206 protein-coding genes, 7 tRNA genes, 3 rRNA genes, 1 pseudogene and 2 riboswitches (2 of these 219 cut by a window edge) are annotated in these 226,592 nt (G+C 72.4%); of the genes and pseudogenes, 119 read left to right on the top strand and 98 right to left on the bottom strand.

Going from position 1 to position 226,592, the window contains the following annotated elements:
* Nucleotides 1-6,065, top strand: partial view of a hypothetical protein gene (locus OG455_RS18800; protein ID WP_266295222.1) — the end only. The gene continues 7,690 nt to the left of window position 1, outside the view; the window shows 6,065 of its 13,755 coding nt (coding positions 7,691-13,755); its start codon lies beyond the left edge, outside the window; the stop codon is at nt 6,063-6,065.
* Between the two features lie 212 nt (nt 6,066-6,277).
* Here the strand turns inward: OG455_RS18800 and OG455_RS18795 are convergent, their stop codons facing one another.
* Complete coding sequence (locus OG455_RS18795; RefSeq protein ID WP_266295220.1) at nt 6,278-7,102, bottom strand: SDR family oxidoreductase; 825 nt, start codon at nt 7,100-7,102, stop codon at nt 6,278-6,280.
* Between the two features lie 96 nt (nt 7,103-7,198).
* On the opposite strand from OG455_RS18795, the gene OG455_RS18790 reads away from it, so the two are divergent.
* Complete coding sequence (locus OG455_RS18790; RefSeq protein WP_266295218.1) at nt 7,199-7,789, top strand: TetR/AcrR family transcriptional regulator; 591 nt, start codon at nt 7,199-7,201, stop codon at nt 7,787-7,789.
* A gap of 269 nt (nt 7,790-8,058) precedes the next feature.
* Nucleotides 8,059-10,725: an AAA family ATPase gene (locus OG455_RS18785; RefSeq protein ID WP_266295216.1), complete on the top strand. Its 2,667-nt coding sequence runs from the start codon at nt 8,059-8,061 to the stop codon at nt 10,723-10,725.
* A gap of 114 nt (nt 10,726-10,839) precedes the next feature.
* Here OG455_RS18785 and OG455_RS18780 read toward each other — a convergent pair whose 3' ends face one another.
* Nucleotides 10,840-11,409, bottom strand: coding sequence for a PadR family transcriptional regulator (locus tag OG455_RS18780; protein WP_266295214.1), 570 nt, complete (start codon nt 11,407-11,409; stop codon nt 10,840-10,842).
* A gap of 95 nt (nt 11,410-11,504) precedes the next feature.
* Between OG455_RS18780 and OG455_RS18775 the strand changes: the two genes are divergently transcribed.
* The 8 genes from OG455_RS18775 (at nt 11,505) to OG455_RS18740 (ending at nt 18,340) form a co-directional block, all read left to right on the top strand.
* Nucleotides 11,505-11,951, top strand: a complete 447-nt coding sequence (locus OG455_RS18775) for a nuclear transport factor 2 family protein (RefSeq protein ID WP_266295211.1) — start codon at nt 11,505-11,507, stop codon at nt 11,949-11,951.
* A gap of 254 nt (nt 11,952-12,205) precedes the next feature.
* Nucleotides 12,206-13,609, top strand: a complete 1,404-nt coding sequence (locus tag OG455_RS18770; RefSeq protein WP_266295209.1) for an MFS transporter — start codon at nt 12,206-12,208, stop codon at nt 13,607-13,609.
* A gap of 206 nt (nt 13,610-13,815) precedes the next feature.
* Entirely contained in the window at nt 13,816-14,109 is a 294-nt protein-coding gene (locus OG455_RS18765) for a hypothetical protein (RefSeq protein WP_266295207.1), read from the top strand.
* The gene (locus OG455_RS18760) at nt 14,106-15,086 is read left to right on the top strand and encodes an acyl-ACP desaturase (RefSeq protein ID WP_266295205.1); all 981 of its coding nucleotides are present in this window, start codon (nt 14,106-14,108) and stop codon (nt 15,084-15,086) included. Before OG455_RS18765 ends, OG455_RS18760 begins: the two co-directional genes overlap by 4 nt.
* Entirely contained in the window at nt 15,062-15,538 is a 477-nt protein-coding gene (locus OG455_RS18755) for a holo-ACP synthase (RefSeq protein WP_266295203.1), read from the top strand. Before OG455_RS18760 ends, OG455_RS18755 begins: the two co-directional genes overlap by 25 nt.
* The gene (locus OG455_RS18750) at nt 15,525-15,914 is read left to right on the top strand and encodes a thioesterase family protein (RefSeq protein ID WP_266295201.1); all 390 of its coding nucleotides are present in this window, start codon (nt 15,525-15,527) and stop codon (nt 15,912-15,914) included. Before OG455_RS18755 ends, OG455_RS18750 begins: the two co-directional genes overlap by 14 nt.
* Nucleotides 15,915-15,965: 51 nt before the next feature.
* Nucleotides 15,966-17,576, top strand: a complete 1,611-nt coding sequence (locus OG455_RS18745; protein ID WP_266295199.1) for an AMP-binding protein — start codon at nt 15,966-15,968, stop codon at nt 17,574-17,576.
* Nucleotides 17,577-17,671: 95 nt separating this feature from the next.
* On the top strand, nt 17,672-18,340 hold the full coding sequence (locus OG455_RS18740) for an enoyl-CoA hydratase-related protein (protein ID WP_266295197.1): 669 nt from the start codon (nt 17,672-17,674) through the stop codon (nt 18,338-18,340).
* 22 nt (nt 18,341-18,362) lie between these two features.
* Here OG455_RS18740 and OG455_RS18735 read toward each other — a convergent pair whose 3' ends face one another.
* Nucleotides 18,363-19,049 carry a spermidine synthase gene (locus tag OG455_RS18735; protein WP_266295195.1) on the bottom strand — a complete coding sequence of 229 codons (687 nt, stop codon included), beginning with the start codon at nt 19,047-19,049 and terminating at the stop codon, nt 18,363-18,365.
* A 320-nt stretch (nt 19,050-19,369) separates the two neighbouring features.
* Entirely contained in the window at nt 19,370-19,834 is a 465-nt protein-coding gene (locus OG455_RS18730; RefSeq protein ID WP_266295194.1) for a DIP1984 family protein, read from the bottom strand.
* 156 nt (nt 19,835-19,990) lie between these two features.
* Between OG455_RS18730 and OG455_RS18725 the strand changes: the two genes are divergently transcribed.
* Entirely contained in the window at nt 19,991-21,403 is a 1,413-nt protein-coding gene (locus tag OG455_RS18725; RefSeq protein ID WP_266295193.1) for a pyridoxal-dependent decarboxylase, read from the top strand.
* On the opposite strand, the gene OG455_RS18720 is transcribed toward OG455_RS18725, so the two are convergent.
* The 3 genes from OG455_RS18720 to OG455_RS18710 form a co-directional block, all read right to left on the bottom strand.
* On the bottom strand, nt 21,292-22,698 hold the full coding sequence (locus OG455_RS18720; protein WP_266295192.1) for an MFS transporter: 1,407 nt from the start codon (nt 22,696-22,698) through the stop codon (nt 21,292-21,294). The two genes, OG455_RS18725 and OG455_RS18720, sit on opposite strands and share 112 nt — an antisense overlap.
* Nucleotides 22,699-22,806: 108 nt before the next feature.
* Nucleotides 22,807-23,163, bottom strand: coding sequence for a helix-turn-helix transcriptional regulator (locus OG455_RS18715; RefSeq protein ID WP_266295190.1), 357 nt, complete (start codon nt 23,161-23,163; stop codon nt 22,807-22,809).
* A 110-nt stretch (nt 23,164-23,273) separates the two neighbouring features.
* Nucleotides 23,274-24,464 (bottom strand): acyl-CoA dehydrogenase family protein, encoded by a 1,191-nt coding sequence (locus OG455_RS18710; RefSeq protein WP_266295188.1) that lies wholly within the window; start codon nt 24,462-24,464, stop codon nt 23,274-23,276.
* Between the two features lie 135 nt (nt 24,465-24,599).
* Here OG455_RS18710 and OG455_RS18705 point away from each other — a divergent pair, with 135 nt between their 5' ends.
* Both OG455_RS18705 and OG455_RS18700 read left to right on the top strand, forming a co-directional pair.
* Nucleotides 24,600-25,298 (top strand): TetR/AcrR family transcriptional regulator, encoded by a 699-nt coding sequence (locus OG455_RS18705; RefSeq protein WP_266295186.1) that lies wholly within the window; start codon nt 24,600-24,602, stop codon nt 25,296-25,298.
* 151 nt (nt 25,299-25,449) lie between these two features.
* Nucleotides 25,450-26,070 carry a TIGR03086 family metal-binding protein gene (locus tag OG455_RS18700; protein ID WP_266295184.1) on the top strand — a complete coding sequence of 207 codons (621 nt, stop codon included), beginning with the start codon at nt 25,450-25,452 and terminating at the stop codon, nt 26,068-26,070.
* Nucleotides 26,071-26,222: 152 nt separating this feature from the next.
* On the opposite strand, the gene OG455_RS18695 is transcribed toward OG455_RS18700, so the two are convergent.
* On the bottom strand, nt 26,223-26,468 hold the full coding sequence (locus OG455_RS18695; RefSeq protein WP_266295182.1) for a DUF5302 domain-containing protein: 246 nt from the start codon (nt 26,466-26,468) through the stop codon (nt 26,223-26,225).
* Between the two features lie 74 nt (nt 26,469-26,542).
* On the bottom strand, nt 26,543-26,716 hold the full coding sequence (locus OG455_RS18690; RefSeq protein WP_266295180.1) for a hypothetical protein: 174 nt from the start codon (nt 26,714-26,716) through the stop codon (nt 26,543-26,545).
* Between the two features lie 141 nt (nt 26,717-26,857).
* Here OG455_RS18690 and OG455_RS18685 point away from each other — a divergent pair, with 141 nt between their 5' ends.
* Nucleotides 26,858-27,679, top strand: coding sequence for a protein phosphatase 2C domain-containing protein (locus OG455_RS18685; RefSeq protein ID WP_266295178.1), 822 nt, complete (start codon nt 26,858-26,860; stop codon nt 27,677-27,679).
* 103 nt (nt 27,680-27,782) lie between these two features.
* Here the strand turns inward: OG455_RS18685 and OG455_RS18680 are convergent, their stop codons facing one another.
* Together OG455_RS18680 and OG455_RS18675 are read right to left on the bottom strand one after the other, a co-directional pair.
* Complete coding sequence (locus OG455_RS18680) at nt 27,783-28,475, bottom strand: SDR family NAD(P)-dependent oxidoreductase (protein ID WP_266295176.1); 693 nt, start codon at nt 28,473-28,475, stop codon at nt 27,783-27,785.
* Between the two features lie 141 nt (nt 28,476-28,616).
* Nucleotides 28,617-29,498 carry an LLM class F420-dependent oxidoreductase gene (locus tag OG455_RS18675; RefSeq protein ID WP_266295174.1) on the bottom strand — a complete coding sequence of 294 codons (882 nt, stop codon included), beginning with the start codon at nt 29,496-29,498 and terminating at the stop codon, nt 28,617-28,619.
* 134 nt (nt 29,499-29,632) lie between these two features.
* On the opposite strand from OG455_RS18675, the gene OG455_RS18670 reads away from it, so the two are divergent.
* A complete protein-coding gene (locus OG455_RS18670) occupies nt 29,633-30,283 on the top strand; it encodes a tetratricopeptide repeat protein (protein WP_266295172.1) in 651 nt (216 codons plus the stop codon).
* Nucleotides 30,284-30,382: 99 nt separating this feature from the next.
* On the opposite strand, the gene OG455_RS18665 is transcribed toward OG455_RS18670, so the two are convergent.
* The gene (locus OG455_RS18665) at nt 30,383-31,333 is read right to left on the bottom strand and encodes a pirin family protein (RefSeq protein WP_266295170.1); all 951 of its coding nucleotides are present in this window, start codon (nt 31,331-31,333) and stop codon (nt 30,383-30,385) included.
* A 159-nt stretch (nt 31,334-31,492) separates the two neighbouring features.
* Nucleotides 31,493-32,026, bottom strand: coding sequence for an SseB family protein (locus OG455_RS18660; protein WP_266295168.1), 534 nt, complete (start codon nt 32,024-32,026; stop codon nt 31,493-31,495).
* 239 nt (nt 32,027-32,265) lie between these two features.
* Here OG455_RS18660 and OG455_RS18655 point away from each other — a divergent pair, with 239 nt between their 5' ends.
* Together OG455_RS18655 and OG455_RS18650 are read left to right on the top strand one after the other, a co-directional pair.
* Complete coding sequence (locus OG455_RS18655; protein ID WP_266295166.1) at nt 32,266-34,095, top strand: acyl-CoA dehydrogenase; 1,830 nt, start codon at nt 32,266-32,268, stop codon at nt 34,093-34,095.
* A 225-nt stretch (nt 34,096-34,320) separates the two neighbouring features.
* Nucleotides 34,321-35,628 carry a M18 family aminopeptidase gene (locus OG455_RS18650; protein ID WP_266295164.1) on the top strand — a complete coding sequence of 436 codons (1,308 nt, stop codon included), beginning with the start codon at nt 34,321-34,323 and terminating at the stop codon, nt 35,626-35,628.
* Between the two features lie 58 nt (nt 35,629-35,686).
* Here OG455_RS18650 and OG455_RS18645 read toward each other — a convergent pair whose 3' ends face one another.
* The 3 genes from OG455_RS18645 to OG455_RS18635 form a co-directional block, all read right to left on the bottom strand.
* Entirely contained in the window at nt 35,687-37,507 is a 1,821-nt protein-coding gene (locus OG455_RS18645) for an NHL domain-containing thioredoxin family protein (RefSeq protein ID WP_266295162.1), read from the bottom strand.
* A gap of 47 nt (nt 37,508-37,554) precedes the next feature.
* A complete protein-coding gene (locus OG455_RS18640; protein WP_266295160.1) occupies nt 37,555-38,097 on the bottom strand; it encodes a Fic family protein in 543 nt (180 codons plus the stop codon).
* Between the two features lie 92 nt (nt 38,098-38,189).
* The gene (locus OG455_RS18635; RefSeq protein WP_266295158.1) at nt 38,190-38,606 is read right to left on the bottom strand and encodes a helix-turn-helix domain-containing protein; all 417 of its coding nucleotides are present in this window, start codon (nt 38,604-38,606) and stop codon (nt 38,190-38,192) included.
* A 96-nt stretch (nt 38,607-38,702) separates the two neighbouring features.
* Between OG455_RS18635 and OG455_RS18630 the strand changes: the two genes are divergently transcribed.
* Complete coding sequence (locus tag OG455_RS18630) at nt 38,703-39,659, top strand: NADP-dependent oxidoreductase (protein WP_266295156.1); 957 nt, start codon at nt 38,703-38,705, stop codon at nt 39,657-39,659.
* A gap of 109 nt (nt 39,660-39,768) precedes the next feature.
* On the opposite strand, the gene OG455_RS18625 is transcribed toward OG455_RS18630, so the two are convergent.
* Both OG455_RS18625 and OG455_RS18620 read right to left on the bottom strand, forming a co-directional pair.
* A complete protein-coding gene (locus OG455_RS18625) occupies nt 39,769-40,362 on the bottom strand; it encodes a GNAT family N-acetyltransferase (protein WP_266295154.1) in 594 nt (197 codons plus the stop codon).
* Between the two features lie 119 nt (nt 40,363-40,481).
* Nucleotides 40,482-41,765: an adenylosuccinate synthase gene (locus OG455_RS18620; protein WP_266295152.1), complete on the bottom strand. Its 1,284-nt coding sequence runs from the start codon at nt 41,763-41,765 to the stop codon at nt 40,482-40,484.
* Nucleotides 41,766-41,891: 126 nt separating this feature from the next.
* Here OG455_RS18620 and OG455_RS18615 point away from each other — a divergent pair, with 126 nt between their 5' ends.
* The 3 genes from OG455_RS18615 to purM all read left to right on the top strand — a co-directional run bounded on the left by OG455_RS18615 (nt 41,892) and on the right by purM (nt 45,607).
* Nucleotides 41,892-42,728, top strand: coding sequence for a diacylglycerol kinase (locus OG455_RS18615; protein WP_323185535.1), 837 nt, complete (start codon nt 41,892-41,894; stop codon nt 42,726-42,728).
* A gap of 151 nt (nt 42,729-42,879) precedes the next feature.
* The gene (gene purF / locus OG455_RS18610; RefSeq protein ID WP_266295150.1) at nt 42,880-44,460 is read left to right on the top strand and encodes an amidophosphoribosyltransferase; all 1,581 of its coding nucleotides are present in this window, start codon (nt 42,880-42,882) and stop codon (nt 44,458-44,460) included.
* Nucleotides 44,461-44,533: 73 nt separating this feature from the next.
* On the top strand, nt 44,534-45,607 hold the full coding sequence (gene purM / locus OG455_RS18605; protein ID WP_266295147.1) for a phosphoribosylformylglycinamidine cyclo-ligase: 1,074 nt from the start codon (nt 44,534-44,536) through the stop codon (nt 45,605-45,607).
* Nucleotides 45,608-45,778: 171 nt separating this feature from the next.
* Here purM and OG455_RS18600 read toward each other — a convergent pair whose 3' ends face one another.
* Together OG455_RS18600 and OG455_RS18595 are read right to left on the bottom strand one after the other, a co-directional pair.
* Complete coding sequence (locus tag OG455_RS18600; RefSeq protein ID WP_266295145.1) at nt 45,779-46,024, bottom strand: DUF3073 domain-containing protein; 246 nt, start codon at nt 46,022-46,024, stop codon at nt 45,779-45,781.
* Between the two features lie 352 nt (nt 46,025-46,376).
* Nucleotides 46,377-47,507, bottom strand: a complete 1,131-nt coding sequence (locus OG455_RS18595; protein ID WP_266300862.1) for a Glu/Leu/Phe/Val dehydrogenase dimerization domain-containing protein — start codon at nt 47,505-47,507, stop codon at nt 46,377-46,379.
* A 223-nt stretch (nt 47,508-47,730) separates the two neighbouring features.
* On the opposite strand from OG455_RS18595, the gene OG455_RS18590 reads away from it, so the two are divergent.
* Nucleotides 47,731-48,678, top strand: coding sequence for a hypothetical protein (locus OG455_RS18590; RefSeq protein ID WP_266295144.1), 948 nt, complete (start codon nt 47,731-47,733; stop codon nt 48,676-48,678).
* Nucleotides 48,679-49,262: 584 nt separating this feature from the next.
* Nucleotides 49,263-49,469 (top strand): developmental transcriptional regulator BldC, encoded by a 207-nt coding sequence (gene bldC, locus OG455_RS18585; RefSeq protein WP_030459248.1) that lies wholly within the window; start codon nt 49,263-49,265, stop codon nt 49,467-49,469.
* A gap of 634 nt (nt 49,470-50,103) precedes the next feature.
* On the opposite strand, the gene OG455_RS18580 is transcribed toward bldC, so the two are convergent.
* Nucleotides 50,104-50,177 (bottom strand) — tRNA-Asp (locus OG455_RS18580).
* 162 nt (nt 50,178-50,339) lie between these two features.
* A complete protein-coding gene (hrpA, locus tag OG455_RS18575) occupies nt 50,340-54,308 on the bottom strand; it encodes an ATP-dependent RNA helicase HrpA (protein WP_266295131.1) in 3,969 nt (1,322 codons plus the stop codon).
* Nucleotides 54,309-54,494: 186 nt separating this feature from the next.
* On the opposite strand from hrpA, the gene OG455_RS18570 reads away from it, so the two are divergent.
* The 3 genes from OG455_RS18570 (at nt 54,495) to OG455_RS18560 (ending at nt 58,154) form a co-directional block, all read left to right on the top strand.
* A complete protein-coding gene (locus tag OG455_RS18570; protein WP_266295129.1) occupies nt 54,495-54,935 on the top strand; it encodes a MarR family winged helix-turn-helix transcriptional regulator in 441 nt (146 codons plus the stop codon).
* 278 nt (nt 54,936-55,213) lie between these two features.
* The gene (locus OG455_RS18565; RefSeq protein WP_266295127.1) at nt 55,214-56,518 is read left to right on the top strand and encodes a glycosyltransferase 87 family protein; all 1,305 of its coding nucleotides are present in this window, start codon (nt 55,214-55,216) and stop codon (nt 56,516-56,518) included.
* Nucleotides 56,519-56,522: 4 nt separating this feature from the next.
* Nucleotides 56,523-58,154, top strand: a complete 1,632-nt coding sequence (locus OG455_RS18560; protein WP_266295125.1) for a DUF2079 domain-containing protein — start codon at nt 56,523-56,525, stop codon at nt 58,152-58,154.
* A 90-nt stretch (nt 58,155-58,244) separates the two neighbouring features.
* Here the strand turns inward: OG455_RS18560 and OG455_RS18555 are convergent, their stop codons facing one another.
* Nucleotides 58,245-59,585 (bottom strand): MFS transporter, encoded by a 1,341-nt coding sequence (locus tag OG455_RS18555; protein WP_266295123.1) that lies wholly within the window; start codon nt 59,583-59,585, stop codon nt 58,245-58,247.
* Nucleotides 59,586-59,685: 100 nt separating this feature from the next.
* On the opposite strand from OG455_RS18555, the gene OG455_RS18550 reads away from it, so the two are divergent.
* Nucleotides 59,686-60,771 carry a DUF5937 family protein gene (locus tag OG455_RS18550; RefSeq protein ID WP_266295121.1) on the top strand — a complete coding sequence of 362 codons (1,086 nt, stop codon included), beginning with the start codon at nt 59,686-59,688 and terminating at the stop codon, nt 60,769-60,771.
* A 96-nt stretch (nt 60,772-60,867) separates the two neighbouring features.
* Nucleotides 60,868-62,178, top strand: a complete 1,311-nt coding sequence (locus OG455_RS18545; protein ID WP_266295119.1) for an ATP-binding protein — start codon at nt 60,868-60,870, stop codon at nt 62,176-62,178.
* Nucleotides 62,179-62,287: 109 nt separating this feature from the next.
* Here the strand turns inward: OG455_RS18545 and OG455_RS18540 are convergent, their stop codons facing one another.
* The gene (locus OG455_RS18540; protein ID WP_266295117.1) at nt 62,288-62,515 is read right to left on the bottom strand and encodes a hypothetical protein; all 228 of its coding nucleotides are present in this window, start codon (nt 62,513-62,515) and stop codon (nt 62,288-62,290) included.
* A 408-nt stretch (nt 62,516-62,923) separates the two neighbouring features.
* Here OG455_RS18540 and OG455_RS18535 point away from each other — a divergent pair, with 408 nt between their 5' ends.
* The gene (locus OG455_RS18535; RefSeq protein ID WP_266295115.1) at nt 62,924-63,127 is read left to right on the top strand and encodes a cold-shock protein; all 204 of its coding nucleotides are present in this window, start codon (nt 62,924-62,926) and stop codon (nt 63,125-63,127) included.
* Nucleotides 63,128-63,259: 132 nt separating this feature from the next.
* Here the strand turns inward: OG455_RS18535 and OG455_RS18530 are convergent, their stop codons facing one another.
* Nucleotides 63,260-64,171: a sigma-70 family RNA polymerase sigma factor gene (locus OG455_RS18530; protein ID WP_266295113.1), complete on the bottom strand. Its 912-nt coding sequence runs from the start codon at nt 64,169-64,171 to the stop codon at nt 63,260-63,262.
* A 115-nt stretch (nt 64,172-64,286) separates the two neighbouring features.
* Between OG455_RS18530 and OG455_RS18525 the strand changes: the two genes are divergently transcribed.
* Nucleotides 64,287-64,730 carry a carboxymuconolactone decarboxylase family protein gene (locus OG455_RS18525; RefSeq protein WP_266300861.1) on the top strand — a complete coding sequence of 148 codons (444 nt, stop codon included), beginning with the start codon at nt 64,287-64,289 and terminating at the stop codon, nt 64,728-64,730.
* A 32-nt stretch (nt 64,731-64,762) separates the two neighbouring features.
* Here the strand turns inward: OG455_RS18525 and OG455_RS18520 are convergent, their stop codons facing one another.
* The 3 genes from OG455_RS18520 to OG455_RS18510 are packed head-to-tail and all read right to left on the bottom strand — an operon-like array spanning nt 64,763 to nt 66,161.
* A complete protein-coding gene (locus OG455_RS18520; RefSeq protein ID WP_266295111.1) occupies nt 64,763-64,978 on the bottom strand; it encodes a hypothetical protein in 216 nt (71 codons plus the stop codon).
* The gene (locus OG455_RS18515; RefSeq protein ID WP_266295110.1) at nt 64,975-65,478 is read right to left on the bottom strand and encodes an SMI1/KNR4 family protein; all 504 of its coding nucleotides are present in this window, start codon (nt 65,476-65,478) and stop codon (nt 64,975-64,977) included. The genes OG455_RS18520 and OG455_RS18515 overlap by 4 nt, the downstream gene beginning before the upstream one ends.
* A complete protein-coding gene (locus tag OG455_RS18510; RefSeq protein ID WP_266295109.1) occupies nt 65,475-66,161 on the bottom strand; it encodes a hypothetical protein in 687 nt (228 codons plus the stop codon). The genes OG455_RS18515 and OG455_RS18510 overlap by 4 nt, the downstream gene beginning before the upstream one ends.
* Nucleotides 66,162-66,233: 72 nt before the next feature.
* Between OG455_RS18510 and OG455_RS18505 the strand changes: the two genes are divergently transcribed.
* From OG455_RS18505 to OG455_RS18495, 3 genes are all read left to right on the top strand, one after another.
* Complete coding sequence (locus OG455_RS18505; protein ID WP_266295108.1) at nt 66,234-67,367, top strand: hypothetical protein; 1,134 nt, start codon at nt 66,234-66,236, stop codon at nt 67,365-67,367.
* Between the two features lie 115 nt (nt 67,368-67,482).
* Nucleotides 67,483-67,713 carry an antitoxin gene (locus OG455_RS18500; protein ID WP_266295107.1) on the top strand — a complete coding sequence of 77 codons (231 nt, stop codon included), beginning with the start codon at nt 67,483-67,485 and terminating at the stop codon, nt 67,711-67,713.
* The gene (locus OG455_RS18495; RefSeq protein ID WP_266295106.1) at nt 67,710-68,114 is read left to right on the top strand and encodes a type II toxin-antitoxin system VapC family toxin; all 405 of its coding nucleotides are present in this window, start codon (nt 67,710-67,712) and stop codon (nt 68,112-68,114) included. Before OG455_RS18500 ends, OG455_RS18495 begins: the two co-directional genes overlap by 4 nt.
* A 120-nt stretch (nt 68,115-68,234) precedes the next feature.
* On the opposite strand, the gene OG455_RS18490 is transcribed toward OG455_RS18495, so the two are convergent.
* The 5 genes from OG455_RS18490 to OG455_RS18470 all read right to left on the bottom strand — a co-directional run bounded on the left by OG455_RS18490 (nt 68,235) and on the right by OG455_RS18470 (nt 70,252).
* Nucleotides 68,235-68,308: transfer RNA gene (locus tag OG455_RS18490), tRNA-Phe, on the bottom strand.
* A gap of 27 nt (nt 68,309-68,335) precedes the next feature.
* Nucleotides 68,336-68,409, bottom strand: a tRNA-Asp gene (locus OG455_RS18485).
* A gap of 59 nt (nt 68,410-68,468) precedes the next feature.
* Nucleotides 68,469-68,541, bottom strand: a tRNA-Glu gene (locus OG455_RS18480).
* Nucleotides 68,542-68,670: 129 nt separating this feature from the next.
* On the bottom strand, nt 68,671-69,012 hold the full coding sequence (locus tag OG455_RS18475) for a metallopeptidase family protein (protein WP_266300860.1): 342 nt from the start codon (nt 69,010-69,012) through the stop codon (nt 68,671-68,673).
* Nucleotides 69,013-69,238: 226 nt separating this feature from the next.
* Nucleotides 69,239-70,252 carry a hypothetical protein gene (locus tag OG455_RS18470; protein WP_266295105.1) on the bottom strand — a complete coding sequence of 338 codons (1,014 nt, stop codon included), beginning with the start codon at nt 70,250-70,252 and terminating at the stop codon, nt 69,239-69,241.
* A gap of 178 nt (nt 70,253-70,430) precedes the next feature.
* Between OG455_RS18470 and OG455_RS18465 the strand changes: the two genes are divergently transcribed.
* Both OG455_RS18465 and OG455_RS18460 read left to right on the top strand, forming a co-directional pair.
* Nucleotides 70,431-72,812 carry a DEAD/DEAH box helicase gene (locus OG455_RS18465; RefSeq protein ID WP_266295103.1) on the top strand — a complete coding sequence of 794 codons (2,382 nt, stop codon included), beginning with the start codon at nt 70,431-70,433 and terminating at the stop codon, nt 72,810-72,812.
* A gap of 136 nt (nt 72,813-72,948) precedes the next feature.
* Complete coding sequence (locus OG455_RS18460) at nt 72,949-73,863, top strand: TIGR02452 family protein (RefSeq protein WP_266295101.1); 915 nt, start codon at nt 72,949-72,951, stop codon at nt 73,861-73,863.
* 63 nt (nt 73,864-73,926) lie between these two features.
* On the opposite strand, the gene OG455_RS18455 is transcribed toward OG455_RS18460, so the two are convergent.
* The 3 genes from OG455_RS18455 to OG455_RS18445 form a co-directional block, all read right to left on the bottom strand.
* Complete coding sequence (locus tag OG455_RS18455; protein WP_266295099.1) at nt 73,927-74,802, bottom strand: DUF3592 domain-containing protein; 876 nt, start codon at nt 74,800-74,802, stop codon at nt 73,927-73,929.
* 180 nt (nt 74,803-74,982) lie between these two features.
* Nucleotides 74,983-75,300: a hypothetical protein gene (locus tag OG455_RS18450; RefSeq protein WP_266295097.1), complete on the bottom strand. Its 318-nt coding sequence runs from the start codon at nt 75,298-75,300 to the stop codon at nt 74,983-74,985.
* A 47-nt stretch (nt 75,301-75,347) separates the two neighbouring features.
* A complete protein-coding gene (locus OG455_RS18445; RefSeq protein WP_266295095.1) occupies nt 75,348-76,289 on the bottom strand; it encodes a restriction endonuclease in 942 nt (313 codons plus the stop codon).
* Between the two features lie 181 nt (nt 76,290-76,470).
* On the opposite strand from OG455_RS18445, the gene OG455_RS18440 reads away from it, so the two are divergent.
* The 3 genes from OG455_RS18440 to OG455_RS18430 all read left to right on the top strand — a co-directional run bounded on the left by OG455_RS18440 (nt 76,471) and on the right by OG455_RS18430 (nt 79,680).
* On the top strand, nt 76,471-77,127 hold the full coding sequence (locus OG455_RS18440) for a nucleotidyltransferase domain-containing protein (RefSeq protein WP_266295093.1): 657 nt from the start codon (nt 76,471-76,473) through the stop codon (nt 77,125-77,127).
* Between the two features lie 87 nt (nt 77,128-77,214).
* Nucleotides 77,215-77,287, top strand: a tRNA-Lys gene (locus OG455_RS18435).
* A 254-nt stretch (nt 77,288-77,541) separates the two neighbouring features.
* Nucleotides 77,542-79,680 (top strand): FAD/NAD(P)-binding domain-containing protein, encoded by a 2,139-nt coding sequence (locus OG455_RS18430; RefSeq protein ID WP_266295091.1) that lies wholly within the window; start codon nt 77,542-77,544, stop codon nt 79,678-79,680.
* 87 nt (nt 79,681-79,767) lie between these two features.
* Here OG455_RS18430 and OG455_RS18425 read toward each other — a convergent pair whose 3' ends face one another.
* Together OG455_RS18425 and OG455_RS18420 are read right to left on the bottom strand one after the other, a co-directional pair.
* Nucleotides 79,768-80,094, bottom strand: coding sequence for a hypothetical protein (locus tag OG455_RS18425; protein WP_266295089.1), 327 nt, complete (start codon nt 80,092-80,094; stop codon nt 79,768-79,770).
* Between the two features lie 71 nt (nt 80,095-80,165).
* A complete protein-coding gene (locus OG455_RS18420; RefSeq protein ID WP_266295087.1) occupies nt 80,166-81,248 on the bottom strand; it encodes an enoyl-CoA hydratase/isomerase family protein in 1,083 nt (360 codons plus the stop codon).
* A gap of 558 nt (nt 81,249-81,806) precedes the next feature.
* On the opposite strand from OG455_RS18420, the gene OG455_RS18415 reads away from it, so the two are divergent.
* The 7 genes from OG455_RS18415 to OG455_RS18385 all read left to right on the top strand — a co-directional run bounded on the left by OG455_RS18415 (nt 81,807) and on the right by OG455_RS18385 (nt 88,755).
* A complete protein-coding gene (locus OG455_RS18415; protein WP_266295085.1) occupies nt 81,807-83,066 on the top strand; it encodes a ParB N-terminal domain-containing protein in 1,260 nt (419 codons plus the stop codon).
* Nucleotides 83,067-83,244: 178 nt separating this feature from the next.
* The gene (locus OG455_RS18410) at nt 83,245-83,994 is read left to right on the top strand and encodes an HAD family phosphatase (protein WP_266295083.1); all 750 of its coding nucleotides are present in this window, start codon (nt 83,245-83,247) and stop codon (nt 83,992-83,994) included.
* Entirely contained in the window at nt 83,991-86,396 is a 2,406-nt protein-coding gene (locus OG455_RS18405; RefSeq protein WP_266295081.1) for a glycoside hydrolase family 65 protein, read from the top strand. Before OG455_RS18410 ends, OG455_RS18405 begins: the two co-directional genes overlap by 4 nt.
* Before the next feature lie 184 nt (nt 86,397-86,580).
* Complete coding sequence (locus tag OG455_RS18400; RefSeq protein WP_266295079.1) at nt 86,581-87,222, top strand: helix-turn-helix domain-containing protein; 642 nt, start codon at nt 86,581-86,583, stop codon at nt 87,220-87,222.
* Nucleotides 87,223-87,309: 87 nt separating this feature from the next.
* Complete coding sequence (locus tag OG455_RS18395; protein WP_266295077.1) at nt 87,310-87,471, top strand: DUF6126 family protein; 162 nt, start codon at nt 87,310-87,312, stop codon at nt 87,469-87,471.
* 64 nt (nt 87,472-87,535) lie between these two features.
* Nucleotides 87,536-88,015 (top strand): carboxymuconolactone decarboxylase family protein, encoded by a 480-nt coding sequence (locus OG455_RS18390; RefSeq protein WP_266295075.1) that lies wholly within the window; start codon nt 87,536-87,538, stop codon nt 88,013-88,015.
* Between the two features lie 11 nt (nt 88,016-88,026).
* On the top strand, nt 88,027-88,755 hold the full coding sequence (locus tag OG455_RS18385) for an MgtC/SapB family protein (RefSeq protein ID WP_266295073.1): 729 nt from the start codon (nt 88,027-88,029) through the stop codon (nt 88,753-88,755).
* A gap of 29 nt (nt 88,756-88,784) precedes the next feature.
* Here the strand turns inward: OG455_RS18385 and OG455_RS18380 are convergent, their stop codons facing one another.
* From OG455_RS18380 to OG455_RS18355, 6 genes are all read right to left on the bottom strand, one after another.
* Nucleotides 88,785-89,624: a response regulator transcription factor gene (locus OG455_RS18380; protein ID WP_266295071.1), complete on the bottom strand. Its 840-nt coding sequence runs from the start codon at nt 89,622-89,624 to the stop codon at nt 88,785-88,787.
* Nucleotides 89,621-90,508 carry a sensor histidine kinase gene (locus tag OG455_RS18375; protein WP_266295069.1) on the bottom strand — a complete coding sequence of 296 codons (888 nt, stop codon included), beginning with the start codon at nt 90,506-90,508 and terminating at the stop codon, nt 89,621-89,623. Before OG455_RS18375 ends, OG455_RS18380 begins: the two co-directional genes overlap by 4 nt.
* Nucleotides 90,509-90,598: 90 nt before the next feature.
* Entirely contained in the window at nt 90,599-90,835 is a 237-nt protein-coding gene (locus tag OG455_RS18370) for a hypothetical protein (RefSeq protein ID WP_266295067.1), read from the bottom strand.
* Between the two features lie 281 nt (nt 90,836-91,116).
* Nucleotides 91,117-91,692, bottom strand: a complete 576-nt coding sequence (locus OG455_RS18365) for a TetR-like C-terminal domain-containing protein (protein WP_266295065.1) — start codon at nt 91,690-91,692, stop codon at nt 91,117-91,119.
* Nucleotides 91,692-92,516, bottom strand: coding sequence for an alpha/beta fold hydrolase (locus OG455_RS18360; protein ID WP_266295063.1), 825 nt, complete (start codon nt 92,514-92,516; stop codon nt 91,692-91,694). The genes OG455_RS18365 and OG455_RS18360 overlap by 1 nt, the downstream gene beginning before the upstream one ends.
* A 177-nt stretch (nt 92,517-92,693) precedes the next feature.
* Nucleotides 92,694-92,984: a YiaA/YiaB family inner membrane protein gene (locus tag OG455_RS18355; protein WP_266295061.1), complete on the bottom strand. Its 291-nt coding sequence runs from the start codon at nt 92,982-92,984 to the stop codon at nt 92,694-92,696.
* 209 nt (nt 92,985-93,193) lie between these two features.
* Nucleotides 93,194-93,366: riboswitch (cyclic di-AMP (ydaO/yuaA leader) on the top strand.
* 12 nt (nt 93,367-93,378) lie between these two features.
* Here OG455_RS18355 and OG455_RS18350 point away from each other — a divergent pair.
* Nucleotides 93,379-94,287, top strand: coding sequence for a M23 family metallopeptidase (locus tag OG455_RS18350; RefSeq protein WP_266295059.1), 909 nt, complete (start codon nt 93,379-93,381; stop codon nt 94,285-94,287).
* A 20-nt stretch (nt 94,288-94,307) separates the two neighbouring features.
* On the opposite strand, the gene OG455_RS18345 is transcribed toward OG455_RS18350, so the two are convergent.
* Nucleotides 94,308-95,276 carry a hypothetical protein gene (locus tag OG455_RS18345; RefSeq protein ID WP_266295057.1) on the bottom strand — a complete coding sequence of 323 codons (969 nt, stop codon included), beginning with the start codon at nt 95,274-95,276 and terminating at the stop codon, nt 94,308-94,310.
* Between the two features lie 43 nt (nt 95,277-95,319).
* On the opposite strand from OG455_RS18345, the gene OG455_RS18340 reads away from it, so the two are divergent.
* The 5 genes from OG455_RS18340 (at nt 95,320) to OG455_RS18320 (ending at nt 98,851) form a co-directional block, all read left to right on the top strand.
* The gene (locus OG455_RS18340) at nt 95,320-95,889 is read left to right on the top strand and encodes a GNAT family N-acetyltransferase (RefSeq protein WP_266295055.1); all 570 of its coding nucleotides are present in this window, start codon (nt 95,320-95,322) and stop codon (nt 95,887-95,889) included.
* Between the two features lie 65 nt (nt 95,890-95,954).
* Nucleotides 95,955-96,728, top strand: coding sequence for a sensor domain-containing protein (locus OG455_RS18335; protein WP_266295053.1), 774 nt, complete (start codon nt 95,955-95,957; stop codon nt 96,726-96,728).
* 85 nt (nt 96,729-96,813) lie between these two features.
* A complete protein-coding gene (locus OG455_RS18330; RefSeq protein ID WP_266295051.1) occupies nt 96,814-97,521 on the top strand; it encodes a methyltransferase domain-containing protein in 708 nt (235 codons plus the stop codon).
* On the top strand, nt 97,506-98,207 hold the full coding sequence (locus OG455_RS18325) for a tyrosine-protein phosphatase (protein ID WP_266295049.1): 702 nt from the start codon (nt 97,506-97,508) through the stop codon (nt 98,205-98,207). Before OG455_RS18330 ends, OG455_RS18325 begins: the two co-directional genes overlap by 16 nt.
* Entirely contained in the window at nt 98,207-98,851 is a 645-nt protein-coding gene (locus OG455_RS18320; protein ID WP_266300859.1) for a TNT domain-containing protein, read from the top strand. The genes OG455_RS18325 and OG455_RS18320 overlap by 1 nt, the downstream gene beginning before the upstream one ends.
* A 365-nt stretch (nt 98,852-99,216) precedes the next feature.
* Here OG455_RS18320 and OG455_RS18315 read toward each other — a convergent pair whose 3' ends face one another.
* From OG455_RS18315 to OG455_RS18280, 8 genes are all read right to left on the bottom strand, one after another.
* The gene (locus OG455_RS18315) at nt 99,217-100,074 is read right to left on the bottom strand and encodes a hypothetical protein (RefSeq protein WP_266295047.1); all 858 of its coding nucleotides are present in this window, start codon (nt 100,072-100,074) and stop codon (nt 99,217-99,219) included.
* Between the two features lie 180 nt (nt 100,075-100,254).
* Nucleotides 100,255-100,328 (bottom strand) — tRNA-Met (locus tag OG455_RS18310).
* A 46-nt stretch (nt 100,329-100,374) separates the two neighbouring features.
* A complete protein-coding gene (locus OG455_RS18305; RefSeq protein ID WP_266295045.1) occupies nt 100,375-101,304 on the bottom strand; it encodes a PrsW family intramembrane metalloprotease in 930 nt (309 codons plus the stop codon).
* A gap of 26 nt (nt 101,305-101,330) precedes the next feature.
* Nucleotides 101,331-102,185: a tRNA (guanosine(46)-N7)-methyltransferase TrmB gene (trmB, locus tag OG455_RS18300; protein WP_266295043.1), complete on the bottom strand. Its 855-nt coding sequence runs from the start codon at nt 102,183-102,185 to the stop codon at nt 101,331-101,333.
* A 33-nt stretch (nt 102,186-102,218) separates the two neighbouring features.
* Entirely contained in the window at nt 102,219-103,457 is a 1,239-nt protein-coding gene (lhgO, locus tag OG455_RS18295; protein ID WP_266295041.1) for an L-2-hydroxyglutarate oxidase, read from the bottom strand.
* A gap of 168 nt (nt 103,458-103,625) precedes the next feature.
* On the bottom strand, nt 103,626-105,215 hold the full coding sequence (locus OG455_RS18290) for a TROVE domain-containing protein (protein WP_266295039.1): 1,590 nt from the start codon (nt 105,213-105,215) through the stop codon (nt 103,626-103,628).
* 410 nt (nt 105,216-105,625) lie between these two features.
* Nucleotides 105,626-105,706 (bottom strand) — tRNA-OTHER (locus OG455_RS18285).
* Between the two features lie 45 nt (nt 105,707-105,751).
* Nucleotides 105,752-107,287 (bottom strand): MFS transporter, encoded by a 1,536-nt coding sequence (locus tag OG455_RS18280; RefSeq protein WP_266295037.1) that lies wholly within the window; start codon nt 107,285-107,287, stop codon nt 105,752-105,754.
* A gap of 1,302 nt (nt 107,288-108,589) precedes the next feature.
* On the opposite strand from OG455_RS18280, the gene OG455_RS18275 reads away from it, so the two are divergent.
* Nucleotides 108,590-110,923, top strand: coding sequence for an asparagine synthase-related protein (locus tag OG455_RS18275; protein ID WP_266295035.1), 2,334 nt, complete (start codon nt 108,590-108,592; stop codon nt 110,921-110,923).
* 102 nt (nt 110,924-111,025) lie between these two features.
* Entirely contained in the window at nt 111,026-111,541 is a 516-nt protein-coding gene (locus tag OG455_RS18270; protein WP_266295033.1) for a universal stress protein, read from the top strand.
* A 39-nt stretch (nt 111,542-111,580) separates the two neighbouring features.
* Here the strand turns inward: OG455_RS18270 and OG455_RS18265 are convergent, their stop codons facing one another.
* From OG455_RS18265 to OG455_RS18215, 11 genes are all read right to left on the bottom strand, one after another.
* Nucleotides 111,581-112,024, bottom strand: coding sequence for a hypothetical protein (locus OG455_RS18265; protein ID WP_266295031.1), 444 nt, complete (start codon nt 112,022-112,024; stop codon nt 111,581-111,583).
* 50 nt (nt 112,025-112,074) lie between these two features.
* A complete protein-coding gene (locus OG455_RS18260) occupies nt 112,075-112,476 on the bottom strand; it encodes a barstar family protein (RefSeq protein ID WP_266295029.1) in 402 nt (133 codons plus the stop codon).
* Nucleotides 112,477-112,574: 98 nt separating this feature from the next.
* Nucleotides 112,575-113,879 carry a YrhB domain-containing protein gene (locus tag OG455_RS18255; protein ID WP_266295027.1) on the bottom strand — a complete coding sequence of 435 codons (1,305 nt, stop codon included), beginning with the start codon at nt 113,877-113,879 and terminating at the stop codon, nt 112,575-112,577.
* Nucleotides 113,880-113,885: 6 nt separating this feature from the next.
* Nucleotides 113,886-114,191 (bottom strand): YrhB domain-containing protein, encoded by a 306-nt coding sequence (locus tag OG455_RS18250; RefSeq protein WP_266295025.1) that lies wholly within the window; start codon nt 114,189-114,191, stop codon nt 113,886-113,888.
* Between the two features lie 22 nt (nt 114,192-114,213).
* Nucleotides 114,214-116,031, bottom strand: a complete 1,818-nt coding sequence (locus tag OG455_RS18245) for a putative T7SS-secreted protein (protein ID WP_266295023.1) — start codon at nt 116,029-116,031, stop codon at nt 114,214-114,216.
* On the bottom strand, nt 116,031-116,603 hold the full coding sequence (locus OG455_RS18240; RefSeq protein WP_266295021.1) for a hypothetical protein: 573 nt from the start codon (nt 116,601-116,603) through the stop codon (nt 116,031-116,033). Before OG455_RS18240 ends, OG455_RS18245 begins: the two co-directional genes overlap by 1 nt.
* On the bottom strand, nt 116,596-116,718 hold the full coding sequence (locus OG455_RS18235; RefSeq protein WP_266295019.1) for a hypothetical protein: 123 nt from the start codon (nt 116,716-116,718) through the stop codon (nt 116,596-116,598). Before OG455_RS18235 ends, OG455_RS18240 begins: the two co-directional genes overlap by 8 nt.
* 138 nt (nt 116,719-116,856) lie before the next feature.
* On the bottom strand, nt 116,857-118,185 hold the full coding sequence (locus OG455_RS18230) for a YrhB domain-containing protein (protein WP_266295017.1): 1,329 nt from the start codon (nt 118,183-118,185) through the stop codon (nt 116,857-116,859).
* Between the two features lie 5 nt (nt 118,186-118,190).
* Nucleotides 118,191-118,493, bottom strand: a complete 303-nt coding sequence (locus tag OG455_RS18225; RefSeq protein ID WP_266295015.1) for a YrhB domain-containing protein — start codon at nt 118,491-118,493, stop codon at nt 118,191-118,193.
* A 131-nt stretch (nt 118,494-118,624) separates the two neighbouring features.
* The gene (locus OG455_RS18220) at nt 118,625-120,397 is read right to left on the bottom strand and encodes a putative T7SS-secreted protein (protein ID WP_266295013.1); all 1,773 of its coding nucleotides are present in this window, start codon (nt 120,395-120,397) and stop codon (nt 118,625-118,627) included.
* Nucleotides 120,397-120,969: a hypothetical protein gene (locus OG455_RS18215; RefSeq protein WP_266295011.1), complete on the bottom strand. Its 573-nt coding sequence runs from the start codon at nt 120,967-120,969 to the stop codon at nt 120,397-120,399. The genes OG455_RS18220 and OG455_RS18215 overlap by 1 nt, the downstream gene beginning before the upstream one ends.
* Before the next feature lie 743 nt (nt 120,970-121,712).
* On the opposite strand from OG455_RS18215, the gene OG455_RS18210 reads away from it, so the two are divergent.
* Nucleotides 121,713-121,913 (top strand): hypothetical protein, encoded by a 201-nt coding sequence (locus tag OG455_RS18210; RefSeq protein ID WP_266295009.1) that lies wholly within the window; start codon nt 121,713-121,715, stop codon nt 121,911-121,913.
* A gap of 50 nt (nt 121,914-121,963) precedes the next feature.
* Here the strand turns inward: OG455_RS18210 and OG455_RS18205 are convergent, their stop codons facing one another.
* Entirely contained in the window at nt 121,964-124,513 is a 2,550-nt protein-coding gene (locus tag OG455_RS18205; protein WP_266295007.1) for a CRISPR-associated endonuclease Cas3'', read from the bottom strand.
* Nucleotides 124,514-124,732: 219 nt separating this feature from the next.
* Between OG455_RS18205 and OG455_RS18200 the strand changes: the two are divergent.
* Both OG455_RS18200 and OG455_RS18195 read left to right on the top strand, forming a co-directional pair.
* A pseudogene (locus tag OG455_RS18200) lies at nt 124,733-124,879 on the top strand (winged helix-turn-helix transcriptional regulator); the annotation flags it as partial.
* Nucleotides 124,880-124,979: 100 nt separating this feature from the next.
* Nucleotides 124,980-125,696, top strand: a complete 717-nt coding sequence (locus OG455_RS18195) for a DsbA family oxidoreductase (protein WP_266295005.1) — start codon at nt 124,980-124,982, stop codon at nt 125,694-125,696.
* A gap of 90 nt (nt 125,697-125,786) precedes the next feature.
* Here the strand turns inward: OG455_RS18195 and OG455_RS18190 are convergent, their stop codons facing one another.
* Nucleotides 125,787-128,063, bottom strand: a complete 2,277-nt coding sequence (locus OG455_RS18190; protein WP_266295003.1) for a sigma-70 family RNA polymerase sigma factor — start codon at nt 128,061-128,063, stop codon at nt 125,787-125,789.
* Nucleotides 128,064-128,470: 407 nt separating this feature from the next.
* Entirely contained in the window at nt 128,471-129,256 is a 786-nt protein-coding gene (locus OG455_RS18185; RefSeq protein ID WP_266295001.1) for a TetR/AcrR family transcriptional regulator, read from the bottom strand.
* 398 nt (nt 129,257-129,654) lie between these two features.
* Here OG455_RS18185 and OG455_RS18180 point away from each other — a divergent pair, with 398 nt between their 5' ends.
* The 5 genes from OG455_RS18180 (at nt 129,655) to rrf (ending at nt 138,438) form a co-directional block, all read left to right on the top strand.
* The gene (locus OG455_RS18180) at nt 129,655-131,106 is read left to right on the top strand and encodes an NAD(P)/FAD-dependent oxidoreductase (RefSeq protein ID WP_266294999.1); all 1,452 of its coding nucleotides are present in this window, start codon (nt 129,655-129,657) and stop codon (nt 131,104-131,106) included.
* Between the two features lie 184 nt (nt 131,107-131,290).
* The gene (locus tag OG455_RS18175) at nt 131,291-132,709 is read left to right on the top strand and encodes a PP2C family protein-serine/threonine phosphatase (RefSeq protein ID WP_266294997.1); all 1,419 of its coding nucleotides are present in this window, start codon (nt 131,291-131,293) and stop codon (nt 132,707-132,709) included.
* A gap of 611 nt (nt 132,710-133,320) precedes the next feature.
* A 16S ribosomal RNA gene (locus OG455_RS18170) occupies nt 133,321-134,842 on the top strand.
* Nucleotides 134,843-135,113: 271 nt separating this feature from the next.
* Nucleotides 135,114-138,235, top strand: a 23S ribosomal RNA gene (locus tag OG455_RS18165).
* A gap of 86 nt (nt 138,236-138,321) precedes the next feature.
* A 5S ribosomal RNA gene (rrf, locus tag OG455_RS18160) occupies nt 138,322-138,438 on the top strand.
* The 16S, 23S and 5S rRNA genes sit together here, the layout of an rRNA operon.
* A 49-nt stretch (nt 138,439-138,487) precedes the next feature.
* Here rrf and OG455_RS18155 read toward each other — a convergent pair.
* On the bottom strand, nt 138,488-138,958 hold the full coding sequence (locus OG455_RS18155; RefSeq protein ID WP_266294995.1) for an NUDIX hydrolase: 471 nt from the start codon (nt 138,956-138,958) through the stop codon (nt 138,488-138,490).
* 24 nt (nt 138,959-138,982) lie between these two features.
* On the opposite strand from OG455_RS18155, the gene mshD reads away from it, so the two are divergent.
* The 8 genes from mshD to pstB all read left to right on the top strand — a co-directional run bounded on the left by mshD (nt 138,983) and on the right by pstB (nt 148,820).
* Complete coding sequence (mshD, locus tag OG455_RS18150) at nt 138,983-139,972, top strand: mycothiol synthase (RefSeq protein WP_266294994.1); 990 nt, start codon at nt 138,983-138,985, stop codon at nt 139,970-139,972.
* A gap of 255 nt (nt 139,973-140,227) precedes the next feature.
* A complete protein-coding gene (locus OG455_RS18145; RefSeq protein WP_266294992.1) occupies nt 140,228-142,468 on the top strand; it encodes an RNA degradosome polyphosphate kinase in 2,241 nt (746 codons plus the stop codon).
* A gap of 62 nt (nt 142,469-142,530) precedes the next feature.
* Nucleotides 142,531-143,631: a CHAD domain-containing protein gene (locus OG455_RS18140; RefSeq protein WP_266294990.1), complete on the top strand. Its 1,101-nt coding sequence runs from the start codon at nt 142,531-142,533 to the stop codon at nt 143,629-143,631.
* Nucleotides 143,616-144,275: an NUDIX hydrolase gene (locus OG455_RS18135; protein ID WP_323185533.1), complete on the top strand. Its 660-nt coding sequence runs from the start codon at nt 143,616-143,618 to the stop codon at nt 144,273-144,275. The genes OG455_RS18140 and OG455_RS18135 overlap by 16 nt, the downstream gene beginning before the upstream one ends.
* A 287-nt stretch (nt 144,276-144,562) precedes the next feature.
* On the top strand, nt 144,563-145,699 hold the full coding sequence (gene pstS, locus OG455_RS18130; RefSeq protein ID WP_266294988.1) for a phosphate ABC transporter substrate-binding protein PstS: 1,137 nt from the start codon (nt 144,563-144,565) through the stop codon (nt 145,697-145,699).
* 151 nt (nt 145,700-145,850) lie between these two features.
* Nucleotides 145,851-146,924, top strand: a complete 1,074-nt coding sequence (gene pstC / locus OG455_RS18125; protein ID WP_266294986.1) for a phosphate ABC transporter permease subunit PstC — start codon at nt 145,851-145,853, stop codon at nt 146,922-146,924.
* A complete protein-coding gene (pstA, locus tag OG455_RS18120) occupies nt 146,921-148,000 on the top strand; it encodes a phosphate ABC transporter permease PstA (RefSeq protein ID WP_266294984.1) in 1,080 nt (359 codons plus the stop codon). Before pstC ends, pstA begins: the two co-directional genes overlap by 4 nt.
* Nucleotides 148,001-148,043: 43 nt before the next feature.
* Entirely contained in the window at nt 148,044-148,820 is a 777-nt protein-coding gene (gene pstB, locus OG455_RS18115) for a phosphate ABC transporter ATP-binding protein PstB (protein ID WP_266294982.1), read from the top strand.
* 194 nt (nt 148,821-149,014) lie between these two features.
* Here pstB and OG455_RS18110 read toward each other — a convergent pair whose 3' ends face one another.
* Together OG455_RS18110 and OG455_RS18105 are read right to left on the bottom strand one after the other, a co-directional pair.
* Nucleotides 149,015-150,010 carry an inorganic phosphate transporter gene (locus OG455_RS18110; protein ID WP_266294980.1) on the bottom strand — a complete coding sequence of 332 codons (996 nt, stop codon included), beginning with the start codon at nt 150,008-150,010 and terminating at the stop codon, nt 149,015-149,017.
* A 5-nt stretch (nt 150,011-150,015) separates the two neighbouring features.
* Nucleotides 150,016-150,636 carry a DUF47 domain-containing protein gene (locus tag OG455_RS18105; RefSeq protein WP_266294978.1) on the bottom strand — a complete coding sequence of 207 codons (621 nt, stop codon included), beginning with the start codon at nt 150,634-150,636 and terminating at the stop codon, nt 150,016-150,018.
* A gap of 318 nt (nt 150,637-150,954) precedes the next feature.
* On the opposite strand from OG455_RS18105, the gene OG455_RS18100 reads away from it, so the two are divergent.
* Complete coding sequence (locus tag OG455_RS18100; RefSeq protein WP_266294976.1) at nt 150,955-151,290, top strand: metal-sensitive transcriptional regulator; 336 nt, start codon at nt 150,955-150,957, stop codon at nt 151,288-151,290.
* On the opposite strand, the gene OG455_RS18095 is transcribed toward OG455_RS18100, so the two are convergent.
* Together OG455_RS18095 and OG455_RS18090 are read right to left on the bottom strand one after the other, a co-directional pair.
* Complete coding sequence (locus tag OG455_RS18095) at nt 151,268-151,453, bottom strand: hypothetical protein (protein WP_266300857.1); 186 nt, start codon at nt 151,451-151,453, stop codon at nt 151,268-151,270. The two genes, OG455_RS18100 and OG455_RS18095, sit on opposite strands and share 23 nt — an antisense overlap.
* A 232-nt stretch (nt 151,454-151,685) precedes the next feature.
* Nucleotides 151,686-152,561 carry a hypothetical protein gene (locus OG455_RS18090; protein WP_266294974.1) on the bottom strand — a complete coding sequence of 292 codons (876 nt, stop codon included), beginning with the start codon at nt 152,559-152,561 and terminating at the stop codon, nt 151,686-151,688.
* A gap of 182 nt (nt 152,562-152,743) precedes the next feature.
* On the opposite strand from OG455_RS18090, the gene OG455_RS18085 reads away from it, so the two are divergent.
* A complete protein-coding gene (locus tag OG455_RS18085) occupies nt 152,744-152,944 on the top strand; it encodes a hypothetical protein (protein WP_266294972.1) in 201 nt (66 codons plus the stop codon).
* Between the two features lie 40 nt (nt 152,945-152,984).
* Here the strand turns inward: OG455_RS18085 and OG455_RS18080 are convergent, their stop codons facing one another.
* A complete protein-coding gene (locus tag OG455_RS18080) occupies nt 152,985-153,710 on the bottom strand; it encodes a phosphatase PAP2 family protein (protein ID WP_266294970.1) in 726 nt (241 codons plus the stop codon).
* A gap of 143 nt (nt 153,711-153,853) precedes the next feature.
* Nucleotides 153,854-155,026 carry a C40 family peptidase gene (locus OG455_RS18075; RefSeq protein ID WP_266294968.1) on the bottom strand — a complete coding sequence of 391 codons (1,173 nt, stop codon included), beginning with the start codon at nt 155,024-155,026 and terminating at the stop codon, nt 153,854-153,856.
* A gap of 404 nt (nt 155,027-155,430) precedes the next feature.
* Here OG455_RS18075 and OG455_RS18070 point away from each other — a divergent pair, with 404 nt between their 5' ends.
* From OG455_RS18070 to OG455_RS18050, 5 genes are all read left to right on the top strand, one after another.
* The gene (locus tag OG455_RS18070; protein WP_266300856.1) at nt 155,431-155,751 is read left to right on the top strand and encodes a hypothetical protein; all 321 of its coding nucleotides are present in this window, start codon (nt 155,431-155,433) and stop codon (nt 155,749-155,751) included.
* 166 nt (nt 155,752-155,917) lie between these two features.
* Nucleotides 155,918-156,739 carry a hypothetical protein gene (locus tag OG455_RS18065; protein WP_266294966.1) on the top strand — a complete coding sequence of 274 codons (822 nt, stop codon included), beginning with the start codon at nt 155,918-155,920 and terminating at the stop codon, nt 156,737-156,739.
* Nucleotides 156,729-158,024, top strand: a complete 1,296-nt coding sequence (locus tag OG455_RS18060; protein WP_266294964.1) for a hypothetical protein — start codon at nt 156,729-156,731, stop codon at nt 158,022-158,024. The genes OG455_RS18065 and OG455_RS18060 overlap by 11 nt, the downstream gene beginning before the upstream one ends.
* 6 nt (nt 158,025-158,030) lie before the next feature.
* Nucleotides 158,031-159,620 (top strand): SCO6880 family protein, encoded by a 1,590-nt coding sequence (locus OG455_RS18055; protein ID WP_266294962.1) that lies wholly within the window; start codon nt 158,031-158,033, stop codon nt 159,618-159,620.
* 55 nt (nt 159,621-159,675) lie between these two features.
* Nucleotides 159,676-160,986 (top strand): ATP-binding protein, encoded by a 1,311-nt coding sequence (locus OG455_RS18050; RefSeq protein ID WP_266300855.1) that lies wholly within the window; start codon nt 159,676-159,678, stop codon nt 160,984-160,986.
* A gap of 23 nt (nt 160,987-161,009) precedes the next feature.
* Here OG455_RS18050 and OG455_RS18045 read toward each other — a convergent pair whose 3' ends face one another.
* The 5 genes from OG455_RS18045 to OG455_RS18025 form a co-directional block, all read right to left on the bottom strand.
* Nucleotides 161,010-162,446, bottom strand: coding sequence for a HAMP domain-containing sensor histidine kinase (locus tag OG455_RS18045; RefSeq protein WP_323185532.1), 1,437 nt, complete (start codon nt 162,444-162,446; stop codon nt 161,010-161,012).
* Between the two features lie 101 nt (nt 162,447-162,547).
* Complete coding sequence (locus OG455_RS18040) at nt 162,548-163,318, bottom strand: response regulator transcription factor (protein WP_266294958.1); 771 nt, start codon at nt 163,316-163,318, stop codon at nt 162,548-162,550.
* Nucleotides 163,319-163,445: 127 nt separating this feature from the next.
* The gene (locus OG455_RS18035) at nt 163,446-164,702 is read right to left on the bottom strand and encodes a S1C family serine protease (protein WP_266294957.1); all 1,257 of its coding nucleotides are present in this window, start codon (nt 164,700-164,702) and stop codon (nt 163,446-163,448) included.
* Nucleotides 164,703-164,814: 112 nt separating this feature from the next.
* Nucleotides 164,815-165,858, bottom strand: a complete 1,044-nt coding sequence (locus OG455_RS18030; protein ID WP_266294955.1) for a LacI family DNA-binding transcriptional regulator — start codon at nt 165,856-165,858, stop codon at nt 164,815-164,817.
* Between the two features lie 72 nt (nt 165,859-165,930).
* Nucleotides 165,931-166,713, bottom strand: coding sequence for a response regulator transcription factor (locus OG455_RS18025; protein ID WP_266294953.1), 783 nt, complete (start codon nt 166,711-166,713; stop codon nt 165,931-165,933).
* A 345-nt stretch (nt 166,714-167,058) separates the two neighbouring features.
* On the opposite strand from OG455_RS18025, the gene OG455_RS18020 reads away from it, so the two are divergent.
* The 6 genes from OG455_RS18020 to OG455_RS18000 all read left to right on the top strand — a co-directional run bounded on the left by OG455_RS18020 (nt 167,059) and on the right by OG455_RS18000 (nt 170,257).
* Complete coding sequence (locus OG455_RS18020; protein ID WP_266294951.1) at nt 167,059-167,376, top strand: MoaD/ThiS family protein; 318 nt, start codon at nt 167,059-167,061, stop codon at nt 167,374-167,376.
* A 100-nt stretch (nt 167,377-167,476) separates the two neighbouring features.
* Nucleotides 167,477-168,169, top strand: coding sequence for a DUF2993 domain-containing protein (locus tag OG455_RS18015; protein ID WP_266294949.1), 693 nt, complete (start codon nt 167,477-167,479; stop codon nt 168,167-168,169).
* 211 nt (nt 168,170-168,380) lie between these two features.
* Complete coding sequence (locus OG455_RS42235) at nt 168,381-168,461, top strand: putative leader peptide (RefSeq protein ID WP_350529122.1); 81 nt, start codon at nt 168,381-168,383, stop codon at nt 168,459-168,461.
* 228 nt (nt 168,462-168,689) lie between these two features.
* Nucleotides 168,690-169,529, top strand: coding sequence for a sulfurtransferase (locus OG455_RS18010; RefSeq protein WP_266294947.1), 840 nt, complete (start codon nt 168,690-168,692; stop codon nt 169,527-169,529).
* A gap of 40 nt (nt 169,530-169,569) precedes the next feature.
* Complete coding sequence (locus OG455_RS18005; protein ID WP_266294945.1) at nt 169,570-169,860, top strand: DUF1416 domain-containing protein; 291 nt, start codon at nt 169,570-169,572, stop codon at nt 169,858-169,860.
* A 115-nt stretch (nt 169,861-169,975) separates the two neighbouring features.
* The gene (locus tag OG455_RS18000; RefSeq protein WP_266294943.1) at nt 169,976-170,257 is read left to right on the top strand and encodes a DUF3099 domain-containing protein; all 282 of its coding nucleotides are present in this window, start codon (nt 169,976-169,978) and stop codon (nt 170,255-170,257) included.
* Here the strand turns inward: OG455_RS18000 and OG455_RS17995 are convergent.
* Nucleotides 170,251-170,613: a DsrE family protein gene (locus tag OG455_RS17995; RefSeq protein WP_266294941.1), complete on the bottom strand. Its 363-nt coding sequence runs from the start codon at nt 170,611-170,613 to the stop codon at nt 170,251-170,253. The genes OG455_RS18000 and OG455_RS17995 overlap by 7 nt on opposite strands.
* Before the next feature lie 313 nt (nt 170,614-170,926).
* On the opposite strand from OG455_RS17995, the gene OG455_RS17990 reads away from it, so the two are divergent.
* From OG455_RS17990 to OG455_RS17980, 3 genes are read left to right on the top strand one after another with little or no spacing between them, the layout of a single operon-like run.
* Nucleotides 170,927-171,526: an FABP family protein gene (locus OG455_RS17990; protein ID WP_266294939.1), complete on the top strand. Its 600-nt coding sequence runs from the start codon at nt 170,927-170,929 to the stop codon at nt 171,524-171,526.
* Nucleotides 171,527-171,570: 44 nt separating this feature from the next.
* Complete coding sequence (locus OG455_RS17985; protein ID WP_266294937.1) at nt 171,571-172,023, top strand: Fur family transcriptional regulator; 453 nt, start codon at nt 171,571-171,573, stop codon at nt 172,021-172,023.
* 59 nt (nt 172,024-172,082) lie between these two features.
* Nucleotides 172,083-173,045 carry a folate-binding protein YgfZ gene (locus OG455_RS17980; RefSeq protein WP_266294935.1) on the top strand — a complete coding sequence of 321 codons (963 nt, stop codon included), beginning with the start codon at nt 172,083-172,085 and terminating at the stop codon, nt 173,043-173,045.
* Nucleotides 173,046-173,093: 48 nt separating this feature from the next.
* Here the strand turns inward: OG455_RS17980 and dtd are convergent, their stop codons facing one another.
* Nucleotides 173,094-173,528: a D-aminoacyl-tRNA deacylase gene (dtd, locus tag OG455_RS17975; protein ID WP_266294933.1), complete on the bottom strand. Its 435-nt coding sequence runs from the start codon at nt 173,526-173,528 to the stop codon at nt 173,094-173,096.
* 302 nt (nt 173,529-173,830) lie between these two features.
* On the opposite strand from dtd, the gene OG455_RS17970 reads away from it, so the two are divergent.
* Both OG455_RS17970 and OG455_RS17965 read left to right on the top strand, forming a co-directional pair.
* Nucleotides 173,831-174,400 (top strand): ABC transporter substrate-binding protein, encoded by a 570-nt coding sequence (locus tag OG455_RS17970; protein WP_266294931.1) that lies wholly within the window; start codon nt 173,831-173,833, stop codon nt 174,398-174,400.
* A 58-nt stretch (nt 174,401-174,458) separates the two neighbouring features.
* Nucleotides 174,459-175,415 (top strand): asparaginase, encoded by a 957-nt coding sequence (locus OG455_RS17965; protein WP_266294930.1) that lies wholly within the window; start codon nt 174,459-174,461, stop codon nt 175,413-175,415.
* Nucleotides 175,416-175,519: 104 nt separating this feature from the next.
* Here the strand turns inward: OG455_RS17965 and OG455_RS17960 are convergent, their stop codons facing one another.
* Nucleotides 175,520-176,014, bottom strand: a complete 495-nt coding sequence (locus OG455_RS17960; protein ID WP_266294928.1) for an inorganic diphosphatase — start codon at nt 176,012-176,014, stop codon at nt 175,520-175,522.
* Nucleotides 176,015-176,090: 76 nt separating this feature from the next.
* Here OG455_RS17960 and dacB point away from each other — a divergent pair, with 76 nt between their 5' ends.
* From dacB to folE, 6 genes are all read left to right on the top strand, one after another.
* The gene (dacB, locus tag OG455_RS17955; protein WP_266294926.1) at nt 176,091-177,488 is read left to right on the top strand and encodes a D-alanyl-D-alanine carboxypeptidase/D-alanyl-D-alanine-endopeptidase; all 1,398 of its coding nucleotides are present in this window, start codon (nt 176,091-176,093) and stop codon (nt 177,486-177,488) included.
* A 56-nt stretch (nt 177,489-177,544) separates the two neighbouring features.
* The gene (locus tag OG455_RS17950; protein ID WP_266294924.1) at nt 177,545-178,744 is read left to right on the top strand and encodes a zinc-dependent metalloprotease; all 1,200 of its coding nucleotides are present in this window, start codon (nt 177,545-177,547) and stop codon (nt 178,742-178,744) included.
* 145 nt (nt 178,745-178,889) lie between these two features.
* The gene (gene tilS / locus OG455_RS17945) at nt 178,890-180,050 is read left to right on the top strand and encodes a tRNA lysidine(34) synthetase TilS (RefSeq protein ID WP_266294922.1); all 1,161 of its coding nucleotides are present in this window, start codon (nt 178,890-178,892) and stop codon (nt 180,048-180,050) included.
* A 41-nt stretch (nt 180,051-180,091) separates the two neighbouring features.
* The gene (gene hpt, locus OG455_RS17940) at nt 180,092-180,646 is read left to right on the top strand and encodes a hypoxanthine phosphoribosyltransferase (RefSeq protein WP_266294920.1); all 555 of its coding nucleotides are present in this window, start codon (nt 180,092-180,094) and stop codon (nt 180,644-180,646) included.
* A gap of 257 nt (nt 180,647-180,903) precedes the next feature.
* Nucleotides 180,904-182,943, top strand: a complete 2,040-nt coding sequence (gene ftsH, locus OG455_RS17935) for an ATP-dependent zinc metalloprotease FtsH (protein ID WP_266294918.1) — start codon at nt 180,904-180,906, stop codon at nt 182,941-182,943.
* Nucleotides 182,944-183,059: 116 nt separating this feature from the next.
* Nucleotides 183,060-183,665 carry a GTP cyclohydrolase I FolE gene (gene folE / locus OG455_RS17930; RefSeq protein ID WP_266294915.1) on the top strand — a complete coding sequence of 202 codons (606 nt, stop codon included), beginning with the start codon at nt 183,060-183,062 and terminating at the stop codon, nt 183,663-183,665.
* Between the two features lie 38 nt (nt 183,666-183,703).
* Here folE and OG455_RS17925 read toward each other — a convergent pair whose 3' ends face one another.
* Nucleotides 183,704-184,885: an esterase family protein gene (locus OG455_RS17925; RefSeq protein ID WP_266294912.1), complete on the bottom strand. Its 1,182-nt coding sequence runs from the start codon at nt 184,883-184,885 to the stop codon at nt 183,704-183,706.
* A gap of 346 nt (nt 184,886-185,231) precedes the next feature.
* Between OG455_RS17925 and OG455_RS17920 the strand changes: the two genes are divergently transcribed.
* From OG455_RS17920 to OG455_RS17890, 7 genes are all read left to right on the top strand, one after another.
* Nucleotides 185,232-187,091 carry a phosphatidylglycerol lysyltransferase domain-containing protein gene (locus tag OG455_RS17920; RefSeq protein WP_266294907.1) on the top strand — a complete coding sequence of 620 codons (1,860 nt, stop codon included), beginning with the start codon at nt 185,232-185,234 and terminating at the stop codon, nt 187,089-187,091.
* Between the two features lie 56 nt (nt 187,092-187,147).
* Complete coding sequence (folP, locus tag OG455_RS17915; protein ID WP_266294903.1) at nt 187,148-188,002, top strand: dihydropteroate synthase; 855 nt, start codon at nt 187,148-187,150, stop codon at nt 188,000-188,002.
* A 52-nt stretch (nt 188,003-188,054) separates the two neighbouring features.
* Nucleotides 188,055-188,534: a nuclear transport factor 2 family protein gene (locus tag OG455_RS17910; protein WP_266300854.1), complete on the top strand. Its 480-nt coding sequence runs from the start codon at nt 188,055-188,057 to the stop codon at nt 188,532-188,534.
* Between the two features lie 105 nt (nt 188,535-188,639).
* Nucleotides 188,640-188,999 (top strand): dihydroneopterin aldolase, encoded by a 360-nt coding sequence (gene folB / locus OG455_RS17905; RefSeq protein ID WP_266300853.1) that lies wholly within the window; start codon nt 188,640-188,642, stop codon nt 188,997-188,999.
* A gap of 49 nt (nt 189,000-189,048) precedes the next feature.
* Entirely contained in the window at nt 189,049-189,648 is a 600-nt protein-coding gene (gene folK, locus OG455_RS17900; RefSeq protein ID WP_266294900.1) for a 2-amino-4-hydroxy-6-hydroxymethyldihydropteridine diphosphokinase, read from the top strand.
* Between the two features lie 100 nt (nt 189,649-189,748).
* Nucleotides 189,749-190,243 (top strand): DUF3180 domain-containing protein, encoded by a 495-nt coding sequence (locus tag OG455_RS17895; protein WP_266294897.1) that lies wholly within the window; start codon nt 189,749-189,751, stop codon nt 190,241-190,243.
* Nucleotides 190,244-190,349: 106 nt separating this feature from the next.
* Complete coding sequence (locus OG455_RS17890) at nt 190,350-191,531, top strand: hypothetical protein (protein ID WP_266294893.1); 1,182 nt, start codon at nt 190,350-190,352, stop codon at nt 191,529-191,531.
* 129 nt (nt 191,532-191,660) lie between these two features.
* Here OG455_RS17890 and OG455_RS17885 read toward each other — a convergent pair whose 3' ends face one another.
* Both OG455_RS17885 and OG455_RS17880 read right to left on the bottom strand, forming a co-directional pair.
* Entirely contained in the window at nt 191,661-192,236 is a 576-nt protein-coding gene (locus OG455_RS17885; RefSeq protein ID WP_266294891.1) for a TerD family protein, read from the bottom strand.
* A gap of 90 nt (nt 192,237-192,326) precedes the next feature.
* Nucleotides 192,327-192,812: a hypothetical protein gene (locus OG455_RS17880; RefSeq protein WP_266294889.1), complete on the bottom strand. Its 486-nt coding sequence runs from the start codon at nt 192,810-192,812 to the stop codon at nt 192,327-192,329.
* 77 nt (nt 192,813-192,889) lie between these two features.
* Here OG455_RS17880 and arfB point away from each other — a divergent pair, with 77 nt between their 5' ends.
* Nucleotides 192,890-193,321 (top strand): alternative ribosome rescue aminoacyl-tRNA hydrolase ArfB, encoded by a 432-nt coding sequence (gene arfB / locus OG455_RS17875; protein WP_266294887.1) that lies wholly within the window; start codon nt 192,890-192,892, stop codon nt 193,319-193,321.
* Nucleotides 193,322-193,356: 35 nt separating this feature from the next.
* Here arfB and OG455_RS17870 read toward each other — a convergent pair whose 3' ends face one another.
* Nucleotides 193,357-193,893 (bottom strand): flavin reductase family protein, encoded by a 537-nt coding sequence (locus OG455_RS17870; protein WP_266300852.1) that lies wholly within the window; start codon nt 193,891-193,893, stop codon nt 193,357-193,359.
* 419 nt (nt 193,894-194,312) lie between these two features.
* On the opposite strand from OG455_RS17870, the gene OG455_RS17865 reads away from it, so the two are divergent.
* Nucleotides 194,313-196,163, top strand: a complete 1,851-nt coding sequence (locus OG455_RS17865; protein WP_266294885.1) for a diguanylate cyclase — start codon at nt 194,313-194,315, stop codon at nt 196,161-196,163.
* A gap of 220 nt (nt 196,164-196,383) precedes the next feature.
* Complete coding sequence (locus OG455_RS17860) at nt 196,384-197,451, top strand: hypothetical protein (RefSeq protein WP_266294883.1); 1,068 nt, start codon at nt 196,384-196,386, stop codon at nt 197,449-197,451.
* Between the two features lie 60 nt (nt 197,452-197,511).
* Here OG455_RS17860 and nagA read toward each other — a convergent pair whose 3' ends face one another.
* Both nagA and OG455_RS17850 read right to left on the bottom strand, forming a co-directional pair.
* Nucleotides 197,512-198,684, bottom strand: a complete 1,173-nt coding sequence (gene nagA, locus OG455_RS17855) for an N-acetylglucosamine-6-phosphate deacetylase (RefSeq protein WP_266294881.1) — start codon at nt 198,682-198,684, stop codon at nt 197,512-197,514.
* Nucleotides 198,681-199,613 carry an ROK family protein gene (locus OG455_RS17850; RefSeq protein ID WP_266294879.1) on the bottom strand — a complete coding sequence of 311 codons (933 nt, stop codon included), beginning with the start codon at nt 199,611-199,613 and terminating at the stop codon, nt 198,681-198,683. Before OG455_RS17850 ends, nagA begins: the two co-directional genes overlap by 4 nt.
* Nucleotides 199,614-199,930: 317 nt before the next feature.
* Between OG455_RS17850 and OG455_RS17845 the strand changes: the two genes are divergently transcribed.
* From OG455_RS17845 to otsB, 4 genes are all read left to right on the top strand, one after another.
* The gene (locus OG455_RS17845; RefSeq protein ID WP_266294877.1) at nt 199,931-200,719 is read left to right on the top strand and encodes a DeoR/GlpR family DNA-binding transcription regulator; all 789 of its coding nucleotides are present in this window, start codon (nt 199,931-199,933) and stop codon (nt 200,717-200,719) included.
* Between the two features lie 241 nt (nt 200,720-200,960).
* The gene (locus OG455_RS17840; RefSeq protein WP_266294869.1) at nt 200,961-202,229 is read left to right on the top strand and encodes an extracellular solute-binding protein; all 1,269 of its coding nucleotides are present in this window, start codon (nt 200,961-200,963) and stop codon (nt 202,227-202,229) included.
* A gap of 59 nt (nt 202,230-202,288) precedes the next feature.
* Complete coding sequence (locus tag OG455_RS17835) at nt 202,289-202,516, top strand: DUF3263 domain-containing protein (protein ID WP_266294867.1); 228 nt, start codon at nt 202,289-202,291, stop codon at nt 202,514-202,516.
* Nucleotides 202,517-202,559: 43 nt separating this feature from the next.
* A complete protein-coding gene (otsB, locus tag OG455_RS17830; protein ID WP_266294865.1) occupies nt 202,560-203,408 on the top strand; it encodes a trehalose-phosphatase in 849 nt (282 codons plus the stop codon).
* Here otsB and OG455_RS17825 read toward each other — a convergent pair.
* Nucleotides 203,384-204,835: a trehalose-6-phosphate synthase gene (locus tag OG455_RS17825; RefSeq protein ID WP_266294863.1), complete on the bottom strand. Its 1,452-nt coding sequence runs from the start codon at nt 204,833-204,835 to the stop codon at nt 203,384-203,386. The genes otsB and OG455_RS17825 overlap by 25 nt on opposite strands.
* A 46-nt stretch (nt 204,836-204,881) precedes the next feature.
* The gene (locus OG455_RS17820; RefSeq protein ID WP_266294861.1) at nt 204,882-205,904 is read right to left on the bottom strand and encodes a glucosyl-3-phosphoglycerate synthase; all 1,023 of its coding nucleotides are present in this window, start codon (nt 205,902-205,904) and stop codon (nt 204,882-204,884) included.
* A 151-nt stretch (nt 205,905-206,055) separates the two neighbouring features.
* Nucleotides 206,056-206,185: riboswitch (SAM riboswitch) on the top strand.
* Between the two features lie 17 nt (nt 206,186-206,202).
* Between OG455_RS17820 and thrC the strand changes: the two genes are divergently transcribed.
* The 5 genes from thrC to OG455_RS17795 all read left to right on the top strand — a co-directional run bounded on the left by thrC (nt 206,203) and on the right by OG455_RS17795 (nt 211,037).
* On the top strand, nt 206,203-207,486 hold the full coding sequence (thrC, locus tag OG455_RS17815; protein ID WP_266294859.1) for a threonine synthase: 1,284 nt from the start codon (nt 206,203-206,205) through the stop codon (nt 207,484-207,486).
* A gap of 104 nt (nt 207,487-207,590) precedes the next feature.
* Complete coding sequence (locus tag OG455_RS17810) at nt 207,591-207,869, top strand: ubiquitin-like small modifier protein 1 (protein WP_266294857.1); 279 nt, start codon at nt 207,591-207,593, stop codon at nt 207,867-207,869.
* A gap of 545 nt (nt 207,870-208,414) precedes the next feature.
* Nucleotides 208,415-208,618 carry a cold-shock protein gene (locus OG455_RS17805; protein ID WP_030289665.1) on the top strand — a complete coding sequence of 68 codons (204 nt, stop codon included), beginning with the start codon at nt 208,415-208,417 and terminating at the stop codon, nt 208,616-208,618.
* A gap of 317 nt (nt 208,619-208,935) precedes the next feature.
* A complete protein-coding gene (groL, locus tag OG455_RS17800; protein WP_266294855.1) occupies nt 208,936-210,558 on the top strand; it encodes a chaperonin GroEL in 1,623 nt (540 codons plus the stop codon).
* 131 nt (nt 210,559-210,689) lie between these two features.
* The gene (locus OG455_RS17795) at nt 210,690-211,037 is read left to right on the top strand and encodes a hypothetical protein (protein WP_266294853.1); all 348 of its coding nucleotides are present in this window, start codon (nt 210,690-210,692) and stop codon (nt 211,035-211,037) included.
* Here OG455_RS17795 and OG455_RS17790 read toward each other — a convergent pair.
* Nucleotides 211,032-211,682, bottom strand: a complete 651-nt coding sequence (locus OG455_RS17790; protein WP_266294851.1) for an HD domain-containing protein — start codon at nt 211,680-211,682, stop codon at nt 211,032-211,034. The genes OG455_RS17795 and OG455_RS17790 overlap by 6 nt on opposite strands.
* Nucleotides 211,683-211,774: 92 nt before the next feature.
* On the opposite strand from OG455_RS17790, the gene OG455_RS17785 reads away from it, so the two are divergent.
* The 3 genes from OG455_RS17785 (at nt 211,775) to OG455_RS17775 (ending at nt 213,855) form a co-directional block, all read left to right on the top strand.
* Nucleotides 211,775-212,107, top strand: a complete 333-nt coding sequence (locus OG455_RS17785; RefSeq protein WP_266294849.1) for a PadR family transcriptional regulator — start codon at nt 211,775-211,777, stop codon at nt 212,105-212,107.
* On the top strand, nt 212,104-213,057 hold the full coding sequence (locus tag OG455_RS17780; RefSeq protein ID WP_266294847.1) for a hypothetical protein: 954 nt from the start codon (nt 212,104-212,106) through the stop codon (nt 213,055-213,057). The genes OG455_RS17785 and OG455_RS17780 overlap by 4 nt, the downstream gene beginning before the upstream one ends.
* Before the next feature lie 111 nt (nt 213,058-213,168).
* Nucleotides 213,169-213,855, top strand: coding sequence for a copper homeostasis protein CutC (locus OG455_RS17775; protein WP_266294845.1), 687 nt, complete (start codon nt 213,169-213,171; stop codon nt 213,853-213,855).
* 53 nt (nt 213,856-213,908) lie between these two features.
* Here OG455_RS17775 and OG455_RS17770 read toward each other — a convergent pair whose 3' ends face one another.
* Nucleotides 213,909-215,933 carry an AAA family ATPase gene (locus OG455_RS17770; protein WP_266300851.1) on the bottom strand — a complete coding sequence of 675 codons (2,025 nt, stop codon included), beginning with the start codon at nt 215,931-215,933 and terminating at the stop codon, nt 213,909-213,911.
* A gap of 387 nt (nt 215,934-216,320) precedes the next feature.
* On the opposite strand from OG455_RS17770, the gene OG455_RS17765 reads away from it, so the two are divergent.
* Entirely contained in the window at nt 216,321-216,548 is a 228-nt protein-coding gene (locus tag OG455_RS17765) for a hypothetical protein (RefSeq protein ID WP_266294843.1), read from the top strand.
* Nucleotides 216,549-216,607: 59 nt separating this feature from the next.
* Here the strand turns inward: OG455_RS17765 and OG455_RS17760 are convergent, their stop codons facing one another.
* The 4 genes from OG455_RS17760 to OG455_RS17745 all read right to left on the bottom strand — a co-directional run bounded on the left by OG455_RS17760 (nt 216,608) and on the right by OG455_RS17745 (nt 220,377).
* The gene (locus OG455_RS17760; RefSeq protein WP_266294840.1) at nt 216,608-218,242 is read right to left on the bottom strand and encodes a DNA repair helicase XPB; all 1,635 of its coding nucleotides are present in this window, start codon (nt 218,240-218,242) and stop codon (nt 216,608-216,610) included.
* Nucleotides 218,243-218,592: 350 nt separating this feature from the next.
* The gene (locus tag OG455_RS17755) at nt 218,593-218,973 is read right to left on the bottom strand and encodes a DUF6188 family protein (protein ID WP_266294838.1); all 381 of its coding nucleotides are present in this window, start codon (nt 218,971-218,973) and stop codon (nt 218,593-218,595) included.
* Between the two features lie 8 nt (nt 218,974-218,981).
* Nucleotides 218,982-220,052, bottom strand: coding sequence for a putative T7SS-secreted protein (locus tag OG455_RS17750; RefSeq protein WP_266294836.1), 1,071 nt, complete (start codon nt 220,050-220,052; stop codon nt 218,982-218,984).
* A gap of 1 nt (nt 220,053) precedes the next feature.
* Nucleotides 220,054-220,377 (bottom strand): hypothetical protein, encoded by a 324-nt coding sequence (locus tag OG455_RS17745; protein WP_266294834.1) that lies wholly within the window; start codon nt 220,375-220,377, stop codon nt 220,054-220,056.
* Between the two features lie 377 nt (nt 220,378-220,754).
* Between OG455_RS17745 and argS the strand changes: the two genes are divergently transcribed.
* On the top strand, nt 220,755-222,464 hold the full coding sequence (gene argS / locus OG455_RS17740) for an arginine--tRNA ligase (protein WP_266294832.1): 1,710 nt from the start codon (nt 220,755-220,757) through the stop codon (nt 222,462-222,464).
* 7 nt (nt 222,465-222,471) lie between these two features.
* Here the strand turns inward: argS and pgeF are convergent, their stop codons facing one another.
* Nucleotides 222,472-223,200: a peptidoglycan editing factor PgeF gene (gene pgeF, locus OG455_RS17735; protein ID WP_266294830.1), complete on the bottom strand. Its 729-nt coding sequence runs from the start codon at nt 223,198-223,200 to the stop codon at nt 222,472-222,474.
* A gap of 10 nt (nt 223,201-223,210) precedes the next feature.
* The gene (locus OG455_RS17730) at nt 223,211-225,727 is read right to left on the bottom strand and encodes a helicase-associated domain-containing protein (protein WP_266294828.1); all 2,517 of its coding nucleotides are present in this window, start codon (nt 225,725-225,727) and stop codon (nt 223,211-223,213) included.
* Between the two features lie 211 nt (nt 225,728-225,938).
* On the opposite strand from OG455_RS17730, the gene OG455_RS17725 reads away from it, so the two are divergent.
* Nucleotides 225,939-226,592, top strand: partial view of a hypothetical protein gene (locus OG455_RS17725; RefSeq protein WP_266294827.1) — the 5' portion only. The gene runs 333 nt beyond the window's last position; only the first 654 of its 987 coding nucleotides appear in the window; it begins with the start codon at nt 225,939-225,941; the stop codon falls past the right edge of the window.

Below are 226,592 nucleotides of genomic sequence, written 5' to 3'. Positions count from 1 at the left end.
CGGCGGATCCGGACCTGTCGAACAACACCTCGGATGCCTCGACCGGTGGTCTGCCGGGTCCGAACCCCGGTCCGAATCCGCCGTTGAAGCCGAGTGCGGATCTGTCGATCACGAAGAAGGCCGAGGGCACCACTGCGGTCGCGCCTGGGCAGTCGTTCGTCTACGACATCACCGTGACGAACGGTGGCCTTTCGCAGGCGAAGAACGTGACGGTGACGGATGTGCTGCCGGCGGGGCTGATCTTCCAGCCGTCCGCAGGTTGCACGGCGTCGGGTCAGACGGTGACGTGTGGCCCGGCGACGACGCTGGATGTCGGCCAGGCGCGGGTCTTCAAGGTGACGGTCCAGTTGGATCCGGCCTACGCCGGGGATGGCAGTGACATCAGGAATCAGGCGTCGGTGAAGTCCGACACGGCCGATCCGGATCTGTCGAACAACACCTCGGACGCCTCGACCGGTGGCCTGCCCGGCCCCGGCCCGGGTCCGAACCCGCCGTTGAAGCCGAGTGCGGATCTGTCGATCACCAAGAAGGCGGAGGGCACCACCGCTGTCGCTCCCGGCCAGTCGTTCGTCTATGACGTCACGGTGGCGAATGCCGGTCCGTCGCAGGCGAAGAACGTGACGGTGACCGACGTACTGCCGGCGGGGCTGATCTTCCAGCCGTCAGCGGGCTGCACTGCTTCAGGACAGACGGTGACCTGCGGTCCGGCCGCAGCTCTGGATGTCGGTCAGACCCAGGTCTTCAAGCTGACGGTCCAACTGGACCCGGCCTACGCCGGCGATGGCTCGGACATCAGGAACCAGGCGTCGGCGAGGTCCGACACCGCGGACCCGAACATGGCCAACAACACCTCGGACGCGTCCACTGGCGGCCTGCCTGGCCCCGGTCCGGGGCCGAACCCGCCGTTGAAGCCGAGTGCGGATCTGTCGATCACGAAGAAGGCCGAGGGCACCGGTTCTGTGGTGCCTGGTGGGACCCTTGTGTACGACATCACGGTGGCGAACGCCGGTCCGTCGCAGGCGAAGAACGTCGTGGTGACCGATGTTCTTCCGGCCGCGTTGAAGTTCGTGTCCTCGGATGCGGGTTGCACGGCTGCGGCGCAGTCGGTGACCTGTGGGCCGATCGCCACGGTGAACGTGGGCGCGACGTCGACCATCAGGCTCGCGGTGCAGCTGGATCCGGCGTACTCCGGGGACGGGTCGGACATCAGGAATCAGGCGTCGGTGAAGTCGGACACGGCGGATCCGGATACGGCGAACAACACCTCGGACGCCTCGACCGGTGGCCTGCCTGGCCCCGGTCCGGGGCCGAACCCGCCGTTGAAGCCGAGTGCGGACCTGTCGATCACCAAGAAGGCCGAGGGCACCACCGCTGTCGCTCCTGGCCAGACGTTCGTCTACGACATCACCGTGACGAACGGCGGCCTCTCGCAGGCGAAGAACGTGACGGTGACCGACGTACTGCCGGCGGGGCTGATCTTCCAGCCCTCCGCCAACTGCTCGGCCTCGGGGCAAACGGTGACGTGCGGTCCGCTGGCGACGCTGGACGTCGGCCAGGCGCAGGTCTTCAAGGTGACGGTCCAGCTGGATCCGGCCTACGCCGGGGATGGCAGTGACATCAGGAATCAGGCGTCGGTGAAGTCGGACACGGCCGATCCGGACCTGTCGAACAACACCTCGGACGCCTCGACCGGTGGCCTGCCTGGCCCGGGTCCCGGTCCGAACCCGCCGTTGAAGCCGAGTGCGGATCTGTCGATCACGAAGAAGGCCGAGGGCGCCACCGCTGTCGCTCCTGGCCAGACGTTCGTCTACGACATCACCCTGTCGAACGCCGGTCCGTCGCAGGCGAAGAACGTGACGGTGACCGACGTACTGCCGGCGGGGCTGATCTTCCAGCCCTCCGCCAACTGCTCGGCCTCGGGTCAGACGGTGACCTGTGGTCCGGCGGCGACGCTGGACGTCGGCCAGGCGCAGGTCTTCAAGGTGACGGTCCAGCTGGATCCGGCCTACGCCGGTGATGGCAGTGACATCAGGAACCAGGCGTCGGTGAAGTCCGACACCACGGACCCGAACACCGCCAACAACACCTCCGACGCCTCGACCGGTGGCCTGCCTGGCCCGGGTCCCGGTCCGAACCCGCCGTTGAAGCCGAGCGCGGATCTGGCGATCACGAAGAAGCCGGCCTCGACGGTCCCGGTTCCGCCGGGCGGCACCTTCGACTACGCGATCACTGTGACGAACAGCGGTCCGTCGCTGGCCAAGGCCGTCGTCATGACGGACACCCTGCCGGCGCACCTGAGCTTCGTGTCCGCCTCCGACGGCTGCACCGCCTCTGGCCAGGCCGTCACCTGCCCGGCGCTGCCGACGCTGGCAGCGCAGGCCACTCACGTCTACACGGTGAAGGTGATGCTGGACCCCGACTACACCGGGGACGGCTCGGACATCAGGAACCAGGCGTCGGTGCAGTCGGACACGGCGGATCCGGACCTGTCGAACAACATCTCGGACGCCTCGACCGGCGGCCTGCCGGGCCCGAACCCCGGTCCGAACCCCGCTCCGAACCCGCCGGCGCCGCCGAGCGCCGACCTGGCGATCACGAAGAAGGCGGTCGGGACCGCGCCCGTCGCTCCCGGCGGGGAGTTCGAGTACGAGGTCGTGGTGACGAACAACGGCCCGTCCCCCGCGAAGAACGTCAACGTGACGGACAACCTGCCCAGCGCTCTGACCTTCGTCTCCGGCGCCGGCTGCGCGTCACAGGACTCGAAGACGGTGACCTGCGGGCCGGTGGTGTCGTTGGCGCCGAAGGCCACGCAGGCCTACCGGATCAAGGTCATGCTGGACCCGCACTACACCGGTGACGGCAGTGACATCAGGAACCAGGCGTCGGTGAAGTCCGACACCGCGGACCCGGACCTGTCGAACAACACCTCGGACGCCTCGACCGGTGGCCTGCCGGGCCCCGGCCCGGGGCCGAACCCGCCGACGCCGCCGAGTGCCGACCTGGCGATCACGAAGGCTCCCGAGGGCACCACCGCCGTCCCGCCCGGTGGCACGTTCACCTACGACCTGACGGTGACCGACCACGGCCCGTCGCCGGCGAAGAACGTCAGGGTGACCGACGCGCTGCCGCAGGCCCTGAAGTTCGTCTCGTCGCCGGACGGCTGCGCGGCCTCGGGACAGAACGTGTCCTGCGGCCCGGTCGGCGAGATGCTGAACGCCGCCGTCACGGTGTTCAGGATCGTGGTCCAGCTCGACCCGGCCTACGCCGGCGACGGATCAGAGATCAAGAACACGGCCTCGGTGACCAATGACGTCGCCGACCCGGACCCGTCGAACAACACGTCGGACGCCTCGACCGGCCACCTGCCCGGTCCCGGCCCCGGCCCGTTCCCGCCGGCGAAGCCGTCCGCGGACCTGGCGATCACCAAGGCACCGGTCGGCACCACTGCGGTCTCGCCCGGTGAGACCTTCGACTACGAGCTCGCCGTGACCAACAACGGGCCGTCGGTGGCCAGGAACGTGGTGGTGACCGACGCTCTGCAGAACGCGCTGGTCCTCGTCTCGTCGCCGGACGGCTGCACGGCCGCCGGCCAGAGGGTGACCTGTCCGACGGTGCCGGTCATCGCGGCCAAGGAGACGAAGAAGTTCACGATCAAGGTGCGGTTGGATCCGGCCTACTCCGGTGACGGCAGCGACATCAGGAACCAGGCGTCGGTGACGTCGGACACGGCGGATCCGGACCTGTCGAACAACACCTCCGACGCGTCGACCGGCCACCTGCCGGGCCCGACCCCGCCCGGCCCGGTCCCGCCGACTCCCGGGCCGAAGAAGGCCGACCTGGCGATCACGAAGAAGCCCGTCGGAACCGCTCCGGTCGCACCCGGCACCGACTTCGACTACGCGGTCACCGTGACCGACAACGGGCCTTCGCAGGCCGCGAACGTGGTGGTGACCGACATGCTGCCGGCCCCGCTGGCCTTCGTCTCCTCCCCGGACGGCTGCACCGCGGCCGGCACCCCGTACTCCGGCTCCGAGAAGGTGACGTGTCCGACCCTGGCGACGCTGGAGGTGAAGGGGCAGAAGACCTTCACCATCCGGGTGAAGCTGGCGGACGTCTACTCCGGTGACGGCAGCGACATCAGGAACCAGGCGTCGGTGACGTCGGACACGGCGGACCCGGACCTGTCGAACAACACGTCCAACGCCTCGACGGGCGGTCTGCCGGGTCCGAACCCCGGTCCGAACCCGCCGGCCAAGCCGTTCGCGGACCTGGCGCTGACCAAGACGGGCATCGGCACGGGCGCGAAGGTCCCGCCGGGCGGCACCTTCGTCTACGACCTCAAGGTGACCAACAACGGTCCGTCGACGGCGAGGAACGCCGTCGTGGCCGACCTCCTGCCCAAGCAGCTGAGGTACGTGTCCTCGGACCTTGCCGCCTGCACCGCGTCCGGCGTGCCGTACTCCGGGCAGGAGAAGGTGACCTGCTCGCTCGGGGACCTCGGGAACGGGGCGGTCGAGGAGCTGAGGATCACGGTCCGGATCGATCCCGCGTTCCGGCCGGCCGGCTCCGGCCAGGCTCCGGAGATCGTGAACACCGCGACGGTGGCCTCGGATTCCGCCGACCCGAACCAGGCGAACAACTCGGCGTCGGCGTCCGGAGTCCCGGGCGGCATCGACGAACCGGTGACGGACCTCGCCGTCACCAAGGAGTTCGACCCGAAGACGCCCGGGCCGGTGTCGCCGGGCGAGACCTACAGCTACCTGATCACGATCACGAACCTGGGCCCGTCCGAGGCGGCACGGTCCTACCGGGTCGTCGACACCCTGCCGGCGGGCCTGGCCGTGGTCGGCTACACCAACGCCGACACCGGTCGGCAGCTGGACTGCGCCGTCAACGGCCTGGTCCGGGACTGCCTGGTCGGCGATCGGCTGGCGGTCGGCCAGAAGGTGGTGACGCGGATGACCGTCCGACTCGGCCCGGACTACGCCGGTGACGGTTCGGACATCGCCAACAGCGTCGTGGTCAGCGCGGGTGACGCCGACCCGAACGAGCGGAACAACACCGACTCGGTGACCGGCCTGCCGGACCCGGCCTGCGAGGACCCGAAGGCGAGCCCGGCCGCGCCCGGTTGCCCGGGCAAGCCGGGCAAGCCGAAGAGCACGCTGGTGGTCAGCACCGACAACCAGCACGACGAGAAGTACCCGGGAGAGATCCGGCAGCTGGCCTTCGAGGTGATCAACCTCGGCCCGTCCACCCTGCGGGATCCGGCGGTGCTGACCGTGCGGGTGCCCGACCACCTCCGCGGACCGAACGAGCAACTGCCGCCGGAGTGCACGGCGAACCAGGAGAACACCCTGATCACCTGCCGGATCCCGGCGGGCCTCAAGCCGCAGGGCAAGTACAGCACCGGCGAACTCCGGTTCCCGGTCGATCCGTTGGCGCTGGGCGGCGAGACGGTGACCGGTACCGAGACGGTCTCCTACCAGGGGCCGGAGGGTCAGGCGCAGGCCACCGGGAACTGGACCACCTACATCAAGCCCCGGCAGGCCGGGCTGGTGGTCACCAAGACCGCGGTGCCGCCGGTGAACGGCGGGCCGGTGTCAGTGTCGAACCCGTTCGACTACGTCATCACGGTGACCAACAAGGGCCCGAGCGCGGCACGGAACGTCTTCGTCACCGACCCGCTGCCCAAGGCGCTGGTGTTCGCCGGATCCGCGACCGGCTGCCGTGCCGCGGGGCAGGTCGTGACCTGCCCGGTCCACGATCCGCTGCTCTCCGGCGCCACGGTCACCGAACGGATCTCGGCGAAGCTGTCCCCCTCCTACCGCGGGGACGGAACGGACATCTTCAACACGGCCACGGTGCACTCCGACACCCCGAACCCCCTGCCCGACACCAACCCCGACGGAACCGGCGGGCTGGACGGGATCAAGGTCATCACCGAGATCCCGCTGCCGGACACCGGTGCCGGAGACCTGCCGGTGGAACTCGGCTGGGCCGTGCTGCTGACCGGCGTTGGCGCCGGGACGTACGTTGTCGTCCGGCGGCGCCGACGGCGAGCGTGACACCGCTGAGCCGGGAGGCTTCCAGGTCGTAGCAGCCGAAGGCGGGTGGGCCCATGTCCGACGTGGGCCCACCCGCCTTCGGCACCTGCTGTCGTCCGGCCTGACGCGGTACCAGGTTTAGCGCGCCGCGACCACGTGGGGAGGGCCGTCGGGGCGCATGGTGGTCAGGTCGGCCACCTGCCGTTCGGCGAGGAAGTCCTCGACCGCTGTGCTCATCGGAAGGCCGGGGCGTTGCGCTGTGCCCAGGCGTCGAAGCTGTGCGGCGCGCGGCCCAGGACGCGCTCGACGTCGGGGCTGACCCGCTGCTCCTCCTCGGTGGGTTCGCCCAGGATGGCCAGGGTGCCCTCGACCGCGGGCAGCGGCATGAAGCGGGCCATCTGCTCGTGCGCCTGGGCGCGGGTCTGCTCGGTGAAGCGCACCGGCTCGCCCAGTGCTGCGGCGATGGCCGCCGCCCGCTCGCGCGGGGTGGTGGAGGCGGGGCCGGTCAGGGTGTGGGTGGCGCCCAGGTGGGCGCCCGGCTCGCGCAGGGCGGCGGCGGCCACCGCGGCCACGTCCTCGGGGTCGACGAAGGGCAGGCCGACGTCGCCGAACGGCGCCTCGGCCCCCCGCCGGGTGCGGATCGACTCGGCCCAGGCGAAGGCGTTGGTGGCCATCCCGCCCGAGCGCAGCACGGTCCAGTCGAGTCCGGACTCCCGCACGGCGGCCTCGAATCGGGCGGGGTGCTGGTAGGCCCGCGGGCGGGTGCCGGCGCCCTGGGAGGAGAGCAGGACGACCTGGCTGATCCCGGCGTCCCGTGCCGCTGCCAGGATGCCGTCCGGGTCCTCGCCCGCCACCAGGAGGAACAGGGCCCGCGCGCCGTCGAAGGCCGGCCGCAGCCCGGCCGGCTCGGCCAGGTCGGCGGCCACGGCCCGTACGCCCGGCGGCACGTCGGCAGCGGTGATGTGTCGCGCCACGGCCGTCACGGGCAGCCCCGCCTCGGTGAGCAGCCCCACCAGCGCACGTCCGACGTTCCCGGTCGCACCCGTCACCACGATCATGTCGATCTCCTCGGTCTGTCTGAGTTAGTTGACTTACTTAGTCCGTCGAGAGAGACGTTAGCACGGTCGGACGGGCGCCTGTCTATAGTTAGTCGGGTGACTGACTCAACAGAATCCCGACCGCCTCGCGCGGCAGCCGCCGGCAAGCGGCAGCGACTGACGGCCGCCACCGCCCGGGTCCTGCACGAGCAGGGCGTGGAGCGCACGACCATCGCCGACATCGCCCGCGCCGCCGACGTCCCCGCGGGCAACGTGTACTACTACTTCAAGACCAAGGACGAGCTGGTCGAGGCCGCCCTCGCCGAGCACTCCGGCTACCTGGTGGCCCTGACCGGCCGGCTCGACCAGCTTCCCGACCCGCGCGAACGCCTCAAGGCCCTGGTCGACACCTGGGTCGGTGAGCGCGACACCGCGGCCCGCTTCGGCTGCCCCACCGGCACGCTGGCCGTCGAACTCGACAAGCGGGCCGAAGGTGGGCTCGATCTGGCGGTGGGTCAGGTCATCCGTCAGCTGCTGGACTGGGTGGAGCGGCAGTACCGCGAACTGGGCGTCGCCGACCCCCAGGGCCACGCCCTGGCGCTCGTCGGCGCCTACCAGGGCATGTCCCTGCTCACCAACGCGCTGCGCGACCCGGAGATCATGACCCGCGAGGGAGCCCGGCTCACCCGCGAACTCGATCAGCTCTGAGCGCCGGCCTCGCGCCCGCGGTGGGTTCGCGCCCGCGGTGGGTTCGGCGTCGCCCGCCATCATGCCTTCGCGAAGCGCGCCGCGTGCGGGTATCGCCCGGAAGCTGATGCTCGGGCACCTTGCTCCACTAACCTCGGCGCCAGAGGTGCGGGGCGGCGGAGGGGGCGGGAACGGCGGTGGCCGAGCAGCAGGATGGGCTAGGGAGGCGGGACGACGGACCCGGCGGCGACACCGCCGGGTCAGGGCCGGCCGCGGGTGGCGCACCGGCCGTGCCCGACCTGCACGAGCGTGGGCCGGAGATCGGGTCGGCGGTCGAGGCGATCCGGTCCCTGTGCCGGGCGTCCGGGACCGGTGCGGCGGTCGAGGGCGCGGAGATCGGTGAACTGCTGCTCTACGTCGGGTCGGCAGGCCTGGGCAAGACCGCTGTGCTCACCGAGGTGCGCCGGTCGGCGAAGCGGGAGGGCTGCACGGTGCTCTTCGCCCGTGGCGGCGAGCAGCAGCGAAATGAGCCGTTCCACGTGGTGCGGCAGCTGCTCCAGCCGGTCCTCGCGGCGATGGCCGCGGCGGAGCGGCGGCGGGTCTTCGGGCCCTGGCACGACATCGTCGGGCCCGCGGTGGGCCTGCTCCCGCCGGGTGGGCAACCCGATCCGCAGGGGGTCCGGGACGGCCTCGACTTCGTCCTCACCCAACTCGCGCAGCGCCGGGCACCGTTGGTACTGATCGTCGATGACCTGCACTGGGCCGACCTCGAATCGCTGCGCTGGCTGGCGGCGTTCGCGCTCCGCGCGCGGGAGTTGCCGGTGCTGCTGGTCTTCGCGTGCCGTGACGAGTTCCCCGCACAGGCCCTGGCGCTGCACCGGAGCGTCATGGGCCGGGCCGACCGGCGGCACGAGCTGCGCCCGTTGCAGCCGGCCTCCGTCGCGAGCCTGGTCCGGGCCTCGCTGGGCGACACCGCCGAGGACGCCTTCTGCCGCCAGGTGTGGGCGGTCACCGGAGGCAACCCGTACGAGACCACCGCGCTGCTGCGCGAGGTCCGCGACCAGCGGTTGGACCCGGTCGAGGAGAACTCCGGCCAGTTGCGTGAACTCGCCGCTGAGGCAAGGGGGATGACGCTGAAGCACTGGCTGGACAAGCTGGGCCCGAGCAGCCTTCGGTTCGCCTGGGCGGCGTCCGTGCTCGGCACCGACATCCATCCGGGGCTCGCGGCCGGCATCTGCGCCCAGGGCCCGGGCGCCGCCGCGGAGTCGATCAGGGACCTGCGCAAGCACCGGGTGCTGACCAGCACCTCGGACGGCCGGTTGGAGTTCGTCCACCCGCTGATCGCCACCTCGGTCTACCAGTCCATGCCGGTCGCCACCCGCACCGGCATGCACGGTGTCGCCGCCGTCGAGATCGAGAACGCGGGCCTGGGCCTGCTGGCCGCCTCCCGGCACCTGCTGGAGACCCTGCCGGACGGCGACGACGAGACGGTGCGCAAGCTGCGCACGGCAGCCGCCGAGCACCTGGCCATCGGCGCGCCGGAGGCGGCGCAGCGCTGTCTGCAGCGCGCGATGAGCGAGCCGCCGGCCGACGAGGACCGGGCCCAGGTGCTCTACGAGCTCGGCTGTTCGGCCCTGCTCACCAATCCCGCCACCACGGTGAACCAGCTGCGCCTGGCGCTGGCGGAGCAGGACGGCCTGGGCCCGGAACTCCGGGTGGACGCGACCTTCAGGCTCGCGCAGGCGCTGGCCCACAGCAACCAGCTCGGCGCGGCCGCCGCGGTGTGTGCCGAGGAGGCCGCCCGAACCGCGACCGGACCGGGCCGACTGCGGCTGGAGGTGGCGCACTTCATGTTCGCGGCCTTCCAGGCGCGGGACGACGACGGCCCTGGCCGCTCCCGCCGACTGGAGGCGTTCAGCCGGGAGTTCAGCGGGGGCGGCAGCCTGGCCGGCGCCCTGTCGGTGCTGCGCTGCTGGGACCTCACGCTGCGAGGCGTGGACGCCACCGAGGCGATCGCCTTGGCGGAGTCCGCCCTCGAGGACGGCGGGCTCCCGCCGGAGCTCGGTTGGACGAACAGCACCTGGGGCTTCGAACTGCCCGGCATCCTCGGCATCTCCTATCTGTACGCCGACCGGATCGACCGCGCGCAGGCCCTGTTCGGCGAGGCGATCTGGGCCTACCAGGTGGCCGGGTGGAGCGGCGGCCACCTGGGATTCGCGTACTTCCTGATGGGGTTGCTCCACTTCCGGTGCGGCCGGCTCGACGAGGCGGAGGACTTCCTGCGGCGCGCCCTGCGCACGGCCGAGCGCATCGCCCCGGGCATCCCGCTGCAGTGGTTCGCCGTAGGGGTGTTGGCCGACACGCTGCTCGCCCGGGGCAGGACCGACGAGGCGTGGGAACTCGCCACGCGGTACTCGTTCGGTCCGCCGTACCCCACGGTGATGGTGCTACCGGATGCCCCCACCCTGTACGGCAGGCTGCTGCTGGCGCGGGGCGAATCGGTGGCCGCGGCGGCGGCGCTGGCGGCTGCCGGAGCCACCCTGGACGCGCGGGGCTGGCGCAACACCGTGTGGGCGCCGTGGACCGGACACCTGGCGCTCGCGGTGGCCGCCCAGGAGCCGGACCGGGCCCGGGAGCTCGCCGCGGAGGCGGTGCGCCGTGCCGAGGAGTTCGGCGTGGACTCGGCGATCGGCAGTGCGCTGCGGCTGTGTGCGGCGGTCCATGACGGGCCGCGGGCCGTGGTGATGCTGGAGGAGGCCGTCCGGCTGCTGGAGCGGTCCCCGGCCGGCTATGAGCACGCCCTCGCGCTGGTCGATCTCGGGGTGGCGCTGCTCGGGTCCGACCGGTCGCTCGACGCGGTCGCGTTCCTCGACCGGGGAGCGGAGTTGGCCGCCCGTTGCGGCGCCGACGGCTTGGCGGCCAGGGCGCGTGCGGCCCGCTCGAACAGATCACGGTGATGGTGGAGCGGTGACGGGGGAGCGGTGACGGGGGACCGGTGGCGGGAGCGCCCGGCCGCCACGAAGGGGCGCTGACGGCGTGCCGCGTGCCGCGCGGCGGCCCGGCACGGCTGGTCAGCGGTCGGTACGAGCTGCCTGCCGCTCCCGCAGGACGGCGGCGATCCGCAGGCACCAGTCCCGGTGCTCCTGCTCGAAGGACAGGCCGCGCAGGCAGGTCAGGTACGGCCCGATCCGCTCGCCGCGGCGAAGGTACTCGTCCTCGTCCAGGTCGCCCCGCAACTGCCGCAGCATCGCGGCGAGGAGCTCGATCTTGCCCTCGGCCGCGGTCGCCCGCTCCTGGAGCTGCTCGATCACCGGAGCGGTGCCGATCCGGTCGGCACTGTGGACCTTGACGAGCAGGTCGTCGCGGATGAACGAGGGTTTCGAGGCGGCTTCGGCGAACCGCTCCAGCTCGGCGCGACCAGCGTCGGTGACGTGGAACAGGCGCTTGTTGGGCCGGGTCTCCTGGACCACCTGCCGACCCTCGACCAGCCCCTCCCCCTCCAGCTTGGCCAGCTCGGCGTACAACTGCTGGGGCAGGGCGTGCCAGAAGTTCGCGACGCCGACGTCGAACGCCTTCGCCAGTTGGTATCCGCTGTACTCGCCGTCCAGCAGTGCCGCCAGCACGGCATGTCGCAAGGCCATCGAGGGAGCCCCTTCCCTTCCGTTGTCCGCCCCCGCATCATAGTCAAGAAAATGACTGATCTCATTCTTGAGTATCCGATGCACCAGGAGGAGCCATGGAGACGGCCGAACGCTTCCGCGCCGCGGTGGAGACGAGCGATCTCACCGCGCTGGACGACCTGTTCACCGAGGACATCCGGTTCTACAGCCCGGTGAAGTTCACCCCGTTCGAGGGCAAGCCCATGGTGCTCGGCCTCTTCGGCGTGCTGCTGCGCACCTTCGAGGACTTCCGCTACGTCGGGCACTTCGAGGGGACGGCCGAGACCAGTGCGGACGGCGAGGAGGCGCGCTCCGAGATCCTGGCCTTCCGGGCCACCGTGGCCGGCAAGCAGATCCACGGCATCGACCTGCTCCAGTTCGACGAGGCGGGCCGGGTCAAGGAGTTCACCGTGATGGTTCGGCCCCAGTCCGCGGTGCAGGCCCTGGGGCAGGCGGTCCTGGCCGGCCTGGTCGCTGACGGCCTGGTCGCTGATGGCCTGGTGCCTGCGGCTGCCGCCGGGTAGCGCACCGCTGTTGGCCCGCTGTCGGGCAGTCCGCTCCCGGATCGGGTGGTGCGCGGGTGGGGGATTGACACTGGCGGGTAACAACGAGCATGGTGATCGGGCCCGTCAGGGTGTGCGGGGGTTCGCGTGCGGCTGATCGGCTGGGCAACCAGGCGTTCCAGCAGGTGAGTTGCGGCATCACGCTGCCCTGGCACGCCCTGCACCGGGCGGTCCGCGGCCCCGTGCCCGCAGTCGAGCCCCGTGAAGGAGCCAGTGTGCCGACCGGATCCGCGCCCCCGCGATTAGCACCGACGGACGGCCCGAGCACCGAGCCGTCGGTCCTGCTGGTGCTGCTCTGCTGCCTGGGCGCCTTCATGGCGTTCCTGGACAGCACCATCGTGAACGTGGCGTTCCCCGACATCGCCAAGGCCTTCGCCCGCTCCGACCTGGCCACCCTCTCCTGGGTGCTGAACGGCTACAACGTGGTGATCGCCGCGCTGCTGATGCCGGCCGGGCGGTTGGCCGACCGGTTCGGCTGCCGGCGCTCGTTCGTGGTGGGGCTGGTGACCTTCACCGTGGCATCGGTGCTCTGCGGGGTCGCGGGCTCGGTCGGGGTGCTGATCGCCGCCCGGCTGCTCCAGGCACTGGGCGCCGCCGTCCTGGTGCCGACCTCGCTCGCGCTGCTGATGCCGATGTTCCCGGCGGCCCGGCGGCTGGTGGCGATCACCATCTGGGGCGCGGCCGCGGCGCTCGCCGCCGGGATCGGACCCGGGCTCGGGGGAGTGCTCGCCGAGGACCTGAGCTGGCGCGCGGTCTTCCTGGTGAACCTCCCGATCGGGATCCTGGCGGTCCGGGCCTCCCGCTCGCTGGCCGAGCGGCGCGAGAGCGGTGGGTCGATGCCCGATGTGCTGGGCATGGTGCTGCTCGGTGCCGCCCTCGGCCTGCTGGCGCTCGGCCTGGTCAAGGGGCCGGACTGGACCTGGGCGAGCGCGGCCACCATCGGCTGCCTGGCCGGCGGGGCGGTGCTCGCGGTGGCGGTGGTGCTGCGCAGCGCCCGCCACAGCTCGCCGGTGCTCGCCCTGGACCTGCTCCGCACGCGCAACGCCCTTGGCGGCAACGTCGGTTCGATGCTCTTCTCGGTGACCTTCTACGCCGTGATCCTGAACAACATCCTCTTCCTCACCGAGCACTGGGGCTGGTCGCTGATCACGGCGGGTCTGGCCACCACCCCGCCGCCGATCGCCACCGCGCTGATCGCCAGGCCGGCGGTCCGGCTGGCCGAGCGGTTCGGTGACCGCCTGGTGGTGATCGCCGGCTGCCTGGTCTACGTCTGCGGCACGCTGCTGCTCTTCTGGGGAGGCGGCCGGCAACCGGACTTCGTCACCCACTGGCTGCCAGGAGCGGCGGTGATGGGGTTCGGCGCCGGCCTGGTCTGGCCGGTGCTGGGCGGGGTCGCGCTGGCGGGCGTCGAGCCCGCGCGGCTGGCCACCGCGAGCGCGGCCAACGCCGCCTTCCGCCAGCTCGGCGCCGTCCTCGGCACCGCGCTGACCGTCTCCGTGCTGAGCTCGGCGGGCGCCGACCGGCTCGGCGGCGCCCGCCACACCTGGGAGTTGGCGATCGGCTTCGCCTGCGCGGTGGCCGTCCTGGCCGCCGCGACGGTCCGCAGGACTGACAGTTAGCATGCGGAAAGTCGACGGAAAGCAATTGGCACTCGACTTGACGGCCATTCAGTTGCCCCGGTGCGCGGCCGAGGGTGGATGCTTTTCACCTCAAGTTAACACAGTGCCATTGACATCAGCTCGGATAAATATCTGACGGTCCGTCAACTGCCCATGTGAGAATCCCCACTTGGCGAGTGGTGTCGGCGACGGTATCGTTCTGCAGCATGGTGACCCAGGGGGTGGAGGCCTACATTCGGCAGAAGTTCGCCGAGTATGCGGGCCTCACAGACGAGCAACTGTTCTCCGATGACGTGACGTTGGCCGCGGTGATCGGCCGCAGCCCGAAAATGACGAACAGCATCGATCTCATGGAGGCGTTCGCCCGGACCGCGAACGCGCTCCGCAAGGACTACGGCGTGCGGGTGCGACTGCCCGCGCTGCCGCTCGACACGTCGACGGCGGCGGTGCTGAAGGTCTTCCTGGAGGAGTTCGAGCGGCAGCAGGAGGCGGCCGGATGAGCATCGTCGAAGCCACGAGTGCCGAGGCCACCAATGCCGAGGCCACGAGTGCCGGAGCCGCGAGCGGCGGTGCGCGGAACGCCGCCACCGCGCCGCCCGCCATCATCACCGACCTCTACGACGCGGTGACCGAGCGCGGCATGTCCCTGGTCGACGTGACCTGGGAGCAGCAGCGTCTGCACGAGTCACGCCGCTGGAGCGTCGTCGAGCTGCTGGCCGACGTCGACCTGGACGCGCTGACGCCGATCGACCGCAACCTGGTCTGGAACGCCGGCCGGGCCGAGCTGACCACCAAGCCGGGCGCCGACCGGCTGGAGCGCCAGGCGGAGGCGGAGTGCCGCCGCTGGCAGGGGACGAACCCGGCGGTCGCCTCGATCATGGAGGCCTGCGGCACCTGGAGCCGCTACTGGAACGAGGAAGAGGCGCACCACGAGACGGTCTTCAACCGGCTCGCCGACCTCAGCGGGATGGAGCCGATCTCGGACGAGACCTTCATCGCCTTCCGCCAGGTCTTCCCCGACGACGACATGCTGCGCACCCTGATGCTGCTCGCGATCTCCGAGATCACGGCCGCGGTCAACTACGGGCAGTGCCAGCAGGTCGTCCAGGACCCGGGCCTGCGCCGGATCTTCAAGCAGGTGGCGGCCGACGAGATCCAGCACCGCAACTACTTCATCTCCTTCGCCAAGGCACTGGTGGACAGCGGCGAGTACCACGCCAAGGACGCCTTCGCGGTGGCGCACCTCTTCCTGCGCGAGGACGGCGAGCTGCAGGGCAGCGCCCGGGAGCAGAAGGAGGACCGCGGCACCCACGTGAACTGGTGGGACCACCTCGACACCGCGGAGACCGACTACCGTCCCGAGGCGCTGGAGAAGAAGGAGCAGCTGATCTGCGGCGCCCTGAAGAAGATCACCGGGATCGAGGTCCACTCCCGCGACGAGGTCGAGGACACTTGGCTGGATCTCGTCGGGAGCTGATCGGCCTGGGGCACGACCTCCAACTGGTCAGCGAGGTGGCGGCAGCCGCGGCGCTGAGCGCGCCCGAGGTCTTCTTCACCGCCGCGGAGCTGCGGCACTTCGCCGCCTCCGCGGTGCCGCCGCAGAGCCTGGCGGGCGGTTTCGCGGCGAAGGAGGCGCTCTTCAAGGCCCTCCCGCCGACCGCGCGGCCGTGGTTCTGGACGGACGCGGAGCTGGTGCACGACGGGCGGGGCGCCCCGGGCTTCCGGCTCCGCGGCGCCTTGGCCGACGAACTGGCGCACCGCCGGCCGCAGGTGAGCGTCTCCCTCTCGCACAGCGGCGGCTTCGTCTCCGCCGTGGTCCTGGTCACCGGTACGGCCGGCCGGGCGAACCGTTTCCGCAACACGATCGATCGGGCGGTCCGACATGTACTTCGGCGAAACACGGCTGACCCTGCCGGTGCGCCCCAATGACCTCGACGCGCTGGGCCACGTGAACAACGCGGTCGCGCTCGAATACCTGGAGGCCGGGCGCTGGGACTGGCTCACCCGGCAGGGCCTGGTGCACGGCGAGCGGCTGATCGCCGTGGTCGCCCGCACCGAGATCGACTACCGGGCCGAGATCCCGCGCGGCCAGGTCGAGGTCACCACCCTGCTCGACGAGCCGGGCGAGGAGGAGTTCGAGGAGGACGGCCTCACCTTCCGGGCCCGGTTCCGCCAGCGCGTCCACCTGCCCGGAGCGGCGGACCCGGCGGTGGACGCGCTGGTCACGGTGGCCTTCCTGGACGCCGAGCAGCGCTGCCTGGTGACGCTGCAGGACTTCCTGGCGGCCGCGGCCGCGGTGAGTTGACCGTCCGTCAAGATGCGGGCCGCCGAACAGCGGCCAGGAGAGGGTCCAGCGGTGCTTGAGCACATCCAGCGCAACCAGCAGTGCCCGCCCGAGCGGGGCCTGCACCTGTACGAGAAGTTCGGCGAGCGGCCGGAGTTCACCGCCTACCGGGACTTCCCCGAGCAGGTGGCCGGCTACGCGGACTTCTTCCGGGCGCAGGGGATCGAGCCGGGCACCCGGGTGCTCTTCCCGTTCGAGACCAGCGCCGCGGTGGTCTTCGCCTTCCTCGGCCTGATGGAGATCGGCGCGGTGCCGCTCTCGGTCAAGCCGTACGTGCTGAACCAACCCCGGGACGCCTACCAGGAGTTCCTCGCCCGGATCGCCGGGGACTTCACGGCGGCCCGGATCCTGCTGGTCCCGACCCTGGCCGGCCTGGACCTGCCGACGGGGGCGCTGCCACTGCCGCTGCCGCCCGCGGGGACGACCACGCCGGGGGCCCGGCTGCGCACCCCGGCCGACGACGAACTGGCCTTCGTCCAGTTCTCCTCCGGCTCGACCTCCTTCCCCAAGGGGATACCGGTGCGCCAGGACCGGCTCCGGGCCAACCTGGCCATGATCACTCGCACCGACGGCCGGGCGCCGCAGGAGCGGGTCAGCAGCTGGCTGCCGCTCTACCACGACATGGGCCTGGTCGGCGGGCTGCTCTCCTGCTTCGCGATCGGCTGCGACCTGCTGCTCGCCGAGCCGGTGACCTTCCTCTTCGACCCGCGCGGCTGGTGGGAGCAGATGGCGCGGGAGCACGTGATCGGCACGGTGATCCCCAACTTCGCGGTGGACTACTCGCTCAAGCTGATGCAGGACCTCGACCCGGAGGAACTCGCCGAACTCGACCTGTCGGGGCTGCGCTCGATCTACCTCGGCAGCGAGCCGATCAACCTGCCCAACCTGAACGCCTTCCTGGACCTGATGGCACCGGCCGGGCTGCGGCGCGACGTCTTCATGCCCTGCTACGGCATGGCGGAGGCGGTGCTGCTGGTCGCCAGCCGCCCGGTGGGCAGCGAGATCCGGGTGGTGGACGCGCCGTCGGGGGTGCCGGCCATCTCGGTGGGCCCGGTGCTGGCGGAGTTCACCGCCCGGCTCCGCGACGAGCACGGACGCCCGTGCGGGGAACGCGAGTTGGGCGAGGTCGAGCTGGCCGGCGGCACCCTGGCCACGGGCTACTTCGACCAGCCGCTCCCGCTGGCCGCGGCGGAGGGCTGGTACGCCACCGGTGACATCGGCTTCCTGGACGGCGGTGAGCTCTTCATCACCGGCCGGATCAGCGACCGGATCAAGGTCAACGGTCAGAGCCTGTTCGCCGCCGACTTCGAACAGGCCCTGGAGCAGCTCCCGTTCGTCCGCGACGGTCGGACGGCGGTGGCCCAGATCGACGGGGTGATCGTGGTGCTGACCGAGGTGGAGCGCGAGGCGCGCGAGGACATCGCGGGCAGCCGCGCGAGGATCGTCGAGCACCTGGTCACCACCATCGGCGTCACGGTGCGGGCCGAGGACGTGCACTACCTGCGCCCCGGCCAGTTGCCCAGGACCAGCAGCGGCAAGCTGCAGCGGCGGGCGATCGCGGCGGCCTACCAGGCCGGTGAGCTCACAGGGCTGACGCTGGACCCGCCGCCGCACCGGCCCTGACCGCGCCGCCCTCCGCGACCCGGCCCCGCAACCCGCCCGCAGCACCCCCGCCCCACCCCCGCCCCACCCACCCCTTGGCCGACAGGAGCACCCACATGCCCGAGCTGGACCGCGACGGCGAGGTCTTCGTCCTGCGCCTCGACGCGGACGACGAGAACCGCTTCCACCCCGACTGGCTGGCCGCGGTGGAGTCGGCGCTCGACGAGGTGGAGGCCGCGACCGGTCCCCGCGCGCTGGTCACGGCGGGCGGCGGCAAGTTCTGGTCCACCGGCCTCGACCTGGACTGGCTGCTGAGCCACGGCGACCAGTACGCGGCCTACCTGGACCGGGTGCACGTCCTGCTGGCCCGCACCCTGGCCTCGCCGGTGGTCACCGTCGCCGCGCTCAACGGGCACACCTTCGCCGCGGGCGCGATGTGGGCGCTGGCCCACGACGCCCGGGTGATGCGCGCGGACCGGGGCTTCTTCTGCCTGCCCGAGGTCGACCTCGACCTGCCCTTCCAGCGCGGCATGTCGGACCTGATCCGGGCCCGGCTGGCCCCGCAGACCGCGCACGAGCTGATGACCTTCGGCCGCCGCTACGGCGGTGCCCAGGCGCTCGCCGCCGGCATCGTTCAGGCGGTGGCGGACGCCGAGGAGCTGACCGCCGCCGCGGTGGAGCTGGCCCGCCCGCTGGCCGCCAAGAGCAAGCCGGTGCGGGCCGAGATCAAGGAGGCCCTCTACGCGGAGGCCCTCGCCTCGCTGCGCACCCCCACCGTGGCCTGAACGAACAGTCGCTGACGTATGGTCAGGCGCGGCGGGCCAGGTGCACCACGTCCGGCACGCCGCGGCTGACCGCGATCTCCAGGGTGCGCACCTCGGTGAAGTCGGCCGCGCGCAGGGCGGCTTCGAAGGCGGGTGAGGGCTGCGCGCTCCAGACCGCGAGGATGCCGCCCGGATTCAGCCGGGCCCGGGCCGCGGCCAGGCCGGCGGGGCCGTAGAGGCCGGCGTTCGCCTCGGTGACCGTCCAGTCGGGGCCGTTGTCGATGTCCAGGCAGAGGGCGTCGTAGCGGTCCTCGGTGGTGGCCAGGTAGGCGACCAGGTCGGTGTGCAGCACGGCCACCCGGGGATCGGCCAGCGCCGCGCCCGAGATCGCGGCCAGCGGCCCACCGCGGTGCCAGTCGATGATCGCCGACTCCCGTTCGGCCACCGCGATCCGCCCCCAGCGCGGCTGGGCCGCCGCGTGCGCGAGCGAGAAGCCCACGCCGAGGCCGCCGATCAGCACCGCGGGGTGCTCGGCGGTCAGCCGGTCCAGCGCGGCGTCGACCAGCAGCCGCTCCGAGCGCCCGTCGGCGGTGTCCATCAGGAAGCAGCCGTTGGCGATGATCTCGTGGTCCGCGCCCCGCCGGCGCAGCACCACCTCGCCGTACGGGCCTTCGCGCCGGTCGAGCACGACGGCCTCGGCCGCCTGGTCCCTGGTGGGTGCTTCGGACATCTTCGGTTCCCTCCGCGTGCGGTGGTAGGTCATGCCGGAAAGCAGTGGACAAGCAGTGGACAGGCAGCGGACAAGCAGCTGACAAGCGGCAGGTGCCGCGCTGTGGAATCCCCGAACCCGCCCTCGCCGTCACGGATCTGCACGTGGTGGTGTGCTGTGCGCTGTGCGCGATCACCTGTGCGCGGTGCTGAGCTGCTCGGTCACCGGGGAATCGAACCCCTGCGCTGCTCTTCGCGCGCCAGTGGCCGGTTTCACCGCCGGCCGCGGCTGTGCACGCCTCCGTGTACGGCTACCTGCTCCACAGCGCAGCCCTGTTCCGGTCAGTCGACCAGGTCGACCTCCCAGTTGGTCCGCTGGATCCGGACGTCGAGTTCGCGCAGCTCCCGGGCGACCTGGTCGGCCTGGGTGCGCAGCTGCGCGACCGGCACGGCGGAGAGCATCCGCAGCTCGGAGCGCAGCTGCCGCACGGCGCCGCGCTGCCCGACGGCCGCGTCCGCCGCGCTGGTGAGCACCGAGTGGCGCAGCCGCAGCACGTCGCGCCGGGCCAGCGCGTCGGTGAGGCTGCCGCCGCCCTCGACCACCGCGGTGGAGTTGGTCCGGTTGATCCGACGGATCAGCGACTCCAGCTCGTCCAGCACCTCGCCGCACTGGGTGAGGAGTTCGGCGGCGTCCTCGGCGGGCTCCTCGCCCTCCTGGAAGCGGGCGCTGCCCACGACGCGGGCGCGCAACTGCTCGACACGGCGGACGGCGTCCGCACGCAAGGTCAGGGCCTCTGCCAGCTTCATGGGCCGGTACCTCCAGGACTGGTGGGTTCCCGCACGATTATGCCGCCGCGAGCGGAACGGAACGGTCCAATTTCCCGCGAGTGGCCCCGGACGGGTGGGCCAGGCCTCGGTAGCGTCGGCGTGCGGCCGCTCGGCCGCCGAGCGAGGAGGTTCCGGGTGCACCCGCAACTCAGGTCCGATCTGGAGCTGTTGCCGCAGTTGCTGGAGGAGGCGCGGCAGCACGCCGCCGCCTTCCTGACCGGGCTCGACGGGCGGCCGGTGCTGCCCGAGGGCGAGCCGCCCGCACCGGTGCCGCTGCCCGAGCCGGGCATCGGGCTGCGCGGCGCGCTGGCGGAGTTCACGGCGCGCTGGGAGGGGAGCCTGTCGGGCAGCGCAGGGCCGCGCTACCTCGGCTTCGTCACCGGCGGGGTGACGCCGGCCGCGCTGGCCGGGGACTGGCTGACGGCGACGCTCGACCAGAACTCCAACTCCTCGCTGGACCCCGCGGGGCAGCAACTGGAGCGGGAGACCGTGGGCTGGCTGCGCGCGTGCTTCGGACTCTCCGCGGCCCAGCACGGCACCCTGGTCAGCGGTGCCACCATGTCCAACACGGTCGGCCTGGCGATCGCCCGCGAGTGGCTGGGGGAGCGGCTGGGCGTCAGCCCGGCCGAGGACGGGGTGGCCGCGCTCGGCCGGGTGCGGGTGCTGTCGGGGGCGGCGCACTCCAGCATCGCCAAGGGGCTCTCGATCCTGGGCCTGGGGCGCGGCGCGCTGCTGCCGGTGGCGACCCTGCCGGGGCGCGAGGCGGTCGATGTGGCCGCGCTGGAGCGCGAGTTGGCCCGGCAGCCGGGCCCGTGCGTGGTGGTGGCCAACGCCGGGACGGTCAACACCGTCGACTTCGACGACCTGCGGGCGATCGCCGCGCTGCGCGAGCGCCACGACTTCTGGCTGCACGTGGACGCCGCCTTCGGGGCCTTCGCCGCGCTCTCCCCGGCCCACGCGCACCTGGTCGACGGTCTGGACCTGGCCGACTCGATCTGCGTCGACCTGCACAAGTGGCTGAACGTCCCGTACGACAGCGCGGTGCAGTTCAGCCGCCGCCAGGACCTGCAGGCGCGGGTCTTCCGCAACTCCGCCGCCTACCTGAGCCCCTCCCCGGCCGCGGGCCCGGGCGTCGCGCGGGGCGCGGAGCCCGACCTGGTCCACCTCACCCCGGAGAACTCGCACCGGCTGCGCGCGCTGGCCGCCTGGTTCACGCTGCGGGCGTACGGGCGGGCCGGGCACCAGGAGATCGTCGAGCGGTGCGTGGCCGGCGCGCGGGCGCTGGGCGAGGCGGTGGCGGGCCTGGCCGGGTTGCGGTTGCTGGCACCGGTGCGGCTGAACGTGGTCTGCTTCACCCTCGCCGAGCGGCCGACCGAGCAGCGGTTGGCCGCGCTGGCCCGGGCGGTGGGCCAGGAGGTCTTCCTGACCCCCACCGTCTACCAGGAGGTCCCGGCGCTGCGGGCCGCGTTCAGCAACTGGCGCACCACCGAGGACGACGTCCGACGGGTGGTCGACGCGCTGGAGCCGGCCCTCGCCAAGGCCGGGTAGCGGGGCGCCGCCGTCGCCGACCGGGTGCGGCTGGTGCCGCGCCCGTCCGGCCCGTCCCACCCGTCCGGCCCGTCCGGCCCGTCCTGCTCGATCCGCGCGGGCCAGAGCCGCACGGCGCAGACGGTGCCGGCCAGGGCGAGCGCGCCCAGCGCCAGGTCGGCGGTGAGCAGGCCCGCCCGCGCGCCGAGCCAGCCGGCCAGCGGGTAGCTGAGCAGCCAGCAGCTGTGCGAGAGCGAGAACTGGGCGGCGAAGGCGTCGGCCCGCTGCTCGGGCGCGGTGCAGCGCCGGATCAGCCGCCCGGCCGGGGCGTTGACCACGGCGCAGGCCGCGCCGAGGGCGGCCCAGGTGGCGAGCAGGGCCGGCCACCGCCAACTGCCCTGCCCGCCGGCGGTGATCGCCACCAGCGGCCCGAGCAGCAGCCCGGTGATGGCGCACCCGGCGGGCAGCATCACGCCGCGCTCCCCGGTCCGCTCCAGCACCCGGGGCAGCAGCAGGGCGGCCGTCATCGACCCCGCCCCGTAGGCGCCCAGCGCGAACGGCACGTCGGCGGCTGCCCGGTGCAGGTGGTCGCGGACGTAGACGATGGTGTTGACGAAGACCACCGCGCCGCCCGCGGCCACCGTGAGTTCGAGGGCGAGCAGCGCCCGCAGCCGCGCGGCGCCCCAGAAGAGCCGGGCGCCGTGGCCGGCCCGGGCCAGCACGCCGCCCGGGACGGCCGCCCGCAGCGGCTTCGGCAGCGCCAGCGAGACGACCAGAGCGGCCGAGCCGAGGAAGCCGGCCATGGTGCCCAGGAAGAGCTGGTGGTAGCTGACCAGGGTGAGCAGGCCGGCCGCGAGCGCGGGGCTGAAGAGGCTCTCCAGGTCGTAGGCGAGGCTGGAGAGCGAGAGCGCGCGGGTGTAGTCGCGCTCGGCGGGCAGCACCTCGGGGATGACGGCCTGGAACGCCGGGGTGAAGGCGGCCGAGGCGGCCTGCAGCAGGAAGATCAGCAGGTAGACCTGCCAGACCTGGGTGACGAAGGGCAGCGCCACCGCGGTCGCGGCCCGGATCAGGTCGGCGCCGACCAGCAGCAGCCGCCGGGGCAGCCGGTGGGCGCAGGCGCCGAACACCGGCGCGAGGCCGACGAAGGCGACCATCTTGATCGCCAGCGCGGTGCCGAGCACCGAACCGGCGTCGGCGCCGGCGAGGTCGAAGGCGAGCAGGCTGAGCGCGACTGTCGCCAGTCCCGTGCCGACCAGGGCGATCACCTGGGCGGCGAAGAGGCGGCGGTAGGTGCGGTGGCGCAGCACGGAGAGCATGGCGTCCCTCGCTGGGTCGGCGGTGCGACGACCCCGACATCATACTCAACATGTCAGCACCTGTGCACATGTTGACGGGAGTTCGACCGGCCGCCCCTCGCGGGGCGGTCAGTCGTGCGCGGGCAGCGAGCCGATCTCGTGGTCGGCGACGTTCAACGCCTCGTCCACCAGGCGCCGCAGGTGCCCGTGCCGCAGCGCGTAGACCACCCGGCGCCCGTCCTTGCGAGTGGTCACCAGCCCGGCCAGCCGCAGCTTGGCCAGGTGCTGGCTGACCGAGGTGCGCGCGGCGTGGCAGGCCTCGGTGAGCGTGGTGACGTCGGCCTCGCCCTCGCCCAGCCGGTTCAGCAGCGCCAGGCGGGTGCGGTCGGCGAGCAGGGCGAGGATCCCGGCGGCGATGTCGAGTTGCTCCTCGGTGACCGGGTGCTGCGCATGGTGCGCAGCTGAGACCTGCTTGCCTGAGCTCATGGGCTCATCGTAGGCGGGCCCCGTCCGGCCCCCGTCCCGTCCGGCCCCCGTCCCGTCCGGCCCCCGTCCCGTCCGGCCCGCGCCCCGTCCTGCCCGCGTCCCGCCGCGGCTCACCGGTAGGCCGACTCCCCGGTGATCGCCTCGCCCAGGACCAGCGTGTGGATCTCACTGGTCCCCTCGTAGGTCAGCACCGACTCCAGGTTGTTGGCGTGCCGCAGCACCGGGTAGTCGGTGGTGATCCCGTTGGCGCCCAGGATCGTCCGCGCGCTGCGCGCGATCCCCAGCGCCGTGCGCACGTTGTTGAGCTTGCCGAAGCTCACCTGCGCGGCCTTCGCGCGGCCCTCCTCCTTCAGCCGCCCGATCCGCCAGGCGACCAGGTAGGCCTTCTCCAGCTCCAGCGCCATCTCCACCAGCTTCTCCTGGGTGAGCTGGAAGGCGGCGATCGGGCGGCCGAACTGCACCCGGCTCTTCGCGTAGTCCAGCGCCGCCTGGTAGCAGTCCCGGGCCGCGCCCACCGTGCCCCAGAGGATCCCGAAGCGGGCCTCGTTGAGGCAGGAGAGCGGCCCGCGCAGCCCGCTGACGCCCGGCAGCACCGCGTCGCCGGGCAGCAGCACCTCGTCGAAGCTCAGCCCGCTGGTCACCGAGGCGCGCAGCGAGAGCTTGCCGGGCACGTCGGTGGCGGTGAAGCCGCGGGAGTCCGTGGGCACCACGAAGCCGCGCACCCCCTCCTCGGTCTGCGCCCAGACGACGGCGACGTCCGCCACGCTCCCGTTGGTGATCCACATCTTGCTGCCGGAGAGCACCCAGTCCGCGCCCTTGCGCCGCGCGGTGGTGCGCATCCCGGCCGGGTCGGAGCCGAAGTCCGGCTCGGTCAGCCCGAAGCAGCCGATCGCCCGCCCGGCCGCCAGCTCCGGCAGCCAGCGCTGCTTCTGCTCCTCGGCGCCGAAGGCGTGGATCGCGCGCATCGCCAGCGAGCCCTGCACCGAGACGAAGCTGCGCAGCCCCGAGTCGGCCGCCTCCAGCTCCAGGCAGGCCGCCCCGTAGGCCACCGCGCCGGCCCCGGCGCAGCCGTAGCCCTCCAGGTGCATCCCGAGCAGCCCGAGCCTGCCCAGCTCGGGTGCCAGCTCACGGGCGGGGAAGACGCCGCGCTCGAACCAGTCGGCGATGTGCGGCCTGATCCGGTCGTCGGCGAAGCGCCGGACGGTGTCGCGGACCAACCGCTCCTCGTCGGTGAGCAACTCGCCCACGGCGAGCAGGTCGAGCGGGTCGGGTCCACCCGGGCGGGGGGTGCTGGCTGCCATGCGGCGCTCCTGAGGGTCTGCGGGGTTCGGTTGCGCGGTGCCGCACCATCCGTATCAGGCCGTACCCTGACGTGAAAAGCGGCCGCTGGCCGGAGACCAGTCGCCGCTCGGTCACAGGGAAGACGGTGGTGGGCAGTGACGGATCCCACGACGCAGCCGCCGGGCGCGGGTCTCGCCGCCCCCGGGGTCGAGGTCGCGGCCGAGTCGAGTGACGGGCGGGTCCAGAAGGGCAACGAGACCCGGCGGCTGGTGCTGGCCAGAGCGGTCTCGATCGCCTCGGTCGAGGGCCTGGGCGGGCTCTCGCTCGGTCGGCTGGCGGGCGAACTGTCGCTGAGCAAGAGCGGGGTGTTCGCGCTCTTCGGCTCCAAGGAGGAGTTGCAGCTCGCCACCGTGCGGGCGGCCCAGCGGATCTACCGCGACACCGTGGTCGAGCCGGCGCGCCGGCTGCCGCCCGGGGTCGGGCAGCTGTGGGAGCTGGCGCAGCGCTGGCTGGAGTACTCGCGGACCAGGGTCTTCGCCGGCGGCTGCTTCTTCTACGCGGTCGGCGCGGAGTTCGACGCGCAGCCGGGCCGGGTGCGCGACGTGCTGGCCGAGAGCAGCGGGCGCTGGCACCGCACCGTCCTGGAGTTCTTCGAGGCCGCCCGCGCGGCCGGCCAACTGCGCGCCGACGCCGACCTGGAGCAGCTCACCTTCGAGCTGGTCGCCTTCCTGGAGTACGCCAACGCGCTGTCGCTGCTGCACGGCGACGAGGCGCCCTACGCGCGAGCCCGGCGCTCGGTGCTGCTGCTGCTCCGCTCCGAGTCGGTGGACGAGTCGCTGCTGCCGCCGCGCTGAGCCGAGGCGGGCGCAGCGGCCGTGGCGGTGCATCGGCGTGGTGCGACGGATCCTAAACTGACCGAACGATCGTGCTACCTCTGCTAGCATCCGGCGGAGCAAGGCCCAGCAGGCTCTCCCGCTCGCCGCTCAGCCGATGGAGGCACCGAACGTGACGATCCTTCTCGCCCCGGCCCACGCCCGCGCCCTGGCCCTCACCGCGCCCGTGGTGGCCGCCATCCGCCCCGAACAACTCGCCCTGCCCACCCCCTGCGTCGACTGGACACTGCGCCGGCTGCTGGAGCACGTGATCGGCCAGCAGTACGGCTTCGCGGCCGCCGCCCGCGGCCAGGGCGCGGACCTCGCGGTCTGGGCCGACCGCCCGGTCGCCACCGGCCAGGCCGGGACGCTCGCCGCGCTCGCGGCCTTCGCCGACTCCGCGCGCGAGCTCACCGAGGCCTTCGCCGCGGCGGAGGCCGCCGCCGCGACGCTCCAGCTGCCGGAGATCCTGGCCGGCCACGCCTTCCCGGCCGGCCAGGCGATCGGCTTCCACCTGTTGGACACCCTGGTCCACGCCTGGGACCTGGCGGCCGCCGTCGGCCTGCCGTTGGAGGTGCCGGCGGACCTGGCCGGGCTGCTGCTGGGGATCGCCGAGCAGGTCCCGGCCGACTCCCACGCCCGCCGCCCGGGTCGCGCCTTCGCTCCGGTCGTGCCCGCCCCGGAGGGGGCGGACGCCTTCGAGCGGGCGCTGCGGCTGCTCGGCCGCGACCCGCGCTGGCAGCCGGCCGGCTAGGGCCCGGTCGGCCCCAGCCAGGCCCCAGCCAGGCGCCGGTCCGGCCCCGGTCCGGCCCGACCGGGGCCGGGCAGCCGTGAGGGGTGGCGGCCGCACTCGCGGTCACCACCCCTCACCTGCCGCGTCAGCTGCTCACGCGCTCACCCGGTCGCTCAGCCACCGCTCTTGCGGCGGAAGGTGCGCTTGCCGCCGACCGCGCCGTGCGCTCCGTGGATCTTGGAGTCGCCGCCGGGGCCGCCGCCCGCGCCATCGCTCTTCGTGCCGTGCTTGCGCTCCAGAGCGGCCAGGAACTTCGCCTTCACATCGTCCGGCCCGGCTTCCTGGCCGGAGCCCTGCGCGTCCGCGGGCACCTCGGGGCTCTGCTCGCTCTCCACGGCTGCTGCGTCGCTGCTGCTCATACGGACCTCCTGGATGGAACGGGTGCCTGGTCGTGCTGCCTGACACTGTCCCATGCCCGGCGGCCGACATGCCGTCAGTTCCGTCGAGCGCCCCTCCCGCCCGCGCCCGCCGCACCGGCCGCGCTCCCGGTGGCCGCGTGCCGCGGTCCGTGTCCGTCGCGCCAGTTCGGTCCGCCGATGAAGTACAGCAGCGCCAGCGTCGGGAACCCGATGCTGGCCACCACCACCACGATCACTTGCCACCACATGCTGGACTCCATCCAAGATCGGGCGATATGTCTGTTATGTGACGCTAAGTGAAAATCGGGCGCCCTGCCACCGCACTCCTTACGGGCGAACCCCGTGCCGAGGGCTGTCGCCGGCACCGCCGAACGCCCCACACTGGCGGTATGCAGGTGCATCTGGCCGGTCAGCCGGCGCAACCGGGGCGGGAGAACGAGGACTTCGCCGCGGCCACCCCCGAGGCCCTGGTGCTGCTCGACGGATCGGGCTCACCGGAGGGCATGGAGTCCGGCTGCCGGCACGGCACCGCCTGGTACGCCCGCCGGCTGGGTGTGCACCTGCTCGCCCGGCTGACCGACCGCTCGGACCGGAGCATCACCGAGTGCCTGGCCGACGCGATCGTCGAGACGGCGGCCCTGCACGGCGCCCGCTGCGACCTGGCCCACCCGGGCACCCCGGCCGCCATGGTGGTCGCGGCCCGGCTGCACGGCCCCTCGCTGGAGTACCTGGTGCTGGGCGACTCGCTGCTGGTGCTGGAGCCGAAGAGCGGGCCGCCGGTGGTGATCGGCGACAACCAGCCCTTCGAGGCGGGGGAGGCGCTGCTCCGCTCGGTGGTCGAGGCCGAGCACGGCGGCGCCGAGCGTGCCGCGCTGCGGCTGCGCCACGCGCTCGCGGTGCGCGCCGTGCGCAACACCGGGCGCGGCCCGTGGATCGCCGCCGCCAGTCCGAAGGCGGCCGCGCACGCCGAGACGGGCTTCGTCCGGCTGGATTCGCTGCGCGCGCTGGCCGCGGTCACCGACGGCGCCGCCCGCTACACCGGGACCTTCGCGCTGGGCGACTGGGTGGCCGCGCTGCGGTTGCTCGCCGAGTCGGGGCCGGGGGCGCTGGTCGGCGCGGTGCGCGAGGTCGAGGCGGCCGACCCGCGGTGCGAGCTCTGGCCGCGCGGCCAGGCCCAGGACGACGCCACCGCGCTGCACGCCCTGATCTGACGCTCCGCCACCCCGTTCACCACTGAACCGGCGGTTCCGGCGGTACCGGAGGCCCGGGGTCCGCGCCGTCCCCCGCCGCAGCCGGTGGCTCCCCGCGGCCGGCTCACCAGGGGATCCTGCGCCGGTCGCGGAAGAACCCGCCGCTGGGGCCGCCGTCCGGCAGGGTGGCGGCCCAGACCACTCCCGCGGCGCCGTCGGCCACCGGGCGCCCGCCGCCGCCGCCCATGTCGGTGTTGACCCAGCCGGGGCAGACCGCGTTGACCAGGATCCGGTCCTGGCGCAGGTCGCGGGCCAGCATCAGGGTCAGCCCGTTCAGGGCGAGCTTGGTGATCGAGTACGCGGGGGTGCCCGCGCCCAGGTCGTCGATCGCGCCGGCTCCGCTGGAGACGTTGACGATCCGCGCCTGCCGCGAGGCGCGCAGCAGCGGGAGCAGCGCCTGGACCAGCTGCCACGGCCCGTACAGGTTGGTCTCGGCGGTCACCCGCACCTGGTCGAGGTCGGCGGTGGTGACCCGCTGCCAGGTGTCGTAGTTGATCGCCGCGTTGTTCACCAGCACGTCCAGCCGCCCGTACCGCTCGGCCAGGTGCGCGGCCAGCGCCTCGGCGTCCGCCGCGCTGGTGACGTCCAGTTGGTAGGCCTCGGCCCCGGCGCCGAGCCGCCGCGCGGCGGCCGCCCCCTTGGCGCCGTCCCGGGCGGTGAGCACCACCCGGTGCCCCAGTGCCGCGAGTTGGCGGCAGGTCTCCAGGCCGATCCCTCGGTTGCCGCCGGTCACCACGGCCACGGGTGCGTCGCTCATGTCCTCAGCCTGGAGCAGCCGCGCGGCACTGTCCAGCAAGAGCTGATGTTGCGTCAGGTACCGTGCGGCCCGCGGCCGGATCCGCCGCCCCGCCCGATGGCCGGGCTCCGTCGTACGCGACGAAGGGCGGGGCGGTCAGGGTCAGCCGATCTGCGCCAGTCGGGGCAGCAGGTGCTCGGCGATCTCCTCGGTGAACTCGACCGGGTTGCGGCCCTGTTCGGGCACCACCTGCAGCTCGGTGACGCCCAGCTTCGCCAGCTGCTCCGCCTCGGCCAGGAAGGTGTCCAGCTCCTCCAGCACCGGGCGGCGGCTGCACATCACGGTCTTCTCGATCGCCTCGTAGTCGCGACCCTCGGCGGCGCAGTGCGCCCGCAGCACGTCCAGCTTGTGGGCGACCTCCACGACCCCGGTGCCGAACAGGTTGCACGCGTCCGCGTACTTCGCCACCAGCCGCAGCGTCTTCTTCTCGCCGCTGCCCCCGATGATGATCGGCGGACGCGGGCTGCGCAGCGGCCGCGGCACGCAGAGCGTCTCGGCCAGCTGGTAGTACCGGCCCTCGAACGGCCCGTTGTCGTCGCTCCACATCTGCAGGCAGATCCGCAGCGTCTCCTCCAGCCGCTCGAAGCGCTCGCCCATCGGCACCACCGGCACCCCCAGCGCGCGCTTCTCCCGCTCGTACCAGGAGGCCCCGATGCCCAGTTGGGCCCGCCCGCCGGAGAGCACGTCCAAGGTGGTGACGATCTTCGCCAGCAGCCCCGGGTAGCGGTACATGACCCCGGTGACCATCAGGTTGAGCTGCATCCGGGCCGTCACCGCGGCCACGTAGCCGAGGGTGGTGTAGCCCTCCAGCATCGGCTCCTCGGCGGTCGAGTGCGGGGTCATCATCTGGAAGTAGTGGTCCATCACGGTGAACCGCGAGACCCCCGCCTGCTCGGCGACGGCGGCGGTCCGCGCGAGCGTCGGGGCGATCAGGGCCGGGTCCTCGGGCGTCGAGTACTTCCAGTAGTGCAGGCCGAGCTTCATCCAGGTACTCCCAACGGGGGCGGAGTGGTGGTCGTCAGCGGGGTCGACGCTACCGCGCCCGGGCCGGGGACATGCCCGAGCACCGCACTGACCGATCATCACAATCCGTTGGCCAGGCTCGATATGATCATCACATGACGACGGACGCACGGATCAAGGACGCCGAACTCCGCTACGAGCAGGCGGTCTTCGGTGGTGACCACGACGCCATCGCGCCGGCCGAACTGGGCCTCGACGCGGTCGAGGCGGACCTCGCCCTCGCCCGCGGACGCCTGGTCCACGCCCGCTTCCTGGCGGATCGCGCCGCCGACCCGGCCGAGTTGGAGCTCTTCGAGCGCGCGGCCGAGCTGTACGGGCGGCTGGGCGATGAGCGGGGTGAGGGCGAGGCGCTCTTCTGGGTCGGCACCTACCACCAGGTGGTCCGCGACGACAACGAGCGTGCCCTGCCCGCCTTCGAGCGCGCGCTCGACCTCGCCACCAAGGCCGGCGACACGCTGACGACGTCCTACGCCCTGCGCCACCTCGGTTTCGCCGAGCACATGGCCGACCGCCTCGACGCGGCCCGCTCCTTCTTCGAGGAGTCGACCCGGCTGCGCCGGGAGCTGGGCTTCCTGCCCGGTGTCGCCGCCAACCTGATCGGTCTGGCCTATCTCGCCGCCCAGCAGGACCGGCGGGCCGACGCGGCGGCCCTACTGGCCGAGGCGGAGGAGCTGGCCGAGCGCACCGCCTCGCACGGCGTGCTGCGCTGGGTGGCGGGCGCCCGGGACGAGCTGGACCTGCGCTGAGGCGGCCGCGCGAACCGGCGGCACGGCCGGAGGCACCGGAGACCGGGTCTCCAGTGCCTCCAGCGCGCCACTGCTCCAGTGCCTCCGGCCGTCCGGCGCTCAGGCAGCCGGGATGGTCCCCAGGCGGCCGGCCTGGAAGTCCTCCATCGCCTGCTGCAGCTCGCGGTGGCTGTTCATCACGAACGGGCCGTAGTGCGCGACCGGCTCGCGGATCGGCAGGCCGCCGAGCAGGACCACCTCGAAGGTGTCGCTGCGCGAGTCCTGGGTGTCGTCGGCCCGGATGGTGAGGGAGTCGCCCTCGCCGAAGACGACGGCCTGGCCCAGGTGGAACGGGCGCCGCTCCTCGCCCGCGGAGCCGCTGCCGGCCAGCCCGTACGCCAGGCCGTTGAAGTCGGCCCGCCAGGGCAGCGTGACCTCGGCGCCGGGGTTCACGGAGACGTGGATCATCGTGATGGGCGTGTGCGTGGCGCCGGGGCCCTGGTGGCCCGCGAGGTCACCGGCGATGAGCCGCAGGAGCGCGCCGCCGTCCGCCGAGGCGAGCAGCTTCACGCTGCCGCCGCGGATGTCCTGGTACTTCGGCGCGATCATCTTGTCCGCGGCGGGCAGGTTCACCCAGAGCTGGAGCCCGTGGAAGAGGCCGCCGGACATGACCAGCGACTCCGGCGGGGTCTCGATGTGCAGCAGGCCGGAGCCGGCCGTCATCCACTGGGTGTCGCCGTCGGTGATCACGCCGCCGCCGCCGTGCGAGTCCTGGTGCACGAAGGTGCCGTCGATGATGTAGGTCACCGTCTCGAAGCCGCGGTGCGGGTGCCAAGGGGTCCCCTTCGGCTCCCCGGCCGCGTAGTCCACCTCGCCCATCTGGTCCATCATGATGAACGGGTCCAGGTACTTCTGGTTGATCTTCGCGAAGGCGCGGCGGACCGGGAAGCCCTCGCCCTCGAAGCCGCTGAGCGCGGTCGAGACGGCCAGCACCGGACGCGGCCGGGAGCCTTCGGCGGGGGCCGCGAGGCGCGGCAGGACGAGCGGGTTCTCGACAGTCACGGCGGGCATGTCGGCCTCCTTCTGGGGTGCTTGGCCTACAACCCAGAGATTAGTTCAATGCTCAACAAGAAGCAAGTTGAAAGTTCAACCATGATGTCGGAGCTCGGCTCCGGAGGGGGGAGAAGGGGGTGGTGGCGGACGCCGGTCCCGCGGCTGGCGGGGTGGGGCTCAGCCGTACATCCGGCGCATGGTGAAGTCCACCATCTGCTCGACCGCCTTGGCGTCGAAGACCATCCGGTGCTCGCCCTCCATGTCCAGGGCGAAGCCGTAGCCGGTCGGCAGCAGGTCCAGCACCTCGGCGCCGGAGACGCTGAAGTACTTGGACTCCTTGCCCGCGTACCGGCGCAGCTCCTTGAGCGAGCTGAACATCGGGATCACCGGGGTCGGCGTGTTGTGCAGCGCCAGGAAGCCGGGGCGCTCACCGCGCGGGCAGTGCACCTTGGAGGTGATGAAGATCGCCTGGAAGTCCTCCACCGGCATCGAGCCCGTGGTGAAGGCGCGCACGGCGTCGGCGAGCGAGGGGGGCGAGGGCTCGGGGTAGAGCGACTGGCCGGCGGCCTGCTGCTCGCCGTAGCCGGCGCCGCCGCCGGCCGGTGCGCCGTAGCCCTGCTGCCCGTACATGCCGCCCATGCCGGGCTGCCCCGCCTGCTGGTAGGGGTCGCCCGGGTAGCCGCTGTTCGCGCTCTGCTCATAGCCGTACACACGGACAGGCTAGCGAACCAGGGGTGCCTCGCGGGGCGGCCGAACCGGACAAGGTGGGGTGGGATGGCCCTGTGGGGACCTGACGGTCGCGGCGGCACGACGTGACTACGTTCACGTCGGTTTCACAGGGAAAGACTTGAAGAAGTTACTAACCGGTAGCATCATGATGTCTACTGGCGGGTAAGGGGCGTCCACGCATCATACGGCGCACCCGGAAGCGACGAACCGGAGAAACGGTCATGGGTCACTACAAGTCCAACCTGCGGGACGTGGAGTTCAACCTCTTCGAGGTGCTCGGCCGCGACCAGGTGTACGGCACCGGTCCGTTCGCCGACATGGACGTCGACACCGCGAAGAGCATCCTGAGCGAGATCTCGCGCCTGGCCGAGAACGAGCTGGCCGCCTCCTTCGTCGACGCCGACCGCAACCCGCCGGTCTTCGACCCGGAGACCAACACCGCGCCGGTCCCGGCCACCTTCAAGAAGAGCTACGACGCGTACATGGACGCGGAGTGGTGGCGGCTGGGCATCCCGGCCGAGATCGGCGGCCAGGTCACCCCGTCCTCGCTGATCTGGGCCTACGCCGAGCAGATCCTCGGCTCCAACCCCGCCATCTGGATGTACTCCTCCGGTCCGGCCTTCGCCGGCGTCGTCTTCGACGAGGGCACCGAGGAGCAGGCCAAGATCGCCAAGCTGATGACCGAGCGGCTCTGGGGCGCCACCATGGTGCTGACCGAGCCGGACGCGGGCTCCGACGTGGGCGCCGGGCGCACCAAGGCGATCAAGCAGGAGGACGGCTCCTGGCACATCGAGGGTGTGAAGCGCTTCATCACCTCGGGCGAGCACGACATGTCCGAGAACATCATCCACCTGGTGCTGGCCCGCCCCGAGGGCGGCAAGCCCGGCACCAAGGGCCTGGGCCTCTACATCGTCCCCAAGTTCGACTTCGACTGGGAGACCGGCGAGCTGGGCGAGCGCAACGGCGCCTACGCCACCAACGTCGAGCACAAGATGGGCCTGAAGGCCTCGAACACCTGCGAGATGACCTTCGGCGCCAAGCACCCGGCCAAGGGCTGGCTGGTCGGCGAGACCGTCGACGGCATCCGCCAGATGTTCAAGATCATCGAGTTCGCCCGGATGATGGTCGGCACGAAGGCCATCGCCACCCTCTCCACCGGCTACCTGAACGCGCTGGAGTACGCCAAGGAGCGCGTGCAGGGCGCCGACATCGCCAACTTCCTGGACAAGAACGCCCCGCGCGTCACCATCACGCACCACCCGGACGTCCGCCGCTCGCTGCTGACCCAGAAGGCCTACGCCGAGGGCATGCGCGCGCTGGTGCTCTACACCGCCTCGGTCCAGGACGACATGCTCGCCGCCCGCCTGCGCGGCGAGAAGGACGAGGCCGCCGAGCGCCTGAACGACCTGCTGCTGCCGATCGTCAAGGGCTACGGCTCGGAGAAGTCTTACGAGCAGCTCGCCCAGTCGCTGCAGACCTTCGGTGGCTCCGGCTTCCTGCAGGAGTACCCGATCGAGCAGTACATCCGGGACGCCAAGATCGACACCCTCTACGAGGGCACCACCGCGATCCAGGGCCTGGACTTCTTCTTCCGCAAGATCGTCAAGGACGGCGGCCAGGCGCTCACCGCCGTCTCCGAGCAGATCCAGAAGTTCCTCGGCGCCGGTGAGGGCGGCGACGCCCTGGCCGCCGAGCGCGAGCTGCTCGGCAAGGCCGCCGGCGACCTGGAGGCGATCGTGGGCAAGCTGCTCGCCGACCTCTCGGCGGTCGAGCAGGATGTGAAGAACATGCACAAGGTGGGCCTCAACACCACCCGCCTGCTGCTGGTCTCCGGTGACGTGGTGGTCGGCTGGCTGCTGCTGCGCCAGGCCGCCGTCGCGTTGGCCAAGATCGAGGCCGGCGCCACCGGCAAGGAGCTCTCCTTCTACCAGGGCAAGGTCGCCGGCGCCCAGTTCTTCGCGCGCAACATCCTGCCGACGGTCAGCGCCCAGCGCCTGATCGCCGAGGGCATCGACCTGGACGTCATGGAGCTGGCCGAGGACGCCTTCTGATCCGTCCGCTCCCGCAAACCGCCTGACCAACCCTCAGCACCGTGGGGCCCGCGCAACCGCGCGGGCCCCACGGTGCTTTGCGTGGACGGCGGGACGGCCGCCGGTGCTCCTGGCCCGGGCCCGGACCAATACCAACTCTTGACCGTTCTGTCGGTGTACGGGCATATGCTCGGGTGGGAGGCCCCTCCCCACCGGCTCTCCGCATTCCCTCGACTCAGGAGCAGCATGTCGACCGCCGACCGACCGGTCTACTTCGACCGGACCCACACCGACGACCTGATCGCGTATCTGGCCGCCGCCCCGTCGCCGTTCCACGCGGTGGCCGGTGCGGCGGAGCGCCTGGAGAAGGCGGGCTTCAAGCAGGTCGCCGAGACCGAGGCGTGGGAGGGCACGGCCGGCGGGCGATACGTCATCAGGGGCGGCGCGCTGATCGCCTGGTTCGTCCCCGAGGGAGCCGGACCGGCCACGCCCTACCGGGTGGTCGGCACCCACACCGACTCGCCCAACCTGCGGGTCAAGCCGCTGCCGGACACGGGCAGTGCCGGCTGGCGCCAGGTGGCCGTGGAGATCTACGGCGGGGTGCCGCTCAACACCTGGCTCGACCGGGATCTGGGGCTCTCCGGCCGGCTGGTGCTGCGCGACGGGACGACCCGCCTGGTGCAGCTGGACGAACCGCTGCTGCGGGTGCCGCAGTTGGCGATCCACCTCGACCGGCAGGTCAACGACGGGCTGAAGCTGGACAAGCAGCGGCACCTGACCCCCGTCTGGGGGCTCGGCCAGGTGGACGAGGGTGGCCTGATCGCCTACGTCGCCGAGCGCGCCCAGGTGGACGCGAGTGAGGTGGTGGGCTGGGATCTGATGACCCATGACGTCCAGCCGCCCTCCTACCTCGGCCGGGACCGCGAGCTGCTGGCCGCGCCGCGGCTGGACAACCTGCTCTCGGTGCACGCGGCGACCGCGGCGCTGGCCGCGGTGGCCACCGGGGCGGGTGCCGACCAACTGCCGTACATCCCGGTGCTGGCCGCCTTCGACCACGAGGAGACCGGCAGCGAGTCGGACACCGGCGCGCAGGGCCCGCTGCTCGGCAACGTGCTGGACCGCAGCGTCTACGCGCGCGGCGGCACCGCCGAGGACCGGGCCAGGGCCCTGGCCGGCACCGTCTGCCTCTCCTCGGACATGGGGCACGCCGTCCACCCCAACTACAGCGAGCGGCACGAGCCGGGGCACCAGCCGGTGCCCAACGGCGGCCCGATCCTCAAGGTCAACGTCAACAACCGCTATGCCACCGACGGCGTGGGCCGGGCGGTCTTCGCCCAGGCCTGCGAGCGGGCCGGGGTGCCGTGGCAGACCTTCGTCTCCAACAACGCGATGCCCTGCGGGACCACCATCGGCCCGATCACCGCGGCCCGGCTCGGCATCACCACGGTGGACTGCGGGATCGCCGCGCTCTCCATGCACTCGGCGCGCGAGCTGTGCGGCGCCGACGACCCGTTCCTGCTGGCCTCGGCGCTCAAGGCCTTCCTGGAGGGCTGACGCCCCGTCAACGCCGAGGGGGGCCGGGTCACCGACCCGGCCCCCTCCTGGTGCCCGGTTACTCCAGGCCGGCCAGCACCAGCGGCAGCCGGCTCGCGCCGCCGGCCACCAGCTTCACCGGCACGCCCCAGTCCTGCTGGTGCACGTGGCAGGCCGGGTACTCGATCGCCGGGTCGTCGTCGCAGGACGCCGCCATCGCCGAGACGTGCAGCACGCCCTCGGTCAGCTCGGTGGAGAGCACCAGCTCGCGGGAGAGCGCGGTGTCCGCGCCCGCGCCGGAGACCAGCAGCTCGGGCGGGGTCGCGCTGACCAGCAGCCGGGTCGAGGGACCGTAGCGCTCGTCCAGCTTCTGGCCGCTGGGGGCGCTGAAGACCACGTCCAGCCGGAGCGTGCCCGGGGCCACCTCGGTGGCGGCGCGCCGGGTGCGGTGCGCCACCGACTCCACCCGCACCGCCTCCTCGGGCAGCCGCAGCCGGGTCAGCCGGTGCCGGGCCGACTCCACCACCACGATGTCCCCGTCGACCAGCACCGCCCCCGAGGGCTCGCGCAGGTCGGTGGCCAGCGTGCTGACCTCGCCGCTCGCCGGGTCGAAGCGGCGCAGCGCGTGGTTGTAGGTGTCGGCGATCGCCACCGAGCCGTCCGGCAGCACGGTGACGCCCAGCGGGTGCTGCAGCAGCGCCTGCCCGGCCGCGCCGTCCCGGTGGCCGAAGTCGAAGAGCCCGGTGCCGACGGCCGTGTGGACGGCCCCGGTCCCGCGGTCGACCCAGCGCAGCGCCGAGGTCTCGCTGTCCGCGACCCAGAGCCGCTCGCCGTCCGCCGAGACCGCCAGGCCCGAGGGCTGGGCGAACCAGGCCTCGGCCACCGGCCCGTCCACCAGGCCCTCGTTGGTGGTGCCGGCCGCGACCCCGACGGTGCCGGCCGCCGGGTCGAAGGCCCACAGCTGGTGCACCCCGGCCATGGCGATCCACACCTTGCCGTCGAACCAGGCGACGTCCCACGGCGAGGAGAGGTCCACCTCACCGGCCGGCCCCTCGGTGGGCGAGCCCTGCCACCACTGCTTGCCGGTGCCGGCCAGCGTGGTCACCGTGCCGTCCGCCAGCCGCACCCCGCGCAGCGCGTGGTTGACGGTGTCGGCCACCACCACGTCGTAGCCCAGGTCCAGCCCCGCCGGAACCAGCGCCAGCCCCTGCGGCTCGCTGAACCGCGGCGCGGCCCCGTCCACCAGGCCGCGGGTGCCGTCGCCGATCCGCCGCAGCACCGTCTCGCCGTCCTCGGCCAGTTCGACCAGCGTGTGGTGCCCCGAGTCGGCCACCAGGAAGTGGCCGTCGGGCAGCCGCACCGCCTTGCCGGGGAACTTCAGCGCCCCCGCCACCGCCTCGGGCGCGACGTACGGGCCGTCGCCGCGCCGCAGCGTCCCCTTCGCCGCGTGCTCCGCCTCCAGCTCCTCGACCAGCCGCTCGATCGCGTGCGCGTGCCCCTCCCCGGCATGCTGCGCGACCACGTACCCCTCGGGGTCGATCACCACCAGCGTCGGCCACGCCCGCACCGCGTACTGCTTCCAGGTGGCCAGCGCCGGATCGTCGAGCACCGGGTGCTCCACCTCGTACCGCGCCACCGCGTCCACCACGGCCCGGTGGTCGGCCTCGTGCACGAACTTGGGCGAGTGCACCCCGACGATCACCACCGTGTCGCGGTGCTTCTCCTCCAACTCGCGCAGTTCGTCGAGGACGTGGAGGCAGTTGACACAGCAGAAGGTCCAGAAGTCGAGGATGACGATCTTGCCCCGAAGATCGACGAGGGTCAGGTCCTTGCCACCGGTGTTGAGCCAACCACCGGCGCCGACCAGTTCGGGAGCGCGTACGCGTGCACGGGAAGCCATGGTCCAATCAAACCGCACGACACCTGCCTGCATTCCGGAGCCGGGTGTCATGCCGTGGCGCGGGACCTGCGCTGATGTTTGGCGGCCTTGTAGGCCGCGACGGACTTGCGTGACGAGCGCCAGACCCCGTCGGTTCCCTGGACGGCGTTCAGACCACCACGCTGGGCCGCCTGCCGGAGCGCTGCAAGTGACAGCTCTTCATCGACAAGCGCGGCGAGCGGGACCATCCTGGCAGGGCCGGCCACGTTGGGAACGACGAAGCGGTTGAGATTGTCTTCCATCGCCCTGGCGATCAGCTCGCCGAGGGCGCCGCAGTCTCCTGCGTTGGCCCTACGCAACGCGGTCAGGTACGCGTCCCGCTGCCGCTTGAAGATGATGATCGGCGGATACCCGAGGCGGACGAGGACAAGGTTCATGACCAGTCGCCCGGTTCGGCCGTTGCCATCGAGGAACGGGTGGATTCGCTCGAACTGGTTGTGGATGCGGGCCGGTTCCTCGGGAAGCGGCCGCCCGGGATCCGCGCTCTTCTCGATCGGCCGGCCAAGGGCGCAGACCTCGGCCACCCACTGCTCGGGCGCGTACGCGTGCACGGGAAGCCATGCTGACCTGGTAGCACCGTGAAGATGGATCGGTGCGACCGTCAGGGCGCATCCGGGGGCGGCCCCGCACGCGACGGGCGGAGTCAGGCGGTGGTGGAGACCAGCGCGGTGGCGGCTCGGCGCCGCAGTTCGGTGACGCCCGGGGCGGCGTGGTGGGTGTCGTAGGCGAGCCGGTTGGCCTCGACGGCCGGCTGGTGCTGGTCGATCCAGTCGCGGATGGCGTCCAGCGGGCGGGCCAGGCTGCGGCCGAGCGGGCTGAGCTCGTAGCGGACCCGCAGCACCGGGCCGCCCAGCACGGTGCGGGTGATCAGGCCGTCGCGCTCCAGGCTGCGCAGCTTCTCGGTGAGGATCTTGCGGCTGATGTCGCCGATCCGGCGGTGCAGGTCGCCGTAGTGGGCGGGGCCCTGCTGCAGGGTGACCAGCAGGAGCGCCGACCAGCGGTCGCCGAGGCGGTCCAGCAGCGGGCGGCAGGGGCAGGGGTCCTGGTCGAGCTCGTTCATGATCGTGGCAACCGCCCGGCTCGCCGGCGCTATTCCGGGCAGGTACCCCGAGGTGCCGTCTGGCCGCCCGATGGCGGGCCGCCGCAGGCTGAGGGCATGACGAAGCAGATGAACACGCTGACCCAGGACGTCTACGGCGGCCCCGAGGTGCTCCGCATCGCCCGCACCGACCGGCCGGCGCCCGAACCGACCGAGGTGCTGGTGCGGGTGCACGCGGCCGGGGTCAACCCGGTGGACGTGAAGACCAGCAGGGGCGAGGGGCTGGCCTGGTACTACGGCGAGCCGCCCTACACGCTGGGCTGGGACGTCAGCGGCACGGTCGAGGAGGTCGGCTTCGGGGTCACCACGCTCGCGGTGGGCGACGAGGTGCTCGGGATGCCGAAGTTCCCCCGGCTGGCCGGCGGCTTCGCCGAGTACGTCACCGCGCCCTCGCGCCACTGGGTGCGCAAGCCCGCCGTGCTGGGCCACGCCGAGGCGGCCGCGCTGCCGCTGGCCGGGCTGACGGCCTGGCAGATCATCGTGGACACCGCCGAGGTGGCGCCCGGTCAGCGGGTGCTGGTGCACGCGGCGGCCGGCGGGGTGGGCCACCTCGCGGTCCAGATCGCCAAGGCCAGGGGCGCCTACGTGATCGGGACGGCGCGCGCGGCCAAGCACGACTTCCTGCGCGAGCTGGGCGCGGACGAGGTGCTGGACTACACCGAGGCGCCCTTCGAGGAGCGGGTGGGCGACCTCGACCTGGTGGTGGACAACATCGGCGACCCCGAGCACCAGCTGCGCTCGCTGCGCACCGTGCGCGAGGGCGGCCTGGTGGTGGCGGTGCCGGGTGGGGCCGATCCGGCGGCGGCCGAGCGGGCGCGGGCCACCGGGAAGCGGATCACCGGCGTGCTGGTCGAGCCGGACCTGCTCGGGCTGCGCGGGCTGGTGGAGCTGATCGAGGCCAAGCTGCTGCGGATCGAGGTGGCCGCCGAGCTGCCGCTGGCGCGGGCGGCCGAGGCCTTCGAGCTGGTGGCCTCGGGGCGTACCCGGGGCAAGGTGGTGCTCACCCTGGGGTGACCGCGGGCGGCGCCGATCCGACGGCGAGCGGCGCGGTTCATCCCGCGGCGAGCCGCGCCCCTCACCCCGCGGCGAGCCGCGCCCCTCACCCCGCGGCGAGCCGCGCCCCTCACCCCGCGGCAAGCCGCTCGGTCAGTCGCCGCTTCGCAGCCGGCCACTCGTCGGCCAGCATCGAGAAGTACACGCTGTCCCGCCAGCTGCCGTCCGGCCGCTGCTTGGCCCGGCGGAAGGTGCCCTCGTGCCGCGCGCCGAGCCGCAGGATCGCGTTCCGCGAGCGCTCGTTGAGGTGGTCGGTCTTCCACATCACCCGGCCCATGCCCAGCTCCTCGAAGGCGTGGGTCAGCAGCAGCAGCTTGGCCTCGGTGTTCAGCGCGGTGCGCCAGACCGAGCGGGCGTACCAGGTGCCGCCGATCTCCACCCACTCGTTGGCGGGGCTGGCGTCGTAGAAGCAGGTGATGCCGACGGCCTGCCCGGTGCCCGCCTGGATGACGACGAACGCCTCGCAGCCCGGCGTGGCCAGGTAGCCCTCGACGATCCCGGCCATGTCCTGCTCGGTCCGCGGGGTGGGGAAGGTGAGCCAGCGGAACACCTCCTCGTCCTGCCCGGCGGCCCGGAACAGGTCAGGGACATGGGCCCGGCCGAGCGGCTCCAGATGGACGTGGCTGCCGGTGAGGGTGACGGGGGCGGGAGTCTTGGCGGTCATGATCGAGACGGTACAGCGACAGTGCACTAGCTGCAATGCGTTCTTGCACTAGTGCAAATACTTCCGGAAACGCAGCGGCCCCGCACCATCGAGGTGCGGGGCCGCTTCGTCGACGTTCGTCAGATGAACGAGTTGATCTGGATCGTCTCGGTCCGGCCCGGGCCGACGCCGATCGCCGAGATCGGCGCGCCGGACATCTCCTCCAGCGCCTTCACGTAGGCCTGCGCGTTCTTCGGCAGGTCGGCGAAGGTCTGCGCCTTGCTGATGTCCTCGGTCCAGCCGGGCAGGTTCTCGTAGATCGGCTTGGCGTGGTGGAAGTCCGACTGGTTGTACGGGAGCTCCTCGACCCGCTTGCCGTCGATCTCGTACGCCACGCAGACCGGGATCTGCTCCCAGCCGGTCAGCACGTCCAGCTTGGTGAGGAAGAAGTCGGTCAGGCCGTTGACCCGGGTCGCGTAGCGCGCGATCACCGCGTCGAACCAGCCGCAGCGGCGGTCGCGCCCGGTGGTGACCCCGCGCTCGCCGCCGATCCGGCGCAGCGCCTCGCCGTCGGCGTCCAGCAGCTCGGTCGGGAACGGGCCCGAGCCGACCCGGGTGGTGTAGGCCTTGAGGATGCCGATCACCCGGTCGATCTTGGTGGGGCCGATGCCGGCACCGGTGCAGGCGCCGCCCGAGGTCGGGTTGGACGAGGTGACGAACGGGTACGTGCCGTGGTCCACGTCCAGCAGGGTGCCCTGGCCGCCCTCCAGCAGCACCACCTTGTCCGCCTTCAGCGCCTGGTCGAGCACCAGCGTGGTGTCGGCCAGGAACGGGCGGATCTGCTCCGCGTAGCCCAGGTACTCCTGGACGACCAGGTCGGCGGGCATCGCGCGGCGGTTGTACAGCTTGACCAGGATCTGGTTCTTGTCGTGCAGCGCGGCCTCGACCTTCTGCTGCAGGATCGACTCGTCGAACAGGTCCTGGACCCGGATGCCGATCCGGTTGATCTTGTCGGCGTAGGCCGGGCCGATGCCGCGCCCGGTGGTGCCGATCTTGCGCTTGCCGAGGAAGCGCTCGACCACCTTGTCCAGGGTGCGGTGGTACGGCGTGATCAGGTGGGCGTTGCCCGAGATCAGCAGCTTGGAGGTGTCGATGCCGCGCTCGTTCAGGCCCTCCAGCTCGGAGAGCAGCACACCCGGGTCGATCACCACGCCGTTGCCGATCACCGGCACGACGTTGGGGCTGAGGATGCCGGAAGGCAGCAGGTGCAGCGCGTACTTCTGGTCGCCGATGACCACCGTGTGACCGGCGTTGTTGCCGCCCTGGTAGCGGACGACGTAGTCGACGGAGCCGCCGAGGAGGTCGGTGGCCTTCCCCTTGCCCTCGTCTCCCCACTGAGCGCCAACGAGCACGAGTGCCGGCACAGGCGTACACCCCTTCCGGTTGGGGCATCCTGCGTAGGCCGCAGTCTGCCCCGAGATAGACGAAGCCCCTGGCGCAATAGCGCAAGGGGCTCTTGCACCGAGAGATTACCTGAGGAAGGACCGGTCGTGTCGTCCCTGTCCACGCCCGCACCCCGACCCTCCGACGCCGCCGGGCCGCCCGGCGGCGCGCCGCTGCTGGTGCTGCTCGACCCGGCGGCGAAGGAGAGCGACGGGGAGGCGGTGCGGATCGCCCGGGACGTGCTGTCGGGGGGCGCGGACGTCAAGGTGGTGGTGCCCGAGAGCGCGGCCGAGCTGGACCGGGTGCTCGCGCACCGGGGCAGGCGCCGCCCGGTGGTGGTCGGCTCCGACCTCGCGCTGCAGCGGGTGGTGCAGGCGCTGCACCACCAGCGCGAGTTGGGCGCGGGCCCGCTGGGCCTGGTGCCGGTCGGGCCGGGGCGGTCGGTCGCGCTGGCCCGCGCGTTGGGGGTGCCGGCCGAGCCGGTCGCGGCGGCCCGCGCGGTGCTGGCCGGGATGCCCAGGCAACTGGGGCTGCTGCTGGACGACGGTGACGGGGTGGTGCTGGGCGAGGTGCGGATCCCCGGGCGGCGGCAGGGCCATTCAGGCGGCTGGCGTTCGCTCTGGGCGAAACTGATTGCCGCCGAGCAGGTGGAGCCCCAAGTCGCCCGGCTGCGGGTCGAGGCGGACGGCCGGCCGCTGGCCGGCGCCGACCGCGGGCTGCGGCTGGTCGCGCTGCGCCTGCCGGCCGGCTCGGCGGCGGCCGAGCTGGTGGTGCGCCCCTCGGGGCCCGGTGGCGCGTTGCTGCGGGTGCGGGCTTCGCGCGTCACGGTGGCCGGGCACACCTTCGGCTACGAGGCGGACGGCTGCCCGGCCGGCCCGGTGTCGGCCAGGACCTGGACCGCCCACCCGGGCGCCTGGCACCTGCTGCTGCCCGCCCCGGCGTGACCAGGCTCACGCCGACGGTCGCCGGATCCGTGTGCCGCCTGCTCGGGGGACATGGTAAGGGGCCCGATCTACGCGCGTTGCCGGGCAAATCGCCAGGCCGACGCCCCGCCCGACTGCGGAAGCCTGTGCCAACTGCCCTAGACTCGAAGACGTGCCACGTGGTGACGGAAGACTCAACCACGATCTTCTTCCCGGTGAGAAAGGCCCCCAGGACGCTTGCGGCGTCTTCGGTGTCTGGGCTCCCGGCGAGGAGGTCGCCAAGCTCTCGTACTTCGGCCTCTATGCCCTGCAGCACCGCGGACAGGAATCCGCCGGTATCGCGGTGAGCAATGGCTCCCAGATTCTCGTCTTCAAGGACATGGGACTCGTCTCCCAGGTCTTCGACGAGGCCGCACTGGGCTCCTTGCACGGGCATATCGCCGTCGGACATGCCCGCTACTCGACCACCGGGTCCTCGGTCTGGGAGAACGCCCAGCCGACCTTCCGGGCGACCGCTCACGGTTCGCTGGCCCTGGGCCACAACGGAAACCTGGTCAACACCGCCGAACTCGCGGCGATGGTCGCCGAACTGCCCGGAGCCGAGCACGTCTCGCGCTCGGGCCGGACCGCGGCGACCAACGACACCGACCTGGTGACCGCGCTGCTGGCCGGCCACCCGGACCTCTCCATCGAGGAGACGGCGCGCCAGATCCTGCCCCAGGTCAAGGGCGCCTTCTCGCTGGTCTTCATGGACGAGCACACGCTCTACGCGGCTCGCGACCCGCAGGGCATCCGCCCGCTGGTGCTCGGCCGCCTGGAGCGCGGCTGGGTGGTCGCCTCCGAGACGGCGGCGCTGGACATCTGCGGCGCCAGCTTCATCCGCGAGGTGGAGCCCGGCGAGCTGATCGCCATCGACGAGAACGGCATGCGCTCCTCGCGCTTCGCCGAGGCCAAGCCCAAGGGCTGCGTCTTCGAGTACGTCTACCTGGCCCGCCCCGACACCACCATCGCCGGGCGCAACGTGCACCTGTCGCGGGTGGAGATGGGCCGCCGGCTGGCCGCCGAGGCGCCGGTCGAGGCCGACATGGTGATAGCCACCCCCGAGTCCGGCACCCCCGCCGCGATCGGCTACGCCGAGGCCAGCGGCATCCCCTACGGCTCCGGCCTGGTGAAGAACGCGTACGTCGGACGCACCTTCATCCAGCCCAGCCAGACGATCCGCCAACTCGGCATCCGGCTCAAGCTCAACCCGCTGCGCGAGGTCATCGCCGGTAAGCGCCTGGTGGTCGTGGACGACTCGATCGTGCGCGGCAACACCCAGCGCGCCCTGGTGCGGATGCTGCGCGAAGCGGGTGCCGCCGAGGTGCACATCCGGATCTCCTCGCCGCCGGTGAAGTGGCCCTGCTTCTTCGGCATCGACTTCGCCACCCGCGCGGAGCTGATCGCCAACGGCATGACGGTGGAGGAGATCGGCAAGACGCTCGGCGCCGACTCGCTCGCCTACATCTCGATCGACGGCATGATCGAGGCCACCAAGCAGCCCAAGGACAGGCTCTGCCGAGCCTGCTTCGACGGGGAGTACCCGATGGAGCTGCCCGACCCGGCGCTGCTCGGCAAGCTCCTGCTGGAGGCGGAGATCGCCGGTAGCAAGCAGCAGCCGCCGGTGCGCGGCAAGCCGACCAGCTCCGACCTGGACGGGGTCCAGTCGCTGCTCGGCGGTCACGGCGCGGCCGACGCGCTGCGCCGCCCGTAAGTCTCACAGCGGGGCCCCGGTCGGGGCCCCGCTGCCGTTAGCAAACCCCCACAGACCCGAGAGGGCCGCAGCAGTGACCAGCACAGACAGTGGCGCCACCTACGCCGCCGCCGGAGTCGACATCGAGGCGGGCGACCGCGCGGTCGAGCTCATGAAGCAGTGGGTGAAGAAGACCAACCGGCCCGAGGTGGTCGGCGGCCTGGGCGGCTTCGCCGGCCTCTTCGACATCTCCGCCCTGAAGCGCTACGAGCGCCCGCTGCTGGCCTCGGCCACCGACGGCGTCGGCACCAAGGTGGCCATCGCCCAGGCGATGGACAAGCACGACACCATCGGCCACGACCTGGTCGGCATGGTCGTCGACGACCTGGTGGTCTGCGGGGCCGAGCCGCTCTTCATGACCGACTACATCTGCGTCGGCAAGGTCCACCCCGAGCGGGTCGCGCAGATCGTCAAGGGCATCGCGGAGGGCTGCGTGCTGGCCGGCTGCTCGCTGGTCGGCGGCGAGACCGCCGAGCACCCGGGCCTGCTCGGCCCGGACGACTACGACGTCGCGGGCGCCGGCACCGGTGTGGTCGAGGCCGACGCGCTGCTCGGCGCGCACCGGGTGCGGGCCGGCGACGTGGTGATCGCGATGGCCGCCTCCGGCCTGCACTCCAACGGCTACTCGCTGGTCCGCCACGTGCTGCTCAACGAGGCGGGCTGGCGGCTGGACCGCGAGGTGGCGGAGTTCGGCCGCACCCTGGGCGAGGAGCTGCTGGAGCCGACCCGGATCTACTCGCTGGACTGCCTGGCGCTCGCCGGGGCCACCGAGATCCACGCCTTCTCGCACGTCACCGGCGGCGGCCTGGCGGCCAACCTGGCGCGGGTGATCCCGGAGGGCCTGCACGCCCGGCTGGACCGCGGCACCTGGACCCCGCTGCCGGTCTTCCAGACCGTGGCCGAGGTCGGCCGGATGCAGACCCTGGAGATCGAGAAGACGCTCAACATGGGCGTCGGCATGGTCGCCGTGGTCCCGCCGGAGTCGGTCGACGTGGTGCTGGCGATCCTGGAGGACCGCGGCGTGGAGGCCTGGCTGCTGGGCGACGTGGTGGCCCGTGACGCGGAGCACCTGGCCGGCTCGGCGCTCTACGGCGACTACGCCGGCTGACGCGACCCGCGCGAGCTGACGCGACGGTGCTCCGCACCCCCTGGCCGGGGGTGCGGAGCACCGTCGTCCTCGTCGTCCCCGAGGGCGACCACGCGCCCTCGGAGGATGTCTTCGGGAACGCCGAAAACCGGCCCGGGCGCGCTGGGCGACCGGACCGGTCAGGACCTGACGTCAGACTCGGCGGCGGGACTGGTGGTGGCCGGCTTCGGCCTCCTCCTCGTCCTCGTCGTTGTAGTAGTCCGCGTAAGCGGCGTAGGGGTCGTCCTCGTCCTCTTCCTCAACCGGCTCAGGGTTGATGGATGGAACGGGTGAAACGCCCAGCTCGCTGGACAGACGGTTAGCGTCGAAGCCGCCGCTGTTGTACTTCAGCTCGCGGGCGACCTTCGTCTGCTTGGCCTTGGCCCGGCCGCGCCCCATGGGTCGACCCCCTCAACGATGGGGCTCACGGCCCCGAGTCTGACACGTGTTCATGATCAGGAGCGGCTTGCCCGAAGCGGGATAGCCGTCCCTTGGAGCATCAACGGTACCTGTTTCCGCCCTCGGACGGTACGTCGCCAGTGTGACGTGGCGCGCACTATCGACCCCTGGGACCAGGTCTCTCCTGGTCGGGCAGGGAATTCCGGGTGGTGACAGGGGTGCCCGGCGGGTGTCCGGGACCGTCGTTCTGCGACCGATTATCCCCCGACCGTGGCGTCCTGGACGCCCGATCGGGGGATATCCGGTGAATCCGGTTCCACATTGTGATCCGGCCGCTGACGCGGGCGCCGGGTCAGCCCCTGCGTGCGCCCGGGAGCAGGATCGTGCGCAGCGCGCTGATCTCGCGCATCCGGCGCTCGGCCAACCGGTCGGCGGCCACGGCCGGCGGCACGCCGTCGGCGGCGGCGCGGGTGAAGATCTCCAGGGTGGTGTCGAAGATCTTCACGGCCTTGTTCTTGGCGCGCTCGAAGTTGAAGCCGTCGATCTCGTCGGCCACCTGGATCACGCCGCCGGAGTTCACCAGGTAGTCGGGCGCGTACAGGATGCCGCGGTCGGCCAGGTCCTTCTCCACGCCCGGGTGGGCCAGCTGGTTGTTGGCCGCGCCGCAGACCACCGAGGTGCCCGCCGCGGTCAGCTGGGCGACGGTGTCGTCGTCCAGCGCGCCGCCCAGCGCGCACGGGGCGTACACGTCCAGCCGGGCGCCCAGCAGCGCCGGGGTGTCGGCGACCACCTCGACGTCCGGGTGGGCGGCCCGCACCCGGTTGACGGCGGCCTCGGAGACGTCGGTGATGACCACGGTCGCGCCGTCCGCCACCAGGTGGCCGACCAGGTAGTGGCCGACCTTGCCGACGCCCGCCACGCCGACCCGCTTGCCGCGCAGGGTCGGCTGGCCCCAGCGGGCCTGGGCCGAGGCCCGCATGCCCTGGAAGACGCCGAAGGCGGTGAGGATCGAGGAGTCGCCGGCCCCGCCGTGCTCGGGGGAGCGGCCGGTGACGTGGTCGCACTCGCGCGCTATGACGTCCATGTCCTGGACGTAGGTGCCCACGTCGCAGGCCGTGATGTAGCGGCCCGCCAGGGACTGCACGAAGCGGCCGTAGGCGCGCAGCAGCGCCTCGGACTTGTCGCCGCCCTCGGCCTTGGCCGCCGGGTCGCCGATGATCACGGCCTTGCCGCCGCCGAGGTCGAGCCCGGCCAGCGCGTTCTTGTAGCTCATCCCGCGGGAGAGCCGCAGCGCGTCCTCCAGCGCCTCCTCCTCGGTGGCGTACTGGTGGAAGCGGGTGCCGCCGAGGGCGGGGCCCAGCGCGGTCGAGTGGATGGCGATGATCGCCTTGAGCCCGGTGGCCCGGTCGTGGCAGAGCACGACCTGCTCGTGCCCGTCGCCCGGGGCGCCGTCCTGCTCAGTACGGAAGATCCGGCTCAGCACGCCTGGTGCGGGGTGCGTCGCGGATTCGGTGCGTACGTCGGTCACTGTGGTGACTCCAGTATCTGCTGGCCCGCTGCGGTGGTGCGGGCATCTACGGCGAAGCGTAGTCCGCGGGCCCGGGCCCGCACCGCCCCCTGTTCGGATCGCGGACGCCGGTGCGATGACGGTGCGGATCCGACCGATCCCTCCCGATCGGTCGGTGGCCCGTGCGACGATGCAGGACGTGACCGCTGTGCACACCTCCGTGCTGCCGCCCTACGCCGCTCACCTGCGGGTGTACGAGCCGCTGGCGGCGTTCCCCGAGCCCGACCGGGCCCGCTGGCAGGCGTACGCGGCCGAGCACGGGCCTGACGCGGCGTCGGCCGATGAGCCGGTGGCGCGGGCGGCGCTGGAAGCACAGCGGGGGGCGCTCGCCGACCTGCTTCCCCGACCCCCGCGCGCGCGCTCGACGGGCGCACCCCCGGCCGAAGGCTGGGAGTGGGAGAGCGAGCACGCCTTCGTGCGGGTGGCCGACTCGGTCACCTACGTCTGCCCGTGGGCGACCCGGCTGCGCAGCTGGCAGGCGCTGGAGGAGCTGCGCGACTCGCTGCCGGTGGCACTGCTCGACACCGTGCTGCCGGAGGCCGTGCGCGAGCAGGCGCAGGCGGCGCAGGCCACCTGGCGCTCCGCCCACCCGGACGCGCGGCCGTGGATCCTGACCAGCCGTTGGGAGGTGCCGAGGCGCTGGTTCCTGCCGTTCGGGGACGAGGAGCGGCACTTCCGGCCCGCGGAGCCGCGCGAGGGGGAGCGGCCGGGCCGGCCGGCGGCGCTCTTCTACCTGACCTCGATGGCCCAGGCCCGGCGCCGGGTGGCGCGCGCCTACCGGGTGCTGCGCACGGGGACCCCCGCGGCCGAGGGCCCGGGCAGGGTGGCGGGCACGCCGCTGGCGGCCGGGGCGGAGGAGGTGGGGCGCTGGCTGGAGGAGTTCCACCCGCGCTCACTGGTGGAACTGGACTACGGGGGGCTGGTGCACGCGATCAGGGAGCCGCAGTTGGCGGCGGACCGGTCGGCCGCCGAGCTGGCGCAGGGGCTGGAGGCGCTGCGGGCCGGTGACGTCCAGGGCGCCGTGCGGGCCTACGAGGCGGTGACGGAGCGCTGGCGCGCGGTGCTGGCGCTGCGGCAGGCGAACTGAGCGGGCTGAGCGGGCTGAGCGGGCTGACGGGGAGTCGGTCGAAGCGGGGCCGGGCGGGGCGGGGGTACGGCGGGGGATGACGGGGAAGTGACGGGGATTCAGCGGGGGTACCGCGCTGGGCGGGTGTCAGTGTCGCGTTCGGTCAACCGGGACCTAGGTCCCGGTTCGGGTCAATACCTCCCGAACGTGACACTACTCACCGTTGACGCGAAGTCGCAGGTAAGGGTAAAAATGGGACAACCAGCCCAACTCTCCTCACGCCTGCCCACTTTTGGGTGGATCTGGGGTCGGTGCGCCCTTTGGGGGGAAACGACAGGTCTGGGCTCTCCATTACCGGTTGTCACGATATCGTGACTGTCCGCTATGGGATGGTCCATCGCCTTCCGTCGCTCTTGAACCCGTGAGGGGCCAATTTTGGCGGTTTGGTCGATAGGGCTGGACGGATGGTGTAGTTGTAGACACCAGGACAAGCCGTTCGTCCTATAACCGACTCGGTCCGTCTCTGCCATTTCGGGCATCGCGGGCCAAGGTGCAGAATTTGAAGGATAGAACCGCCCTGGTTCGGTTCTCCGAGGAGGCCGCTCATGACCGCTCGTACCCCTGACGCTGAGCCCCTGCTGACGCCGGCAGAGGTAGCCACCATGTTCCGCGTGGACCCCAAGACGGTCACGCGATGGGCCAAGGCGGGCAAGCTCACGTCCATCCGCACGCTCGGCGGCCACCGCCGGTACCGGGAGGCGGAGGTGCGGGCCCTGCTGGCCGGTATCCCCGCCCAGCGCACCGAAGTCTGAGGGGCTTCCCGGCGGCGGCAGCCGTACCGCCGCGGGAAAGCCTTGTAGCAAGTTCGTCGAAGGGGTCGTTCCCCGGACTCCGCCGGGTCCGGGGAACGACCCCTTCTTCGTGCGCGGAAGTCATGAGCGTCAACCATTTCATGACTGTCATTTGACCAGGAAATGGCGGGTGAATGGAGAGCTGTTGTGGCGCCTGAGGTGGGATGAAATGCAAATGGCGAGACTTTGGAGACTTGGCGAAGTCAGTACAATTTTATATATTAAATCAGGGCGCGCTCAGGGAGGGTTCGACCTGGACAAGTTCAAGAAAAGATAAGTGACGACCGTCACAGAAGACCCTCTTGAGCTCCGGGCCGGGCTGTCGATAATGCGCGGCTGACGGCCCGTCGGCCGGCTCTGCCGAGCGGACCGTCGTCTGACCGGTGGCGAGTGGTGGCCTCAGCGGTGGGCCCACCGCTGGCCCGAGGTGGCCGGGCGGGCACGAGCACGTCCGAAGGGACCGACCTGACGGCCCGTCGGCCGGGTTCGGCAGCCAGAGGCCGGCAGGGCGGGAGAGGGCAGGGCAAGGCAGGGCGCGGGGCAGGGGAACGACGAGAGGCCCGGAACCAGACGGTTCCGGGCCTCTCGGCTTGGGCGACCCTGACGGGACTTGAACCCGCGACCTCCACCTTGACAGGGTGGCGAGCTAACCAACTGCTCCACAGGGCCTTGCTTCTCACTGCAGCTCATCGATCCGGTACTCATCGACTGCTTCGGTGATTTCCGCTGCTCTTGGCGGCGACAAGACAGATCGTACTGCATTCCGGGCCCCCAGGTCGAACCGGTGGCGGGGCGGCCGGTTCGACCTGGGGGCCCGGACCTGGGGATCCCTCAGAGGGTGGCGGCGGCCGTGTCCATCGCCTTCAGGATCCGCTTCTCCGACACCGGCGAGGGGGTGCCCAGCGACTGGGCGAAGAAGCTGACCCGCAGCTCCTCGATCATCCAGCGGATCTGCCGAACCTCGGCGCCGGGCTGCTGCCCGGCCGGCACGGCCGCCAGCAGCTCGCCGTAGGCCCGCTGCACCTCCTGCACCTTGAGCAGGTGCTGCAGATCGCGCTGCGGGTGGTTGGGCAGTGCCTCCAGACGCCGGTCCACCGCCGCCAGGTAGCGCTTGAGGTCGCCCAGGCGCTGCCAGCCGGTGCCGGTCACGAAGCCGGGGTGGACCAGCGAGGCCAGGTGCAGCTTGATGTCGTTCACCGCGGAGAGCAGGACCGGGCTGCTGACCGACTTCAGCCGGTTCTGCGCCCGGTGGAAGGCGACCAGGGCCGAGGCCGTCTTCAAGGTGGTGTCCGCCGACAGCTCGTACAGGTCGGCCCTGACCTTGTCGTGGAGCTTGCCGAAGGACTCCTCGTCCCAGGCGGGGCCGCCGGCCAGGGTCATCAGCCGGTCCGCGGCGCAGGCGGTGATGTCCTCGAAGAGGGCGGGGACCGAGCCGTGCGGGTTGTAGGACAGGGCCAGCTTGGCCTGGTTGCCGAGCCGGGCCTGGATCCCCTTGGCCGGCGAGTTGACGGTGAGCAGCAGCAGGCGGCGGGTGCCCTGCCACATCGCGTGCTGCTGGGCCTGCTGGGTGTCGAAGAGCCGCACCGCCACGCTCTCGCCCTCATCGGTGAAGGCGGGGTAGGCGCGCAGCGAGTGGCCTTGCGAGCGCTGCTCGAAGGTGCGCTGGAGCAGCGGCAGTTCGGCGGGCCAGGCGGTCAGGCCGGTGCGCTCGATGCCCCGCCCCGAGGCGGCCGAGGAGAGGGTCTCCTTCAGCTTGGGGGTGAGCCGCAGGCGCAGGTCCTCCAAGTCCTTGGACTCGGCGAGCTTCCGCTTGCCGTCCACCACCCGGAAGGTGACCTTGAGGTGGTCGGGGACCCGCTCCTCGTCCCAGGCCTCGGGCGGGATGGGCTGGCCGCCCATCCGGTGCAGGATCCGCTCCAGGGTGGGGAGCAGCGGTTCCTGGCGGTTGGTCATCTCGCGCAGCGCGGCCCGGGCGAAGTCCGGGGCGGGCACGAAGTTGCGCCGCACGGCCTTGGGCAGCGAGCGGATCCAGGCGGTGACCAGGTCGCCGCGCAGGCCCGGGATCTGCCAGTCGAAGCCCTCGGAGGAGACCTGGTTGAGCACCGGCAGCGGGATGTGCACGGTCACGCCGTCCGCGTCGCTGCCCGGCTCGAACTGGTAGGTCAGCTGGAAGCGGAGCTTGCCCTGCTGCCAGTGGTCCGGGTAGTCGGCCTCGGTGACGCCGTCGGCGGCGTCGTTGATCAGCATCGACTTCTCGAAGTTGAGCAGGTCCGGCTGGTCGTGCCGGGTCTTCTTCCACCAGGAGTCGAAGTGCCGGGTGGAGACGACGTCCTGCGGCAGCCGGGCGTCGTAGAAGTCGAAGAGGGTCTGGTCGTCGACCAGGATGTCGCGCCGGCGGGCCCGGGTCTCCAGCTCCTCCACTTCGCCGAGCAGCTTGCGGTTGGCGGCGAAGAAGTGGTGGTGGGTCTCCCAGTCGCCCTCGACCAGGGCGTTGCGGATGAACAGCTCGCGGCAGAGCTCCGGGTCGATCCGGCCGTAGTTGACCCGGCGCTGGGCGACGATCGGCATCCCGTAGAGGGTGACCCGCTCGAAGGCCATCACCGCGCCGGCCTTCTTCTCCCAGTGCGGCTCGCTGTAGGTGCGCTTGATCAGGTGGGCGGCCAGCGGCTCGACCCACTCGGGTTCGATCTTGGCGTTGATCCTGGCCCAGAGCCGCGAGGTCTCCACCAGCTCGGCGGACATCACCCAGCGCGGCGGCTTCTTGAAGAGGCCGGAGCCGGGGAAGACCGCGAACCGGGCCCCGCGGGCGCCGCCGTACTCGCGCTTCTCCACGTCGAAGAGGCCCAGGTGCGAGAGCAGGCCGGCGAGCAGCGACTGGTGGATCCGGTCGGCGTCCGGTTCGGCATCGGGATGGGGCTCGTCCATGGTCACCCCGAGCTGCTTGGCGACGGTGCGCAGCTGGGTGTAGATGTCCTGCCACTCCCGTATCCGCAGGTAGTTCAGGAACTCGGCCTTGCACATCCGGCGGAAGGCCGAGGAGGAGAGCTCCTTCTGCTGCTCCCTGACGTAGCGCCACATCGCCAGGTAGGAGAGGAAGTCGGAGGTCTCGGAGGTGAAGCGGCGGTGCCGCTCGTCGGCGGCCTGGCGCTTCTCGGCGGGCCGCTCGCGCGGGTCCTGGATGGAGAGTGCGGCGGCGATCACCATCACGTCGCGCACGCAGCCGTTCTTGTCCGCCTCCAGCACCATCCGGGCCAGCCGGGGGTCGACCGGCAGCTGCGCGAGCTTGCGGCCCAGCGGGGTCAGGCGCTTGCCGGGGTCCTTCTCCCCGGGGTCCAGCGCGCCGAGCTCCTGGAGCAGGTTGACGCCGTCCTTGATGTTGCGCGAGTCCGGCGGGTCGAGGAACGGGAACGCGGCGATGTCGCCGAGGCCGGCCGCGATCATCTGCAGGATGACGGAGGCCAGGTTGGTGCGCAGGATCTCGGCGTCGGTGAACTCGGGGCGGGCGAGGAAGTCCTCCTCCGAGTAGAGCCGCACGCAGATTCCGTCGCTGGTGCGGCCGCAGCGGCCCTTGCGCTGGTTGGCGCTGGCCTGGCTGATCGCCTCGATCGGCAGCCGCTGGACCTTGGTGCGGTGGCTGTAGCGGGAGATCCGGGCGGTGCCCGGGTCGATCACGTACTTGATGCCGGGGACGGTCAGCGAGGTCTCGGCCACGTTGGTGGCGAGCACGATCCGGCGGGAGTTGGAGCGCTGGAAGACCCGGTGCTGCTCGGCCGAGGAGAGCCGGGCGTAGAGCGGCAGCACCTCGGTGAACTTCAGGTTCAGCTTGTTCAGCGCGTCCGCGGTGTCGCGGATCTCCCGCTCGCCGGAGAGGAAGACCAGGATGTCGCCGGGGCCCTCGGCCTGCAGCTCCTGGGCGGCCTCGCAGATGGCCTGGACCTGGTCGCGGTCGCGGTCGACCGCGCTGTCCTCCTCCTCGGCGTCGGCCAGGTCGTCGACCAGCGGCCGGTAGCGGACCTCGACCGGGTAGGTGCGCCCGGAGACCTCGACGACGGGGGCGTCGCCGAAGTGCTGGGCGAAGCGCTGGGGGTCGATGGTCGCGGAGGTGATCACGACCTTGAGGTCGGGGCGGCGGGGGAGCAACTGCTTCAGGTAGCCGAGGATGAAGTCGATGTTGAGGCTGCGCTCGTGCGCCTCGTCGATGATCAGCGTGTCGTACTGGCGCAGCTCGCGGTCGGTCTGGATCTCGGCCAGCAGGATGCCGTCGGTCATCAGTTTGACCAGGGTGTCCTGACCGACCTGGTCGGTGAACCTGACCTTCCAGCCGACGGCCTCGCCGAGCGGGGTGCGCAGCTCCTCGGCGACCCGCTCGGCCACCGTGCGGGCCGCGATCCGGCGCGGCTGGGTGTGGCCCACCAGGCCCTTGACGCCGCGGCCCAGCTCCAGGCAGATCTTGGGGATCTGGGTGGTCTTGCCGGAGCCGGTCTCGCCCGCCACGATCACCACCTGGTGGTCGCGGATCGCCGCCAGGATCTCGTCCTTCTTCTGACTGACCGGCAGCTCGGCCGGATAGTTGATCGCCGGGACGGCCGCACGGCGCTGCGCCACCCGCAGCTCGGCCTTGTCGATCTCGGCGGTCAGCTCGGCGGCGGCCTTCTGGCGGGTCTCGGGGTTGCGGGCCCGGCGCGCCCCGTCCAGCCGGCGGCCGATCCGCTGCTGGTCGCGCAGTGTCAGCTCGGGCAGCCGGGCGGCCAGCTCGCCGATGGTCGGCGCAGCGGCCGGCTGGACAGCGGGGGAACTCATCGCGGGCATCCCTCAAGGGTCGCAAAGGGCGGTGGTGGGCCGCACCTGTGTTTCTGCGGGGGTCGGTACTGCTGCGGGTCGGTGCGCGGCGTATCAAGTGTCACACCCGGGCAGGCCGGTAGAGGTTGCGGGGATAGTCGTCGCGGAGATAGTTTCCGCAGAACACGCCGGGAGGAGGACGGGTCGATGGCGCTGGCGCCCGAGGACAGCCCCGGTTTCCTGCTCTGGCACGCGACCCTGCGCTGGGAGCGCCGGATCGCCGCCGCGCTGGCCCCGCTGGACCTCACCCACCCGCAGTTCGTCCTGCTGGCCGGCCTCTGGTACCTGGACGCCCAGGGCGGCCGGCCCAACCAGCTGGAGCTGGCCCGGCACACCGGCACCGATGTGAAGACCGCTTCTCAGGTGATTCGGCGCCTTGAGGCCAAGGAATTTCTCATCCGGCAGGTCGATGCTGTCGACACCCGGATGAAGCGGCTGGCCATCACCGAGCGCGGTGCGGTGGTGGCGGTGGCGGCGCTCGAGGTGGTGGAACGGGCGGACGCCGCGTTCTTCGCCGCGGTGCCGGACCGGGCGGCGGTGCTCGCCGTGCTCCGGCCGTTGGCGCACGGGGACGAGGACCACCGCTGAGCCGTGCGCCGGTCGGGCGGTTCGCGCTGCGGCGCGGCCGGCTGACCGGGCAGGCGTTCGGGTGGCGTTACCATCAACCGGGCGTGACACCCCTGTGACAGCTGGCGTGATGGGGGTCACTGAGCGCGGCTGGGAGTGCGGTCAGCCTGGTGGGTCGGTGCCCGCCAGGTCGAAGCGCCGTTCGTCCACGCCCGAGCTCCACGGCATGAGAGGCAGTACCAGAAGGATGGCCACGACCACGCGGCAGCGACCCCAGACCCCGAGCCCTGCGGCATCCCGTGGATGACCGCGGCGAGCACGGCGCGTCCGCCAGGCCGCGGCTGTTCGGCACCACGGGGGTGGCCGCGACCGCGGCCGTGATATCCCTGGGCGTCTTCGCCATCTGGCGGCACTTCTACGGTGTCTCGATGGTCGACATGCTCGTCTACCGGGCGGAGGGCCAGGCCGTCGTCAGCGGGCACGACCTCTACACGATGCGGCTGCCCGGCTGGGACCTGCCGGCCACCTACCCGCCGTTCGCCGCGATGCTCTTCGTGCCCAGCACCTGGTTCTCGGTCGGCATGCTGCGCGCCCTGGTGATGATCCTCAACGTGGGCCTGCTCGGCCTGCTCGGCTGGTTCTCCTTCACCCTGGCCGGCTGGCCGCGCCGCCGCTTCCGGCTCGCCGGGGCGCTGCTGGTGGCCGGTTTCGGCGTCTGGCTGGAGCCGGTCTGGACCACCCTGCAGTACGGGCAGGTCAACCTGGGCATCGCCTGCCTGGTGCTGTACGACCTGACCCGTCCCGACCGGCACCGGGGCAAGGGCATCGCGATCGGCATCGCCGCGGGCCTCAAGCTGACCCCCGGCCTCTTCACGGTCTACCTGCTGCTCACCGGGCGGATCCGCGCCGCCCTGGTGTCCGGGGCCACCTTCCTGGCCACCGTGCTGATCGGCGTGGTCGCGCTGCCCGGCGCCTCCTGGGGCTTCTGGACCAAGTACGTCTGGGACACCAGCCGGGTCGGGGTCACCGAGCTGGTGGACGACCAGTCGATGCGCGGGGCGGTGGCCCGGCTGCTCAGCAAGCACGACCCCGGCCTGCTGGCCACCCTGAGCAGCGGGCTGGCCCTGGTGCTGGGGCTGGGCATCGCGGTGCTGGCGGCCCGGGCGACCCGGGAGATCCGCCGGGCCGAGGCCTGGGGCGTGGTCTGCACCGCGATCACCGCGCTGCTGCTGTCCCCGATCAGCTGGACCCACCACTGGATCTGGTGCGTGCCGCTGCTGGTCCTGCTCGGCGCCGAGAGCGCCCAGGAGCTGGCCCGGCCGCGCGGTGTGCGGCGACTGCGCTGGCGGGTGGTGCTGGGGCTGACCGCCGCCGTCTTCCTCTCGTACGCTATGTGGCTGGTCCCGCAGTCCGGCGGGCTCGGAGTGCCGTGGTACTGGCAGGTACCCTCTTCGGTCTATCCACTGACCGGCGTCGCCGTGCTGGCCCTGATGGGCCGGCGCCTGCTGCGCATCCACCGACCGACCATCGCCCGGCTGACCCGCGGCCGGGCCGAGCAGCCCGACCGGAGTGCGCGGGACGCCTCCCTGACAAGGCAGAGCTGACCTGATGACGTCCCAGACCGATCTGCAGACGGCCGCCGCCCCGGCGCCGCGGACCGGGCCCCCGGCCCTGGCGGTGCTCGCGAGGCTCTCCTCGGGGGCGGCCTCCAGCCGGGGCCGTGCGGTGCTGCTGAGCCTGCTCTGCTTCGGCGTCTGCTTCGCCATCGGGATAGAGCAGTGGACCTCCGCCCAGCTGGGCGGCTTCGACCTGGGGATCTTCGACCAGGGGGTGCGCGGCTACGCGCACTTCGGGCTCCCGCTCTCCACGGTCAAGAGCGTGCACCACGAGTTCCCGCCCGGCTTCTCGATACTGGGCGACCACTTCTCGCCGATCCTGGCGCTGCTGGCACCGCTGTACTGGGTCTGGAACGACCCGCGCGCGCTGCTGCTCGGCCAGGCGCTGCTCTTCGCCGCCGGTGTGCCGCTGATCCGGCGGATCACCGCGCGGGCCTTCGAGGCCGCCGAGGACCGGGCCCGCCGCCGGGCGATGGACCTGGCCGCGCTCGCCTACGGGCTCGGCTGGCCGCTGCTGGTCGCCTCCCGGGTCGGCTTCCACGAGGTCGGCTTCGCCGTCCCGCTGACCCTGCTGATGCTGGAGCGGGGGATGGTCAGGCGCTACGGCGCGGTGGCGCTCGCCGCCCTGCTGCTCTGCTGCACCAAGGAGGACCTCGGCCTGATGGTCGGGGCCTACGGACTGGTGCTGATCCTGCGCTCGCGCCGCGCCGCGGACCGGCGCGGCGTGCGCGTGGGCGCCGGCCTGCTGGTGCTCGGGCCGCTCGCCTCGGTGGTCGCGATCCAGTGGCTGCTGCCCGCGATGGGCGGTCAGCCCGGCTACTACTGGAACTACCAGGAGCTGGGCGCCAACGCCGGGGACGCGGCAAAGCACGTGCTGCACAACCCCTGGCTGCTGGTGGAGGGGGCGTTCAGCGCGCCGCTCAAGCCGCTGCTGGTGCTCTGGCTCTTCGGCACCCTGCTGCTGCTGCCGCTGCGCTCGCTCACCGTGCTCTGCCTGGTCCCGCTGCTGACCGAGCGGATCCTCTCCACCAACCCCAACCACTGGTCGATCGCCCGGCACTACGACTCCTTCCTCTGGCCGATCCTGCTGACCGCCTCGATCGAGGTGCTCGGCCGGCTGCACGCCACCGAGCGGCGTCGCCGGCTGGCCAACTGGCTGGGCGTCTCCGCGGTGGCGATCACCGTCGCGGTCGCGATCCCGCTCGGCCTCGCCTCGCTGGCGGTGCCCTCCTACTGGAAGGCCGCGCCGAGCGAGGCCGCGCTGCTGCGGGCCAGCAAGCTGATCCCGGACGGCGCCACCGTGGAGGCCGACAACCAGGTGGTGCCGCGGCTGACCGCGCGCACCCACGTGGTGCTGGTGGACGAGACCCCGCGCGGGATGGACTACGTGCTGATCCGCTCCGACGCCCGCGCCTTCCCGTTCGCCACCGACAAGCAGCAGGCCGACCGGATCCAGCTGCTGCTGGCCCACGGCTACCAGCAGATCTGGTCCGAGGACGGCGCGGTGCTGCTGCACCGGGTCGGCGACCAGCCGATCCCCGGCGAACAACTGCCCGGACCGGGCAGCACACCGGTGCAGGACGTGGTGCCGTCGGACGTGGGACACAACCTGTTCCTGGGCTGACGACGAGGCGCCCGGCGGGCCGCCGGGCAGGGCGCCGGGCAGGGCGCCGGGCAGGGCGCCGGCCGTCCGGGTGGCCCGCCGGGCGGCTCATCAGGCCGGGTCAGGCCGCTGCCCGGGCGGTCGCAGGCGCTGGATCACCGCCGCGCCCAGCAGCGTGCCGGCGGCCAGGGTGCCCCAGAGCACCCCGCCGCCGACCGCGAACAGGCCGGTCAGCGCGGTGGGGGCCAGCGCCCGGCCCAGGCCGTTGGAGAGCTCCCAGCCGGCCAGTGCCCGGCCCAGCCGCTCGGGCGGGGCGGTGGCGACCACCAGAGCCGTGCCGGAGCCCGCGTAGCCGATCTCGCCGAAGGTGTAGAGCACCGCGACCGCGGCGACGGCGGCCGGGCCGGCCACCGTGCCCAGCCGCTCGGCGAGCCAGAAGCCGGCGTACGAGAGCGCCAGCAGGACGCCCGCGCCGGCCAGCACCGAGCGGCGCGGGCGGTGCGCCAGCCGGGTCACCACGGCGACCTGGGTGGTGATCACCAGCACGGTGTTGCCCACGAAGATGCCCGAGGACCAGGCCGGCGAGGCGTGCAGCCGGGTGACCAGCAGCAGCGGCAGCGCGATCTCCAGCACGTCGAAGCAGAACGCGAACGGCAGGTTCGCCAGGCCGAGCACGGCCATCGAGGGGCCGGGGCCGCCGGAGCCGCGCCTGAGCCCGGGGCCGCGCCTGAGCCCGGGGCCGCGCGCGGTGGCCGGGGCGGGTGGCCCGGTCGGGGCGGGCGGGGCCGAGATCCGCAGGGACCAGACCAGCGCGGCCGCGGTCAAATACCCGCCCGCGGTGAGCACGGCCAACCCGCGCAGCGCGCCGGTGCCGCCGGCCATCGCCAGGGTGGCGATCAGCGCGCCGGCCCCCAGCCCCGCGTTACGCAGCGAGCGTCCGGCGGCCAGCGCCGCGTCCCGGGCCCGGCCCTCGGTGAGCGTGCTCAGGTGCGCCGCGTGGGCGGTCGGCCAAGTCTGCGTCCCGGTGCCGAGCAGCGCCGCGGCCAGCACGAAGCCGGCGGTGCCCGGCACGGTGAGCAGCGCGGCGACCCCGGCGGTGCGGGTGAGCAGGGTCGCGGTGACGGCGGCGGAGCGGGCGCCGCGGTCGATCCAGCGGCCGAGCGGGGTCACCGCCGCCAGCCCGAGGAGCATCCCGGCGGAGAGCGCGAGCCCGGCCGTCCCGGCACCCAGGCGCAGCACCTTGATCGCGTAGAGCAGCAGGAACGGCCGCAGCAGGCCGGCGCCCAGCGCGTCGACCACCAGGGCGGTGGCGTACCGGGGGCCGCCGGGGACGCTGAGCAGGCCGGCCGCCGCGGTGGCGGATCGGGGCCCTCGGGACGGTCCGGGCAGACGGGGAGGGTGCGCGGGCCGGCCGGGTCGGGTGCGGGCGGGGCGGGTGACGGTCGGAGTCATGGCGCTCACGCTGCGCCCCGGGCCGGCCGGCGGGCACCTCGATTGACGCAGAGCGTCAATCGACTCCCCGGGCTCCACGCTGACCTGGCACGATCCCAGCATGAGCGTGACGATCGACATCGCCGGCCTGCCGCCGGAGCGGCTGCTCTTCGCCCCCTCGCCGCTGGCCGAGCTGACCGCGATGCTGCACGTGCTGGCCGAGCCCGCGCACCACCCCACGCTGCACGGCTGGGCCGGCAGCACCGCGACCGCGCTCGCGCCCGAGCAGGCCGACCGGTTGCTGGAGGCGGACTTCCTCTGGCGCTCCTCCCGCGCCGACTTCCTACTCCCGGCCGAGCCCGCGGCGACGCTGACCGAGGAGCTGGACGCACTCGACCGGCTAGACGACGAGCGCTACGTGACCGCCGCGCTGGTCACCACCTGCGGCTCCAACCGGATCGGCTTCCGGCCGGGCTCGCCGCTGGAGGACCCCGCCGCCCGGGAGCACGCCCGCGACCTGGCCAACGCCCGCGGCCCGCGCCAGGCCGCCTTCGCCGACCGGCTGCTCACCGACCCGCCCGCCGTCCGGGCGATCGTGCGCCGCCTGCTGGAGGAGTGCGCCGAGACCTTCTTCGTCGACGCCTGGGCCCGGGTGCAGCCCGCGCTGGTCGCCGACGCCCGCCGCAAGGGCGACCTGCTGGCCCGGCACGGGCTGGCCGACGCGCTCGCCGCCGTCTCACCGGCTGTCGGGTACGACGCCGAGGGCGGCCGGATCGTCATCGACAAGCTGCAGGACAACGCGACCAGCGCGGTCGGCTCCGGCATCACCTTCCTCCCCACCGCCTTCGGCCGCCCGCACCTGGTGGCGGTGCACGCGGCGGGCTGGCGCCCGGTGCTGCAGTACCCCGTCAGCGAGACCGGCCTGCCGCACCCCGTCCCGCTCGACCGCGTCCAGCAGCGGTTGGAGGCCCTCGCCCACCCCGTCAGGCTCCGGCTCGCCCGCACCCTGGCCCGAGGCGAGCACACCACCGGCGAGCTGGCCGCCGCCTGGCGGCTCAGCGAGCCCGAGGTCTCCCGCCACCTCACCCTGCTGCGCAAGGCGGAACTGGTCACCAGTCGCCGCCGCGGCCGGTACGTGCTCTACCGGCTGGACCTGGCCGCGAGCGCCCGGCTCGGCACCGACCTGCTGGAGGCGGTGCTGCGCTGAGGCGGTGCTGCGCTGAGGCGGCCGCGCCGGTGGCTGCCGATGGTCGGCAGCGGCCGGCAGCCACCGGCGCGGCGGGCGGGGCGCCGGGAGGCGAGAATGGAGTCCCGGACCGGCGAGGTGATGGCGATGCCCGCTTGGCATCTGCGGGACTACCACGACGGCGACCTCGACCAGGCGATCCAGATCTGGGACCAGAGCCGCCAGGCCGACGACGATCCCCCGGTCTTCCCAGTCTCCGAGGTGATGGCCGCCGCCGGCGCCGGCCAGACGACGGTGGTCGCGGCGGTCGGCGACGAGATGGTCGGGATGGCCGTCGCCCAGGCCCACGGGCAGCGGGCGTGGATCCTGCTGGTCGCGCTCGCCGCCCGCTGGCGCGACCGCGGGGTCGGCAGCGCCCTGCTGGCCGAGGTCGAGCGCCGGCTGCGCGCCTCGGGCGTGCGCCGGATCAGCGCGCTGCTGCCGGCGGGCGCCACCGGGGCCAAGGCGCTGGAGAACTCCGGCTACCTCCCTCGGACCGGCCTGGTCCTCCACGAGAAGCTCGAACCGCCGGGCGCGGCCAACGTCGACGCGCTCGCGGCGCTGGGCGGGCGGCTGCTGCCGGGCGGCCTGTGGGACGCGATGGCCGGGATGGAGCGGGAGAAGCAGGTGGTCGAGCGCCGCCTGGTGCTCCCGCTGGTGGAGCCGGCGCTGGCCGACCGCTACGGGGTCGCGCCGCCCAAGGCGGTGATCCTCTTCGGTCCCCCCGGCACCGGGAAGACCAGCTTCGCCAAGGCGGTGGCGTCCCGGCTGAGCTGGCCGTTCGTGGAGCTCTTCCCGTCGAGGCTGGCGGCGGCCACCGATGACGGGCTGGCCATGGCGCTGCGGGACGCCTTCGCGGACCTGGCCGAACTGGAGTCGGTGCTGCTCTTCATCGACGAGGTCGAGGAGATCGCCGCGGTGCGCTCCGGGCACGCGGTCGACCCCGGGCACGGGGTGACCAACGAGCTGCTCAAGATCATCCCGGGGTTCCGCGAGCACGACGCGCGGCTGCTGATCTGCGCCACCAACTCGGTGCGTTCACTGGATCCGGCGTTCCTGCGGCCCGGGCGGTTCGACTACGTCATCCCGATCGGTCCGCCGAACCCGGCCGCGCGCGCGGCGATCTGGGCCCGCTACCTGGGGCCGGCGGCCGCCGCGGTGGACCTGGACCGACTGGTGGCGGCCAGTGAGCTGTTCACGCCGGCCGACATCGAGTTCGCCGCCCGCAAGGGCGCGCAGGCCGCGTTCGAGCGCGAGGTCACCCGGCGCCGGGAAGGCGCGGCCGACACCCAGGACTTCCTCACGGCCATCGCCGCGACCCGCCCGACGCTCACCGCGCGGGCGATCGAGGAGTTCACGGCCGACATCGAGGCGTACAGCCGGATCTGAGCGCCCCGCCGGCAGGGTGGCGGGGCGCTCAGCACGGGCCGAGCCGACCGGTCCGGTGGATCCGGTCGGTCGGCTCCGGACGATCCGGACCTGTCAGAGCTGGAAGGGCTCAGAGCAGGAAGAGCTTGGCGAAGGGTGCTGAGACCCGTACCACTCGCGCGCCGAAGTCGACGAGCACGGCGACCTCTCCGGCGCCCTCGGCACCGACGACCCGGCCGAGGCCGTACTCGTCGTGGGTCACGCGGTCACCGACGGCGAATCGCTTGGGTGTCGGCGGCACCGCGGCTTTGAAGGGGCTGGTGGGCAGGTGGCGCCGAGGCGCGGCTGAATTCGTCATCCTGTCCAGTATGCGGCCGATCCGACGGGTTGGGGCAGTCCGGGGTGCCGGAATTTCGCGATCTTGGCCGTTCCGGCCGCTCGTAGCCGCCCGGTGGCACAGGTTTTCGGGAGCCCTCGGCCCCGCTCGCGGGCGCGCCCGGCCCCGGGCGCGCCCGGCTCGGGGCGCCCGCGAGCCGGGCCGACACGCCTCGGAAAGAGTCGGCGCCGCGAAAACCCCCGTTCCTGCCTTGGCCCTGCTAGAGTCAAAGTAGTTGCAGTTTTGGTTCCCATGAACTTTGTGTGCGCCTGCTGGTTTCAACCGCAGGCGCATTTTGTTTCCCGGCTCTTCCCCGGGCGGGTCCTCATCGCGGCGACGCAGAACTCGCGAGTGCGAGATTTCTGACTGCCCATTGAAGGAGTTTTTTACATGGCTCGTGGCACTGTGAAGTGGTTCAACGCGGAAAAGGGCTTCGGCTTCATCGAGCAGGAGGGTGGCGGTCCTGACGTGTTCGCCCACTACTCGAACATCAAGGCCGACGGCTTCCGTGAGCTGCTCGAGGGCCAGAAGGTCGAGTTCGACGTCACGCAGGGCCAGAAGGGCCCGCAGGCGGAGAACATTCACCCGCTCTAGTAGCTCGTAACTGCTTCAGGCAAATAGTCCTGGCAGTCCGAAGGGCTCGGACCACGCACTGCGTGGGCCGGGCCCTTCGGCATTTCCGGAATTCCGGTGCATCGCGTTTCCGGGGTGCCGCCAAGGGGTGGCTCAGGCCTCCCGGGCGTCGAGGAAGTCCACGTCGAGTCGGCTCAGCTGATCGGCGTCGGCGACTACGTCGATCGTGGTGATCCGGCCGTCGGTGATGGTGAAGCGGAGCGCGCCGCGCAGCTGCCCGCCCGGCGCCCAGGCGGCGCCCACCACGCCGTCCAGCAGCGCGGTGCGGGCGTCCTGGGCCCGTCCGAGGAAGGCGTTGAGGACGGAGGCCCGGCCGTGCAGCTCGTGCTCCGCCCCCAGCAGTGGGACGGCCCGGTCGGCGCGGAGCACCACGTCCGGGTCCAGGACGGCGAGCAGGGCGTCGAAGTCGCCTCCCCTGGCGGCACCGAGGAAGGCGTCGACGACCGCGCGGCGCCGGGCCTGGTCGCGCTCGGTGACCGGGTCCGGGGCACGGCCCTGCACCCGGCGTCGCGCCCGACTGGCCAGCTGCCGGGTGGCGGCGGGGGTGCGGTCCAGGATGGTCGCGATGTCCTCGAACGGCACGGCGAACAGGTCGTGCAGCACGAAGGCCAGCCGCTCGGCGGGCCCCAAGGCGTCGAGGACGACCAGCAGCGCCAGGCCGACCGAGTCGGCGAGCAGCGCCGCGTGCTCGGGATCCGTGCCCTCCTCCGCGCCGTCGGCCGGCAGGTCGGCCCCCGGGGCCTCCAGCGGGCCCTCCCGGCGGGCGGTGCGGGAGCGCAGCATGTCCAGGCAGACCCGGCCGACCACGGTGGTCAGCCAGCCGCCCAGGTTCTCCACGCCGCTGGTGTCGGTGCGGTGCAGCCGCAGCCAGGCCTCCTGCACCGCGTCGTCGGCCTCGTTGAGTGAGCCCAGCACCCGGTAGGCGACCGCCCTGAGGTGGTTGCGGTGGGCCTCGAAGGCCGCGGCCAGGAGTTCATTCTCGTTCTCGTTCTCGTGCTCGCTCATCGGTCACACCTTCCCGTCGGGATCCGTCAGTGCTGTGACGGACCAGTCGACCGCGATGTGACAGGACGGCGCGGTGCGGCACGACAACAGGAGACGAACAGTGACGCAGGCTCGCATGCAGAACCCGGCCGTGGTCATCCCCGAGGCGCTGCCGGCCATCCTCGACGTGTTCAAGGCAGCGAAGAAGGGCGGCGTACCGGAGACCACCCTCGAACTCGTCCACCTGCGGGTGAGCCAGATCAACGGCTGCAGCGCCTGCGTGGACGCGGGGTCGCGCAGCGCGCGGAAGGCGGGCGAGAGTGACGATCGGCTCTTCGCGGTGGCCGCCTGGCGCGAGACCCCCTACTTCACCGATGCCGAGCGCGCCGCGCTGGCCCTGGCCGAGGCGGCCACCCGGCTCGCCGACCGCGCCGACCCGGTGCCGGACGAGATCTGGGACCAGGCCGCCGAGCACTACGACGAGAAGGGGCTGGCCTCGCTCACCCTCATGATCGCCGTGACCAACCTCTTCAACCGCCTGAACGCCACCACCCGCCAGATCGCCGGAGCCGCCTGGTAGAGCGGGCCGCACCGCCCGGGTGCGGCCGGCTCTCAGCCGCGCCGGGCCTGGGCGGTGGCCAGGGTCAGCCAGTCCAGGTACCACTCGCCGAAGCCGACACGGCGGCCGTCACCGGCGGAGAGCGGCTTGAGGGGGATGTCACACGCCCGGTAGTCCAGCCAAATGCTGCCGCGCTCCGGCCCGGACACGACCAGCCAGGCGTAGTAGCCGCAGCCTTCGTGGCTCAGGCGGATCGCCCCGGCGGTCATGGCCGCGTCGAGCTCCTCCCACTCCTCGTCCCAGGCGCGGGACGCCGCGCGATACGACTGCTCGTCAGGAAGCCGCTCGCGCTCGGCTCGCGGGCGTCGAGCTCCTCCGCCCTGCGTTCCCGCTCCGCCACGGACGGGAACGGCCGTTCGAGCAGCGTGCCGGCATTTCGATATCCCCGGCCCTCGACCCAGTGCCACCCCCGCTCGTCGCGTCGCAGGGGAAACACCCCGTAGTGCGGGCCTGCTCCGCCCGCGCCCACGTCGAGGAGGAAGGCGCGGTAGTCCGGCGGAAAGGAGACGCCGAGGTCGCTCTCGGCCTCGATCACCTCGGACTCGCTGAGCCGGGGCTCCAGCAGGAAGTCGTGCCCGGAACCCTGCCGGCGGGCACCGAAGACCTCCGCCGCGTGCGAGGCCTCCCGCAGCGCCAGCACCTGCTCCCGGACCCCCGACCAGTCCACCCCTGAGTCCACGAGTTGCCGCTCCCCTGCCTCGTTCGTCACCGCGCCGCACTTCGCGCGATCGTGTCAGCCCCGGCGGGCGGGCAGCAACGGGATTCCGACGGCACGGGGCCGCCGGCGCCGGACGGCACTTGCTCAGCCATTCGCGGTTGCCGCGACGATCCTTGGAGCGCGGGAGGACGGTGACCGTCCGCCGTCTCATTGGCGTCGAACACAAAAACGCCCCCGAAGCGGGCTGCTTCGAGGGCATCGTGCCTGGTCAGGCGTGGTGGCCAGGGCCGGGGTCGAACCGGCGACCTTCTGCTTTTCAGGCCAAGCCGAGGCGGTGAGACCGCGAACATCGAGCCGAGCCACCCGGAGGGGAGTACCGTCTCGCCGATGCGCGGCAGGGCTTCGAACAGCGCGTCGAGGAGGCGCTCGGGGTCCTCCAGTAGGCGCGCGTTCTTCTTGACGGGCACCAGGCGGCCGCCGGTGACCCGGAGCAGCCGGGCCGCCTTGGCCCATTCGACCAGCAAGTTCAGGTGGTACAGCTCCTGGCTGGACTTGGTCTTGAAGGTCCTGTCACCGATGGCCGGGTCGATGGTGTCGCCGGTCTCCAGGAGTGTGACCAGGGTCCGCGCGTCCGCGAGGGTGACCTTGCCCGTCTGGGTGAGCTTGCGTCCCGCGCCGATCCAGCTGACGAGACCTCGGACCTGCTCGACGGTGCGTGGCTGCTCGGGTTCCATCGCCGCTTCCTGTCTGCTCAGACCTTGAGGATTCCATCATCGAGGATCGGCATTCCCGTTAGGCTCGCGGCGATGAGCGAGTACCAGTACTACGAGTTCCTGGCGATCGACCGACCGCTGACCAGCGACGAGCAGGAGCAGCTGCGGTCGCTGTCCACCCGGGCCCGGATCACCGCGACCAGCTTCACCAACGAGTATCAGTGGGGCAACTTCCGCGGTGACCCTCGGCGGATGGTGGAGCAGTACTACGACGCCCACCTCTACCTGACCAACTGGGGCACCCACCAGGTGATCCTGCGCCTGCCCAAGGGGCAGCTCACGCTGCGGGCGCTGGACCCGTACTGCTTCGACGAGTGCGTCGAGGCATGGACGACCAAGACCCACCTCGTCCTGGACCTGCGCAGCGAGGACGAGAGCGGGGACTGGGACGAGGGTGCCGAGGACTCGCTCGGTGCCATCGCCGGAGTGCGGGCCGAGCTGGCCGCCGGGGATCGCCGCGCCCTGTACCTCGCATGGCTGTCCGCCGTCGGCGCCTGGGCACTCCAGGAGGACGACGAGGAGGCCTACCGGGCGGCGGTCGAGCCCCCGGTCCCGGCCGGGCTCGACCGGCTCACCGCACCGCAGCGAGCGCTCGCGGACTTCCTGCGCGTTGATGCCGACCTGCTGGCGGTCGCCGCCCAGGCCAGCCCGCCCGCCCCCGAGCCTCCGAAGAGGCCCGGGAAGAAGGAGCTGGAACCGCAGATCGCCGCACTCCCCGACAAGGAGAAGAACGACCTCCTGCTGCGCCTGGCCCTGGGCAGTGAGGCGCAGCTGGGCGCCGAACTGCTGCGCCGCCTGCGCGGCGAACCGGTTGCCGCGCCCGTGCCGGGGCAGCGATCCGCAGCTGAACTGCTGGACGCAGCGCACGCGCGGGCCGCCGGGCGCCGACAGCGCGCCGAGCGGGTTCGAGACGAGGCGCGGGCAACGAAGCTGACCGCCCTGGCCGCCGACGAGGAGGCGATCTGGCGGGAGGTCGAGAACCACGTCGCCCGCAAGCAGGTGGCCCGCTACGACGCCGCAGTGGCCCTTCTGGTCGAGCTCCGCGATGCCTGTGACCACGTCGGACGCGGACTTGAGTTCCGGCAGCGGCTGGCCGCGCTCCGCGAGGAGCACCGGCACCTGCCTGGCCTGCTGCGCAGACTCGACGACCGGGTGCTGCGCGGCTGACGCCTTCCTTCCGTTCGCGGAGCTCGCCGAGGGGCACCCGTGCCCGTGGGCCGTGGCCAAGCGGCTGAAACACCGAGTGCAGGCATTTCGCAAGCGTTGCAGCTAGAATGCCTGCATGACTGCGATCACGATTCGTGAAGTCCCGGACCCGATTCTCGAAACCCTCAAGCTCAAGGCGGCCAAGGCGGGGAAGAGCCTCCAGGCGTACCTGCTCGACCTCGTCACCCGCGAGGCGGCCACGCCGACGTTGGCCGAGATGATGGCCCGCCTCGACCGGGAGACCCGTGCCGACGTCAGTACCTCTGACATCCTCGCCGCGATCGATGACGGGCGGGAGCGTCGGTGAATTCGAGCGTTGTCATTGATTGCTCTGCGCTGGTGCGGGTGCTCACCGACCACGGCCCCGCCGGCCACGCCGTCCGCGACCGACTCCGCGGGGTAGATGCGCTCGCCGCCCCTGGCCTGCTCGACTACGAACTCGTGTCGGCTCTCTTCGGCATGGTGCGGGGCGGCAAGCTCGCGGAGAAGGAAGCGGTGAAGGCCGTAGCCGACTACCAGGCACTCGCCATCACGCGACACGAGACGCTGATCCTCTGGCAGCGGGTGCGAGAACTGCACCACAACATCAGTGCATATGACGCCCAGTATGTGGCGCTCGCCGAGACCCTCGGCGTGCCGCTCGTCACCAGCGATGCCCGAATCCAGCGCAGCGGTGCGGCCAAGTGCACCATCGAGGTCTTTGCCTAGCCGCTGGTGAAGGCGGGCCGGAGCAGGGCAACGACCGTCCGCTGCGCCGTTGGCGTCAACCGGCACGAAAATGCCCCCGAAGCGAGCTGCTTCGAGGGCATCGTGCCTGGTCAGGCGATGTGGCCAGGGCCGGGGTCGAACCGGCGACCTTCCGCTTTTCAGGCGGACGCTCGTACCAACTGAGCTACCTGGCCGTACTGCACCATCCCTTGCGGGATGAGCGATCCTGACGGGACTTGAACCCGCGACCTCCACCTTGACAGGGTGGCGAGCTAACCAACTGCTCCACAGGACCTTGACAGAGCCTTGCGACCCTGGACTGTACTACGGGTGACGCTGCCTTGCTGTACTGCGTGCCCCCAACGGGATTCGAACCCGTGCTACCGCCTTGAAAGGGCGGCGTCCTGGGCCACTAGACGATGAGGGCTTTCGGCCCGCCCGGCTGTGTTCCAGCGGTCGGGGACGTCGAGAAGCATATGGGATGCGGGCGGGAACGCCAAAACGGTTTCGGCCGGTCGGGCCGGGGCTGTCGCTCGGGGCCGCGGCGCCTGACGGGTCAGGACCAGCCGAGTTCGTGCAACTCGTGGTCGTCGAAGCCGAAGTGGTGGGCGACCTCGTGGATCACGGTGGTGCGGACCTCGGCGACGACCAGCTCCCGGGTCTCGCACAGGCGCAGGGTGGGGCCGCGGTAGATGATGATCCGATCGGGGAGGACGCCGGCGTACCACTCGCCCCGCTCGGTGAGGGGAGTGCCCTCGTAGAGCCCGAGCAGCTCCGGGTTCGCCGGGTCGGGTTCGTCCTCGACGAAGACGGCGACGTTGTCCATCATCGCCGCCAGCTGCGGGGGGATCTGGTCGAGCGCGTCGCTGACCAGCGATTCGAAATCGTCCCGGCTCATGTCCACGGGCCCATTGTCGTGGCCCGGGTGAGGGTGTGCCAGGTGATGGCCCGTCCGATCGGCCGCGGTGCGCGTCCGGTCGGCGGGCGATCCGCCGTCGCACGGGCCGTGTCCCCCGGGCCTGACGGGCGTTGGGCACCGCAAGGGCCGCGGGTCGGTGCGGCCGGGTGGGGCGTGTGGGAGAGGCGGCGGCAATGGTTCCGACGGGTACGAGCTGGCGTTCGAGTCACCGGGATGCGGCGGCGCGGGCCGTGGCCGGGCGGGTGCGGGCGAGCGGCGAGCGGGTCTCGGTGGCGGCGCGGGTGCGCGGTGCCCGGGCGGCGGCCGTCGCGCGGGCGGCTCGCGGGGCGAGCGGCTCCCGCGGGTCGGAGCGGGCGGCGGTGTTCCGCTCGGTGGCGGTCCGCACGGCTGTGCTGGCGCTGGCCGGGCTGAGCGCGGCCGGGTGCATGGAGGTGGGTTCGGGGGCGAACCAGCAGCCGGTCGGGCACGCCTCGGGGCCGGCCGGTTCGAGCGGGCGGCCGTCCGGCGGAGCGAGCCCGAGCGGGCGGTCCGCCGGACGGGCGGAGCGGCCGGGCGGGAACCGGGGGGAGAACGCTTCGGGCGCCGGCTCGGCGGGTGCGGCGGGCGGCGGCGAGGTGGCTCCGGTGAGCGACCCGAGTCCGGGCGTGTCACCGGCGCCCGGCCTGCCCGGGGGCGTGGTCGCCGTGCCCGCGCCCCCGCCGGAGGCCAACCAGCCGGGGGCGCCCGGTGGCGGCGCGGGCGCCGGGGCGGCGGGCGGTGCGCCAGGAGCCGGCGATGGCCAGCGCAGCGGCCAGACCTCGGGCTCGGGCGGCTCCGGCGGCGCGGGCGGCGCCACCGCAGGGGCCGGTGCGCCGAGCGCGGGAGCCGGTGGCGGGAGCGGCACGGCCGGCGGCGGTGCGGGCTCGGCCGGCGGCGCGTCCGCGAGCCCGGGCGGCTCGGCCGGGGCGACCGGCTCCGGTGGCGCGGGCGGCGTGGCGGGTGGCGGGGCGTCGGGCGGTGGAGCATCGGAGAGCCCCGGCTCCTCCGGCGGCTCGACCGCGGGCGGTGGACACCCGTCCGGCCCGCCGGCGTCCCAGTCCGCCGTGCCCGCCCCGTCGGCCGGCGGGGCCGGTGGCGGCAGCGGCAGTGGCGGTGGCAGCGGATCGAGTGGCGGAGCGGGAAGCGGATCCGCTGCCGGGGGTGCCGGTTCGGCCGCACATTGACGGGTCGACCAGCGCATTTGCCTTCGGAGTCATGGTTCGTCTATGGTGGTAGATCGTTCGTTTGATTCATTTGTCTGGCGCCCTTTACCCATCTGGCGCCCTTGGCGCGTTCCGGCGATCCGTGGCTGACCGCATAGAGGCGGTTGTAAGTCAGAACCCCGGACTTTGGCGCGTGCCACTTCCGGAAGGTTTTGCATGTCTCTCGTTGACGACGACCGCTTCGTCATGCCCGCGTCCGCCCAGAGCGAGCTCATCGGCCAGGACGAAGCCCTCGACGCCGCCACCGACCTGATCGACACCGACTCCCTTGCCGCCTTCGAGGCCGATGAGGCCATCGAGGCCGGCGACACCGCCGAGACCGAGACCGCCGAGGCGGAGCCGACCATCACGTTCGGTGACCTCGGCCTGCACGACGACGTCGTGCGTGCCCTCGCCAAGCGCGGTGTGACCACCCCGTTCCCGATCCAGGCCGCGACCATCCCGGACGCGCTGGCCGGCAAGGACGTGCTGGGCCGCGGTCGCACCGGCTCCGGCAAGACCCTGAGCTTCGGCCTGCCGCTGCTCACCCGCCTCGCCGACGGCGAGCGCACCAAGCCCAAGCACCCCCGCGGCCTGATCCTGGTGCCGACCCGCGAGCTGGCCATGCAGGTCGCCGACGCGCTGGAGCCGTTCGGCTCGGTGCTCGGCCTCAAGCTCAAGGTCGTCTGCGGCGGCACCTCGATGTCCAACCAGATCTACGCGCTGGAGCGCGGTGTCGACGTCCTGGTCGCCACCCCCGGCCGCCTGCGCGACCTGATCAACCGCGGCACCGCCAAGCTCGCCGACGTCCAGACCGTGGTGCTCGACGAGGCCGACCAGATGGCCGACATGGGCTTCCTGCCCGAGGTCACCGAGATCCTCGACCAGGTGCCGGCCGGCGGCCAGCGCCTGCTCTTCTCCGCCACCCTGGAGAACGAGATCGACAGCCTGGTCAAGCGCTACCTGAGCAACCCGGTCACCCACGAGGTCGACGCGGCCCAGGGCGCGGTCACCACCATGAGCCACCACATCCTCGTGGTGAAGCCCAAGGACAAGGCGCCGATCACCAACGCGATCGCCGCCCGCAAGGGCCGCACGATCATCTTCGTCCGCACCCAGATGGGGGCCGACCGGGTCGCCGAGCAGCTGATCGAGGCCGGGGTCAAGGCCGACGCGCTGCACGGCGGCATGACCCAGGGCGCCCGTACCCGGGTGCTGGGCGACTTCAAGGACGGCTACGTCAACGTGGTCGTGGCCACCGACGTCGCCGCTCGCGGTATCCACGTGGACGGCATCGACCTGGTGCTCAACGTGGACCCGGCCGGGGACCACAAGGACTACCTGCACCGCTCCGGCCGCACCGCTCGGGCCGGTCGCTCGGGCGCCGTCGTCACCCTGGTGCTGCCGCACCAGCGCCGCGGCGTCTTCCGCCTGATGGAGGACGCGGGCGTCGACGCCTCGCGCCACATCCTGGACCACGCCTTCGACGCCGAGGTCGCCAAGATCACCGGTGCCCGCTCGCTGGTCGAGGTCCAGGCGGAGAGCGCCTCGGGCATCGCCGGTGCGGCGGAGCGCGAGGTCGCCGAGATGAGCCGTCAGCTGGAGCGCGCGCAGCGCCGGGCGACCGAGCTGCGCGAGGAGGCCGACCGGCTGTCGGCGCGCGCGGCGCGCGAGCGGGCCGAGCTGGGCATCGAGGACGAGGCGCCGGCCGCCGAGGCCGTGACCGAGGGTGCGGAGGCCGTGGCGGCCCAGGCAGCCGAGGTCGCACCGGTGCGCGAGGTGCGCGAGCCCCGTGAGGAGCGGACGCCGGCCTACCGCGAGGCGCGCAACGACCGTCCGTCGTTCGGCGACCGTGGCGGGCGTGACCGCGACGACCGTGGTGGTCGTTCGTCCGGTGACCGTGACAACCGTGGTGGCTTCGGTGGCGGTCGTGACCGCGACGACCGTCCGGCCCGTTCCTTCGGTGACCGTGACAACCGTGGCGGCTTCGGTGGCGGTCGTGACCGTGACGACCGTGGCGGCCGTTCGTTCGGTGACCGTCCGGCCCGTTCGTTCGGTGACCGTGACAACCGTGGCGGTTTCGGTGGCGGTCGTGACCGCGACGACCGTCCGGCCCGTTCCTTCGGTGACCGTGACAACCGTGACAACCGTGGCGGCTTCGGTGGCGGTCGTGACCGTGACGACCGTGGCGGCCGTTCGTTCGGTGACCGTCCGGCCCGTTCGTTCGGTGACCGTGACAACCGTGGTGGCTTCGGTGGCGGTCGTGACCGCGACGACCGTCCGGCCCGTTCCTTCGGTGACCGTCCGGCCCGCTCGTTCGGTGACCGTGACAACCGCGGTGGCAGTGGCAGCGGCAACGGCGGCAGCACCAGCCGTCCGTTCGCCCGCCGTGACGACCACCGCTCGGGCGGTCGTCCGCAGGGTGGCTCCTTCGGCGGCGACCGCGACCGCGGTGGCTTCGGTGGCGGCCGTTCCTTCGGTGACCGTGACAACCGCGGTGGCAGCGGCAGCGGCGGCGGCTTCAACGGCGGCGACCGCAAGCCGCGTTGGAAGAACTGACGCAGGCTGATCGGCTGATCGCCTGATCAACTGATCGCATGGCGGGCCCGTTCCACTCCGGTGGGGCGGGCCCGCTGTCGTTCCCGGCGCCGTTACTCGGTGGCGGGTGGCGGCGATGGCCCCTACCGTCAGCGGGATGAGCAGCAGACTGCATCAAGTGGCCCGGGAGAACGAGGAGATCGCGGAGCGCGGCGACTACCGGGCGGCCGGTGGCAGAGCGGTGGCGGTCGGTGGGGCGCTGGCGGCGGCCCGGGCCGGCACCGTCGCGTACGGGCCGGGGCCGGATGACGTCCCGCCAGGCGCTCCGGCCGCCGTCCCCGCTCCCGGCCCCGGCGACTTGGCCGCTGAGCTCACCGCCGGGCCCACCGCCGGGCTCACCGTCGGGCTCACCGTCGAGGTCACCGCCGAGGGCAGCCTGGAGGCCGCCGACCGGCTGGTGCGGGCCGGTGGCACGGCGCTGCCCCGGGTCGGCGTCCTCAACTTCGCCTCCGCGCGCAATCCCGGCGGCGGCTACCTGCGCGGTGCCCGGGCGCAGGAGGAGGACCTGTGCCGGACCGCCCTGCTCTACCACTGCCTGCTGGCGGCACCCGACCACTACGCGGCGCACCGCGCCTCGACCGACCTCCGGTACAGCCACCGGGTGATCTTCTCGCCGGACGTGCCGGTGATCCGCGACGGGCACGGTGCGCTGCTGGCGCGGCCGTATCCCGTCTCGTTCCTGACCGCTGCCGCGCCCAACGCCGGCCAGCTGGCGCTGCGCGGTGAAACCGCCGACCTGCGCGGGCTGCTGGCCGAGCGGGCCACCCGGGTGCTCGCGGTGGCGGCCCGGCACGAGGTGCGGCAGCTGGTGCTGGGGGCGTGGGGGTGCGGGGTGTTCCGCAACGATCCGGCGCAGGTCGCGGAGGCCTTCGCGGTCGCGCTGGCCTCGTACGGGGCGGCGTTCGAGCGCGTGGTCTTCGCGGTCCGGGACCGCTCGCCGGTCTCGGCGAACCGGGCGGCCTTCGAGGCGCGGTTCGGGGGTGTGACCCGGGGGCGTGACTCAGGAGCGTGACTCAGGTGCGTGACTCAGGGTGGGGGCGTGACTCGGGGCGGGCGTCCTTGGGGTGGGGGCCGGTCAGCGGTTGGTGAGGTTGGTCCCCACCATCACCAGCACTCCGCAGCAGGCGAGTGCCGCGACCAGGCCGAAGCCGATGGCGGTCATGGCCGGCCCCTTGGCGGCGAACCTCTGCCGCACCGAGGCGTCGAGCCCGAAGTTCAGCGGATTGTCGGGCAGGTGGCGGACCGGGACCGGAGCGTCGTCCAGTGGGTAGGCCTCCCGGCTGTGGGTGCGCAGGTCGACCCCGGTCACCTGCTCGCCGCCGGCCGCGGTGAAGCTGAGCACCGGGTGGTAGCGGTGCGCGCCGTCCCCGCCGCCGTCCACCACCAGGGTTGCGACGATCCGTCCACAGCCGACAACTCCCTTGTCCCGCAGCCTGGTACACCGCTCGAACCGGCTCGCGCGACGGGTCAGCACGGTGGCGGTGGTCAACGCGAGGCCGGACGCGGCGAGTACCGCGCTGGTCGCGATCGCGTCCGGATCGGTCCACCGGGTCAGCACCAGCGCGACCGAACCCAGGGTCATCACCAGCAGGCTGGTCAGCGCCACGTCGAACACGCTGGTCTGCGGCCCGATCTGGAACCGGTCCGGCGTACCGGGCAGATACCGCACCGCGATCGGCTGCCCGGGCCAGCCGGCCAGCGGCACCCGCCCGCACGAGGGCGACCCGATCACCTCGCGCTCCGAGGCGGGATCGGTGAACCGCACCAGCGGGAGCAACGTGGCGGACCCTCCCCGCTCCTGGACCTGGACCTCGGCGACCGTGCCCTGCACCTCGGTGCCGCGCCGAGCGAACCTGGTAAGTCCCAGGGCGATCGCCGGCACCCCCATCACCAGCAGCGCCAAGCCGGCCCACCAGCAGCCCAGCAGAACCTCGTGCCCGCCCCGGCCCATCGCCGTCCCCCTGTCCGCCGACGCCCGTCCCCGACGTCCTACCCCGGCTCCCCGCCCCCGGCCGCGACTGCCTGTGACCCCCGGCGGCCTCCTGGGTAGCCACTCTGATCCTGCCCCGTTCCCGCCCCGCTGTCACCAGGGCCTGCCCCGCTCCGCACGAGGCCTCCTTACGGGACGCGCTCAGCTCCGCCCGCGCGTGGCCAGCACCGAAGCGGCGGTCACCGCACCGGTCACCGCGAACACCGACGGCCAGGCCCCGATCCTCTTCGCCAGCGGATGCGACCCCCCGAACGCCGCCACGTACAACCCCGTCAGCGCCACCGCAGCCCCACCCCCCGCCTCCCGCCGCCACCGGTACGCCGCCCCCGCCCCGGCCGCCACCAGCACGACACCCCCGAGCTGCCGGTTGCCGCTCCAACGGGCCGTGCCGTAGCCGCCGAGGAGGCCGGCGGCGGCGATGAGGGTGGTGGTGGGGAAGGTGGTGGGGGGCTTGGGCATGGGGGGCTCCTATCGATAGTTGTGGCGTCAGTAGCCTGGCTCCGACCCTAACTGTTATTCGTGCCGCTCTGGTTGGCAGTGGCGTGCTGGTATCCGGTTTCGTGTGGCCAGATCACCGAGATGGCGAGGTCCGCACAGAGCGAAAGGAGATCCGGCCGCGGCTTGCCGGGCACCAGGAGCGCCAGCTCCGGGCGGGGATCGATGAAGCGTCGATAGTCCAGGAGTTGACCGATGCCCATGCGGATGGCTTCGCGGGTTATTGATCCCTTGGCCTCGATCAGTAGGTTCTCGGTCGAGTTGAAGATATCGCTGTAGAGAGAACTGCTCTCGCCGGGCTGAGTGATGCGCTTGCGAGTGAGCCGGTGTCCGGTGGACTCCATGTGGCGGCAGTACTCCTGGACGAGTGCAGATTCAATGCGTGAAAAGCTCCTCGGCTCCGCGGAAGGGGAGATGAGGATCGTCTTGGTTTTATGCGCTTCAATTTCGATGTCTTCCACCGTGACCGTGGCTTCTTGTTCGGGTGTGGCGGTCGGGGCATGCGGCAGGACAGGGCCACCAGCCAGGACGTCACTCACTGGCTCAAGTCGGAAGGTGATGACCGTGCGCAGCGGGCCGCCGTTCGTTTCGGGCGCCTCGGTGAAGCGGTATGGAACATCGGAGGCCAGGGAGAACTGGCCGTGGTAAACGTGAAGGCTGTCAGGGCTCGCCAGGAATAGGTGAACGGCTCGCTGATCCTTTTGGTGGTGCAGGAGAGCTTTATTTCCCTGTGAGGAGAGCTGTTGAGGGCCAATCTGGCCCTCTCCGCAGTAATAGAATATTCCATCGGGACCCCAGCCGTCATGGTAGCCATGATGGCGACCCTTGGCGGGATTGCTGAAGAGCAGGATCACTGGTTCGCGTCGGCAGTGCGCAATTCCGCTCTGCCGACTGCCACCGAAGGCGTCGTGCAGTTCGGTTCGGCGATACTTCTTGCCAAGAACAAGCTCCATGGCTCTCCCTCGCACTGTATGTCTCTTGCGGACCCTGATCATCGCATCGTTGGCTGACGGTCGGCTGACTTGCTGCCCAGCAGCCGTGCTAGAAAGGCGCTCGCTGTCCCGCAGTGGGCAGGAGCAGGATGGTGCGGAGTTGATGGTCAGCGTAGCTACTGCCGTGAGGCAAGGGGGAGTCATGCACGTACTGCTCTCCGGGGTGGTCGGGTCGACCGCGTACGGGTTGGCGCGGGTCGGGTCGGATGTGGATCGGCTCGGGGTGTTCGCGGTGGCGACGGGGGAGTTGCACGGGTTGCGGCGGCCGGTGGAGTCGGTGGTGAGTACGGGGCCGGACCGGACGTGGCACGAGGTGGCGAAGTGGTGCCGGCTGGCGTTGGTGTGCAATCCGACGGCGTCCGAACTCGTATGGTTGCCGGGGGAGTTGTACGAGGAGCGGACGCCGTTGGGGGAGGAGCTGATCGGGCTGCGGGAGCGGTTCCTGAGTGCGGGGGCGGTGCGCTCGGCGTATCTCGGGTACGCGGGGCAGCAGTTCCGCAAGCTGCGGACCAGGCAGGCCGGGCCGCGGGCGGCCAAGCACGCGCGACACCTGGTGCGGCTGCTGGAGCAGGCGGTGGGTCTGCACGAGAGCGGGGAGCTGCGGGTGCGGCTCGCCGACCCCGAGCGGGTGCGTGAGCTGGGGGAGCGGATCGCGGAGTCTCCGGAGGTGGCGGGGCCGCTGCTGGCGGAGGCCGAGCGGCGGCTGGACCGCCCGGGAGCGCTGCCCGCCGCGCCGGACGAGGCGCCGGTGGAGGACTGGCTGCGCCGGGTGCGGTTGGCGTATCTGGCGGCCGGCTGAGTGGTGGGACGCGCGGCGCGGTAATCCGCTGGCCGACTCGCGGGGATGACCCGGTACGATCGTCGCGGCAGGCTTGCAGTCGGCCACGGGGCGCTAGCTCAATCGGCAGAGCTGCGGACTTTTAATCCGTAGGTTCAGGGTTCGAGCCCCTGGCGCCCCACTCCAGGAGACCAGGTCGGACGATGTCCGGCCTGGTCTTCCGTGTTCTGTGGCCTTGGCGGGGATCTGTCAAGGGGGCAATTGGCGGACGGCGGCGGTTCGGCGGTGCGCGCGGGTGCGCGGGTGGGAGTCGGCGCAGGTCGCGGGCGGTTTGGCAGTTCGGGTGATTGGTTAGTACACACAATCCTCGCACAGCCGGTATGTTGACCAGCCGTCAGATCCACCCCCGTCCGAGCCGTAGATCGGAAGATCCCGTTGAGCGGTTGGAACACGCAAGTCTGCATCGTCGGCGTCGGCCCGCGCGGTCTGTCGGTCCTGGAGCGGATCTGCGCGAACGGGCGGGCCGGGCTGGTGGCGGGCCGGATCACGGTGCACCTGGTGGATCCGGCGTCGCCGGGGCCGGGCCGGGTGTGGCGGACCGAGCAGTCCCGCCACCTGCTGATGAACACGGTGGCCTCCCAGGTCACCGTCTTCACCGACCGCAGTGTCGAGCTGGCGGGGCCGGTGGAGGAGGGGCCGAGCCTGTACGAGTGGGCCAGGTCGTTGGTGGAGGAGGGTGCTGGGGAGGGTGGCGGGGAGTACGACGCCGGGACGCTCACCGAGGCCCGCGCCCTCGACCCGGACTCCTACCCCACCCGCGCCTTCTACGGGCGCTACCTGAGCTGGGCGTTCGCGCGCATCGTGGCCGGCGCACCGCCCGCGATCACGATCCGTACCCACCGCGCCCGGGCGGTCGCGCTGGACGACGACTACGACGCGGGCGACCGGGTCCAGCGCCTGCTGCTCGACGACGGCAGCGTGCTGGCCCCGCTGGCCGCCGTGGTGCTGGCGCAGGGCCACGTGCCGCGCCGGGCCACCCGCGAGGAGGCACGGCTGGCGGCCTTCGCGGCCGAGCACCGGCTGACCTACGTCGAGCCGTCGAACCCGGCGGACCTGGATCTGGACCTGTCGGCCGTCGCGCCCGGCGAGCCGGTCCTGTTGCGTGGGCTGGGCCTCAACTTCTTCGACCACATGGCCCAGTTCACCCTCGGTCGGGGCGGCCGCTTCGAGCGGGTCGACGGGGGGCTGGTCTACCGGCCTTCCGGGCGCGAGCCGAAGCTGTTCGCGGGCTCCCGGCGTGGCGTCCCTTACCACGCGCGCGGCGACAACGAGAAGGGTCCGCACGGGCGTTACCTGCCCAGGCTGCTCACCGCGGAGCTGATCGACCGGCTGCGCGAGCAGGCCGGCCCGGTCGGCTGGGTGCACTTCGACGCGGACCTGTGGCCGTTGATCGCCAAGGAGGTGCAAGGCGTCTACTACGCCGCCCTGTTGGCCGAGCGCGGGTCGGGCGTCGAGCGCGGGACGGGTGCTGGGGAGCACGGAGCCGACGGGCAGGCCGGGGAGCGGGCCGCGGGCGCCGAGCGCGCGGAAGGCTTCCTGGAGCGCTACCTGGCGATCGACGAGCCCGCGCGGCAGGACGCGCTGCTGACCGCCTTCGGCATCGAGGAGGGCGAGCGCTGGGACTGGGCGAAGCTCGCCCGGCCGTACGGCGAGCGGAAGTTCGCCGACCTCGCCGAGTACCGCGACTGGCTGCTCGGCTACCTGCGCCAGGACCTGCGCGAGGCTCGCAAGGGCAATGTCAGCGGCCCGCTCAAGGCGGCCCTGGACGTGCTGCGCGACCTGCGCAACGAGATCCGCCTCGCGGTGGACCACGGCGGCATCGAAGGCGGCTCCTACCGCGATGAGTTGGCCGGCTGGTACACGCCGCTCAACGCCTTCCTCTCGATCGGTCCGCCGCCCTCGCGCACCGAGGAGCTGATCGCGCTGATCGAGGCCGGAGTGGTCGAACTCACCGGCCCGGGGCTGGAGGTGGCCACCGCGCCGGACGGCTCCGGCTTCCTCGCCACCTCCACGCGGATCCCCGGACGGCCGCTGCGGACCCGGGTGCTGATCGAGGCCCGGCTGCCGGAGCCGGACCTGCTGCGCACCGTCGACCCGCTGCTGCGCCACCTGCTGAGCACGGGGCAGTGCCGGCCGTTCCGGATCGACTGCGCGCGCGGACCGCAGTACGAGACCGGTGGCCTGGCGGTCACCGGGCGCCCGTACCACCTGGTCGACGCGGCCGGGCGGGCCCATCCGCGGCGCTTCGCGTTCGGGGTGCCGACCGAGGCGGTGCACTGGGTGACGGCGGCCGGGATCCGGCCCGGGGTCGGCTCGGTGATCCTCGCCGACTCCGACGCCATCGCTCGCGCGGTGCTCGCGCTCGCCCGGGAGCGGCACGCCGAGGCGGTGCTGCCGGAGGCCGTTCCGCAGGGCGTGGCGCAGGGCGTGGCGCAGGCCGTTCCGCAGGGCGTGGCGCAGGGGCTTCCGCAGCAGGGCGGCGCGCGTGGTCCACTCGCGAACTCCGCGCTCTGACGATCAGGCAGTCCATCGCGGGATCGGCCGGTCAGCCGGTCAGACGGACAGGCAGTCAGGCAGTCAGGCGGTCGGGCAGTCGGGCGGTCAGGAGCCGTACGAGACGGTCAGGAAGGCCGTCATCGCCAACAGCGGCGCCAGGGGCGTGAGTAGGCAGAACAGCCCGCCCAGGGCCGGCCTGCCGGCCTGCCGGGAGGTGATCCAGGCCGTCGTGGCCAGTGGTGCGCAGGCGAGCATCGAGACCAGCGCCACGGCAAAGTGGCCGTCGATGCCCGGGCAGCCGCCCTCGGGGCACGCGTCCGTACTGAGGGCGGCGGCCAGCGCGATCAGGCCGTCCAGCGCGAGCAGCGCGGCGGCGATCGCGGTGCTGACGGCCGGGATGATCCACCAGTGGCGGCGGGGCGGGGTGCTCATGGCACGAGCATCGCCCAGGCCGCCTGCCGCGGGTCAGCGTCGGGCTACTCGGTCGGGCTGAGTACCCGTGCTCAGGCCGGGCCCGTCGGGAGCCCCAACTCCCTGCCCGCGCCGAGCGGCGCGAAGTGCCGTGCCACCTCGGCCGCGGACACCTCGGCCAGGGTGGCCGGCGACCAGCGGGGGTTGCGGTCCTTGTCGACCACCTGGGCCCGGATGCCCTCGACGAAGTCGGGCGAGCTCAGCCCGGCGAGCGAGACCCGGTACTCCTGGTTCAGCGCGGCCGCCAGCGAGGGCAGTTCGCGGGCCCGGCGCAGCGCGGCCAGCGTGACCTTCAGCGCGGTGGGCGACTTGGCGCCGATCAGCTCGGCGGCCTCCTTGGCCTCGGGCAGCCCGGCGGCCAGTAGCCGGGCGACGATCTCCTCCACCGTGTCGGCCGCGTAGCAGGCGTCGATCCAGTCGCGCTGCTCGGCCAGCGGCGCCGGACCCGCGTCCTCGGCGAACCGCGCCACGGCGTCGGCCGGTTCGAGGTCGGCCAGGGCGGCGGTGAAGCCGGGCAGCCGCGCGCCGGGCACGAAGTGGTCGGCGAGGCCGCAGTGCAGGGCGTCGGGGCCGGTCAACTGCCCGGCGGTCAGCGCGAGGTGGGTGCCCAGCTCGCCGGGGGCGTGCGCGAGCAGCCAACTGCCGCCGACATCCGGGACGAAGCCGATGGTGGTTTCCGGCATGCCGACCGCCGAGCGCTCGGTGACCACCCGCACCGAGCCGTGCGCCGAGATGCCGACCCCGCCGCCCAGCACCAGGCCGTCCATCACGGCCACGTACGGCTTGGGGTAGCTGGAGACCAGGTGGTTGAGGCGGTACTCGGCGCCGAAGAAGGCCCGGGCACCGGCGCCGCCGACCTTGGCGTCGTCGTGGAAGAAGCGGATGTCCCCGCCTGCGCAGAGCCCGCGCTCGCCCGCGCCGGTGACCACCACGGCCGCCACGGCGGGGTCGGCGGCCCAGGCGGTGAGCTGCTCGTGCAGCGCGGTGACCATCGGGTGGTTGAGCGCGTTGATCGCCCGCGGGCGGTTCAGGGTGAGCCGGCCGACCCGGCCGTCCGTGCGGGCGAGCACCAAGGGCTGCTCGGGTGCGGCGGGTGCGGGGGGCTGCGTGGTCATCCGGGAGGGCTCCTTGCGCGATCGGGCCGTGCCGCTGCCACCGTACGCGCCCGGGTGGCTCCCCCGAAGGCCGGCCTCGAACGCCTGCCCCGGGTGCCCGGTCCGGGAACGCGGCATGAATGCGGCGGGAATGCGGCGGAGCTGCGGCACGGGTGCGGCGGCCGTGCGGCGGAACTGCCGCTGGGGAGGTATTTCGCGCTGCCCCGAAAGAGGCACGACCAGGCTCCCCCGCCACGGGAATCGGTTGAACGAGCAGCCGCGTTGACAACACTGAACGATTCGTCAAATGCCGTGCCGGGACGGGGATAAGGGTAGGCCCAGGCTGGTCGGGGCGGGAGTCGCCGGGAGGGCCGCAGGGTGTCGGACGAATATCGGGCCGCATCGAGGAATGATCGAGAAAGGGACCGGAATCATGCGCAGCGGTATCGGTGAAACGGCGGCGGGGCCGGTTTCGCCCGGGTCCGACCGTGCAATTCGGGAGGTGTCCGGAAGTGGAACGCGCGGACGCGGAACGCCCGGGGCCGGCAAGCCCGGCGCCGCGGTGCCGGGGAGGTCCTGGTGACCGCCGTCGACCGCGTCCCGCTGGACGCGCTGCGCCCCGGTGACTCCCCGCGCAGCACGCCGCTCGACGAGGAGCACGCCGCCCGCCTCGCGGCGCTCCCTGGCGAGTTGCCGCCGCTGCTGGTGCACCGCCCCAGCATGCGGGTGGTCGACGGGGCGCACCGGCTGCGCGCCGCCGAGCTGCGCGGTGAGCGGACCGTCGCCGTCGAGTACCTGGAGGGCACGCCGGAGACCGCCTTCCTGCTCGGGGTGGAGGCCAACCTCGCCGGCGGCCTGCCGCTCTCGATCGCCGAGCGGAAGGCCGCCGCGGAGCGGATCGTCCGCGCCCGACCGGAGCTCTCCGACCGCTCGATCGCACGGAGCGTGGGGCTCTCCGCCAAGACGGTGGGTGAGATCCGCCGCCGCTCCGCCGTCGGGGCGCAGTCCGGCGCCCGCGTGGGGCGTGACGGGCGGCTGCGCCCGGTCAACCCGGACGAGGGGCGCCGTCGGGCGCTCAAGGTGATCAGGGAGCGTCCGGGCGCCTCGCTGCGGGAGATCGCCCAGGCGGCCGGGGTCTCCCTGGGGACGGCGCACGGGGTGCGCAGCAGGGTGGACCGGGGCGAGGATCCGGTGCCGGCGCGCACGGCGGCGCCATCCAGGCCGCCGGTGCCCGCGCGCACCCCGGTCCGCCCGCCCGCACCGGTCCACGCACCCGCCCACGCTCACGCACCCGCCCATGTCCGCACCCCCGTCGCCGCGGGCCCGCCCCAGCGCACCGCGCCGCGACCGGTGGCCCCGGTCGCGGCGCAGGCCCAGCCCCCCACCATCCGCCGACTGGCCCAGCGCCAGCCCGCCCAGAACCAGCCGCCCCAGCGCCAGCCCGCCCAGAACCAGCCAGCCCGCCACCAGCCCCCGCCCCAGCCCCCGCCCCAGCACCGGCCCCCGCCCCAGCACCGGCCCCCGCCCCATCAGCAGCCCGCTCAAAGCCGGCTCGCCCAGCGCCGGCTGCCCGGCGGCCGGCCCGTCCCGGCGGCGGAAGCGGCCTTCGCGGGCCTGGCGGTGCTGCGCCGCGACCCGTCGCTGCGCTTCACCGACCACGGGCGGGCGCTGCTGGTCTGGCTGCACCAGCGCCTGGTCCCGGTCAGCGGGGCCGAGCGCGAGCTCCAGGACATCCCGCCGCACCTGCTCCCGGTGGTGGCCGAGCTGGCCCTGGAGTGCGCCGAGGGCTGGCGCGAACTGGCTGATCAGCTGCGTGGCCGGGCCCGCCAGACGGGTTGAGGGCGCCCGCCGGACAAGGTGAGTGCGGTCGCGCGGACGGGGTAGGAGAGGTGGCAGGAGCCGGTCGGCCGACCTTGTCCGGCACTCGAATTCGACATGACGGACAGTCAACTGAACGCTGTACGACGCGCCGTCCGAATTCGACCCGGAGTCGAGTCTTCTGGTCCAGACTGCAACCATGCTGGGGCTACCCGACCACATCCGTGCCTACCTCTTCGACCTCGACGGCGTGCTGACGCAGACCGCCAAGGTGCACGCCGCCGCCTGGAAGGTGATGTTCGACGACTTCCTGCACGAGGAAGCCCGCCGCACCGGCGACGAGTTCGTGCCGTTCGACCCGGTCGAGGACTACGACCGCTACGTGGACGGCCGCCCTCGCCTGGACGGCACCCGGACCTTCCTCGCGTCCCGCTCGATCGAGTTGCCGGAAGGCAGCGAAGCCGACCCGCCGGGCACCCGCAGCGTGTACGGTCTCAGCACCACCAAGAACGACCTGGTGCTGCGCCTGATCCGCGAGCAGGGCGTCCAGCCGTACTCGGGTTCGGTGGAGTACCTGCACCGGCTGCGGGTGCTCGGCCTGCCCAGGGCGGTGGTCTCCTCCTCCGCCAACTGCCGTGACGTGCTGAAGGCGGCCGGGATCGACGGCCTCTTCGACGTCGTGGTCGACGGCCAGACGGCCAAACGGGACGGTCTGCCCGGCAAGCCGGCCCCCGACACCTACCTGGCCGCCGCGCGGGCCCTGGGCGTGGAGCCCAAGGACGCCGCGGTCTTCGAGGACGCGCTCGCCGGAGTGGCCTCCGGCCGGGCGGGGGGCTTCGGGGCGGTGGTCGGGGTCAACCGGACCGGCCAGGCCCAGGCCCTGCTGGCGAACGGCGCGGACCTGGTGGTGGACGACCTGTCCGAACTGATCGAGGGGGCGGCCAAGTGACCGCACAGGAGGGCTTCGCGGTCGATCCGTGGAGCGTGACCGAACACCGACTGGACCTGGCGGGCCTGGCCCGCAGCGAATCCGTCTTCGCACTCTCCAACGGCCACATCGGCCTGCGGGCCAACCTCGACGAGGGTGAGCCGCACGGCCTGCCCGGCACCTACCTCAACGGCGTGTTCGAGCTGCGCCCGCTGCCCTACCCCGAAGGCGGCTACGGTTACCCGGAGTCCGGGCAGAGCGTCATCAACGTCACCAACGGCAAGCTGATCCGGCTGCTGGTCGACGACGAGCCCTTCGACCTGCGGTACGGCGAACTGCGCGGCCACCGCCGTTCGCTGGACTTCCGCGAGGGCGTGCTGCGGCGGGAGGCGGAGTGGACCTCGCCGGCCGGCCGGACCATCAAGATCCGTTCGTCCAGGCTGGTCTCGCTCACCCAGCGGGCGATCGCCGCGGTCGACTACGAGGTCGAGGCGGTGGACGGCCCGGTCCGGATCGTGGTCCAGTCCGAGTTGGTCGCCAACGAGCAACTGCCGGTGGGCGCCGAGGGCGACCCGCGGGCGGCCGCCGTGCTGGAGGCGCCGCTGGTCGCCGAGGCGCACCACGCGCACGGCACCAAGGCGACCCTGGTGCACCGCACCCGGTACAGCAACCTGCGGATCGCGGTCGGCATGGACCACGTGATCGAGGGCCCGGACGGCGTCAGCGTCACCTCCGAGGCCCGGCACGATCAGGCCAGGATCAGCGCCACCACCGTGCTGCAGCCCGGCGAGCGGCTGCGGGTCACCAAGTTCATCGGCTACGGCTGGTCGGCCACCCGCTCGCTGCCGGCCGTGCGCGACCAGGTGGAGGCCGCGATCACCGCCGCGCGGTACTCCGGCTGGGACGGTCTGGTGAGCGAGCAGCGCGACTTCCTGAGCGAGTTCTGGGGCTCCAGCGACATCGAGATCGACGGCGACGTCGAACTCCAGCAGGCGGTGCGGTTCGCGCTCTTCCACGTGCTGCAGGCCTCCGCGCGCAGCGAGGAGCGGGCCATCCCGGCCAAGGGGCTGACCGGCCCCGGCTACGACGGGCACAGCTTCTGGGACACCGAGACCTTCGTGCTGCCGGTGCTCACCTACGCCGCGCCCGGCGCGGTCGCCCAGGCACTGCGCTGGCGGCACACCACGCTGCCGCTGGCCCGCGAGCGGGCCGCCCAACTGGGCCTGGCCGGCGCGGTCTTCCCGTGGCGCACGATCCGCGGCGAGGAGTGCTCGGGCTACTGGCCGGCCGGCACCGCCGCCTTCCACATCGGCGCGGACATCGCGGTCGCCGTGGTCCGCTACGTCCGGGCCACCGGGGACGTGGAGTTCGAGCGCACCTACGGCCTGGAGCTGCTGGTCGAGACCGCGCGGATGTGGCGCTCGCTGGGCCACCACGACGCGCAGGGCCGGTTCCGGATCGAGGGGGTCACCGGACCCGACGAGTACAGCGCTGTCGCGGACAACAACGTCTTCACCAACCTGATGGCGCAGAGCAACCTGAAGGCGGCCGCCGAGGCCGTGGGCCGCCACCAGCTGGAGGCGGCCGCGCTGGGGGTGGACACCGAGGAGACGGCCGCCTGGCGCGACGCCGCCAAGGCGATGTACATCCCGTACGACGAGAAGCTCGGCGTCCACCCGCAGGCGGACGGCTTCACCGACCACCAGGTCTGGGACTTCGAGAACACCCCGCAGGAGAAGTACCCGCTGCTGCTGCACTACCCGTACTTCGACCTGTACCGCAAGCAGGTGGTCAAGCAGTCCGACCTGGTGCTCGCCATGCAGATAAGGGGCGACGCCTTCACACCCGAGCAGAAGGCCCGCAACTTCGCCTACTACGAGCGCCTGACGGTGCGCGACTCCTCGCTCTCGGCCTGCACCCAGGCCGTGATGGCGGCGGAGGTGGGCCAGCTCGACCTGGCCTACGACTACACCGCCGAGGCCGCCCTGATGGACCTGCACGACCTGGGCGGCAACACCCGCGACGGGCTGCACATGGCCGCGCTCGCCGGTGCCTGCATCGCGCTGGTGGCGGGCTTCGGCGGGATGCGCGACCACGGCGAGTCGCTCGCCTTCCGGCCGCGGCTGCCCGCCGGGCTGGCCCGGCTGGCCTTCTCGATGCGGGTGCGCCACCACCTGCTCAGGGTGGACATCACCCACGAGGAGACCACCTACACCCTGCGCGAGGGCGACAAGCTGCGCCTGGACCACGACGGCGAGGCGCTCTGGGTGGAGGTCGGCGAGCCGGTGCGGCGGCCGACCCTCAACCCGCCGGCCGGCGAGCGGCCGGTGCAGCCGCCCGGTCGCGAGCCGGCCCGCCGGGCGCCGCAGGCCGGCCCGATGATCGCCTCCGCGCTGGCGGGGGAGCACCTGGCCGCCGAGTAGCGTGACGGCGTAGCGCGACAGCGGTGTGACGCCGCGGTGCCGCCGGGCTGACCACACGTCAGCCCGGCGGCACTCGCGTGTCCGGGGCACTGCTCGGGTCGGCGCTCCGCTGCGGCCGTCGCGCGGATTTTGCCTCTGAGGCACATTTGTTGCCTCGGAGGCACTGCGGGTGTGGACTGGGTCCATGACCACCGAACCGAGCGGGGCCACCGAACCGAGCGGGCCGAGCGGGCCGGACGAGGGCGAGCTGACCGGCCTCGGCGCCCGCCTGCGGGAGCACCGGCTGGCCGCCCGCCTCACCCTGGAGGCCGCGGCCGCCCGAGCGGGACTGTCGCCAGCCTACCTCTCCCGCCTGGAGACCGGCCGTCGCCAGCCCTCGCTGCCGGTGCTGCTGGCGCTGGCCCGGCTCTACGGCGCCACGGTGGCCGGCCTGCTCGGCGAGCAGGCCGGCGCGCCCGACCCGGTGGTGCGCGGCGGCGAGATCCCCCCGAGCACCACCGGCGGCTGGGCCTACCGGCGGGCCGGCGTACCGGGCCTGGCGATGCAGGCGCTGCGGGTGCAGATCCCGCCCGGTCTGCAGGACGCGGTGGTGCGGGTGCACGCCGGCGAGGAGTGGCTGCACGTCACCCGGGGACGGCTGCGGCTGACCCTCGGTCAGAGCGGCTACCTGCTGGAGCCCGGCGACAGTGCCCAGTTCGACTCGCTCACTCCGCACCGGTTCGCCGCCGAGGGCACCGAGGGCGTGGAGCTGCTCTTCGTCCACACCCTGCTGCAGAGCCCGGCCAGCGAGCTCTGCCTGCCGGTGCCCACCCGCGCCCCCTCCTGAGCCCGCGTCCTGAGCCCGCGTCCCGAACGACCCCCCGAACCCATCTCCCGCACCTCCTCCTGAACCCACCTGCCTGGGAGGCATCCGATGGCTGTTCAGCTCCCCCGACCCCAGTACGCCCCCACCACCGACGGCGGCAAGCGCACCGACCACCGGGTGGCGATCCGGGTGGGCATCTACCTCGCCGCCGCGCACGGCTTCGCCGGCTTCCTCTACCTGCTCTTCTGGCTCGGCGCGCACCGCGGCTGACCGGTGGTGGGAGCACCCGTGTGGCGGCCCCGCGCGGAGCCCGGAACTGCCTAGGGTTGTCCGCATGACTACCACGACCGAGCAGCAGCCGACCGTGCCCGCACCCGCCCAGCGGGTGGCCTTCCTCAAGGTGGCGGAGGACGTCTACCAGGCCATGGTGCAGGCCACCAAGGCGGCCCAGGCCGGGTTCGATCCGGCGCTGGCCGAGCTGGTGAAGATCCGCGCCTCGATGATCAACGGCTGCGCCTTCTGCATCGACATGCACGTCACCGAGGCCCGCCGGGCGGGCGAGGCCGAGCACCGGATCCACGCGCTGTCGGCCTGGCGGGAGACCCCCTACTACACGGCCCGCGAGCGCGCCGGCCTGGCGCTGGCCGAGTCGGTCACCCTGCTGACCGAGGGCCATGTGCCGGACGCGGTGCACCAGGAGGCGGCCCGCCACTTCGACGAGAACGAGCTGGCCCGGCTGATCTCCATCACCGCCACCATCAACGCCTGGAACCGGATCGCGGTCGCCTCCCGGTTGAGCCCGGCGCCGAAGTAGCGGCGACGGTCGTGGCCACGCTGAGCACACTGGACTTTGTCACCCGGCTCGCGGTCGGGGTCGGCTGCGGCGCGCTGATCGGCGTCGAGCGCCAGTGGCGGGCCCGGATGGCGGGCCTGCGCACCAACGCGCTGGTGGCGGCCGGGGCCACGCTCTTCGTGCTGTACAGCGCGTCCGTGCTCGACCCGGGCTCGACCACCCGGGTCGCCTCCTACGTCGTGTCGGGCATCGGCTTCCTCGGCGGTGGGGTGATCCTGCGCGACGGCGCCAGCGTGCGCGGGCTCAACACGGCGGCCACCCTGTGGTGTTCGGCGGCCGTCGGGGTGCTGGCGGCCGCCGGGAACCTGCTCTTCGCGGTGCTCGGCACCCTCGCCGTGCTGGCGATCCACCTGGTGCTGCGACCGGCCGGGCGGCTGATCGACCGGGTCCCGCAGGACGACCCGGACATCGAGGGCGTGCGCGCCACCGTCCACCTGCTCTGCGACCGCAAGGCCGAGACCCAGGTGCGCGCGCTGCTGCTGCAGGGCCTGGGCGCCGCCGGGCTCACCCCCACCGGCCTGCGGGCCCGCCGGGAGGACGAGCACACCACCAAGCTGCGCGCCACCGTCGCCGTCACCGGCGACCCGGCCCGGGCCCTGGAGCAGCTGATCACCCGGCTCTCCCTGGAACCCGGTGTGCGCGACCTGCACTGGCACCTCACCGAGGAGCGCCAGGAGCCGGAGCCGGAGGCGCTGAGCTAGGAGCTGTCCGGCCGGGTGGGCAGTCCCCGTTACTCGTCCGCGTCCCCGGGGGTGACCAGGCCGGTCTCGTAGGCGAGCACCACGGCCTGGGCGCGGTCGCGCAGCGCCAGTTTGGCGAAGATCCGGGCCACGTGGGTCTTCACGGTGGCCTCGCTCAGGGTGAGTTCGCGGGCGAGCTCGGCATTGGAGCGGCCGCGGCCGAGCAGGGCGAGGACCTCCAGCTCGCGGGGTGTCAGCGCGGTGAGGTCGCGGTGCACGGCGGGGGCGGCCGGCGGCCCGGCGGGTGCGCCGATCCCTCGCGGGCCGCCGGCGGGTGTGCCGTCGGCGGGCGGGCCGCTGGTGGCGGCGAAGCGCTCCACCAGGCGGCGGGTGATCGAGGGGGCCAGCAGCGCGTCGCCGGTGCCGACCAGGCGGACGGCGGCGACCAGGTGGTCCGAGGTGACGTCCTTGAGCAGGAAGCCGCTGGCCCCGAGCGCCAGCGCGGCGTACACGTAGTGGTCCAGGTCGAAGGTGGTCAGCATGATCACCTTGCAGGCCGGGTCCCGGGCCAGCACCTGGCGGGCCGCCTCCAGGCCGTCCAGCACGGGCATCCGGATGTCCATCAGCACCACGTCCGGCCGCAGCCGGCGGGCCAGGTCCACCGCCTCGGCGCCGTCGCCGGCCTCGCCGACCACCTCGATCCCGCGGGCGGCCAGGATCAGCCGGAACCCGGTGCGGACCAGCGCCTGGTCGTCGGCGATCAGCACCCGCGGTCCGGGCTCCCCCGTGTTCGCCGCCCCCTCCGCCGCCACGCTCGCCCCCGTGTTCGCCCCCGTGTTCGCCTGCGCCTTCGCCGCCGTGTTCGCCGCCGCACTCGTCCCCGCGCTCATGCCTGGTCCCCCGGCCGGTCCAGCGGGATCCGGGCCCTGACCCGGTACCCCCCGCCCAGCCGCCGCCGCGCGTCCAGGTCGCCGCCGTAGACGGCCACCCGCTCGCGCAGTCCCAGCAGTCCGCGCCCGGCGCCTGCGCCCGCGCCGTCACCGCCCCGCTCGCGGCGCGGGCCGGCGCTGCCGCCCGGGTCGCCGGCCCGCGCACTCGGCCCGCCGTTCAGCACCTCCACCCGCAGCGAGCGGTCGGCATAGCGGATCGTCACCTCGGCCTGCCGGCCGTCCCCGTGCCGCAGCGCGTTGGTCAGCGCCTCCTGCACGATCCGGTAGGCCGTCACGTCGATGCCCGCGGGCAGCTCCCGGGGCTCGCCGGAGATCCGCACCTCCACCGGCAGCCCGGCGAAGGCGATCCGGTCGACCAGCGCACCCAGCCGGCCCAGCCCCGGCTGCGGCGCCAGGTCGGCCCGTTCGCCGCCGTCCCCGGGCTGCTCACCGTTGGCGTCGGGGGCGAGCAGGCCCAGCAGGTGCCGCAGTTCGGTCATCGCGTCCCGTCCGGCGCCCTCGACGGCCAGCAGCGCGGTCGCGGCTTCTCCCGGCAGGGTGGCCAGCACCTCGCGGGCCGCGCCGGCCTGGATCACCATGACGCTCACGTTGTGGCTGACGATGTCGTGCAACTCGCGGGCGATCCTGGCCCGTTCGGCGTCCACGGCGGTGCGCGCCGCGCTCTCCCGCTCCCGCTCCAGCAGCCAGCCGCGCTCCTCGATGGCCGCCCGGTGCCGTCGCCCGGCCCGCAGCAGCGCGAGAGCGAGCAGTGCGGCCGCCGGCAGCGCCGCCACTGCGACCGCCGTCGCGACCGCCGCCCAGATGTCCTCCCCCGAACTTCCCACGGGGAGCACCTTCGCAGGTCGGCGGGGAGCGCGCATCATCCGGCGGGGGCAGCGCCTACATCGCGGGGATGACCCGGTGGGCCGCGGGCGTCACTGCCCGTCCGACTCCCCGTACCCGGGCTGCGGCCGGGCCGGCACCGTGGCCAGCGAGCGCAGGCCGCGGATCACCGCGAAGCCGCGACGAACGGCGGTCCAGCCGGTGGGCTGCCCGGCCTCGACGCCCGGCCGCGGGCCGGTGCCGGTCGCGACGGTGGTGCGCTGGGCGGGGATCGCGGCGGGGGCGGCCTGGAAGGCCGCGTGCTGCTGCGCGGTGGTCGGCTGCGTCATGGGCCTCGTCCTTCGCCGGTTCTCTTCACGGGTGCGCTCCTCGGAACGCTCCGGAGTGCTCGGGTGCGGCCGGAGCCGCCGTCCGCTGTTGCTACCCGGACGGGGTCAGTCTCACCCTGGTTCGGCGACGAATGGGTCTCGATCGCCACCCGATTCCGTACCGGATGGGACCTTAGTCCCCTTTTCTTAGTCCTATCTGATCGGCCCACCGGTTGCGGCGACGGCGGCCGCTCGGTTCGGGGCCGCTCGGTTCGGGGTTGCTCGGTTCGGGGCTGCCCGGTTCAGAGCCGCCCGGGCCAGTCCCGCAGTCCGCTGGTCATGATGGCGATCAGCCGGTCCTGGGTCACCCGCAGGTCCTCGCTGAGCTGGAAGGCCCCGCCGATCACCAGCGACGCGAAGCCGTGTGCCAGCGCCCGCACGGCGCGGGCCGCGTGCACCGCCTCGGCGTCGGCGATCCCGTAGCCCTGCAGGACCCGGAAGATGGTGCCGATCATCGCGCTGGAGACGCCGATCAGCTGCTCGTCGGTGACGGACGGGCTCTGCGGGAGGGCGGCGTAGCGGTTCGGGTGGTCGATCGCGTAGCCGTGGTAGGCCCGCAGCAGGGCGGCGATCGCGGCATCCCCGGTCAGTCCGGTGATGGCCTGCTCCAGCCGGGCCCCCAGGTCGGCGGTGACCCGGATGCCGACCAGCCGGCGCAGTCCGCCCAGGCCGCCGGGCACGTGCTTGTAGAGCGAGGGGGCGGCCACCTTGGCTCGCAGGGCCACGCCCGCCAGGGTCAGGGCCTCGGGGCCCTCGGCGTCGATCAGTGCGAGCGCGTGGTCGACCACCAGGTCGGGGGTGAGTCCGGCGCGGGGCATCAGGCCACCTCGGCGAAGAAGGGGAGCAGGGCGTCGGCGGTGGCCTGCGGGTAGTCCGCCATCGGGTAGTGCCCGGCACCGTCGATCATCACCTTACGGGCGTTCATCACACTGGCTTGACGGTCCGCGACCATTTCCGGGTTCGGGAAGTCGGGGTCCTTGCTGCCCATCACCACCAGCACCGGGCAGCGCAGCTCCTCGGCCCAACCGGTCGGGCCGGCGTCGCCGCGGACCTGGCCGCGGGTGGCCCGGCGCCGGCCCGGGGTGCGCAGCGCGGCCACCAGGCCGGCCACGTACCGCTCGTGGTCGGCGGGCTTGGTGGTCGGCATGGCCATCTTGTTCAGGTAGTAGCCCCAGGCCTTCGGGAAGGCGATCACCACGGAGCCGAGCAGGTGGACCATGGCGCGGGTCAGCAGGCCGGGGGCCGGCTGCTCGACGAAGGCGTCCAGCAGGACGACCCCGGCCACCCGCTCCGGCGCCAGCGTGGCGGCCCGCACCGCGGTGGCGCCGGTGTAGGACTGGCCGACCAGGGTGGCCCGCGTGAGGTCCAGGTGGGCCAGCAGCGCGACCACGTCGGTGGCGACCGCGGCGGGGGAGTAGTCGTCCCAGGTGATGGAGGACTCGCCGAAGCCCCGGAGGTCCATGGTGATCACCCGGTGCCCCGCGGCGGTGAGCAGCGGCCGCAGGTGCCGGTAGGCGGCGCGGGAGTCGAGCATCCCGGGCAGCAGCACGACCGGGGTGCCCGGGCCCGCGGTGTCGTCGAAGGCGATGGTGCCGCCGGGGAGCTGCAGGTACTGGGTCTGCGGGGTGGTGGTGGCGTTCATGGGGTGGACCTCCTGGTCCGGCGTGCGGTGGGCGCCGGCCCCTTGCCGACACCCACAAAGCTATGGCTAATAGCCTTAGCCGTCAAGTTCTGCCCGCGCCCGCGTCCGCCTGCCCTCGCCCCACCTGTCCGCGCCCCGCCTGCCCGCGCCCCTGCGTCTCCTCGCCCGCCCGCGCCCTCAGAGGCCGTCGGCCCGGAACGGGTCGTGCTCGGCGAGCAGCTTCTCCAGTCGGGCCTGGTCGACCCGGGTGACGATCTCGCCGGCCTCCTGACGGTCGCGGACCACTTTGGCCAGCGTGAAGGCGGAGGTGGTCGCGTAGAGCAGGCCGAGGGCGAGGAAGGCGCGCATCCAGGAGCTCACCGGGAGACAGGCGATTCCGACCGAGAGCCCGCCGAGGGAGAGCGCGAAGGAGAGGATCGCCTGGAGGTAATAGGCGGACGTGGTCCGCGGCTGTACCGAGGAAGTCATACCCGAAGGATTGCCAACTCCCGTGTTCGGCACATGAGTACGGCTACTCAGATCGGCGCTCGGCGAGTGGGTCCGAGGCTCCTGTTATGACGGGAGCATGACGCTCAATGAGTGTGACAATCCGATCGGAGCGGGCTTGGAATCACGGCCTCCTGGGATTAACGTTTGATAACGCAGCGCGGTCGGCAACGCCGTACCCGAAACGGCACCGTGCGCCGTCGCCTAATCCAGGACTCGGCCCACGGGCCGGGCCGGGAGCCGGGGAACCACGTTCCTTGGGGTGAATCGGCTCGACCCAGGCTGTAAGCGCCCAGGTCGGACCGTAGGAGACCTTCCTGCTCCGAACCCGTCAGCTAACCCGGTAGGCGCGAGGGAAGGAAAGGAGCGCGCCCCCGTGGCGTTGACGCACCCCCCGGAGAGCCGCCTCGAGGCGAGCGGTACCGGACTGCTCGACCACCCCGGCATGACGGCGGAGGCCGCCCGGCACCGGGTGCCCCGCCAGGCGCGGGTCGGTGCTCCAGCCCTCGGTGTCACCGCGATGGCCGCCGCGCTCGGCGCCACCGGGCTGACCGCCGGCGCGGCCGCCGCTGCCACCCCGAACCCGGCGCCCGCCGCTCCGATCGCCGCCCCGGACGGGACGCCGGCCGCCACGGACGGTGCCGCCGACCCCGGCCTGGCCCTGGCCGCGCGGATCCAGCAGCAGGCGGACAGCCGCACCGCCACGGAGGAGGCCGCGCGCCTGGAGGCGGCCAACGAGGCGGCCGCCAAGCGGGCCGCGCAGCAGGCCGTCCAGGTCCGGCAGGCGCCCGCCGCCGCCGACGCCGAGGCCGCCGCACCCCGGGCCGAGCCGTCCGCCGAGGCTCCGGCCCTGGCGGTGCCCCAGCCGGCTGACGTCCAACTGCCGCTGACCAAGTACACGTTGAGCGCGCTCGGCCAGGCCGGCGGGCACTGGGCGCAGCTGCACACCGGTCTCGACTTCGCCGCCCCAGCCGGCACCCCGGTCACCGCGGTGGCCGGCGGGCAGGTCAGCTCGGCGGGCTGGTCCGGCGCCTACGGCTACCGGGTGATCCAGACCCTGCCGGACGGCACCGAGCTCTGGTACTGCCACCTCGCCACGATCGCCGTCCCGGCGGGCCCGCTCGCGCAGGGCGCGGTGCTCGGTACGGTCGGCGCCACCGGCACCATGGCCGCCCCGCCCGGCGCGGGCCCCGCCGGACCGCGCCTGCGCCTGGAGGTCCGCCCCGGTGGCGGCGCCCCGGTCGAGGCGGCCGGCTGGCTGCACGCCCACGGCGTCACCCCGTAGCGTCCGGCTGCCGCCCGGCGTCACCCCGTGGCGTCGGGCGGCTCCGTGGTGTCCGGCCACGGCGCGGTGTCCGGCTGCTCGGTGGTGTCCGCCGCCCCCGGCCAGTCACCGAGGTCCGGCAGGTCCACCAGCCCGCGCTTGACGATGTAGCCGTCCACCTCGGCGGCCCCCGGCTCCGGGGCCAGGTCCTGGTACTCGGTCAGCAGCAGCGCGGGCAGGCCGGGAACGGTCCACTCGCCGAGCAGCCGCAACGCCTCGGCCTGCACCGCCGCCTCGAAGGCCGGGAAGTCGCCGGCCAGTTCGGGTGGCATCGGCAGGCCCAGCGCGGTGCGCCCGGCCAGGTTGCGGTAGCTGCGCTGCATCAGGCGGTTCTCGACCAGCAGCCGGGCGCCGTCGGTGGCCATCCCGATCGACAGCAGCACGCCCTCGGTCCAGCCGGCCGCGCCCTCGGGCTGGTCGAGGTCGGCCAGCTGTGCGAACGCCTCGATCCGGTCCTGCTCGGGCAGCGCCCGGAAGCCGTCCAGCCAGGCCCGCACGGCGTCCGGCCCGGCGGCGGCCACTCCCGCCTCGCGCAGCAGCAGGGTGTAGAGCCGGGGCCAGGTGAGCAGGTGCGGCTGGCGCAGCAGCCCGGCCAGCAGCTCGCCCTGCCAGTCGGCCTCCTCGCGCAGGCGCTGCTGCCGCTTGGCGTTGAGCCGCTTGGCGGCCCGCTGATGGTCGATCAGCAGCCGTACCGCCGCGCCGTAGGCCAACGGGGACTGCTCGGCGGGCGGCTGGACGTAGAGGTGGATCCGCTCGTACAGCAGCTCCTGGAGCAGGTCCGAGGTCAGCACGGGGAAGCCCTCGCGCAGCTGGGCGTCACCCAGTTCGAGCAGTGTCAGCACCGCGTCCACCGCTGCCGCGGGGACCGGTTCGAGGCCCTGCTCCTGGGCCCATCGCAGCAGCTCAGCGGTGTGCGGTCGGGGTGCGAGCCGCAGGTCTTCCTGGTCCATGGCAGGTACGGTAACCGCTCGCGGGCGCACTACCGTACCTGCCATGCACCCCGTCCTGCTCACCGGACCGCGGCTGACCATCCGCGAGTTCCACCACGTGCCGCGCGACATCGACGCCCTGCACGCGATCTTCGGCGATCCCGAGACCGCCCGCTTCCTGCCCTTCGAGCCGCGGGACCGGGAGGACTGCGCCGACCAGGTGGCCCTCTACCTGGAGGAGGCGGAGAACCACCCGCGCACCGTCTACCGGCTGGCCGTCACGCTGACCGAGGAGGGCGAGGACGCGGTGCCGCTGGGCAACGCGGTGCTCGGCGTGGAGGGCGTGGAGAGTCAGCGTGCGGCCTTCATCGGCTACGCGCTGCGCCGGGACGCCTGGGGCCGCGGCTACGCCACCGAGATCGCCCGGCTGCTCTGCGACTTCGGCTTCGGCACGCTGGACCTGCACCGGCTGGCCGCCCGGCTGGACCCGCAGAACCTGGCCTCCGCCCGGGTGCTGCGCAAGCTCGGCTTCCAGCTGGAGGGCCGGCTGCGGCACGACCTCCACCTGCGCGGCGCCTGGCACGACGCGCTGCAGTACTCGCTGCTGGCGGACGAGTGGCCGACGGGGGGATAACCCCCCACCGGGTCGGGCGGGCAGCCGCATACCCCCGGCGGCCGCGCCACGGCAGGCTGGTCCACATGACGACGACGACGATCCCGGCCCGCTACCTCACCGCTGACCTGCTGGCCGACCTGGCAGCCGACACCGGCCCGGAGCCCGCCACCGCCCCCGCCATCGACTCCGCCACCGACCGCGCGCTGTCGGACGGGGCGACCCGCTTCTGGCGCGCCCCGTTCGCCCGGGAGACCTACCGGGAGGCCGGCTACGTGCTCACCTCCCCCTTCCTGGCGGCCGCCGGCTTCACCTGGACCGTCGTGCTCTTCGCCCTCGGCACCGGCACCCTGGTGACCGCGCTGGGTCTGCCGGTGCTCGCGCTGATGCTGGCCGGTGCCCGCGGGCTCGGGGCCGTCGAGCGCGGCCGGGTGGCCCGGCTGCTCGGTGCCCGGCAGGCCGCCCCCGCCCCGGTGCGCCCGGCCCGGCCCGGCGGTTGGGGGCGGCTGGCCGCGCAGCTGACCGACCAGGCGGGCTGGCGGGCGGCGGCGTACCAGGTGCTGATGTTCCCCTGGCACATCCTCAGCTTCTGCCTGACGGTCACCTTCTGGGCGTCCGGCGCCGCGATGGCGGCACTGCCCGCCTACAACTGGGTCTTCCCGCACTACGTCGGCTGGCCGGGCTACAAGATCTTCGACTACACCAGCGGCGGCGTCCGCCACGCCTACTACCTGACCCACTTCTGGCAGCTGGCGGGCGTCTCGGTGGCCGGCGTCCTGATGCTCTTCCTGGCGGCCCGGCTGACCCACGCGCTGACCGTCGTCTCCCGCCGCGCCGCCGCCGCCCTGCTGGCCGGCTGACCTCCCCACGGGCCGCCCGCCCTCCCCGTACGCCGCTCGCTCACCGCCGGATGCGCGGTGGGCGCGGCCGTGTTCGGGTGGGGGCATGCTGATCACCTCCCGGCCGCTGGACGAGTACTGCGGCTTCTTCGGCCTGCGTCGCGCCGAGCTGCGGGCACTGCCGGGACCGGTGCTCGACTGCCCGGGCGGTGCCGCCGCCCTGGTCGCCGAGGCCCGGGCGCTGGGCTGCCGGGTGGTGGCCGCCGACCCCGCCTACGCCGACCCGCAGCCGGCCCTGCTGGCCCGCGCCGAAGCCGCCCGGCGGACCATGGCCCACGCGATGCGGACCGCCCCGCAGCGCCACCTGGCGCCCCGGTACCACCCCTACGACAGGTACCTGCGCAGCTGGGACCGGGCCAGGGCGCTCTTCGCCGCCGACCGCGCCGCCCACCCCGGCGACTACGTGGCCGCCGCGCTGCCCGCGCTGCCCTTCGCCGACGCCACCTTCGCCCTCACCCTCAGCTCCTACCTGCTCTTCGCCTACCCCGAGCGCTTCACCCCGGACGACCAACTGGCCGCGCTGCGCGAGCTGGTGAGGGTCACCGCCCCGGGCGGCGAGGTCCGGGTGCACCCGCTGCACGACGCCGAGAGCCGCCGCTGCCCGCACCTCGCCGAGCTGCGCGGCGCCCTCGGCGCCCAGGGCATCAGCAGCGAGCTGCGCACCGTGCGGGCCCCGGGCGACGGGCGGCGTCGATACCTGCTCGCGCTGACCCGGCATCACCGCTACCGTCCGGTGCCATGGACGAATCCCTGAACGGCTCCCGGCTGCTGGCGATATCCGGTCTGCGCAACCTGCGCGACCTCGGCGGGCTGGGGGCAGTGCGCCCCGGACTGCTCTACCGCTCCGGCTGGCTGGCCGAGTTGACCTCCGAAGGCACGCGCGAACTGGCCAAGCTCGACCTGCGCACGGTGATCGACCTGCGCGACGCGATCGAACTCGCGCAGCGCCCCGACCGCACCGAGGGCCTGGACGTCGTTCTGGCCAACTTGCCGCTGCTGCCCCAGGGGGCCGGCAACCTGCACGGGCTGCCGGCACAGGAGCTCTACCCGCTGCTGGTCGACACCGCCGGGCCCGTCGTGGTCGCCGTGCTGCGCCGACTGCTGGAGCCCGGGGCGCTGCCCGCGCTGGTGCACTGCGCGGTCGGCCGGGACCGCACCGGCATCGTGCTCGCGCTGCTGCTCGACCTGCTGGGCGTGCCCGAGGAGGAGATCGTCGCCGACTACCTGCTCTCCAACGAGGGCCTGGGCCTGCTCGACGGCCCGGGGGAGTACGTGGACCCGAGCGGGGTGGTCCGACTCTCCCACCCGGTCGAGGCGTACCTGATCACCGACGTGCTGGCCCGGGTCCGCGAGCAGCACGGCAGTGCCGAGGCCTACCTGACGGCGCATGGCCTGAATGCTGCGGAGATCCTTGACCTGCGCGCTACCCTGCGTGAGTGATGATCACTGTACGCAAGTCGAGCCGCCTGCTGGTCGCCCTGGCCGCCGGTGCCGCGCTCTTCACCGCCGCTCCGGCCGCGCAGGCCGACACCACTCCCAGTGACCAGTGCTCGGCCGCCTTCCACCAGGGCGACTTCCGGCTCGGGCCCGAGCAGCTGCCCAGCACCGGTCCGGTCGGGCGGCAACTGCTCGGTTACCGGCGCACCGGCGGCGCGAGCGTCCCCGACTTCCTCGCGAAGTACTACGACTCCGCCGCCGGCAGCTGGAAGTACCCGCCGCAGAACGGCTACCTGCTCGGCTTCAACAGCCAGCCGATCGAGTTCGACCAGCCGCTGCCGGCGGGCCAGGACATCGACCGCTACGGCAGCGAGTACGGCTCGTTCCTGGCGCCCGAGGGCACCCCGTACCCGATGCGCGCCATCCCGCCGCAGAGCCTGGACAGCACCCCGGCGGCCGGCTGCAACTACCACGACTACAAGGTGCTCAAGTCGTTCACCGTGCACGGCGGACCGATCGCCCCGTGGTTCAACCAGCCCGGCCTCGGCTGGCAGTACCAGCTGGACGCCACCCTGATCCCCGGTGCGCCCGCGCAGATCAACGTCGGCTGGCTGGTCACCAACGGCTACCTGCAGCGACTGGTCTGACCTCGTCCGGTCCGACCTGACCTGACCTGACCTGTTCTGGCCTGTTCTGGTCTGAGCAGGCCCGCCCGGCAGGATCGGGCGGAGAGACGCAGACGGCCCGTGGGCGCTCTCCACGGCGGATGAACCGCCGTGGCGCCGGGGATGTTCCGGCGAGCCCACGGGCCGGGTGACTGCTGGAAATTCGCCTGCGCCGCTGGGGCTTGCAGGCAGCGGCGCTCTAGCGAGCAGCCACCTCACACATCCTGGCGTAACTCAACTCAGGATCACCTCCTTTCAGTGTGCCGCCACGATAGGCAGGAACCCCGGCGGGAGGCAACGGATTTAGCCGCCCGGTCCTGGCGGACCGGCATCCTCGGGCCGCCGGATCAGGCGGACTGCAGCGCCTTGAGCTTGGAGATGTCGATCACCTGGTCGGCCGACGGGGCCTGCACCACGACGGGCTGGTCGAAGTTGCTGAAGGCCAGCTTGCCGTTCGTGGTGTTCGCCTTGAGCGGGTACGGCGTGCCCTGGGCGGCGACCCACATGTCGCCGCTGGTGCCGTCGGTCGACTTGATGTGGAGCGTCACCGTGGGCTGGCCGTTGACGGTGTCGGCCCCGGTCTTGGTGGCCTGGTCGCCGTCCTGGTTCATGTCGCCGGTGAACTGGGTCAGGTTGCAGGACTCGGCCAGGCTCTTGAGGTCCGGGTCGTCCTTCGAACCGGTCATCCAGCGGCCCTTGAAGAGCTCGGCCGCCTCGGCGCCGTGCGCGCCGCCCATGGTGGTCCAGAACTTGGCGTCGGGCTGGATCCAGGTCTGCTGCGGGGTGCTCAGGATCTGGAAGCTGCCCTTGGAGCCCATCGCGATGCTGCCGGAGCAGTCGCCCGTGGTGTCCAGGGACAGGTGCATCTCGATGCTGTCGCCGCTGTCGGTGCCCACCGCGTCGAGCTTCAGCGAGGTGGCCTTGCCCAGTGCGTCGGAGGCCTGCTTCTCGATCTGGTTGCCGGTCATCTTGCTCAGGTCCGGGCCGGCCGGCGTGGGCGCCGCGGCGGGCGTCGACGGGGCGGCCGTGGTGGGAGCGGCCGAGCTGGGAGCGGTGCTGGGCGCCGCGGGGGTGGAGACCGGTCCGGCCGAGCCGACCGCCCCGGCGGCGGTGTCGGCGTGCTTCGAGGAGCTGCCGCACGCGGTGGCGGTCAGGGCGAGGGCGGCACAGGTCAGCGTGATGCCCAGGTGGCGGTGGATGCGCACGGTCCTTCTTTCGGACGAGTGGCCGCGGACGGCGGCCGAAACCGGGCAGAAGCTACACCATCGGATGATCCGCACTTCTCATCGGGGTCTCATGAAGCCCCCGAGAGGGCCCGGCGGAATGCGGAAAGCACAGCAGAAGGCCCGGCAGAGAGTCTCTGCCGGGCCTTCTGTGCTACTGAGTAGCGGGGACAGGATTTGAACCTGCGACCTCTGGGTTATGAGCCCAGCGAGCTACCGAGCTGCTCCACCCCGCGTCGGTGAACCCAACAGTACGGGGTGCTGACCGGAAAGGGAAATCGGTTATCGGACACCGGGCCCCGGGCGGGCCCCGGCCCAGAGGGCCAGACCGGTCAGCGCGGCGAAGCAGGGGACCATCAGGGCCGCGTAGACCAGCAGGAAGCCATGGGTGCCCAGGCCCGCCGCCGCGTTCCAGGCGCCGTGCAGCGCCACCGCCGCCAGCAGGCCCAGCGGGGCCGCGAGCCGGGCCGGCCAGCGCCGCCGGGAGGTGAGCGCGACCGCCAGGCCCAGGCCGGTCAGCGCGGTGAAGAGCGGGTGCGCGAAGGGTGACAGCAGCGCGCGCAGCACGAAGGTGCGCACCGTGTCGTCGTAGTCGCGCAGGCTCGGGCTCAGCCCCAGCCCGATCGCGTCCAGCCGCTGGCGCTGGTCATCGGTGAAGGCCCGGCCCAGGTAGAGGACGTTCTCGGCGAAGGCGAACCCGCAGGCGCTGAAGCCGCTCAGGACCAGGCCGGTGGCGACCGCGCGGTGCCGCAGCCGGGCCCTGGCCGGCGGGGTCGGCGCCAGGCGCGCCGCCCTGGCCCACCGGCGCAGCGGTGGTGCCATGGTGAGCAGCAGCACGGCGCCCTTGGCGCTCTCCTCGATCAGCGGGCTGGCGAACTCGGCGCCCAGCGTCTCGCCGCGGCTGCTGCCCTGCAGCGCGGTCAGGGTGTCGCTGGCCCAGCCGTTGGCCAGCATCGCGATCGTGGCGGCGGCGCAGGAGCCCCAGACCAGGCAGAGCGCCAGCCGGCGGGCCGGCACCCGGGCGCTCTGGTTCAGCCAGGTCAGCGCGGCCAGCACGAAGGGCAGCGGGAGCACGGCCAGGCCCAGGCCCACCAGCAGCCCGGTGGTACCGGTCTGGGCCTGGACCAGATGGACCAGCAGCACCGCGCTGGCGGCCAGCACCAGCCCGGTGGCGGTGGGGCCGGCCGAGCGCGGACGTGACGGGCTGCTCACCCGAAGAGCGTAGACCTAACGGAGGATCAGATCTTGCGGAACAGCAGATCGTGCACCACGTGGCCCTTGGCCAGGCCGGCCCGCTCGAACTTGGTCACCGGGCGCCACTCGGGGCGCGGCGCGTAGCCGGGGACGGTGCCGTCCGCCCGGCGCTCCTCCTGCGTCCAGGCGCTGCCGTCGCCCTGCGGGTGCAGGTTGACCAGCTCCGGGCGGGCGCCGAGGACGTCGAGCATCTGCTCGGCGTACGGCTCCCAGTCGGTGGCGCAGTGCACCAGGGCGCCCGGGGCCAGCCGCGGCAGCACCAGGTCGAGGAAGTGCGGCTGGACCAGGCGCCGCTTGTGGTGCTTGGGCTTGGGCCACGGGTCGGCGAAGTAGACCCGCAGGCCCGCCAGGCTCGCGTCGCCCAGCATGTCGCGCAGCAGGATCACCGCGTCGCCGGCCGCCAGCCGCACGTTGCGCGCCCCGCTCTGCTCCAGCAGGCCCAGCAGGTTGCCGTGTCCCGGGGTGTGCACGTCGGCGGCGAGGATGCCCGTCGACGGGTCGGCGGCGGCCATCGCGGCCGTCGTCTCGCCCATTCCGAAGCCGATCTCCAGGGTCACCGGCAGGCCGCCGAAGAGCGCGGGCAGGTCCAGCGGCGTGCCGTCGATCGCCAGGCCCCACTGCTCCCAGTGCCGGTCCAGCGCGCCTGCCTGCGCCGGGGTCATCCGGCCCCGGCGCGGCTGGAAGCTGCGGATCCGGTGCTCGCGGTGCTGTTCCTCGGTGGCCCGGTGCGGATACATCGGGGCCGGGTAGCCCGCGGGCGCGGCCGACAGGCGCGCGGAGGGCGACTGGGCCGGAGCCGACTGGGCGGGGAGCTGGGGGGAGGTGGCAGTCGAAGTCACAATGCCGTCGAGTTTACGGGGCGGCTCCACTCGTCAGGCCTCGGCCGCCAGCGCGGCCAGCGCCCGCCGGGCCACCTCGCGGCCGATCGGCAGCGAGGCGGTGGCGGCGGGGGAGGGGGCGTTGAGCACGTGCACCAGGCGGCGGCTCGCGCCGGGGCGGTCCGGGTCGAAGCCGGCGAAGGCGAAGTCGTCCAGCAGCGTGCCGTCGCGGGCCACCGCCTGGGCCCGGACGCCGGCCGGGGCGGGCACCAGGTCGGCGGCGGTGACGGCCGGCAGCAGCCGCTGCACCGCCGCGGTGAAGGCCCGCTTGGAGAGCGAGCGGTGCAGCTCGCCCAGGCCGTAGCGCCAGTGCCGGCGGGCCAGCCGCCGGGTGCCGGAGAAGGCCAGGACGGCGGCCAGCTCGGCCGGGCGCACGGTGCGCCGGTGGTAGCCCTCGCGGGCCGTCGCGAGGACGGCGTTCGGGCCCACGTGGACGTCGCCGCCGATGCCCCGGGTCAGGTGCACCCCGAGGAACGGGAAGGCCGGGTCGGGCACCGGGTACACCAGGCCGCGCACCAGGTCCCGCCGGTCCGCGGCCAGTTCGTAGTACTCGCCGCGGAACGGGATGATCCGCAGGCCCGGGTCGTCGCCGGCCAGCCGGGCCAGGCGGTCGCTGTGCAGGCCCGCGCAGTTGACCAGGACCGCGCAGCGCAGCTCGGTGCCGTCCGCGGTGCGCACGGTGACGCCGTCCGGGCGCCGGTCGACGGCGCGGACCTCGGCCCCGCAGCGCAGCTCGGCACCGCGCTCGGCGGCGAGCGCGGCGTAGCGGGCGGCCACGGCGGTGTAGTCGCAGATCCCGGTGGTGGCCACCCGCAGTCCGGCCAGTCCGGCCACCGCCGGTTCGTGTTCGCGCAGCTGAGCCGCCGTCAGCCGGGTCACCGGGATGCCGCTCAGCCGACCGCGTTCGGCCAGGGCGGCCAGCCGGGGCAGCTCCGCGGCGGCGGTGGCGACGATCAGCTTGCCGGGCACCTCGTGAGGGAGTTGCTGCTCGCGGCAGAAGCGCACCATCGCCGCCGCGCCCTCGGTGGCGTACCGGGCCTTGAGCGAGCCCGGGCGGTAGTACACGCCGCTGTGGATCACGCCGCTGTTGTGCCCGGTCTGGTGGGTGGCCGGCGCCCGCTCCTTCTCCAGCACCCCGACTTGCAGCCCGGGCCGGGCCCGGGTCAGCGCGAGCGCGGTGGCCAGCCCGACGATGCCGCCGCCCACCACCAGCACCTCGTGGTCGTACGCCATCCGCCGCTCTCCTCACGCCGACGCGCCCCCGTGGCCGATGGTGCCACGGGGAGGCGCCAGGCGTCAGCAGTGCCCGGGCCGGTGCCTGGAGCGGGCCCCGAGCGGCCCCGAGCGGCCTTGAGCGGCCCCGAGCGGTGCCGGGGCGGGGCGGGCGGCCCGGGTGCCCGGTCAGGCGCCGGTCTCCCAGGGCCAGCCGGCCGCGGTGCCGCGCTCCAGCAGCGGGATCAACCGGAAGGCGGCGTCGCTGAGACCGCCGAAGGTGTGCCGGTTGGCGCCGCCGGACGGTCCGTGGCCGGTGCGGTAGCCGGCCAGGTTCCAGGTGTAGACGGGCACCTGCTCCGGTACGGCCGCCAGCGGGTCGCTGCCCCGGTGGCCGCCGGCGGTCTGCTCGTCGGTCACGATCACCACCCGGTCGTGGCCCCGGTAGTGCTTGCGGACGGCCTCGGCGGTGTTGGTGCCGCCCAGGTCGCCGAAGCGCTTGAGCACGGCCAGCACCGACTCTCCCCGGCGCACCGCGAGCACGTTGCTGCCGGTGCCGAACTCGACCAGGTCGGCGTCGCCGGCGCGCACCTTCAGCGCGGTGCCGAAGATCGCCGCCGAGTCGGCCCGGTTGAGCCCGCTGCGCTCGCTCGGCCGGTCGAACATCGAGCCGGAGCGGTCCACCAGGATCAGGGTGCGCCCGGGCAGGGCCGGCACGTTGCGCAGCGAGTGGGCCAGGGCCTGCTCCAGTGGGTAGGACCAGCGCAGCGAGGGCGCGTGCCGGTAGGCGGCCAGGTAGCGGAACGGGAACTGGCGGGAGCGGCGCACCTCGCCCGGGTCGCTCAGCTTGGCGGCGACCCGCTCGGCGACCGCGTCGCTCACCCCGGCCTGGTCGAAGTTGCGCAGGTTGCGGGTGAGCGCCATCGCCCCCATGGAGGGGATGACCGCCTCCCAGGCGGTGGCGTCCAGCGGTCCCTGCAGCCAGCCGGCCAGTGCCTCCCAGGTCAGCCCGGCCGCCGACAGCCGCTCGGCGGCGTCGGGCGCGGTGAGCTGGGCCCGGCGCTGCTCGACCGGCAGCGCGAGCAGTTCGCGGTTGGCGCACAGCAGCGCGTCGCCGGCCGGCGGGAGGGCCTCGGCCGGGTGGTGGCGGCGGTCCAGCGCGTACTTGAACAGCTCGCCCTGGCCGGGCCGCCGCGGGTCCGGGCTCGGGTGGGTCAGCTCCAGCACGTCGGCGAAGCGGTAGCCCCGGCCCGCGGTGTCGTACTTGAGCAGCGCGGGGCCGGTGTAGAGGCGGCGCACGGCATCCGCGACGCCGCGCTTGAGCGGCTGGGGCAGGCGGCGGCCGTAGCGCGCGGTCCAGTAGGCGAGCAGTTCGCCGGGCTCGTCCGGGCGGCGCAGCACCGTCTCGACGGCCTGCCGGGAGAAGCCCGCGGCCTTGGCGTCGAGCCGGGCCCGGGTGAACTCGGCGGCGCCGACCAGCGAGGCGGTGCGCATGTTCGCCTCGCCGCGCAGCCAGCGCAGCAGGCCGAGCGTCCACTGCGGGTCGGTGACCGCCAACTCGCGCACCAGCGCGGTGAAGCGGTCGTCCCGGCTGCCCCCGGACTCGTAGAACGACTCCTGGCTGACCAGGTTGCTGACCGCGAGCAGGAAGAGCTCCGACTTCGGCTCGCGCACGAACCCGGTGCCGCCCTGGTGGTTCGCCCGCTGCTCGCCGGTGGTGCGCACGGCGGAGCGGGGCGGCGGCGGGGCCTGCCGGTGCTTGAGGTTGAAGCGGGCCATGACGGAGTCCCCCTGCGGGAAAGCGGGAAAGGTTGATGAGGTGACTGCGGCGCGGGGGCATGGCGAAGCGGAGCGCCCGAGATCAGTGCCGGCCCGGTCGGGCCGACGTCGGTGGAGGTGACAGTTCGGTGCTCTCTCCGATTGAGCTAGCGGCGGCACGCAGTGCCGCCGCCCGGGACTCGAACCCGGAACCGCCGAAACCAGAAGTAACCCCCGCCTGCGCACCGGGCGCTCCGGCGCGATGCCTCCCGAGTTCTGGACCGGGGCACGGCGGGCTCTGTCAGGAAGCGGCCGGGCTCCGACGCACCGGGAGGTGCGGTGTTGCTCGTTCAGTTGTGTGGGTGTCCAGAGGACCGAAGCGGCGGAGGTGACGAAGCTGCTCTGCCAACTGAGCTACCGCCGGACGGATCCGGCGACCGGGACTCGAACCCGGGACCTGCCCATTAAGAGTGGAAGTAACCCCTGCCTGCGCACCTGGACAGGACCGACCCTAACGAGGGCGGGCGGGCGCCCGCACCCCAATTAGCGCCGCCGCGCTACGCGGGTGCCGCCAGCACCACCCGGGCGCGCTCCGTCAACTCCCGTACCCGGCGCTCGGCTTGGAAGGGCTCCAGGTGCCGCAGCATCTCCAGCACGTACTCCCGGCTGCGCTGCGAGGAGATCCGCCCGGCCACCTCGACCGCGCGCTCGCCGGCCTCGACCGCGGCGTCCAGGTTGCCCGCCTCCGCCTCGGCCATCGCGGAGACCACCAGGCGCAGGCCGTGCGAGCGCACGAAGCCCTCGGTCGGGCGGGCCAGTGCCTCGCGGGTGAACTGGCGGACCTTGGCGGGGACGCCGAGGTCGCGGAAGCACTCGGCGGCGTCGGCGGCCAGCCGGTCGTAGGCGTAGAAGTCGATCCAGGCCGGATCGGGGTCGCCGGGGCGCGAGCGCTCAAGCGCGCTCTCGGCCGCCGCGAGCGCGGTGGAGGAGGCCGCCGCGTTGCCGGCCCTGGCCTGGGCGCGGGCCTCGACCAGGTGGAAGAAGCTCATGGTGCGGGAGGTGGCCAGGCCCCGGTTGCGCTCCAGCGCGGCCTGGGCGAGGTCGACGGCCTCCTCGGCGAAGCCGCGGTAGCAGGCCTGCAGGCTCATCGAGGCCAGCACGTAGCCGCCGAGCGGTACGTCGGCGGCGGCCCTGGCCAGCCGCAGTGCCTGGATGTAGTAGCGCTGGGCGGCCTCGTGCTGGCCGGTGTCGAAGGCCATCCAGCCGGCCAGCCTGGTCAGCTCGGCGGTCGCGCCGAACAGCGCCCGGCCGACCGCGTCGCTGTAGGAGGCGAGCAGCAGCGGGGCGGCCTCGACCCGCAGGCACTCCGGCACCATGGAGGAACGCCAGTCGCCGCCGCCGTACTTGGAGTCCCAGCGGCGCGCCTCCTGGGCGGCCTCGCGCAGCTTGGCGGCGTCGGACTGGCCGACCCGGTAGCCGCTGGAGCGGGGGGTGGGCACGGTGGGGAGGTCGGTGCCGGTGCCGGTGCCGGTGCCGCTGCCGCCGGTGCCGGTCGCGGCGCTGGAGCCGGTCGCGGAGCCGCGGGTGGTCGCGCTGGTGGGCGGCTCGCTCGCGCCGCGCGCCACCGAGCTGTCCACCGGGTTGATCAGCCAGCGGGCCACCGGCGTCGAGTAGGCCGCGACCGAGAAGGTCCCGGCCAGCCCGTCGCTCCAACGTCCGCCGCCGGGGCCGCGCCGCAACTCCAGGTCGACCCGCCACAGGTCGGTGGCGGAGCGCACCGCCTCGGCCACCTCGCGCGGGAAGGCCAGGCCCAGTTCGGGGGTCGGGTCGGTGTCGCCGAGCCCGATCTCCTCCAGCGGCACCGGGCGGCCCAGCTTGCCGCCGATCGCGGTGGCGATCAGGTGTGGCACCGGCCCCTGCGGCACCATGCCCTTGCTCACCCAACGGGCCACCGAGGTCTTGTCGTACCGCAGCGTCAGCCCGCGCTGGGCGCCCAGGTCGTTGACCCGGCGGGCCAGCCCCGCGTTGCTGATCTGAGCCTGCGTCAGCAGGACGCCGAGGCGCTCGTTCGGTCCCCGCGGACTGATGCTCATGCGACGGCACCCCCTTGTTCGGTGTTTGCCGTTCGGTGTCTGCCATTCGGCGTTCGACGACCGGTGGTCGCCGGTCGTGCGGCGCTGCGGGCGGGCCGGCCCGGTGCGGTGGTACCTAGCGTAGTCGGCCGGGTTCCCAGGGTTAAGGGGAAGCATTCCGGATGGCGGGATCGCATAGGGGCATCGGGCGGTGAACCGTGGGCGCCGGGGTGCTCCGGGGGTGGTGTGCCGCCCCGGTGCGCGGTGCCGCGGCGGCACCCGCGGGGCGGGCCGGCGGCGGGGCGGGCCAAGGAGGAGGGGCGTGCTCCGGTCCCGTGTTGACGTGCGCCCACCTGTGCCCCCTGGCCGGGGTCGCTGCTCGGCAGTTCGCTAGGGGCTGTGGGTCGGCCCGCCGTCGAGGACCCGGCGGGCCGGGGGATGCCGCTGCCTCAGTTCCCCGCGGGTGGTGGCCGAGGTCCGGGAGGGCATGCGGATGCCCTCCCGGGCTTGCGCCACTTTTTGGCCATATGGGCATGGCCATGCCGTCACCGGACACTCGACGGGGAGCGGCCCGGGGCGGGCCGGACGGGGGCGGTGAGCAGCACGAGCGAGGTGGGCCCGCCGGGACGGTTCGGTCGGGTGAGCAGCGCGGGACGAGGGCGGCCGACGGGGCCCGGCCGACCGGCGCGCTGCGGGTCATCGGTGCGCCCGGGGCCGGGTGCACCGATCGGCCGCCACCGGGACCGCCCGCCTCGGCCGGGCGCCGCGGATCGGACGCGCGGCGCCCGGGGCGGGGGCGGGCCGGGGCCGGGGCCGGTTGTGCCGGGTCCGGCCTGGGCGCGGGGGCGGCTGAAACCGGTCGGGTCCGGGCGGGTCCGGTTGGGTCTGATCGGTTGCGCTCAGTTGCGCTCAGTCTCCGCCAGGCTTGAACCGGTGAGCCATCAGCAGCTGTTCACCAACCGTCGACTACCGACAGTCCGTCAGCTACCGACAGCCCGCCAGAAGCCGCCCGGTCGACCGTGGGACGCCGTTCCGTCCCACGGTCGACCGGGCACCAGAACCCGGGCGGCCGGCGCCGCGTGCACCCCGGCCCCGCCGCCCGCGCCGCGCGGCCCGGGCCACGGAGGGGGAGGCCCGGCCCGCGCGGCACCCAACGGCGCCCCGGATGCCCGAATTCACCCGTACCTCCCCAGAATCACCCGACCTCCGCCACACCCCCCGGACGCCTCCGCGGTGGCAGCATGTCCCTTGCCCGTCCGCGGCCGGCCCGCCAGGCCCGTCGCGCACGCGGGCGCAGGGACGTCCACACCCGGTGGAGGCGCGATGCGGTGGCTGGCGGGCTGGAGCGGAAGCGCGGCCAAGCTGCTGATCCCGGCCCGCCCTCCGGCCGCGTTCAGGGCCGCGACGGCCGGGCCGACCGGTGCGGGGCCGACCGGTGCAGGGCCGACCACCGCCACCGCGCAGGACGCGCTCGCCGCTCTGGCAGCCGTCCGGCCGCTGGCCGCGACCGCGTTGTGGACCGGCCCCGACCCGCTCTGGGCGGTGGGTGACTGGCGCCCCGAGGAGATCCGTCAGGCCGTCCAACTGCCCGGCACCGGCCACCCCGCCGTCAGCACCGGCCCGCGGCCGGCCGACCTGAGCCAGGACACCGAGTCCGTCTCCCGCCTGCTGGTGCTCGGCCACTGCGGCGCCACCGACCAGGAGCTGGCCGCCGGGCTGGCGGCCGCCCGGGGTGGCGCCGTGCGTCAGCTGACCGGCTGGCCCGGCAGCTACGCCGTGGTGCTGCGGATCGGCACCCGAAGCACCTTGCTGCTCACCGACCTGGCCGGCCTGCAGCCCGTCTTCCACACCCCCTGGTGCGGCGGCACCGCCTACGCCACCGCCGCCCTGCCGCTGGCCGACCTGATCGGCGCGCCGGTCGACACCGGCCACCTGGCCGCCGCCCTCGCCTGCCCCGAGTCCCCCGAGGCGCTCGGCACCGGCACCCCGTACGTCGGGGTGCGCCGCGTGCCGCCCGGCCACACCCTGGCGATCCGCGGTGGGCGCCCGCACCTGACCGAGTACGACGACGAGGGCGCACCCGGCGGCGTCCGGAGCCGCCACGGCGGCGAGGCGCCCGCCGTACGGGAGTTGACCCGCACGCTGCTGGAGGCGGTCCGCTCCCGGGTGCGCAGTGCGCCCGGCGCCGCCGCGGGCCTCGGGCCCCGGCGGCCGCGGATCGGTGCCGACCTCTCCTACGGCACCGCCTCCACCGCGCTCGCACTGCTCGCCGCGGCCGTCCCGATCGGCCCGGGTTCGGGTGCGGGCCTGGGTGCGGGTGCGGGAGTCGGGTCGGCCGTTGATCCTGCTCCCGGGCCGGCCGCCGAGGCCGTCGCTCGCGCGGACGGGGCTCCGCGCACCGGCGCGACCAAGGGCTCCTGGACCCGGCAGGATCCGGCACCCCGGTCGCCCGAACCGGAGCTCCTCACCGCCGTCACCGTCCGCGAGTCTCCCCGCTCCACCCCCGAGGCCCCGGGTGAGGTGGGCCGCTCCCGGCTGCGCCACACCGTCCTCGCCGCCACCCCGGCCGGCCTGCCCTATGCCGATCTGACCGCCGGGCCGCTCACCGACGAGCCGGGCCGGGCCCTGATCACCGCGCCCGGCACCGCGGCCAGGCTGAGCGCCGGCGGTGTCGACCACCTGACCGGACACGGCGCCCGCCAGGTGCTCGACGGCCACCCCGCCCGGCTCGCCGACCTGCTCCGCGAGGGCCGCCCGCGCGAACTGCTCCCGCCGGTCGCCGCGCTGGCCGGCCTGGACCGCGCGCTCGCCGGCACCCTGACCGGCGCCGTCCGCACCCCGGTCACCGTGCTGCGCGCGGCCCGCCGACTGGCCCGCGGCGGCTACGCCGAGGCGCTGGACGACGCCGCGGTGCTGCTGACGGCCCGACGGGGCGCGGTCCGCCGCGGTACCCGCCCCGGGACGCGGTACACCGCCGGGGCGTACTCGGTGGCCGACCTCGCCTGGTGCGTGCCGGGCCCGGCCGCCCGCTTCCTCTCCGACGACGCGCTCGCCTCGGTCGCGCTGCGCCTGCGGCTCGCGGCCCGGGGTCCCGCGCCCGAGCTGCACCCCGGAGTGCGCCGGGCCCGGCTGGCGCTGCACCACCACGCCGGCGCCTACCGGACCTTGGTGCACGCCGCCGAGCAGCACGGCCAGCGGGTGCACGCCCCCTTCTTCGACAACCGGGTGATCCGCGCCGCCCGCCTGCTCCCCGCCGACCTGCGCCTGCAACCCGGCGCCCGGCACGCCCTGCTGCGCGCCGTGCTGGCCGGCGCCGGCCGGGTCGACCTGCCCGCCGACTGGGGCCGCGCCCCGCGCCCCGACCGGGCCGAGGCCGCCCGGGCCGGCCTGCGCGCGGCCGCCGACGCGCTGGCCGAGCTGTTCCAGGAGCCGCTGCTCGCCGAGGCCGGACTGATCGACCTGCCCGCCGTCCGCCGCGCCCTGCGCCGCGCCGCCGACCCCTACGCCGACCTGCCGCCGGGCGCCCTGGACGGCCTGGCCGACGTGGTCGCGGTGGAGCTGTGGCTGCGCCGCTTCGAAGCCCGCCGCCACGGCTCCTGCTGGACCGGCCTGCCGCTGCCGCAACGGCGGGCGGTGGCGGAGGCACGGTTCGCCTGAGCTTGTGCCTGAGCTTGTGCGTGTGCCTGCGCCTGCCGGGATTCGGCCGACCTTCGACGGATCATGGGCTGACTGACACCCCATCAGCCGGAGGCCCCGCAGGTGACCACCCCCGTCTCCACCAGCCCCGTCTCCACCACCCCGCCGGGACCACCGCTGCCCCCCGGCATCCTGGCCGCCTGCGACGGCTCCGACGGCTCCCTCTGGGCCCTGCACCGCGCGATGTCCGAGGCCGAGCGCTACGCCCTCCCCCTCTACGTCCTAGGCGTGGTCAACCCCTCCCCGGGCGGCGGCTACCCCCCGGGCATGGCCGAACTGGTCCAGGAGAGCGTCGAACGCCTCACCGCCAGCATGGCCGACGGCCTGCGCCGCGCCGTCGCGACGGTCGACCGGGCCCGCCCCCAGCCGTTCGGCGGCGAGCTGTCCCTGCACGTCGCCCTGGGCCAGGTGGTCGAGGTCCTCCTCGCGGCCACCCCCGGCCAGCACACCCTGGTCCTGGGAGCCCGCGGCAACGGCGGCTTCAGCCGGCTCCTGCTGGGCTCGGTCAGCACGGCGGCGGTCCACCACGCGGCCTGCCCGGTGCTGGTGGTGCCGGCGCCGGTGGCGGGGGGTGGGTGAGCCTCCTCGACAGTGCTCAGGGCTCCCAGGGAGTTGGCGTCAGGGCTGCACGGAATTGAATGTGACGATTGGTCCGTCTTCGGACTCGTGCACGGCAACCGTGAAACGGGCCTCGGGAAACTGCTCGGCCAGGCGCAAGCGCCAGCAATGTGCGATCGACCTTGCAATGGCGGCCGCGGCGGCCGCCTCTTCCGGTGATTCCCCGTACTCGATCAGCTGCCAGAGCCTCAACTGGTTCAGTACGGCTTCGATCCGAGCGCGGTCACCGGACAGTTCGGCCTGCCAGGCCTCGAAGTTCTGCCGTTCGAAAGCGCGCTCCCAGAGGATGCACCCGTCCACCTCGATGAATTTCGGACCGAAGATCGCCGCGATGGAGATCCAGTCGCCGAGGCTGAAACGGGCCGAGACGAAGTCGAATGAATCGGGCTCCCCGCCGAACTCGCTGCTCCACGAAGCGACCTCGGAGTAGTCGTCGGCTTCCACTGCTGACTCCAATACATTTCTTCGTCGAGCCCATCGCGCTGCCTGAATGTTCAGGTCAGAACAATATTGAAGGAGGTGGCAGGCTGCCTGATCATCCGGCTTCTGGTGCGTCCGGCTTCTTCCGAGATCTTCATGAAGGTGTTCATCTCCTCCGGCTCGTCGGAGAGGAGAAACTGTGATCCCGAGATGACAAGCAGGTAGTTCTCGCTGCCGATCCAAGCGAGATCGCGAAGGCACTCCGAGAACGCGGGCCAATTCCATCCGAAGTACGCAGGGAAGCGCAAGCCCCGGGAGAACTCCTCGAAGACGCCTTGCAGGTCCGTCATCTTTTCGCCGTCGAGCCGTGCGACGAAAGAAGTCCCCTGAGGTGGCAGGGTCCAATACGCCTCATCCGGATTCTTTCCGGCGAATCGGTGGATCCACGGTGATGATGTACTCCAGAGATCTTCCATGACTGTCGCTCACTTTTCGGGTTCATGGCACCGGCCGGGTAGCCGGAGTGGAGCTGTGGCGGGCGTCAGCAGCAAGGCTCACCAGCGCCCGGCGGGCCTCAGCGGTACCGGAGCAGATGCATCGAGCTGACGTCCTCGCCTTCCAGCGTGGCGGGTTCGCCGGTGGTCGGATCCAGCAGCACCAGCCCGCGCTCGGTCAACGCGGCGTTGAGCAGCAGGCCGACCGACTCGCGGCCCCGGCCGTCCCGGCGGCGGACCCAGACCAGGGCACGTACGCCTGTCGGCAAGGTGACCAGTTCGGCCAGTAGGGTGGGCCAATCGGTGTGGTCGGTGACCCGGATCAGTCCGCCTAGCGAACTCATCGTGCGGTCGAGCCAGTCCAGCGGTGCCGGGGCGGGCGGCAGCGGCTGGTCGTCCCGTCCGCTCGACCACTGCGTGTACCAGGTCCAGGGCGAGGAGTTCGGCAGGCTGAACGGTGCGCGGGCGTCCTTGGGGACAACCAGTGCCGCGTCCAGCAGTGCGTCCTCCCGGCGGCCTCCGGCCAGAAAGGCCTGGGTGTTGCAGGCGAACAGCCAGCCGCGCGACCCTTCGTCGGCTGGCTGCGGATCCACCAGGAGGACCTGGCCGCCGTACTGCTGGTCCAGCCATGCCTGCGCCTTGTGCTTCGCCGCGTGGAAGTCTGGGGCCCGGCGGCGCCAGGGCTCCTGAGGTTGTGCCTCCGGCTGCACGTCCCGGCGGAACCGCGCTAGGGTCAGTCGGCGGACGTGCTCCAGCTCCAGGCGTGCCAGACCACCGGCGAGCGGGTCGAGCACCACGGCGTTGCCTTGATTGTTATGGACGTAGAGCAGATGGCCGGTGGCCTCCTCGCCGCCGATCTCGCGCCGAACCCACACCACGCCGCGGGTGTCCGGGCCACTCGCCTGGACGGCACCGATGAGCTCGTCCCAGTTGCCGCAGACGGCCACTTCCGCCTGGCCGAAGTGGTGGCGCAGCATTCGACTCCACCAGCCCGGTGCCTCGTGATAGGGCTGCCACGGCAGCACGCTGCTCCGCACCCCGTCGATCATGCCGTCCATGACCACTACGCAGCCACGGGCGTTGAGGCGGTGCGCCTGGCCGGCCAGGGTCCGTGGCCGCGAATCCTGGCCCAGCGAGGCAAGATCGGCCCACGGCCGGTCGGTGGCCGGGTGGAACGGCCCGGTGCCGTTGACCGGAACCACAAGCGAGGCGCTGAGCATCGGGGTCGGCCGGAACCCCGGCTGCGGCAGCACCCGGCAGCTGTACAAGTACGCCTCGGGCGACTGCGCGACCGGCTGCGAAACCGCCAGTTCCACCTGGCTGCGGTAGGTGGCAGCGAGCCAGCTCCGGGCCTGGACGGTTGCTTCGTTGACCGACAGGGGCACGGGACTTCAACTCTCTGTCTGCTGCCCGGGACGCTCTCCCGTGCCGAGGTAGTGCGTCGTCTGTTCCAGGGTGAAGGCGGTCGGGGCGGGGTGCGCTGGCGATCCGTCCTTGGGGACGACCAGCAACCGGTTGAACGGAGCCTTGAAGATGTCGCCGGTGTCGAGGTGTTCCTGGGAGTCGAACCGTACCGCCCAGGCCCAGTCGTGCTCGACTGTCAGCTCGGGCTGCAGCACGATGGTCATCGGAACGTTTACGTAGTGCTGGTTGAGGAATTCCTTGGCCCGATCGTGGGCCTCGCTTCGGGAGAGCATGCGCGACTGGCTCCTGTGTCAGTTAGCGGTAGGGAAGATATCTGATGCTGTCCGCGGGTTCCAGACGGGCCAGTTTTCCGATCTGGCCGTCCAGGAAGACGACACCGTTCGGATCATTGATCGCGTTGAACACGTGCGCCGTGCCGTCCGAACGGCTGATGTAGACAACGCCGCGAGAGCCCTCTCCGCGCGATTTGAGGTCCTGGATGATGTTGTCGTAAGTGAACGGATTCTCCCAAGTGGCGTTCGGGTTGCCCAGCCGCGCCGGGTCCGGCCAGCGGCCCTCCATCAGCGGATCGGCGGTGGCCTTGATTCCGTCCAGTTGCTTGTTGACCGCGATGACGTTCTCCGAACAATTCTGGTTGTAGCCGGGCGTACCGTCCTCGAAGCGTGGCCGATTGACCTCGCGCATCCACGGGTACTGGTCATCGAGGAACTGCTGGGCGAGCTCCGGGTCCTCGACTGAGCCGGCGTGAATGGCACTGGACTCGATGCCGTCGGCAGGCTTGGCGAGGTGTCCCCATGGTCCCTTCGGCGAGTTGTAGAAATCCCTCAGGTGCGCCCAGCGGGCGTAGTCCGCGGCGTCCTGCGCCGAGATCTGGTCCGCCCCGCCGGCGGCGCTGTCCTTGCCCGCGTTCTCGGCGCCGTTCTTCAGCGCGCTGGTGGCGGCGCTCTCGGTGGAGTCCTTGGCGAGGTTCAGGGCGGCGTCGGCCTCGGTCCCCGCGCCGTCGGTCGCCACCCCGAGCGCGATGTTGGTGAACAGCTTGCCGCCGGCCTCGAACGGGTCGGAGCTCCAGCCGGAGCCGACCAGGGACTTGACCACGTCTACTGGGTGCAGGTCGGCGTGCACCAGGCCGGCGGCGGTCTGGTTGAGGTGATCGAGGTAGGTGGCGGGATGGGTGACGTTGTAGGCGTCCATCGGGTCCAGAGCGCGCCCGAACTTCACGATGTCGGCCCCACCCTTGACCACACCACCGAGCAGGTGGGCGGTCCCCAGCGAACTGCCCTCGTAGAGGTCGACGGCGTCCAGCTTCATGCGCTGGGTGAAGCTCGGCTCGGCGGGCGCCCCGGCCAGAGCGGTGCGCAGCGCTTTGGCGGCCTGGTCGGCGGCGCTGTCGCGCCCGGCGCGGGCGGCGCGCAGCAGGTCGCGGGCGTGGGTGAGGCCGGTGGTGCTGGGGTCCTGGAAGGCGCCGGGGTCGGTGGGCTTCGGGCCCGGGGCGGCGTTCGGGTTCGACTTGGCGGCGGTGTTCCAGGCCTTGGCGGCCTTGTTGTAGGCGTCGACGCTGGTGTTGTAGGCGTCTTGGGCCTGCTGGTGGGCCTTCTTGGCCGCGTTGTACGCGTCGATGGCCTGCTTGGCCTGATCCTGCGCCCAGGTGACGGTGGTGGAGTAGCCGTCCAGGGCGGTGGCGGCGGTGGCGCAGGCGTCGGCGGCGCTCAACCATTGGGCGGGGTGCGGCTGGAAGCGGGTGCGGAACGCGTCGGCGGCCTGGCCCTTCCAGTGGTCGGAGTCCATCGACTGCAGGCCGCCACCGGTCTCCTGGAACGCGTCGTGGAACGTGCGCAGGTGCCCCGCCGAGTCGCTCAACGCCTTCGCGTCACCGTGGACCAGGTCCTTGGGATCATCGGAGTCGCCCAGTTGCATCTCGCCGATCTGCGCGCCGAGGTTGTCGGCGATGTGGTCGCCGAACTTGTCGACGGCGTGGGCGGCGTCGTGCAGGCCGACGAAGTCCAGCATCCCGCCCACCGTGTGGGCGTTCTGGTCGATGACCTTGCCGACCTGCTTCTTACCGTCCTTGTACAACCCCTCCAGGCCGTCCCCGACATCGTCCAGGAACCCCATCAGCCCTTGCCCCCCGGCAGTTCACTCGTCGACACCACGACCCCGGGCAAGCCCGGCAGCGGGGCGCTGTTCTCAAGGTCCTTGCCCTCCGCCGCCCACGCCGCCCGCGAATCGGCCACCGCCTTGTCCAGCGAAGCCGCCGAGTCATCGGGACGGGTGAGATCGGTGTACGGATTGTCCGACCAGGTCCGACCCCAGGACTGCCCCTCGACCTGCTCCTGCGTCAGATCCGGGTCACCGATCGCGGCGGAGACCACGTCCTTGAGCATCCCCGAGGCGTACTGCTCCTGGTCGTAGTACATACCCGCCGACAACCCCAGCCGCTGCGCGATCTCGTTGCCGTCATGGACCAGGGTGCGCACCCCCCAGCTCCACCGCTCACAGAAGTCCGCCAACGCCGACTGCAAACCAGGGTTGCCGACCTGCAACCCCGTCAACCCGATCTCGGAGAACCCCCGCCCACCCTCCGCGCTCTCATCGATCCCCAGCGTCCTCAACTCCGCGATCGCGTCGTTGATCCCCTTCGCCGTCGCCTTCAACGCCTCCGGGTCCACCGCGTAGGAGTCAGCCACGACCCACCACCGCGACATCCGGCACGATCAACGCGGGCAGCGGCAGCTCCAGCAACCGCGACCCGCGGGCCGTCAGAAAAGACGTCAGCTGCGCGAGCAGCCCAGACCCCGACACGCGAGCCCCCATAGCGCTCAGTGATCATGGCAATACTTTCATCACCTTAGCCGACAGTAATGCCGACATGACACTGAGCCTCAAGGCGGACCGAACAGCCTCGCGCAGCGGGCTCCCGCCCGTCAGCCCCCGCCGTCGTCAGCGGTAGCGGATCAGGTGGAGGGCGAGGACGCCCGCCAGTTCCAGGGTGGCCGGTGCGTTGCGGGTGGGGTCGATGAGGAGCAGTCCCGTCCCGGTCTGGGCCGCGTTGACCAGCAGGCCCACGGACTCCCGTCCTCGGGCGTCCTGGCGGCGGACCCAGATGAGGGCTCGCGTGCCGTCCGGGGTGGCTGCCAGCGCGGTGATCGCCTGGTGCCAGCCGCGGTACTCGCTGGTCTCCAGGACAGGGCCGAGCCGCGCCATCGTCGGTTCCAGCCAGGCGGCCGGGCCGGGCAGCGGCAGCAGGTCGAGGCCGTCCTCGCCGGGTTCGCCGCCCAGCCGCCAGCGCTCCAACCAGGTCCAGGGGTCGGAGTTGGGCAGTCCGAAGGGGATGCCGTCGTCCTTGGGCACCACCAGGGCGGCGTCGAGCATGCCCTGGCGCCAGTCACCGCTCCGCAGGAAGGCACTGGTGTTGCAGGCGAAGAGCCAGCCCCGGCCGAGGTCGTCCGCCGCCGTGGGGCCGGTCAGGACCACCTCGCCGTCGTAGGTGTGCTCCAGCCAGGCCGTGGCCTTGCGGACGGCCGCGGACAGCTCCTGGGCCGGCTGCTGCCAGTCGGGACGAGGCGGGCGCTCGCCCGGGACCGGGCGCTGGAAGCGCGCCAGCGTCAGCGAGCGCACGCCGTCGGTCTCCAGCCGGGCCAGGCCGCCGGTCTGGCCGTCCAGTGCCACCACCCGCTGACCGTCGTTCAGGAGGTAGAGCAGGTGCCCGGTGGCCTCCTGGCCGCCCGCCTCGCGACGCAGCCAGACCACACCACGGGTGCCCGCGCCACCCGCACGCACCGATTCCAGCACCGCGTCCCAGTCCGGGAGGGTGGCGACCTGCGGCGTTCCGGTGTCACCGACGAAGTGGCGGTGTACCAGCCGGCCCCACCAGCCCGGGGCCTCGTGCGCGGACCGCCACGGCAGGGCCGTCGCCGCCGCGCCGTTCACCGCCGCGTCCACGCTCACCACGCAGCCGCGCGCGTTCACCCGGCGGGTCCAGTCCTCCGGCGAACGCGGGCCCGGGTCCTGGGCGAGCGCCGCCACATCGCCCCACGGGTCGGCGTTGGCCGGGTGGAAGGGCACGGCGCCGTCCTTCGGCACCACCACGGAGGCATTGAGCATCGCCGTTTCGGGGTAGCCCGGCTGCGGTACGGCGCACAGGCTGAACAGCCAGGCCTGCGGCGTCTGGGCCACCGGGTGGGGGACCGCGAGTTGGACCAGCGGGCCGTAGGTCCGGTGCACCCACTCGGCGGCGCGACGGGTGGGGTCCATGGGAGAGGTGGGCATGGTGTTCAGTGTTCCGCCTCGAATCGGGTGCGCCGGCCGGTGGCCAGGTAGTACTGCTGCATCTCGACATCGAACACGGTGGGCATGAAGTCCACCCGGTGGCCGTTCTTCGGGACGACGACGACGCGAGTGAACAGCGCTTGTGCGAAGTCGCCGGAGTCCAGGTGTTCCTGGGAGTCGAAGACCACCTCCCAAGCCCAGTCGTGCTCCCGCACCCAGTCCGGGCGCAGCACGATGGTCGGCGGCGCCTTCGGGTAGACCCGCGCCAGGAACTCGCGGGCCGCGGTCAGTGCCTCCTGCGCTGTCATCACTCTGCTGCTCCTCGGATCGGGTCATCGGGTCGGGTCATCGGTCGGTCAATGGTGCTTCAGCGGTTGGTCAGCGGTCGGCCCGGACCGCTTGTCCGGACCGCTTGTCCGGGCCGTCAGTGTCCGGGCCGTCAGTGTCCCTGGCGGTAGTGCAGGAACCGGAGTTCCTCGATGCCCTTCTGTTCCAGCCGCCCCAGGGCCCCGGTCTGACCGTCCAGGAAGATCACCCGGCCACCGCTGTTGATCACGTTGAACACGTGTCCGCTCGTCTCCCGGTGGATGATCACCAGGCCGCGGGCCCCATCACCGCTGGTACTCATGGAGTTGATGATCTCGTCATAGCTGTCGACCGGCCGGGAGGTCATACCGGGAGCGCCGACCTCGGCAGCGTTCAGCAGACGCGGCGCGGACAGCGGCGCGGTGTCGACCTCGATACCGTCGAGCCGGTGATTGACCGTGCCCGCGTTGTTGGTGCAGTTGTAGGTGTAGCCCGGGGTGTCGGTCTCCCAGCGGGGCTTGTTGATCGTCTTCAGCCACGGGAACTCCTCGTCGATCAACGCGTCGGCGGCCACCTTGTCCATGGAGCCCGCGTGGATGGCCTGCGCTGTGACGCGCGTGTCGGGGAGTTTCATCGCTGGTGGCGCTGGTGGCGCTGGTGGCGCGGCGGGGGCCGGTTCCTTCGCCGCGTCCGTCGCGGCGTTCTCCGTCGTGCTGTCGCCGAGCTTGGTGGCGGCGGTCTCGGTGGTGTCCTTGGCGGCGTTCAGGGCGGCGTCGGCCTCGGTTCCCGCGCCGTCGGTGGCGGCGCCGAGGGCGAGGTTGGTGATGAGTTTGCCGCCGGCCTCGAAGGGGTCGGAGCTCCAGCCGGTGCCGGCCAGGGACTTGACCACGTCTACTGGGTGCAGGTCGGCGTGGACGAGGCCGGCGGCGGTCTGGTTGAGGTGATCGAGGTAGGTGGCGGGATGGGTGAGGTTGTAGACGTCCCACGGGTCCAGGCCGCGAGCGACCTTCACGATGTCGGCCGCGCCCTTGATGATGCCGCCGTACACGTGGGCGACACCCATGGTGGAGCCCTCGTAGAGGTCGACGGCGTCGAGCTTCATGCGTTGGGTGAAGCTCGGCTCGGCGGGGGCGGTGGCCAGGGCGGTGCGCAGCGCCTTGGCGGTGTTGGCGGCGGCGGTGTCGCGGCCGGCGCGGGCGGCGCGTAGCAGGTCCTGGGCGTGGGTGAGTTGGGTGGTGCTGGGGTCCTGGAAGGTGCCGGGGTCGGTGGGCTTCGGGCCCGGGGCGGCGTTCGGGTTCGACTTGGCGGCGGTGTTCCAGGCCTTGGCGGCCTTGTTGTAGGCGTCGACGCTGGTGTTGTAGGCGTCTTGGGCCTGCTGGTGGGCCTTCTTGGCCGCGTTGTACGCGTCGATGGCCTGCTTGGCCTGATCCTGCGCCCAGGTGACGGTGGTGGAGTAGCCGTCCAGGGCGGTGGCGGCGGTGGCGCAGGCGTCGGCGGCGCTCAACCATTGGGCGGGGTGCGGCTGGAAGCGGGTGCGGAACGCGTCGGCGGCCTGGCCCTTCCAGTGGTCGGAGTCCATCGACTGCAGGCCGCCACCGGTCTCCTGGAACGCGTCGTGGAACGTGCGCAGGTGCCCCGCCGAGTCGCTCAACGCCTTCGCGTCACCGTGGACCAGGTCCTTGGGATCATCGGAGTCGCCCAGTTGCATCTCGCCGATCTGCGCGCCGAGGTTGTCGGCGATGTGGTCGCCGAACTTGTCGACGGCGTGGGCGGCGTCGTGCAGGCCGACGAAGTCCAGCATCCCGCCCACCGTGTGGGCGTTCTGGTCGATGACCTTGCCGACCTGCTTCTTGCCGTCCTTGTACAGCCCCTCCAGGCCGTTGCCGACGTCGTCCAGGAACCCCATCAGCCCTTGCCCCCCGGCAGTTCACTCGTCGACACGACGACCCCGGGCAAGCCCGGCAGCGGGGCGCTGTTCTTGATGTCCTTGCCCTCCGCCGACCACGCCGCCCGCGAGTTCGCGGCGGCCTTCTCGAACGAACCCGCCGAATAGTCGGCATCGCGGACCTGGGCGTACTCGTTGTCCGACCAGGTCTGACCCCAGGAACGGGACTCCACCTGATCCTGCGTCAGATCCGGATCACCCATCGCGGCGGAGACCACGTCCTTGAGCATCCCCGAGGCGTACTGCTCCTGGTCGTAGTACATACCCGCCGACAACCCCAGCCGCTGCGCGATCTCGTTGCCGTCATGGACCAGGGTGCGCACCCCCCAGCTCCACCGCTCGCAGAAGTCGTCCAACGCCGACTGGAGACCCGGATTGCCGACCTGCATCCCCGTCAACGCGATCTCGGAGAAGCCCCGCCCACCCTCGGCACTCTCATCGATCCCCAGCGTCCTCAACTCCGCGATCGCGTCGTTGATCCCCTTCGCCGTCGCCTTCAACGCGTCCGGGTTCACCTCGTAGGAGTCAGCCACGACCCGCCACCACCCCGTGAAGCACGTGTTCCCCGTTCGCGGCTTCTCCATCAGGCGGGCGTACCGGTGACAGTTCGTCCCGGAACTCGTCCACTGGCGCAGTGCCGTGCCGCTGCCACGCCTGTACTGCCGCCGGCTGCGCGAACAACCTGGATCCCGGCACGCGAGCCCCCTGTACATTCGGTAAGCTCATCATCTTATCTGACGGCAATACGGAAACGACACTGAGTATCAGTCACCACTGGTACTTCGCAGATCACTTGCCGACGAACGCGCACGAACAGTGCCAGGGTGCGTCGGCGGACTCCAGGTGCTCCGGGGAGTCGGAAGAGGGCCTCCGATTTCCAGGCGTGCTCCCGCACCCACTCCGGGCGCGGCACGACGGGGGCGGCGCCTGCGGGTCGGCCCGCTCCAGGAACCCGTGGTCCGCAGCCGGTGTGTCCTGTGCTGTCATCACTGTGTTGCCCCCCGTGCGGTTCAACGGCCGCTCCGGACTGATTACCAGGACATCAGTGCACGTGGCGGTAGTGCACGAAGCAGAGTTCCGCCGATGCCGGACGGAGTGGTGGGCGGGCAAGCAGGCGGTCGAGGTGTTCGACGGGCCCCGGGAGACCAGCTCAGGTGCGGCTGAGTGGTCGTCAAGGGTACGGCATCGCCCGCGCGGCGTTGACGTATTCGGTCGACACGGCCAACCTGGACATCCCGGATCTTGCCGACGTCCTTTGTCGATTGGTTCAGCCCACATGACGGAACAGCGGGAAATCGACCGGACCGACACCTCGGGGTTCGCGCACGAGCTGGTCGCCTGTGTGCTGTTGCGGAGCGGGGAGGAGGAGGAGACCGGCTTTCCCAATGCCCCGCACCGGGTCGCGGCCTACCTGGTCTCGGCCTCCGCCGTCGTGATCCTGGTCGTCCTGCTGCTCGTGCTGCTGACGCTGGACTGACCCGGCGGCCGGAGAGGCCGGTGAGCCGCGCTCCCGCGAGCCGTCAGGCGTCAGGCGTCCGTCGGGGTCGGCACCGGAGCGTCGTGGCGTCCGCTGGAGCGCCAGTCGGCGACCCGGACCAGGGTCTCCAGATAGGCGAGGCGGAACGGTCCGAGGTCCGCGCGGTGCAGCAGCGCGATCGCCCGCTCGGTCCAGGGCGACGGGGACTGCGGGAGCGATGGCGAGGTCGAGAACGATGGCGAGGTCGAGAACGAGCCCGAGCCCGAACCCGAGCCCGAGCCCGAGGTCGAGGGCGTGCGGAACGCGTCGGTGCGCAGGGTGTGTGCCGCGAAGCGCTCGCCGGTGGAAAGCGCCAACTCCGGTGTCCGGTCGCCGTCCCGCACGCCGAGCAGCAGCGGTGCCTCGTCGGGGCCGGGCCGCGCGGTGATCCGGACCTTGCCGTGGTGGGCGGCGGCGAGGTAGACCACCAGGAAGCCGCCGAGGAGCTCGCCCCGCGACTCACCGTCCAGCAGGAGCAGCGCGCTGACCAGCTCGTGCCGGAAGTACGGCCGGCTGGAGACCCCGGTGTTGTACGGCGCCTTGGACTTCGCCAGCAGCCCGGTCGGTGGGTCGCCGCCCTCGCCGCCGCGCAGCATCGCCTGGAACACCTCGTGGCACTTGCCGAGGTCGTGATACCGGGCCGCCAGCCGGACGGCCTCCTCCTGCTCGGAGGGCAGGAGGGGGAGCGCGGCCAGCAGGGCGCGGGCCTCCTGCTCGGTCTCCATCAGGTGCTGGTCGAGGCTGATCCAGGCCGCGCAGGCGAAGGCCCAGGACGGCGCGGGTGGTCCGCCCGCCACCTCGACCGGCGTGCGGCTCGCGGGTGCCCAGCCCTCCTGGGGGAGGTAGCCGCCATGCGCGGCGTCGAGCAGCAGCATCGCGCCCGGCCTCAGGTCCGGTGCCGCCGCCGGGCGCCACCGGCCGTCCAGCCGGTCCCGCAGCCAGGCGCGGCCGTCGAGCAGCGCGGCGGGCTCGGTGAGGGGGACCGGGCAGAGCTCGTCGCGCCCCGGGTCGGGCTCGTCCTCGGCGGGAGTGCCGCTCGGCCAGGAGCGCCAGGCGACCAGCACGGTGCGGTCGGTGTCCGCGCAGACCCGTCGGTCGGTCGTGGGCACCTCGGCGGTGGTGTCGAAGAGTGCCAGCAGCTCCGGGCGTTCCAGCTCCGGCTCCTGTCCCGGCTCCAGTTCTCGTTCCGGCTCCGGCCCTGGCCCGCCCGCTGCGGGGTGCTCGGCGATCCGTGCCTCGAAGAGCTGTCCGGCGGTCACCGGTTGCCCCTCGTGCGCCGTGAGCCAGCGGGTCACCGCCGGGAGACCGTCGTCCCCCGCGGGCTCGCCGCGGTCCGCCGGCGGGGTGCACCAGAGCAGGTCGCCGCCCTCGGGGTGCTCGCCGTGGCGGTTGCACCGGCCCGCACGCTGCACCAGCGAACTCCAGGGGGCGAGTTCGGTCAGCAGGGTGCGGCAGGAGAGGTCGGACCCGGTCTCCAGCGCGGGCGTGGCGACCACGATCTCCGCGACGCCCCCGACGCCCCCGACGCCCCCGACGCCCCCGGGGTCCGTGACGTCCCCGACGTCCCCGACGTCCCCGACGCCCCCGAGGTCCGCGAGCGGCGGCAGCTCGGCGGCGCGGAAGTGCGGGTGCAGCAGCGTCGCAGTCGCCCCGGCCCGCGCGGCCAGCGCCTGGTGCACGGCCCTGGCCCGTTCCAGGGTGTTGAGCACGGCGATGGTCCGGGTACCGGGGCGGTGGGCGGCCAGCAGCGCGCGGGTCAGCTCCTCGACGTAGTGCGCGGGGTCGGGACGCAGCCGGCTGATCCGACGCGTCGCCGCGGGTCGTGCCGGGCCGCCGGCCGGGCCGCTGGTGAGGTCGGCCGCGGCGGCCCGCAGCACCGGACCGTGCGCGTCCCCCGGATCCCAGGTCGAGGAGAGCCACAGGGTGGCGCTCGGTGCGGCGGTGCCCAGCTCGTCGCGCAGCCGCTGCAGCCGCTGACCGGTCGCCCGGCCGGGGCCGAACAGGTGCAGCCCGTCGAAGACCCACTGGGCGTCGTTGTGCAGCAGGCCGTACGAGACGGCCGCCATTCGCGGCGAGTCGGCCTGGCCGCGCATCAGCGCCCGGCTGAGCAGCACGTCCTGAGTGCCGATCAGGATCGCGGTGCGCTCGGGGCGGCGCCGCCAGCCGCCGTCCAGGACCGACCCGCCCGCGAGCAGGTGCAGCCCGACCTCGTCGGTGAGCCCGAGCCGCGCCAGCCAGTCCCGGACCCGAGCGGCGGTCGGGTCCGCGAGGCCGTGGGCGGGCAGCACGTAGACCAGGCGGCGCGGGGTGCGCTCGGGTGCCGTGACCAGGCGGCGGTGGAGCCAGGCCAGCACGGCGGCGGCGGTCTTGCCCGCGCCGGTGGGGGCCTGCAGCAGGCCGGGCAGGCCTTCGGCGGCGAGACGACGCTGGTAGGGGTGCGGGGCGTGGCCGAGCGCGGTCCGGACGAAAGCAGCGAAGTCCGTGTGGTCCGCGGAGTCTGCGGGGCCCGCGGGGCCCGTGTGGTCCGTGAAGTCCGTGAAGTCCTCGAAACCGTCCGCCATGCTGATGACTCCCCTCGGTCGGCCTCACACCATAGACCGGGGCTGAGGCGGGCGCACGGCCTCCGCACGGCCGCTCCGCGCCGACCGGGCTACGCGGCGCCGGTCAACTCCCGCACCACCGCGACCAGCTGCTCGCGCACGTCGCGCGGCTCGCCCGCGAGCAGGCCCGGCAGGTCGCTCGCGCCCGCGACCGGCACCGCGGCGATCACGTAGTGGTCGGTGCAGGTGCAGGTGCAGGTGCAGGTGCTGGTGGAGCTGAGTCGGCGCGTGCGCCGGTTCCGGGAGCTGCAGCGGGGGATCCCCGGGGAGATCTCGCGGCGGATGCTGACGCTGACCGTGCGGCGGTTGGAGCGGGACGGGACGGTGTCGGGTCAGGGCGGCGGGCCGGATCGCGGGAATGCGGAGTCGGACAAATCGGTTCACACTCCTCGTCCAGCTCAACCCAGGTCGACAGGAGCCAGCCCCCATGAAGGTCGAGATCTACAGCGACATCGCGTGCCCGTGGTGCTACATCGGCAAGCGCCGCTTCGATCAGGCCCTGGAGCGCTTCGCCGGCCAGGGTGAGGTCGAGGTGGTCTTCCGGCCCTACCAGCTGGTACCGGACGCTCCCGCCACCGCGAGCCCGCACCGCGCCTGGCTCGCCGAGCGGTACGGCCCGCAGTCGCGGGCGATGGACGACCGGGTGACCGAGCTGGGCAAGGCCGAGGGCATCGACTACGACTTCGACGCCGCGCTGCACGCCAACACCTTCCTCGGCCACCGGCTGCTGCACCTCGCCGAGACGGAGTACGGGCCGGCCGCGCAGGGGGTGCTCAAGGAGGCGCTGCTCAAGGCGCACTTCACCGACGGGGTGGACGTCGGCGATCGGGCCGCGCTCACCGAGGTCGCGGTGGCGGCAGGGCTCGACCGGGCCCGGGTGACCGAGTACCTCGCGGGCGAGGAGGGGGCGCGGGAGGTGCGCGAGCAGCTCGCCGAGGCGCGGCAGCTGGGGATCAGCGCGGTGCCGACCTTCGTCTTCGAGGGCCAGTGGGCCGTGCAGGGCGGCCAGGACGCGGACACCTTCCTCAAGGTGCTGCAGCAGGTGGCGGCCGAGTCGCAGGGTGGCGCGGAGCACAGCAGCGGCGCGGAGCAGGGCGGTACGGAGCACGGTGAGGCGTGCGCGGACGGCGCCTGCGCGGTCTGACGGCGGCCCGCCCCCCCCGGATCGGATCAGCTGACCAGCCGATCAGCGTGCCGACCGACCGGCCGATCAGCGTGCCGGCCGATCAGCCGATCAGCAGGTGAAGCGAGCGTCCGCCCAGTCCGCGATGTTCCCGCCCGACCAGAGGCCGTCCACCGGGGTCACCACCAGCTGGATCCGGTGTTGTCCGCCCAGTGGCACGTGGATCGGCACGGCGGCGTCCCCCCGGCGCAGCGCGGGCGAACTCCAGAGCGGACGCTGGTCGTCGCCGGTGACGGTGAAGCGCACGGCGCCGGGCGCGAAGGTGGCGTCGTCCAGTCCGGCCACGGCGTCGTAGGAGGCGCAGGACCGGTTGAGGTCGATGGCCAGCGTCGACGGCCCGTGCACGCTGACCCCGCGCTGGTAGGACGCGCCGCCCAGCCGCAGGCCCTCGCGCTGGAGCAGCCAGCCGCTGCTGTCCCGGCGGCTGATGCTCGGGCCCGGCGGCGGCATCCGGTCGCCACCCGTGCTGAACGGGAGCTCGTCCATCCAGTAGCTGGCCGGCGGTTGGACCGGCGGGACCGGCACCGGGCTGGGGACGGGGGAGGGCAGCACGCTCGGCACCGGTGCGGGCGTGGGGACCACCGGGGTCGGCACCACCGGGGTCGGCGCCGGCGGCGGGGTCGGCACCAGCGGCGGTGTGGGGACGGGAAGCGGGCTCGGCGTGGGGCTCGGGGTCGGGCTGGGCTTCGGCGAGGGGGTCGGGCGTGGCTTCGGCGGCGTGGGCTTCGGCGCCGGGGCGTGCGTGGGTGGCGGCGTGGGGGCCACGGGGGTCGGGGGCTGCGCCTTGGGGGTGGGGGCGGGCTGCGGGAGCACCGGGGGCGGGGGAGTGGGCCGGGCCGGGGCGGCGCTGGGGGGCGGCGCGGCGGCGGGGGGCGCCGGCGCGGGGGAGCCGGCCAGCGCGTAGGCCACGGCGGCGACGGCGGCCACCGCCACGGCGGCGGCGATGCCCGCCTTGGCGACGGTGCCGAGGCCCTCACCGGCGAGCGCGGAGGCACCACCGCCACCGGACGCCCCGCCAGCACCCGCGCCCGCGCCTGCTGCGCCCGCGCCTGCCGCCGCACCAGCCGTCGAGCCCGCTGCCGCACCCGCCGTACCGCCCGCAGCCGCCGTGCCGGCGCTCGCGGCCGCCGCACCGCCCGCCACCGCACCGCCCGCCACCGCACCGCCCGCCACCGCGCCACCGGCCGCCGCGCCACCGGCCACCGCACCCGCGCCCAGCGCCGCCGCGATCGCGGAGAAGGCGCCGGCGCCGATCCAGACCAGCACGCCGCCGGGCAGCAGCAGCCGCAGCGCGTGGTTGAGCTCGACCAGCTCCAGCAGCGCACCGGTGCACCGCTCGCAACCGCGCAGGTGGTCGCCCACCTCGGCGGAGGCCCGCTTGCGCAGCGCGCCACGCGCGTACAGGCCGAGCCGGTTGGCGTACTCCTCGCAGCCCTGTGCCTGGCTGCCCGAGACGTGCGCCTGCAGGAAGCCGGCCGCCAGCCGGGACCGGGCCCGGTGCGCCTGCACGGCGGTGGCGTTGGCGGTCTTGCCGAGCAGCACCGCGACGGTCTTCGGCGACTCCTGCTCGACCACGGTGTGCCAGAGCAGCAGCCGGTCGTCCTCGGGCAGCTCGGTGAAGGCCTGCATCACCATGCGCTGGTCGGCCAGCGCCATCGCCCAGGCGTCCGCACCGGGGTCGGCGAGGTCGTACTCGATCGCCTGGGCGGCACCCGAATGGCTGAAGCTGCCGAAGTCGTCGACCAGTTGCTCGCGGCGCTCGCCCCTGGTCCAGGCGGCGGCGATGTTGCGGACCGCCGTCAGCAGGTAGGCGCGGACCGCGAACTCCGGTCCCTTGCCCGCCTTCAGCGCCTGGAAGGTGCGGGCGAAGACCTCGCCGGCCAGGTCCTCGGCGGTGAAGCTGTCCCGGCAGCAGGAGCGGGCGTAGCGGCGCACGGCCTCCGCGTGCCGGCGGTAGATCTCCTCGTAGGCGCTGTCGTCGCCGGCCCGCACCAGGGCGGTCAACTCGGCGTCGGAGGGCGGCAGCTCGCCGTCCACCGGGTCGGCGGGGGGTGGCACCAGACCGAGCGGAACCTCTGATTCCGAATCCTCGGCGGAGTCGCCGCCCGGTCCGGCCGGGCCGCCGCGGCGGGCGATGAACGCCTCGGGGGTCACCCCGCCCTGGCCGGCGCCGGCCTGCCCCGGCACCCGGCCGCTGACCGGCGCGCCACCGTAGGGCGAGCCGGCCAGTGACTCGCGCGAGGGCGCGCCGCCCTGCCCCGGCACCTGGCCGGTCACCGGCTCGGGGCCGGGCTCGGTGCCGCGGTCGTTCTGCTCCTCGGCGGTCATCGGCGCGCCCCGCCCGCTCGGTCGGCCCGCGCCGGAGCACCGGTGGCACCGGCCCCGCCGACCGCACCGGACCCGCCGGAAGCGCAGCCCGGTTCGCTCGGGGCCGGCGCCCCTGCCAGGGGCGCACAGTGCCGAGCGGCGTGCTGCGATGCGCCTTCGCCTGCGCGGGCGTGCGCAGCCGTCTTGGCACCGCGAAGGGTGCGCACCGGGACATTGGCTCCAACCACGGCCAAAGAATGGCATAGCGGCGGGTGCTCCGGAAGTCGCGGACCGCTGGACCCACTCTTCCGGGGAAGCGTCCGAGGTCCGCTTCCCCCGCTCCGGCGCAGCCAGTTGACGCCAGGTTGACGCCGGGGTGCGCGCCGCGGCCGCCGCACCGGCCCCGGGAGCGCTCCCGCGCGGTCGGTTCAGGCCGCCCGCAGCCCGTCCAGCAGGATCCGCAGCAGCCGCTCGGCGGGCTCCGCCGTTGCCCCGGGAGCCGCGCCGCGCCCGATCGACGGCGGCACCGCCGCCGTCAGCACCAGCACGATCTCCGACACGGTGACGCCGGGGCGCAGTTCACCGGCAGCCGCCGCCCGCGCCACCAGCGCGGCCAGCAACTGCAGCAGCAACCGCGGGTCGGCGTCCGGCCCCCCGCCCGTCCCGGGGGTGAGGTACGAACCGCTGCTCGGCGCCAGCCGCTGCTCGGGTACCCGGGCCAGCTCCTCGGCGTAGCCGAAGGCCTCCGGGGGCAGCAGCCGCCCGGCACCGGTGCCCACCGCCGTCGCCAGGTAGCCCGCGAGCGACTCCCACGGTCTGGCCGGCCCGTAGAGCGCCTCGCGGGCCCTCGCGGTCAGCCAGGCCACCTCCTCGGCGGCGATCCGCTGGACCAGCACCTCCTTGCTCGGGAAGCGCCGGTAGACGGTGCCGACCCCCACTCCGGCCCGCCGTGCGACCTCCTCCATCGGCGCGTCGTAACCGAGTTCGCCGAACACCTCGCGGGCCGCGCGCAGCACGCTCTCCAGGTTGCGCCGCGCGTCCACCCGCAGCCGGGGCCCACCCGGCCGGCGTTCCTCGACCGGCTCGGGCGCGCCCGGCCCGGGTCCGGACCGGTGCGGGACGCCCGTCGGCGCCCGTTGCTCGGGCACGATGCTCTGGCCCGCGCCGAACTGCGGCACGGGCGGTTCGCCCAGCAGGTGATCCTGATCGTTCAATCCCAACCCTCCCCCGGAGGAGCCCACCACGGGGCTCTCGTGCGAAGTCGTCGCAGCCGCCCGTGACCTGCACGGGTCCAGCCCCCAGCACCCGGCCCCCACCGTCCGCGCGGCCGCCCGAATCCCGCGCGGAGCCGCTCGTCCCCCGTTCGGGCAAGGATCATCCGCGAACTACCCTTCCCCGTTTCGGGCTCGGCCAGTCGGGCTGGTCGGCCTACGGTAAATCAGGCCGTAATGGATTCACCACCCGGGGTGACGGCTTTCGGGCCCGTGACCCCGCCCCGTCCCACCCCGCCCGGCCGCCCGCCGCCTGGCGGCACCGGCCGAATCCGGTACGCACTGTGGACAAGAGGCCCCTCGGCAGGGCGTCATGGTTGCGTGAACCAGGTCACACACCGATGTCGAGCGGGGGTGGCACCATCCGGATCCTGATCGTGGGCGGCGGTTGCGCCGGGCTGACCACGGCGCAGCGGCTCCAGCGGGAGCTCCAGGAGGAGCTGCGGGCCGGGCGCGCGGAGATCACCGTGATCGAAGCCGCACCTTACCTGACGTACCGTCCGCTCCTTGCCGAGGTGGCAGCCGGCTCGATCGACCCGCGGCACGTCGTGGTGCCGCTGCGCCGGGCGCTGCCCGACTGCCGGGTGCTCACCGCGCGGATCACCCGGATCGACCACGGGCGCCGACTCGCCTGGCTGGCCCCGAGCGGTGGCGTCGAGACCGAACTGGCCTACGACGAGCTGGTACTGACCGCTGGTTCGGTCTCCCGAACCCGGCCGATCCCGGGCCTGGCCGAGTTCGGCGTGGGCTTCGAGACGGTCGGCGAGGCGGTCTCGCTCCGCAACCACGTGCTCGACCAGCTCGACCTGGCCTCCTCCACCCGCGATCCCGAACTGCGTGACGCCGCGCTGACCTTCGTGTTCGTCGGCGCCGGCTACGGCGGAGTGGGAGCGCTCGCCGAGCTGGAGGACATGGCCCGGCAGGCGCTGCGCGGCTACCCCAACATCCAGGCGGACGACCTGCGGTGGGTGCTGGTCGAGGCCGGCGACCGGATCCTGGCCGAGGCCGATCCCGGGCTCGCCGAGCACGCGCTGGCCCAACTGCGCGAGCGGAACGTGGACATCCGGCTCGCCACCACCCTGGACTCGGCCCAGGACCGGGTGATGGCGCTCTCCGACGGCAGCCGGTTCGCCGCCCGCACCCTGGTCTGGACGGCCGGGGTGCGCCCCGCTCCGGTCCTGGCCGCCACCGACCTGCCGCTCGACGAGGCGGGCCGGGTGCGCTGCCTGCCCACCCTGCAGGCGGTCGACGCCGACGGCCGGGCACTGCCGGGCGCCTGGGCGGCCGGCGACTGCGCGGCGGTGCCCGCTGCGGACCCCGCCGGCCCCGGAGCCGCTGCCACCGCCACCGCCGCAGCCGCAGCCGCTGACGCGGTGGGTGAGACGGCGGGTGAGACGGCGGGTGAGACGGTGGGTGAAACCGCCCGCGGCGCGTTCTGTGCGCCCAACGCGTGGCACGCGCTGGCCCAGGGCGAGCTGCTGGCCGAGAACCTGCTCGCGGTGGCCGCCGGGCAGACGCCGTACCCCTACCGGCCGGCGCGGACCTACGCCTCCGCCTCGCTCGGCCTGCGCCGCGCGGTGGCCCACACCCGCAAGGGCAGCCTGACCGGGCGCCGGGCGTGGTTGCTGCACCGCGCCCGCACGCTGCGCGGCCTGCCCAGCCCGGACCGCCGGGTGCGGGTGCTGGCCGACTGGCTGCTGGGCGCGCTGTTCACCCGGGAGGCGGTATCACTGGCTTCGGTGGAACACCCGCGCGCCGAGTTCGAGGCGGCCGCGGGAAACCCGGAGAGCTGAGACCGGAGAGGGCTCGACGTCGGGACGAAGAAGGCCGTACAACACGACCAACACACGTACGACTTCCAGAACCGCACCTTCACCTGACAGGATCTGCGTGACACCCCGTCACGGCCAGTGCAAACATCAGTACGAAGTGTGACGGAATCCGCGAGCCTAGGAAAGCGACAGTCGGTTGAACCTCATGCGCTGGAGTGCGCGGCTCACCGGGGCCCCGTGGCGTGTCGCTGCCCCTGCCCACGAGGACCCGGTCGCGCTGCCCGGCCCGCGCGACCCGCTCGGTGCCGCGGCCGCCCTGCTCGGCCCGGACCAGCAACTCGACCTGCACGAGCTCTACGACCTGCGCGACGTGCTGGGCCGGCTGCCCGCCCCCGTGGTCATCACCTACGGCGCGCGCCACCGGCTCGGCTACGCCAACGACGCCTACCGCGAGCTCTTCGGCGCCCGCACCCCCGGCGAGCCGGCCGAGGAGGCGATGCCGGAACTCGCCGAGCTCGGCCTGCTGCCGCTGCTCGACCAGGTGCTGCGCAGCGGCCGCGCCCGCAGCGTCAAGGCGCGCAGCATCGCCGACCCGGCCGCCGTCCCGGCGGGCCCGGCCGGGCGGACCCGCTGCTTCAACGTCTCCTGCGTGCCGCTGCGCTCCACCGAGCGCACCGCCGCCGCCCGCGACGGCCAGCCGCCCCCGGCCATCGGTGTGCTGATCTACGCCGCCGAGGTGACCGACCAGGTCGCCGTGGCCGGCCGGCTGCGCGAGGCCGAACGCCGCCAGCGTGAGGCCGCCGTCACCCTCCAGCGCAGCCTGCTGCCGCAGAAGCTGGAGCAGCCGGCCGACCTGCGGGTCGCCGCCACCTACCAGCCGGGCGGCGCGGACGCCGCGGTCGGCGGCGACTGGTACGACGTGATCCCACTGCGCGGCGGCCGCACCGCCCTGGTGATCGGGGACGTGATGGGCCGCGGGTTGCGCGCGGCGGCCGTGATGGGCCAGCTGCGCACCGCCGTGCGCGCCTACGCTCGCCTCGACCTGCCACCGCACCAGGTGATGGCCCTGCTCGACGACATCGCCATGGAGATCGACGCCAACCAGATCGCCACCTGCGTCTACGCCGTCTACGACCCTCCCGAGGACTCCGCCGCGGGCCGGTCCCACGGCGGCACCCTCACCTACGCCTCCGCCGGCCACCTGCCGCTGATGCTGCGCAGCCCCGACGGCACCGTCCTGCAGGGCGAGCAGCAGAACGGCCCGCCGCTGGGCACCGGCGGCGGTTCCCACACGTCCCACTCGCTGCGCCTGCTGCCGGGCACCACCGGCGTCCTCTACACGGACGGCCTGGTCGAGCGCCGCGACCAGGACATCGACGAGGGCCTGGACCAGCTCGCCCGCACGCTGACCGGCGCCATCGGAGCCCCCGAGGTGATCTGCGCCCGCCTGCTGCGCGCGATGGGCGTCACGGCGGAGCACGACGACGACGTGGCGGTGCTCGCCTTCCAGCTGCCGCACCGGGTTGCCGAGGCCGGGGCCCTACCGCCCGGCACGGCAGGGGCCGAAGCAGGGAGCGAGCCAGGGGTTGAGTCGGAGGTTGACTCAGCCGTCGCAGAGGTCTAGTGTTCTTCGAGCTGCCTGTCAGGGAGCCCCGGACGTTCACTTCGGTACGGACGGTCCCGAGCGCAGCCACTCTCTGAAACACCACCCTCAGCAAGATCGTCGGTCGTCGGCGCGTTGCTTTTCGCACGCTTCTGCGATGGGCTTGTTTTGTTGTGCCGGTAATTCGGTGAGTGGGGCCGGATTCGCTTTTCGGAGCGGGACTGGGCTAAAGTTCAGCACGTCGGACGGGCCGTCAGGTCCGGTACGGCGAAGGCCTCTTGAGGCCGGAGCGGTGCGGAAGATCTGGTAGGGTTGGAAACACCGAGAGCGAGTCGGGAAACGCCGGGAGGCGGGTCTGATAAGCTCGAAGAGAAGAAAGAACGCAGTAATACTGAAACGAATGCCCGGAGAGCTTGCGAGAGCGGCTTGAAGGAAGTGTCCGTTCCTTGAGAACTCAACAGCGTGCCAAAAGTCAACGCCAGATATGTTGACATCCCCGGCCTTCACCGTTTGGTGGGGGTTGGAGATTCCTTTTGAAGTAAGACACAGCGAGGACGCAGTGCACGGGGCCGCCCTATTCCGGTGGTTGTCGTGCCGCTCAACGCGGGTGTGAACCCGATTACGGGTAATCATTCACGGAGAGTTTGATCCTGGCTCAGGACGAACGCTGGCGGCGTGCTTAACACATGCAAGTCGAACGGTGAAGCCCTTCGGGGTGGATCAGTGGCGAACGGGTGAGTAACACGTGGGCAATCTGCCCTGCACTCTGGGACAAGCCCTGGAAACGGGGTCTAATACCGGATATGACCTTCCTCCGCATGGGGGTTGGTGTAAAGCTCCGGCGGTGCAGGATGAGCCCGCGGCCTATCAGCTTGTTGGTGGGGTAATGGCCTACCAAGGCGACGACGGGTAGCCGGCCTGAGAGGGCGACCGGCCACACTGGGACTGAGACACGGCCCAGACTCCTACGGGAGGCAGCAGTGGGGAATATTGCACAATGGGCGAAAGCCTGATGCAGCGACGCCGCGTGAGGGATGACGGCCTTCGGGTTGTAAACCTCTTTCAGCAGGGAAGAAGCGCAAGTGACGGTACCTGCAGAAGAAGCACCGGCTAACTACGTGCCAGCAGCCGCGGTAATACGTAGGGTGCGAGCGTTGTCCGGAATTATTGGGCGTAAAGAGCTCGTAGGCGGCCTGTCGCGTCGGATGTGAAAGCCCGGGGCTTAACCCCGGGTCTGCATTCGATACGGGCAGGCTAGAGTGTGGTAGGGGAGATCGGAATTCCTGGTGTAGCGGTGAAATGCGCAGATATCAGGAGGAACACCGGTGGCGAAGGCGGATCTCTGGGCCATTACTGACGCTGAGGAGCGAAAGCGTGGGGAGCGAACAGGATTAGATACCCTGGTAGTCCACGCCGTAAACGTTGGGAACTAGGTGTTGGCGACATTCCACGTCGTCGGTGCCGCAGCTAACGCATTAAGTTCCCCGCCTGGGGAGTACGGCCGCAAGGCTAAAACTCAAAGGAATTGACGGGGGCCCGCACAAGCAGCGGAGCATGTGGCTTAATTCGACGCAACGCGAAGAACCTTACCAAGGCTTGACATATGCCGGAAACGTCCAGAGATGGGCGCCCCCTTGTGGTCGGTATACAGGTGGTGCATGGTTGTCGTCAGCTCGTGTCGTGAGATGTTGGGTTAAGTCCCGCAACGAGCGCAACCCTTGTTCTGTGTTGCCAGCATGCCTTTCGGGGTGATGGGGACTCACAGGAGACTGCCGGGGTCAACTCGGAGGAAGGTGGGGACGACGTCAAATCATCATGCCCCTTATGTCTTGGGCTGCACACGTGCTACAATGGTCGGTACAAAGGGCTGCGATACCGTGAGGTGGAGCGAATCCCAAAAAGCCGGCCTCAGTTCGGATTGGGGTCTGCAACTCGACCCCATGAAGTTGGAGTTGCTAGTAATCGCAGATCAGCATGCTGCGGTGAATACGTTCCCGGGCCTTGTACACACCGCCCGTCACGTCACGAAAGTCGGTAACACCCGAAGCCGGTGGCCTAACCCTTGGGAGGGAGCCGTCGAAGGTGGGACCAGCGATTGGGACGAAGTCGTAACAAGGTAGCCGTACCGGAAGGTGCGGCTGGATCACCTCCTTTCTAAGGAGCACATGGCCAGATCCGAGCGAATGCCTCGGATTGGTTGCTCATGGGTGGAACGTTGACTATTCGGCACACTGGGTGATGGTTCGTGAGTACTGCTTCGGCGTGGAAAGCGTAACTGTGAGTCTGGTGTGTCGGGCACGTTGTTGGGTCCTGAGGGAACGGGTTTCCGTTGTCTCAGTGCCGGTCCTACTTGAGATGCCTTCGGGTGTTGAGGGTGGGTGTCTGGTCGTTGTTTGAGAACTGCACAGTGGACGCGAGCATCTGTGGCCAAGTTTTTAAGGGCGCACGGTGGATGCCTTGGCACCAGGAACCGATGAAGGACGTGGGAGGCCGCGATAGGCCCCGGGGAGCTGTCAACCGAGCTTTGATCCGGGGGTGTCCGAATGGGGAAACCCGGCAGTCGTCATGGGCTGTCACCCATACCTGAACACATAGGGTATGTGGAGGGAACGCGGGGAAGTGAAACATCTCAGTACCCGCAGGAAGAGAAAACAACCGTGATTCCGGGAGTAGTGGCGAGCGAAACCGGATGAGGCTAAACCGTAGTGGTGTGAGACCCGGCAGGGGTTGCCACTTCGGGGTCGTGGGAGAGTTCTTCAGTCGTCTGCCGGCGGCTGGGTGAGTCAGAAACCGTATGGATAGTCGAAGGACATGCGAAAGGTCCGGCGTAGAGGGTAAGACCCCCGTAGACGAAATCTGTGCGGCTCACTTGAGCTTTTCCCAAGTAGCACGGAGCCCGAGAAATTCCGTGTGAATCTGGCGGGACCACCCGCTAAGCCTAAATATTCCCTGGTGACCGATAGCGGATAGTACCGTGAGGGAATGGTGAAAAGTACCGCGGGAGCGGAGTGAAATAGTACCTGAAACCGTGTGCCTACAAGCCGTGGGAGCGTCGTTCGTCGAGTTTTCTCGGCGGGCCGTGACTGCGTGCCTTTTGAAGAATGAGCCTGCGAGTTTGCGGTGTGTAGCGAGGTTAACCCGTGTGGGGTAGCCGTAGCGAAAGCGAGTCCGAATAGGGCGACGCAGTTGCATGCCCAAGACCCGAAGCGGAGTGATCTAGCCATGGGCAGGTTGAAGCGCGGGTAAGACCGCGTGGAGGACCGAACCCACCAGGGTTGAAAACCTGGGGGATGACCTGTGGTTAGGGGTGAAAGGCCAATCAAACTCCGTGATAGCTGGTTCTCCCCGAAATGCATTTAGGTGCAGCGTCACGTGTTTCTTGCCGGAGGTAGAGCACTGGATAGGCGATGGGCCTCACCGGGTTACTGACCTTAGCCAAACTCCGAATGCCGGTAAGTGAGAGCGTGGCAGTGAGACTGTGGGGGATAAGCTCCATGGTCGAGAGGGAAACAGCCCAGAACACCGACTAAGGTCCCTAAGCGTGTGCTAAGTGGGAAAGGATGTGGAGTCGCAGAGACAACCAGGAGGTTGGCTTAGAAGCAGCCACCCTTGAAAGAGTGCGTAATAGCTCACTGGTCAAGTGATTCCGCGCCGACAATGTAGCGGGGCTCAAGCACACCACCGAAGTCGTGTCATTCACAGAATACGTCCAACGGCGCTGTGGATGGGTAGGGGAGCGTCGTGTTCCGGGTGAAGCGGCCGAGGAATCGAGTCGTGGACGGGATACGAGTGAGAATGCAGGCATGAGTAGCGATACAAGAGTGGGAAACTCTTGCGCCGATTGACCAAGGGTTCCTGGGTCAAGCTGATCTGCCCAGGGTAAGTCGGGACCTAAGGCGAGGCCGACAGGCGTAGTCGATGGACAACGGGTTGATATTCCCGTACCCGCTTTGAAGCGCCAACGTCGAACCTCTGGATGCTAAAGCCGTGAAGCCGGCCTGGAGTCTTCGGACGAAGGGACGTGGTGGAGCCGCTGATCCAACAGGGTAGTAGGTGAGCGATGGGGTGACGCAGGAAGGTAGTCCAGCCCGGGCGGTGGTAGTCCCGGGGTAAGGGTGTAGGCCGAGTGGTAGGCAAATCCGCCACTCATTGAGGCTGAGACCTGATGCCGAGCCGATTGTGGTGAAGTGGATGATCCTATGCTGTCGAGAAAAGCCTCTAGCGAGTTTCATGGCGGCCCGTACCCCAAACCGACTCAGGTGGTCAGGTAGAGAATACCGAGGCGTTCGGGTGAACTATGGTTAAGGAACTCGGCAAAATGCCCCCGTAACTTCGGGAGAAGGGGGGCCATGTCTGGTGAGGAGACTTGCTCTCTGAGCTGGGTGTGGCCGCAGAGACCAGCGAGAAGCGACTGTTTACTAAAAACACAGGTCCGTGCGAAGCCGTAAGGCGATGTATACGGACTGACGCCTGCCCGGTGCTGGAACGTTAAGGGGACCGGTTAGCTCCACTTCGGTGGGGCGAAGCTGAGAACTTAAGCGCCAGTAAACGGCGGTGGTAACTATAACCATCCTAAGGTAGCGAAATTCCTTGTCGGGTAAGTTCCGACCTGCACGAATGGCGTAACGACTTCTCGACTGTCTCAACCATAGGCCCGGTGAAATTGCATTACGAGTAAAGATGCTCGTTTCGCGCAGCAGGACGGAAAGACCCCGGGACCTTTACTATAGCTTGATATTGGTGTTCGGTTCGGCTTGTGTAGGATAGGTGGGAGACTTTGAAGCGGCAACGCCAGTTGTCGTGGAGTCGACGTTGAAATACCACTCTGGTCGTGCTGGATGTCTAACCTGGGTCCGTGATCCGGATCAGGGACAGTGTCTGGTGGGTAGTTTAACTGGGGCGGTTGCCTCCTAAAGAGTAACGGAGGCGCCCAAAGGTTCCCTCAGCCTGGTTGGCAATCAGGTGTTGAGTGTAAGTGCACAAGGGAGCTTGACTGTGAGACCGACGGGTCGAGCAGGTGCGAAAGCAGGGACTAGTGATCCGGCGGTGGCTTGTGGAAGCGCCGTCGCTCAACGGATAAAAGGTACCCCGGGGATAACAGGCTGATCTTCCCCAAGAGTCCATATCGACGGGATGGTTTGGCACCTCGATGTCGGCTCGTCGCATCCTGGGGCTGGAGTAGGTCCCAAGGGTTGGGCTGTTCGCCCATTAAAGCGGTACGCGAGCTGGGTTTAGAACGTCGTGAGACAGTTCGGTCCCTATCCGCTGTGCGCGTAGGAGTGTTGAGAAGGGCTGTCCCTAGTACGAGAGGACCGGGACGGACGAACCTCTGGTGTGCCAGTTGTCCTGCCAAGGGCATGGCTGGTTGGCTACGTTCGGGAGGGATAACCGCTGAAAGCATCTAAGCGGGAAGCCTGCTTCGAGATGAGCACTCCCACCTCCTTGAGAGGGTAAGGCTCCCAGTAGACGACTGGGTTGATAGGCCGGATGTGGAAGCCCAGTAATGGGTGGAGCTGACCGGTACTAATAGGCCGAGGGCTTGTCCTCAGTTGCTCGCGTCCACTGTGTTGTTCTGAAACAACGACCCCACACCGTTGGTCACGGGTGTGGTGCGGCCGATAGTTTCATAGTGTTTCGGTGGTCATAGCGTGAGGGAAACGCCCGGTTACATTCCGAACCCGGAAGCTAAGCCTTACAGCGCCGATGGTACTGCAGGGGGGACCCTGTGGGAGAGTAGGACGCCGCCGAACAATCATTCAGGAGAAGCCCCCAGCCTTTCGGCTGGGGGCTTCTTCGCGTTCACGGTGCGATTCGCCCGAGCGCCGGCCGTTCCCGGTAGAGCGCGATCGCGATGTCGACCAGCGAGATCCGTGGCAGCTGCTCGACCTCGGCGAGCGGGATCCAGGCGGCCAGGTCGGTCGAGCCGTCCTCCTCGTTGCGCAGCTCGCCGCCGGTGATCCGCCCCTGGTAGATGATCCGCAGCCCGTGGAAGTCGCGCGGGGACGGTCCGTTCACCGGGTCCGGCGGATAGGTCACGTGGTGTGAGTCGACCCCGAGCAGCCGCTCCAGCTCCACCTGGTAGCCGGTCTCCTCGGCAACCTCGCGGATCGCCGCGTCGTACGGGTCCTCCCCGTGGTCCAGACCACCGCCGGGCATGGTCCAGAACCGCTCCCCCTCGTGCGAGACCCAGCGCGCGAGCAGGATCCGCTCGTCCTCGACACAGACCGCGTAGGCGGCAGGACGGACTCTTCGTACGGCATCTGATGACATGTGAGGCAGCGTAGGGTCCCAGCTATGGAGACTGCCACGCATATCAGCAGCGCTGACACCCTCGCCCCTGACCAGCTGGACGCGGCGCGGGCCGTCCTGGCGGCGGCGGCGGCCGCGGACGGCCGGGAGGCCGTCTCCGAGGCCGGTCGGTTGCGCCTTCGGGCGGCCGAGCCGCGTCCGGGCATCCGGCACGTGGTGGCCACCGCGGCCGGGGCGGCGGCCGGCTACGCGCAGGTCGAGCTCGGCGGGCAGGCGCAACCGGCCACCGTCGAGCTCGCGGTCCTGCCCGAGCTGCGGCGCCGGGGCCTGGGCGGGCAGCTGGTGCGGGCCGTGCTCGCCGAGGCCGGGCCGGGCCGCGCCGTCGACTTCTGGGCACACGGGGGTCACCCGGGAGCCCGCCGGCTCGCGGAGGTCCACGGCGCCGCGCTGGTCCGCGAGCTTCGGCAGATGCGCCGCACCGCGCCGGCTCCCGCCGCCGTGCCGCTGCCGGACGGGATCACCCTGCGGACCTTCCGCCCCGGGACGGACGACGAGGGTTGGCTGCGACTCAACGCGCTCGCCTTCGCCCACCACCCCGAGCAGGGCTCCTGGACCGCCCGCGACCTGGCCGATCGGATCGCCGAGCCCTGGTTCGACCCGGCCGGTTTCTTCCTGGCGGTGCGCGGCGGAGCAGACGGCAGTGAGGACGGTAGCGGGGGGGACGGTAGCGGGGTGGACGCCGAGCGGGTGGTCGGGTTCCACTGGACCAAGGTGCACCCGGCCACAGCCACCGAGCCCGAGCTCGGCGAGGTCTACGTGGTCGGGGTGGACCCGGCGGAGCAGGGCAACGGCCTGGGCCGGGCGCTCACCGCGGCCGGCCTGCGGCATCTGGCCGAGGACCGCGGCCTGCCCACCGTGCTGCTCTACGTCGACGCCGACAACACGGCGGCGGTTCGGGTCTACGAGCGCGTCGGATTCACCGTCCACGAGGTAGACCTGATGTATCGGGTCGCCGAAGGGCGGCCGGTGCGGTAGCGCACCGCGGGGCCGACCGCCTCAGCTTTCCTCCTGGCCATGCGGTGTTTACCGTGGATTCAATTGCCGCCGCGAAGATCACAGGATGACGTCCGTAGTGTCTCGCTCCCGCAGCTTGGGCCACATCACCGGGCCTGGTCGGCTAACGACCAGGCCGGGCGATCGGCCCGGTGAGCCGTGTCCGGCACCGGTCGGCGCGCGCCGGCGTGCCCGGGCCGGGTGCGCGGGCGTCATCCGCTGGAGGAGCTGGAACCCATGACCGTTCCCCGCCCGGTCGCGGCCAGAGAGCCCGAAGCGTCCGACCCGTCAGGAGTCACCGCCATGCCCGAGTCACCCGGAGTGCCCGCCCCGTCCCGCCTGACCAAGGCGCTCGGCGTGGCTCTCGACCAGTTCCCCGACGCGGACGGTGCGGACGATCTGGACGAGCTGCCGCAAGGCCGCTTCCTGGATCGGGAGCGCAGCTGGCTCGCCTTCAACGAGCGCGTTCTGGAGCTCGCGGAGGACCCGCAGATCCCACTGCTGGAGCGGACCAAGTTCCTGGCGATCTTCGCCAGCAACCTGGACGAGTTCTTCATGGTCCGGGTGGCCGGCCTCAAGCGGCGGATCGCCACCGGAGTGGCCCAGCGCAGCGCCTCGGGCCTGCAGCCGCGCGAGGTGCTGGACCTGATCTGGACCAGGTCGCGCGAGCTGATGGCCCGCCACGCGGCCGCCTTCCAGCAGGAGGTGCTGCCCGACCTGGCGTCGGAGGGCATCGAGCTGGTGCGCTGGGCCGAGCTGACCGAGAAGGAACAGGCCCGCCTGCACACCCTGTTCCGGGCCCAGATCTTCCCGGTGCTGACCCCGCTGGCGGTCGACCCGGCGCACCCGTTCCCGTACATATCGGGCCTGAGCCTGAACCTGGCGGTGGTGGTGCGCAACCCGGTCTCGGGGCACAAGCACTTCGCCCGGGTGAAGGTTCCGCAGTCCCTGATGCGCTTCCTGGAGGCCTCGCCGCAGCGGTACGTGCCGCTGGAGGACGTGATGGGCGCCCACCTGGAGGAGCTCTTCCCCGGGATGGAGGTGCTGGCCCACCACGCCTTCCGGGTGACCCGCAACGAGGACCTCGAGGTCGAGGAGGACGACACCGAGAACATCCTCAAGGCGCTGGAGAAGGAGCTGATGCGCCGCCGGTTCGGTCCGCCGGTCCGGCTGGAGGTGGAGGAGTCGATCGACCCCTACATCCTCGACCTGCTGGTGCGCGAGCTGAACATCACCGAGGCCGAGGTGTTCCCGCTGCCGGGTCCGCTCGACCTGACCGGGCTGTTCGGGATCGCCGGCCTGGACCGCCCCGAGCTGAAGTACTCCAAGTTCGTGGCCGGCACCGCGCGCGGGCTCACCGACGTCGAGTCGGCCTCGCAGCCGGACATCTTCGCGGCCATGCGCGAGCGCGACGTGCTGCTGCACCACCCGTACGACAGCTTCTCCACCTCGGTGCAGGCCTTCCTGGAGCAGGCCGCGGCCGACCCGCACGTGCTGGCGATCAAGCAGACGCTCTACCGCACCTCGGGCGACTCGCCGATCGTGGACGCGCTGATCGACGCGGCCGAGTCCGGCAAGCAGGTGCTGGTGCTGGTGGAGATCAAGGCGCGCTTCGACGAGCAGGCCAACATCAAGTGGGCCCGCAAGCTGGAGGAGTCGGGCTGCCACGTGGTCTACGGGCTGGTCGGCCTCAAGACGCACTGCAAGCTCTCGCTGGTGGTGCGCCAGGAGGGCGAGCTGCTGCGCCGCTACGCGCACGTCGGCACCGGCAACTACCACCCGAAGACCGCCAGGCTCTACGAGGACGTCGGGCTGCTCACCGCCGACCCGCAGGTCGGCGCCGACCTGTCGGACCTGTTCAACCGCCTGTCGGGCTACTCGCGCCGGGAGTCCTACCGCCGGCTGCTGACCGCGCCGCGCGGGCTGCGGGACGGGCTGCTGGCCCGGATCCAGAACGAGGTCGCCAACCACCGCGCGGGCCTGCCGGCCTACGTGAAGCTGAAGGTCAACTCGATCGTCGACGAGGACGTGATCGACGCGCTCTACCGTGCCTCGCGGGCCGGCGTGCCGGTGGACGTGTGGGTGCGCGGGATCTGCGCGATCCGGCCCGGAGTGCCCGGGCTGAGCGAGAACATCCGGGTGCGCAGCATCCTCGGCCGCTTCCTGGAGCACTCGCGGATCTTCGTCTTCGGCAACGGTGGAGATCACGAAGTCTGGTTCGGCAGTGCGGATATGATGCACCGTAACCTGGACCGGCGGATCGAGGCGCTGGTCCGGGTGGCCGATCCGGCGCACCGCACGGAGCTGTCCGGGCTGATCGACCTCGGGATGGCGGAGGACACCGCCTCCTGGCACCTGGGCCCGGACGGGGCCTGGTCCAGACGGAGCCAGGACGAGAACGGCCACCGGCTCCGGGACATCCAAGAACTGCTCATCGACTCGCGCCTGCGCCGTCGGAGCGTCGCCGCCTCGCTCTGACCGCTTTCGACCGCCCCTGATCATCCGTCGCCTGCCCTGGGGGAACGGGGAGTACCCACGACATGACTGACGCGCCCATGACGGCCCCGGCGGCCACCGCGACCGCCGGCGAGGTCCTTTCGCGGTATCTCACCGAACAGGCAGGCCGATTCCTGCGTGCCCTGCCGCAGGCCGTGGGGGAGGCCGGGGCCCGCCCCGGCACGCTGCCCTCGGTGAATTCGCCGGGCGGCACCGCCGGGACGGGAGAGCTGCTGCGGTCGGTGCGGCGGCTCGGCGGCGCGCTGCACACCTTCGGCGCGCTCTTCGAGCCCGAGTGGGCCGAGGAGTCGCGCACCGAGCTGCGCTGGCTGCTGGGCCTGCTCGCGCAGGAGCCCGCCTACCTGCGCAGATCGCTCCGGCTGCTGGGGGCGTTGGACACCCTCAGCGCCACCGGGCAGGGCGGCGAGGGGCTCGGACCCGGAATGCTGGCCGGGCACCAGGGGGCCCCGAAGGCACGGGCGCTGCTGGACCGGCAGCTGACGCTGGCCAGGACCCGGGCGCACAGCTCGGTGCTGCAGGAGCTGCGCTCCTCGCGGCTGCACGCGCTGGCGGACCGGATGACGCTGCTGGTGGGGGAGTCGCCGCTGGTGGCGATGGCGGCCGGCCGGGCCGGCGAGCTGCTGCCGGCCCGCGCGGCGGAGGCGTTCGAGGCGCTGGGGCAGGCGGTCCGGGCGCTGCCGCTGCACCGGGCGGCCACCGCCTACCAGGGCGACGCGCTGCACCGGCTGGGCAGTGCGGGGGGTACCGACGCGGCGGTGGCTGTCCCACCCCAGGGACGGCCGGCGGCGGGGGACGCGGACGGGGCGCTGGCGGCGGACGACGCGCCGTGGCAGCGCACGCGGATCCTGCTGAAGCGGGCCAGGTACGCCTCGCAGGTGTGCGGGCGGCCCGGGCTCGAGCTGGACGTGCTGGACCAGGTGCTGGACCGGCACCAGGAGGCGGCGGACGCGGCGGTGACGGTGGCCACGGCGGCGCGCACGCCGCGGATCACCCCTGCCACGGCGTACGTGCTCGGGGTGGTGCATGCTGATCAGCGTCTGGAGGTCGAGGCGGCCAGGTACGCCTTCGGTCTGCAGTGGCCGACCCTCCCGCACCACGGATGGCATGAATGGGCGAGCGCCTGAGCGCTGAGCAGCAGACCGATCCCCGGCAGACCGGTCCCCGGTCCGGGGAGCCCCGGATGGCCGCGGCGGCGGCCGGCCCGGCCGGCCCGCTGGCCCGCAGGCAGGCGCGGGAAGCGAAGCGGCAGGGGCGGTGGACGGGTGCGGGGCACGCGGCGGGTCGCGATGCCGCGGCGGCGCGCGAAGCGGACGGGTCGGGGGGCCGGATGGGTACGGTGCTGGCGGCCGGTGCGGTGCTGTGGCTGCCGGGCGGCCCGCGGCGCGACGGCTCGGGGGAGCGCAAGCCGCGGATCGCGCTGATCCACCGCCCCAAGTACGACGACTGGAGCCTGCCCAAGGGCAAGCTGCGGGCCGGTGAGACGCCGTGGCAGGCGGCGCTGCGGGAGGTTGAGGAGGAGACCGGACTGGTCTGCCGGCTGCTCGCGCCGCTGCCCGCGCAGCACTACCTGGCGCAGGGCCGGCCCAAGGAGGTGCGGTACTGGGCGGCGGTGCCGGTGCGCGGTGAGTTCCGGCCCAACCGCGAGGTGGACCGGATGAAGTGGCTGAAGCCCGGCAAGGCGCGGGCGAAGCTCACCCATGACCGGGACCGGGAGCTGATCGACGCGTTGCTGGAGCAGTTCGGGCGGTTGGAGCGGCTGGCGGGGTGAACGGGCGCGGACCCCGGTGTTCGCCTGGGTGAGGGGCCTTGGTCGGCCGGGAGCGTGTCTTGGCCGAATCCTTGCCGTGATGCAACCGTGATTACCGACCGGTGTTTCCTGGCATCCGTCCGAGGTTCACTCTCCGTTCATTTGCGACCGGCTGACGCGTCACCTGATCCGCTTAGCTTCGGTCGTACCGGAGGGCCGTAGAGGCCCCGGACCAACAGCAACGCCCCTTCCGTCCGACCACTTCCCGGTGGGACCCGTGCGGGCTGTGCCAAAGAAAGGGACACCCTGTGAAGCTCCAGCGGAACGGCCGCACCAAGGCCCTCGCGATCGGTGCCGTGGCGCTCGTCAGCTCGCTGTCGCTCGCGGCCTGCGGCTCCGACAACAACACCACCGCCAGCAGCTCCACCTCCGGTGGCAGCAGCGCGAGCGCGGCGGCGATCAGCTGCGCCTCGAAGCAGGCCCCGTTCCTGGGCGCCGGCTCCACCGCCCAGACGGACGCCATCGACGTCTGGAAGACCGCCTACGGTGACGCCTGCTCCGGAAGCACGCTGAACTACAACGGTGTCGGCTCCGGCGCCGGTGTCCAGCAGTTCAACCAGGGCAAGATCGCCTTCGCCGGCTCGGACGCCGCGCTGAAGCCCGCCGATGTCGCCTCCTCCAAGGCGGTCTGCCCCGGTGGCCAGGGCATCGACCTGCCGATGGTGGGCGGCCTCGTCTCGATCATCTACAACGTGCAGGGCGTGAGCAACCTCGTCCTGGACGCGCCGACCATCGCCAAGATCTTCAACTCGGAGATCACCAACTGGAACGACCCGGCGATCAAGGCGCTGAACCCGACCGCCACGCTGCCGGACCTGCCGATCCAGGCCTTCCACCGCTCGGACGACTCGGGCACCACGCAGAACCTGACCGCCTACCTGGCCGCCGCCTCCAACAACACCTGGACCTACCCGGTCAGCAAGACCTGGGCCGGCAAGGGTGGCCAGTCGGCCAGCGGCTCGGCCGGTGTCTCCTCGCAGGTCAAGGCCACGGCGGGCTCGATCGGCTACGCCGAGCTGTCCTTCGCGCAGTCCAACAACCTGAACAGCGCGCTGATCTCCACCGGTGCCAGCCAGCCGGTCGCGGCCACCGCCGCCAACGCCGCCACCACGATCGCCACCGCCAAGTTCGTCGGCACCGGCAACGACCTCGCGCTGAGCCTGGACTACGCGACCAAGACCGACAACGCGTACCCGATCGTGCTGGTCACCTACGAGATCGTCTGCGACAAGGGCAACCAGGCCGCGACCCTCGACACCGTGAAGTCGTTCCTGACCTACACCATCAGCGACGCCGGCCAGGCCGCCATCGGCAACAAGGGCTTCGTCCCGCTGCCCAAGGTCGTGACCGACAAGGTGAAGGCCGTCATCCCGACCATCGCCTGATCGCAGCACCGCACCACCGGCCGGCGGTCCCGTATGGGGGGGACGGGACCGCTGCCGGGCTTCACCCACCGCACACCATCGTCCGGGGCACCGCCGCCATGGTGCCGCCCCTCCACCGGGGCAGCGCCGCCAGACCGGAGAACTTGACCTCATGACCTCCTCCCCACCTCCCGACTACACGAAGTCGGGACCACCCGCTTCCGCCTCCCCGACCCAGGGGGATCGGCCCGAGGACACCTCGTCCCAGCGGCCGGCGCCGACCCAGGAGCCCAGGACGAGCTCGCTGAAGGGCAACAGCCGCTTCGGTGACGGGCTCTTCTTCGGCCTGTCGGCCGGGTCCGGCATCCTGCTGCTGGTGATCATGGGGGCCATCGCGGCCTTCCTGGTCTGGCGCAGCGGGAACGCCATCAGCAAGGACCAGACGAACTTCCTCACCACCTTCGGGTGGGACCCGGACAACCTCCTGAAGCCCAGCTTCGGCATCGCCGTCCTGGCCTTCGGCACCATCGCCAGCGCCGCCATCGCGATGCTCATCGCGGTTCCGGTGGCGATCGGGATCGCGCTCTTCATCTCGCACTACGCGCCGCGCCGGATCGCCCAGCCGTTCGCCTACCTGGTCGACCTGCTGGCCGCCGTGCCCAGCATCGTCTACGGCCTGTGGGGCGCGCTCTACCTGGTGCCGCACATGGCGGGCCTGAACAGCTGGTTGAACGAGTACCTCGGCTGGACCTACCTCTTCAAGGTGAGCCACCCCGGGGCCCCGGCCCGCAACCTGTTCACCGTCGGCATCCTGCTGGCCATCATGGTCCTGCCGATCATCACCGCGGTCAGCCGCGAGGTGTTCCGCCAGGTGCCGCGGATGCACGAGGAGGCGGCGCTCGCGCTCGGCGCCACCCGCTGGGAGATGATCCGCACCGCGGTGATCCCGTTCGGGCGTCCGGGCATCATCTCGGCCTCGATGCTGGGCCTGGGCCGCGCGCTGGGCGAGACCATCGCGGTCGCCACCGTGCTCTCCACCAGCGACGTCCTCTCGCTGCACCTGCTGGACGCGGGCGGCGGCACCTTCGCGCAGAACATCGCGCTCAAATACGGTGAGGCCGGCAAGGTCGGCACGGACGCGCTGATGGCCTCCGGCCTGGTGCTGTTCGTGATCACCCTGCTGGTCAACGGCACGGCGCGGCTGATCATCGCCCGTCGCAAGGAGTACTCGGGGGCGAACGCATGACCACCGCGACCTCTACGGCGGACCGCTCGCCGGTCTCCGCGCTCAACCACACCCTGACCGCCGCGCGCCTGCCCAAGTGGGCCCCGGCCGCGATCGCCGCGCTCGCCATCGTGCTGGGCTGCGGGATCGGCGCGGTCGCCGGACTGCGCAGCCACCTGCAGTGGGGCCTGCTCGCCGCGCTGCTCTTCGTGGTGGTCAGCTACACCGTCTCGACCACGGTGGAGGGCCGCCGGCAGGCCAAGGACCGGCTGGCGACCTCGCTGGTCTGGGTCGCCTTCATCCTGGCCGTGGTCCCGCTGGCCTCGCTGCTGATCTACACGATCCAGCAGGGTGCCGGCGTGGTGAACGGCGACTTCCTCACCCACTCGATGCGCGGCGTGCTCTCCTCGGGGCCCGGCGGCGGCATCTACCACGCACTGCTGGGCACCTTGCAGCAGGTCGGTCTGGCCACCGCGATGGCGGCCCCGGTCGGTCTGCTCACCGCCGTCTACCTGGTCGAGTACGGCCGTGGTGGGCTCGCCAAGGTGGTCACCTTCTTCGTCGACGTGATGACGGGCATCCCGTCCATCGTCGCCGGTCTGTTCATCCTCTCCGTCTGGAACCTCGCACTCGGGTTCGCCTACTCCGGCTTCTCGGGCAGCCTCGCGCTGGCCATCCTGATGATGCCGGTGATCGTGCGCTCCACCGAGGAGATGCTCAAGCTCGTTCCGAACGAGCTGCGCGAAGCCTCGTACGCGCTCGGCGTGCCCAAGTGGAAGACCATCCTGCGGGTTGTCCTGCCGACCGCGATCGGCGGTATCACCACCGGTGTGATGCTCGCGGTCGCCCGGATCACGGGCGAGACCGCACCGGTGATGATGCTGGTGTTCGTCTCGAGCTCGATCAACTCGAACCCCTTCGTGGGGCCGCAGATGAACCTGCCGGTCTACATCTGGCAGCAGTACGCACAGGTCAACAACCAGTACGGCTATGCCCGCGCCTGGGGCGCCGCGCTCGTGCTGATCGCCTTCGTGATGGGGCTCAACCTCATCGCCCGGGCGATCGCATGGTGGCGCTCGCCCAAGGGCGGACGCTGACCGACCGACTGACGTACGAACAGACGAGAGAAGACGAAAGATCATGGCTAAGCGCATCGACGTCAGCGGACTGTCGGCCTACTACGGGGGCACCAAGGCCATCGAGGACATCTCGATGACCGTCGAACCCCGCTCGGTGACCGCCTTCATCGGCCCCTCCGGCTGCGGCAAGTCCACTTTCCTGCGCACCCTCAACCGGATGCACGAGGTGATCCCGGGCGCCCGGGTCGAGGGCAAGGTCCTGCTGGACGACGAGAACCTCTACGGCGCGAGCGTCGACCCGGTGGCGGTGCGCCGCACCGTCGGGATGGTCTTCCAGCGGCCGAACCCGTTCCCGACCATGTCGATCTACGAGAACGTGGTCGCGGGGCTGAAGCTCGCGGGTGTGCGGAAGCGCTCGGTGCTGGACGGCGTGGTGGAGAACTCGCTCAAGGGCGCCAACCTGTGGAACGAGGTCAAGGACCGGCTGAACAAGCCGGGTGCCGGCCTCTCCGGTGGCCAGCAGCAGCGGCTCTGCATCGCCCGCGCGATCGCGGTCGAGCCCCAGGTGCTGCTGATGGACGAGCCCTGCTCGGCGCTTGACCCGATCTCCACGCTGGCGATCGAGGACCTGATCGGCGAGCTCAAGGAGCGGTTCACGATCGTCATCGTGACCCACAACATGCAGCAGGCGGCGCGCGTCTCCGACCGCACCGCCTTCTTCAACCTGGCCGGGGTCGGCCAGCCGGGCAAGCTGATCGAGCTGGACGACACCCAGCGGATCTTCTCCAACCCGTCGGTGCAGGCGACCGAGGACTACATCTCGGGCCGCTTCGGTTAAGTCGCACCGCCGCGAACTGCTCCTCGGCGCTGCATGGCGGTGCCGCCGCGGAGCATGAGGGAGGGCCCGCCCCCGGGACACGGGGGCGGGCCCTCTTTCGCTGTGCCCATGGCCGGTGGGCGGGTCTCGTCGCCGAGCGGCCGGCCGGCCGGGTGGGCGGCCCCGGGCGGGGGTGCCCCCCGGGGCGCCGTCTGTCAGCCGACGACCAGGTCGGTCAGGGCGTAGGCACCGGCGGCGACCAGGGCCGCGGCGGGCATCGTGATGAACCAGCCCAGCACGATGTTCTTGGCCACGCCCCAGCGCACCGCGCGGATCCGCTTGGTCGCCCCCACGCCCATGATCGCCGAGGTGATCACGTGGGTGGTGGAGATCGGCGCCTTGAAGACGTACGAGGTCACGTACATGATCGTCGCGGAGGTGGACTCGGCGGCGAAGCCCTGCGGCGGGTCCAGCTCGATGATCTTGCGGCCCAGCGTCCGCATGATCCGCCAGCCGCCCGCGTAGGTGCCCAGCGAGAGCATGGTGGCGCAGGAGACCTTGACCCAGATCGGGATGCCGCTGCCGCTCTGGTGGCCCGAGATGGTCAGCGCCATCACCACGATGCCCATCGTCTTCTGGGCGTCCTGCAGGCCGTGGGCCAGCGCCATCGCGGCGGCCGAGGCGGTCTGCGCGACCCGGAAGTTGCGCTTGGCGCGGTGCGGGTTGGCCCGGCGGAAGAGCCAGAGGATGGCCAGCATCGCCAGGTAGCCGAAGACCAGGCCGACGACCGGCGAGAGCAGCATCGGGATGATGACCTTGTCGATCACCCCGCTCCAGATCACCCCGGTGCCGGCCGCGAGGGCCGCGCCGACCAGGCCGCCGAAGAGCGCGTGCGAGGAGGAGGACGGCAGGCCGAAGTACCAGGTGACCAGGTTCCAGGCGATCGCGCCGACCAGGGCGCCGAAGAGGACGGTCATCCCCTTGCTGCCCTGGGGGGTGTCGATCAGCCCCTTGGAGACGGTCTGCGCCACGCCGCTGCCGAGGAAGGCACCGGCCAGGTTCATCACCGCGGCCATCGCCAGGGCGGCCCTGGGAGTGAGCGCCCGGGTGGAGACCGAGGTGGCGATCGCGTTCGCCGAGTCGTGGAAGCCGTTGGTGTAGGTGAAGAAGAACGCCACGCCGATGACGCAGATGAGTGCTGCCATGTCCACGCTGGTCAGGACTCCTTGACGGCGATGGTCTCCACCGTGTTGGCGACGTGCTCGAACGCGTCGGCCGCCTCTTCCAGCACGTCCACCACCTGCTTGAGCTTGAGCACCTCGATCGCCTCGTACTGGCCGCTGAAGAGGTGGGCGAGCAGCTTGCGGTGGATCTGGTCGGCCTGGTTCTCCAGCCGGTTGATCTCGATCCAGTACTCGGTCAGGTGCGAGAGGCTGCGCAGGTTCGGCATCGCCTCGGCGGTCAGTTCCGCGGCCCGGGCCAGCACCTCGATCTGCTGCTCGACCCCGCGCGGGAGGGTCTGGATGTCGTAGAGGACGACCAGGTCGACGGCCTCCTCCATGAAGTCCATGATGTCGTCCAGCGAGGAGGCCAGGTTGTAGATGTCCTCGCGGTCGAACGGCGTGATGAAGGAGGAGTTGAGCTGGTGGAAGATCGCATGGGTGGTGTCGTCGCCGGCGTGCTCGGCGGCGCGCATGCGCTCGACGATCTCCGCACGGGACGACACGTCTGAGCCCAGCAGTTCCAGCAGGAGCTTCGATCCGACGACCAGGTTCTCCGCGGCCGCGGCGAACATGTCGTAGAAGCTCGTCTCCTTCGGGGTCAGGCTAAAACGCACGGAAGTCTCCGATGAGCGGGGAGTGGACTGAACGATGCTAGGTGCTCTGCGTCAGGGTTGTGCAAACGGGGTGCGCGGCGGGGAACCGGATGCTCCTCTTCCGGCCACAGCTTGACCTGTACCCGTTCGGCCCCCGTACGTCGGCGTGCGGGCGTGAGGTCCCAGTCTGACGGAACCTCGGGTGGATTGCCCCCGATGGGCACCTGGTGATCAGGATCAGCCGCCCGGACGGGGGAACCCCCGCGGCCGCCCGCGGTGCGGGACACTGGGGAGCACCGGCGGCGATCGGCCGGGCGAGGACGAGAACGGGGCAGGCCGATGAGCACCAGCAGCAGCACGGACAGCAACGCCGCCGCGCCCGCCGGCCACGGCCCGCACGGGTACAGCGCGCACAAGGCGGACCACCTCAAGCGGCTGCGCCGGATCGAGGGTCAGGCCCGGGGCCTGCAGCGGATGGTGGAGGAGGACGTCTACTGCATCGACATCCTCACCCAGGTCTCGGCCAGCACCAAGGCGCTGCAGTCCTTCGCGCTCTCCCTGCTCGAAGAGCACATCAAGCACTGCGTGGCGGCCGCCGTCGAGGAGGGCGGCGAGGCGATGGACGACAAGGTGGCCGAGGCGATGGCCGCGATCAGCCGGCTGCTGCGGAGCTGACCGGGGCCGGGCCCTCGTCCCCGTGCCGGCGCCGGGGCCCGCGCCGGGCGGTCGCGTCGGCGGGGCCCTCGGCGGGGGCGGCCTGGGGCTGCTGGTGCAGCAGCACCTCGTCGATCCGGGCCGTGGGCAGCCGCTCGGCACTGCTGGCCGTGGCGGCGATCATCAGCTCGCCGGCCAGCTCGATCTCATCGAGGGCCGCGCTCTCGTGGCCGCCTGTGCGATCCGCTCGATCCGCTGAGGACGACGACACCCCGCACCACCCCTTCACCACCCGTACGCCGGGGCGGGAGCCACCCGTTCTCCAGCGTAGAGAGTGGCGGGCCCGGCCCCCATGGCACGGACGGGCCATCTCTGCCGCCGAAACGGGTGACTGCCGACAAGGGCATGACAGGGCGTCACTTCGGTGAGCCGGACTCCGTCATCTCGACCACGTCCGCGGCGGCCGGCTCGGCGGCCTGCACCGGCCGGCCGAAGCCGCTGTAGGCGACCGAGGAGGTCACCTTCACCTGGTCCTTGGGGTCCTTGGAACCGGCGATCCCGGCGAAGCTGAAGACCTCGACCACCTTGTTCAGCCGGCCCTGGGAGTCCAGCCAGGCCTCGAACGGGATCGCCTTGACGGTGAAGGTGCCGGCCGCCATCCGCAGCCCGTTCGCCGCCTGGCCGCCGGTGGCGTTGGCGGCCTTCGCCAGGTCCAGGGTGCCCTGGTAGTGCTTGAGGGGCACGCCGCCCACCGTCTCGTCGCCGACCACCGAGGCCTGCTGGACGCCGCGCAGCGCCGCGGCGGCGGTGGCCGGGTCGGTGGCGCCGTTGCTGATCAGATTGCCGTCGGCGAGCTGGCGCACGTCCAGCTCGACCCACTTGCCGGCGGGCACCTTGGCGCCGCTGTTCTGCAGGAAGACGATGCCGGGCTCGACCACCTCGACCACCTTGCCGGTGGTCGCGGCGCCGGGCGGCACCTGCACCTCCAGGCGGCCGATCCGCTTGGCGAAGTCGTACCCGCCGCTGCCGGTGAACGCGGCCTTCTTCTCGCCCGACTCGGTGGTCAGCTGGGTGGCGGCCTGCACCGAACCGGTGCGCCCGGTGATGTCGGCGGCGTTGCGCACGGCCGTCAGCGGGTCGTCGGCGAGCTTGTCGGCGACCGGGCTCGCCGCTCCGGCACCGCTGGTGTCGGTGGAGCCCCCGGAGGCGCCGCCGCAGGCCGTGAGCGCGGCGGCCAGCAGTGCGGTGGCCGCCACCGGGCCGAGGAGACGGGCGGAGCGCGACGTGGTCATGGTGATCTCAACCCCCATGGTGATCCGGCCCCCTCGGGTCGGACGACCGGCGGGCCGCCGCCCCTGGATGGGCGAGGCCGTTACTGCCGAGAACGACCGGCCACCGTGCCGGTTACGGGCGGGGTGGCGCGCGGCGATCGGCGCGCGCCGTGCGTTCATTTGGGCGGGTTACCGTGGAGCGCGTGTATACGGAGCCGTCGGCCCAGGCCGACTCCCGCGATGGACACGACAGCGGACCAACCGCACACCAGGTACGGATCACCGAGCGCGGGTCCTTCGCCTACGCCTCCTGCGACTGCGGCTGGTTCGCGCCCGGGCGGCGCTCGCGCGACCGGGCCCGGCGGGACGCGGCCGAGCACCTGGCGGGCCCGCCGCAGGACTAGGACCCGGCTGGTGCTGTCGGCGGCGTTGCGTGCGGTGCGCTCAGGCGGCGAGGTCCGAGTCGGCGGGGGCGGCGTGCTCCGGCTCCGGCAGCGAGCGGCCGCCGCCCGTCCCGCCGCGCCGGCGGCGCCCGCCGCGCGGGGTGCCGGCCGGCCCCGCGGTGATCAGCGGTGCGGCCGTAGTGCGGGCCAGGGCGTGGCAGAGCGGCACCAGCACGGACATCGCGAGCGGGGCCAGCAGCAGCACCACCGCGGTGGCCAGCGCGTAGCCGCCGAGCACGTCGGTCGGGTAGTGCACGCCCATGAAGATCCGGCAGAAGCCCTGGAGCGCGGCCAGCGAGCCGGCCAGCGCGCCCAGCCGGCGGTCGACCAGGAAGAGCGCCACGGCCACCGCCATCGACATGGTCGCGTGGTCGCTGACGAAGGAGTAGGTGCCGGCCTTGCCGGCCACCAGGACGTCCAGCCCCGGGTGGTTCACGAAGGGGCGCGGCCGGCCCACGATCGCCGAGATCGGCAGGTTGGCCAGCTCCGCCAGCGCCATCGCCAGCGGGGCCCAGAGCACCCCGGCCACCGCCACCGGTGCGTTGGGTCTGCGGCGGGCCCGCAGCCAGGCCGCGGCGCAGAGTGCGACCAGGCCGAGCAGGATGCCGTACTCGCCGATCCAGGAGACCAGCGTGTCGAGCCAGGCGGGGGAACCCTTGGCCCAGCCGTTGACCGTGTAGAGCAGTTCGAGGTCGGGGTTGGTGGTGTCGGCCGACAGCGTCGACACGCCGTACCTCCTGTGCTCCGCGGTGTGGTCAGTGCGCCTTGAAGAACGAGCCGGGCAGGTCACAGCGTTCCACGCCGAGCGGGTGTTATGGAAACTTGACGTGAACGGCTCGGATCTGGTGCGCCGTCAGGACTGCCGTGCCGTCAGGCCTGCTTGCCCGTCCTGACGGTGGCGTCGGGCGCCGGCAGCGCGGCGGCGGCCGGTGGTGTGCCGGCCGGCGGGGTCGAGGGGGCGGGGGTCGGCGTGGTGCTCTGCTGCTGGCCGGGGGCGGTGGCACCGGGGTCGGAGCCGCCGGTGATGTTGCCGTTGCCGCTGTTGTCGCGCACCGGCAGCGCCGCCGCGCCGTCCTGGGTGACCCGGGTGGCGCCGATGTAGTCCTTCTGGTCGATGGAGTCGTAGCGGACCACCGCGCCGGTGTGCGGGGCGTCGATCATGTAGCCGCCGCCGACGTAGATGCCGACGTGGTGGATGCTGCGCGGGTCGGTCAGGTCGTTGGCGAAGAAGACCAGGTCGCCGGGGCGCAGTTGGTCGCGTGAGGGGTGCTGGCCGGCGTACCACTGGTCGTTGGCCACCCGGGGCAGGGTGATGCCGACCGAGAGGTAGGCGGCCTGGGTCAGGCCGGAGCAGTCGAACTCGTAGTTCTGCGAGGCCAGGCCCTCACCGCCCCACTGGTAGGGGGTGCCGAGCTTGGTCTGGGCGAAGTAGATGGCGCCGGAGGCCTGCGGGGAGACGGCCACGGTGCTGGTCGGCGCGCTGAAGCTCTGCATGAGGGCCTGGATCGAGCGGACGTAGCCCTGGGTCTCGGCGAAGGGCGGGATGCCCTGGTACTTGCGGACGTTGTCCTCGCCGCCGTTGTAGGCGGCGAGCATGTTGGCCTGGCGGTCGCCCGGGATGTCGGCGACGTCGTGGGCGAGGTCGCAGTCGTAGGTGGCGGCGGAGGCGATCGCGTCGGCCGGGTCCCAGACGTCCTTCTTGCCGTCGCCGTCGCCGTCCACCGCGTACTCGGCCCAGGTGCCCGGCATGAACTGGGCCAGGCCAAGGGCTCCCACCCCGCTGCGCGCTGACGGATCGAAGCCGCTCTCCTGGTAGAGCTGGGCGGCCAGCATCGGCGGCGAGATCTCCGGACACTTGGCGCCCCACTGCTGGATCAGGCCCTGATAGGCGGCCGGCACCGTGCCGGGCGCGAGCGCCGCGCTGCTGCCCGGGGCCTGTCCGAGGCCGCTGGCCGCATAGGTTCCGGCGCCGATCAGCAGCAGGAAGCCGAAACCAACAGCTCCACCCGCGACCGCCGCTCGGACGCCTTTCCGGAGTACCATCAGCACCATCCCGATGCAGTGTCAGAGTGCTTGCGTCCCAGCGGAACCTGGGTCGGAGCCTCCGGCGCGACACGGGTCCGCATATGCCCCTCGCATGCGCCAGGTCGATCGGCCGACACCCCCACCAGTGTTCTGCAGGGCGTTGCTCAGCGCAATCATCGGAGATACAAAGAGTGAGCGGTATCCTTCGTACGGTGGACATACTGGCGTACATGTCCCAAGTCGTGCGACCAATCCTCAAGAAGTAGCCAAGTCGACATCAGATCTGGCCAAGAATAGGCCTCAGCCCTTCGCACTCCTGAGGTGGTGGGCCTTGAATTGCCTGATCGGGCGGTGAGACAGGAATGCACGTGAGTGACAGGGTGAGCAGTGTGGGCGATGCCGTGAACGGTTACGCGAGTGGCCTGCTGGCCGCGGACCCGAGTCCGGCCCCGAAGGGCGACATCAACACCATCATCGGGGGAATCGCCCCGGATTGGGGCCCTTTCTCCACACTCGGCTCGGAGGCCCGGATCATGGTGGAGGTCGTGATGGCGGTCGCCATCCTGGCCTGCCTGGCGATCGCGGTCTGGGGTGCGGCGAAGCAGCGGATCGGGGCCACCGCGATGCGGGACACCTTCAGCGCCGAGCAGGGCAAGGGACTGATCATCGCCGGCCTGACCGGCGTGTTCATCATCGGATCCCTGGGCACTCTGTTCACCATTGTGTACGGCATGTCCATCTGACAGTCAGACAGTCATACCGGTCGGTCAGCGGTCCGCCTGCGGTCCGTCAGAATCGGACGGCCAGCACCGGGCGGCCCACCTGCGGTCAGCCGGGCCGGCCGCTGCCGGGTGTTCCGGAACGTCTCGCTGGAGCCCACCGCCGGCTCCCTGTCCCTGGAGGGCCGCCGTGCCGTTGCCCGACGACCAGCCGCACACCCGTACGCGGCTGCCGGTCGGCGAACAGTCCTCCCCCTACCCGCCGAACCGTCAGCCCCGGCCGCTGCGGAAGCTCCTGACGGTCCTGCTGGTGGTCACCCTGCTGGTGATCGCCATCTCCATCGCCAACCGCGGCAAGCCCGGGTCCTCCGGGTCGGGCGCGGGCGAGGTGCCCGGTGCCGCCCCGCCGCCGCCCGCCGGGGCCACCGCCACCGCCCCCAGCGGCGCCCAGCCGGTCGGCACCACCAGCAACGGGATCGCCACCGGCTACCCGGACACCGAGCAGGGGGCCCAGTCGGCGGCGGCCAACTACGCTGTCGCACTGGGCGGCACGGACATGTTCCGGGCCGACGGGCGGCGCAGCGTGCTGGGCACGATCGCCGACCCGGCGGTGGCCGACGCGCTGCGCGGCCGGCTGGACCAGGCGATGACCCCCGATGTGCTGGGCGCCTACGGCCTGGATGCCCAGGGTCAGCCGCCCAAGGGCCTCACCTTCGTCAGCCGCGCGGTGCCGATCGGCACCCGCACCGACGGCTACACCGCCGACAGCACCAAGGCGATGGTCTGGTGCGTGGGCCTGGGCGGCCTGGCGGGCACCTCCTCGACCAAGCCGGTGACCGAGAACTGGTACACCCTCACGCTGAGCCTGCACTGGACCGGCGGGGACTGGAAGCTCGCCGACTTCACCCGCCAGAACGGGCCCGCCCCCATCTCCGCCGACCAACAGGCCGCCAGTGCCGACGAGATCACCGGCGCCGTCCAGCAGTTCGGAGGCTTCCGCTATGCCCGCTGACGCATCGCAAGGCTCCCCGCTGCGCCGGGCCGGGCGGCTCGGGGGTGCGCTGGCGCTGGTGCAGCTGAGCGCGCTGCTGCTGGCGCAGCGCGCGTTCGCGGCGCCCTCGCCCTCGGGGGCGCCGAGCGCGGCGCCCTCGCCGTCGCCGTCGTCGACGGCGGGCGCCTGCAACGTCCTTCCGTTGCCGGGCAGTGACGTCTACTGCGCTCAAGGCACCGGCGGCACCTCCCTCCCCGGCTCCTCCACCGTCGGCTCCGTCACCGACCCCCTCGGCTCCCTCGCCAAGGGCTGCGCGCAGGCCGCCGCCTGGGTGGTGCGCAGCCTGTCCGGCCAGATCGACGGCACCACCTCGGTGGACTTCACCAACGCCAGCTTCCTGCAGCAGTACGCCGTGGTCTTCGCCGGCGCCACCGTGGTCACCCTGGTGCTCTGGCTGCTCGCGGTGACCAAGCGCGCGGTGCGCGGGGTGCCGCTGACCCAGGCCTTCTCGGAGGCGATCGGCTTCCTCTGGCTGACCGTGGTCGCCTCCGCCTTCACCCCGCTGATCCTCTACACCGTGACCGGCGCGACCGACGGGCTGACCGCGGCCATCGCGGCCGGCACCAAGTCGGACACCAGCGGCTACCTCGGCGGGCTGGCCGACACCCTGGAGCACGGCACCATCGGCGGCGGCCCGCTGATCCTGATCCTGGTCTCGCTGGTCGCGGTGCTGGCCGCCGCGGTGCTCTGGATCGAGCTGCTGATCCGGGCCGCGATGCTCTACGTGGGCGCGCTGCTCGGCACCGCGGTCTACGCGGGCCTGGTGGACAAGCAGCTGTGGAAGCACGTGCGCCGCTGGGCCGGCCTGATGACCGCGATCGACCTGGCCAAGCCGGTGATCGTGATCATCCTGGGGCTGGCCAGCGCGGTGGCGAGCGGGTCCGGTGCCTCGGACGACTTCGCCCGGGTGCTCTCGGGCCTGGCGATCCTCTTCCTGTCGATCTTCGCCAGCACCGCCATCTACCGCTTCGTGCCCGGCTTCGGCGACGAGATGCTGCACCTGCGCCAGGCCAGGGCGAGCGCGGTGTCGGCCGGCTCCGCGATGATCAACGGTCCGGCCAACCTGGTGAAGCAGGGCATCTCCACCCACGGCTCGCGCGGTGGCGCCGACGGCGGCGGCTCCGGCGGCGGTGCGGGTGGTGGCTCGGTCGCGCCCGGGATCGCCGCGCACGCCTCGCGCACCCCGGCCCCACCCGCCCAGCCACCCGCCCAGGCCCCGGCACAGAACCCAGCGAAGGGAGGGTGACGCACCTTGAGCAGCGAACCGCTCGGCCAGTACGGGGGGCAGTACGCCCAGCCGTACATCCACCAGCGCCGCACCTATCTGATCGGCAAGGCCCGACCGAACGCGCCGATCGGGCGCAACCGGGAGTCCGGGGAGATCCTGCTGATCATCTTCGGCGCCTTCCTGGGCATGCTCTGGGGTCTGCTGATGCCGATCCTGGTGCTGCGGATCGTCGGCCTGGTCGGCTTCCCGGTGCTGGCGATCGCCGCGGTGTACGTGCCCTACCGGCGCCGGACCTTCTACAGGTGGGTCGAGATCAACCGGACCTACCGGCGCACCGTGCGCAGCGGCCGGGCGCTGTGGCAGTCCACCGCGATGGACGCCGGGACCCGCCTGGACGGCCGCGAGATCGAGGTCGGCCCGCCGCCCGGGGTGGGCCGGCTGCGCTGGCTGAGCGCGCCGTTCGGGCCGGACGAGGTCGGGGTGCTGATGCACCTGGAGCGGCGCACGGTGACCGCCGCGATCGAGATCGAGGGCCCGGGCGTGGGCCTGCGTGACTCCGAGGACCAGGAGGCGCTGGTCGACCGCTTCGGCACGCTGCTCAAGCACGTCGCCAACGGGGACGGTTTCGTGACCCGGCTGCAGATCCTGGCCCGCACGCTGCCCGCCGACCCGGACGCGCACGCCAAGGACGTCGAGCGGCGCGGCGACGAGCAGTCCCCGCGCTGGTTGAAGGACTCCTACGACCAGTTGCAGTCGATGGTCTCCACCTCCTCCGAGCAGCACCGCGCCTACCTGGTCGCCTGCATGCACTACAACCGGGACCTGGCCGCCGAGGCGCACGCGATGGGCCGCACCTCCTACGACAAGCGGGCGACCAGCGACAGCTCCCGGGACGACGACGGCCTGGCGGCCGTGATGGCCCGTGAGCTGACCGACATCTGCGCCCGGTTGGCCGAGGCCGACATCCGGGTGCGGCAGCCGCTGGGCCAGGCCAGGCTCTCCTCGCTGCTGCACTCGATGTACGACCCGGACCACCCGATCGACCACATCCAGGCGATGAGCCGGCGCAACGCCTGGCCCGCCGAGCTGGACGCCACCCACCCGCAGTACCTGACCGCCAAGACCCGCGAGTCGACCACCCGCGAGCCCTGGTGCCACGCCACCGCGTGGATCAAGGAGTGGCCGCTCACCCCGGTCGGCGTCAACTTCCTGGCCCCGCTGCTGGTCCACACCCCGGACGTGATCCGCACGGTGGCCGTCACCATGGACCTGGAGCCCACCGACGTGGCGATCGAGCGGATGCTCACCGAGAAGACCAACGACGAGGCCGAGGCGAGCCGGGCGGCCAAGATGAACCGCACCGTCGACCCGCGCGACCTGGCCCACACCGGCCGGGTCGACCAGCGCGGCGACGACCTGGCCTCGGGCGCCGCCGGGGTCAACCTGGTCGGCTACATCACCGTCTCCTCGCGCAGCCCCGAGGCGCTGGCCCGCGACAAGCGGACCATCCGGGCCTCGGCGGGCAAGAGCTACCTCAAGCTGGAGTGGTGCGACCGCGAGCACCACCGGGCCTTCGTCAACACCCTCCCGTTCGCCACCGGCATCCGCCGCTGACCCCCCGGAGCTCCTCGTGGCGATCGGCAACCTGACCGACTCCTTCACCACCTTGATGTTCGGCAAGGTGGAGACCACCCGGCTGCCGGTGCGCACCTCCACCGGGCAGGCCCAGGCGGTCTACCTGCCCACCGCGGCCCCGGGCCTCGGCGACTCCGGCGTGATCATCGGCCGCGAGGTCTACAGCGGCAAGGGCTACGTCTACGACCCGTTCCAGCTCTACGGCCAGCAGCTGCCGGCCCCGCACTGGCTGGTGCTCGGCGAGTCCGGCAACGGCAAGTCGGCGCTGGAGAAGACCTACGTGCTGCGCCAGCTGCGGTTCCGTGACCGCCAGGTGGTGGTGCTGGACGCGCAGGGCGAGGACGGGGTCGGCGAGTGGAACCTGATCGCCAACGCGCTGGGGATAAAGTCCGTGCGGCTGGACCCGATGGCGGCCCGGGACGGCGGGGTGAAGCTCAACCCGCTGGATCCCGCGATCACCACCACCGGTCAGCTCTCGCTGCTGCGCACCATCATCGAGGTGGCGATGGGGCGCGGCCTGGAGGAGCGGGCCGGCTTCGCGCTGAAGGCCGCGCACGCCCATGTGCGGGCCACCGTGACGGACCGCCAGCCGATCCTGGGCGACATCATCGACACCCTGCGCCGCCCCGACCTGTCCTCGGTCGAGTCGCTGGGGGTCGACCCGCAGGAGGTGCAGTCCTGGGGCCTGGACGTGGCGCTGGTGCTGGACCGACTGGTCGACGGCGACCTGCGCGGCATGTTCGACGAGTCGACCACCGACGGCATCGACCTGGACGCGCCGCTGATTGTCTTCGACCTCTCGCACATCGACCGCAACTCGATCGCGATGCCGATCCTGATGGCGATCGTGGGCGTCTGGCTGGAGCACACCTGGATCCGCCCCGACCGAAGGAAGCGGATCTTCCTGGTCGAGGAGGCCTGGCACATCATCAACAGCCCCTTCGTCGCGCAGCTCTTCCAGCGGCTGCTCAAGTTCGGCCGGCGCCTGGGCCTCTCCTTCGTCGCCGTGGTCCACCACCTCTCCGACGTGGTGGACGGGGCGGCGGCCAAGGAGGCCTCGGCGATCCTCAAGATGGCCTCGACCAGGACCATCTACATGCAGAAGGCCGACGAGGCCAGGGCCACCGGCCGGGTGCTGGGTCTGCCCCGGTGGGCGGTGGAGATCATCCCGACCCTCTCCCCGGGCATCGCCGTCTGGGACGTGAACGGCAATGTCCAGGTGGTCAAGCACATCATCACCGACACCGAGCGTCCGCTGGTCTACACCGACCGCGCGATGACCGAGGACGTGGTCGCCGAACGGATCCGCGCCGAGCGGCAGTTGGCGGCCGAGCCGGGGGTCTGAGTCGGGAGCTGAGGCGCTCGCCCTCAGTCCCTGGGCAGCACCGGTGGCACGGCCGGCGGCTGGTCGGCCGAGCCGGGCAGGCGGACCACCGCGAGCGCGCCGGGGCCGCCGTCCTGGGCGGGTCCCAGCGCGACCTGGCCGCCGGAGTCCTGGATGGTCTGCGCCACGATCGACAGCCCGAGCCCCGAGCCCGGCAGCTGCCGCGAGGACGGCGAGCGCCAGAACCGGTCGAAGACGTACTGCAGTTCGTCGGCCGGGATGCCGGGCCCGTGGTCGCGCACGGTGAGCCGGCCCTGGGAGAGCACGACGTCGATGGCGCCGCCGGGCGGGCTGTACTTGACCGCGTTGTCGAGCAGGTTCATCACGGCCCGCTCCAGCGCGGCGGCGTCGGCGCGGACGAACCACGGTTCCAGCTCGACGTTGAAGACCAGGCTCGGCCCGCGCAGCTTGCCGCGGTCCACGGCGCGCTGGGCGATCTCGTGGAAGGCGACGGTCGCCACGTTCTGCCCGGGCTTCGGGGAGTCCGGGCGGGAGAGCTGCAGCAGGTCGCCGATCAGCAGGGTGAGCTCCTGCATCTGCGCCTTCATGTTGCCGAGGAGCTTGGTCTTGGTCGCGGGCGGCAGCGGCCGCCCGGTCTCGTCGCTGCGGATCAGCAGGTCGACCGTGGTGCGCAGCGAGGTGAGCGGCGTACGCAGCTCGTGGCCCGCGTCCGCGATCAACCGGGTCTGCCGCTCACGGGAGTTGGCGAGCGCGACGCTCATGGAGTTGAAGGAGCCGGCCAGCCGGGCGATCTCGTCGTTGCCCTGCACCGGGATGGTGGAGCCGACCTCCTCGGTGCGGGCGATGTGCTCGACCACGTCGGTGAGGTCGTCCACCGGCTTGAGCGCGGCGCGGGCGACGATGCGACCGGTGAGGCCCGCAACGGCGACTCCCACGACGGCGACACCGGCCAGGATGAGCGCGAGCCGCTGCAGGGAGTCCTGGACGCTCTTCACAGGCAGAGCGGTGAGCAGGACGTAGACGTTGCCCGAACCGTCCTCGACGGGGCTGACCCGGACGTCGGCAGGGGTCCCGTCCACGAAGGTGCCGGGCCGGTAGGTGATCTGGTCGCTGGTGACAGCTTCCTGGTCGCCAGGAGAGATCTGGATCCCCTTGGCGGAGCCGTTGATGAGGCACACCTGCGAGCCGGTCGGGGAGAAGACCTCCCAACTGGCCTGCTCGGTGTGGGGCGGCCGCTTGGTGCTTGAACTGCCGCGGTGCGGAGGAGCATACAGCTCGGCCTTGGCCTGGGCTGCGGACGGCGTAGCTGCGCAGTTGCTCGTGACCACCACGGGGACCAGCGGGCTGGCTGTCAGGTTCGCTCGGACCTGCTGGTAGAGCTGCTGGCTCACCAAGAACCAGCAGGCGATCGCCGACAGCGCGATCGCCACCGCCACCGCTGCCGCGGTCAGGATCGCCAACCGACTCCGCAGCGACCGCCCGTGGTACCACCCCGCCACCCGTCCCCGCCCCCGCTGCCTTGCCATGGTGCCCATCTTCCTCAGGTCGCCGTCGCCGCCGCTCAGCCGGTCGCCACGCTCGGCGCGCGCAGCGCGTAGCCGACCCCGCGCACGGTCTGGATGAGCCGGGGCATGCCGCCCTGCTCGGTCTTGCGCCGCAGGTACATCACGTAGACGTCCAGCGAGTTCGAGGAGGGCTCGAAGTCGAAGCCCCAGACGGCCTTGAGGATCTGCTCGCGGGTGAGCACCTGGCGGGGGTGCGCGAGGAACATCTCCAGCAGCATGAACTCGGTGCGGGTCAGCTCCACCGGGCGCCCGTCGCGGGTGACCTCGCGCGTCGCGGTGTTCATCCGCAGGTCGGCGAAGGCCAGTACCTCGGAGTCGTCTTCCACGGCGGTGGCCCGCGCCGCGGCCTCGGTGGCGAGCGCGTTGCGGCGCAGCAGCGCCCGGACCCGGGCGAGCAGCTCGTCGAGCTCGAAGGGCTTGGCGAGGTAGTCGTCCGCGCCGACGTCCAGGCCGGTCACCCGGTCCCCGACGGCGTCGCGGGCGGTGAGCATCAGCACGGGTGCGGTGTCCCCGCGCGAGCGCATCCGGCGCACGGCGGTGAGGCCGTCCATCCGGGGCATCATGATGTCGAGCAGCACCAGGTCGGGCTGGTCGCGCTCGACGGCCTCCAGGGCCTCGTAGCCGTCCGTGGCGGTGGTGACCTCGTAGCCCTCGAAGGCGAGGCTGCTCTCGAGTGCGTCCCGCAGTGCGGGCTCGTCGTCGACCACGAGCAGACGCGCGGTGGCCGGCTGCTCGGCAGGGGTGCGGTCGTCGGCGGGGGGAGTCATCGGCGGTGTGGCCCTCTCTGGGTCCGGAAGGGGTCTTGCCATTGTGCGGTGTCCGGCCACCCGGATGCAGGAGCCGGACCGTGGACCGGGGCGTGGGCCGGAGTCCGGCACACGCCCCGGCCGTGGACTAGAGCGTCTGGCCGGCCTGCAGCTTCGGCAGTACCTGCTTGACGGCGTCGATCGGGATGGCGAAGCCGAGGCCGACGCTGCCGGCCTGGCTGCTGCCGGAGCTGCTGCCGCTGCCGGAGTACATCGCGGAGTCGATGCCGATCACCTGGCCGGCGGAGTTGAGCAGCGGGCCGCCGGAGTTGCCGGGGTTGAGGGCGGCATCGGTCTGCAGGGCCGAGTAGGTGGCGGTGTCGGAGGACGAGGCGGTGGAGCTGCGACCGCTGTAGCCGGGGAAGTCGGGGAACCCGAAGCCGCCGTTGCCGCGCGTGCTGCCCTCGTCGACCTGCACGGTGACCTGGCGGTTCTTGGCGCTGATGATGCCGGAGGTGACGGTGCCGGTCAGGCCGTCGGGGTTGCCGATGGCCACCACCGCGTCGCCCACCGCCATCGCGTCGGAGTTGCCGAGGGTCGCGGTGGGCAGGCCGCTCGCGCCGCTCGCGGTGATCACCGCGACGTCCAGCGACTTGTCGGTGCCGGTGATGCTGCCGGAGGTCTTGGTGCCGTTCTGGTAGGTGACGGTGATGGTGCCGCCGTCGCTCACGGCGCTGGAGATCACGTGGTAGTTGGTGAGGATCTGCCCGTTCGCGGTGAGCACCACCCCGGTGCCGGTCGAGGTGCCGCTCTGCGACTGGACGTCGATCTGCACCACGGAGGGTGAGACGGCGGCGGCGATCGCGGCGACGTCGGCACTGCCGTCGCTCTTCGCGGAGACCGGGCTGACCAGCGTGGTCGAGCTCGCGGTGGTGCTGCCGTGCCGGGCGTCGGCGACCGCGCCGCCGGCCAGCCCGCCGAGCACCGCGGCGACCGCCGCGACGGCGGTGACCAGGGCGAGCCGGCCGCGCAGGAAGCCGGTGCGGGCGCGGTGCGCGGGGCCGGCGGGCTCGGGCTGCCCACCCGGCAGGACGGGCGGCGGGCCGTAGTACGGGGGCTCGCCACCCCCGGCGGGCGGGGCCGCGTAGTCCGCGGCGTAGTAGCCCTGCGCGTGGTCGGGCCCGGTGCGGTCGGCCTCGGTGTACGCGGGCTGCGGGTATCCGGGGTGCGGGTACTCGGGCTGCTGGTACGTGGGCTGCTGGTTCGCGGGCCGGGGGTGTTCGGGCTGGGTCGCGGCCGGGGCCGGCGCCATCGGGTGGTCCTGGTGAGCGGTGGGCGCTCCGGCCGGCTTCGGCGGGAGGGTGGACCCCGACTCATCTGCGGTGGTGCGGTGCTGGTCGCTCATGGACCAAACCGTCCGCCCGGTGGATGAAGAACCGATGAGAGACGGGTCAGAACGGGCAGAGAAGCCCGTTGGCTTCTCATAAAGACCAGCTATCCTGCCGAGCCCGCCCGGCTCACCGCGCGGCGCTGCCGGCGCAGCCGCAGGAGCGCCGCACCACCAGGCGGGACGGGAACTTCCGCACCCGCTCGGTGTCGGAGCCCGGCACCATCAGCGAGTCGTCCAGCACCAGGTCCACCGCGGCCCGCGCCATCGCCTCGCGCTCGCTGGCCACCGTGGTCAGCGGCGGATCGGCCAGCGCCGCCTCGGGGATGTCGTCGAAGCCCGCGACCGCCAGGTCCTCCGGCACCCGCAGGCCCACCTCGCGGGCGGCCCGCAGCACGCCGAGCGCCTGGTCGTCGGTGGAGCAGAAGACGGCCGGCGGGCGGTTCGGGGAGCGGAGCAGCTCCAGCGCCACCTCGTAGGCGCCGTAGCGGTGGAAGGGGGCGTCGATCAGGTGTTGGTCGATCGGCAGCTCGTGTGCCTCCATCGCCCGCTGCCAGCCCTCGACGTGGTCGATCACCGGGTCGCCGGGCGCGGGGGTGTCCACCGGGCCGCCGAAGCAGGCGACGTAGGGGTGGCCGTGCTCCTCCAGCAGGTGGCGCACCACCAGTTCGGCGCCGCCCACGTCGTCGGTGACCACCGAGACGTCGTCGATGGCCTCGGGCCGGCGGTGCAGCAGCACCACCTTGGCGCCCTCCATCGCGGCGAACTCCTTGGCGGCGCGCTGCGGGGCGCCCTGGCTGACCAGGATCAGGCCGGAGACCCGCATGCCCAGGAAGGCCTGGATGTAGTGCATCTCGCGGTCCTCGGCGTAGTCCGAGTTGCCCATCAGCACGATCTTGCCGCGGTCCGAGGCGGCTCGTTCGACCGCGTGCGCCATCTCGGCGAAGAACGGCTGCCGGGCGTCCGGCACGATCATGCCGATGAGGTTGGTCCGCCGGGACGCCATCGCCTGCGCGACGCTGTTCGGCCGGTAGCCGAGCTGCTCGATCGCGGCGAGCACCCGCTCCTTGGTCGCGGGCGCGACAGGTCGCGGTCCGTCGTTGATGACATAGCTGACGACCGCGGTCGAGGTCCCAGCCAGTCGGGCTACATCGTCGCGCGTCACCTTGGCCACGCAGCGAGTCTACGCGTGTTTGTCCAGCCCCGGGGGTTCGGGCCCGGTACCATCACCGGGCCCGGCCGCAGGTCAGGTGGTCCGGCCGCCGCCGACGGGCTGCTCGAAGGCCGACTCGGTGCCCGGGTGCCCGTCCTGCTGCGCCTCGGCCGCGCCCGCGCCGCGCTCGCCCTTCTCACCCTGCGAGGGCACCACGAAGCGGTAGCCGACGTTCCGCACGGTGCCGATCAGCTGCTCGTGCTCGACCCCGAGCTTGGCCCGCAGCCGCCGCACGTGGACATCGACGGTGCGGGTGCCGCCGAAGTAGTCGTAGCCCCAGACCTCCTGCAGCAACTGGGCCCGGGTGAAGACCCGGCCCGGGTGCTGCGCGAGGTACTTGAGCAGCTCGAACTCCTTGAAGGTGAGGTCGAGCACCCGACCCTTCAGCTTGGCGGAGTAGGTCGCCTCGTCCACCGAGAGGTCACCGTTGCGGATCTCCATCGGGCTGTCGTCCACCGTGGTCTGCTGCTGGCGGCCGATCGCCAGCCGCAGTCGGGCCTCGACCTCGGCCGGTCCCGCGGTGTCCAGCAGGACGTCGTCGACGCCCCACTCGGCGGTGACGGCGGCCAGTCCGCCCTCGGTGACCACCAGGATCAGCGGGGCGCTCACCCCGGTGGACCGCAGCAGCTGGCACAGGCTGCGGATCTGCGGCAGGTCGCGCCGGCCGTCGACCAGTATCACGTCGGCGCTCGGGGTGTCGACGAGCGCCGACCCCTCGGCCGGGGCCACCCGCACCTGGTGCAGCAGCAGCCCGAGAGCCGGCAGCACCTCCGCCGACGGCTGCAGTGCGTTGGTGAGCAGGAGGAGAGAACTCATACCCGGGTCGTCCTCTTTTCGTCTCCGCGGACCGGTGGCGGGCACGTCGTTGTGCCGCCGCCGGTACGGGTGGGCTGCCACTCGCAAGGACGTCCGGTTCGGAGTCCTGAAAGCACAAAAGGACCCGGGGGCTACTTTGCCCGGATCCCTTAGCGGTCGAGGATAGCTCAAGGGGCCGGGCCGGCGTAGGGGCCAGGGCACGTGATCCAGCTCGCGTCCACCCGCGTGCGCCCCCGGTGCTACCGCGCTGGCCTGCGCAATTCCCGGTCGCCCGGCGGCCGGGGCCATGATGGAGCACGGCACCGACCGGCACACGTATGTGTACACCTTCGAGAAGGGGCCGCCATGACCGCGACCACCGAACCCTCCTCCGGCCCCGGGCCGGGGGGCACTCCCGCAGCCGTGGTGACCGGGACCATCCGCTACTGGGCCGCCGCCAAGGCCGAGGCGGGCACCGCCGAGGAGCGGTACCGCGCGGCCAACCTGGCCGAGGCGCTCGCCCAGGCCGCGGAGCGGCACGCCGACCGGCCGAAGTTGGTCCGCCTGCTGGGCATCTGTTCCTACCTGGTGGACAGCAAGCCGGTGGGCGGCCGGGACCGCGCCCAGGTGGCGCTGAGCGAGGGCGGCACGATCGAGGTGCTGCCGCCGTTCGCCGGCGGCTGACCACCCCCGGCGGGCCGGCCCGTTTGCCCGTTCGGAACCATGGTCCGTGCCGGATCGTCGTTACGGCGGTAGGACGAGCGAGGACGGGGAGAGGGTTTCGATGCGGAGCTGGATCAAAGCGGCCATCGCCGTCCTGGTGCTGGCCGGCCTGCTGGTCGGCGCCGACCGGATCGCGGTCGTGGTGGCGCAGGGCCAGGCGGCCGACAAGCTGGCGGGGCGGCAGGGCATCACCGGGAAGCCTTCGGTCTCGATCGGTGACTTCCCCTTCCTGACCGACCTGATCAGCCGCAAGGTCGACAGCGTCCACCTGTCGGGCGCCGGCGTGCAGCTCTCCGGCGCCGGACGGGATTTCCAGCTGGAGAACTTCTCGGCCGACCTGAAGGGCGTTCAGGTCAGTGGTGACTACCGCTCGGCGACCGTCGACTCGGGCACCGGTACCGGGAGGATCGGCTACCAGGAGGTGCAGACCCTGCTCGGCCTGGACGCGCGCACCACGCTCGGCTACGGGGGCCCCGGCCTGGTGAAGGTCACCGGGGAGCTGCTCGGGCAGAAGATCAGCACCACCGTGAAGCTGCGCACCGACGGCGACACGATCTCGGTGGACAGTGTGGGCGCGCTGCCCGGGATCGGCTCGCTGCCGGGCGTCACCCAGCTGATCAACTCGCAGATCGGCTCCCGGAACTTCACCCTGCAGGGCAGCATGCCGGTGGGTCTGCGGTTGCAGCAGGTCACCCCGCAGCCCGACGGCCTGGCCCTCGTCTTCCAGGGCAGCCACCTGCAGCTGGTCGGCTGAGCCCCCTGCCCGCCTGATCGGCCGGCCCCGCGTACCCGCCCGCCCGGACCCCGGATGCCCGCGCGCTCGGACCCCGCTTGCCCGCGTGCGCGGCTCCGCGGACCCGGTGCCGTACGCCAAGTCCGGGTCAAATCCCACCATTCGAACATATTGGTCTCGCCATTCGATACGCTGATGACAGAGACGGCTCCGGCTCCCTAGCATCGTCCCCATGAAGCGACAGGCGGACCTCACGAAGCGGCGGGCGGTAGATCTCTGCCGCGTGTCCGCCTGCCTGTGTCGCATGCGCTGACCGGCGGCGCAGTCCGGCAGAATCGACTCGCCGCCCCGCTCGCACTCCCGGCCTGACCAGGCGCTTCCCCGTCTGCGGCCACTTCTCCCGCCTTTTGCCCGGCGGTACCGGTTACCCCGCCCCGTCCCACTATCCGGACAGATTTTCGGACAAGTGGCCCGGATGGCCGTACCGCATCCGGCCGGGCCCCTCACCTTCCGCCAACCGCCCCCGGATGGAGACAGAATCATGAGCCGCAGCGACGTCCTGGTCGACGCCGACTGGGTCCAGGCCCACATCGAGGACACGAAGGTCGTCATCGTCGAGGTCGACGAGGACACCTCCGCGTACGACAAGAACCACATCAAGAACGCCGTCCGGATCGACTGGAAGAAGGACCTCCAGGACCCGGTCCGCCGCGACTTCGTCGACCAGGCCGGCTTCGAGGCGCTGCTCAGCGCCAAGGGCATCGCCAACGACGACACCGTGGTGCTCTACGGCGGCAACAACAACTGGTTCGCCTCCTACGCCTTCTGGTACTTCAAGCTCTACGGCCACGGCGACGTCCGCCTGCTGGACGGCGGCCGCAAGAAGTGGGAGCTCGACTCCCGCGACCTGGTCGACGGCTCCGAGGTCCCCAGCCGCCCGGCCACCGACTACAAGGCGCAGGCCCAGGACACCGCGATCCGCGCCTTCCGCGACGACGTCCTCGCCGCGATCGGCAGCAAGAACCTGGTCGACGTGCGCTCGCCCGACGAGTTCTCCGGCCGCCTGCTCGCCCCGGCCCACCTGCCGCAGGAGCAGTCGCAGCGCCCCGGCCACGTGCCGAGCGCCCGCAACATCCCGTGGTCGAAGAACGCCAACGACGACGGCACCTTCAAGTCCGACGAGGACCTGCGCGCGCTCTACGCGCAGGAGGGCGTGGACCTGTCCAAGGACACCATCGCGTACTGCCGGATCGGCGAGCGCTCCGCGCTCACCTGGTTCGTCCTGCACCAGCTGCTGGGCCAGGAGAACGTCAAGAACTACGACGGTTCCTGGACCGAGTACGGCAGCCTGGTGGGCGTGCCGATCGAGCTCGGCGCCTGAGCGGCACCGCGCCGTACCGAGAAGCAAGGAGACCTGGACAATGTGTGGTGCGAAGGCCGGCGGCCCGGACCTGGCAGGAGTTGACGTGGCGAACGAGACGATCATCCAGGGTTCGGTGACCCGTGACGGTGAGCCGGTCAACGGCTACGTGCGGCTGCTGGACGCGGGCGGCGAGTTCACCGCCGAGGTGCCCACCTCGGCCACCGGGCAGTTCCGCTTCTTCGCGGCTCCCGGCAGCTGGACCGTGCGCGCGCTGGTGCCCGGCGCGACCGTGGACCGCAAGGTGGTCGCCTCCCAGGGCGCCCTGACCGAGGTCCCGATCGCGGTCTGATGATCGCGGTCCGATGATCGAGGTCCGAGGTCCGAGGCCCGAAGCGCGGACCGCGCGGAGAAGTCGAGCGAGCAGCCCCTGCCACGGCGGGGGCTGCTCGCTCTACCGTGGGAGTGTGCAGCAGCGGCGCAGGCACCTCTACTACTTCACCGCCATGGGGATCTGCCTCGGGCTCTTCGTCCTGGCCTGGGCAGTGGTGCGCTTCTTCTCGGTCGGCGCGGCGATCGGCATGTGCCTGGTGGCGATGGTGATCCCGCCGCTGGCCGCGATCTTCGCCAACCGGCGCGACCCCGAGGACGACTGGTGGCAGGACCCTCGTTGGGACGACCCCGAGTGGGAGGAGCCGGGGCACGACCCCGACAAACCCGACCACGAGCCGCCCCGGCCGCCTCAGTAGACCAGTGCCTGCGTGCCGTCGGCCATGATCTCACTGACGAAGACCTGGGCGCCCGCGATCCGGACACCCGCCACGGTGTCGGCCTGCTCGATGCCGCGCCGGGTCGCGCACTGCGTGCACAGGGTGACCGTGCCGGCCGCCAGGATCGACTCCAGCAGGTCCGGCAGCGGCGCGGCGTGCGGCAGCTCGAACTCCGCGGCCCGCCCGGGCAGCGCGAACCAGGACGACTCCCCGGTCAGCCAGAGCGAGACCTCGACCCCGCTGGCGACCGCGACCGCGGCCACGGTGAAGGCCTGCGAGCAGCGCTCGGGCGCGTCGGCTCCGGCGGTGACCTTGATGACGAGTTTCTTCGACACGCCGTCAGCTTAGACCGGCGGCGGGCGGCCCGTCGGCCCCGGGAGCGGCGGCCCGCGCGCTGTGGCGGGCCTCACCGCGTGGCGCGCACCACCGCCGGATAGACTCGCGCCGTCATCGTCCGTCCGCCGTCACCGCACCGGGAGCCCCACCGTGAGTGGTCTTGAGTTCTTCTTCGACTGCCTGCTCGGCATCATGACCGTCGTGATCGTCTGGTTCGCCTTCTTCTCCGTGATGAAGCTCTACCAGGGCCAGCGCTGACCTCTCCCCGTTACCGTAGAGGTAGCCCCACCGCCCCCGACTGCGACCAGGACCATGATCGAGATCCCCACTGACCTCCACAGGGACGTCGTCTCCCTGGCCTTCCTGCTCGGCACCTGGGAGGGAGCCGGTGTCTTCGCGCCGCTCCCCGGACAGGAGAGCGCGCAGGAGAAGTGCAACTTCGGCCAGGAGGTCGTCTTCCGGCACGACGGCCGCCCCTTCCTGGAGTTCCGCTCCCGCACCTGGGTGCTGGACGAGGAGGGCGAGAAGGTCCGCCCGCTGGAGAACGAGCACGGTTTCTGGCGCGTCACCAGCAACCAGCACGGCACCAGCGGCGAGCGCGAGGTGGAGATCTCCATGGTCCGCGACGACGGCACGGTGGAGGTCTGGTACGGCAAGTTGGCCGACGGCAAGCCGCAGATCGAGGTGGCCACCGACGCGGTCGCCCGGGTCGAGGGCTCGGCGCCCTACAGCGGTGGCAAGCGGCTCTACGGCTTCGTCAACGACGAGCTGCTCTGGGTCGGCGAGAAGTCGGCCCCCGAGGTGCCGCTGCGTCCCTACATGTCCGCGCAGCTGCGCAAGGTGCTCAGCCCGGCCCAGCTGATCAAGGACATCAACGACCTGCCGGACGACGGGATCGCCTTCTTCCGCTGAGCACCGGGGCGGCACAGGACGGCTGAGGGCGAAGGGGCAGCACCGTGGCGGAGCACAGCACGGCCGGCACCGACTGGAAGACCGATCTGCGCGAGCGCGGCTACCGCCTCACCCCGCAGCGCCAGCTGGTGCTGGAGGCGGTGGACGTGCTCGACCACGCCACCCCCGACGAGATCCTGGCCCAGGTCCGGCGGACCGCGAGCGGGGTGAACATCTCCACCGTCTACCGGACCCTGGAGCTGCTGGAGGAGCTGGGCCTGGTCTCGCACGCCCACCTGGGCCACGGCGCGCCGACCTACCACCTGGCCGACCGCCACCACCACCTGCACCTGGTCTGCCGGGACTGCGGCAAGGTCTCGGAGACGGACACCGCGATCGCCACCCCGCTGATCGAGAGCCTGCGCGCGCGGCACGGTTTCGACACCGACCTGGAGCACTTCGCCATCTTCGGCCGCTGCGCCGACTGCACCGCCGCCGCGGAGCGGGCCGCCACCTGACGCGGCCACCGCCTGACGCGGCCACTGCCTGACGCGGCCGCGGTCGTAAGCTGGCGGGCATGAAGAGCCCGCTGCTGTCCCTGCCCGGAGCCGTCCCCGCCGAGGGAGCCGACGAGGGCGTCGCGGCCCACTACGGCGACCTCTTCCGCGAGCAGCGGGAGCTGGCGGCCGGCCGGGCCTTCACCGACCTGTCGCACCGCGGCGTGATCACCGTGACCGGCCCCGACCGGCTGGCCTGGCTGCACCTGCTGCTCACCCAGCACGTGAGCGGTCTCGGACCGGGGCAGGCCACCGAGGCGCTGATCCTCTCCCCGCACGGGCACGTCGAGCACGCCCTCTACCTGGTCGACGACGGCACCACCAGCTGGGCCCACGTCGAGCCCGGCACGCAGGGCGCGCTGCTGGAGTACCTGGCGAAGATGAGGTTCATGTACCGGGTCGAGGTCGCCGACGCCACGGCGGAGTTCGCCGTGGTCCACCTGCCGGCCGGCAACCCGGCGACGGCGGCGGGGGCGGCCGCGGTGCGCGAACTGCCCTGGGGCCGCGACCTGTTCCTGCCGCGCGCCGAACTGGCGGAGCAGGCGAAGGAGTTCGGCAGTCCGGCCGGCATCTGGGGTTACGAGGCGCTGCGGATCGAGGCGCACCGCCCGCGGCTCGGCTTCGAGACCGACCACCGCACCATCCCGCACGAGGTGGACTGGCTGGTCACCGCCGTGCACCTGAACAAGGGCTGCTACCGCGGCCAGGAGACGGTGGCCCGGGTGCACAACCTGGGCAAGCCGCCGCGCCGCCTGGTCCTGCTGCACCTGGACGGCACCGAGGAGGTGCTGCCCGCGCACGGCGCCGAGGTGCGCCTGGCCGCCGAGCCGGAGGGCCGGGCGCTGGGCTTCGTCACCTCGGCGGCCCGCCACCACGAGCTGGGCCCGATCGCGCTCGCCCTGGTGAAGCGCAACGTCCCGGTGGCGGCCGAGCTGCGGGCCGGCGGCGTGCCGGCCGCCCAGGAGGTCGTGGTCGCCCCGTAGCGGCCGGCCCCGGCCGGGGGAGCCGCGTGGGCGGCGGCCGGCCGGGGCTCAGACCTCCAGCAGTACGGTGAACGGCCCGTCGTTCACCAGCGAGACGGTCATGTCCGCCCCGAACCGGCCGGTCTCCACCTCGGCGCCCAGCGCCCGCAACCGCTCGACCACCTCGGCCACCAGCGGCTCGGCCACCGGTCCCGGCGCGGCGGCGTTCCAGGTGGGGCGGCGCCCCTTGCGGGCGTCGCCGTAGAGCGTGAACTGACTGATCACCAGCAGCGGCGCGGCCAGGTCCGAGCAGGACTTCTCGGTGCCGTCCGCCTCGAAGAGCCGCAGCGTCCACAACTTGCGGGCCAGCTGCGCGGCCTGGGCCGGGCCGTCCTCGTGCGTCACCCCGACCAGGACGCAGAGCCCCGGCCCGCTGATCGCCCCGACCTGTTCCCCGGCCACCGTCACGGCGGCCTCACTCACCCGCTGCACCACTGCTCGCATGCGGGCCATTGTGCCGTCCGGCGCGGCGCCGGCCCACAGGTCATACCAGCCAGGTCCGTTCGCCAGGCCGCCGTTCGGGTGCATCTGCGCCGCACCGGGCCCCGCGGGGTGGCACGATTCCGGAGTCGGCCGTACCGCTCGCCGCGGACGGCCGTTCGCACCGCTCGCACACCCGTGCCGAGGGCACTCGCCCGAGTGGGTGGCAGGGGCGGCGGCGGGGAACCCGCGGGGGGCGCCAGGGCGTGCAACCGGCGGAGGGTCGGCAAAGGGTGGGACCGATGGTGAGGGCAGGTGGTTGGTCGATGGATCCGAACGGGGCGCCAGGTGAGGCCGCGGCGCCGGTGGTGCCGGCGATCGAGGAGCTGGGCCTGGACGCGTTGCGCACACTGCGCAGGGACGCCCTGGAGCAGGAGGCCGACCTGTCCTACCTGCGCCGGCTGCTGCAGGGCCGGGTGGACATCCTGCGGGCCGAGCTGGACCGCCGCACGCTCGACCGCCACCCGCGCCCGCCGCGCTCGGACCCCCTGCAGGAGACGCTGCTGCACCGGCTGCCGCAGATCCTCGCCGACGCCCCCTCCAACGTGCGCCAGTCCGCCCGGCACGTGACCCTGGGCACGCCGCGCGGCGAGCAGTACCAGGCGCAGGCGGACGCCCTGATGGGCGATGTCCAGCTGGCCGACCTGGCCGCGCACGCCTCGGCCGAACTGCTCGCGGCGCTGGACCGGCTCACCGCGCACGAGCGGGAGGTCTCCGGGCGCCGTCAGCTGCTGCAGCGCACGGCGGACGGCTGCGGGGCGGAGATCACCCGGCGGTACCGTGAGGGGGAAGCGCGGGTCGACGACCTGCTGGCCGGCGGCCCGATGCCCGACTGAGATCAGCGGGCCACGGCGGTCGGCACCCATCCCCACCTGCTCCGGAAGGCTGCCACCGATGCCAGACTCCGCCGCCAGCTCGCCCGTCCTCGCCGAGGTCGTCCGCTCCGGCTTCACCGAGGGCCACCACCGCGGCTCCCTGGTGGTGCTCGCCCCGGACGGCTCGGTCGAGTTCGCCCTGGGCGACCCCGGGCGCCCGGTCTTCCCACGCTCCTCCAACAAGCCCTTCCAGGCGGTCGCGACGCTGCGGGCCGGCCTGCCGATCGAGGGCGAGCTGCTGGCACTGGCGGCCGCGAGCCACTCCGGCGAATCGTTTCACCTGGACGGCGTCCGGAGCATCCTGGCCGGGGCCGGCCTGGATGCCGGTGCGCTGCAGACCCCGCCGGACCTCCCGCTGGACCCGACCGAGGCCGAAGCCGTGCTGGCCGGCGGCGGCGAGCGCGAGCCGCTGCTGATGAACTGCTCCGGCAAACACGCCGCCTGGCTGGCCGCCAGCGTGGCCAACGGCTGGCGGACCACGAGCTACCTGGACCCGGAGCACCCGATCCAGCGGCTGGCCCTGGCGGCCCAGGAGGAGGCCTGCGGCGAGTCGATAGCCGCGGCCGGGACCGACGGCTGCGGCGCGCCGCTGCTGGCCGTCTCGCTCATCGGCCTGGCCCGCGGCTACCGCGCGCTGCTGCGGGCCGAGGAGGGCAGTGCCCAGCGCCGGGTCGCGGACGCGATGCGCGCTCACCCCGAGTTCGTGGCCGGCACCCGCCGTCCGGACACCTGGCTGATGCGGGCGATCCCCGGCACGCTCGCCAAGATGGGTGCGGAGGCGGTGCAGGCGGTGGCGCTGCCCGACGGACGGGCGCTGGCCTTCAAGATCGATGACGGCGCGGGCCGGGCGATCGGCCCGGTGCTGGCGGCCGTGCTGCGCCGGCTGGGCTACCAGGACCCGGTGCTGGACCGGATCGGCAGCGCTCCGCTGCTCGGCGGCGCTGCGGTGGTGGGCGAGATCCGGGCCGTCATCTGAGGCCCGCCCCGCCGGTGCGCTCCCGTCGAGGCCGATCCCTCACCTTCGCCCTCGGTCCGGCGACCGAGGGCGGAGGGTGAGACCGCCCGGCACGAGCACCACGCTCAGTGCGCGTCGCCGGACTCCGCCAGACGCTTGACCGAAGCGGTGATCTCGGTCTCGGCCTCGAGGCGGCCGACCCACTCGGCACCCTCGACCGACTTGCCGGGCTCCAGGTCCTTGTAGACCTCGAAGAAGTGCTGGATCTCCAGGCGGTCGAACTCCGACACGTGGTGGATGTCCCGCAGGTGCTCCCACCGCGGGTCGGTGGCCGGCACGCAGAGCAGCTTGTCGTCGCCGCCCGCCTCGTCGGTCATCTTGAACATGCCGATCGCGCGGCACTTGATCAGGCAGCCGGGGAAGGTCGGCTCGTCCAGGATGACCAGGGCGTCCAGCGGGTCGCCGTCCTCGCCGAGAGTGCCCTCGACGAAGCCGTAGTCGGCCGGGTAGCGGGTCGAGGTGAAGAGCATCCGGTCAAGGCGAAGACGACCGCTCTCGTGGTCGACCTCGTACTTGTTGCGGGAGCCCTTCGGGATCTCGATGGTGACGTCGAACTCCAACGGTGCCTCCAAGGTAGGGACTGACAGAATCCAAGTGTCTCCTACGGGAGGGAGTGCTGTGGAAAGGGGTTGGGCTGTGACAGGCACGGGGACTCGCAGGGGTCTGGGCGCGAGTGTGGTGGCGGGACTGACCGGGGTGGCCCTGCTGGCCGCGGGAGGACCGGCGCACCCGCAGGCGCCGGACGGCAGCACCCCGTCCGCGGTGGCGCCGCCGGTGCTCACCCCGGCGGTCAGCACCGGCACCGAGGGCCTGCCCAGTGCCGCGGGGCTGCAGGCCGCGCTCGGCCAGCTCACCTCGGACAAGGCCCTGGGCACGCTGACCTTCGCGATCACCGACGGCGGCACCGGCAAGCTGCTGCTGGGCTCGGGCGAGACCACCCCGTCCACCCCGGCCTCCACCACCAAGTTGGCCACCTCCGTGGCCGCGCTCAGCCTGTTGCCGCCGCAGACCCGGCTGACCACCAAGGTGGTGCACGGCGCCACCCCCGCCGACATCGTGCTGGTCGGCGGCGGCGACCCGACGCTGACCGGGCTGCCGGCGGACCAGATCCGGATCGGCGGCGCCCCGGTGGACGCCGACACGGCGCCCGCCTCGCTGATCGACCTGGCGGCCGCCACCGCCACCGCGCTCAAGGCGGGCGGTGTGACCACCGTGCACCTGGGCTACGACACCTCGCTCTACACCGGCCCGGCCGCGCACAAGTTCAACGACGGCGTCAACATAGGTCCGATGTCGTCGCTGATGGTCGACGAGGGCCGGGTGACCGCCACCCAGGACATCGACGCCCCGGTGCGGGTGGCCGATCCGGCCGCCCAGGCGGTGGCCGAGTTCACCGGCCTGCTCGCCGCCCAGGGGGTCGCGGTGGACGGCAAGCCCGCCCAGGCACAGGCCCCGGCGAACGCGGCGCCGCTCGCCCAGGTGCAGTCGCCGGTGCTGCCCCGGCTGGTCGAGCGGCTGCTGACCAACTCCGACAACACCCTGGCCGAGGCGGTGGCCCGGCAGGTCGCGATCGCCCAGCACCAGCCGGTCAGTTACGACGGCGCGGCCGCCGCGGTCACCCAGACCCTGGGCGGCCTGGGCATCCCGATGGCGGGCGTGCAGCTGAACGACGGCAGCGGCTTGAACGTGCACAACACCATCCCGCCGATCGTGCTGACCGACCTGCTCTCACTGGCCACCTCCGCCGACCACCCCCAGCTGCGCCCGGTGCTCACCGGCCTGCCGATCGCCTCGCTGACCGGCACCCTGGGCACCCGCTTCACCGCCGCCCAGGGATCGGCCGACGGCGCCGGCGTGGTGCGGGGCAAGACCGGCAGCCTCAGCGGCGTCAACACGTTGGCGGGCACCCTGGTGGACGCCGACGGGCGGGTGCTGGACTTCGCGCTGATGACCAGGACCGGGGCCGATGCGAACGCCGCCCGGGCCGCGATGGACCGGATCGTGGCCAAGTTGGTCTCCTGCGGCTGCAAGTAGTCGGGCCCGCGCGGAAGGGGTGGGGCCGGGGGCCCGCAGCACGTACCGTGAGGGGCATGACGAGCGCGAGCGGCGGTGCTGACATGGTCGACTGGAATCTCGCGGTCGCGACGGCGACCCGGCTGGCCAGACCAGGACCCCAGGTCACCCGCGACGAGGCCCGCACCGTGGTGGCCGAGCTGCGTCGGCACGCGCTGGCCGCCGAGGACGCGGTGCGCGGCTTCACCGGGATGCGCGCCTCCCGGCTGGCGGCCGACGGGGCCGCGCCGGTCCTGGTGGTGGACCGGGTCGGCTGGGTGCGGGCCAATGTGGCGGGCTTCCGCACGGTGATCCGCCCGCTGACCGAGAAGCTGGCCGCCAAGCGGGCCGAGACGCCCGGCGGCGCGGTGCTCGGGGCGGTCGGCGAGAAGCTCACCGGCGTGGAGGTGGGCGCGGTGCTGGCGTTGCTCTCCGGCAAGGTGCTAGGCCAGTACGAGACCTTCGCGGCCGGCGGCGACCCGCTGCCGGACGCCGCCCCCGACAGCCCGGCCGAACTCTTCGACCGGCCCAGGACCGGTGGCCCGCGGCAGCCGGTCCAGGGGCGGCTGCTGCTGGTGGCGCCGAACATCGTCCAGGTGGAGCGGGAGCTGGACGTCGACCCGCACGACTTCCGGCTCTGGGTCTGCCTGCACGAGGAGACCCACCGCACCCAGTTCAGCGCGGTGCCCTGGCTGCGCGACCACGTGCAGTCCGAGGTGCAGGCCTTCCTGGCCGAGACCGACGTCGAGCCGGTGGCCCTGCTGGAGCGGCTGCGCGAGGCGCTGGCGCCCGGCGAGCGGAGCGCGACCAGCAGGACCGGGGGCGGCGGCACGCTGCTGGACGTGGTGCAGACCCCGGGCCAGCGCGAGATCCTGGCCCGGCTGACCGCGGTGATGTCGCTGCTGGAGGGCCACGCGGACGTGGTGATGGACGGCGTGGGCCCCAGCGTGGTGCCGAGCGTGGCGGAGATCCGGGAGAAGTTCCAGCGCCGCCGCGACCGGGGCGCGAGCCGGCTCGACCTGGTGCTGCGCCGCCTGCTCGGGATGGACGCCAAGCTGCGCCAGTACCAGGACGGCGCGGTCTTCGTGCGCGGGGTGCTGGACCGGATCGGGATGGACGGCTTCAACCGGGTCTGGACCTCGCCGAACACCCTGCCGACCAAGGAGGAGATCCACGATCCGGCCGCGTGGGTGGCCCGGGTCGGACGCCAGTCCCAGCCGAAGCCCCCGGACGAGTGAGGGGGCGGGGCGGCGGAACGTTTCTTCATTCACCCGTCCGTGGGACGGTGGTCGTACCGGTGGCGCGGGTGGGCGGGGCGCGTCCGCCTTTCTGCGACGATCTGTGAGCGTTCGGTCACCCATCCAGCTGAGGAGTTGCTCCACCGTGGGCCCACACCCTGCCGTCGCGGCGATACGCCTGGCCGTCCGCCGCGCCCTGATCGACCTGGCGGCCGAGGCGGCCGTCCCGGTTCCGGCCGCCGCCCTGCGCTCCACCGCCGTCCCGGTCCCCGCGGCGGCTCTCGCCGCCGCCGCCGCGCCGGCCGCCACCATGTCGGCCACCCCGGCCACCGTGCTGATCGGCAACGCCCGCCGCCACCCCTCCGGGCTGCCCCGCACCCCCGCGGCCCCCGGCTCGCCACTGGTCCTGGTCGCCGTCTCCGGCGGCGCGGACTCCATGGCCCTCGCCGCCGCCACCGCCTTCGAGGCCCCCAAACTCGGCCTGCGGGTCGGCGCCGTCACCGTCGACCACGGCCTGCAGGACGGCTCCGCCGACCGCGCCCGCCAGGTCGCCGAGCGGCTGCGCGCGCTCGGCCTCGACCCGGTGGAGGCGGTCCCGGTGCTGGTCGGCCGCCAGGGCGGCCCGGAGGCGGCGGCCCGCGACGCCCGCTACGCCGCGCTGGACGAGGCCGCCGAGCGCCACGCGGCGCTGGCCGTCTTCCTCGGCCACACCCGCGACGACCAGGCCGAGACGGTGCTGCTCGGCCTGGCCCGCGGCTCCGGGGCCCGCTCGCTGGCCGGTATGCCCGCCCAGAAGGGTCGCTACCGCCGCCCGCTGCTCGACCTGGACCGCTCCGCCACCCGCCAGGCCTGCGCCGTGCAGTCCATCCAGGTCTGGGACGACCCGCACAACCTCGATCCCGCCTACACCCGCGCTCGGGTCCGGCACGAGGTGCTCCCGGTGCTGGAGAAGCACCTGGGCGGTGGCGTGGTCGAGGCGCTGGCCCGCACCGCCCGGCTGTTCCGCGACGACGCGGACGCGCTGGACCAGTGGGCGCTCCGCGCCGAGCAGCAGCTCTACCGCCCCGAGCACGGCGGGCTGCCGGTGGCCGCGCTCGCCGAACTGCCCGCCGCGGTGCGCCGCCGGGTGCTGCGCCGGGTGGCGCTGCGCACCGGCTCGCGGGCCGGGGACCTGTTCGCCCGACACCTCGAGGCGGTGGACCTGCTGGTCACCGGCTGGCGCGGTCAGGGGCCGCTGCAGCTACCCGGGGGCGTCGAGGTCACCCGCAGGTGTGGCAACCTGGTGTTTCGGCGGCAGGACGACTGACTGCCGGCACAGGACCACGAACCCTTGAGGACGTACTCCCGGTGGACGACAAGGACATGGGCGCCGACCTGGCGAAGGTGCTCATCAGCAAGGACGAGATCGACGCCAAGCTGCTCGAGCTGGCGACGCGGATCGACCGGGACTACGCCGGGAAGGACCTGCTGATCGTCGGCGTCCTCAAGGGCGCCGTCATGGTGATGGCCGACCTCGCCCGGGCGCTGCACTCGCAGGTCACGATGGACTGGATGGCGGTCTCCTCCTACGGGATGGGCACCAAGTCCTCCGGTGTGGTGCGGATCCTCAAGGACCTGGACACCGACATCGCCGGTCGCGACGTGCTGATCGTCGAGGACATCATCGACTCCGGCCTGACGCTGTCCTGGCTGCTCGGCAACCTGGGCTCGCGCGGCCCGGCCTCGCTCGAGGTCTGCACCCTGCTGCGCAAGCCGGACGCGGCCAAGGTGGAGATCGACGTCAAGTACGTCGGCTTCGACATCCCGAACGAGTTCGTGGTCGGTTACGGCCTGGACTACGCCGAGAAGCTCCGCAACCTGCCTTTCATCGGTACGCTCGCCCCACACGTGTACGGCGGCTGAGCCGGAACTCGTGCTCGGGGGGAACACCGCACCGATTTCGCCCGTTGGACTCGGCGGACCCACAACTGCATGAGGACCGTACCGCCTTGCTTCCACAGAGCGGGGCATCACTGCTGTACGGTCAAATTACCTGCTCGTCGTACCAAACATGCGGCGGCGGACAGTGTGCATATGCACATATCGGATGCGCCGGCGGCCGAAAGACCGGCCGGTGCCGTTGAGTGGCAGGAGGGACGGGGCGGCAACGCCCCGCATGGATGGACGTCAAGCGATACTTCCGCGCGCCGATCGCATGGATCCTCCTGGCAGTCGTCGCCGTCATTGTGCTGATGCAGGTCGTTTCTGACTCGAACGGCTACAAGACGGTAGACACCGGCCAGGTGGTAGCGGCGATCAATGCTGGCGATGTCCAGCAGGCCCAGCTCACCACTGGGGACTCGAACACGATCAAGATCCAGCTGAAGGACGGCGCCACGCTGCCGGTCGGCAGCTCCGGGAAGGCGCCGTCGGGCAGCAAGTTCCAGGCCTCCTACATCGGTGACCAGGGCAAGGACCTGGCCGAGGAGATGTCCTCGGCCCCGGGCAAGATGCCCGCGCAGGGCTACACGGTCAGCCCGGAGAAGACATCGACCTTCGTCAGCCTCCTCGAGTCGATGCTGCCGATCGTCATCATCGTCGTGGTCTTCCTCTTCCTGATGAACCAGATGCAGGGTGGCGGCTCACGGGTCATGCAGTTCGGCAAGTCCAAGGCCAAGCTGCTCACCAAGGACACCCCGAAGACCACCTTCTCGGACGTCGCCGGCGCCGACGAGGCGGTCGAGGAGCTCCACGAGATCAAGGAGTTCCTGCAGGAGCCGGCCAAGTTCCAGGCGGTCGGCGCCAAGATCCCCAAGGGCGTGCTGCTCTACGGCCCGCCCGGCACCGGCAAGACCCTGCTCGCGCGCGCCGTCGCGGGCGAGGCGGGCGTGCCGTTCTACTCGATCTCCGGCTCGGACTTCGTCGAGATGTTCGTCGGTGTCGGCGCCTCCCGGGTGCGCGACCTCTTCGAGCAGGCCAAGGCGAACGCTCCGGCGATCGTCTTCGTCGACGAGATCGACGCGGTCGGCCGGCACCGCGGTGCCGGTCTGGGCGGCGGCCACGACGAGCGCGAGCAGACACTCAACCAGCTGCTGGTCGAGATGGACGGCTTCGACGTCAAGGGCGGCGTGATCCTCATCGCCGCCACCAACCGCCCCGACATCCTGGACCCGGCGCTGCTGCGTCCGGGCCGCTTCGACCGCCAGATCGCGGTGGACCGCCCGGACCTGCAGGGCCGCCTGGAGATCCTCAAGGTGCACCAGAAGGGCAAGCCGGTCGCGCCGGACGTCGACCTGCGGGCCGTCGCCAAGCGCACCCCCGGCTTCACCGGTGCCGACCTGTCCAACGTGCTGAACGAGGCCGCGCTGCTGACGGCGCGCTCGGACAAGAAGCTGATCGACAACGGCACGCTGGACGAGGCGATCGACCGCGTGGTCGCGGGTCCGCAGAAGCGCACCCGGATCATGTCGGACAAGGAGAAGAAGATCACCGCGTACCACGAGGGCGGACACGCCCTGGTCGCGGCGGCCTGTCAGTACAGCGACCCGGTGCACAAGATCACCATCCTGTCCCGCGGTCGGGCGCTCGGCTACACCATGGTGCTGCCGGACGAGGACAAGTACTCCACCACCCGCAACGAGATGCTCGACCAACTGGCCTACATGCTGGGCGGCCGCGCGGCGGAGGAGCTGGTCTTCCACGACCCGACCACCGGCGCCTCGAACGACATCGAGAAGGCCACCGCCACCGCCCGTGCGATGGTCACCCAGTACGGCATGACCGAGCGGCTGGGCGCGATCAAGTTCGGCAGCGAGAACTCCGAGCCCTTCCTGGGCCGCGAGATGGGCCACCAGCGCGACTACTCGGAAGAGGTCGCCGGGCTGGTGGACGAAGAGGTCAAGAAGCTGATCGAGAGCGCGCACAACGAGGCCTGGGAGATCCTGGTCGAGAACCGCGACGTGCTCGACAACCTGGTCCTGGAGCTCCTCGAGAAGGAGACCCTGAACAAGGAGCAGATCGCGGAGATCTTCACCCCCGTGGTGAAGCGCCCGCACCGCCCCGCCTGGACCGGCTCGGCCCGGCGCACGCCGTCGACCCGCCCGCCGGTGCAGTCCCCGAGGGAGCTGGCGCTGACCAACGGCGCCGCCGCCGTCGAGGCAACCCAGGTGGACATCGTCAAGCTCCCGCCGCTCGGCGGGGACTCGTCCACCGAGCACTGATCAGCGCCGGACCACCGGCCGGAATGGATGCCGCGTTTCCAGGGTTTGTACCCTGGAGGCGCGGCATCCGTGCTGTTCAGGCTCGTTCACTCTTCCCAGCTACCTGCGAGGCTCGCATGATCGACCCGGTGACGCTCGACGGACAGGCCGCCATCGGCACCTTCGACCAGAAGCGGGCCGAGAACGCTGTGCGCGAACTGCTGATCGCGGTCGGCGAGGACCCGGACCGCGAGGGCCTGCTGGAGACCCCGGCCCGGGTGGCGCGGGCCTACAAGGAGATATTCGCGGGCCTGTGGCAGACGCCCGAGGACGTGCTGACCACCACCTTCGACCTCGGCCACGACGAGATGGTGCTGGTCAAGGACATCGAGGTGTTCTCCACCTGCGAGCACCACCTGGTCCCGTTCCAGGGCGTCGCGCACGTGGGCTACATCCCGTCCACCAGCGGCAAGATCACCGGCCTGTCCAAGCTGGCCCGGCTGGTCGACGTCTTCGCCCGCCGCCCCCAGGTGCAGGAGCGGCTGACCAGCCAGGTCGCCGACTCGTTGATGCGGATCCTGGAGCCGCGCGGGGCCATCGTGGTGATCGAGTGCGAGCACATGTGCATGTCGATGCGCGGCATCCGCAAGCCCGGTGCCAAGACCATCACCTCGGCGGTGCGCGGGCAGCTGCGCGACCCGGCCACCCGCAACGAGGCGATGAGCCTGATCATCGGGCGGTAGCCGGAACCCCGAGCCGGCCGTCACCGCCCCGGCATCCGTCAGGCGCGCGGTTCGCGGTCCGGCGGCGGCGCCAGGTGGTCGCCGCTCCACTCCAGGGCGGCGGGCAGCTCGCGGAGCCAGGTGTCGAAGGTGTGCCCGCCGTCGGGCAGGATCAGCGAGTCGACGGTGAACTCCGGGTGCGCGGCGGTGACCGTCCTCGCCTCGGCCAGGAACTGCTCGGTGGCCGCGTAGTCCTCCTCCGTCTTGGTGCTGATCACCATCAGCGCGGACTTGGGCGGCGGCTGGCTGCGCAGCCGCCAGCCGAGGTCGTAGCTCTGCGCCAGCTGCTGGTTGCCGTTGAACAGGTCGCCGCTGCTCCAGTCGCCGGAGACCTGGTAGTCGGCGTGCAGCGCGGTCGCCGAGCCGTAGGCGTCGGGGTCGCGCAGGGCCAGCCGCAGTGCGCAGCTGCCGCCGGTGGAGTAGCCGAGCACGCCCCAGGAGCCGGGGGAGCGGCTGACCCGGTAGGCGGAGCGCAGCGCGGTCGGCACGTCCTTGGCGAACCACGTCTCGCTCTGCGGCCCGCCCGGCACGTCCACGCACTCGGTGTTGCGCGGCGCGGCCACGGTGGGCCGGGCCATCAGCACGATGGTCGGCGCCATCTTGCCGGTGCGCTGCAGGTCCCAGACCGTCTGCGGGGTGTGCAGATCGCTCAGCAGGGTCAGCGACGGGCCGGGGAAGCCGGTCAGGGTGAGCAGCACCGGAAAGCGCTCCCGTGCGTACTTCGGATTGAAGTACTCGGGCGGCAGGTAGATGAACATCTGGTCGGAGAGGCCGGTCGCCTTGCCACTCACCCGGATGGAGTCCACCCGGCCCACCTCTTCCGGTCTGCCCTGCGGCAGGTCGGTGAGGCCGGCCAGGCCCGCGTCGTCGGCCGGCTGCACCAGTGCGCCCCCGTTCGGCGGGCCGCCCTTGCCGCCGCCCTGTGCCGGAGCGAGCGCCAGCTTGCTGGAGTCGGGGGCGAGCAGGTCCCGCCAGGAGGTGTAGAAGCCGTAGGCGTTGTTGACGCTCAGCCCGCAGACCGCCAGCACGGCGAGCTGAGTGAGCATCAGCAGCCCGAGTCTGCCGAGCAGTGACAACGGCCGCTGGCGGGACAGCCGCGGCCAGAGCCAGAGCGTGGCGAGCAGGGCCAGTGCGGCCAGCGCGGCCACGGCGTACACCAGCACGCTGCTGGTCAGTTCCATCTCAGGGCCTCCCCCTGGCGGGGCCGGACGATCTGTCGGGGCGTCACGTCCCAGCTTCAAATGACTTGGCCAGTTGGGCAACGCGAGGCGAACGGCGCGCGGCACGGGCGCGCCGTTGCCCGCGGCGCGGCTTCACCCACAGGAACCAAGGGCCTAGACTTCGGCGTCGCCACCCGTGCGGGGGGTCGAATCGGCCGCCCGGCGGATCAGCCAGACACAGCCGGACCAGCCATTACTCGCTCTTGACGGTCCCATGGTCAAGGTAAGGACATACGTATGAAGGCCCATCACGGCTCATCCCCCGGGGTGACCGGGCAGCCGCGCACACCCTCTACGCTGAGTCCTCATGAGCGTTCCCGTGTCCACTGAGCCCTCTCCCGCGGCCCCGGAGCAGCCCCGTCGGCGAGGACTGCAGACGCTGCGCAGCCAGGCCGCCGCCGTCCCCCGGGCCTGGCTCCCGGGCGCGGTCGGCTACGCCTGCCTGCTGATCGGCCTGGTGGACATCGCCAGCGCGATCTTCCCCAAGCTGCGCAAGACCCGGATGCACACCTGGGCCGGGCAGCTGCCGGGCACCACCACCACGCTGGCCACCGCGGGCACCCTGCTGATCGGCATCCTGCTGGTGCTGCTGGCGCACGCGCTGCGCCGGCGCAAGCGGCGGGCCTGGCGGATGGTCTGCGTGCTGCTGCCGGCGGGCGCGGCGCTGCACATCCTGCGCTGGCACCAGGTGGGGCCGGCCGTGGTGTCGCTGGTGGTGCTGGCCGTCCTGCTGGTGCACCGCCGCGAGTTCTTCGCCAAGGCGGACCCGCGCACCCGCTGGCGGGCGCTGCTCAACCTGGTGGTGATGGGGGCGATCAGCCTCGGGCTGGGCTTCCTCATCGTCAGCACGCACCCGCGCCGCGAGATGGGCTCGCCGAGCCTCTTCGCCCGGGTGCACGAGACCGTCTGGGGCCTGTTCGGCATGGACGGTCCGATCACCTACCACCCGGACCGGATCGGCGACGTGGTCGGCTACTCGCTGGCCGGCCTGGGCCTGCTGACCGCCTTCTCGACCGCCTACCTGCTGCTGCGGCCGGAGAAGCCGGAACCGGAGCTGACCGCCGACGAGGAGGTCAAGGTCCGCGCCCTGCTGGCGCGGCACGGCGAGCGCGACTCGCTGGGCTACTTCGCGCTGCGCCGGGACAAGAGCGTGCTCTTCTCGCCGACCGGCAAGGCGGCCATCTCCTACCGGGTGATCTCCGGCGTGATGCTGGCCTCCGGTGACCCGGTGGGTGACGTGGAGGCCTGGCCGGGCGCGATCAAGGTCTTCATGGCGCAGGCCCGCGAGCACGCCTGGGTGCCGGCCGTGGTGGGCTGCAGCGAGGTGGGTGGCGAGGTCTGGACCCGGGAGGCCGGGCTGGACGCGCTGGAGCTGGGCGACGAGGCGATCGTGGACGCGACCACCTTCTCGATGGCCGGGCGCGCCATGCGCAACGTGCGCCAGATGGTCAAGCGGATCGAGCGCAACGGCTACTCCTGCCAGGTCCGCCGGGTCAGCGACCTGACCCTGGCGGAGAAGGTGCGGATCGCGGACGCCGCCGCCCGCTGGCGCGGCACCGACACCGAGCGCGGCTTCTCGATGGCGCTGGGCCGCTTCGGCGACCCGGCCGACGACGACTGCGTCGTGGTCACCGCGCACAAGGCGCCGGAGGAGGGCGAGAGCGGCGCCGCGGCCGACGACCTCAAGGCCGTGCTGCACTTCGTGCCCTGGGGGCCGGACGGCATCTCGCTGGAGCTGATGCGCCGTGACCGGGCCGCCGACCCCGGGCTGAACGAGCTGCTGATCGTGGCGGCGCTGCAGGCGGTGCCCGCCCTGGGTGTCCGCCGGGTCTCGCTGAACTTCGCGATGTTCCGCTCGGCACTGGCCCGCGGTGAGCGGATCGGCGCGGGGCCGGTGCTGCGGGCCTGGCGCGGTCTGCTGGTCTTCCTGTCGCGCTGGTTCCAGATCGAGTCGCTGTACAAGTTCAACGCCAAGTTCCAGCCGGAGTGGGAACCGCGCTTCATGGTCTACCCGAGCACCCGGGACCTGCCCCGGATCGGCTTCGCGGTGATGCAGGCCGAGGCGTTCATCACGCTGGGCATGCCGAAGTTCGGCCGCAAGCGCCAGCGCCAGGGTCTGATGCCGACCCCGGCCGGCGAGTCCGGGACGATCGTCCCGGCGGCCTAGACCGACCGGTCCCGGTACGCAGCGGGCCGGACGGCGGGGCGTTCGATAATGGTTCCATGAACAACCCGCTGCCCGGCCTGCCCGCCCTTGACCGCTGCGCCGTGATGGGCGTCGTCAACGTCACCCCCGACTCCTTCTCGGACGGCGGGCTGTGGCTGGACCCGGACGCCGCGGTGGCGCACGGGCTCGACCTGGTGGCCCGGGGCGCGGACCTGGTGGACGTGGGCGGGGAGTCGACCCGTCCCGGCTCCGCGCGGGTCACCGAGCGCGAGGAACTGCGCCGGGTGCTCCCGGTGGTGCGGGAGCTGGCCGCGGCCGGGGTGGTCGTCTCGGTGGACACGATGCGGGCCGCGGTCGCCGAGCAGGCGCTGGCGGCCGGTGCCGCGCTGGTCAACGACGTCTCCGGCGGCCTGGCCGACCCGGCGATGGCCCAGGTGCTGGCCGACCACGGGGCGCCGTTCGTGGTGATGCACTGGCGCGGGCAGTCGGTGGACATGGACCGGCTCGCGGTCTACGGCGACGTGGTCGCCGACGTGCTGGCCGAGCTGACGGTGCGGATCGAGGCGCTGCTGGCGGCGGGGGTCAAGGAGGAGCAGCTCATCCTGGATCCGGGGCTGGGTTTCGCCAAGACCAGCGAGCACAACTGGGCGCTGCTGGGGGGTTTGCACGCGCTGACCGCCTTGGGTCGCCCCGTCCTGGTGGCCGCATCGCGCAAGCGCTTCCTGGGTACGCTGCTCGCCGACCCGGAAACCGGGGAGCTGCGCGCGGCCCGGCAGCGCGACGACGCCACCGCGGCGATCTCGGTGCTCTCGGCCAGGGCGGGTGCCTGGGCCGTCCGGGTGCACGACGTGGCGGGCACGGCGGACGCGGTCCGTGTGGTGGCCGCCTGGCAGGCGGCAGGGGCGAGCTGAGCTGACGGAAGTGGGTGGTGGCGTGACCGGTGACAGTACGGCGGGCAACGGGATGCTGGGCAAGGGCGCGGCGGCCGCGGCGGCCGCTGACCGGGAGGCCGTGCTGGCCGCCAACCAGCGGCTCTACGAGGCGCTGGAGAACGGCGACCTGGAGGCCATCGAGGACGTCTGGCTCTCCGCGGCCGACGCCGACGACAAGACCGGCGTGGTGTGCGTGCACCCGGGTTGGCCGGTGCTGCGCGGGCGGGCCCAGGTCACCCGCTCCTACCTGCTGATCATGATGAACACCGAGTACATCCAGTTCTTCCTGACCGATGTCGAGGTCGAGGTGCAGGGCGACGTGGCCCTGGTCACCTGCACCGAGAACATCCTCTCCGGCGGCGAGGCGGAGGAGGAGGGGGAGCTGGGCCCGCTGGTCGGCGGCAAGGTGGTCTCCACCAACCTGTTCCGACGCACCGCGGCCGGCTGGCGGCTCTGGTCGCACCATGGTTCACCCGTGCTGACCAGCGGAGATGACGAGGACGAGGACTGACCCGCAGGGCTGTCATGGTCCAGAGGTAGATTCGCCGGGGGTAGATTCGATGGACGGCGGGCGATGGAGCCTGCCGTTCCAAGATCAGGAGCAGTGATTCAGGTGCTGGACCGCGTCACCCTGCGGGGCCTGCGTGCCCGCGGCCACCACGGCGTCTTCGAGCGCGAGCGCGTCGAGGGGCAGACCTTCGTGGTCGACCTCGTGCTCTTCCTCGACACCCGCCCGGCCGCCTCCGGCGACGACCTCACACGCACGGCTCACTACGGGGTCGTCGCCGAGGAGGTCACCGCGATCATCGCCGGTGAGCCGGTGGACCTGATCGAGACCTTGGCCCAGCGGATCGCCGACCAGTGCCTCAAGCACGACGCGGTTGAGGAGGTCGAGGTCACTGTGCACAAGCCCGACGCGCCGATCACGGTGCCGTTCGACGATGTGACCATCACCATCCACCGGGGCCGCGTGTGAGGGCCCCGGTGATTCCCGCAGCCGTGCCGCCAGCCGAAGAGGACTTCCGATGAGCACCAGCGATCCGACCGCCTCGCCGACCACCTTCGACCTGGAGCACCGGTTGGACAGCGTCGACGCCACCCTGCAGAACCCGCGCACCGCGGTGGTGGCCCTGGGGAGCAACCTGGGCAACCGGCTGGAGACCCTGCAGGGCGCCGTGGACGCACTGGCCGACACCCCTGGTCTGCGGATCACCGCGGTCTCCGCGGTCTTCGAGACCCCGGCCCTGGGTGGCCCCGACGAGCAGCCCAACTACTACAACGCGGTGGTGGTGCTGCGCACCACGCTGCCGCCGTACTCGCTGCTGGAGCGGGCCAACGCGGTCGAGGACGCCTTCGGGCGCGAGCGCGCGGTGCGCTGGGGCGCCCGCACGCTGGACGTCGACATCCTCACCTACGAGAACGTGCTGAGCAGTGACCCGGTGCTGCTGTTGCCGCACCCGCGTGCCCACGAGCGGGCCTTCGTGCTCGCGCCGTGGAGCGACGCCGATCCGGCCGGCGAGCTGCCGGGCCACGGCAAGGTGGCCGAGCTGCTGGCGGCCCTGGGCGGCGACGGGGCGCAGGGCGTGCAGCGGCGCGGCGACATCCAGCTGCGGCTGCCGGAGTGAGGCCGGCCCGGCCGGTGCCCCGGTAATCGGACGCGCGGGTGCGGGTACGGTGGGTTGGCGCTGCCCGCACCACCCACCGTCGGGAAGGACCCTCTTTCCAGTGAAGCCGCTCCGCCTCCGTCTCCTGCTCGGCATCTTCGTGGTCGCGACGGCGCTGTCCTGGGCCGGTACCAAGTTGTGGAACTCGCTGGACACGCTGCCCGGAGTGCCGGCCGCGGCCCCGGTGGTGCTCGCCGCGATCGCGGTGATCCTGCTCGCCACGGCGATCTCGCTGCGCTCCCGGCTGAAGGCCGTGCGCGACCGGGCGCCGGGGGCGAAGCGGGTCGACCCGCTCGGCGCCGCCCGGGCGCTGGTGCTCGGCCAGGCCAGCGCGCTGGTCTCGGCCCTGGTCAGCGGCGTCTACGCGGGCTTCGCCATCGTGCTCCTCACGCTGCCGGACTTCGAGGCGCACAAGGGCCCCGCGCTCACCGCGGGCCTGGCGGTGCTGGCCGGGGCCGCGGTGGTCGCGGTGGCGCTCTGGCTCCAGCACATCTGCAAGCTGCCCGAGGACAGCGGCGACGGCGGCGGCAAGGGCGCGGCACCCTCAGCCCGCTGACGGTGCGTCGGCCGGGCGCTCGCGCTCGGTGGCGACCTCGGTCTGTCAAGGTCGGGATCGGGCCTCAGGCTGACAATGCCGCTATTCGCACGCTAGTTTCTTGCCCATGCCTCGCGGACGCCACCGACACTCCTCTCTGTTCAGCCGTGCGCTGCCGCCCACCGCGGCCGCGATCCTCACGGTGACCGCGCTCGCCGCCCAGCTGGTCAGTGAGGACCGCGTGGTGGCCCGCTCGGTGGGTGTCGCGGCGGTGCTCGCGGTGCTGGGGCTGGCCCTGGTGCTGCGCCAGCGCGATCGCGCCGCCCGGGCGGCGGCGGACGCGGCGGCGCTGCGCCGGATCCGCGACGAGGAGCGCTTCGAGGAGCAACTGGCGGAGGCGGAGTACGCCGCCGAGGTCGCCGAGGAGCGGGCCACTCGGCTCGGGCGTCGGCTGACGGCGGAGAAGTCTCGGCTGGCGAAGGCGGAGACCGAGATCGCCCGGCTGCTGCGCGAGCGGGCCGTGCTGGCCGCCGAGCAGGCGCTCAAGGAGGCCGAGGCGGTCCAGCGGGCGATCGAGGAGGCCAGGCCGGCGCATCCGCTGACGCCGGTGGCCTACCTGAAGGCGGCGAACGCGCTGCGGGCGCTGGAGCGGCGGGCCCAGCGGTCCGCCACCGAGGCCGAGCGGACCGCGCGGCGGGCGGTCGCCCCGGCGGCGCTGCCCGAGGTGCGCGCGACGCACGCCCCCGCCGTGGCCGCCGAGCGGACCGGCGCGCCGGTGTCCGCGGCGGTGCGCTCGGAGCGGCCCGCGGTGACCGCCCCGCCGGTGCGCCCGGTGCTGCCGGGTCCGGCCTCCGCGGCGGCTGCCGCGGTGGCGGTCCCGGTGGAGCGGCAGCGGCCGCGCCCGCAGCAGGGTGCCGCCCGGGGTGCGGGGTTCAGCTTCTTCGACCGCGGCGCGGCGGTGCGGGCGGCGGCGCCGGCCCCCGCGGTGCGGTCGGTCACCGAGCTGGCCGAGCTGGCCGAGCTGGCCGAGCCGGTCGTGCGGGCCCCCGAGTCGGCTGAGCGGGTCGAGAGTGTCGAGCACGTCGGGAACGTCGGGAACGGCGGGAACGGCGGGAACACGGAGCGGCCCGGGCTGGTCGAGCGGGCGGCGCCGGCAGCCGTGCCGGTGACGGCGGGGCAGGAGGACTTGGCGGACGTGCTGGGGGACGAGGTGGCGGCCCAGCAGCGCCCCGAGGCGGTCGACCTGACACCGGAGGACGACACCGAGCTGCTGGACCTGGGCGAGCTGCGCGCCTCCCGGCGCGGCTGAGCGCGCCGCGCCGGCCGGCCCCCGAGAGCACCGCGAGAGCACCGCGAGGGCACCCCGAAAAACGTGAGCCCGGCTCGGATCAACTGATCGAGCCGGGCTCACGTTTTTTCGGCGTGCCGCCGGGGCCGGTCAGACGTCCACGCCGAAGTCCTGCGCGATGCCGACCAGGCCTGAGGCGTAGCCCTGGCCGACGGCCCGGAACTTCCACTCGTCGCCGCTGCGGTAGAGCTCACCGAAGATCATCGCGGTCTCGGTGGCCGCGTCCTCGGAGAGGTCGTAGCGGGCGAGCTCGGTGCCGCCGTGCGCGTTGAGCACCCGGATGTAGGCGTTGCGCACCTGGCCGAAGCTCTGCGCCCGGGCCAGCCCGTCGTAGATGGTCACCGGGAAGACGATCCGCTGGGCCTCGGCGCCGAGCCCGGCCAGCTGGACGTCGATCCGCTCGTCGTCGCCCTCGCCGTCGCCGCTGCGGTTGTCACCGGCGTGCACCACCATGCCGTCGGGGGTGCGCAGGTTGTTGAAGAAGACGAAGTGGGCGTTGGAGAGCACCTTGCCCGCCGCGTCCAGCACGATCGCGCTGGCGTCCAGGTCGAACTCGGCGCCGGTGGTGGTCCGGGCGTCCCAGCCGAGGCCGACGGTCACCGCGGTCAGTCCGGGGGCTTCCTTGGTCAACGAGACGTTGCCGCCCTTGGTCAGGCTCACAGGCATGGTCGTTGCGGTCCCTTCATCGGTATGTCGTACCCGGGGAGAACGCCGGGCACCGGTGGACCGGTTCCCCGGGCCGGCGCTCCGGGGCGGTCAGACCCTGGGAAAGCGCGCCTGGACCGTCCAGATCTGCGGGTTGTCGGCCAGCTCGGGGTGCAGGTCGCCCAGGTCGGCCAGCAGGTCCTGTAGGAAGTCGCGGGCCTCGCGCCGCAGCTCCGCGTGCCGCACCACCACCGGATCCTCGTCCAGCCAGGTGGCGGAGACCTCGACCAGTCCGAACCGGCGGGCGAACCGGAGCAGTTCGGTGGACTGGGTGAAGTCCAGGTCGGCCCGCTGGATGGCGGCGGCCCGGGCTCCGCGCGGGTCGGCGTCCAGCTGCTCGACGATGTCGCACAGCGCCCAGGCGAAGTCCAGCACGGGAACCCATCCCCAGGCTGTGGACAACTCCTGCTCTTCGTCCGCCAGGTAGACGTCACCGCAGAACAGGTCATGGCGCAGCGCCTGCACCGAGGCGGTGCGGTAGTCGGTCTGCGGGGGGTCGGGGAAACGGACGGAGAGGGAGTAGCCGAGCTCGATCACAGCGGCCATTGTTCCGGTCCGGAGCGGTCGGCGATAACCGGGTGACGGCACGGCTCCGGGCCGGGGATGATGGGCGCATGCCCGAACCCATTCGCGTGCGGGGCTCGGTGGTGGTTCCGGAGGCCGAGCTCCAGTGGCGGTTCTCCCGCTCCAGCGGCCCCGGTGGCCAGCACGTCAACACCTCCGACACCCAGGTCGAGCTGCGCTACGACCTGGCCGCCTCGGCCGCGCTGCCCGAGGTGTGGAAGGAGCGCGCCCTGGAGCGCCTGGCCGCCCGCCTGGTGGATGGCAGGGTGCTGGTGGTGCGGGCCAGCGAGCACCGCTCGCAGTGGCGCAACCGCGAGGTCGCGGCCGCCCGGCTGGCCTCGCTGCTCGGCGAGGCGACCGCGCCGCCGCCCAAGAGCCGGCGGGCCACCAAGCCCAGCCGGGGCATGGTCGAGCGGCGGTTGGAGAACAAGAAGCGCCGCTCCGAGGTCAAGCGCGGACGCGGCCCGCACCGGGGTGAGTGAGCGCCGTCCCGATCATGTAGGCGCCGCGGGTCGGGTCAGGCCAGCGAGCGGTAGCCGGACCGGAAGTAGAGCAGCGGGCGGCTGTCCGGCGCCGGCACCCGCGCCTCCAGTACCCGCCCGATCAGCAGGGTGTGGTCGCCCGCCGTCATCCGCTGCTCGGTGCGGCACTCCACGGTCGCCAGTGCACCGGTGACCAGCGGCGCCCCGCTCGCCGGGCCCCGCTCGTGCGGGGTGTCGGCGAAGAGCAGCCGGTCGCTGAGCCGGCCCTTCATCGCGAACCGCGAGGCCAGCGCCTTGTGCTGCTCGCCCAGCAGCGACACCGCCCAGCGGTCCACCCGGGAGAGCAGCTCGTCCATCCGCGAGTCCTCGCGCACCGAGATCAGCACCAGCGGTGGCTCCAGCGAGACCGAGAGGAACGAGGTCGCGGTCATCCCCGCGTCCTCGCCCCGCCCCTGGCCGGGCTCGCCGGCGTCATGGACGGTCACCAGCGCCACCCCGGCGGCGAGCTGGGACAGGGCGGCCCGGAACTCGTCCGGCGTGGCGAGGGGGGCAGCGGCGGGCTGCGGCGACATGGACACGTACCGCACGGTAGCCGCCGCGCGGGTGTCCTGACATCAGGCGGTGGTCCTAGGCCCAGCGGCCCGGTACCGCGCGGGGCGCGGCAGCTGGGCGTCGGCCGGTTGGCGGTCACCGGTTCACCCTGGGCGGGGGCAGGCTCACTCCCGGCGGTGAAGCCGTGCGGCCCGCTGGCGGGCGCGGGCTACAGCTCGGGGCGTGCCCGACCGAATTCGAAGGTGTCCATCGCCGCATCGTGTCCGGGCATGACCGGGATGAACCGGGTTTGCCTCTCTATGCGTTGTGTGATTTGAGTCACAAGTGACGACCTATTGCTGACCGAGCGTGCCGATCGTTGTGCTCGCTGTGATTCAGTTCTTCTGGCAATCGGACGATAACCATCAAGACCTATCCGAAGAAGCCGGGGAGCCCCCGCATGGAAGCCGAGTCGGAGCCGTACGTCCGCCTCGCGACCCTCCGCACCTTGCATCGGGTCGTGGCGGACCTCAATGCTGCCCGCAGCCTGGCGGGCACCCTGCAGGCCGTGGTCGAGGGTTCGGTGCACGGGCTCGGCTTCGACGCCGCGGCGCTCTCGCTGGTCCGGCCCGACGGCGACCTGGTGGTGGCGGCCGTCTGGGAGTACGAGGAGCGCGACTACGGCGGGCCCGCGGTGCTGCTCGGCCAGGTCGGCACCCGGGAGTCCTGGGAGCGGCTGCTGGCGGTCAGTGACCACTGGGGGACGCTGCGCTTCCTGCCGCACGACCGGGGCTGGGCGGTGGGCACCGACATCCCGCGGTGGACCGGGGACGGTCCGCTGCCGGTCTACGCCAACGACTGGCACCCCGAGGACGGCCTGCTCGCCCCGATGTACAGCGCCGGCGGCGAGCTGCTCGGCGTGCTCAGTGTGGACCGCCCGCGCAGCGGCAAGCGCCCGGGCGCCTGGACCCGCGAGGCGCTGGAGATGTTCTCCCTGCAGGCCTCCATCGCCATCGGCAACGCCCGACTACGCGCGGAGATGCAACGCGCGCTGGCCCGCCTGGAGAAGGAGCAGCAGGCGCTGCGGGCCAGCGAGGAGAGCTTCCGGCACGCCTTCGAGTACGCCCCGAGCGGGATGGCCATCACCGAGCTGCACGGTGCGGCGCGCGGCCAGCTGGCCCGGGTCAACGACGCCCTCTGCCGGCTGCTCGGGCGCCCGCGCGCGGTGCTGCGCCGGCAGAGCTTCCTCGACCTGGTGCACCCCGAGGACCGCGGCCTGCTGGAGCGCACCAGTGCCGAGAGCGGCCGGGCCGAACTGCGGTTGGCCCGCCGGGACGGCGGCTACCAGTGGGTCTGCCTGCGCAACTCGGTCGTCGCGGACGCGGCGGACGGACCGAGCTTCCTGCTCACCCACGTCGAGGACATCGAGGACCGCAAGCGGCACGAGCTGCAGCTCGCCCACCGGGCCAGCCACGACGCGCTCACCGGGCTGCCCAACGGGGCCGAGCTGCGGACCCGGCTGGCCCGCCGGCTCTGCTCGCTGCCGCAGGGCCCGGGCGGCGCGGCCCAGCACGGGGCGGCCGAGCCGGCCCCGTGCGCGCTGGAGGGAGCGGCGAGCACGCACGCCTCGCTGGGCCTCTACAGCCCGCACGGCGCGCGCTCGGGGCAGGAGGCCCTGGAGCCGGCCGCCGGGCCGCTGGAGGGCGGCTGGGGCGCCGGGGCGCGCGGCGCCGTGGTGCACGGCTACTCCGAGCGGTTGGGCGCGCCGGGCCGGGGCGGCTACGGCAGTGCCCCGCCCGAACACGTGCACGCGGTGGTGCCGGCCGAGCCGCCGAGCGCCCCGGAGGCCTGGCACGGCCGCTCGCGTCCGGCCGGGCCGCCAGGGTCCAAGGGGCTCGCGGTGCTCTTCTGCGATCTGGACGGTTTCAAGTCGGTCAACGACCGGTTCGGCCACAACGCGGGCGACACGGTTCTGGTGGAGGTGGCCCGGCGGCTGCAGCAGGCGGTCCGCGAGGGGGACACGGTGGCTCGGCTGGGCGGTGACGAGTTCGTCGTGCTGGCCGACGGGATCGGCAGCGAGGAGGCCGCCGACCTGGCGGTGCGGCTGCGCAACGCGGTCGTCCCGCCGATGCGGATAGCGGGCCGGGTGGTGCGGGTCGGGGTCAGCATGGGGATCGGCTGGGCGGGCTGCGGGATGAGCATCGAAGAGGTGCTGCACGCGGCCGACAAGCGGATGTACGACGAGAAGCGGGCTCGCGGCGGCGCGGTGCGCGGGGCCCGGGGCGAGCGCTCGCACCGCCGCGCGGTGTAGGAGCGGTCCAGGAGCTGTCCGTCCGGGACGGGTTCGGCGGGGTCCGTGGGAACCGGGCCGGAGCCGGGCCCGGCCCGGCCCGGCCTGGTCGGGCGTGGTCGGGCGGTTCCACCGGGCGAGCGGCTTTTCGCCTCATCAGGTGCGGCGGGTAGGGTGCGGTCCGTAACGGGTCCGGACACGGCATCGGCCTTGAGCGGCCTTTGGGGAGTTGACCAGCGCGATGACAGCCGACAGCGGGCCCGGACCCGAGGGCGCCGAGCAGCCACCCGCCGATGACGACCCGTTCGCCTACCTGTACCGCTCCGAGGGCGGCGAGGGGGAGGGCGCGCCGAACCGCGCGCCCGGCGTGCCGCGCACCTCGTACACCCGCCCGATGGAGGTCGGCCGGGCCCAGTACGGAGCGCCGCCGCAGCAGCAGGGCGGCTACCCGCCGCCGTACCAGCAGCAGCCGCCGCGCGGTCCGTACGGCCCGGGCCCGGAGAGCACCGCGCAACTGCCGAACCAGCAGCCCCGCTACGCCGAGCGGTCCCGACCGCAGCCCGGTGAGGACGCGCCGCGCGGGCGCGGCAAGGGCCCGGTGATCGCGGTGGTCGCGGTGGTCGCGGCGATCGCGATCGGTTCCGGGATCGCGCTGTCCGGCAACGACGGCAAGAGCGGCAAGGACAACGCCGCCCCGCCGGCGCCCTCGGCGGGCGTGTCCGGCCACTCGTCGTCGGCGCCCTCGTCCTCGTCCTCGTCCTCCGGCAATGCCTCGGCCTCGGCCTCGCCGTCGCCCAGCACCTCCGCGGACGAGAGTTCGTTCAGCTTCCTCGACGGTGCCAAGGCGCAGGCCCAGGGGGCGAGTCCCGGCAGCGGGCTCAAGGGCTCGGTCTCCTCCGACGGCAGCTACCTGACGCTCCAGCAGGGCTCCTCGGCCACCTGGACCTTCACCGCGCCGACCGCCGGGCAGTACAAGTTCTGGGTGCACTACAACAACACCGGCGGGCCGGTGAAGGCCTCGATCACCGTCAACGGCCAGGACAAGCCGGGCGGGACGACCTTCAAGAACTCCAACGCGCCCGGCAGCGACCCGTACTGGTCCTACACCAACGTCTGGCCGGACCTGCAGGCGGGCAGCAACACCATCACGGTCTCGGTGCCCGGTGGCGGCCCGGTGCAGGTGGACCAGGTGGTGCTCACCCCGTACGCGTACAACGGCGACTACCCGAGCGCGAGCGGCGCCCCGGCGCCCGGCGGGGCGCCGTCCGGTGGGGCCTCGGGAGCCACCCCGGGCTCCGCGAGCAGCTGACGCACGGAGCGGCGGTCGGCCAGGGGCCGACCGCCGCTCCCCGGTGAACCTGAGGGGTACTCAGCTCCCGCTGGTGAAGCGCTCGGCGCCCTTGATCCACTCGCCGCGCCGGACCACGCCGAGCAGGTCGTACGAGCTGGAGTCGAGGATCGCCAGGTCGGCCCGCTTGCCGACGGCCAGCGAGCCGAGCGTGTCGCCGAGCCCGAGCAGGGTGGCGGGCGTGGTCGAGATCGACTGCACGGTCTGAGCCAGGCTCAGCTTGTTGACGGTGACGGAGCGCTTGAAGGCGACGTCCAGGGTGAGCGTGGAGCCGGCGATCGAGCCGCCCTCGACCAGCCGGGCGACCCCGTCCAGCACCTGGACCTGCAGCGGGCCGAGCGGGTAGAGCCCGTCGCCCATGCCGGCCGCGCCCATCGCGTCGGTGATCAGCGCCACCCGGGCGGCGCCCGCCGTGCCGTAGGCCAGGTCCAGCACCGAGGGGTGCAGGTGGGTGCCGTCGTTGATCAGCTCGACGGTGACCCGCTCGTCCTCCAGCAGCGCCACGATCGGGCCCGGGGCACGGTGCTGGATGCCCGGCATCGCGTTGAAGAGGTGGGTGGCGACGCTGGCACCGGCCTCGATCGCCTCCAGGGTCTTGGCGTAGTCGGAGTCGGTGTGGCCGACCGCGGCGATCACCCCGAGGTCGGCGAGCAGGCGCACCGACTCCAGGCCGCCGGGCAGTTCGGGCGCCAGGGTGACCATCTTGGCGGTGCCCCGGGCGGCGTCCACCAGCTTGCGGACCAGCGCCGGGTCGGGCTCGCGCAGCAGGTCGGGCCGGTGCGCGCCGCACCGCCCGGGGGAGATGAACGGCCCCTCGAAGTGGACGCCGGCCAGCACGCCCTCCTCGACCAGCTCGGAGAGGACGGCGGCCTGCCGGCAGACCTCGTCGATCTCCCCGGTGACGGTGGAGGCGACCGTGGTGGTGGTGCCGTGCTCCAGGTGGGTGCGGGCGGCGGTCAGCGCCTCCTCGGCGAGGCCGGCGGCGTACGAGGCGCCGCCGCCGCCGTGCACGTGCAGGTCGACGAAGCCGGGCACCACCGTGCAGCCGGTGAGGTCCAGGTCCGCGGGGGTGCCCTCGCCGCCGATCTCCGAGATGGTGGCGCCGTCGACGGCCAGGCGGCCGTTCTCGACCACGCCGCCGGGCAGCACCAGTCGGGCTCCGGACAGGACGAATCGATTCCGCGTGGTCGTCACGCGGTCACCTCCGTAGAGAGCAGATCCCAGGCGAGCAGACCAGCGCCCAGGGATGCGGCGGTGTCCTTGAGCATCGCGGGTACGACCTCCGGGGGCATCTGGAAGGTCAACCGCTCCGCCACCGCCGCGCGCAGGGGTGTGAAGAGGGTGTCACCGGCCTCGGCGAGGCCGCCGCCGACGATCACGGTGGACGGGTCGAGCAGGCTCTGCGCCAGCACGATGCCGTCCGCCAGGGCGTCGACCGCCTCGCGCCAGACCGCCGCGGCGCGCGGGTCGCCCGCCTCGACGGCGAGTGCGCAGTCGGCCGCGTCGGCGGCCGGGTCGCCGACCGCCGCGGCCCAGGCCCGGGAGACCGCGGAGGCCGAGGCCAGCGTCTCCAGGCAGCCGCGGGCGCCGCAGCCGCAGGCCGGGCCGCCGGGACGGACCACCACGTGGCCGATCTCGCCGCCGTAGCCGTGCGCGCCGGCCTCGATGCGCCCGTCGATCCCGATCGCGCCGGCGATGCCGGTGCCCAGCGCGATGAAGAGGAACCGGGAGACCCCGCGGCCGGCGCCGATCCGCCCCTCGGCCAGCCCGCCGGAGCGGACGTCGTGGCCGAGGGCGACCGGCAGGCCGCCCAGCCGCTCGCCGAGCAGCTTGCGCAGCGGCAGGTCCCGCCAGCCGAGATTGGCGGAGAAGACCGCTATCCCGTTCTTCTCGTCGATCGTGCCCGGGACCGCGACGCCGGCCGCGAGCGGGCCCTCGCTGAAGCGGCGGCGGCCCTCCTCGGCGAGGTCGGCGGCAAAGTCGAGGATGGCGGTGACAACGGCGTCCGTGCCGTGCTCCCGCCCGGTCGGTCGGCGTGCTTCGAACAGCACGGAGCCGTCCTGGGCGAGCAGCGCGGCCTTCATGCCGGTGCCGCCTACATCGAGTGCGATGACGTGCTTCACGGGGGACAGTTTCCCTTGACCGAGGAGGAGAGGTCTAGTCCAGTGGTCGGTTTTGTCGACCTGGCGCGGGTGAGTTTGGTCGCTCCGCCCGGCCGGGGGCGGGTGCGGGTGGAGTGAGGGCGGGGCGCGGGTGGGGCGGGGGAGGGGTGCGGTGGGGGGTGATCGGGTCGAGAGATGCGTGAAAGTGAGTGATGTATAGCGTTTTCGCGCAGGATTGCGCAAGCGGCCGAGGTGGCTGCGCCTACCGGACCGGTCCGCGCGGGGTGCTGTGCGACGCTGTCCACGCACGGGTGGTCGATCGGAACGGAAGGTGTCGCGTGTCCAGATACGAGCGGTGGAACGGACTTCTCGAACTCCTCGCCGAGCATGGCAAGTTGGAGGTCGAGGAGGCGGCGGCCGCGCTCGGCGTGTCGGCTGCCACGATCCGCCGGGACCTCGACCAACTGGCCCGCCAGCAGATGGTCACCCGGACCCGCGGCGGCGCGGTGGCGCACAACGTCTCCTACGACCTGCCGCTGCGCTACAAGACCGCTCGCAACGCCGGCGCCAAGCAGCGGATCGGCGCGGCGGTGGCCGGGCTGATCGCGCCGGGCGAGGTGGTCGGGCTCAACGGCGGGACCACCACCACCGAGGTGGCCCGCGCGCTCGCGGTCCGCCCGGAGCTGACCGAGCGCGGCGAGGCCGGGCACCTGCTGACCGTGGTCACCAACGCGCTGAACATCGCCAACGAGCTGACGGTCCGTCCGGCGGTCAAGATCGTGGTGACCGGCGGGGTGGCCCGGCCGCAGTCCTACGAGCTGATCGGCCCGCTGGCCACCGCCGTGCTCGCCGAGCTGACGCTGGACGTCACGGTGCTGGGGGTGGACGCGCTGGACGCCGAGATCGGGGCCAGCGCGCACCACGAGGGCGAGGCGAGCGTCAACCGGCTGCTGGCCGAGCGGGCCCGCCGGGTGGTGGTCGCGGCCGACTCCTCCAAGCTCGGCCGGCGCGCCTTCGCGCGGATCTGCGGGCTGGAGGTGATCGACACCGTGGTGACCGACCAGCCGCCGGCCCCGGAGTTGGCGACGGCGTTCGCCGAGGCGGGAGTGCGGGTGCTGACGGTGTGACCGCCCGCGGGTGCGGGGGCTTTGCAAACCTTGCAGAGAGCATTGCAAAGTTTGCGAAGCCCTGAACAGCGAGGTCGACGAACCATTGCACGATGTGCAACCGGGGCGCCCACTTAGGTAACGTTCCTCGCTCCGGGGCATCTGGTGTGGACCACTGGGGTTGGTTTTTGGCACCGTTCTGGCCACCTCCGTCCCCCGGTTGGCTCCCCCACTCCCCGTGCGCCCGAAGGCGGTCCCCCCGTTGAAGTCCCGACTCTGCGCTGCCCTCGCGGCCAGCACCCTGCTGCTCTCCGGGTGCGGCTTCCTCGGCATCGGCGGTAGTGACACGGTCACCCTCAAGCTGGTGGCCGCCGACTACGGCGACGGCACTCCCGCCAACAGCTCCTCCCACTACTGGGACGACCTGGCCCGCAAGTTCGAGGCGGCCAACCCGAAGATCAAGGTCGATGTCCAGGTCTTCAGCTGGGACGACATCGACGCCAAGGTCGCCGGCATGGTGAAGTCCGGGCACACGCCGGACATCGTGCAGACCGGCGGCTTCGCCGACAAGGCCGTCGCGGGCCAGCTCTACCCGGCCAGCGACGTGCTCTCGATGGAGACCCAGGCCAACTTCCTGGACGCCTTCAACAAGGCCGGCGGCGTGCTGGGCACCCAGTACGGCATACCCTTCGTCTCCTCCTCGCGGACCTTCTTCTACAACAAGGCGATCTTCAAGCAGGCTGGGATCAGCCAGCCCCCCGCCAGCTGGGCCGACCTGAAGGCCGACGCCGCGCTGATCAAGGCCAAGGTCCCCGGGGTCACCCCCTACGGGCTGCCGCTCGGTCCCGAGGAGGCCCAGGCGGAGTCGATGATGTGGACGATGAGCGGTGGCGGCGGCCTGACCGACGACGCCGGCGTCTACACCCTGGACAGCCAGCAGGACGTCGACACCTTCAGCTGGCTCAAGCAGAACCTGGTGGACACCCAGCTCACCTATCCCGACCCGGCCTCGGTGAACCGCAAGACGGCCTTCAAGGACTTCGCGTCCGGCAAGGTCGCCATGCTGAACGGGCACCCCTCGCTGCTCCAGGCGGCCCAGCAGGGCAACATCGACTTCGGCACCGCGGCGATCCCGCAGAAGGACCCGCAGGCCAAGGCCGGCACCCTGGGCGTGGCCGACTGGATGATGGCCTACTCCGCGAACGGCCACAAGACGCAGATCCGCGCCTTCCTCGACTACGCGTACGCGAAGGAGAACACCCTCGCGTTCGACGAGCAGTACAACCTGCTGCCGGTCACCCAGGACGCCGCGGCGGACATGACCGCGGACCCGAAGTACGCCGGCCTCAAGCCGTTCCTGGACGCGCTGCCCAACGCCTCCTTCTACCCGCTGGGCGACCCGGCATGGGACACCGTCAGCGCGAAGATCAAGTCCGACATCGGCAAGGCGGTCCAGGGCGACCCGAAGCCGGTGCTCGGCGAGCTGCAGCAGTACGCCGTCACCCAGGCCCAGCGCCTGCGCCCGCAGTAGCCGGCGCCCCGCGGTAGCCGCCGCCCCGCGGGGATGACCCGCTCGCGCACAATGGCCCCATGAGCGAGCTGACCGAACGCGAGCGGGCCGTGCTCGCCCTGGAGGGCGCCGGCTGGCGCACCCAGGGCGCCAAGGAGCAGGCCGTGCGGGAGCGGCTCGGTCTCTCCGCGACCCGCTACTACCAGCTGCTGAACGGCCTGCTGGACCGCCCCGAGGCGCTCGCGCACAGCCCGGTGCTGATCAACCGGCTGCGCCGGATCCGCGAGGCGCGCCGCGCCGAGCGCTAGCGCCGAGCGTTAGCCGGGGTGGGCCCTGGGTAGGTTGGCGGGCATGGGCATCGCGCTGCAACCGACCACCTCCGCGGGCCGCGAGGGCCTGGCCGCCGTGCTGGCCGACCCGGCGGCAGCCGTGGTCGCGCTGGATTTCGACGGCACCCTCGCGCCGATCGTCGCCGACCCCGAGCGGGCCTTCGCGCACCCGGGGGCCGCCGCCGCGCTGGCCCGGCTGGCGCCGCTGGTCGGCACGGTGGCGGTGGTGACGGGGCGTCCGGTGCGCAGCGCGGTCCGCCTCGGCGGCTTCGACTCCGTCCCCGGGCTGGCCCCGCTGGTGGTGCTGGGCCACTACGGCGCCGAGCGCTGGGAGCGCGGCGAGCTGACGGCCCCCGAGGTCCACCCCGGGGTGGCCGCCGTCCGGGCCGAGCTGCCCGCGCTGCTGGCCGGGCTGGCGGTGCCCGAGGGCACCTCGGTCGAGGACAAGGAGCGCTCGATCGCCGTGCACACCCGCCGGGCGGCCGATCCGCAGGCCGTCCTGGAGCAGCTGCGCGACCCGCTGGCCGAGCTGGCCGCCGCGCACGGTCTGGCCGTCGAGCCCGGCCGCTTCGTGCTGGAGCTGCGCCCGCCGGGGGTGGACAAGGGGGCGGCGCTGACCGCTCTGCTGCGCGAGCGCGGCGCGTCCTCGGTCCTCTACGCCGGCGACGATCTGGGCGACCTGGCCGCCTACGCCGCGGTGGAGCGGCTGCGGGCCCGGTCGCTGCGCGGGTTGCTGGTGGCCAGCGGCCTGGTGACCGGCGAGCCGCCGGTGCGCGAGATCGCCGAGCGGGCCGACCTGGTGGTGCCGGGGCCGGCCGGCGTGGTCGAGCTGCTGGAGTGGCTCGGTCAGGCGCTCAGCTCGGCCAGCTGAGCCAGGAACCACTGCTGCGGGGAGAGCGCGGTGGCGGCCGCGGCGAGCCGCTCGGTGCGCTCGCGCCGCTCCGCGGGCGGCATGGTCAGCGCCTGGTGCAGCGCCTCGGCGGTGCCCACCACGTCGTAGGGGTTGATGCTCAGGGCGTCCTGGGCCAGCTCCGCGTGGGCGCCGGCCTCCCGGGAGAGCACCAGCGCGCAGCCCGCGTCGGAGACCACCGGGACCTCCTTGGCGACCAGGTTCATCCCGTCCCTGATCGGGTTGACCAGTGCCACGTCGGCCAGCCGGTAGGCGGCCAGCGAGCGGGCGAAGTCGTCCTCGACCTGGAGTATCAGCGGCTGCCAGGAGTCGGTGGCGAACTCCTCGGTGATCTCCTGGCTGATCCGCCGCACGGCCGCGGTGTAGTCGCGGTACTCGGCCAGGTCCTGCCGGGAGGGGTAGGCGAAGGCGATGTGCACCACCCGCTCGCGCCACTCGGGCCGGCTGCGCAGCAGGTGCCGGTAGGCCTGCAGGCCGCGGACGATGTTCTTGCTCAGCTCGGTGCGGTCCACCCGCACGATGGTCCGGCGCCCGCCCACCGCCGCGCGCAGGGCGGCGAGGCGCTCGTCCACGTCCGCCCGGTGGGACCGCTCGCGCAGGAAGTCGGCGTCGGCACCCAGCGCGTGCACGCCGAGCCTGGTGGTCCGGCCCTGGTAGCTGACCGAGAGCTCGGCCCGGTCGACCTTGGCGTCCAGCAGCTGTTCGCAGCAGTCCGCGAAGGCCTCGGCCCAGCGGCGGGTGTGGAAGCCGGCCCGGTCCGCGCCCAGTACGCCGGTCAGCACGGCGGCGGCCAGCGCGTCCGGCAGCAGCCGGAAGTAGTCCGCCGGGGCCCACGGGATGTGCAGGAAGTAGCTGATCCGCAGGTCGGGGCGGAGCTCGCGGAGCAGGGCCGGCACCAGGGTCAGGTGGTAGTCCTGCACCAGCACCGCCGCGCCGGGCGCGGCCTCGGCGGCCAGCGCCCGGGCGAAGGCGGCGTTGTACGTCTCGAAGGCGGCCCACTGCTCGGCGGCGTGCGCGTCGAAGACCGGGGCGGTCGGGGTGTTGTAGAGCATGTGGTGCAGGAACCAGAGGGTGGAGTTGGCCACGCCGTTGTACGCGTGGTCGAAGACCTCGGGATCGATGTCCAGCATCCGGACGGCCTGTCCGCCGACGTCGAAGCCGCCCTGGTCCAGCCGCCCCTGCGGAGAGCGCCCGACGGCCTCCCGGTCGGCCGGGCCGAGCGCGGCGCAGACCCAGACGGTGTTCGGGTCGTCGATCGCGGAGAGCCCCGAGACCAGCCCGCCGCCGCCGCGCTTGAGGGTCAGCGTTCCGTCCGGGGCACTGCTGAACGAGACCGGGCCGCGATTGGAAGCCACCAGGACGCGCGCTGTGGTCGTGTGATCGGCCATACGTTCAACCTTGCCGGGGTGGGCGAGCCGCAAACCAGGGCTTAGGTCACATCCGGCCGCGCTCGCGGTGGGACCGGTACTGCGCCAGCCCGATCATCGGGGGCCGCTCCAGCGCGGTGACCGGGTGGCTGCGGGCGGTGAACTCCCGGCTGTCCGCGTCCCGGTCGAACTGGGTGAGCACCGGGCGGGCCAGGTCCTCGGCGGCCTTCAGCCGGTGGGTGCGGTCCAGCCGCTCCAGCGCGGTGCGGTAGATGGTGGCGGCCATCCGGCCCAGCGCCTGGCTGTCCTGGTGGCGGTGGTGGCGCACCCCGACGTCGACCTGGGCCAGCGCGTCCAGTCCGACCAGCTCCAGGGCGTCCACCAGCAGGCCGAGTTCGACCCCGTAGCCGGTCGGGAAGTGCAGCCGCTCCAGCAGCGAGCGGCGGGCCGCGTACTCGCCGCCGAGCGGCTGCACGAAGCCGGCCAGCTCGGGCCAGTGCAGGTTGAGCAGCGGGCGGGCGACCAGCTCGGTGACCCGCCCGCCACCGGCCGGCACCACCGCGCCCTCGGTCTCCAGCGGCCGGTCGTACATCGCCTTGACCAGTTGCAGGTCGGGCTCGGTGAGCAGCGGTCCGACGATGCCGCAGACGAAGGCCGGGTCGAACTCGCGCAGGTCGGCGTCGATGAAGCAGACGATCGAGCCGCTGGTCACCAGCAGCGAGCGCCAGAGCACCTCGCCCTTGCCCGGCACCGCCGGCAGGTCGGGCAGGACCTCGTCCCGGTGCACCACCGCGGCCCCGGCCCGCGCGGCCACCTCGGCGGTGCGGTCCACCGACCCGGAGTCGACCACCACCAGCTCGTCCACCAGCGGCAGCCGCTCGATCAGCTCCCGCCGGATCACCTCGACGATGTCGCCCACCGTGGACTCCTCGTCCAGCGCGGGCAGGACCACGCTCACCGTGCCGGCCGGCCCGGCGGCCCGCTTGGCGGCGAGCAGTCGGTCGGGCGACCACTCGCTCGCCCGCCAGGACCGGCGGCGTAGCCAGTCGGCGACCTCCGGAAGGGGCGCGGGGTTCTGCTCGGCAGGCAAATCTCGCTCCTCGTACATCGCGTCTCGCGTTGCGGACGGTCGGGACCAGGTGCCCGGCCTTCGGATACAGTCTTCGTACTGCGGTCAGACCTTCGCACGCCGGGGTTGGCCCCAGGGAAGACCAGCACAGCGCAGGACCACAACTTCACAGAGCTCATCCAGAGGGACTGAGGGAACGGCCCGTCGACGTCCCGGCAACCTTCTCGTCCGGCCCGTGGGGCCCGGCGGGACAGGTGCCAATTCCGTCCTGTGGCGCGCCCGCGTCACGGGGAAGATGAGGAGAGAGGCCTCCGCCACCATGGCTACCGCTACCCCCGCACCCGCCGTCCCTTCGGTCGACCTCGGCCCCGCCGCCGCGCTGTCCTGTCGCGAGTGCGGCACCCGGTTCCCGCTCGGCCCCAGCTTCGCCTGCCTGGAGTGCTTCGGCCCGCTGGAGATCGCCTACGACTTCGGCGGCTACGAGGCCGAGCAGCTGCGCAAGCAGATCGAGGCCGGCCCGGCATCGATCTGGCGCTACGCCCCGCTGCTGCCGGTGCCCGCCGACGTCGCCGCCAAGCCCAACCTCAACCCGGGCTGGACCCCGCTGGTGAAGGCCGACAACCTGGGCCGCGAGCTCGGCTTCACCGCTCAGCTGCACGTCAAGGACGACTCCGGCAACCCCACCCACTCCTTCAAGGACCGGGTGGTGGCCTGCGCCATCGAGGCCGCCCGCGCCTTCGACTTCACCACCCTCTCCTGCTCATCCACCGGCAACCTGGCCGGCGCGGTGGGCGCGGCCGCGGCCCGCGCCGGGTTCAAGTCCTGCGTCTTCATCCCGCACGACCTGGAGCGGGGCAAGGTCGTGATGGCCGGTGTCTACGGCGGCGAACTGGTCGGCATCGAGGGCAACTACGACGATGTGAACCGCTTCTGCTCCGAGCTGATCGGCGACCCGGCCGGTGAGGGCTGGGGCTTCGTCAACGTCAACCTGCGCCCGTACTACGGCGAGGGCTCCAAGACCCTGGCCTACGAGATCTGCGAGCAGCTCGGCTGGCGGCTGCCGGAGCAGCTGGTGATCCCGATCGCCTCGGGCTCCCAGCTCACCAAGATCGACAAGGGGCTGCAGGAGCTGATCAAGCTGGGCCTGGTCGAGGACCGGCCCTACAAGATCTTCGGGGCCCAGGCGGCCGGCTGCTCGCCGGTCTCGGCGGCCTTCAAGGCCGGCCGTGACGTGATCCGCCCGGTCAAGCCGGACACCATCGCCAAGTCGCTGGCGATCGGCAACCCGGCCGACGGCCCGTACGTGCTGGACATCGCCCGGCGTACCGGCGGCGCGGTCGAGGACGTCACCGACGCCGAGGTGGTGGACGCGATCAGGCTGCTGGCCAGGACCGAGGGGATCTTCGCCGAGACGGCGGGCGGGGTGACCATCGGCGTGCTCAGGAAGCTGGTCGAGAACGGCCTGCTGGACCCGGCCAAGGAGACCGTCGCGATCAACACCGGGGACGGCCTGAAGACGCTGGACGCGGTGGCCGACGCCGGCCTGACCGCCACCATCCGGCCGACCCTGGAGTCCTTCCGGGCCGCCGGCCTGGCCTCCTGACCACCAGTCAGCCCGCCAGCCAGTCAGCCAGTCAGCACGCCAGCACGCCAGCACGCCGGCCTGCCCGGCCGCCCGGCCTTCCGTCACCGCGAGGAGCAACCCCCATGAGCGCCAACGTCCGCATCCCGACCATCCTGCGCACCTACACCGACGGCCGGGCCGAGGTGAGCGCCGAGGGCGCCACCCTGCAGGAGGTCATCGCCGACCTGGAGAAGAACCACCCCGGCATCGGCCAGCGGATCCTGGACGAGAGCGGCAAGCTGCGCCGTTTCGTCAACGTCTACGTGAACGACGACGACGTGCGGTTCGCCGAGGGCCTGGCCACCGGGGTCGAGGACGGCGCCGGGGTCTCGATCATCCCGGCGGTGGCGGGCGGCTGCTGACGACCGGTCAGCGCCCGTCGCGCGGGTCAGCGGGGCGTCGTGCCCGGTGCCGGACATCCGGCGCTCGGCGTGGCGCCCCGCGCCGTGTCCGTGGCGGCCATCCGCAGGGCATAGGCTGTTCCCGGCTCCCGGGGACGGCCCCGGCGCTGGAGTACCGCTCGCGCTGTCCGGCTCCTGAGACGCCATCTGCCGAGGTATCGCCTGAATCATGTCGGCGACTCGTCAGAATTCTTTGGACTATTCGTGAGTTTCGTCCGCTATGTCCGGACCGAAATGGCGAGCTCTGTCGCATTCCTCCCTTGCTATCCCTTGGCGCCCCGGTCGAATTGGCGTCCAGTGGGCCTGTTGCACAGGGCGCCGATGCGGATACATTCAGCCGCGGTCGATGCATTCACCTGCTCCGTCGGCGCCAACTGGCTTCCGGGGGTGGGGCGGTGCGGCACGCAGGGGCGCGCCCAGGGGGGTTTCCTCGGGCATCTCTGCCAGACCCGTGCCCGTGACCTGCGGGTGCGTGAAGGGCCAGCACAGCACTAGGGGAGTTCGGAATGGCTCAGGGCACCGTCAAGTGGTTCAACGCGGAGAAGGGCTACGGCTTCATCGCGGTCGACGGTGGTGCGGACGTGTTCGTCCACTACAGCGCGATCCAGATGGACGGCTACCGCACCCTTGAAGAGGGCCAGCGGGTCGAGTTCGAGATCTCCCAGGGGCAGAAGGGCCCGCAGGCGGACATGGTCCGCGCGGCGGTCTGACCTTTCCGAACCTCGGAGCCTCGGCTCTCACCGAGCTGGTGGTTCAGCGGCAGGCCCGTATCCCGTCCCCGACCTCGGGGCGGGCTGCGGGCCTGCCGTTCGTTCGAGCCCGGTTGCGGTCGGCTCGTCGAAGGAGCTTGCACTCGCCATGCCGGAGTGCTAATCATTGGCGTTAGCACTCACAGCTTGAGAGTGACAACGGACCGGGTCGGTGAGGCCCCCGGGAGCGGTAGGGGACAGGCCCCCCGCACACCAGGGCCGTCCGTCGCGGGCGCCACCGGTCCGAGCAGTCGACGTGTCCTGGAGGACCACTTCCGATGGCCAAGATCATCGCGTTTGACGAGGAAGCTCGCCGCGGCCTTGAGCGCGGCATGAACCAGCTTGCCGACGCCGTCAAGGTGACGCTGGGCCCCAAGGGCCGCAACGTCGTCCTTGAGAAGAAGTGGGGCGCCCCCACGATCACCAACGACGGTGTCTCCATCGCCAAGGAGATCGAGCTCGAGGACCCCTACGAGAAGATCGGCGCGGAGCTCGTCAAGGAGGTCGCCAAGAAGACGGACGACGTCGCTGGCGACGGCACCACCACCGCGACCGTGCTGGCCCAGGCCCTGGTGCGCGAGGGTCTGCGCAACGTGGCCGCCGGCGCCAACCCGATGGCCCTGAAGCGCGGCATCGAGAAGGCCGTCGCGGCCGTCTCGGACCAGCTGCTGGCCCAGGCCAAGGACGTGGAGACCAAGGAGCAGATCGCCTCCACCGCCTCCATCTCGGCCGCCGACACCCAGATCGGCGAGCTCATCGCCGAGGCCATGGACAAGGTCGGCAAGGAAGGCGTCATCACCGTCGAGGAGAGCAACACCTTCGGCCTCGAGCTCGAGCTCACCGAGGGCATGCGCTTCGACAAGGGCTACATCTCCGCCTACTTCGCCACCGACCTGGAGCGGATGGAGGCCTCCTTCGAGGACCCCTACATCCTGATCGCCAACTCCAAGATCGGCTCGGTCAAGGACCTGCTCCCGCTGCTGGAGAAGGTCATGCAGGGCGGCAAGCCGCTCGTCATCATCGCCGAGGACGTCGAGGGCGAGGCCCTGTCGACCCTGGTCGTGAACAAGATCCGCGGCACCTTCAAGTCCGTCGCCGTCAAGGCCCCGGGCTTCGGTGACCGCCGCAAGGCCATGCTCGGCGACATCGCCATCCTCACCGGTGGCACCGTGATCTCCGAGGAGGTCGGCCTCAAGCTGGAGAACGCCGGTCTCGAGCTGCTGGGCACCGCCCGCAAGGTGGTCATCACCAAGGACGAGACCACCATCGTCGACGGTGGCGGCGACAGCGAGCAGGTCGCGGGCCGGGTCAACCAGATCCGCGCCGAGATCGAGAACAGCGACTCGGACTACGACCGCGAGAAGCTCCAGGAGCGCCTCGCGAAGCTGGCCGGCGGCGTGGCCGTCATCAAGGCCGGCGCGGCGACCGAGGTCGAGCTCAAGGAGCGCAAGCACCGCATCGAGGACGCCGTTCGCAACGCGAAGGCGGCCGTCGAGGAGGGCATCGTCGCCGGTGGTGGCGTTGCGCTGCTGCAGGCCGGTGTCGCGTTCGACAAGCTGGAGCTCGAGGGCGACGAGGCCACTGGCGCCAACATCGTCAAGGTCGCGCTGGAGGCCCCGATCAAGCAGATCGCGGTCAACGCCGGCCTTGAGGGTGGCGTCGTGGTGGAGAAGGTGCGCAACCTTCCCTACGGCCACGGCCTGAACGCCGCGACCAACGAGTACGTCGACCTGATCGCCGCGGGCATCATCGACCCGGCGAAGGTCACCCGCTCCGCGCTGCAGAACGCCGCCTCCATCGCGGCGCTCTTCCTCACCACCGAGGCCGTCATCGCCGACAAGCCCGAGAAGGCCGGCGCCCCGGCCGGTGGCGGCATGCCGGGCGGTGACATGGACTTCTGATCCTGACTTCAGGATCGGTTGACCTGTGACAGGGGCGGCTCCTTCGGGGGCCGCCCCTGTCCGTTGTGGCCTGTCGTGCGACCCGTCGTGCGACCTGCTGTGTGTCGTGAGTGGTGAAGGAGATCGAACGCGTGGCCGATATCGAGGCCGCCCTGCACCGTGCCAGGGCGCTGATCCTTGCCGACCTCTCCGCCCGGGACGTGGCCGACGCCGCGGTGGTCTCCCTGGTGGAGGACGCCGTGACGCACCGGCGGTGGTGGCTGGAGCAGTGGCCGGACGGGACCGGGTTCGTGCTCGGGCTGGTCGCCCAGGACGTCCAGGACGCGCTGCTGGAGGGCTGGGGCCGGTGGCCGCTCTGCCAGGCCTGCGCGCAGGACGGGGACCCGCACGCGCTCAGCGTGGAACCCGAGTTGGGGCCCGATCCGCACTGGGTGTGCGGCAAGGAGGGCGTCGCGGTGGCGCCCGTCGGTTCGCTATGAGGTCAGTGTGCTGAGCTCCGCCGCCAGGTTGGCGCGGGCCTGCCCGTCGTAGCGGGTGTGCCCCTCGGGGGTGCGGTAGAGCGCGGGCAGTTCGAGCAACTGCCGCAGGATGGCCGCGCGTCCGTCGCGGAAGGCCTCCTCGGGGACGAAGGCGTACTCCTCGCGCACCGCCGCGGTGTACGCCGCGTAGGCCTCGGCGGGGCGGCCCAGCACCGCGAGGTCGGCGTCGCAGAGCACCTCGCCGTCCCGGTCGCCGGGCCGCGGGTGGTGGTCGGCGGTCAGCCGGACCAGCCGCACCACCCGCTCGATGAGCGCGGCCGCCAGCCCCGCCTCGCCCAGCGCGCGGATCGCCAGCTGGGCGCTGCGCTCCTCGTTCTCGGAGCGGTCCGGCTGGTACACGGCGTCATGGAACCAGGCCGCCAGCCGCACGGCGTCCGGGTCCTCGGCGTACTCGGCGAGGGCGTCCACCTCGTCCAGCACCGCCAGCAGGTGGTCTGTGGTGTGGTAGCGGCGCTGCGGCTCGGCCCAGCGCGCGAGCAGGGCGCGCCCGTACGGCGCCGGGTCGGTGGTGGCCCCGCAGCGCTCCAGCAGGGCGCTCCAGCGCTCCAGCAGGACGTCGGTGGCGGGGTGCGGTTCGGTCGGCATGACGGTCATTCTGCTCCCGAGCCCTGTCAGGGGTCGAGGTATGGACAGATATGCCGATGATCGATATATGTAGACACATGACAGGACGGGCTATGCAGGAGCCGACGCTGCTCCTGCTCACCGCGCTGGCCGATGCCCCACGGCACGGCTACGCGCTCATCCAGGAGATCGCCACGATCTCCGGCGGCCGGGTCGCGATGCGCACCGGCACCCTCTACACGGCGCTGGACCGGCTGCTGGACCAGGGATTGATCAGGGTCGAGAGCGATCAGGTGGTGGACGGACGGGCCCGGCGCACCTACGCGCTGAGCGACGTCGGGCGCACCGTGCTCGCCGAGGAGGCCGAGCGGCTGCGGGTGGTGGCCGCCGAGGCCGAGCGCCGACTCGCCGTCGTGCGGCCGATAGCCAGAGGGGTCTGGGCATGAGTGAGGGTCAGGGAACCATCGGAGCGGTGGGGTTGCGGCTGGCGCTGCGGTGCTACCCGAGGCGCTACCGGGTCGAGCGCGGGGCGGAGATCGCGGAGGTCTTCGCCGACACGACCGAGGCGGCCGGCCGCTTCGCGCGGGCCAGGGAGTTGTACGGCGTCGCCGCGTACGGGATCCGGCTGCGGCTCGGGCTGACCTCCAGCCGGCCCGCCGGGCGGCTGTTCGGCACGGCGGCGCCGCTGGTCGTCGGCACCTGGGCGGGGGTGACCCTGCTCTGGCTGCTGATCGTGGACGAGTCGTCGCCCGGCGCGCCGCTCGGCCTCTTCTCGGTGCTCTGGTACGCGCAGTCCGCGCTTTCCCTGCCGGTGCTGGTCGCCGCGCTGCTCGACCGCTGGACGGTGGTGCGCTTCGGCGCGCTGCTCGCGGTGGCGGCGGCGGTCCTGGTGGATGTGAGGTGGCTCCACTACACCCTGCCCAGCGATGGTGAATTGTCCTCCTACGTGCAGTGGGCGCTCGAAAGGCTGGCGCCACTGGTCTGGCCGCTGCTGCTGCTCGCGGCGCCCCGCGACCGCCTCGACCTCGGCCTCCACGCGGGCCGGGTCGGTCGGGCCTCTCGGCGCTGGGCGGTCCTGGCCCTGACGCTGGGGGTCGGGATCGTCGCGATCGGGGGATCCCTGGCCCCGCTGATCCGCAACCCGCTGACCTCGTGGGCCGAGTTGGGTGGTGCGCTCGCGCTCGTCCTGGTGACGGTGGCCGTGCTGCGGCGCGGCGCGCTGAGCCTCGCGGTGCTGGTGCCGGCCGGGCTCTCGCTGCTGGCGCCGATCAACGGGGCCCTGCTGGGCGGCCGCACGCCGAACGGGGAGCTGACGATGCTGCCGCTGGCACTCGCGGCGCTGGTGGAGCTGCGGCGGCGGTCCGCTCGGGCGGGTGCGGGGGTGCCGCTCGGCTGAGCGGTCGGCCGGCCCCGGGGCCGGGCCCGCCCGCTGGTCGAGGCGGTCGGGCCCGGCCTTTGGCGGGCCGGGGGCTCGCCGCGGGGTCGGGTGGTGTGGCAGTCTACTGATATGTCTAGACCAATATTCGAAGTCATCGCGCTGACCGCCCAGGATGCCAAGGCCGCGCAGTCCGGTGGTGCCGACCGCCTCGAACTGGTCACCGACATGGCCGCCGACGGCCTCACTCCCGCCGTCGCCGACTTCGCCGCGATCCGGGCCGCCGTGGACCTGCCGCTGCGGGTGATGCTGCGGCTCCAGGACGGGTTCGCGGCGGGCGACCTGGACGTGTTGCGGGACCGCGCGGCCGCGCTGCGGGCCGAAGGCGCCGAGGAGTTCGTCCTCGGGTTCCTGGACGCGGCCGGCGAGGTGGACCTGCCCGCCGTGCTGGCCGTCGCCGAGGCGGTGGCGGGCTGCCGCTGGACCTTCCACCGGGCGATCGACCACAGCGCCGACCGCTCGGCGCTGCGCGCGGCCCTGGCGGACCTGCCCGGCCTGGACACCTTCCTCACCTCGGGCGCCGCCGCCGGGGTGGCGGCCGGGCGCGAGGTGCTGACCGGGGAGCTGGCCAAGGCCGGGGAGCCGGGCTACCGGCCGCGGATCCTGATCGGCGGCGGCCTGCGCGCCGAGCACCTGCCGGAGCTGGTCGCGGAGGGCTTCGACGGCTTCCACGTGGGCGGTGCGGTGCGGACCGCGGGCTGGGACTCGCCGGTGGACGCCGCCAAGGTGGCCCAGTGGCGGGCGCTGATCGGCGAGTAGCACCGGGCGCGGCGGACGAGGGGCGGTCCGGTCACCCGGACCACCCCGGGGTCTCAGCCCAACTCGGCCGGCAGCGGCTGGGCGTGCAGCACCGTCAGGCCGGAGACCGCACGGGTGAGCGACACGTACAGCCGGCGCAGGCCGGTGCGCTCGTCCGGCTCGCCGGCCACCACGGCGGCGGGCTCGTCGAGCACCACGTAGTCGTACTCCAGGCCCTTGGCCAGCGAGGCGGGCACCAGGGTGAGCCGGGCCTCCGCGGTGGTCTCGGCGCCGGGCACCAGGTAGTCCAGGCCGGCTTCGGCCAGCGCCCGCTCGAAGAGCGGCAGGCGCGCGTCGGCGGCGATCAGGCCGGTCGAGCCCTCGTGCGCGAGCGACTCCCGGCAGGCCCGCAGCACCGCCTCGACCTGCTCGTCCTCGGCAACCTGACGGATCGTCAGCGAGTTCGCCCCGGTGCGGATCGAGGTCGCCGGAGCGAGCCCGGGGGCGATGGCCGGCAGCAGCCGCGAGGCGTAGCCGATCACCTCCTCCGGCACCCGGAAGCCCACGGTCAGCTCCTCGACGTGCGCGCCCGGCTTGCCCAGGTGGCGCAGTGCCTCGGGCCAACTGCCGGTCGCCCAGGGGGTGGTGCCCTGCGCCAGGTCACCCAGCACGGTGGCCGAGCCGGTGCTGCAGCGCCGGCCCACCGCGCGGTACTGCATCGGCGAGAGGTCCTGCGCCTCGTCCAGCACCACGTGGCCGAGCGAGGGCGTGCGGTGCACCAGGTCGGTGGCCTCGTCCACCAGCACGGCGTCCGCGGCCGTCCAGGGCGCGGTCCGCAGCGAGCGCCCCGGCTTGGGCCAGCGGATCGCCTCCTGCTCCTCGGCGGTCAGGATCCCCTCGGCGCACTCGGCCAGGAACCGCGCGTCGGTGAGCAGCCGGTGCACCAGCTTGGCCGGGTCGACCGGCGGCCAGCAGGCCTTGGCCATCGCCTTGACCTCGCGCGACCTGGCCACCGCGTCCTGCACCCGGTCGTCGGGGGCCTCGCCGCCCTGCTCCATCTTGAGCAGCACCGCGTGCGCGATCCGCTGCGGCAGCGCCTCCAGCGCGGCCCCGTAGCGGATGTCCCGGCAGGCCAGCTCCTCGATGATGTCGACCAGTTCATGGGCGGGAACGCGCCACCTGCGGGAGCCGCGGACCACCACGCAGGGCTCGGTGGGCATGGTGATCCCGGCCCGCACCGCGCGGCGCAGCACCTCGGCCAGCCGCGCGTCGCCCTTGATCCCGGCGGCCTCGGCGCTGTCGGTGCCGCGCACCTCGACGTGCTTCACCAGCTCCTGCACGGTGGCCTGGGCCACCTCCAACTCGCCCAGCGCGGGCAGCACCTGCTCGATGTAGGAGAGGAAGGAGGAGTTCGGCCCGATCACCAGGGTGCCGGACTTGGCCAGGCGCTCGCGGTGGGCGTAGAGCAGGTACGCCACCCGGTGCAGGCCCACCGCCGTCTTGCCGGTGCCGGGGGCGCCCTGCACGCAGACCGTGCCGGAGACGTCGGCGCGGACGATCTCGTCCTGCTCGGGCTGGATGGTGGCCACGATGTCGCGCATCGGGCCGACGCGGGGCTTCTCGATCTCGGCCGCGAGCAGGGCGGAGGCGGTCTCCTGCTCGGTCGGGTCGCTCAGGTTCTCGTCCTCGTAGGCGGTCAACTCGCCTGCGGTGTAACCGAACCGCCGTCGCTTGTCGATGCCCAGCGGGTCCTTGCGGCTGGCCCGGTAGAAGGTCTGCGAGACCGGTGCCCGCCAGTCGATCACCATCGGGTCGCCCTCGGCGTCGTGCACGTGGCGCCGGCCGATGTAGAACCGCTCGCCGCCGGCCCCCTCGGACACCTCGGTCGTGATCGCGTGCCGGAAGTCCAGCCGACCGAAGAAGAGCGGGGTGTGTACGAGGTCGGCCAGCGCGGCGATCCGCCGCTGGATCTGGTTGTGCAGCACCTGCTGGGTGACCCAGGTGCCGGCGACGTCGGAGATGTTCAGCGCCTGGGCGTCCTCGCGCATCGCGCGCAGGGCTGCGCGGGAGGAGGCCAGGTGGTCGCGCTCGCGCTGCAGCGGATCGGTCGCGGCTGCGGCAGTGGCAGTCGCGGCGGCAGCAGCGGTGGAGTCGGTGGTGGCGGGGGATTGCACAGCGAACCTTCCCGGCCGCGCCGTCCAGGGGCGCGGCGGTCTCGTCGTAGCTCACAGTGAGAACCTGACCGGTTGCCGAGCGGCCAGGGCCTCCCACGGCTGCCACGAGCGGCACCACGGTTCGGGAGGGGGCAGACCGGACAGCATAGAGCGCTGTTCACCCGCACGCTAACGAATATCCGCCGAACACGAGTTCGCCGGAACCGGATAAGCACCTCAGGGAGGGGTAGGCCTGGAGGAGGACCAGGGTCCCTTCGACTACGGCCTTTGGGTGGATGCGGTTCACCCGGTCGGAAAACTACGGTGGAAGACATGAGCACCGTGCATCTGACGGCGCCCCCGGCTGCGGCCAAGACCCCCCGGGCGCGCACCACCTCCGAGTCCCTGTCCATCCCGCCCGCGGGCGCCACCGCCGCCTCGGCCGTCACTGACAGTCCGCGGCGCCGAAAGCCGCTGAGCCAGGCCGTGCGCAATGTCGGCATCGTGCTCGACACCGCCGCGCGCGTCGTCTTCCTCGGGCGCGACGGCGTCAAGCTGTAGCCGTTCCGTGCCGGTGATCGGCGGTGACCACCCGTCCCCGTGCCGGTGATCGGCGGTGACTACACGTCGTCCGCGTCGATGATCCGGTAGGCGTACCCCTGCTCCGCCAGGAAGCGCTGCCGGTGTGCGGCGAAGTCCTGGTCCACCGTGTCGCGGGCCACCACCGAGTAGAAGTGCGCCGAGTGGCCGTCGGCCTTGGGGCGCAGCACCCGACCCAGCCGCTGGGCCTCCTCCTGGCGCGAGCCGAAGGTCCCGGAGACCTGGATGGCCACCGTGGCCTCCGGCAGGTCGATCGAGAAGTTCGCCACCTTGGAGACGACCAGCACGCTGATCTCCTTGCTGCGGAAGGCCTCGAAGAGCTTCTCGCGCTGCGCGTTGCTGGTCTCGCCCTTGATCACCGGTGCGTTCAGCACCTCGCCCAGCTCGTCCAGCTGGTCGATGTACTGCCCGATGATCAGCGTCTGGTCCTTCTCGTGCTTCTTGACCAGCGCCTCCACCACCCGCCGCTTGGTCGCGGTGGTGGAGCAGAAGCGGTAGCGCTCCTCCGGCTCGGCGGTGGCGTAGGACAGCCGCTCGGAGTCGCTCAGGGTGACCCGCACCTCGCAGCAGTCGGCCGGCGCGATGTAGCCCTGCGCCTCGATCTCCTTCCACGGGGCGTCGAAGCGCTTGGGGCCGATCAGCGAGAAGACGTCGCCCTCGCGGCCGTCCTCGCGCACCAGGGTCGCGGTCAGGCCGAGCCGGCGGCGGGCCTGCAGGTCGGCGGTGAACTTGAAGACCGGTGCGGGCAGCAGGTGCACCTCGTCGTAGACCACCAGGCCCCAGTTGCGCGCGTCGAACAGCTCCAGGTGCGCGTAGCTGCCCTTCCGCTTGGTCGTCATCACCTGGTAGGTGGCGATGGTGACCGGGCGGATCTCCTTCTTGGTCCCGCTGTACTCGCCGATCTCGTCCTCGGTCAGCGAGGTGCGCTTGACCAGCTCGTGCTTCCACTGGCGGGCGGAGACGGTGTTGGTGACCAGGATCAGCGTGGTCGACTTGGCCTCGGCCATCGCGGCCGCGCCGACCAGCGTCTTGCCCGCGCCGCAGGGCAGCACGACGACGCCGCTGCCGCCGTGCCAGAAGCCCTCCACCGCCTGCTGCTGGTAGGGGCGCAGCTGCCAGCCGTCCTGCTCCAGCTCGATCGGGTGCGCCTCGCCGTCCACGTAGCCGGCGTGGTCCTCGGCCGGCCAGCCGAGCTTGAGCAGCACCTGCTTGATCTGCCCGCGCTCGGAGGGGTGCACCGCCACGGTGTCCGGGTCGAGCCGGACACCGACCAGCGGCGCGATCTTCTTCGACTTCAGCACCTCTTCGAGCACCGGCCGGTCGGTGGTGCTCAGCACCAGGCCGTGCACCGGGTGCTTGGTCAGCTGGAGCCGCCCGTAGCGGGCCATCGTGTCGGCCACGTCCACCAGCAGCGCGTGCGGCACGGGGTAGCGCGAGTACGTCACCAGCGCGTCCACCACCTGCTCGGCGTCATGCCCGGCGGCCCGCGCGTTCCACAGCCCCAGCGGGGTCACCCGGTAGGTGTGCACGTGCTCGGGCGCCCGCTCCAGTTCGGCGAACGGGGCGATGGCGCGGCGGCAGTCGGCGGCCTGCGGGTGGTCGATCTCCAGCAGGAGAGTTTTGTCGCTTTGGACGATCAGTGGCCCGCTGTTCACGGTGTGGAGTCCTCCATCGAGTCAGGCGCAGACCCTCCAGTGTCGCGCATCGGCGGACCGTTCGGTGGGGCGGTGGGGGAAGACGGGGGCGCGCGGGAGCCGGGTGCACCGGAGCCGTGCGGGTCGGGCCTGCTCGGCTCGCCGAGTTCGACGTGAACTCGGTCGGGAAAGCCACGCGCGGCGCATCAGCACGGAAGGCAAGGACGCTCGGGCGGTGATCACGGAGGCAGTCGCACAGGACGAAGTCCCGTAAGGTCCCGTGTCAACACGTGCGGCCCGCCGTTGAGTAATGAACTCGATGACGGGCCGTACGATGCTTTCGGTCTGAAACGTGCGCCGATCCGACGTCGTTACGGCCTGTGGCGGGTCCAGGTGACGGATTCACCTGATTTCACTGCTGCCGGAACGAACAGTCCTTTGGAGCTCACGTTCAGGTGCCAGCCGTGGTTGAAGACAACCCGCAGGGCGCCGGAGTTGAATGCGACTGCCGACAGAATCTCAGTGCCAACGGTCTGCCGAACCTCATCCTTGCTGAATTGGCTCAGTGGAGTCGGGTTGGCGCCGGGAGCGGTAACAGCACCCTTTGTGAAGAGGGCGTCCGCTCCGACTGTGATCTCGCCGGGCGGGTCGAGTTCGAATGTGATATCACCGGCCCAGGTGATATCCACCACGCGGTGTCCGCGCAAGGGAAGGATGCGACGATCCGGCAGCTCAGTCATCTCGTTCGCCATTCGTGCACTTATTCCTCTGGCAGGTAGTCAAAAATGTTCCCGATGCTGTCATCGGCGGGACTTCCATCGGGGAGCTTCGGATATACTTCACCGGTGCTCGTGTCCACCACGACGTCCGGGTTCTTGTTGCCGCCGATCCCGCGCCAGCCCCCTTGTCCCTTGACTGCGTGAATCGCGTCGTTGACTTGGCGCCGAGAATAACCCAGATCCTGCCCGATGCTACCAGGATTCGACTGGTATGACCGAGGCGCTGCTGATTCGCTGCTGCCGCCTGATCCGTCGGAGTTCATGTTGACGCGGTCCGGGCCGGCTGCATCATTCGCGATGTGGGTCATTCCGAGACCGGCCATGCCGAGACCGGTGGCGATCGCACCGGCTGAGACGACATTGGTCGGCACGCCTATCACCAAACCGATACCCGTCGCGTCCAGCGCGAACCCGCCGACCTCGCCACCCGCGCCGAGGGCAGCCAGCCCCAGGCCCAAGCCGGTCTCGGCAACGGAACCCGGGTCATGCACGATCGCGTTGCCGACTGAGGCGAGATCGGTCAGAGCGGTCTCCCCGACCTGCTCGGCGAAGTGCCCCGCACCGGAGAAGAACCCGCCGATGTCATCGCCTACTTGCGACCAGAACCCTGGCTTCGGGGGTGCCAGGTCGCGCGCCTTCCCGACGATGGCGGCAGCAGTCCTGGCGGCGCTGACCAACTGGTTGCGAGCGCTGTCCAGTTTGTCACGCGCAGCCTGCTGACTTGCTGCACCAGAGTTCCAGAGGTTGATGGCATCGGCTGCCTGACCCTGAGCCCAACCCAGTACGGTCGTGTAGGCGTCCAGGGCAGCCGCAGCATCGTGGAACGCATCGCCAGCCTGTAACCACTTGCCGGGTTGGCCATGGAAAACCTTGCGGAACGCGTCGGCCGCGTCACCGCTCCAGCCGTCGCTGGTGTCGATTCGCTGGAGGCCGGCACCAGCGATGTGCAGCAGGTCGCCATATGCTCTCAGCGCTGATTCCGTATGATGGACGGAGTCGGGGTCGCCAGGAATGAGGGCCTTCGGATCGCTGGTATTCCCAAGCTCTGTCATGCTAGGTGGCCCCCGGATCAGCACCGTTGCCCTGGAGGGTGCCAGTGAGCTGATCTGCCGTGCTCTGGTCAGCTCGGCGGTAGGCGTTCAGGCTCGCCGTCAGCCGGGCTGCAATCTCCTGACCGTCCTTCGCAAGGTTGCTGACGCCCCGCTGCCATCGATCAAGGAAATCGCCCAACGTGCTTGCGAGATCACCGTTCCCGATGGCGGTTGGATCGTGAGGTATGCCACTCACGCTCTGCTGGTTCAACTCGTCGAGCGTGCCGTTCACGCCGGCGGCTGCTTGTTGCAGTGCGTGGAGATCCACGCGATAGCCCTCGCCCATCCCCGTCCCCCTTGCCACCAGAGCTAGCTCGATACCGTACCTGGATGCTCTTGCGGCCGTGTGTCGTTTGGCACATCTGAGGCTCTCGTGTGGCGATGGTCCTGTTGTGGCGGCTGACGACGATGGCCGGCCTGGTGTCAGGACGAGGCGGCGCAGGCTGGGGTCTACGCGGAGTCAGGAGTCGGAGGACGCCGGCGGTGGCCTCTTTTGCGTAGCTGACTGCCGGTCATTTGCGCGCTGTGCGGCTCGTGCGCATTATGCGGAACGATCCGGTCGCAGCGTCCAAGGCCGGGGCGCGCGGAAAACCCGGTGCACTGGTGGGCCCCTCCTCCCTAGCATGCTCGGAACATTCGAGCAGGTGAGGACGGGAGTCCGCGATGTCCACGGTGGTAGTAGCTGCGACGAGCCTGGTGGAAGACGAGCTGTCGGCCGCCATGGCCCGCGTGCTGCCACCGGAGCAGGCCGGGCGGGATCCGCTGCTGCGGCCGTCCGAGCAGGCGGACTTCCAGTCGGGGGCCGCGTTCGCGCTGGCGAAGCTCGCCGGGGTGGCGCCGCGGGAGTTGGCGGAGCGGTTGGCGGGGGAGATCGGAGCGGGGCTGACGGCCGCCGCCTCCGGGCCCGGGTTCGTCAACGTGACCGTGGCCGACGAGTGGCTCTGGCAGCAGGTGGCGACCCGGCTCGCGGCGCCGCGGCTCGGGGTGGGGGAGCCGCTGGCCGGGCAGCGGGTCGTCGTGGACTACTCCGGGCCGAACATCGCCAAGGAGCTGCACGTCGGCCACCTGCGGTCGACCGTGATCGGGGACGCGCTCGCCCGGATCCTGGGGCACCTCGGGGCGGAGGTGCTGCGGCAGAACCATCTGGGTGACTGGGGAACCCAGTTCGGGATGCTGATCCAGTACCTGGACGAGCACCCGGGCGAGGAGTGGCGGGACATCGCGCTGCTGGACGTGCTCTACAAGGCGGCCCAGCAGGCCTTCGCCGCCGACCCGGCCTTCGCCGAGCGGTCCCGGCGGCGGGTGGTGGCGCTGCAGGCGGGGGACGAGGGGACGCTGGCGGTGTGGCGGGAGCTGGTCGCCATCTCCGAGCAGGCGTTCCAGCGGGTCTACGACCGGATGGGCTTGCTGCTCACCGGCGCCGACGCGGACCCCGAGTCGGCGTTCAACGACCAACTGGACGCCGTGGTGGCCGAGTTCGAGGCCGCAGGCCTCGCGGTCGAGAGCGAGGGCGCGCTCTGCGTCTTCGCCGAGGGCGTGGCCGCGCCGCTGATCGTGCGGAAGCGGAACGGCGGTTACGGCTACCCCGCCACCGACCTGGCCACCATCCGGCACCGGCTGCAGACCCTCAAGGCCGACCGGATCCTCTACGTGGTCGACGCCCGGCAGGCGCTGCACTTCACGCTGGTCTTCGACGCCGCGCACCGGATCGGCTGGCTGGCCGACCCGGGCGCCGCCACGCACGTGCCGTTCGGCCTGGTGCTCGGGCCCGGCGGCACGCCGTTCAAGACCCGGTCCGGTGACAGCGTGCGGCTGGCCGACCTGCTCGACGCGGCGGAGGAGGCGGTGCGCGCGGTGCTGACCGAGAAGCCGCACGAGCTGGACGACGGGCAGTACGCCGAGGTGGTCGGGGCAGCCGCCGTGGGGGCGGTGAAGTACGCGGACCTCGCCAACGCACGGACCAAGAACTACGTCTTCGACCTCGACCGGATGGTCTCGCTGTCCGGTGACACCGCCGTCTACCTGCAGTACGCGCACGCCCGGCTGCGGACCCTGCTGGCCAAGGCGGGCCCGGACCAGGGCGACCCCGACCCGTCGCAGCCCTCGCACCCCGCCGAGCGGGCGCTGGTCCTGCGGCTGGACGCCTTCGACGCGGTGCTGCGGGAGGCTGCCGGGACGCTGGAGCCGCACCGGCTCTGCGGCTACCTCTACGGGCTGGCCAAGGCGTTCACCGACTTCTACGGCAGCTGCCCGGTGCTCAAGGCGCCGACACCCGGTCTGCGGGCCAACCGGCTGGCGCTCTGCCGGCTCACCGCCGAGACACTGGCGGCCGGCCTGGGCCTGCTGGGGATCGCCGCGCCCGAACGGATGTGAGGAAAGCTCAGGCCTCCAGCCACACGTACGCCGCGAAGCGCCCGGTCGGCTGGTCGCGGCGGTGCGAGAAGAGGTCGGCGTCCTCGATCGTGCAGCGGGCGTCCTGGCGCACCGCGGCGACGCCCGCGCGAGCCAACTGCGCGGTGATCCCGGCCCGCAGGTCCAGGGCCGGGGTGCCCTGGCGGGTCGTGGAGCGCACCTCGGGCAGCACGGCGGCGGACTCCTCGCGCATCGCCGCCGGCACCTCGTAGCAGCGCCCGCAGGCCATCGGGCCGACCAGGGCGGTCATCCGCCCCGGCTCGGCCCCGGCCGCGGCCATCGCGGCGACCAGCTCGGGCACCACGCCGGTGAGCGTGCCGACCCGCCCGGAGTGCGCCGCGCCGACCATCCGCGCCACCGGGTCGGCGAGCAGCACCGGCGCGCAGTCGGCGCCCAGCGCGGCCAGCGCGAGGCCGGGCTCGGTGGTGAACACCGCGTCCAGTTCCGGGACCTCGGCGGCCCAGGGGCCCGACACCCGGGCCACGGTGGCGCTGTGCACCTGGCGCATCCAGACCACCCGGTCCGGGGCCAGCCCGAACCGACGGGCCGTCAGCTCCCGGTTCCGCAGCACGTCCTGGTAGTCGTCCGCGGTCGCGCCGCCCAGGTTGCGCGAGTCGTACGGCGGTGCGCTCACCCCGCCGTGGCGGTCGGTGACGGCGTAGCGGACCCCGGTCGTCAGTTCCTCCATGTCCTCCATGGAGGCGACCCTAGCCCTCGTCCAGTTCGGCCACGCCGGTGATCCGGTGCAGGGCGAAGGTGTTGAGCTTCTCGGCGTGGTGGTCGAAGGCCGTCACGTAGCCGCCCTCCACCTTCACCGGGTCGATCACCCGCTGCGAGGCCAGCCCCTCGGCGTTGATGTAGCCGATCCACATCCGCTCGCCGAGCAGCACCGCGGTCTGCAGCGCGGCCAGCGTGTCCGCCGCGGCGGTGCGCGGCAGCCGGTGGGCGTCGGTGGGCGCGGCGGCCGGCCCGGCCACCGTCTCGCGGCGTAGCGCGGTGGCCGCCCGGTCGCCCGCCCGGATCGCCTTGACGGCGGCGCCGAGCAGCACCGCGTCCGGGGTGGCGGGTCCGTCGGCGACCGGGGCGGGCGCGGTGCGTGGCGGGGTGCGGTGGCTGTCGGGCCGGGTGATCACCAGATCGCCCTCCGCGGACTCGGCGGCCGGGGCGTACCCCATCGCGCGCAGCACGCCGAGCACGGTTTCGGGGCCGGCCTGGGCGGCCAGCACGGTCGGCGCCAGCAGCCGCAGCCGCAGCTCCAGCGCGCGCCGGTCGGCGAGCACCTCGGCGAGCAGCGCGGGGTCGTCGCAGCGCAGGTAGGCCGAGGCGGCGCCGACCCGCAGCACGCCGTGCCGCCGGGCCACGTCGTCGATCAGGTAGCTGAGCGGCTGGGGAACGGCGGTGCGCGAGTGCTGCTCCAGGAAGGTGTGCAGGTCGGTGGCGGTGCGCCCGGCGTCCAGCGCGCGGCGCACCGACTCGGCGGTGAAGCGGTAGACCGTCGCGCCGCCCTTGGACTCGATCTCCGCGCAGAGTGCCAGCGCCTGGGCCAGCGGGGTGAGCAGCGGGCCGGGCGCGATCGCGGTCAGGTCGGGCTGCAGGATCACGTGGTCCAGCGGCTGCGGCAGCAGCGGAGCCAGCGCCGGGGACGGGTCCTGGCCGGCCAGCAGGGCCCGGGCCGGGGCGCCGAGCGCGCCGCGCCCGGTGATGCCGAGCAGTTCGGCCTCGGTCAGCGTCCAGCCGGTCAGGTGCTCGCGCAGGTCGCGCCCGTCGGGGCCGGTGGCGCCGCCGCGCAGCGGGCGGTGCCAGCGCTGGACGGGCAGCAGTGCCTCGGCGCCGGCCACCGCGCCGGGCGGCAGCGAGCCGAGCAGGCTGAGCACGGCGCGGCGGGTGGCGGGGGCCAGCACCCGGTCCAGCTCGGGGCCGAGCGCGGCGCGCGGCTTGCCCTTGCCGTCGGGCGTGCCCACCAGGCCGGGCACCCGGGTCGCGGCCAGCCAGCCGCGCACCAGCACGGTCCAGCGCTCGGCGACCGGCTGCTGCAGCCACAGGTCGTAGGCGGGGGTCGGGGCCCACACCTCGCCGGTCCGCCCGGCCAGCTCGCCGTTCTCCCCGTCCGGTGCCAGCAGCCCGGCCCCGTAGGCGAGTTCGAGCCAGAACGCGGCCTGCGCCTCGCCCGTCTCCAGGGCCAGCGCGGTCCGCTTGAGGTCGCGCACCCCCAGGCCGCCGGCCCGCAGGGTGGCCGGCGGCTGCAGGCCCCAGAGGTCGAGCAGCTCCTCGACGGTCCGCACGGCGGTGTACGCCTGGCCGGCCGCCGCGCTGTCCACAGCCTGTGGATCGCGCTCGGTGTCGGGCCGCAGGGCGGGCGGGGCCGGTTCGACCACCCGGTGGCTGCGGCCGCCGCGCAGGTGCAGGGCCAGCTCGCGCGGCAGCACCACGGTGCCGGGCCCCGAGGGCAGCAGCAGGCCGCGGGCCAGCAGCCACTCCAGCGGGCCGCGCGCCTGCTCGGCGGTGACCGGGCGCCCGGCGTCGGGGACGGTGCCGGTGGGTGGGCCCCAGACCAGCCGCTCCAGCACCCCGCGCGCGGCCTCGGGTGCCTCGGCGAGCAAGGCGGCGCACCGCTTGCGGCTGGACAGCAGCGCGGTCAGCGCGGCCACCGCCGTCACCGGGTCCGGCGTGCCGGGCAGCCCGGCACCGGTCACCAACTGCTGAAGCCGGGCCGGGGACATCCCCAGGGTGGCCTCGGCCAGCGTCGGGCCCAGGCCGGTGCCGCCGGGCGCGGTGGCGCTCGGGGCCAGCGCCTCGCGCACCGCGATCACCAGGTGCGGCGCGCTGTCCGGCCCCCAGAGCAGTGCCCGCTCGCGCAGCGCGGCCAGCGCCGGGGGCAGCGCGGCGACCACGGCGGCCCGGTCCACCGGCTCGGCGCCGGGGTGCGGCTTGACCCGGGCGGGGCCGGCCAGCAGGTCGCGCAGCACGGTGTCCGGGCTGCCGTCCGCGACGGCCGCCAGCGCCTCGGCGGTCTGCAGGGTGAACCGGTCCAGCCGCTCCAGTGCCCGCAGCGCGGAAGCCCGGCTGGAGAGCCGGGCGGTCAGCTGCGTCACGTCGGTGGGCACCGGGTTGAGCAGATCGGGGCGCAGGCGCAGCAGGGTGGCCAGGGCCTGATCGCTGCTGGCGCGGAGCTCGTCGGCGAGGGTGCGGGCCCTGCTGGACGCTCCGGTCGGCTCGGTGGTCATCCGACCCAGCGTAGTCGGACCGGATGAACCGCGGTGCCCGCCGCCGGATGCGGGGTCGGACGCCGGGTCGCACGCGGGGTCGCACGCGGGGCCGGACGCGGGTGGCAGGACGCCGCGTGGGGCATAGGGCGGGTAGCTCTCGCGTGGCGGGGCGCCAGTCGGTAGCGTCAGCGGACGGCGGGGCCTGGAGCAGGGAACAGGGTGGCGGGCGATGGCGGGTGGGCAGGCGGACGAGCGGCCGGGCGAGGCGTTGACCGGTGGCCTGTCGGGCGGTGAGTGGTGGCGGGTGGACGGGCCCTGGCGGGTGCTGGGCACCGCGCCCGAGTCCGCCGGGGTGGCGGAGGACGGGGTGTACGTGACGCCGCCGCCCGCCGGGCCGACTGCCGTGCCCGCCCCGCCGACCGAGCCGCCCGTGGTGCGCCGGCCCGCGCAGGGCGGTGCGACGCCCGCCGGGCCCGAGGTGCCGGTGCCGCCGGCCCGCCGCCCGGTCTTCCGCAAGGGCGCGCCGTCCGCGCAGGCCGGGCCGGGTGAGCCGCCGGGCGCCGCCGTCGAGGACGGCGGCACCCCCGCCGCCTGGCTGATCGCGCCCGCGGCGCCCGGCCCGCTCCGGGCGCCGACCGCCGCCGACTTCCCCGGCTGGGACTCGGTGGTGATCGAGTTCCCGCCGGACGACACCGCGGCCGCCGAGCCGCCCGCCGAGGAGCGGGTGATCCCGGGGCAGCGCGGCCGGGCCGAGCCGCAGCCGGCCGACGGCGAGGCGGATCCGGCGGCCGGTCAGCGCGCCGGTCAGGGCGCCGGCCGGGCGGCGGGCCAGGCAGGGGCGAAGGGCTCGTTCCTGGCCGGGCGCCGTCCCTCGCCGCTGCTG

The sequence above is a fragment of the Kitasatospora sp. NBC_01287 genome (assembly GCF_026340565.1).
In the GTDB taxonomy this organism is placed as follows: Bacteria; Actinomycetota; Actinomycetes; order Streptomycetales; family Streptomycetaceae; genus Kitasatospora.
Note: the sequence above shows the minus strand (reverse complement) of the source record. Positions and strands in the feature narration are given on the sequence as shown.

Coding starts and splice junctions, on each gene's coding strand:
- OG455_RS18795 (WP_266295220.1), bottom strand. CDS start 7,102: ATGATCGTGGTGACGGGTGCGACCGGGAACGTCGGACGTGCGCTGGTG.
- OG455_RS18780 (WP_266295214.1), bottom strand. CDS start 11,409: ATGGCCTTGCGACATGCCGTGCTGGCGGCACTGCTGGACGGCGAGTAC.
- OG455_RS18775 (WP_266295211.1), top strand. CDS start 11,505: ATGGAGACGGCCGAACGCTTCCGCGCCGCGGTGGAGACGAGCGATCTC.
- OG455_RS18765 (WP_266295207.1), top strand. CDS start 13,816: ATGGTGACCCAGGGGGTGGAGGCCTACATTCGGCAGAAGTTCGCCGAG.
- OG455_RS18760 (WP_266295205.1), top strand. CDS start 14,106: ATGAGCATCGTCGAAGCCACGAGTGCCGAGGCCACCAATGCCGAGGCC.
- OG455_RS18740 (WP_266295197.1), top strand. CDS start 17,672: ATGCCCGAGCTGGACCGCGACGGCGAGGTCTTCGTCCTGCGCCTCGAC.
- OG455_RS18735 (WP_266295195.1), bottom strand. CDS start 19,049: ATGTCCGAAGCACCCACCAGGGACCAGGCGGCCGAGGCCGTCGTGCTC.
- OG455_RS18730 (WP_266295194.1), bottom strand. CDS start 19,834: ATGAAGCTGGCAGAGGCCCTGACCTTGCGTGCGGACGCCGTCCGCCGT.
- OG455_RS18720 (WP_266295192.1), bottom strand. CDS start 22,698: ATGCTCTCCGTGCTGCGCCACCGCACCTACCGCCGCCTCTTCGCCGCC.
- OG455_RS18715 (WP_266295190.1), bottom strand. CDS start 23,163: ATGAGCTCAGGCAAGCAGGTCTCAGCTGCGCACCATGCGCAGCACCCG.
- OG455_RS18710 (WP_266295188.1), bottom strand. CDS start 24,464: ATGGCAGCCAGCACCCCCCGCCCGGGTGGACCCGACCCGCTCGACCTG.
- OG455_RS18695 (WP_266295182.1), bottom strand. CDS start 26,468: ATGAGCAGCAGCGACGCAGCAGCCGTGGAGAGCGAGCAGAGCCCCGAG.
- OG455_RS18690 (WP_266295180.1), bottom strand. CDS start 26,716: ATGTGGTGGCAAGTGATCGTGGTGGTGGTGGCCAGCATCGGGTTCCCG.
- OG455_RS18685 (WP_266295178.1), top strand. CDS start 26,858: ATGCAGGTGCATCTGGCCGGTCAGCCGGCGCAACCGGGGCGGGAGAAC.
- OG455_RS18680 (WP_266295176.1), bottom strand. CDS start 28,475: ATGAGCGACGCACCCGTGGCCGTGGTGACCGGCGGCAACCGAGGGATC.
- OG455_RS18675 (WP_266295174.1), bottom strand. CDS start 29,498: ATGAAGCTCGGCCTGCACTACTGGAAGTACTCGACGCCCGAGGACCCG.
- OG455_RS18670 (WP_266295172.1), top strand. CDS start 29,633: ATGACGACGGACGCACGGATCAAGGACGCCGAACTCCGCTACGAGCAG.
- OG455_RS18665 (WP_266295170.1), bottom strand. CDS start 31,333: ATGCCCGCCGTGACTGTCGAGAACCCGCTCGTCCTGCCGCGCCTCGCG.
- OG455_RS18655 (WP_266295166.1), top strand. CDS start 32,266: ATGGGTCACTACAAGTCCAACCTGCGGGACGTGGAGTTCAACCTCTTC.
- OG455_RS18650 (WP_266295164.1), top strand. CDS start 34,321: ATGTCGACCGCCGACCGACCGGTCTACTTCGACCGGACCCACACCGAC.
- OG455_RS18645 (WP_266295162.1), bottom strand. CDS start 37,507: ATGGCTTCCCGTGCACGCGTACGCGCTCCCGAACTGGTCGGCGCCGGT.
- OG455_RS18635 (WP_266295158.1), bottom strand. CDS start 38,606: ATGAACGAGCTCGACCAGGACCCCTGCCCCTGCCGCCCGCTGCTGGAC.
- OG455_RS18630 (WP_266295156.1), top strand. CDS start 38,703: ATGACGAAGCAGATGAACACGCTGACCCAGGACGTCTACGGCGGCCCC.
- OG455_RS18625 (WP_266295154.1), bottom strand. CDS start 40,362: ATGACCGCCAAGACTCCCGCCCCCGTCACCCTCACCGGCAGCCACGTC.
- OG455_RS18600 (WP_266295145.1), bottom strand. CDS start 46,024: ATGGGGCGCGGCCGGGCCAAGGCCAAGCAGACGAAGGTCGCCCGCGAG.
- bldC (WP_030459248.1), top strand. CDS start 49,263: ATGACCGCTCGTACCCCTGACGCTGAGCCCCTGCTGACGCCGGCAGAG.
- hrpA (WP_266295131.1), bottom strand. CDS start 54,308: ATGAGTTCCCCCGCTGTCCAGCCGGCCGCTGCGCCGACCATCGGCGAG.
- OG455_RS18570 (WP_266295129.1), top strand. CDS start 54,495: ATGGCGCTGGCGCCCGAGGACAGCCCCGGTTTCCTGCTCTGGCACGCG.
- OG455_RS18560 (WP_266295125.1), top strand. CDS start 56,523: ATGACGTCCCAGACCGATCTGCAGACGGCCGCCGCCCCGGCGCCGCGG.
- OG455_RS18555 (WP_266295123.1), bottom strand. CDS start 59,585: ATGACTCCGACCGTCACCCGCCCCGCCCGCACCCGACCCGGCCGGCCC.
- OG455_RS18550 (WP_266295121.1), top strand. CDS start 59,686: ATGAGCGTGACGATCGACATCGCCGGCCTGCCGCCGGAGCGGCTGCTC.
- OG455_RS18545 (WP_266295119.1), top strand. CDS start 60,868: ATGGAGTCCCGGACCGGCGAGGTGATGGCGATGCCCGCTTGGCATCTG.
- OG455_RS18540 (WP_266295117.1), bottom strand. CDS start 62,515: ATGACGAATTCAGCCGCGCCTCGGCGCCACCTGCCCACCAGCCCCTTC.
- OG455_RS18535 (WP_266295115.1), top strand. CDS start 62,924: ATGGCTCGTGGCACTGTGAAGTGGTTCAACGCGGAAAAGGGCTTCGGC.
- OG455_RS18530 (WP_266295113.1), bottom strand. CDS start 64,171: ATGAGCGAGCACGAGAACGAGAACGAGAATGAACTCCTGGCCGCGGCC.
- OG455_RS18525 (WP_266300861.1), top strand. CDS start 64,287: ATGCAGAACCCGGCCGTGGTCATCCCCGAGGCGCTGCCGGCCATCCTC.
- OG455_RS18520 (WP_266295111.1), bottom strand. CDS start 64,978: ATGACCGCCGGGGCGATCCGCCTGAGCCACGAAGGCTGCGGCTACTAC.
- OG455_RS18510 (WP_266295109.1), bottom strand. CDS start 66,161: ATGGAACCCGAGCAGCCACGCACCGTCGAGCAGGTCCGAGGTCTCGTC.
- OG455_RS18505 (WP_266295108.1), top strand. CDS start 66,234: ATGAGCGAGTACCAGTACTACGAGTTCCTGGCGATCGACCGACCGCTG.
- OG455_RS18500 (WP_266295107.1), top strand. CDS start 67,483: ATGACTGCGATCACGATTCGTGAAGTCCCGGACCCGATTCTCGAAACC.
- OG455_RS18475 (WP_266300860.1), bottom strand. CDS start 69,012: ATGAGCCGGGACGATTTCGAATCGCTGGTCAGCGACGCGCTCGACCAG.
- OG455_RS18470 (WP_266295105.1), bottom strand. CDS start 70,252: ATGCGCTGGTCGACCCGTCAATGTGCGGCCGAACCGGCACCCCCGGCA.
- OG455_RS18465 (WP_266295103.1), top strand. CDS start 70,431: ATGTCTCTCGTTGACGACGACCGCTTCGTCATGCCCGCGTCCGCCCAG.
- OG455_RS18460 (WP_266295101.1), top strand. CDS start 72,949: ATGAGCAGCAGACTGCATCAAGTGGCCCGGGAGAACGAGGAGATCGCG.
- OG455_RS18455 (WP_266295099.1), bottom strand. CDS start 74,802: ATGGGCCGGGGCGGGCACGAGGTTCTGCTGGGCTGCTGGTGGGCCGGC.
- OG455_RS18450 (WP_266295097.1), bottom strand. CDS start 75,300: ATGCCCAAGCCCCCCACCACCTTCCCCACCACCACCCTCATCGCCGCC.
- OG455_RS18445 (WP_266295095.1), bottom strand. CDS start 76,289: ATGGAGCTTGTTCTTGGCAAGAAGTATCGCCGAACCGAACTGCACGAC.
- OG455_RS18440 (WP_266295093.1), top strand. CDS start 76,471: ATGCACGTACTGCTCTCCGGGGTGGTCGGGTCGACCGCGTACGGGTTG.
- OG455_RS18425 (WP_266295089.1), bottom strand. CDS start 80,094: ATGAGCACCCCGCCCCGCCGCCACTGGTGGATCATCCCGGCCGTCAGC.
- OG455_RS18420 (WP_266295087.1), bottom strand. CDS start 81,248: ATGACCACGCAGCCCCCCGCACCCGCCGCACCCGAGCAGCCCTTGGTG.
- OG455_RS18410 (WP_266295083.1), top strand. CDS start 83,245: ATGCTGGGGCTACCCGACCACATCCGTGCCTACCTCTTCGACCTCGAC.
- OG455_RS18400 (WP_266295079.1), top strand. CDS start 86,581: ATGACCACCGAACCGAGCGGGGCCACCGAACCGAGCGGGCCGAGCGGG.
- OG455_RS18395 (WP_266295077.1), top strand. CDS start 87,310: ATGGCTGTTCAGCTCCCCCGACCCCAGTACGCCCCCACCACCGACGGC.
- OG455_RS18390 (WP_266295075.1), top strand. CDS start 87,536: ATGACTACCACGACCGAGCAGCAGCCGACCGTGCCCGCACCCGCCCAG.
- OG455_RS18380 (WP_266295071.1), bottom strand. CDS start 89,624: ATGAGCGCGGGGACGAGTGCGGCGGCGAACACGGCGGCGAAGGCGCAG.
- OG455_RS18370 (WP_266295067.1), bottom strand. CDS start 90,835: ATGACGCAGCCGACCACCGCGCAGCAGCACGCGGCCTTCCAGGCCGCC.
- OG455_RS18365 (WP_266295065.1), bottom strand. CDS start 91,692: ATGCCCCGCGCCGGACTCACCCCCGACCTGGTGGTCGACCACGCGCTC.
- OG455_RS18360 (WP_266295063.1), bottom strand. CDS start 92,516: ATGAACGCCACCACCACCCCGCAGACCCAGTACCTGCAGCTCCCCGGC.
- OG455_RS18355 (WP_266295061.1), bottom strand. CDS start 92,984: ATGACTTCCTCGGTACAGCCGCGGACCACGTCCGCCTATTACCTCCAG.
- OG455_RS18345 (WP_266295057.1), bottom strand. CDS start 95,276: ATGGACCAGGAAGACCTGCGGCTCGCACCCCGACCGCACACCGCTGAG.
- OG455_RS18340 (WP_266295055.1), top strand. CDS start 95,320: ATGCACCCCGTCCTGCTCACCGGACCGCGGCTGACCATCCGCGAGTTC.
- OG455_RS18335 (WP_266295053.1), top strand. CDS start 95,955: ATGACGACGACGACGATCCCGGCCCGCTACCTCACCGCTGACCTGCTG.
- OG455_RS18330 (WP_266295051.1), top strand. CDS start 96,814: ATGCTGATCACCTCCCGGCCGCTGGACGAGTACTGCGGCTTCTTCGGC.
- OG455_RS18325 (WP_266295049.1), top strand. CDS start 97,506: ATGGACGAATCCCTGAACGGCTCCCGGCTGCTGGCGATATCCGGTCTG.
- OG455_RS18320 (WP_266300859.1), top strand. CDS start 98,207: ATGATCACTGTACGCAAGTCGAGCCGCCTGCTGGTCGCCCTGGCCGCC.
- lhgO (WP_266295041.1), bottom strand. CDS start 103,457: ATGGCGTACGACCACGAGGTGCTGGTGGTGGGCGGCGGCATCGTCGGG.
- OG455_RS18290 (WP_266295039.1), bottom strand. CDS start 105,215: ATGGCCCGCTTCAACCTCAAGCACCGGCAGGCCCCGCCGCCGCCCCGC.
- OG455_RS18280 (WP_266295037.1), bottom strand. CDS start 107,287: ATGAGCATCAGTCCGCGGGGACCGAACGAGCGCCTCGGCGTCCTGCTG.
- OG455_RS18275 (WP_266295035.1), top strand. CDS start 108,590: ATGCGGTGGCTGGCGGGCTGGAGCGGAAGCGCGGCCAAGCTGCTGATC.
- OG455_RS18260 (WP_266295029.1), bottom strand. CDS start 112,476: ATGGAAGATCTCTGGAGTACATCATCACCGTGGATCCACCGATTCGCC.
- OG455_RS18250 (WP_266295025.1), bottom strand. CDS start 114,191: ATGCTCTCCCGAAGCGAGGCCCACGATCGGGCCAAGGAATTCCTCAAC.
- OG455_RS18245 (WP_266295023.1), bottom strand. CDS start 116,031: ATGGGGTTCCTGGACGATGTCGGGGACGGCCTGGAGGGGTTGTACAAG.
- OG455_RS18230 (WP_266295017.1), bottom strand. CDS start 118,185: ATGCCCACCTCTCCCATGGACCCCACCCGTCGCGCCGCCGAGTGGGTG.
- OG455_RS18225 (WP_266295015.1), bottom strand. CDS start 118,493: ATGACAGCGCAGGAGGCACTGACCGCGGCCCGCGAGTTCCTGGCGCGG.
- OG455_RS18220 (WP_266295013.1), bottom strand. CDS start 120,397: ATGGGGTTCCTGGACGACGTCGGCAACGGCCTGGAGGGGCTGTACAAG.
- OG455_RS18210 (WP_266295009.1), top strand. CDS start 121,713: ATGACGGAACAGCGGGAAATCGACCGGACCGACACCTCGGGGTTCGCG.
- OG455_RS18205 (WP_266295007.1), bottom strand. CDS start 124,513: ATGGCGGACGGTTTCGAGGACTTCACGGACTTCACGGACCACACGGGC.
- OG455_RS18195 (WP_266295005.1), top strand. CDS start 124,980: ATGAAGGTCGAGATCTACAGCGACATCGCGTGCCCGTGGTGCTACATC.
- OG455_RS18190 (WP_266295003.1), bottom strand. CDS start 128,063: ATGACCGCCGAGGAGCAGAACGACCGCGGCACCGAGCCCGGCCCCGAG.
- OG455_RS18180 (WP_266294999.1), top strand. CDS start 129,655: ATGTCGAGCGGGGGTGGCACCATCCGGATCCTGATCGTGGGCGGCGGT.
- OG455_RS18175 (WP_266294997.1), top strand. CDS start 131,291: ATGCGCTGGAGTGCGCGGCTCACCGGGGCCCCGTGGCGTGTCGCTGCC.
- OG455_RS18155 (WP_266294995.1), bottom strand. CDS start 138,958: ATGTCATCAGATGCCGTACGAAGAGTCCGTCCTGCCGCCTACGCGGTC.
- mshD (WP_266294994.1), top strand. CDS start 138,983: ATGGAGACTGCCACGCATATCAGCAGCGCTGACACCCTCGCCCCTGAC.
- OG455_RS18145 (WP_266294992.1), top strand. CDS start 140,228: ATGACCGTTCCCCGCCCGGTCGCGGCCAGAGAGCCCGAAGCGTCCGAC.
- OG455_RS18140 (WP_266294990.1), top strand. CDS start 142,531: ATGACTGACGCGCCCATGACGGCCCCGGCGGCCACCGCGACCGCCGGC.
- OG455_RS18135 (WP_323185533.1), top strand. CDS start 143,616: ATGGGCGAGCGCCTGAGCGCTGAGCAGCAGACCGATCCCCGGCAGACC.
- pstC (WP_266294986.1), top strand. CDS start 145,851: ATGACCTCCTCCCCACCTCCCGACTACACGAAGTCGGGACCACCCGCT.
- pstA (WP_266294984.1), top strand. CDS start 146,921: ATGACCACCGCGACCTCTACGGCGGACCGCTCGCCGGTCTCCGCGCTC.
- pstB (WP_266294982.1), top strand. CDS start 148,044: ATGGCTAAGCGCATCGACGTCAGCGGACTGTCGGCCTACTACGGGGGC.
- OG455_RS18100 (WP_266294976.1), top strand. CDS start 150,955: ATGAGCACCAGCAGCAGCACGGACAGCAACGCCGCCGCGCCCGCCGGC.
- OG455_RS18095 (WP_266300857.1), bottom strand. CDS start 151,453: ATGATCGCCGCCACGGCCAGCAGTGCCGAGCGGCTGCCCACGGCCCGG.
- OG455_RS18090 (WP_266294974.1), bottom strand. CDS start 152,561: ATGACCACGTCGCGCTCCGCCCGTCTCCTCGGCCCGGTGGCGGCCACC.
- OG455_RS18075 (WP_266294968.1), bottom strand. CDS start 155,026: ATGGTACTCCGGAAAGGCGTCCGAGCGGCGGTCGCGGGTGGAGCTGTT.
- OG455_RS18060 (WP_266294964.1), top strand. CDS start 156,729: ATGCCCGCTGACGCATCGCAAGGCTCCCCGCTGCGCCGGGCCGGGCGG.
- OG455_RS18050 (WP_266300855.1), top strand. CDS start 159,676: ATGTTCGGCAAGGTGGAGACCACCCGGCTGCCGGTGCGCACCTCCACC.
- OG455_RS18040 (WP_266294958.1), bottom strand. CDS start 163,318: ATGACTCCCCCCGCCGACGACCGCACCCCTGCCGAGCAGCCGGCCACC.
- OG455_RS18035 (WP_266294957.1), bottom strand. CDS start 164,702: ATGAGCGACCAGCACCGCACCACCGCAGATGAGTCGGGGTCCACCCTC.
- OG455_RS18025 (WP_266294953.1), bottom strand. CDS start 166,713: ATGAGTTCTCTCCTCCTGCTCACCAACGCACTGCAGCCGTCGGCGGAG.
- OG455_RS18020 (WP_266294951.1), top strand. CDS start 167,059: ATGACCGCGACCACCGAACCCTCCTCCGGCCCCGGGCCGGGGGGCACT.
- OG455_RS18015 (WP_266294949.1), top strand. CDS start 167,477: ATGCGGAGCTGGATCAAAGCGGCCATCGCCGTCCTGGTGCTGGCCGGC.
- OG455_RS42235 (WP_350529122.1), top strand. CDS start 168,381: ATGAAGCGACAGGCGGACCTCACGAAGCGGCGGGCGGTAGATCTCTGC.
- OG455_RS18010 (WP_266294947.1), top strand. CDS start 168,690: ATGAGCCGCAGCGACGTCCTGGTCGACGCCGACTGGGTCCAGGCCCAC.
- OG455_RS18005 (WP_266294945.1), top strand. CDS start 169,570: ATGTGTGGTGCGAAGGCCGGCGGCCCGGACCTGGCAGGAGTTGACGTG.
- OG455_RS17990 (WP_266294939.1), top strand. CDS start 170,927: ATGATCGAGATCCCCACTGACCTCCACAGGGACGTCGTCTCCCTGGCC.
- OG455_RS17980 (WP_266294935.1), top strand. CDS start 172,083: ATGAAGAGCCCGCTGCTGTCCCTGCCCGGAGCCGTCCCCGCCGAGGGA.
- dtd (WP_266294933.1), bottom strand. CDS start 173,528: ATGCGAGCAGTGGTGCAGCGGGTGAGTGAGGCCGCCGTGACGGTGGCC.
- OG455_RS17970 (WP_266294931.1), top strand. CDS start 173,831: ATGGATCCGAACGGGGCGCCAGGTGAGGCCGCGGCGCCGGTGGTGCCG.
- OG455_RS17965 (WP_266294930.1), top strand. CDS start 174,459: ATGCCAGACTCCGCCGCCAGCTCGCCCGTCCTCGCCGAGGTCGTCCGC.
- OG455_RS17950 (WP_266294924.1), top strand. CDS start 177,545: ATGACGAGCGCGAGCGGCGGTGCTGACATGGTCGACTGGAATCTCGCG.
- ftsH (WP_266294918.1), top strand. CDS start 180,904: ATGGACGTCAAGCGATACTTCCGCGCGCCGATCGCATGGATCCTCCTG.
- folE (WP_266294915.1), top strand. CDS start 183,060: ATGATCGACCCGGTGACGCTCGACGGACAGGCCGCCATCGGCACCTTC.
- OG455_RS17925 (WP_266294912.1), bottom strand. CDS start 184,885: ATGGAACTGACCAGCAGCGTGCTGGTGTACGCCGTGGCCGCGCTGGCC.
- OG455_RS17920 (WP_266294907.1), top strand. CDS start 185,232: ATGAGCGTTCCCGTGTCCACTGAGCCCTCTCCCGCGGCCCCGGAGCAG.
- folP (WP_266294903.1), top strand. CDS start 187,148: ATGAACAACCCGCTGCCCGGCCTGCCCGCCCTTGACCGCTGCGCCGTG.
- OG455_RS17910 (WP_266300854.1), top strand. CDS start 188,055: ATGCTGGGCAAGGGCGCGGCGGCCGCGGCGGCCGCTGACCGGGAGGCC.
- folK (WP_266294900.1), top strand. CDS start 189,049: ATGAGCACCAGCGATCCGACCGCCTCGCCGACCACCTTCGACCTGGAG.
- OG455_RS17890 (WP_266294893.1), top strand. CDS start 190,350: ATGCCTCGCGGACGCCACCGACACTCCTCTCTGTTCAGCCGTGCGCTG.
- OG455_RS17885 (WP_266294891.1), bottom strand. CDS start 192,236: ATGCCTGTGAGCCTGACCAAGGGCGGCAACGTCTCGTTGACCAAGGAA.
- arfB (WP_266294887.1), top strand. CDS start 192,890: ATGCCCGAACCCATTCGCGTGCGGGGCTCGGTGGTGGTTCCGGAGGCC.
- OG455_RS17870 (WP_266300852.1), bottom strand. CDS start 193,893: ATGTCGCCGCAGCCCGCCGCTGCCCCCCTCGCCACGCCGGACGAGTTC.
- OG455_RS17865 (WP_266294885.1), top strand. CDS start 194,313: ATGGAAGCCGAGTCGGAGCCGTACGTCCGCCTCGCGACCCTCCGCACC.
- OG455_RS17860 (WP_266294883.1), top strand. CDS start 196,384: ATGACAGCCGACAGCGGGCCCGGACCCGAGGGCGCCGAGCAGCCACCC.
- OG455_RS17835 (WP_266294867.1), top strand. CDS start 202,289: ATGAGCGAGCTGACCGAACGCGAGCGGGCCGTGCTCGCCCTGGAGGGC.
- otsB (WP_266294865.1), top strand. CDS start 202,560: ATGGGCATCGCGCTGCAACCGACCACCTCCGCGGGCCGCGAGGGCCTG.
- OG455_RS17825 (WP_266294863.1), bottom strand. CDS start 204,835: ATGGCCGATCACACGACCACAGCGCGCGTCCTGGTGGCTTCCAATCGC.
- thrC (WP_266294859.1), top strand. CDS start 206,203: ATGGCTACCGCTACCCCCGCACCCGCCGTCCCTTCGGTCGACCTCGGC.
- OG455_RS17810 (WP_266294857.1), top strand. CDS start 207,591: ATGAGCGCCAACGTCCGCATCCCGACCATCCTGCGCACCTACACCGAC.
- OG455_RS17805 (WP_030289665.1), top strand. CDS start 208,415: ATGGCTCAGGGCACCGTCAAGTGGTTCAACGCGGAGAAGGGCTACGGC.
- groL (WP_266294855.1), top strand. CDS start 208,936: ATGGCCAAGATCATCGCGTTTGACGAGGAAGCTCGCCGCGGCCTTGAG.
- OG455_RS17790 (WP_266294851.1), bottom strand. CDS start 211,682: ATGCCGACCGAACCGCACCCCGCCACCGACGTCCTGCTGGAGCGCTGG.
- OG455_RS17785 (WP_266294849.1), top strand. CDS start 211,775: ATGCAGGAGCCGACGCTGCTCCTGCTCACCGCGCTGGCCGATGCCCCA.
- OG455_RS17780 (WP_266294847.1), top strand. CDS start 212,104: ATGAGTGAGGGTCAGGGAACCATCGGAGCGGTGGGGTTGCGGCTGGCG.
- OG455_RS17775 (WP_266294845.1), top strand. CDS start 213,169: ATGTCTAGACCAATATTCGAAGTCATCGCGCTGACCGCCCAGGATGCC.
- OG455_RS17765 (WP_266294843.1), top strand. CDS start 216,321: ATGAGCACCGTGCATCTGACGGCGCCCCCGGCTGCGGCCAAGACCCCC.
- OG455_RS17755 (WP_266294838.1), bottom strand. CDS start 218,973: ATGGCGAACGAGATGACTGAGCTGCCGGATCGTCGCATCCTTCCCTTG.
- OG455_RS17750 (WP_266294836.1), bottom strand. CDS start 220,052: ATGACAGAGCTTGGGAATACCAGCGATCCGAAGGCCCTCATTCCTGGC.
- OG455_RS17745 (WP_266294834.1), bottom strand. CDS start 220,377: ATGGGCGAGGGCTATCGCGTGGATCTCCACGCACTGCAACAAGCAGCC.
- argS (WP_266294832.1), top strand. CDS start 220,755: ATGTCCACGGTGGTAGTAGCTGCGACGAGCCTGGTGGAAGACGAGCTG.
- pgeF (WP_266294830.1), bottom strand. CDS start 223,200: ATGGAGGACATGGAGGAACTGACGACCGGGGTCCGCTACGCCGTCACC.
- OG455_RS17730 (WP_266294828.1), bottom strand. CDS start 225,727: ATGACCACCGAGCCGACCGGAGCGTCCAGCAGGGCCCGCACCCTCGCC.